Genomic DNA, 225,176 nt, shown 5'->3' on the forward strand with positions numbered 1-225,176 from the left:
CTGCCGTCGGGTGGTGACCGGGGCCGGCGCGGCCGTCGTGCGGCGTGGCGCGCGGGCCGGCGCGGGAACGGGCTGGGCGCTCATCGGGTGCTCCTCGGGCGCGCTGCGGGGGCGCTGGTGGGTCGTGCGGCGGTCGGGCGGTCGGTGCTGGCCGTGCGGTTCGTGCGTACGTCGCGGTCCGTGCGGGCGGCGCGGGCCGTGCGAGCCGCGCGGTCCGTGCGTGCGTCGCGGTCGGTGCGGGCCAGGTGGTCGGGCGTCGGGCGCAGGCGCTCGGCGGCCCTCAGGCGGACGGCGCGGGAGCGGCTGTTGCCGGCGAGCTCGACCTCGTCCGCCTCCTCCGCCCCGCGGGTGAGCAGGCGGAGGTAGGGCTGGTGGGTCTCGGGGACCACCGGCAAGTCGGGCGGAGCGGAGGTGACGGCACCCCGGGCGAGCTCGGCCTTGACGAGGCGGTCCTCGAGCGACTGGTAGGACTCGACGACGATCCGGCCCCCGACGGCGAGCGCCTCGACGGCGCGCGGCAGGGCGTCGGCGAGGATGTCGAGCTCGCCGTTGACGGCGATGCGCAGCGCCTGGAAGGTCCGCTTGGCGGGGTTGCCGCCGGTGCGGCGACCGGCGGCGGGCATCGCGGTGTCGACGACGTCGACGAGGTCTGCGGTCGTGCGCAGCGGCGCGGTCTCCCGGCGGCGGACGATCTCGGCGGCGAGGCGGGGGGCGAACTTCTCCTCGCCGTAGGTGCGGAGGATCCGGCGCAGCTCGCGCTCGTCGAGCGTGGCGAGGAGGTCGGCCGCGGTCGGGCCGGTCGTGGCGTCCATCCGCATGTCGAGCGGGGCGTCGTGCGCGTAGGAGAAGCCGCGGTCCGTCTCGTCGAGCTGGAGCGAGGAGACGCCGAGGTCCATGAGGACGCCCGCGACCTCGCCGCCCGCGTGCTCGGCCACGACCTCGTCGATCTCGTCGTAGGTCGCGTGCACGCCCGTGAAGCGGTCCGCGTACGGGGCGAGCCGGGCGGTCGCCAGCGCGAGCGCCTCGGTGTCGCGGTCGATCCCGATCACCCGCAGGCCCGGGAAGCGCGCGAGCGCCCCCTCGCTGTGGCCACCGAGGCCGAGGGTGGCGTCGACGAGCACAGCGCCGGGGGCCTCGAGGGCCGGTGCGAGCAGGTCGAGGCAGCGCTCGAGCAGGACCGGGAGGTGGCGGTCCTGCGTGGGGCGGTCCTGGCTGTGCTCGGGAGTGGTGCTCATCGGTCCTCCTCTCGGGCGGTCGTGGGGTGTGCGGGGCGGGGATGACGGGCGGGTCGGCGGTGGTGCGTCGTGGTCGTTCGTCGTCGTGGATCCGGTCGGTCGTGCTCGTCGCGGGCGACGATCGGGCTCTGAGGCTGGCGGCACGACCTCGGGGTGCGATCCGGCTCGTACCGCCAGGACTCCCACCTCCGCTCCGGCGCCGGGGAAGTGCGCCGGGGGCGGGGGCACCGGCGCCGGGGAAGTGCGTCGGTGCGGTGGGAGACCTCGCGTGGCGAGCTCCGGTGTGCCGTGCAGCTGTGGAGTTGTCAGGGACGTGCGGTGATCGGGCGGGGACGTGCGGAGGTCGGCGGGTCAGAAGAGGCCCGGGACCACCTCCTCCGCCGTGTCCGCGAACGACTCCTCCTGGGCGGCGAGGTACTCGGCCCACGCGGTGGCGTCCCAGATCTCGATCCGGCTGCCCGCGCCGATGACGGCGGTCTCGCGCTCGAGGCCCGCGTAGCGGCGCAGGTTCGCCGGGATCGTCAGGCGGCCCTGCTTGTCCGGCACCTCGTCCGAGGCGCCGGAGAGGAACACGCGCAGGTAGTCGCGGGCCTGCTTGGAGGTCACCGGCGCCTGCCGGAGCCGCTCGTGCATGGACTCGAACTCCGCGGCGGGGAAGGCGAAGAGGCAGCGGTCCTGACCCCGGGTGAGGACGAGGCCGTCGGCGAGGTCGGCGCGGAACTTGGCCGGCAGGATCAGCCGGCCCTTGTCGTCCAGGCGCGGCTCGTAGGTACCGAGGAACATCGCGGCACCTCCCTCGCTCGTCGCCCTGCCGCTCCCGTGACCCCCACGTTACTCCACTTCACTCCACCGCGATAGCAGATCGGGCCGACATCGAGCGTGTGTCGCGCGATATCCCAGGTAATCACTGGTGGTGCGCGGTGGAGGGGATCGGGGCGGCCGGCGGGCACGGCGGGCCGACGCTGATCGGCTCGTCGAGGTCGGTGCGGTGAGCTCGTGGGCGCGGGGCTGTCTCGGGCGCGGCGTCGGTGCGGCGTCGGTGCGGCGCGAGTGTGGAACCGATGCCGCTCCGGCGCAGCTCCAACGACAGCAGATCGGCATGATTCCGCGGGTCCCGCCGGCTCACGCACGATCAGGTCGTGCACACGGCTCCGCGGCGTCGTCGGCGGGGAGCGGTGTGGGGGAACTCCCGGGGCGGGACGTGGAGGAGCTCCGGGGCGGGACGTGGAGGAGCTCCGGGGAGGGAAGTGGGGGAACCTCGGGGAGGGAAGTGGGGGAACCTCGGGGAGGGAAGAGGGGGCCTCGTCGGACGAGGCGGAGAGATCCCGGAGATCGAGGTGGAGCACCTTGGTGGAGCGACGTGGAGGGACCGGCGGACGGAGGCGGAGCACGCCTCGTGGAGCGACGTGGAGAGCCCCTCGTGGAGCAACCTGGAAAACCCGCCAGACACCCGGCCGGGCAAGACGACGGCCCCCGGTCCGCATCGCTGCGGGCCGGGGGCCGTTCTCTCAAGCGCTCAGATTGGGAGACGCCCGGTCGTCAGGACCGGGCGCCGGGGTGGGTCAGACGCCGCGTCCCTCGCCGCGCTGCTCCCACTTCTCCTGCTGACGCTCCATGAAGCTCTTGCTGGTCGCGGTCCGGCCGCCGGACGGGCCGGAACCGCCGGAGGACGGGCCTCCGCGTCCGCCCCTGCCGCCTCGCCCGCCGGGGCCGGCGCCGGGCGAACCCTGGCCGGTGCGGGCGGGGCGCGTCGACGGGGTCATCGCGAGGAGCACGCCGCCGACCATCGCGAGGAAACCGAGGACGCCGAGCCAGATCCAGCCGGTCGCGACGCCGCCGACGAGGCCGCCGATGCCCACGACCGCGACGAGCGCGCCGAGGGCGACCTTGCGCAGGTCGGGACCGGAGGTGTCGCCGAGCGTCTCCGCCAGGCGCGGATCGTCGGCGTGCAGCTGCGCTTCCATCTGGGCGAGCATGCGCTGCTCGTAGTCGGAGAGTGGCATCCTGCCCCCTTCCTCAGCACCGGTCGGACCTCGGCTCGCGTCCGGACGGAGCGCGACTCCCCCTCAGGATAGGTCCTGGCGGGCTCCCTCGTCACGCCGGGGGACGCCGTCATGACCGGGGTCATCTCCCCCACCCTCCCGGGCACGCCCCGACCGGCGACCGAGCAGCGCCGCCGGGGCGAGCGCGGACCGGCCGAACCGCTCCCGCACGGCGTCGAGCGCCTCCTCGGCGAGCGCCGCGCCGGGATCGTCGTCGAGGGCGAGCTGAAGGCCGTGACCTGCGGGTTCGAGGGCCTCCAGGCGCACGCCGAGCAGCCGCAACCCGTCCCGGGGGAGGTCGACCGCGCCGAGCAGGGCGCGCGCGGCCGCCACGACGTCCCGGGCGAGCGAGGTCGCGGCGGGCAGGCTGCGCGACCGGGTGATGGTCGTGAAGTCGGGGAACCGGACCTTGATGCTCACCGTGCGCGCGAGCAGCCCGGCAGCCCTCAGCCTCGCCGCGGCCGCGTGGGACTGCTCGAGCAGCACCCGGTCGAGCGCCCCCCGGTCCGCCACCGGGTCGAAGAACGTGTGCTCGGACCCGATCGACTTCTCCGCCGCCCGCTCCGAGCGGACCTCCCGTGCGTCCACGCCCATCGCGAGGGCGTGCAGGCGCGTCCCGGCCGCGCGCCCGAGCGCCCGCTCGAGGTCGACGGTCCGCGCGGCGGCGACGTCACCGACCGTCTCCCAGCCGTGCCGGCGCAGCACCTCGGCCGACTTCTCCCCCACGCCCCACAGCGCCCCCACGGGAAGCGGATGGAGGAAGTCGAGCGTGGCGGCGGCGGGGACGAGCAGCAGCCCGTCCGGCTTGGCCGCGCCCGAGGCGATCTTGGCCACGTGCTTGGTGCTCGCGATGCCCACGGACGCCGCGAGCCCCGTCTCCTCCCGCACCCGCGCGCGGACGTGCGCGCCGATCGTCAGCGGCGGACCGAGCCGGCGCACGGCCCCGCGCACGTCGAGGAAGGCCTCGTCCACGCTCAGCTGCTCGACCCGGTCGGTGACCGTGCCGAGCACCTCCATGACGACGCGGGAGATCTCCCGGTAGCGCCCGTGCCTCCCCGGCACGACCACGGCCTGCGGGCACAGCGCCCGCGCCTGCGCGACCGGCATGGCCGAGCGCACGCCGTACGCGCGGGCCTCGTAGGTCGCCGCCGACACCACGCCGCGCTCCGGCCCGCCCACGATCACCGGGCGCCCGGCGAGCTCGGGGTTGTCGAGGACCTCGACGGCGGCGAAGAACGCGTCCATGTCGACGTGCAGGAGGAACGTCCCCGAGTCGTCGGTCCCGAACGGCGTGGGTCCGCGCCTCGGGGTCCCGCTCGCGCGGACGGGCTTGCGGCTCACAGCCCGACGCTAGCGCGCACGTCCGACACCGCGGGCTAGCGTGACCCCGTGACTCCGCGACGCCGGTCCGACCTGGACCGCTGGCCCGAGCACCCGGTGCCCACCTCGTTCTCCGTGGCCGAGGTCGTGCCCGAGCCGGGCGCCCCGCACCGGGTCATGCTCCTCCTGGGCGGCTCGGAGTCCTCGTTCCTCGACCTCGAGGACCCCGCCTATCTCGAGTTCGAGTACATGCAGCACGTGCGGGCCGTCGTCGACGCCGCCCTCGGCCCCCCGGGTACCACCCCGCCCGACGACGCCACCCGCGATCCCCGCACGGCCCGGTTCGTCCACCTCGGCGGGGCGGCCTGCGCGCTGCCGCGGGCGCTGCTCGCCGACCGTCCGCACTCGCGGCACCTCGTCGTCGAGCTCGACACGGAGCTCGCGCGCCTCGTGCGGGCCTGGTTCGACCTGCCGCGCGCCCCCGCCCTGCGGATCCGCAACGCGGAGGCGCGCGAGTCGGTCGAGCACCTCCACCCGGGCTCGGTCGACGTCCTCGTCCGGGACGTCTTCGTCGACGCCGAGGTGCCCGAGCACGTGCGGACCGTGCAGTTCGTCCGGGCCGCGGCGGAGGCGCTCGCGCCCGGCGGCATCTACGTCCTCAACCTCACCGACTCCCCCGGCCTGCGCCGCGTGCGCGAGGAGGCGGCCGCCCTGACGTCGGTCTTCGGCGAGGTGCTCGGCGTCGTCGACCCCGCGGTGTGGAAGGGGCGGCGGTACGGCAACGTCGTGCTCGTCGCGTCGCACCACCGTCTCGACGCCGCGGCGGTCGACCGGGGCCTGCGCCGCCTGCCGTTCCCGGCGATCGTCGTCGGCGGGGCCGAGCTCGCCCACATGGGGGCGGGCACCGCGGCGCCGCTCGACCCGCCGGCCATCGCCTGAACGGACACGTGGCTGCGGCTGCGGCTGCGGGAGGGCGGTACGCCGCCGGGCGGGTCCGTCGTCGTCGGGCGGGTCCGTCGTCGTCGGGCGTGGGTCGTGCCGCCGGCCGGGCACCCGTGCCCGGACATGGCGACGGGGCCCGCACCATGAAGGTGCGGGCCCCGCGAAGACTTAGGGTCGAACGCTCAGATCAGAGCGGGACGACGTTCTCCGCCTGCGGGCCCTTCGGGCCCTGGGTGATCTCGAACTCGACGCGCTGGGCGTCCTCGAGCGACTTGTAGCCGTCCGACTGGATGGCCGAGAAGTGAACGAAGACGTCAGGCGCGTTGCCACCGTCCTGCTCGATGAAGCCGTAGCCCTTCTCGGAGTTGAACCACTTGACGGTTCCCTGTGCCATGTAACTGATGTCCTTCCGGGACGTCGGGGCCCGACCCTGTGCCGGTCCCCACTTGCCGCACTGAATTCGTCCCACGTCCTTGCCGGAACCATGCCTCCCGCCGAACGGGCCGGCGGGCGACACAACAGGGAAACGCAGATGCAACACGGTAAGCATGCCACGTCCGGGCGCCCCGTGCGCGCTTCTCGTGGGGAGAACCACCCGGGCCGTCTCCTGGACGTGCCGGATCTCAGCTCCGGGGAGGACGCGCCTCGGATCCCGGGCCGAGCCGGCGCACCGCGAGAGCAAGCCCCACGAGCCCGACGACGACGACCACGACCTGCGACGCCATCGCGATCCGGAAGGCGTCGGGTCCCGGTGACGACCCGCCGACGGCGTCGAGCACGAGCCCGATGACGAGCACCGCGAGCAACGAGGCGATGAAGCCGCCCGTGTTCGCCAGGCCGGTGGCGGTGCCCAGCCGGGACCGCGGGACATGCGACCGCACGACGTCGAAGGACACGTTGCTCACCGCGCCGCCGCAGCTGAGGATCATCATCAGCACGACGAGCAGCCACGCGGGCACCGGCGGCGGGAGCAGGAGCACGACGGTCCAGCTCGTCACCGCGAGCGCGCAGCCCGTGAGGATGATCCGGAAGCGGCGGTGCGGGAAGCGACCGGACAGGGCGCCGACGACCGGGGCGGCGAACACCATCATCACGACCCCGAGCACGAGCACGGTCGACGCCGTGGCGGCGCTGTGCCCGTTGCCCGCACGCATGTAGGGCACGCCCCACATGAGCGCGAACGTCGTGACGAAGAACATCGTCGACCAGTGCGCGAACAGACCCGCCCACACGCCGGGCTCGCGCACGAGCGCCGCGAGGGTGGCACCCGTGCTCTCCCGCTGCGCGCCCCGTGGCGCGGTGGCAGGGGGTGGTCCGGTCGCGGGTGCAGCCGCGGCGCCCGGGGCCGGCTCGGCGTCCGGGGCCGGCTCGGCGTCCGGCGCGGACCCGGTGTCCGGTACGGATCCAGGGTCCGGCGCCGGACGGTCGCGCACGACGACGAGCACGGCGATCGCCACGAGCACGCCCGTCGCCGCGAGCGAGAGGTAGGCGGCCGTCCAGCCGCGCACCGACAGCACGGCGTAGAAGGGGACGGCCGAGAGGACCTGGCCGAGCTGCCCGAGCGCGCCGGTCGACTGGTTGACGATCGGGACGTGCCGCAGCGGGAACCACTCCGGCACGAGGCGCAGCACCGAGATGAAGGCGGTCGCGTCGCCGAGCCCGACCGCCACGCGGGCGGCCAGCGTGAGCGGCAGCGAGGTCGACAGCGCCATCACCGTCTGGGCGGCGGCCAGCAGCAGCGCGCCGGCGACGAGCACCCGGCGCGAGCCCCAGCGGTCGATCGCGAGGCCCACGGGGATCTGCGCGGCGGCGTACGTGCCGAGCTGGATGACGACGAAGGTCGAGAGGATCGCCGGGCCGACCTCGAACCGCTCGAGTGCGGCGAGCGAGGCGACGCCGAACGAGCTGCGGCCCGCGATGGCCAGGACGTAGCACAGCACGGCGACGCCCCACACCGCGAAGGCGGTGCGGGGCGATGCGGGAGGGGTCAGGCGGGCCATGGCCCGCCTCTCCTCCGCGGCGCTGCGGGTCCTCCGGGGCGGCTCACGCCTCCTCGGACGGGTCGGCGTCGGGCGCGTCGTCGTCGGACCGCTGGTGGTCGGACCGGTCGTCGGCGAGGTCCCCGCCGTCGGGCGCGTCGTCGCCGGGGCGCTCGTCGGCGGGTCGGTCGTCGGCGAGGTCCCCGCCGTCGTGCCCGGCGTCGTCGGACCGGCCGTCGTCGGACGTGCCGTCCGGACCGCGGTCGACGCCGCCGATCTCCGGGAGGCCCTCGTCGCGCCAGCCCTCGATCGGGGGCGCGCTCGCGAGGAACGCCTCCAGCTCGGCGCCGATCTCGTCGGCCGTGGGCAGCTCCGCGGCGGGCGCGTCGTCGCTCGTGCGTGCGACCGGGCTGCGGTCGTACCGCTCCTCGAGCGCGCGCACGACCTGCGCGATCTCGGGGTTCGCCTCGACCTGGGAGTCGATCTGGGCGAGCACCTGGGCGGTGAGCGACTCGAGGTCGCCGACCGGCAGGGAGACTCCGCTGGCCGTGGACAGCGTCCGGATGAGGGACGCCGACGCCACGGGGTACTCCGAGCCCGAGAGGTAGTGCGGGACGTGCACGGCCAGGCCGAGGACGTTCATCCCCTGCTCGGACAGGCGCAGGTCGAGGAGGGCCTCGGCGCTGCCGGGCGCCTGGAACTCGCCGACGAAGAGGTTCGGTCCCGGCTCGAGACGCCCCCCGGCGTCGCGATCCGTGCCGTGCGTCGTGATGGCCGCCGGGCGCGTGTGCGGGACGCCGGCCGGGACGCCCTGCAGCCCGACGACGAGCTCGACCCCGTGCTCGCGGACGATCGTCGACACCGCGCGGGCGAAGCCCTCCCACGCGTGGTCCGGCTCGTGGCCGTGGAGGACGAGGAGCGCCCGCCCCTCGTGGTCGCGCACGGCGTCGACGGCGAGGACCGGCTCGTCGTAGTCCACCCACCGGCCGTCGGCGAAGGTCATCGCCGGGCGGCGCGAGCGCAGGTCGAGGAGCTGCTCCGTGTCGAAGGTCGCCACCCGCTGGACGGGCATGCTCGACAGGAGCTGGCGCACGGCGAGCTCGCCCGCGCTGCCCGCGTCCATCGCGCCCTGCAGGGCGTGCACGAGCACGGGCACGTCGCCGATCTGGTCGGCGGCCGGGCCGCTGGTGTAGAGGGTCTCGTCGTTCATGGCGCCACCATCCTTCCGCTGGTCTCTGACCGGCTCAACGCGGTCCCATCCTGCGGCATTCCCGCCGTGCGGCGCGGGACGCGCCACACCGCACGCCGGTCCGCCGTGGACGAACAGATGGTGCGCGCACCCGCGTGGATGCACCAGAATGGACGGCCGCGCGCGCCGACCCCGGGGCCGCGACCTGGAGGTGGTCCGATGGCGTTGCACGACGCGCGCGAGCGCGAGCCCGCGACCGGCGGCGACGAGCTCCCCCGCGAGCAGGCCCGGGTGGACACCGTCTACGCGCGACTCGACGAGCTGCGCGCCCAGTACCGCGCCCGGCTGGCCGACGTGCGCCGCGGCGGGTCGGTGGGCACGCACCAGATGCGCTCGGAGCGCGACGCGTTCGCCGCTCACTACTCCGAGGCCGTCGCCCGGCTCGATCAGGTCGAGGAACGGCTCGTGTTCGGGCGGCTCGACCTGCGGGAGGGGCCGCCGCGCTACGTGGGCCGGATCGGCATCCAGGACGCGTCGCGCACCCAGCTGCTCCTCGACTGGCGCGCCCCGTCGGCCCGCCCCTTCTACCAGGCCACCGCCGTGCGCCCCGACGGCGCCGTGCGACGCCGGCACCTGCTCACCCGGCGCCGGCGCGTCATCGGGGTCGAGGACGAGCTGCTCGACGCGGACAACCTGCCCGAGGACCTGCGCCTCGAGCTGCGCGGCGAGGGCGCCCTGTTCGCGGCGATGAACGCGGCCCGCACGGGGCGGATGAGCGACATCGTCGCCACGATCCAGGCCGAGCAGGACGCCGTCATCCGCTCCGACCTCGACGGCGTGCACGTGGTCCAGGGCGGGCCCGGCACGGGCAAGACCGCCGTCGCGCTCCACCGGATCGCCTACCTGCTCTACGCCCACCGGGAGCGGCTCGCCCGGTCCGGCGTCCTCCTCGTCGGCCCCTCCGACGTCTTCCTCTCCTACGTCGAGAAGGTCCTGCCCTCGCTCGGCGAGACCGACGTGGTCGCGACGACGATCGCCGACCTGCTGCCCGGCGTCCGTGCGCGCGGGACGGAGAGCCCGACTGCCGCACGGATCAAGGGCCGCACCATGATGGTGGAGGCGATGGGACGCCTCGTCCGACTCTTCCAACGGGTGCCGGAAGGCACGAAGATGCTCGACGTCGAGGGATCGACGATCCGCCTCGAGCCCGCCGACGTCCGCTCGGCGATCGGCCGGGCCCGGCGCGCCCACCGCACCCACAACGCCGGCCGCGAGACGTTCGTCCGCTCGCTGCTCCCCGTGCTCACCGACCGCTACGCCGCCGCGCGCGGCATCGACGACCCGGAGGAGCGCTCCGCCCTCATGGAGGACGTGCGCTCGGCGCGTGACGTCCGGGTCGCCCTCAACCTCGCGTGGATGCCGCGCACCCCCACCGAGCTGCTCGACAAGCTGCTCTCCTCCCCCGCACTTCTCGGGGCGTGCCTTCCCGACCTCGACGACGACGAGCGCGCCGCCCTGCTGCGCCCCCGCGGCTCCGCGCCGACCGAGGCGGACGTGCCGCTGCTCGACGAGCTCGCCGAGCTGCTCGGCCCCCACGAGGAGGCGGAGGACCGGGCCGCCCGGGCCCGCGCGACGGCCGAGCGCGCGCAGGCGGTCGAGCTCGCGCGGGAGGCGATCGAGTCGCAGGACCTCGGCGACGGGATCGTCAGCGCCGAGATGCTCGCCGACCGGTTCACCGCCGGCGGCCCGTCGCTGACGACCGCCGAGCGGGCGGCCGCGGACCGGACGTGGACCTACGGGCACGTCGTGGTCGACGAGGCCCAGGAGCTGAGCCCGATGGCCTGGCGGATGCTCGCCCGGCGCGTGCCGGTGCGGTCGATGACCGTGGTCGGCGACCTCGACCAGCGCCGCGGCGTCGAGCGCCCGAGCAGCTGGGCGGACCTCCTCGGCCCTGCGGCCGGTCACGCCCTGCGCGAGTCCGTCCTCACCGTCTCCTACCGCACGCCGGCCACCGTGCTCGAGGCGGCCACGGAGATGCTCGCGCGCGCCGGCACCCCGCCCGTGCATCCGGTGACCGCGGCGCGGGACCTCCCGGACGCACTGGTCGTCCGCCCCGTGGCGGCGGGCGGGCTCGTCACCGGGGCACTCGACGCCGCGGAGCGTGAGCTCGGCGCGCTCGCGGGCGAGGAGGACGGCGCCGGACGGGTGGCCGTCGTCGCGCCGTCAGGTCTGCTGGGCGAGTTCCGCTCAGCCGCGCTCGACCGGCCGGCGACAGCCGAGGCGCTCGAGGGGCCGGACCTCCTCGGGGCGCGGCTCGTCCTCACCGACGCGGCGGGGGCCAAGGGGCTGGAGTTCGACGTCGTCGTGCTCGTCGAGCCGGCCGCCCTGACGGGCGACGGCACCGGTGACCTCTACGTGGCGATGACCCGGCCGACCCGGCGGCTCGTCGTCGTCCACCACGAGGCGCTGCCGGCGGGCGTCTCGCCCGCGGGCTGACCGCACGGCCGGCGGGACGTGCGTCGGGCACCCGGGCGCCGCCGTTCTCATGCCCAGGCTCGCGGGGCCCCGCCCCGGGGCTAGCTCCCCGGTCGTCCTGCCCTGTCGACGAGGTCCTTGGCGGCCTTGAGGCCGAGCCCCGTGCGCCCCCGCACCTCCTTGATCGCCTCGATCTTCTTCCCCTGCTGCACGAGCATCTGCTCGGACGCCGTCAGCTCGAGCGCCGTCGAGGGGCTGATGTCGGCGGGCCGGATACCGGCCCTCTCGCAGAGCCGGCGGATGATCTCGTCCTGGGCGGCGACGCGCGCCTCGAGCTGGTCGATGGGGGCGGTCAGGGCGGCGCTCGATCCGAACATGCCCGCATGCTCCCACGGCGGCACCTCACCCTCGGACCCGACCGAGCGGTGGAACGGGTTTGCCGAGCGCGGACGCCGGGGCGACCATGTCCCGGTGACTCGAGCCCTCCTCCTGGAAAACCCGCACTCCAACGCCGACCCCGTGCTCAGAGGTGCCGGCCTCGACATCGTCCGGCACCCGCACGCGATGTCGGAGGACGAGCTGGACGAGGCCCTCGACGGCATCGAGATCCTCGGCATCCGGTCGCAGACGCAGGTCACCGGCCGCGTGCTCGCCAACCACCCGCAGCTCCTCGCCGTCGGCGCGTTCAGCATCGGGACCAACCAGATCGACACCCGCGCCGCGACCCGGCACGGCATCGCCGTGTTCAACGCGCCGTTCTCCAACACGCGCTCCGTGGTCGAGCTCGCCGTCGCGGAGATCATCGCCCTCACGCGGCGCCTGACCGAGCGGGACAAGTCGCTGCACGACGGCGTCTGGGCGAAGTCCGCCGCCGGCTCCCACGAGGTGCGGGGCCGCACGCTCGGCATCGTCGGCTACGGGAACATCGGGTCGCAGCTCTCCGTCATCGCCGAGGCGCTCGGCATGCACGTGATCTTCTACGACACGTCCGAGAAGCTCGCGCTCGGCAACGCCCGCGGCACCGCCTCGCTCGAGGAGCTCCTCGCCGAGGCCGACGTCGTCACGCTGCACGTGGACGGCCGCGAGGGCAACGCCGGGATGTTCGGCGCCGCGCAGTTCGCGGCGATGAAGCAGGGTGCCGCGTTCCTCAACCTCTCGCGCGGTTTCCTCGTGGACTACGCCGCCCTGCGCGAGCACATCCTCGACGGCTCCATCACCGGTGCGGCGGTCGACGTCTTCCCGGACGAGCCGAAGAGCAACGGCGCGGACTTCAGCTCCGAGCTGCGCGGGCTGCCCAACGTCATCCTCACCCCGCACGTCGGCGGGTCCACCGAGGAGGCGCAGGAGAACATCGGCCACTTCGTCTCCGGCAAGCTCGCCTCGTACTACCGGCTCGGGACCACGGACCTCTCGGTCAACCTGCCCCGCCTCACGCTCGAGACGACCGGCGCCACCCGGCACCGGCTCGCCTACGTGCACCGGAACACGCCCGGCGTCCTCGCGCTCGTCAACCAGACCTTCGCGGAGGCCGGGGCGAACATCGAGGGGCAGATCCTCGGGACCTCCGGCGAGACCGGATACGTCATCACCGACATCTCCTCCGAGATCCCGGTGGCGGCCCTGTCCGCGATGCAGTCGATGGAGGACACGATCCGCCTCCGGGTGCTCTCGCGGCCGGGCGTCTGACCGCGCTGCTCCCAGGCAGGCCAAGCGTCGTGAGTGCGCCGCTCCCGGGGTGGCTCGACCGCTGACGGCCCGGTAGCTCACGGGCCGAGGAGGCACCGCTGTCTGCGCCGAGCCGCCGGTGACGTCGGCTTCCCCTCCGACGTCACCGACGGCGGTCGGCGCCGACGTCGGCGGGCCGCGCTCGACCACCGTGGTGCGGGTGCTCGGGGGCCCGGCTCGTCGCCGGTGCACCAGAGCCTAGCGGCTCCGCGAGGGTCGCGTGAACGTCGTTGTGGACGGAACGCGGAGCAGCCCCGGCAGCCTTTGCGAGCGGCCCGTTCAGTCCTCAGGACCGGGCACGGCGATGTCAGTTCTCGCGACCCGGCACAGCCGCCTCGCCCGAGCTGTCAGCCGCGCCGTCGATTGAGTCCGACGCCGCGGGGTCACCCCCGTCCCCGTCCCCGGCGCCGACCGCCGCGGCACCCACTCCCGCCGCACGGTCCGCGCGCAGGGCCGCGATCGCTGCCTCGAAGTCCTCGAGCGAGTCGTATGCGGAGTAGACCGAGGCGAAGCGCAGGTAGGCCACCTCGTCGAGGGAGCGCAGCGGCGCGAGGATCGCCGTGCCGACGTCGTGGGCGTCGACCTGGGCGGCGCCGGACGCACGGACCGTCTCCTCGACCTGCTGAGCGAGACGCGCGAGGTCGTCGTCGGAGACCGGCCGGCCCTGGCTCGCCTTCCGCAGCCCGCCGACCACCTTGTCGCGGCTGAACGGCTCGACGACGCCGGACCGCTTGACCACCTGCAGCGACGACGTCTCCAGGGTGCTGAACCGCCGGTTGCAGTCCGGGCACAGTCGACGGCGCCGGATCGACGTGCCGTCGTCGGAGGTGCGCGAGTCGATCACCCGGGAGTCCGGGAAGCGGCAGAAGGGGCAGTGCATCGGGCCATCATTCCAGCCCGCCACGCCCCGGCGCGCGGAGGGCACCACGCGGCAGACCCGCGGCCGCTCCGCACCGGCGGGCGCGGGCCGGCGCACGTGCCGCTGCCGGCGCCGCATCGCCGCGGTCAGCGCGGCAGCTGCAGCGTCTGCCCGGCGGCGACCGACTCGCCCCGGAGCCCGTTCAGCTCGGCGATCTGCGCGACGACGTCCCGGACGTCCTCGCCCGGGGCGGCGGCCGCGGAGGCGACTGCCCACAGCGACTCGCCGGGGGCCACGACGACCGTGGCGCCGGACGCCTCGACGCTCGGCGCGGCGATCGCGCCGATGCCGGCGCCCAGGCCGACGACGACGAGCAGCGCGATACCGAGGACGAGCGCCCGCAGGGCGAGCACGCCGCGAGCGGTGAGCCGCAGCGGCGCCGCGGCTGTCGCCCGGAGGGAGTCCCCCCGCACGGCCGGGGCGGCGACCGACGGACGTGCGGAGGGACGGCTGGGGGCGGCGACGGGCGCCGCGGGGCGGGCATGCGGCACGGCGGCCGGGCCCGGGACGAGCGCGGTCCTCGCGGACCGGTCCTCCGGCGCGCCGAGCGGAGGCTGCGGCACGAACTCCGGGCCGACGACCTGGAGCCGCGGCCGGGTACGGCGCGGGACGACGGGGACCGCCTCCAGGGGAAGTGCGCTCATCTCAACTCTCCTCGAACGTGCGTTCGTCGAACAACTGTTCGCCAGAGTAGAGCATCCGGGACGGGAAGTCGACACTCCGATCGAACACATGTTTGAGATGCGCCCGACACCGGCCTACCCTTGGCGTCGTCCGCAGTTCATCGCAGACCACCGACATCGACGCTCCGGCACCGACCGGACGAGGACCTGGAGGCCCGTCATGGGCGAGAACGCCGCACCCGCACCACCCGCGCTGACCGTGCGCCAGCGGGAGGTCCTCGACTGCCTGCGCACGGCGGTCGCCGAGCGCGGCTACCCGCCGTCGCTGCGGGAGATCGGCATCGCCGTGGGGCTCGGCTCGCCGTCGTCGGTCAAGCACCAGCTCGACACGCTCGAGCGCAAGGGCTACATCCGTCGCGACCCCAAGCGCCCGCGCGCGATCGAGATCGTCGAGCTCGAGCCGGCCGTCGCGGACCCGGGTGCACCGGACCGCGACGCGGAGCCCGGCCCGGCGGAGGACGACCACCCCGTGCTCACGCTGCACGACGGCGAGGGGCTCGGTGGCGAGGCCCCCGCCTACGTGCCGCTCGTCGGCCGGATCGCGGCCGGCGGACCGATCCTCGCCGAGCAGGAGATCACGGCCTCGCTCCCGCTCCCCCGCGAGCTCGTGGGCTCGGGCGAGCTGTTCATGCTCGACGTCGTCGGCGACTCGATGATCGAGGCGGCGATCTGCGACGGCGACCGGGTGGTGGTGCGGCGGCAGAACGTGGCGGAGAACGGGGAGATCGTGGCGGCGATGCTCGACGGCGAGGCGACGGTCAAGGCGCTCTCCCGCCGGGACGGCCACGTGTGGCTGCTGCCGCGGAACTCGAGCTACGCCCCGATCCCGGCGGACGAGTCGACGATCCTCGGCAAGGTCGTCGCGGTCCTGCGCGCCCTCTGAGGCGGCGCCCCCGGCGGCGGTCGACGCCCGGACGGCGTGGTCCGGGCGTCGTCCGCCTCAGCGTGCGTGAGTTGCGTCTGCGCCCGTGATCCGCCTCAGCGTCCGTGATCCGCGCCGGCGCCCGTGATCCGCGTCAGAACCCGAACTGCGCGGCCACCGAGCGGATCGACGCCGCCGAGGCCAGCAGCGCCTCCTGCTCCGCCTCCGAGGCGGGCAGCATGAGGGTCCGGGCGGCGCCGTCGCGACCGATGACCGTCGGCATCGACATCGTCACCGGCCCGCTCCCGTAGACGTCGGGCAGCATGCGCGAGACCGACAGCACGCGGTCCTCGTCGCGCAGGAGAGCCTCGACGATGCGCGCGGTCGACAGGCCGATCGCGTAGTTCGTCGCCCCCTTGCCCCGGATGATCGTGTCGGCGGCGTGGACGACCTCGTGGCGGATCCGCTCGCGGTCGGCCGCGTCGAGGTTGCTCGTCCCGGTGGCGGCGGGCCAGTCCTCGACCGGGATCCCGCCGATGGTTGCCGAGCTCCACATCGGCACCTCGGAGTCGCCGTGCTCGCCCGCGATGTAGCCGTGCACCGACTGGACGGCGACGCCGGCGCGTCGGGCCACGAGGTAGCGCATCCGCGAGGTGTCGAGCACCGTGCCGGAGCCGAAGAACTGGGTGGGCGGGAGGCCCGAGATCGCGAGGCCGGCCTGGGTGACGACGTCGACCGGGTTGGCCACCATGAGGTGGATCGCGTGCGGTGCCACCTCGACGAGCTGCGGCACGAGGGTGCGCATGATGTCGATCGTCGCGCCGGCGAGGTCGAGGCGGGACTGGCCGGGCTTCTGCTTGGCGCCGGCGGTGATGACGACGACGTCGGCGTCCGCGCACACGGAGATGTCGTTCCCGCCGCCGACGCTGTTCATCGGGGTGAACGAGATGCCGTGGGCGAGGTCGAGGACCTCGGCGTTGACCTTGTCCGCGTTGATGTCGTAGAGCACGACCTCGCGGGCGGAGCCCCGCAGGAGCATGGCGTAGGCGATCGCGGAACCCACGGCACCCGCACCGACGACGGCGACGCGCGTGGCCCGTCGCGGCTGGTCCGCGGCGCGGCGCGGCGGCGGCGCCGTGACCTGGGGATCCGCGGCGTGTGCGCCGTCGGTGTGCCCGTGCCCCGCGTGGGGGTCGACGGTGTCGGCGGGCCGTGCGGCCTCGGGGACGTCGCGGTGCTCGGTCACGGATCCTCCTGGGCGGGGCTGCTTGCGCGGGTGCGGTCACCAGGCTACGTGGCGCGCCCGCCGAGGACCACGGACGTCCGGCCCGGGCTGCTCCCCCGCGGCCGGCCGGCACCGCGGCGGCGACCGTTCCCGGCTACTCCCCCCGCGATCGGCCGTCGCCGCACCGGCGACCATGGCCGGCGACTCCCCCACCGCCGGCGGGAGCTGCGCCGACGACCGTTCCCGGCTACTCCGCCGCGGCGAGCCGGCGCAGCGCCGCGCGCGCGACCTCGCCGTCCCGGGTCGGCCACATCGGCGGCAGGGACGCCCGCAGGTACCCGCCGTAGCGGGCGGTGACGAGGCGCGGGTCGAGGACGGCGACGACGCCCCGGTCGGTCGTCGACCGGATGAGCCGCCCGACCCCCTGGGCCAGCAGCAGGGCGGCGTGGGTGGCGGAGACCGCCATGAAGCCGCTCGCGCCCCGGGACTGGGCCACCTCGGACCTCGCCTGCGCGACCGGGTCGTCGGGCCGCGGGAACGGGATGCGGTCGATGACGACGAGCCGGTTGGCGCGCCCGGGCACGTCGACGCCCTGCCACAACGAGATGGTCCCGAACAGGCAGGCGTCGTCGTCGGCGGCGAAGGCCTCCACGAGCGCGGGCAGGGAGTCGTCGCCCTGGCAGAGCACGCGCAGCCCCGTGCGGTCGCGGACGACCTCGGCCGCCTCCTCGGCGGCCCGCCGGGAGGAGAACAGGCCGAGCGCTCCCCCGCCGGAGGCCTCGACGAGGTCGACGAGCTCGGTCCGCGCGGCCTCGGCCGTGCCGTCGCGGCCGGGGGCGGGCAGGTGGGCCGGCGTGTAGAGGATCGCCTGGCTCCCGTAGGAGAACGGGGACCCGACGTCGGCGCCCTGCCACTGGGCCCCCCGCGAGAGACCGAGCTGGACGGCGAGGGGCGCCAGCTCGCCGCCGAGGGTGAGGGTGGCCGAGGTCGCGACGACGGCCCGGTCGGCCCACAGGTGGGTGGCCGCGCGGTCCGCGACCTCGACCGGGGCGAGCTGGAGGCGCGGCGGGTCGAGGTCCTCACGCCCCCGGTCGCACCACATGACGTCGGCGCGCGCCGCCACTCCCCCGGACACGAGCCGCTCACAGACCTCCGCGAGGACGACGGCGGCCGAGCGGGCAGCGACGCGCCCGCCCGCCTTGTCGGGCGAGCCGGCCTCCCCCGCGAGCGAGCGGGCGGCCTCGGTGGCGGCGGAGCCGACGAGCGAGATCACCCCGCCGAGCAGCTCGCCCGGACCGTCGGCCATCCGGCCGGCGGGAAGCACCTCGAGGGCGCCCCTGAGGTCCCCGGCCGCGCGCGTGAGGTCCTCGGCGGCGCCGTTCTCGGCGCGCACCACCCGGGCGACCCGCTCGACGACGCCGACGCTCAGCTCGACCGTGCCCTGGCTGCGCAGGCGGCCGGCCAGCTCGTGGGCCTCGTCGACCACGAGCACGTCGTGCTCGGGCAGCACGCCGGGCGAGCCGGTGGCGGCGATCCCGAGCATCGCGTGGTTGGTGACGACGACGTCCGCCTGTGCCGCGCGCTCGCGGGCCTGGACGGCGAAGCAGTCGGTCCACTGCGGGCACGACCGGCCGATGCACTCGAGCCGCGTGACGGAGACCTGGCGCCAGGCCCGGTCGGACACGCCGGGGACGAGCTCGTCACGGTCCCCGGTCTCGCTGCTCGCCGCGAACTCGCGGGCGCGCACGACCTGCTCGCCGAGCGGTCCACGCGCGCCCTGGCCGGTCGACGCGGTCGTGGCCGGTGCGGCCAGCAGCGTGGGCTCCTCCTCGGCCGGGTAGCCGCCGTCGACCTTGTGGCGGCACACGTAGTTGTGCCAGCCCTTGAGGAGGGCGACGTCGGGCCGGGTCCCGGTGCTCCCCTGGATCGCGTCGGCCACCGCGGGGGCATCCTTGACGAGGACCTGCCGCTGGAGGGCGAGGGTGGCGGTCGAGACGACCGCGCGCTCGCCGGACGCCACGGCGTGACTCATCACCGGGGCGAGGTAGCCGAACGACTTGCCCGTGCCCGTGCCCGCCTGGACGAGGAGCCGCTCCCCGCCGGCGACCGCCCCGGCCACCCGCCGGGTCATCTCCCGCTGCCCGTCCCGCGGCGTCCCGCCGGCACGCTCGACGACGGCGTCGAGCACGGACAGGGCGCGCTCCTCGTCGTCGGACCCGCTCGCGTCGCCGGTACGCCCGGGCCTGGCCTCGTCGGCCCCGCCGTCGTCGGACCCGCCGTCGTCGGTCGTGGTCGTCGCGGACCGGGCGCGCCCGGTCCCCTCGCGGTCCGTCCCGGCCTCCTCCTCGGTGACGCTCACGCGCCGGTGGCCGCGCGCAGGTCGGCCGCGAGCGCCGGGTCGACGAGCGCCCGCAGCTCGGTGCCCTCGGCGGTCCACCGCTCGTCGAGCACCTCGCCGTCGGCGTGGGCGCGGGCCACGAGGTCGCCCCGCGCGAACGGCACGGTCAGCTCGATCTCCTCGCCGATCGGCGCCGCCTCGGCGAGCTCGCGGGCGATCGTCGCGGTGAGCTCCTCGATGCCCTCGCCCGTGTAGGCGGAGACCGTCACGGAACCCGGGAACCGGGTGCGCAGGGCCATGAGCTCGGCCTCGCCCGCGCGGTCGGCCTTGTTGAGCACGATGATCTCCCGCACGTCGCCCGCTCCCTCGATGTCGGCGAGCACGGCGTGGACCGCCTCGACCTGACCGACGGGATCCGGGTGGGAGGCGTCGACCACGTGCAGCAGGAGGTCCGCCTCCGCGATCTCCTCCAGGGTGGAGCGGAACGCCTCGACGAGCTGGGTGGGGAGACGACGGACGAACCCGACCGTGTCGGTGAGCGTGTACTCGCGCCCCTCGGGGGTGGCCGCGCGGCGCACGGTCGTGTCGAGCGTGGCGAAGAGCTGGTTCTGGACGAGCGCGCCCGCGCCCGTGAGCCGGTTGAGCAGGGACGACTTGCCGGCGTTCGTGTAGCCGGCGATGGCCACCCCCGGGGTGCGGTTGCGGCGGCGGCTCGAGCGCCGCGTGCCGCGGGAGGGCGCCATGTCGCGCAGCTGGCGGCGCAGGCGGGACATGCGGGTGCGGATGCGCCGCCGGTCGAGCTCGATCTTCGTCTCACCGGGGCCGCGGGACCCGATGCCCTCACCGCCGGCGACCCGGCCACCGGCCTGCCGGGACATCGACTCACCCCAGCCGCGCAGACGCGGGAGCAGGTACTCGAGCTGGGCGAGCTCGACCTGGGCCTTGCCCTCCCGGGACTTCGCGTGCTGGGCGAAGATGTCGAGGATGAGGGCGGTCCGGTCGACGACCTTGACCTTGACGACGTCCTCGAGCGCACGCCGCTGCGAGGGGGCGAGCTCGGAGTCGACGACGACCGTGTCCGCGCCGGTCGAGGCCACGATCTCCCGCAGCTCCGCCGCCTTGCCCGAGCCGAGGAACGTGGCCGGGTCCGGGTGGGCGCGGCGCTGGAGGATCCCGTCGAGGACCACGGAGCCGGCGGTCTCGGCGAGCGCCGCGAGCTCGCGCAGCGAGACCTCGGCCTCGGCCGGGGAGCCGGAGGTGACGAGCCCGACGAGCACGACCCGCTCGAGGCGCAGCTGCCGGTACTCGACCTCGGTGACGTCCTCGAGCTCGGTGGACAGCCCGGCGACGCGGGACAGCGCCTGCCGCTCGGTGCGGTCGAGCTGGTCGCCGTCGTGGTCGGTGCCCTCGTCCGCGCCGTCCTGCAGCGCGGTCCCGGCCCGGGCGAGGATGCGGGCGACGACGTCGTCGGCCTGCGCGTCGGGCGTGGCACCGGGGGTTCTCAGATCGGTCATGGGGTCCTTCGTCTCGGGGGTCCCCATGGTCCCACGGCCCGCCTCGCGGCCCAAGGACTTTCGCCCTCGGCTGTGGACGCGGTGGGTACCGTGACGCCTGTGGACACCGCGCACTACTTCGCCCCGGACCCCGCGGCGCCCGCCGACCTGCGCGAGCGCGAGGTCGTCCTGCGGGGGCGCGCGCGCACGGTGACGACGGGCGGCTCGGTGTTCTCCGCCGGCGGCCTCGACAAGGCCACGGCGATCCTCCTCGACGAGGTGCCCGACCCGCCGACGACGGGCACGCTCCTCGACCTCGGGTGCGGCTGGGGCCCGATCACCCTCGCCCTCGCGGACGCGTCCCCGGGAGCCGACGTGCTCGCCGTCGACGTCAGCGAGCGCGCCCTCGACCTCACGGCCCGTAACGCCGCCGCGGCCGGCGCCCCCCGGGTCGCCGCGCTCACCCCGGAGGCTGCGCTCGAGCGGCTCGGCGCGGACGGCCGGGTGGACGCGATCTGGTCCAACCCGCCGGTCAGGGTGGGCAAGCAGGCCCTGCACGACCTGCTCGACCTGTGGCTGCCCCGCCTCGCGCCGGGTGCCCTCGCCCACCTCGTGGTCGGGAAGAACCTCGGGGCGGACTCGCTGCACCGGTGGCTTCAGGACGAGCGCGGGTGGGCGGTCGAGCGGGTCGGCAGCTCGAAGGGCTTCCGGGTCCTCGCGGTCACCGGCTCCTGAGAAGCCCGCTCGGCGCAGCGTGTCGTCGGCGGCCGGCGCGGCGACGCGCATCCACGCGTCGAGGCAGCGCGACGCCGTCGCTCGGCGCGGCCCGCCGCCGCGCTCAGCGCAGCCTGACGTCCGCGACCAGGGCGGCCGGCCCGGTGAGGGTGACCTCGCCGTCCGCGTCGACGTCGACGAGCACGGTGCCGCCCGGCACCTGCACGCGCCACCGGTCGGGGGCTCCCGCGCCGGCCCACGCGCGCACCGCGACGGCGGCGGCGCAGCAGCCCGTCCCGCACGAACGGGTCTCCCCCACGCCGCGCTCGAGGACGCGCATCGTCAGCGTGCCGACGCGGCCGTCCGGCCCGACCTCCTCCACGCCCGGGACGACGAGCTCGAGGTTGGTCCCCTCGGGCGGCTCGGGGGCGTAGTCGACCGTCCCGAGCTCGAGGCGCGCGGCGGCGAGGTCCTCCAGGCTCGGCACCGCGACCACGGTGTGCGGGTTGGGCATCGTCACCCGCAGGCCGCCGCGGGTCCCGGACAGGCCGGGCACGACGACGGCGACGTCGGTCCCGTCGGCCAGCGCCGCCGGGCCGCCGGGGAGGCCGAAGCGGCCCATCGACACGGCGTACTCGTCCCCGACGATCCGCACCTGCCGCACCCCGCCGCGCGTCCCGACGCGGACCGTCTCCCCGTCCCCGAGCGAGACATGGCCGCGGTCGCGCAGGTGGGCGACGAACACGCGCACCCCGTTGCCGCACATCTCGGCGAGGGAGCCGTCGGCGTTGCGGTAGTCCATGAACCACACGGCCCCGGCGTCCTCGGCGGCCACGCGGGCGGCGTCCGGGTCGGTGCGCGCGAGCGCCTCGGTGCGCACGGCGCGGATGATGCCGTCCCCGCCGAGCCCGCCGCGGCGGTCGGCGAGCGCCGCCACGTCCTGCGGGGTGAGGTCGAGCGCGGCGTCCGGGTCGTCGACGAGCACGAAGTCGTTCTCGGTGCCGTGGCCGAGGGCGAGCGTCGTCCCGGCGAGTCGGGCCAGGGCGGTGCGACGGTCCTCGGGGGTCATGCACCCAGCGTAGGTCGGGGCCGACGACGCACGCAGCGACGCCTGCCACCCACCCCTCAGGGCTGCCCGAGCTCCCGCCAGCCCTGCCCGACCGCGGTGGCGGCCGCGAGCACGAGATTCTCGTCGGCCGGCACCCACGTGATGCGCTCGTCGCGGCGGAACCAGGTCTCCTGGCGTCGGGCGAGCCGACGCGTGGCGCGGGCGATCGCCTCGGGGAGCTCGCCCAGGGGGATCTCCCCGCGCAGGTGCGCGAGCGCCTCGACGTAGCCGACGGCCCGCTCGGCCGTCCGGCCCAGCCCGGCCTCGGCCAGGGCGGTGACCTCGTCGACGAGCCCGCCGGCGACCATCGCGTCCGCCCGCGCCTCGATCCGCGCGTCGAGCAGCGGGCGCGGGACGTCGATCGCCACCTGCACGGCGGGCCGGCGGTACCGGGGCGGGCGCGCCCGGGCGGAGAAGGCCTCCCCCGTCAGCTCGATGACCTCGAGGGCCCGCACGGTGCGGCGCACGTTGGCCGGGTCCATCGCGGCGGCGGCCTCGGGGTCGGCGGCGGCGAGCTCGTCGAACAGGGCGGTGGCGCCGATCCGCTCGGCGCGCTCCTCGATCGCCGCGCGCACCTCCGGGTCGGTGGGCGGCAGGTCGACGTCGTCGAGCAGGGCGCGCACGTACAGGCCGGACCCGCCGACGACGATCGGCCGGTGCCCGCGCGCGAGGATCGCCTGCACGTCCGCCTCGGCGGACCGCTGGTAGGCGGCGACGGAGGCGACGTCGGCGGGGTCGAGGACGTCGATCTGGTGGTGGGCGATGCCCCGCCGCTCGGCGACGGAGAGCTTCGCGGTACCGATGTCCATCCCACGGTAGAGCTGGGCGGCGTCGGCGGAGACGACCTCGTAGAGCTCGGGCGCCGTGAGCGCGAGCTCGGTGGCGAACTGCTCGGCGAGGTCGAGGGCGAGCTCGGACTTGCCCGTCGCCGTCGGGCCCACGACGGCGACGACGAACCCCTCGTCGGCCGGACGCTCCCCCGACGCGCCCCTGCCTTCCCCCGCGCCACCCCGGGGTCGGGCCGCGTCCTGCTCGCCGGTCGAGGCACCGGTCATGGTCAGGCCCGCCGCAGGGTCGGCATGCCGAGCGAGACGGGCTCGCCGAGCGCGGTCGCGCCGCCGTGGTCGTGACCGCCGGACTCCCGCGCCGCCCACGCGTCGCCGGCCCGGGTCCGCCGCACGGCGAACGTGCCGCCGCTCAGCGCGGAGTCGGCCACGAGGTGGTGGGGCGCCCCGTGCGTGACGGTGGCGGTGACCATGTCCCCCGGCCGCGGCCGGTCGGCCTCGGCGAGGCCCTCCGGAAGCGCGACGTGCACGAGGCGGTTGTCGGCGGCGCGCCCGGTCACGCGCCCGGTGGCGGCGTCCTTCGCGCCCTCGCCCTCGGCCACGAGCACCTCGACGGTCCGGCCCTCCTGCTCCTCGTTGAGCTCGGTGGAGATCCGGCGCTGGAGCTCGACGAGCCGGTTGTACCGCTCGGTGACGACCTCGGCGGGCACCTGGTCCTCGTAGTCCGCGGCGGGGGTGCCGGGGCGGCGCGAGTACTGGAAGGTGAAGGCGGAGGAGAAGCGGGAGGCCTCGACCACGTCGAGCGTCGCCTGGAAGTCCTCCTCCGTCTCGCCGGGGAAGCCGACGATAAGATCGGTGGTGATGGCCGCGTCGGGCATCGCGGCCCGCACGCGGTCGATGATGCCGAGGAACTTCGCCGACCGGTACGAGCGGCGCATCCGCCGCAGCACGGCGTCCGAGCCGGACTGGAGGGGCATGTGCAGGCTCGGCATGACGTTCGGGGTCTGCGCCATCGCCTCGATGACGTCGTCGGTGAAGGACGCCGGGTGCGGCGAGGTGAACCGCACGCGCTCGAGACCGTCGACCCGCCCCGTCGCGCGCAGGAGGTCGGCGAACGCACGGCGCTCGCCGAAGGAGACGCCGTAGGAGTTGACGTTCTGGCCGAGGAGGGTGACCTCGACGGCCCCGCTCGCCACGACGGCCTCGACCTCGGCGAGGATCTCGCCCGGGCGGCGGTCCCGCTCCTTGCCGCGTAGCGAGGGGACGATGCAGAACGTGCACGTGTTGTTGCAGCCCACCGAGATCGACACCCAGGCGGCGTAGGCCGACTCGCGCCGCGTCGGCAGCGTGGAGGGGAAGACCTTGAGGGACTCCTCGATCTCGACGGCGGCGCGGCCGTTGTGCGCGGCGCGCTCGAGCAGGGCGGGGAGCACGTCGAGGTTGTGGGTGCCGAGGACGACGTCGACCCACGGCGCCTTCTCGACGATCTCCTCGCGCATCTGCTGGGCGAGGCACCCGCCGACGGCGATCTGCATGCCGGGCCGGTCGCGCTTGACCTCGGCGAGCTGGCCGAGGTTGCCGAACAGCTTGGTCGCCGCGTTCTCGCGCACCGAGCAGGTGTTGAGCACGACGACGTCGGCGCCCTCGTCGCCGGCCCGCGTCGCACGCGCGGCGGCCTCGGGCACGCCGTGCACCGGGAGGTAGCCGGCGTCGTCGAGCATGCCGGAGAGCCGCTCGGAGTCGTGGACGTTCATCTGGCAGCCGAGCGTGCGCACGTGGTACGTGCGCTGCGGGGCCGGGGCGGTGGTGCTCATCGCCCTCATCCTAAGAGCGCGCTCCCCCGGCGGGCCCTGGGTAGCGTGCCGATGTGGTCGACATCCCGCCCGGTCTGACGGAGCGCGTGGCCGGCCGGGCTCCCGACCCGGCGCTCGGCGCCGAGGGCATCGACGGCGACGCCTGGCTCGCCGCGCTGGGCCGGGCGGTCGACGGCGCCCTCGAGCGGTGGGGGCTGACGGCCGACGGCGCGGCGATGCACGGCGAGAACGCCCTGGTGGTCCCCGTCGTCGGGCCGTCCGGACCGGCCGCCCTCAAGGTGACCTGGCCGCACGAGGAGGCCCGGCACGAGCACCTCGCGCTGCGACTGTGGGCCGGCGAGGGGGCGGTCCGCCTCCTCGCAGCCGACCCGGCCGCCCACGTCCTCCTGCTCGAGCGGCTCGACGCGGCCCGCCCGCTGACTGCCGAGCCGGTGCTCGACGCCTGCGAGGTGGTCGGGGACCTGCTGCGAAGGCTCGACCGCCCCGCGCACCCCCGGCTCGCCACGGTCGCGGACCGCGCCGAGAGGTGGCGCGCGGACCTCGAGGCGGGCTCCCCGCTCGTCCCCCACCGGCTCGCCGTGCAGGGCCGCGCCGAGCTGGACGGCCTGCTCGCCGGCGCCCCCGAGCCCCGCACCGTCCACGAGGACCTGCACGACGCGAACGTCCTCGCCCCGCTCGACCCGGCCCGCGGGGACTGGCTCGCCATCGACCCCAAGCCCGTCGCCGCCGAACTCGCGTACGGGGTCGCGCCGATCGTGTGGAACCGCCCCGAGGTCACGGCGCGCGCCACGTCGGCGCGCCTGCACGTCCGGCTGCGGGCCGACGTGGTGGCGGACGCGGCGGGACTCGACCCCGAGCGGGTCCGGGCCTGGACGCACGTGCGCCTCGTGCTCAACGCGCTCGAGGCCGCCCGGCACGCCCCGGCCTCCGACGGCTTCCGCGACCGGATGATCACCCTCGCCAAGGCGTTCGCGGACTGACGCGGGGCGCGTCGTCGTCGGCGGGTCGCGGGGTCCTCGGCGCTCGCGGCGACGCGGTACGCGCGTGGCGACGGCACGCCCGGCTCGCCCCGCACCCGGCCGCGCCCGACTACCCCGAACGCGCACCGCGCCGCGCCGTGCCGATGGGGGTGACCTGCATCGTTGCCGTCTCGTGACCTTCGTGTCACATGCCGGACCCACCGGTGCACGTAGTGTGCACCGCATGACCGAGACCACACCTCGGGGCCGCAGCGAGGCGGTACCCGGCTCCGGCGTCCCCCTCGTCTCGATGAGCGGCGTCAACAAGTACTTCGGCGACCTCCACGTGCTCAAGGACATCGACCTCGGGGTCGCGCGCGGAGAGGTCGTCGTCGTCATCGGCCCCTCGGGCTCGGGCAAGTCCACGCTGTGCCGCACGATCAACCGGCTCGAGCCCATCGACTCCGGCGAGATCCGCGTGGACGGCGACCTCCTCCCCGAGGAGGGCAAGGCGCTGGCCCGGCACCGCGCCCAGGTGGGCATGGTGTTCCAGTCCTTCAACCTCTTCGCCCACAAGTCGATCCTCGACAACGTCACGCTCGGCCCGATCAAGGTCAAGGGCATGAAGGCGAAGGACGCCAAGGCGCGGGCGATGGAGCTCCTCGAGCGCGTGGGCGTGGCCAACCAGGCGCAGAAGCGGCCCGTCCAGCTCTCGGGCGGGCAGCAGCAGCGCGTGGCGATCGCACGGGCGCTCGCCATGGAGCCGAAGGTCATGCTCTTCGACGAGCCGACCTCGGCGCTGGACCCCGAGATGATCAACGAGGTCCTCGACGTCATGACCGGTCTCGCGAAGTCCGGCATGACGATGATCGTCGTCACCCACGAGATGGGCTTCGCCCGCAAGGCTGCGGACCGGGTCGTCTTCATGGACGACGGGCGGATCGTCGAGCAGGCCGAGCCGAACGAGTTCTTCACGAACCCGAGCTCGAACCGGGCGAAGGACTTCCTGTCCAAGCTCATCACCCACTGATCCACCGGCCGTGGCCGGTCGACCGACCGGCCACGCGGACCTACACCCCCTGGAGAAGTTCATGCGACGCACCAGATACGCCACGGCTGCCGTCCTCCTGGCCGCCGCGACCGTGCTCGCCGCCTGCGGCGGCGACGAGGAGGACACCGGCTCCGACGACGGAGACACCGGCAGCAGCGAGGACGGCGGCGACTCCGGAGACTCCGGCAGCGAGGCCGGGTCCGAGGGCGGCGGAGGTGCCGAGGGCGGCGCCGAGGGCACCCTCACCGTCGGCATCAAGTTCGACCAGCCCGGCATCGGCCTGCAGGAGGGCTCGGAGTACACGGGGCTCGACGTCGACGTCGCGCACTACGTGGCCGAGGCCCTGGGCTATTCCGAGGACCAGGTCGAGTTCGTCCAGTCCGTGTCCGCGCAGCGCGAGGACATGATCGAGAACGGCCAGGTCGACATGATCGTGGCCAGCTACTCCATCACCGAGGAGCGCATGGAGCGCGTGGCCTTCGCGGGCCCGTACTTCGTGGCCGGCCAGGACCTGCTCGTCCGGTCCGGCGAGTCGGACATCGGTGGGCCCGAGGACCTCGACGGCTCCGTCCTGTGCTCGGTCGAGGGTTCGACCTCGGCCCAGCGCATCCAGGACGAGTACTCCGAGGGTGTCGAGCTGTTCCCGGCGCAGACGTACTCCGAGTGCGTCGAGTTCCTCTCCGCCGGCACGGTCGACGCCGTCACCACCGACGACGTCATCCTCGCCGGGTTCGCCAACCAGGAGCAGTACCAGGGCCAGTTCGAGGTCGTCGGCGCCCCGTTCTCCGAGGAGAACTACGGCATCGGCGTGGCCCAGGGCTCGGAGATGTGCGAGGAGATCAACGCCGCCATCGAGACGATGCTCGAGGACGGCTCGTGGGAGACCTTCCTCAGCGACAACGCCGGTGAGTTCACCTACAACGAGGAGCTCAACCCCCCGACGCCGGGCGGTTCCTGCGTCTGACCATCTGCCGGGCCGACCCGGCAGGCGCGCGGGGCCGGGCCTCCCCGGCCCCGCGCGCGACCGACACGACACCGAGGGGAGCTCCGGGTGGGGGCCATCATCGACGGGTTTCGCGACCTGATCGACACCTACGGCGCGGACATCCTGCAGGGCTACTGGATGAACGTGCAGCTGACGTTCTGGGCGGCCGTGCTGTCCTTCGTCCTCGGCACGATCCTCGTGGTCATGCGCGTGAGCCCCGCGCCGTCCCTGCGCTGGGCGGGCACCGCGTACGTCAACGTCGTGCGGAACATCCCGCTCACCCTCATCATCCTCGCCTGCTCGCAGGTGCTGTTCGGGCAGCTGCAGATCATCCTCGTCGACCGCGAGGTCGACGGCTGGCTCGCCCGGAACAACATGTACCTGGCGGTCCTCGGCCTCTCGCTGTACACCGCGTGCTTCGTCTGCGAGTCCCTGCGCTCCGGCATCAACACCGTGCCCACGGGTCAGGCCGAGGCCTCCCGGGCCGTCGGCCTCGGGTTCGCGCAGACGATGACCATCGTCATCCTGCCCCAGGCCCTGCGCGGCGCGATCGCCCCGCTCGGCTCCACCCTCGTGGCCCTGACGAAGAACTCGACCGTCGCCCAGGCCGCCGGCGTGACGACGGCCGCCGGGATGATGTCGACGGCCATCGAGTTCCGGCCGGACATCATGGTCGCGATCTTCCTGCTGTTCGCCATCGGCTGGGTCGCCCTCGTCCTGCCGATCGGCCTGCTGGCCACGTTCCTCTCGCGCAAGCTGGCGGTGAAGCGATGAGCAAGCAGCCCGGCCTCCTCTTCGACGCCCCCGGCCCCAAGGCACGCCGGAACATCTGGATCGTCAACATCGTCGGCCTCGTCGTCATCCTCGGCATCGCCTGGTTCATCATCGACGCCCTCAACGAGAAGGGGCAGTTCACCAGCGAGAAGTGGGCGCCGCTCGCCGAGTGGTCGACCTGGGAGAACAACTACCTGCCCGGCATCATGGCGACCATCCGGGCCGCCGCGGTCGCCATCGTGCTCGCGAACATCGTCGGCCTCGTGCTCGGCCTGGGCCGCCTCGCGCAGAACCCGATCGTCCGCGGCATCGCGGGCACGATCGTCGAGTTCTTCCGCGCGGTCCCCGTGCTCGTCCTCATGCTGTTCTTCAACATCCTCTTCTCCCGCACGCTCGCGCCGGACGGCGCCCTGTTCGACCAGCGCGACGCGCCGTTCCTCGCCGTCGTCGTGGGGCTCACGCTCTACAACTCGGCGGTCATCGCTGAGCTCGTGCGCTCCGGCGTGCACACCCTGCCGGGCGGTCAGCGGGAGGCCGCGCTGGCGATCGGCATGCCGCGCGGGAAGTCGCTGCGGATCGTCGAGCTGCCGCAGGCGCTGGTGGCGATGATGCCGGCGATGGTCTCCCAGCTCGTCGTCATCCTCAAGGACTCCTCGCTCGGCTACCTCGTCAGCTACTCCGAGCTGCTTCTCAACGGCCGGCTCGTGGGAACGACGAACGCCAACCTGCTGCCGTCGCTGTTCGTCGTCGCGTGCATCTTCATCATCCTCAACCTCACGCTGACGACGATCGCCGGGGCGCTCGCGAAGTTCCTCGACCCGCACACCGCGGCCCGCGCCAAGAAGCACGACCCGGCGCTCACGGTCGAGGCCGACTAGCTCGCTGGTCGGCCGGCTGGCCAGTCGGCTGGCCCGCTGGTCGGCTGGCCCGCTGGTCGGCTGGCCCGCTGGTCGGCTAGCTCGCCGACTCGCTCCCCGGCTCACCCTCGCCCGAGGCGCCGCCCACCATCGTCAGCGGGACCTCGGCGACGGCGATGTCGTGCATCTCGCCGCCGAGCCCGATGACGATCGAGACCTCGACGACGGCCTCCGCGGCGTCGACCGGCAGCTGGAACCAGACCCGCCGCGTGAACGGGCCGTCCGAACCGTTGGTGTTCGTCTCGGGCTCGACCGTGGAGCCGTCCGCGAGCCGGAGCCGGATCGTCGACTCGTCGTAGTGCGGGCTCGGGGGCTCCTGGGTCGTCACGTCGACGCCGAGGAACACGTGGCCCGGGTTCGCCCAGCCGACCTCGGGGACGAACGGGGTGAGGACGCCACCGGTCAGCTGGCCCGTCTGGGTCATGCCGCCGTACCGGGTCTCGTAGTCGTGGCTCCACTCCGCGCCCTCACCGACCTCGACGTCGGTCGGCCGCGCATAGATCTCCTCGACGCCGGAGGCGGTCCGGGTCCCGTCGAGCAGGCTGATCTCCTGGCTGACGTCGAACGCGACGCTCTCGAGGACGACGTCCTCGGGTGCCGCGTCGTCGGGCACCGACAGCACGACGGTGACCTGCTCACCGGGCGTGAGCTCGAGGTCGAGGTCGACCTCGCTCCCCTCGACCCGCACGACGTTCTCCGTGGCCTCGTACGACTCGATCTCGTCGTCGACCGGTTCCCAGCGCGGGTCGTCGACCTGGACGATCGCCACGACGAAAGTCTCCCCCTCCGCGGCCGCGACCTCCTCGGCGTCGCCGAACTCGGTCTCGTCGCTCGGGTCCTCCGCGAGGATCTGCTCGGCGACGTCGACCGGCAGGGTGTCGACGGTGCCCGCCTGCGGTACGGAGATCTCCTGGTCGAACGCAGAGATGACGGTCGAGCGATCCTGCTCGACCTCGGTGAGCTCGACGTCCGGCGTCTGCGTGAGCACCGCCGCGGCGCCCGACGGCATGCTGGTGGCGCCATCCGCACCGTCCGTTGCGCCGCCGTCGCCGTCGTCGCTGCTCGAGTCGTCCGCTCCGTCAGTCGCGCTGCCCTCGCCGGGCACGTCCTCCGGTGCCGCGGGAGCGGCGGGCGGGGGCTGGGGCGCGCCGGTGGGCTCGTCGGACCCGCCGCAGGCGGCGAGCACGGTGGCGAGGAGCACGGCTCCGGTCGTCGTCGGGAGCAGGCGGGCGCGGACGGGCATGGGGACCTTTCACGAGGAGCGACGGGGCGACGTGCAGCGGCACGACGTGCGCGGGGCGGCCGGCGTCCCGCGCAGGCGCGAGTCCCGAACGGGTGCATGTCCCGAACGGGCGCGTGTCCCGAGCGGAAGTGCCTCCCGGACAGGCCGCGCGCCGGCGGACGACCGTACCCAACCGGACGCACACGGGCCAATTCAGCCGGTGTGACCGAGATCAGTCGGCGTCAAGGTCCCCCGCGCCGGCCCCGTCCTCGATGTCGATCTCCTCCTCGTCGAGCGCGGTGCGCATCGCCCGCCGCGCGACGTCGCCGGAGAATCCCTTACGCCCGAGCGCGGCGGCGGTGCGGCGGTACCGGACCGCCGGGTCGAGCCGCCGGGTCGCGCGCAACCGGGCGCGGGCCACCTCGAGGGCGGCGCTCTCCTCGTCCTCGTCGCCGAGCTGGTCGAGCGCACGCGCCGCCACCTCGTCCTCGATGCCCTTGCGGCGCAGCTCGAGCGCGATCGCCCGCCGCCCTTGGTGTCGCTCGGCGTGCCGGGTGCGGACGAACCGGTCGGCCAGCTCCGCGTCGTCGATCAGCCCGACGGCGGCGAGCCGGTCGAGCAGCGTCTCCGCGACGTCGCCGGCCACGCCCTTGTCCGCCAGCTTCTCGGCGAGCTGCGCGCGCGTGCGCGGGGCCGCAGCGAGCGAGCGCAGGGCGATCGCGCGGGCCGCCTCGAGCGGGTCCTCGTCGTCGTACCCCGCCGCATCCTCGCGCGCGTTCCTCCCCGCCGTCTCGCGCGCCTTCTGTCCCCTCTGCTCGCGCGCCTTCTGTCCCCTCTGCTCGCTCGTCACGTGAGCTCCCTCCACACTCGCCGACGCCGGCCCCCGAGCGGTCGCCGATGCCCGAGCCGGCCCGCCACCGCGCCGCCTGCCACCGCGGGGGGCGTCACCACGCGGCCTGCCACCGCGCGGGCCGTCACCGCGCCGCCTGCCACCGCGGGATCCGTCCCCACGCAGCCCCGCCCCCGGACCGTCGGTCGCGGGGGCGGGGCGTCGTCCTGCCTGACGATCAGAAGGAGACCGGGACCTCGGCGCGGTCGGCGGCCGCGCCCTTGCGCCCGGCGGCCGGGGCCTTGACGGGCGCCATCGGCTCGTCGGTGCCGAGCGGCTCGACGGGGGCCGCCGGCTCCTCGGGCGCCTCGCCGATGCCGAGCTTGACGAGGATCTTCTTCTCGATCTCCTCGGCGAGCTCGGGGTTGTCCTTGAGGAACTGGCGCGAGTTCTCCTTGCCCTGGCCGAGCTGGTCCCCCTCGTAGGTGAACCAGGAGCCGGACTTGCGCACGATGCCGTTCTCGACGCCGAGGTCGATGAGCCCGCCCTCGCGGGAGATGCCCTGGCCGTAGAGGATGTCGAACTCGGCCTGCTTGAACGGCGGCGCCATCTTGTTCTTGACGACCTTGACGCGCGTGCGGTTGCCGACCGCGTCGGTGCCGTCCTTGAGGGTCTCGATCCGGCGGACGTCGAGCCGCACGGACGAGTAGAACTTCAGCGCCTTGCCACCCGTGGTGGTCTCGGGCGAGCCGAAGAACACGCCGATCTTCTCGCGCAGCTGGTTGATGAAGATCGCGGTGGTGCCGGACGCGGACAGGGCGCCGGTGATCTTGCGCAGCGCCTGGGACATGAGGCGGGCCTGGAGGCCGACGTGGCTGTCGCCCATCTCGCCCTCGATCTCGGCCTTCGGCACGAGCGCGGCGACCGAGTCGACCACGACGATGTCGAGCGCGCCGGAGCGGATGAGCATGTCGGTGATCTCGAGCGCCTGCTCACCGGTGTCCGGCTGCGAGACGAGGAGCGCGTCCGTGTCGACGCCGAGCTTCTTCGCGTACTCCGGGTCGAGTGCGTGCTCCGCGTCGATGAACCCGGCAATGCCACCGTTGCGCTGGGCGTTGGCCACGGCGTGCAGGGCGACGGTCGTCTTTCCCGAGGACTCCGGGCCGTAGATCTCGACGATCCGGCCGCGCGGGAGCCCGCCGATCCCGAGCGCGACGTCCAGCGCCACGGACCCGGTGGGGATCGTCTGGACCTTGGGCCGCGTCTCGTCGCCGAGGCGCATGACGGACCCCTTGCCGAACTGGCGGTCGATCTGGCTGAGCGCGGCCTCGAGGGCCTTGCTGCGGTCTGCTGCGGGAGCGGGCATGTCTCTCACCTCTGTGCTGGGGACGCTGGGCGCCCCGTCTGGACGGTCACGGGCTGGCCTTGTCAGGGCGGGTCCCTCTCCGGGTCGCTGCCTGGGATGACGCTATGTCCGACCACCGACATCCGTTCCCGCCCGCCACCGGTCTGTGGACGAGCAGGAGTCGTCGTCACCTGTGAGCACGCTACGCCGAACAGATGTTCGAGCGCGACAGGCGGACCCGGCGTGTCGCGGATGCCGACGAGGCGCCCGTGCGCGTCGGGTGCCCGGGGCGGAGGCGTGCCCCCGCTACTCGTCGATCTCGCGGCGGTGGTGCCAGCGCGCGGAGTCGGGCAGGCCGAGCTCGTCGACCATCGCGTCCCACACGTCCTGGGGGCGGACGCCCTGCTCGAGCGCCTCGTTCGCCGTGCGGTAGCCGACGCCCGCGAGGGTGAGGTCGGCGAGGTAGGACGACGCCGTCGCCTCGCCGAGGACCTCGCGCGCGACGGCGGTGAACTGGGAGCGCTTCACGGGGCCAGCGTCCCACCGCCCGGCGCCCCGGGCCCCGCGGGGCGCGCCGGTGAGACGGACGCCGCACGGTCAACGGCCCCACCCGTCCCCGTCCACCGCTGTCGGCCCCTGCTGCGACGATGTCCCGGTGACCTTCGGACCCGCGACCCGCGCGTGGTTCGACGCCGCCTTCGACTCACCCACCCCGGCGCAGACCGGCGCGTGGGAGGCGATCGCCTCCGGGGAGCACGCGCTCGTCGTCGCGCCCACGGGCTCGGGCAAGACCCTCGCCGCGTTCCTCTGGGCGATCGACGAGATGCTCGCCGAGCCCGTCCCCGACCAGGCCGCACGCACGCGGATCCTCTACGTCTCGCCGCTCAAGGCCCTGGCGGTCGACGTCGAGCGGAACCTCGAGCGCCCGCTGAGCGGGATCCGGGCCGAGGCACAGCGCCTCGGGATCGAGCTTCCCGAGCTGCGCACCGGGGTCCGCAGCGGGGACACCTCGCCCGCCGACCGGCGCCGCCTCGTCTCCCGCCCGCCGGACATCCTCATCACCACCCCCGAGTCGCTGTTCCTCATGCTGACGTCCGCCGCGCGGGAGGCGCTCGCGCACGTGCGGACCGTCGTCGTCGACGAGGTGCACGCGATCGCCGGCACCAAGCGCGGCGCGCACCTCTTCCTCAGCCTCGAACGCCTCGACGCCCTCACCCCGGTCCCGGTCCAGCGGGTCGGCCTCTCGGCCACGGTCCGCCCGGCGCAGGAGGTCGCCCGCGCGCTCGCCGGCGTGCGCAGCGAGGACGACGGAGGCCGCCCCGTCCGGGTCGTCGCCCCGCCGTCCCCGCGGCGGCTCCGGCTCGACATCCAGCTCCCGGTCGCCGACCTCGCGGCACCCGGCCCCGCACCCGGAAACATCCCGCCCGACGGCGAACCCCCCGTCCCCGACCGCCCGGACGACGCGGCCGGCCTCGCCGGCCGCCCCGAACCGCCATTGATCTGGCCGCACGTCGCCGCCCGCGTCGTCGACCTCGTCGAGGCCCACCGGTCGACGATCGTGTTCGTCGGCTCGCGCCGCCTCGCCGAGCGCCTGGCCGCCCAGGTCAACGAGGAGCACGACCGCCGCCGGGGCGGACCCGGCGTGTCGGGCGAGGGCGAGGCGTGGCCGGCCGCCGTCCCCGGCCAGTCCGGCACGTCGCTCGGCCTCGACCCGGTCCTCGCCCGAGCCCACCACGGCTCGATGAGCCGGTCCGAGCGCGCGATCGCCGAGGAGGCGCTGAAGTCGGGCGCGCTCCGCTGCGTCGTCGCCACGTCCACCCTCGAGCTCGGCATCGACATGGGCGAGGTCGACCTCGTCGTCCAGATCGGCGCCCCGCCGACGGTCGCCTCCACCGTCCAGCGCGTGGGCCGGGCGGGTCACCAGGTCGGCGGCACGTCGCGCGGCGTGCTCCTCCCGGTCCACCGCGCCGAGCTGCTCCCCACCCTCGTCGCGGCCCGCAGCGCGCTCGCCGGCGAGGTCGAGGCGACGACGCTGCCGCGCACGCCGCTCGACGTGCTGGCCCAGCAGCTGCTCGCGATGGTCGCCGTCGAGGACCTCTCGCCCGCCGAGGCGCTTACCCGCGTGCGGCGCGCGGCAAGCTATGCGGACCTCACGCAGGCGACGTTCGACGGCGTCGTCGACATGCTCTCGGGGCGCTACCCCGCCGAGGAGTTCGCCGAGCTGCGGCCCCGGATCGTCCACGACCGCGCGGCCGGTCTCCTGCGCGCCCGCCCGGGGGCCGCCCGCCTCGCCGTCACGTCCGGCGGCACGATCCCCGACCGCGGCCTGTTCGGCGTCTACCTCTCCGGCGGCGAGTCCGCGGGCGCCCGCCGGGTGGGCGAGCTCGACGAGGAGATGGTCTTCGAGTCCCGGCTCGGCGACACGTTCACCCTCGGCAACTCGACCTGGCGCATCGATCAGATCACCGCCGACCGCGTCCTCGTCTCCCCCGCCCCCGGCCGCCCGGGCCGGCTGCCGTTCTGGCTCGGCGACACGCTCGGCCGCCCGGCCACGCTCGGGGCCGCGATCGGAGCCGCCGCCCGCACCTGGGGCACGCAGTCGGGCACGCGCGGCCCTGACGACACGCTGCTCCCCGACGACGAGCGACGCACCGACGACCCCCGCGGCGGCGCCGACGGCCTCGTCCTCGCCCCCGAGACGGCCGCGGGCATCAGCGCGTGGATCGCCGACCAGCGCGCGGCGACGGGCGCGGTGCCGGACGACGAGACGATCATCGTCGAGCGGTTTCGCGACGAGCTGGGCGACTGGCGCGTCGTCGTCCACTCCCTCGCCGGCCGGCGCGTCAACGCCCCGTGGGCCCTCCTGCTCGCCGCAGCGCTGCGCGAGCGCACCGGCGTGGACGCACAGGCGCAGGCCGCAGACGACGGCATCGTCCTGCGCCTCCCGCCCGGCGCCCAGGAGGAGCTCGGCCCCGACGACCTCCTGGTCGACCCGGACGACGTGCGGCCCCGCGTCGTCGCCGCACTCGCCGGGTCCCCGCTCATCGCCGCCCGGTTCCGGGAGGCCGCCTCCCGCGCGCTCCTCCTGCCCCGCCGGTTCCCGGGCAAGCGGCAGCCGCTGTGGCAGCAGCGGCACCGGGCGGCCGCGCTGTTCGCCGTCGCCTCGAAGTTCCCCGAGTTCCCTATCACCCTCGAGGCCGTCCGCGAGGCGCTCCAGGACGACTACGACGTCCCCGCGCTCACCGCCCTCATGGCGGCCGTCGCCGCGCGCCGCGTCCGGGTCGTCGAGGTGACGACGCCGCGCCCGTCGCCCTGGGCGCGCTCGCTGCTCATGGGCTACACCGCGCGGTTCCTCTACGGCGAGGACGTCCCGCCCGGGGAGCGCCGGGCGGCGGCCCTCGCGCTCGACACGTCCCTGCTCGCCGAGCTGATCGGCGGCGACACCGCCGACCTCGTCGACGTGCTCGACCCGCGCGCCGTCACCGAGGTCGCCGCGGAGGTCGGCCTCCTCACGGAGGCGAGCCGGGCGCACGACGCCGAGGCGGCCATCGATCTCGTCCGCCGCCTCGGCCCCCTGCCGCGCAGCGAGCTCGCGGAACGGCTCGCGGACCCGGACGACGTCGACGCCCTCGTCGCCGAGCTGGCGCGGGCCGGACGCGTGCTCGAGGTCGAGGTCGGCGGCGAGCCGCACCTCGTGGTGGTCGAGGACGCCGGCCGGGTGCGCGGGGCGCTCGGCGTCGTGCTTCCCGCCGGCGTCCCGGCCGAGCTCGCCGACGACGTGCCGGACCCGCTGGGCGACCTCCTGCGCCGCTACGCCCGCACGCACGGACCGTTCACCCCCGCGGACGTCGCGGCCCGGTACGACCTGCCGGTCGGTGTGCTGCGGGCGCCGCTCGACCGGCTCGTGGGCGCCGAGGTGCTCGTCGCCGGGCGCGTGACCGGGCACGCCGACGGGCTCGAGCTCGTCGACGCCGAGGTGCTGCGCCGGATCCGCCGCCGCTCGCTCGCGCTGCTGCGCGGCGAGGTGGACGCGATCGAACCCGAGGTGCTCGCCCGCGCGACGCTGCGGTGGCACGGGATTGCGCCGGAGCCGGTTAGCACGGCCCCCGTCCCCGCGGCATCCGTCCCCGCGGCATCCGTCCCCGCGGCATCCGGCGACACGGCATCCGACGACACCACCGCGGCCGCGCTGCTCGACGTCGTCGACCGACTCGCCGGGCAGCCCCTCCCGCTCGCGGGCCTCGAGACGCACGTGCTGCCCTCCCGCGTGCCGGGGTACCGACCCGGTCTGCTCGACGAGCTCGTCGCCGACGGCGAGGTCGTGTGGGTCGGCCGCGGCCCGCGCACGTCGCCGGCCGCGCCGGACCAGGTCATCCTCCTGCCGTCGGACGCCGTGGCCGACCTCGCCCCGCCGACCGACTCGTGGTCGGCGCCGGCGGGCGGGGACGGGTCGGGCTCCGGGGTCGCGGCCGACGAGCGGGTCCCCTCCGAGGCGCTGCTCGGCGCCGTCGTCCGGGCCCTGTCGGACGGCGCATCCCGCACGCTCGCGGACCTCGTCGCCGCGGTCCGGGCGCCGGACCCGGACGACCCGTGGGACCTCGGGGAGCCCGACGACGAGCACGCCCGGACGACCGGCCCCTCCGCCGCCTCGTCACATGGCACGCTGCCCGCCGACCGGCCCGGCGACGCGGTCCCGGACGGCAGCGACTGTCGGTCTCCAGCCGTCGACGCCCCGGCCGCCGTCGACGCCCCGGCCGTCGGCGAGGCACTGTGGTGGCTGGCCACCGCCGGCATCGTCACCTCGGACACGTTTGCCGCCGCGCGCAGCCGTGCGACGCAGGCGTCCGGCCCGGTCCGCTCCCGCACCGCGCCGCGGCCGCCGCGCCCTGTCCGCGGGGGCCTCAGGCGCCGCGCGACGGCCGCCGTCCGCCCCCGCTCCGCGCTCGCCGCCACGCCCGCCGACCTCGCGGGCCGCTGGTCGCTCGTCCGCCGGTCCGCACCGGCCGCCCCCGACCCGACCGTCGCGCTCGCGGCCCGAGTCGCCCAGCTCGTCGAGACGCACGGAGTGCTCACCCGGGACTCGTCGGGAGTGAGTGAGCTCGCGGGCGGGTTCTCGGCGGCCTACGAGGTGCTGCGCCGGCTCGAGGACGCGGCGCAGGTCCGGCGCGGCTACGTGGTGGACGGCCTCGGCGGCGCGCAGTTCGCGCTGCCCGCGATGCTCGAGGTGCTTCGCGAGGCGGGGCGTGAGACACGGCCCGACGCGGGGCGCCACGAGGACCTGCGCGCCGCAGGCCACGGCGCCGCCGGTCACGACGCCGATGGCACTGGCACCGCCGCCGGCACCCCGGTGGTCCACGTGCTCGCCGCCGCGGACCCCGCGAACCCGTACGGGGCGGCGCTGCCGTGGCCGGGCCCGGCCGAGGGGCCGCGGCCGTCGCGGCGGGCGGGTGCGTTCGTCGTGCTGGTCGACGCGGCGCCGGCGCTGTTCGTCGAGCGCGGCGGTCGGTCGGTGCTCGGGCTCACGGACGACGAGGCGTTCCTCACGGCCGCGGCGTCGGCGGCCGCGGTCCAGGTGCGGGACGGCCGCCTCCCGCGCGCCACAGTCCGGCAGGTCGACGGCGGCTCACCGGCCGGCAGCCACCGGGCCGGGCCCACGGAGCGCGCCCTCACGGCGGCCGGCTGGGTCCGCGGCCCCGGGGGCCTCCACCCGCCGGCGTAGCCCCACGAACAGCACGACGCCCCCGCCGCGAGGGCGAGGGCGTCGTCGAGGAGTGCAGCCGGCCGACCGGCCTCAGCGGATCACGGCGCGGCGGGCGCGAGCTCGTCGAGGAACTCGTCCGGCACGGTGTCCGGGACGCGCACGGGCTCGTGGGCCGCGAGGCGGCCGGAGACCACGCGCATGATGTGGCTCAGCGGGGTGTTGAGAGCCTCGGAGATCGAGGCGAGCAGCTCGGAGGAGGCCTCCTTCTGCCCGCGCTCCACCTCGGAGAGGTAGCCGAGCGAGACCTTGGCGTCCGAGGACACCTCGCGCAGGGTGCGGCCCTGACGCTGACGGACCTCGCGGAGCACGTCGCCGATCACGTTGCGCAGCAGCACGGGGGTCCCCCTCTCGTCGGGCTCGGTCGTCGTCTCGTCGACGACGGGTGTGGAGATACGGTACCTGGCGCGGGGCGCCTGGCGGGAACCGGGGCGGGGGTCGTCCCGCCTGTCGGGCGGACCGATGGGTCGGGCGATGTTCGTCGAGGGCATCATCACCGGGCACAACACCGTCCGGGTCGGATCTGTTCCCGCCCACCGGACACGTATGCGGCCCGCCCCCGGACGCGCATGTGGACGGCCGTCGAGCGCGGACGCGGCCCGCAGTCGAGCACGGACCGACCGGGCCCGGCCGACGTCCGGATCTCCGCCTAGGGCTCGACCTCGGCGACGACGTCCGCCAGCAGCGCGAGCGCCGCGTCGACCGCAGCCGCGCGAACAGCTGGGCGCGTCCCGGCGACCAGCCACGAGCGCGTCCGCACGCCCGCCGGCCCGGCGCAGGCCACGTGGAAGGTGCCGGCCGGGTTCCCGTCGGCGGGTCCGGGTCCCGCCACGCCGGTGGTGGCGAGCCCGATCTCGGCCCCCAGCACCCGTGCCGCACCGCGGGCCATCTGCGCCGCGACCTCGGCCTGGACGGGTCCGCCGGCGGCGAGGAGGTCGCCGTCGACGTCGAGCAGGGCGATCTTGAGGTCGCTCGCGTAGGCGACCACTCCCCCGCGGAGCACCGCGGACACGCCGGGCACGGCGGCGAGCCGGGCGGCAAGTGCGCCCGCCGTCAGGGACTCGGCCACGCCGATCCGCAGCCCGCGCCCGGCGAGCGCCGCGACGAGCGGGCCGAGCGGGTCGGGTGCCGCGGGCAGCACGAGAGGTCCGCTCGGGTCGGGAGCAACGCCCGGCACGAGAGGTCCGGTCGGGTCGGCCACGGAGCCGGCCCGGGGCGAACCGGGCGCCGAGTCCGGCACCGGTCTGTCACGCGCCGGCACGAGGTCCGGCTCCCGCGCCCGTGTCCCGCGCCTCGCGGATCGCCCGCGCGGCGGCCACGAAGTACTGGACGCCGGTCACGAGCGCCACGCCCATGGCGGCCCAGGCGATGACGAGGGCGACGGTGACGATCGAGTCGGCCGCGGACTCCGGGAGGAACGACACCCAGGGCACGAGCATCATCGACAGGAACACGAGCTGGAGGACGGTCTTCAGCTTCCCGCCCTGGGAGGCCGGCATGACGACCTCGCGGCGCCGCATGACGTCCCGCAGCACGGTGACGGCCAGCTCGCGCACGAGGATGACGATCGTGATGACCCACGGCAGGTCGCCCGCCCACGACAGCAGGATGAGCGCCGCCCCCACCAGGGTCTTGTCGGCGATCGGGTCGGCGAGCTTGCCGAAGTCGGTGACGAGGTTGCGCGAGCGCGCGAGGTAGCCGTCGAGCTTGTCCGTGATCGCGGCGAGGATGAACACCGCGGCGGCGGCCCAGCGCATCGCGTCGCCGTCCTTCAGGAACAGCACGACGAACACCGGCACGAGGACGATCCGGAGCATCGTGAGGATGTTCGCGATGTTCCACAGGGGCGCCTGCGCGGCACCGGGGGCAGGCGTCGTCATGCGCCCAGGGTAGGTCCCCACCGCCCGTCTCTCCCGCCCGGGCGGCTCGGCGTGGCACCCTTCGGACATGCCTCGTCTGTCCCGGACCGCCGAGCTCGTGCTCGTCGTCGTGCTCGTGATCGCCCTCGCCGTGGGCCTGGTCGTCCTCGCGATGCGCCTCGCGTCCGGCTCCGAGTCCGAGGAGCCTGCCGCCGACGACCCGCCCGGCGCGCCGGCGGAGGACGGCGACGGCTCGGGCGACGACGCCCCGGGCGGTTCCGGCGGCGAGAGCGCGTCGGGCGGCGAGACCCCGTCCGACGACGCCGCGCAGGCGGGCGACGACGTCACCTTCACGCTCGCCGCAGCCGGCGACGTCATCACCTACCCCCTGATGAACGCCGAGGCGATCCAGGACGACGGCTCCTACGACTACTGGCCGATGATCGAGCCGGTCGCCCCCTACATCGAGGGTGCCGACCTCGCGCTGTGCAACCTCGAGGTGCCGATCGCCCAGGAGGGTGCCGAGCCGGCGGGCTACCCCGTCTTCGCCGCGCCGGAGGACATCGTCCCGCTGCTCGGACGCGCCGGGTACGACGGCTGCTCGACGGCGACGAACCACTCCGTGGACCAGCAGACCGACGGCGTCATCCGCACCATCGAGGTGATGGAGGAGCACGGCCTCGGCTACGCCGGCACGGCCCGCACCCCCGAGGAGCAGGCCACGCCCCAGATGTACGTGCTCGAGCGCGACGGCCGCGAGGTCACGGTCGCCCACCTCGCGGCGACGTACTCGACGAACGGCATCCCCGTGGCCGAGCCGCACCTCGTCGACCTCATCGACGACGAGCCGATCGTCGACCAGGCGATCGCCGCGCGGGAGGCGGGAGCCGACGTCGTCGTCGCCTCGATGCACTGGGGCGACGAGTACACGTTCGCCCCGAGCGCCTACCAGCAGGACGCCGCCCAGCGCCTCGCGGACTCCGGCGAGATCGACCTCGTCCTCGGCTCGCACCCCCACACGCCGCAGCCGATCGAGCAGCTCGAGGGCGGCGTCGACGGGCAGGGCATGTGGGTCGTCTGGTCGATGGGCAACTCGCTGGCCAGCCAGCAGCCGGGCAGCTCGACGATCATGGAGACCGCCGTGGGCCTCATGACGCAGGCGACGATCACGGTGCCCGCCGAGGGGCCGGCCCGCGTGGACTCCGTCGAGTGGATGGGCACGGTGATGGACTCCAACGGCGACTACGGCCTCGTGCCGCTGCACGCCGCGCTGGAGGACCCGACGACGACCGCCTGGGACCCCGCCCAGATCGAGTCGTACAACTCGTGGCTCGACGAGCTCATGGGCGACGAGCCGGCCTCGTTCGACACCCCGGCCGAGCCGACCGGCGAGCCCCCGCGGGTCGAGCCCCGCAGCTGACCTTGACCACGCGCCTCGTGCTCGTCGCCGATACCCACGTGCCCGCCCGGGCGCGCCGGATCCCCGGTGACGTGTGGCGCGAGGTCGAGCGGGCCGACGTCGTCGTCCACGCCGGCGACTGGGTCGACGCCGCCACGCTGGACGCGTTCGAGGAGCGCTCCGCCCGGCTGCTGGCCGTCCACGGCAACAACGACGGCGACGAGCTCCGCGCCCGGCTCCCCGAGGTCGCGCGCGCCGACGTCGAGGGGCTGCGCCTCGCCGTCGTCCACGAGACGGGCGCCGCCCAGGGCCGCGAGCGCCGCGCGGACGCCGCGTTCGCGGACGACCCCCCGGACGTCCTCGTGTTTGGGCACAGCCACATCCCCTGGGACACGACGACGCCGGGCGGCATCCGCCTCCTCAACCCCGGCTCGCCCACCGACCGCCGGCGTCAGCCGGACTGCACGCTGATGACGGCCGTCGTCGAGGGCGGCATCCTGCACGACGTGCGGATCGTCGTCGTCGACCGCGAGTCCTGAGCAGGTCAGGCACCGAGCAGGGCGAGCGGCACGACGGCGACACCGTCCCGGCGGCGGTACGCCTGCCGTCCCGTCGTCAGCACGACGAGGTCCACGACGTCCTCCGGCAGCTGGTCCCGCAGCCAGAGGAGGTGCCGGACGTCGGTGTCCGCCACCGAGGAGGACAGCTTGACCTCGATCCCGACGACCTGCCCGTCCGTCCCTTCGACGACAAGGTCGACCTCCCGGTCCCCGTTCCGGGTGCGCAGGTGCCCGACACGAGCCTCGGCAGCCTGCGCCGCGACCCGCACGCCGAGCGTGGCGAGCGACTCGAACAGCGGCCCGGCCATGCTCGCGCCGGCACCACTCCCGAGCGAGCTGGCGGTCAGCCCGAGCAGTCGGGCAGCGAGAGCCGGGTCGGCGAGCTGATGCTTCGGCGCCTGCTGGACACGACTCAGCGGCCGACGGCTGTGCGTCCAGCCCGAAACCGGGTCGAGCAGCCACAGCCGCGTCAGCATCTCGCGGTACGCGATGGTTGTGGTCTTCGCGGGTTGACTCCCGTCGCCCGCCGTCACCGCGTCGAGGATCGCGGAGTAGCTGCTGGTCGTCGACGACGCAGCGGCATACGCGGAGAGCCAGCGTCGCAGGGTCGCCGGCCGCCGCACCGTATGGCCGAGCTCCGGCAGGTCACGTTCGACGACGAGGTCGAGATACTCCTCGAGCCGGGCCCGCCGCAGTCGCTCCGCGCCTCGACGAATTCCAGGGAATCCACTCTCGACGATGGCACCGAGGTAGTCGGGCAGTACGCGATCGGTCGCGCCGGAGAGGACGCCCGCCGTACCCGAGAGGAGTGCGCGCAGGCTCACCGTCGGAGCATCCGACCAACGCTCGTGCAGAGCCATCGGTCGCATGCGCAAGGAGATGAACCGGCCCGCGCCACTGTGCACGGACGAGGCAGGATCGAGTGACGCGCTGCCCGTGAGAAGGAAACGCCCGGGCGGAGCACCACCGTCGACCTTTCGCCGCACCGAGTCCCAGACCGCAGGGAGTCGCTGCCACTCGTCGAGCAGCAACGTGCCCGACGGAGCTCCGTCCAACCCGAGATCAGCCGCCACGAGCTCGCGCTGGTCGGGGTCGTCGAGGAACCAGCTGTGATCGGCCCGCCTGGTCGCGGTTGCCGACTTGCCGACCGCTTTCGGCCCGTCGATGGCGATCGCCGGAGCGAGCGTCATCAACTCGTCCAGCTCGGCATCGACCGTCCGTCGCGTGTACTCCACGCACCTACGCTACCTTGAGCAGGACTTCTACGCTACCTTGAGCAGGACTCCTACGCTACCTTGAGCAGCCGCTCCGGGCACCGCCCGGCAGCCGCTCAGCGCCGGTCGGTCAGCTCCCAGGCGTCCTCGCCGGACCCCTCGTCGTCGCCGTAGTCGTCCCACCGCGGAGGCGCCACGACCTCGGTCTGCCCCTCGCCCGCCGCAGCGGCCGCGTCGAACGGGACGTCACCGCCGCCGGCCACGCCGACCTCGCCGGCACCCCCACCCTGCGGGGCGGGCGCGTCCTCCCCGCGGAGCATGGCAAGAGTCCCGGGCAGGTCGTCGGGCTGGACGAGGACGTCGCGGGCCTTGGACCCCTCGGAGGGGCCGACGATCTCGCGCGACTCGAGCAGGTCCATGAGGCGCCCGGCCTTGGCGAACCCGACGCGCAGCTTGCGCTGGAGCATCGAGGTCGACCCGAACTGGCTGGTCACCACGAGCTCGGCGGCCTGGAGGAGCAGGTCGAGGTCGTCGCCGATGTCCTCGTCGACCTGCTTCTTGGCCACCGGCGCGGTGACGTCCTCGCGGAAGACGGGGTCCGCCTGGGACTTCACGTGCTCGACGACCTGGTGGATCTCGCTCTCGCCCACCCACGACCCCTGGACGCGCATCGTCTTGCTCGCGCCCATGGGCAGGAACAGGGCGTCGCCCTGGCCGATGAGCTTCTCGGCGCCCGGCTGGTCGAGGACCACGCGGGAGTCGGCGAGCGAGGACGTGGCGAACGCGAGGCGGCTGGGCACGTTGGCCTTGATGAGTCCGGTGACGACGTCGACGCTCGGCCGCTGCGTGGCGAGCACGAGGTGGATGCCGGCGGCGCGCGCGAGCTGGGTGATCCGCTGGATCGAGGCCTCGACGTCGCGCGGGGCGACCATCATGAGGTCCGCCAGCTCGTCGACGACGACCAGCAGGTACGGGTAGGGCGAGACGACCCGCTCGCTCCCGGGCGGCGGGTTCACCTTGCCGGCGCGCACGGCCGCGTTGAAGTCGTCGATGTGCTTGTACCCGTATGTCGAGAGGTCGTCGTAGCGCATGTCCATCTCGCGCACGACCCACTCGAGGGCCTCGGCGGCCTTCTTCGGGTTGGTGATGATCGGGGTGACGAGGTGCGGGATGCCCTCGTAGATCGTCAGCTCGACCCGCTTGGGGTCCACCAGGACGAGGCGGACCTGCTCCGGCGTCGCGCGCATCATCACCGAGGTGATCATCGAGTTGATGAAGCTCGACTTGCCGGACCCGGTGGCACCGGCCACGAGCATGTGCGGCATCTTCGCGAGGTTCGCGACCACGTAGCCGCCCTCGACGTCCTTGCCGACGCCGACGATCAGCGGGTGGTCGCTCGCCCGCGCGACCGCGGAACGGAGCACGTCGCCCAGGGCGACGGACTCACGGTCGGTGTTGGGGATCTCGACGCCGATCGCGGACTTGCCGGGGATCGGCGAGAGGATCCGGACGTCGGCGCTGGCCACGGCGTAGGCGATGTTGCGGGACAGCGCGGTGATGCGCTCGACCTTGACGCCGGGGCCGAGCTCGAGCACGTACCGCGTGACCGTCGGCCCCCGGGAGAACCCGGTGACGGAGGCGTCGACGCCGAACTCGTCGAGCACCTGCGTGAGCGCGTCGACGACCTGATCGTTGGCCGCGGAGCGGACCTTGTGGGGCGGGCCCTGCTCGAGGAGGGACTCCTCGGGGAGCTCGTAGTCGCCGTCGGGCAGGGTGAGCTGCTCGCCGCTCGCGGGCAGGGTGCGGGTCGGCGGTGCCTCGGGGCCGTCGGCGTCCGCACCGTCGCCGCCCGCTCCGGCGGCACCGGCCGCACCCGCGCCGCCGCGCGCCGCGAGCCCGGCGGCGGTCGTCACGCCCTCGGCGTCGGCGGCGGGGTCCGCGGCGCCGGTCGGCTCGGAGGCGGCCACGGCCACGTCGTGCGGGCTGGGCCGGCGCACGCGGCGGGCGTTCGCGCGGCGGGGTGCGGTGTCTGCCTCGTCGTCGTACCCGGCGTCGCTCCCTGCCGCAGCCCCGGAACCTCGCCCGGCAGCCGTCCCCCGGCCGCGACCGGCGGCGGGACCGGGCCCGACCTCGGCCGCCTGGTCGAAGGCGTCGTCACCGGCGTACCGGTCGAGCATCTCGGTGCGGTCGGCGCCGCGCCCCTTGCGACGTCCGCGCGGTCCGGAGCCGGGTTCCTCGTCGTCGTCCCCGTCCTCGGCGCCGCGGCGGACCGCCGGGGTGTGGCCCGAGATCCAGGCGCCGGCGCGCCGGGCCTTCTCGGGCAGCGCGCGGATCGGCGTCCCGGTGAGCACGAGCGCCCCGAACAGGCCGAACAGCACGAGGACAGGGATCGCGCCCCACGGGGAGAGCAGCGCGTTGAGCGGCGTGCCGAGCACCCAGCCCACGAGCCCCCCGGCGTCCTCGACGTCGGAGAACGCGTCCATCGGGGACGGCGAGCCGGCGAAGATGTGGATGCAGGCAGCCACGGCGAGCCCGAGGATCGTCACGCCGATGATGACGTGGGGTCGCACGTCGTCGTCGGGATCCTCGGGGTCCTCCCGCCACAGCTGCACGGCGAGGACGACGAGGACGATCGGCACGAGCCGGCCGAGCACCCCGACCAGGCCGGCCACCGCGTGGTGGATGAGGACGCCCGCGAGGCCGGAGAGGCCGAACCACTCGCGCAGGGCGATGACGATCGCGAGCGCCAGCAGGCCGAGGGCGATGGCGTCGTTGCGGAACCCCGACGGGATGCTGCCGCGCGAGCCGCGTCCGCCCGACGAGCCGTCGTCGGTGCCTCGCACGCCGCCTCCCTTGCCGGTCGGTCTCTTGTCGTTGCCGCCGCCGCGCGACGAGCTCGCCGACCCCTTCGAGCCGGATGCACCGCCGCGCGGGCGCGTGGGACGCGCCGGCGAGGAGGACGCACCGCGTGCCGCCGGGGCCGGCCGTGAGGGGGAAGTCGCACGGGTAGCCATCGGGGGCCACGATAGCCGCCGGAACGCGCGGGGCCCGAGAGATGCGCGCCGGGCCGCCCCGGATCACACCGTTCCTGCTCCCGGCGCCCGCGTGCACGGATCGACCTCCCCGCCCGGTCGGCCCGCGCGCCGGCGCCCACCGACCTACCCTGCGTCCATGCCTCGGCCACGCCCCTACGACGACGCGCTCCGGAACGACCTGCTCGAGGCCGCCGGGCGAGCGTTGTCGGAGGGCGGCGAGCTCGCGGTCTCGATCCGCGCGGTGGCGGCCCAGGCGGGCACGACGACGGCGGGCGTGTACGCCCTGTTCGGCTCGCGCGACAGCCTCATCGAGGAGGTGGCGGCGCGGGGGCTCGAGGAGTTCCGGGCGCACATCGAGGCCCGGCCCGTCCACGACGACCCCCGCGAGGACATCCGGGAGCTCTTTCTCGCCTACCGGCGCGCGGCCCTCGACATGCCGCACATGTACCGGGCGTTCGGCGTGGTGGCGGCCCGGCGCGGCGACCTCGACCTGTCCGGCGTCAACGGTCTGCGCTCGACCCTGCGTGCCGTGCGCCGGCTCAGCCCGCCGGACGCGCCGAAGGACGAGGTCTTCGAGACCGCGGTCACCGTCTGCGCGTTCGTCCACGGTCTGGTCATGTTCGAGATCGACCGGGTGATCATCGGCAGCGAGGAGGACAATGTGGCGAGGTTCGAGCGTGCGCTCGACACCATCGCACCGTTGGCCGACCGATGAGGAGTGACGCGTGACTGTGGGACGGACGACCGCCGGGACGAGCCCGACGACGACGAACGACGCGGCCACCGCCGGGCACGCCGCCGAGGTCGCCGCGCTGCGGGCGCTGCGCGGACGCGTCTCGTGGCAGCCGGACGCCGAGGCGTACGGCTCGTTCATCGCCGAGTCCGACCTCGGCACGGCCCCGGCGGTCGTCGAGGCCCTGCACCGGGCGGTGGACGCCCAGCTGTTCGGCTACCTCTCGCCCGGGCTCATCGCCGACTGCGTCGAGGCGACCGCGGCCTTCCGCACGCGCCAGCACGGCGTCGAGATCGACCCCGACCAGGTCCGCCTGCTGCCCGACGTCCTGTCCGCGATGCACGAGCTCATCCGGCGCCTGCCCGCCGGCGCCCGCGTCGTGCTGCCCACGCCCGCCTACCCGATGTTCTTCGCCGTCGCCGAGCGGCGGGACGTCGAGCTGGTCGAGGTCCCGATGACCCGCGACGGGGCGAGCCACGTCCTCGACCTCGACGCGATCTGGGCCACGCTCAGGCCCGGCGACCTGTTCGTCCTGTGCAACCCCCAGAACCCGACCGGCCGCGTGCACACGCGCGCCGAGCTCGAGGCGCTGGCCGAGGTCGTCGACAGGAGCGGCGCGACGGTGTTCGCGGACGAGATCCACGCCTCGCTCGTGCGCCCCGGTCACGTGCACGTCCCGTACGCGAGCCTCTCCCCCGTGGCGGCGGCGCACTCGGTGACGGCCACCTCGGCGTCGAAGTCGTTCAACCTGCCGGGGCTGAGGTGCGCCCAGCTGATCGCCTCGACCCCCGAGGCGGCGCGCGGATGGGACACCCACGCGGCGCACCTGCCCAAGGAGTGCTCGACGCCGGGCGTCCTCGCGGTGACCGCGGCCTACACCGACGCCGACGACTGGCTCGCCGGCCTCAACGCGACGATCGACTCGCGGCACGACCTGCTCGCCCGGCTCGTCGCCGAGCGGCTGCCCGAGGCCGTCGTCGCCCCGGCCGAGGGCACCTACCTCGGGTGGGTCGACCTGCGCGCCTACGGCCTCGGCGACTCCCCCGCCCTCCGGCTGCGCGAGCACGGAGTGCTGCCGGGCGACGGTCCGAGCTTCGGCGTCGCCGCGGCCGGCCACGTCCGGCTCACCCTGGCCACCAGCGAGGCGATCCTCACCGAGATCGTCGACCGCATCGCGACGGCCTGCCTGCCGCGCTGACAGCCCCGCTCGTCGTCGAGATTGCGGTTGGTGCTCGTCGAGATTGCGGTTGGTGCTCGTCGAGATTGCGGTTGGGGCCCCAACCGCAATCTCGATGAACCCGGCCCTTCGTCGTCGGGGCCCGAGACGGGCCCCGACGCGGCGGCTCAGACCTCGACGACCGTCGGCAGGATCATCGGCGAGCGGCGCAGGCGGCGCGACGCCCAGCGGCCCACCACGCGGCGCATGGCCTGCTGCATCTGGTGCGTGTCGGCGTTCCCGCGGCCGGCGACCTCCTCGAGGGCGGCCGTGACGTCGGGGAGGATGTCGTCGAACACGCCGGCGTCCTCGGCCATGCCGCGCGCCTCGATGTCCGGCCCGGCGACCACGGTGCCGTGCTGGCGGTCGACGACGGCGAAGATCGAGATGAAGCCCTCCTCGCCGAGGATGCGCCGGTCCTTGAGCTCGGTCTCGGTGACCTCACCGACCGAGCTGCCGTCGACGTAGACGTACCCACACTCGACGGCGCCGGCGATCCGCGCGCGCCCGTCGGCGAGGTCGACCACGACGCCGTCCTCGGCGAGCACGACCCGCTCGGCGGGCAGCCCGGTGCGGACGGCGAGCGCCCCGTTGGCCACGAGGTGGCGGATCTCGCCGTGCACGGGCATGACGTTCTTCGGCCGCACGATGTTGTAGCAGTACAGGAGCTCGCCGGCGGAGGCGTGCCCGGAGACGTGCACCTTGGCGTTGGACTGGTGGACGACCTTCGCTCCGAGGCGCATGAGCCCGTTGATCACCCGGAACACGGAGTTCTCGTTGCCCGGGATGAGGGAGGACGCGAAGATCACGGTGTCGCCGGGACCGACGTCGACCTTGTGGTTGCGGTTGGCGATCCGGGACAGGGCCGCCATCGGCTCGCCCTGCGACCCCGTGGCCATGAGCACGCGGTCCTGCGGCGGGATCGAGTCGATGTTCTTCTGGTCGATGAGCACCCCGGGCGGGACCGTGAGGTAGCCGAGGTCGGCGGCGATGCCCATGTTGCGCACCATCGAGCGGCCGATGAGGGCGACCTTGCGGCGGTGGAGGGCGGCGGCGTCGAGGACCTGCTGGACGCGGTGGACGTGGCTGGCGAACGAGGCCACGACGATCTGGCCCTCGGCCTGCCCGAACACCTGGTCGAGCACGCCGCCGATGTCCCGCTCGTTGGCGGTGAACCCAGGGACCTCGGCGTTCGTCGAGTCCGTCATGAACAGGTCGACGCCCTCGGTCCCGAGCCGCGCGAAGGCGCGCAGGTCGGTGATCCGACCGTCGAGCGGGAGCTGGTCCATCTTGAAGTCGCCGGTGTGCAGGACGGAGCCGGCGCCGGTGCGGATCATCACGGCCAGCGCGTCGGGGATCGAGTGGTTGACGGCGACGAACTCGAGGTCGAACGGGCCCTTGGTCACCCGCTCGTCCTCGGCGACGACCTCGAGGACCGGCGTGAGGCGGTGCTCGCGCAGCTTGGCCTCGATGAAGGCCAGCGTGAGGCGCGAGCCGAGCAGCGGGATGTCCTTGCGCAGGCGCAGGAGGTAGGGCACGGCGCCGATGTGGTCCTCGTGGCCGTGCGTGAGGACCACGCCCACGACGTCGTCCATCCGGTCCTCGATGTAGCCGAAGTCCGGGAGGATGACGTCGACGCCGGGCTGGTGCTCCTCGGGGAACAGGACGCCGCAGTCGACGATCAGCAGCTTGCCGTCGTACTCGAAGACGGTCATGTTGCGGCCGACCTCGCCGAGCCCGCCCAGGGGCACGATGCGCATGGTGCCCTTCGCGAGGGCGGGGGGCGTGGACAGCTCAGGATGGGGATTGCTCACGGGGTCATCCTCCCACTCTCCGCGCCCGACCTCAGTCCGTTCGCCTGCGGAGCGTCAGCGTGCCGAGCAGGAGGACGACGACGGCGAAGCCCCCGACCACCGCGAGGTCGGCCCACGTGCCCTCGGCGACCGCGCCCGACGTGCCCGAACGCACCCCGTTCATCGCGTCCACCGCGTAGGACATCGGCAGGACGTCGGAGACCAGCTCCGCGGCCCGCGGCATCGCGTCGCGCGGCACGAACAGCCCGCACAGCAGCATCTGCGGGAAGATGAGCGCCGGCATGAACTGGACGGCCTGGAACTCGGTGCGCGCGAACGCGGAGACGGACAGCCCGAGCGCGGTGCCGAGAAAGGCGTCGACGAGCGCGACGACGACGAGCGCCCAGAGCGGTCCGCCGACGTCGAGCCCGAGGAGCCCCACCGACAGCGCGATGACGAGCCCGGCCTGGACGACGCAGACGGTGAGGAACGCGACCGCGTAACCGAGGAGGAGGTCGCCGCGGCCCGTGGGCATGGCGAGAAGGCGTTCGAGGGTGCCGGCGGTGCGCTCGCGCAGCATCGTCACCGACGTGACGACGAACATGACGACGAACGGCATGATCGCGATGAGGGCCGGACCGAGGCGCTGGAAGGTGGTCCCGTCCCCGACCTCGCCGAACACCCACCACAGGAGGGTGAGCAGGAGGCACGGGACGAGCAGCATGAGGGCGACCGTGCGCGGGTCGCGCCGCAGCTGGGCGAGCACCCGGCGGGCGACGGCGAACGTGGTCCTCGGTGTCATGCCGCCGCCTCCTCGACGAGCGCGAGGAAGGCGTCCTCGACCGACCGGGTGCCCGTGCGCTCGAGGAGGTCGGCGGGGGTCCCGGTCGCGAGCAGGCGACCCTCGCGGACGAGGGCGATACGGTCGCACCGCTCCGCCTCGTCCATCACGTGGCTCGAGACGAGGACGCCGGCGCCCACGGCCGCGAGCTCCCGGAAGGTTCCCCACAGCGAGCGGCGCAGCACGGGGTCCAGCCCGACGGTCGGTTCGTCGAGGACGAGGACCGGTGGGTCGGCGAGCAGCGCCGTGGCGAGTGAGACCCGGCCGCGCTGGCCGCCGGACATCGAACCGACGACCTGCTCGGCCGCGCCGGTGAGGTCGACGGCCGCGAGCGCCCGCTCGACGGCGCCCTGGCCCACGCCCAGCACCGACGCGAAGAACGCGAGGTTCTCCCCCGCCGTGATGTCGTCGTAGACGGACGGCGCCTGGGTGACGTAGCCGACCCGCCCCCGCACGGCGGCGCTCCCGGCGGGCCGGCCGAGCACGGTCAGGTGCCCCGCGACTCGCCGCTGGACCCCGACGACCGCCCGCATGAGGGTGGACTTCCCGCCGCCCGAGGGGCCGAGCAGGCCGAGAATCTCGCCGGCGCGCAGCTCGAGGTCGATCCCGCGCAGCACCTCGCGGCCGCCCCTGGTCACCGAGACGCCTCGGGCCTCGACGACGACGTCGCCCGGCGCCGGCCGCCCGTGTCTTGATCCTGCGGGAGCTCCCGGACCGCGCGCCGCTCCCGCGTCCGCCGCTCTCTCGTCCGCAGGCCCGTCGTCCGCCGCACCTCCGCGCGGCGGCCCCGCGTCCCCGCGTTCCACGTGCCTGCCCATCGCGCACCTCCCATTGATCAACACTTGTTGATCCGAACGTACTCGCGGGGCCGCGTTCGGTCAACACGCGTTGACGTACGATCGGGGCATGGCCCGCCGCACCGCCGAGGAGAACCGCGAGAGGATCCGCGCCGCCGCGCGGGAGCTCTTCGCCGAGCAGGGGTACGACCGCGCGACGATCCGGGCGATCGCCACGCGCGCCGGGGTCGACCCCGCCGTCGTCATCCGCAGCTTCGGGTCGAAGGAGGACCTGTTCGCGGCGACCGTCGACGTCGAGCTGGGCATCGGCGCCGACGACCTGCCGGCGGACCTCGACGGGGTCGGGGAGTTCATCACCCGCAACGTCCTGCGGCGGTGGGAGGCCGACGACGTCCTCGTCGTCCTCGTGCGCTCCGCCGTGGCCCACGAGCCGGCCCGCGCGCGGCTCGTCGACGTGATGTCCGCCCAGGTCGTGCCGCTGCTCGTCCGGCTCGGAGCACCGGAGGAGGAGGCTCGGCTGCGGGCGAGCCTCGTGGCCACCCAGGTGATCGGTCTCGCCATGGTCCGGCTCGTGGCCCGGGTGGAGCCGCTCGCGTCGGCCGACCGCGACGACGTCGTGCGCTGGCTCGCCCCCACCTTCCAGCGCTACGTCACCGCCGAGCTCTGAGCCGAGGACGAAACGGCACCCCGTGCCTCAATACCCGGGCTAGCGTGTGAGACACCTTCCGGGTGGCTCGCACCCGGTCGACGACGACATCGGAGGAACGCCATGGGCATGCTGGACGGCAAGGTCGCGGTCATCACGGGCGGAGGACGGGGTCAGGGCCGCTCCCACGCGATCGAGCTCGCGAAGGAGGGGGCGGACATCGTCATCGCCGACATCGGCGCGCCGATCGAGGGGCTGACCTACGGCCTCGCGACCGAGGAGGACATCGCGGAGACCGTCCGGCAGGTCGAGGCGCTCGACCGCCGCATCGTCGGCGTGACCGCGGACGTCCGCAGCACCGAGGACATGCAGCGCGTCGCCGACGCGGCGATCGAGACCTTCGGCCGGATCGACATCGTGCTCGCCAACGCCGCCGTCCACCAGGTCCTGCCCGACACCTACACGATCGCCGACGACGACTGGCACCGGATGATCGACGTCAACCTCACCGGCGTCTTCAAGACCGTGCGGGCGATGATCCCGCACCTCGTCGACGGCGGCGGGGGCTCGATCGTCATCACGTCGTCGACGGACGGCCTGCGGGCCTCGCCGTCGTGGGGCCACTACGGCGCGGCCAAGGCCGGCATCATCTCGCTGGCGAAGACGCTCGCGGTCGAGCTCGCGCCGGAGCACGTGCGCGTCAACGTCGTCGTCCCGACCGGGGTCAACTCGCCGATGGCGGAGGCGCTGATGGACAGCGTGCCCAAGACGCTCGAGCGGTGGGGCTTCGCCACCGACCGCGCGAACCTCATGCGGGAGGTCGGCGTCATCGAGCCGGTCGACGTCTCGAACGCCATCGTCTACCTCGTGTCCGACAAGGCGCGGTACGTCACCGGGATCACGCTCCCAGTCGACGCCGGGTACACGGTCAAGCACTGACCACGGCTCCCCGGGCGAGCGGCCGGGGCACAGTCAGCGGGGCCGGGGCGCGCCTTCTCGCGCGCCCCGGCCCCGTCGCCTCGATCAGGAGCCGAGGTACCCCTCGGCCTCGAGCACGGCGCGGAGCTCGGCGACCTCGTCCTCGGTGGCGGCCACGAGCGGGAGGCGCACCGTGGGGTCGGGGATGCGGCCGAGCAGGTGGCTCGCGTGCTTCGACATCACGGCGCCCTGTCCCGTACCCATGAGCGCGGCGACGACCGGCTTGAGCCTGGCGGCGACGGCGCGGGCACCGGGCAGGTCCCCGGCGTCGACCTCCCGGACCATCTCGACGTAGCTGGCGGCGGCGACGTGGCCGACCACCGAGACGACCCCGGACGCGCCGTGGGCGAGCCAGGCGAAGTTGAGCGCGTCGTCGCCGGAGTAGTACTCGAGCCCGGTGCGGGACATCGTCTCGAAGCCCGCCGGGACGTCGCCCGTGGCGTCCTTGACGGCGAGGATCTGCGGGTGCTCCGCGAGGCGGTCGAGCGTGGCCTCCTCGAGGCGGACCCCCGTGCGGCCGGGGATGTCGTAGACCATGACCGGCAGGTCGGTCGCCTCGGTGACGGCCACGATGTGCTGGTAGACGCCCTCCTGCGAGGGGCGGTTGTAGTACGGCGCCACGACGAGCAGGCCCTGCGCACCGGAGCGGGCCGCCCCCTCCGCGATCCGCACCGCGTGGGCGGTGTCGTTCGACCCGGCGCCGCCGATGATCATCACGCGGTCCCCCACGGCGTCGACCACCGCGGACACGAGGGCGTCCTTCTCGGGCTGGTGCGTCGTCGGGGACTCGCCCGTCGTGCCGTTGAGGACGAGGGCGTCGCAGCCGTCGTCGACGAGGGCGGTGGCGAGGGCGACGGCTGAGTCGACGTCGATCTCTCCGTCCGCGGTGAACGGCGTCGCCATCGCGACGGACACGGAGCCGAAGCTGCGCGAGGGGTGGTACGGCATCGTCATGCTGGCACGGTACCCGCGCCGTCCGGCGCGCGGCGGGAGCGCTCGACGGCGGGGCGCTACCGTGCCGGGGTGGACGAGGAGGTTCCGCTCACGGGCGGCGACGTGTCGGTAGGCGTCGTGCGCGTCGGGAGGACGGTAAGACGCCCGGTCGGCCCCCACTCACCGCTCGTCCACGCCGCACTCACCCACCTCGAGGCCGTCGGGTTCGACGGTGCCCCGCGGCTGCACGGCGTCGACGACCGTGGGCGCGAGATCCTCGACTTCGTCGACGGCGAGGTGGCGGGACGACCGTGGCCGGCGTGGGTGGCGGACGAGGAGCGGGGCGTGAGCGTGGCCCGCCTCGTGCGGCGGCTCGACGACGCGATGCTCCCCCTCGGCCTCCCGGACCTGGCTCCGGCGCCGGTCCTCCCGGGGCCGGACCTCCGCCCCGCGACGTTCCTCGGGCACCGGGACGTCACCCCGGAGAACGTCGTCTTCACGGACGGGCGGGCGTCCGCGCTCATCGACTTCGACCTCGTCGCGCCGGTACGGCCGGTCGACGAGGTGGTCAACCTGCTCCTGTGGTGGGCGGCATGGATGCCGGTCGACGACCGCGCGGAGGCCGTGCGGGAGGTCGACGCCGCGCAGCGGGGACGGGTGCTCGTCGACGCGTACGGCCTCGGCGAGGAACGAGCGGGGCTCGTCGAGGTGGCGATCGCAACGGCGGAGCGATCGCACGTGGTGATGCACGACCGCGCCGTGCGGCTCGGGGGCGGCTGGGCGCGGATGTGGTTCGAGGAGGACGTCGGATCGAAGATCCTGCGGCGCGCCGACTGGCTCCGGGCGCACGCGGACGAGCTGTCGGCGGCACTCACGCGCTGATCCGGCGCGGAGGCCCGGGGGTGCGGGACGGAGGCCCGGGGGTGCGGGACGGAGGCCCGGGGGTGCGGGACGGAGGCGCGGTGGTGCGGCGCTCGGGTGCCGGCACCGCCCCCTCGTCTGCCTAGGCTGGTCGGGTGAGCGACCACCACGACGACGTCCTGTCCTCCCTCGCGGCCGGCCGCACGCCCGAGGGCCTGCCGACGACGTCCCGCGGGGGTCCCGACGTCTCCGTGCGCCCCACGCTGGCGGGCGACGCCGACGCGCTCGGCGCGATCCACGCCACCACCATGCGCGCCGCCCTGGCCGTGGGCGCCGGGATCGACGCCGACGACGACGCGCTCGCCGTCATCGCCGCGGGCGACCTCGGCCTGGCCTGGGCCGACGCCGCCGCCGTGACCGAGCCGGGGCACCACGTGCTCACGGCGCTCGACGGCACGGACATCGTGGGGCTCGCGGCGATCGCCCCGGTCGCGCCCGCCACCGACGAGGAGGCCGAGCAGCTGGCGCCCCCCGCATCCGCCGAGAGTGCGGCTCAGGCGCGTGCCGCGGACGACTCTCCCGCCGAGAGTGCGGCTCAGGTCGGCGACGCGGCGCCGGCTGCACCCTCCGGCCACGCCACGCCCGCCGACCACGCCGCTCCTACCGACGACGCCGCGCCCTCCGAGGCTCTCGAGGCGGCCCGGCGCGGGACGCTGCTGGAGATCCTCGCCCTCGAGATCCGCCCGGGCGACGAGCGCGTGGGGCACGGCTCCCGGCTGCTCGCCGCCTGCGCCGACCTCGCGCGCGACTCGGGCGCGACGGCGCTCGCGACCTGGGTGGTGCGCGGCGACGAGCCGCGTCAGCGCTTCCTCGACACGGCGGGCTTCGCGCCGACCGGTCGTCGTCGGGAGATCCCCGTCGGCAGCGCCGAGGCCGTCCAGGACGAGTGGTGGGCCTCGCTCGGCGAGCAGCCGACCACCCCGCGAACCATGCCGCCGGCCGACCCTCGAGGCCTGACGCCCCGCGCGGGCCGACCGCCGCCGGCAGACCGGTAGCCCCGACGAGCCCGACCTCTCAGAGGTCGAGCAGCGCGTCCAGGCCGCGGGTGAGCCCGGGCCGTCCACCGATCTGGCGCACGGCCAGCAGCACGCCGGGCATGAAGCTCGCACGGTCGAACGAGTCGGTCCGGATGGTCAGCTGCTCGCCGGGGTTGCCGAGGAGGACCTCCTCGTGCGCGACGAGACCGCGCAGCCGCACCGCGTGGACGTGCACGCCGTCGACGTCGGCACCCCGCGCGCCGTCCGGGTCGGTCTCGGTGGCGTCCGGGGAGTCGGCGACCCCCGCCTCGCGACGGGCGGCGGCGATGCCGCGTGCCGTCGTCAGCGCGGTGCCCGAGGGTGCGTCGACCTTGTCCGGGTGGTGCAGCTCGACCACCTCGACGGACTCGAAGAACGGCGCCGCCTGACGGGCGAACGACATCGCGAGCACCGCCGAGAGCGCGAAGTTCGGCGCCACGAGCACGCCGAGGGGCTCCTCGCCCGCCGCGGCCCGGGAGTCGTTGACCTCGTCCACGTGCGTCGCGAGCTCGGCCAGCGCCTCGTCCGTCCAGCCGGTGGTCCCGACGACAGCGTGGGCGCCGCCCGCGAGGATCGAGCGGACGTTGTCGCGGCTCACGCTCGGCACCGCGAACTCCACCGCGACGTCGGCGTCGGCCTCGCGAACCCCGGCCGTCACGTCGTCCCCGGCGTCGAGCTCGGCCACGACCTCGAGGTCGGCCGCGGCGCCGACGGCGCCCACGACGTTCTGTCCCATGCGTCCCGCGGCCCCGACGACCGCCACCCTGATCGACTCAGTCATGCCAGGCACGATACGAGGCCGGCGGACGTCGGGGGTCGCTCGCTCACGCAGCGGTGACGAACCAGTCCTCGTTGATCGTGAGGTTCGCGGCGCGGAACAGCCCGAGCGCCGGGCAGCGCCGGCTCGCAGCGGCCTTGAGCTCGGCCACCTGCTCCTCGGTCGCGGACGTCGTCAGGCGGACCGTGACGTCGACGACCTGGATGTTCGGCGCCACGTCCGCGGTGCCGAGGAAGCCGCGGGTGTCGAGGTGGCCGTCGACGTCGATCTCGAGCGCGTCGAAGCTGATGCCGAGCTCGCCCGCGACGACCTCGACGACGACGGACAGGCAGCCGGCCGTGCCGCCGACGAACAGGTCCATCGGCGACGGCGCGAGGTCCGTACCGCCGATCGCCTCCGGCTCACCGGTGGCGTACTCGAAGTGGCGCGACGTGAGGTCGGTGTGCAGCTTGCCGCGCCAGATGCCGCGCGCGGCCGGCACGGACTCGTGCTTCGCCGGGATGCCGGTGGTGGTGGCTGCGTCGATCGTCGTCGTCATGTCGTCTCCCTCGTGGATGCCTCCGGGCCGTCCGGCCCGGCTGCTGCCCACTCTCGCCAGAGCCGACGATCGCCCGCCCGCCCGACGCCGGACATCCCACCATCCGGACATCGGGCGGTACGGACGGGCCGGGGCGCCGCATCGTCGAGCCCCGCAGTCGACCCGTGCGGTCGACCCGCGCGGCCCCCGGGTCCGCCCTACCCGAGCAGGCCGTCCGCGGCGTCCGGGGCCACCGGTCCGACCACGGTGGCGGCGCGGTCGCCGGCGGCGATGAACGCGCACATGTCCGCCACCTCCTGCGCGGTCACGGCGTCGATGAGCTCGATCGTCGCGTCGACGCTCGTCAGCTCGCCACGGACGATCTCGGCGGAACCGAGGCGCGACATCCGCGCCCCGTTGTCCTCGAGCCCGAGCACGAGGCCGCCCCGCAGCTGCCCCTTGGCGCGGGCCAGCTCGGCCGCGGTCGGCCCGTCGCCCGCGAGGTCCGCGAGGGTGCCGGCGAGCAGGGTCGCGACCTCCGGCACCGCGTCGGGCGCGCAGCCCGCGTACAGCCCCGCATACCCGGCCTCGGCGTAGGAGGTGGACCAGGCGTAGGTGCTGTAGGCGAGTCCCCGGCGCTCCCGGACCTCCTGGAACAGCCGCGAGCTCATGCCGCCGCCGAGGATGGTCGTGGCCAGGGCAAGGGCCCAGCGTCGCGGGTCGCCGGCCCGCAGCGCGGGGGCCCCGATGACGACGTGCGCCTGCTCGGTGGCGCGCACGACGGTGACGGCGCGGCTCACGGCGGCGCTCCCGGGCTCGGCCTCGGTCCCGGCCGCCGATCCCGCCCCGGCCGCCGATCCCGCCCCGGTCACGGCACCGGCACCCGTCCCGGCGTCGGCCACCCCGGGCCGCCCGCGCATCGGGTCGTGCGCGCTCCGGCGGGGGGCCGGAGCGGCCGCGGGGTCGAGCTCCCAGCCGCCGCGCTCGAGCAGGTCGGTCAGCCGCTCGCACAGCTCGTCGTGGTCGAGCGAACCGGCGGCGGTCAGGACGAGCTCGTCGGGGCGGTAGTACGAGCGGTAGTGCTCGGCGACGACGTCGCGCGGCAGCGCGCGCACCGACTCGGGCGTGCCGCCGACGGGCCGACCGAGCGGGTGCGTCCCGAGGACCGCGGTGGCGAAGCGCTCGTGCGCGACGTCCTGGGCGTCGTCCTCCGCCGCGGCGAGCTCGTCGAGGATGACGCCCCGCTCGTTCTCCAACTCGGCCGGGTCGAGGGTGGCGGAGGTGATCATGTCGGTGATGACGTCGAGCGCGAGCGGGGCGTCCGTGTCGAGCACCCGCGCGTGGTAGCAGGTCGACTCCTGGCCGGTCGCCGCGTTGGACTCCCCACCGACGGCATCGAACGCCTCGGCGATGTCGAACGCGCTGCGTCGCTCCGTTCCCTTGAACAGCAGGTGCTCGAGGACGTGGGTGGAGCCGAAGTGCCCGCCGGTCTCGTCGCGGGCGCCGACGGCGATCCACGCCCCGAGCGCCACCGACCGCTGGCCCGGGACCTGCTCGGTGAGCACCCGCACGCCGCCGGGCAGGACCGAGCGGCGGGCGAGCGTGCCACCGGCCTCCCAGGTCAGCTCGGTGCCGGGCGAGCCGGCGGGGGCGACGACGAGGGGCCGCGCCCCGGACTCCGCCGTGGACGGTCCGGCACCCCGTCGTCCGCCTCGGGCGTCACCGGCTCGGCCGTCGCTCCCCCGCGAGCCCGACGAACGAGGGCCCCGGCCGTGGTCGGACCGGGTGTCGGTGGGACGAGAGTTGGCGGGACCAGAGTCGGTCGGGCGGGAGCCGCGACCGGAGCGGTCGGCCGTCGGTCCGCCGTCGTTCGGTCGGGCGTCGGAAGTTCGGGCGTCGGAGCCGGCACGCGGGGCGTGGCCGGCGGAGATGCGAGGGTCGCTGGGCATCGATCAATCCTAGGTCGGCGGCCGCGGAACGGGGCCCCGGCCCACCCGCGAGCCGGGTCGGTCCGTGCACCGGGTGTCGCCGTCGTGCCGGGTTCCGACTTTCCCGCCGCCGCTCCCTGACATCTGGTCCCCGGCACGACGACGGGGGCCGGGCCCCGTAGGGCCCGACCCCCGGTCGGTACTCACGTCGTGCTCACTCGTCGAGCGGATATCCGCTCACTCGCCAGGCATCGCCCGGCTCGTGGCGAACACTCCACTCCCCGCACTCGTGAGGAACGCTCCCCTCCTTCGTGCGGGGCAGTCCCCTCACTCGTCGGAGGAGTCGTTCTCCGAGCTGCGGGTCCGCGTGCGCGGGCGACGCTCGCGCGGCGCGCGCTCACGACGGGCCGGCTTCTCGGCGTCGTCCTGGGCACCGCCGTCGGAGTCGGACGAGGCGGAGGCGCCGTCGCCGGCCTGACCACCCTCGTCACCCTCGACCACGGCGTGCAGCGAGAGCTTGCCGCGCGGGTCGATCTCGGCGAGCTCGACCTGCACCTTGGCCCCGACCTGCAGGACCTCCTCGACGGAGTCGATGCGGCGGCCGCCGACGAGGCGCTTGACCTGCGAGATGTGCAGCAGGCCGTCCTTGCCGGGGGTCAGCGAGACGAACGCGCCGAACGACGTGGTCTTGACGACCGTGCCGACGAACCGCTCGCCGATCTCCGGCATCTGCGGGTTGGCGATCGAGTTGATGGCCTGGCGCGCCGCCTCGGCGGACGGGCCGTCGACCGCACCGATGAATACGGTGCCGTCGTCCTCGATCGAGATGTCCGCGCCGGTGTCCTCCTGGATCTGGTTGATCATCTTGCCCTTGGGGCCGATGACCTCGCCGATCTTGTCGACCGGGACCTGGACGGTGATGATGCGCGGCGCCGTCGGGGCCATCTCGTCCGGGGCGTCGATGGCCTCGTTCATCACGTCGAGGATGTAGAGGCGGGCGTCGCGGGCCTGGGTCAGCGCGCCGGTGAGCACGGAGGCCGGGAGGCCGTCGAGCTTCGTGTCGAGCTGGATGGCGGTGACGAGCTCGCGCGTGCCGGCGACCTTGAAGTCCATGTCGCCGTAGGCGTCCTCGGCGCCGAGGATGTCGGTCAGGGCCGCGAAGCGGGTCTCGCCGTCGACCTCGTCGGACATCAGGCCCATGGCGATGCCGGCGACCGGGGCGCGCAGCGGCACACCGGCGTTGAGCATGGCGAGGGTCGAGGCGCAGACCGAGCCCATCGACGTCGAGCCGTTGGACCCGAGGGCCTCGGAGACCTGACGGATCGCGTAGGGGAACTCGGTGCGGTTCGGCAGCACCGGCACGAGCGCGCGCTCGGCGAGGGCGCCGTGCCCGATCTCGCGACGCTTCGGCGACCCCACGCGTCCGGTCTCACCGGTCGAGTAGGGCGGGAAGTTGTAGTGGTGCAAGTAGCGCTTCTTGGTGACGGGCGACAGCGAGTCGATCTGCTGCTCCATCTTGAGCATGTTGAGCGTGGTGACCCCGAGGATCTGGGTCTCGCCGCGCTCGAACAGCGCCGAGCCGTGGACGCGGGGCAGGACCTCGACCTCGGCGGACAGGGTGCGGATGTCCTTGAGCCCGCGGCCGTCCATGCGGACGCCCTCGGTGAGCACGCGCGCACGCACGGCCTGCTTCGTGACGGACCGGTACGCGGCGGAGAGCTCCTTCTCGCGGCCCTCGAACTGCTCGCCGAGCGCCTCGAGCATCGTGTGGCGGATCTCTTCCTGGCGCGACTCGCGGTCGGCCTTGCCGGGGATCTGGATCGCCTGCGCGACGTCCTCGCGGACGTGGGCCTCGACGGCGGTGAAGGCGTCGTCGGCGTAGTCCGGGAAGAGCGGGAAGTCGCCGGTCGGCTTCGACGTGGTGGCGGCGAGCTCGGACTGGGCGTCGCACAGCGCGCCGATGAAGGTCTTCGCGGCCTCGAGGCCCTGCGAGACGACCTCCTCGGTCGGCTTCGTGGCGCCGGCGGCGACGAGGTCGAACACGTTGTCCGATGCCTCGGCCTCGACCATCATGACGGCGATGTCGGCGCCGTCCTTGGTCTCCACGCGACGGCCGGCGACGACCATCGAGAAGACGGCGCGCTCGAGCTCGGAGTAGCGCGGGAACGCGACCCACGTGTCCTCCACCAGCGCGATGCGCACGGAGCCGATCGGGCCGGAGAAGGGCAGGCCGGCGATCTGGGTCGACATCGACGCGGCGTTCATCGCCACGACGTCGTAGGCGTCGTCCGGGTGGACGGCGAAGACGGTGCCGACGACCTGGATCTCGTTGCGCAGGCCCTTGACGAACGAGGGGCGCAGCGGGCGGTCGATGAGGCGGCAGGCGAGGATCGCGTCGGTCGACGGGCGGCCCTCGCGGCGGAAGAACGCGCCGGGGATCTTGCCGGCGGCGTACTGGCGCTCCTCGATGTCGACGGTGAGCGGGAAGAAGTCGAAGTGGTCCTTGGGGTGCTTGCTCGCCGTCGTGGCGGACAGCACCATCGTCTCCTCGTCGAGGTAGGCGACGGCGGAGCCGGCGGCCTGGCGCGCGAGACGGCCGGTCTCGAAGCGGACGGTGCGCGTACCGAAGCGGCCGTTGTCGATGACGGCCTCGGCCGCGGTGATCTCGGGTCCCTCCATGGGGGCCTCCTTTGTCGGTCGTGCCGCGCCGACCTCCGACGGTCATCGATCGAGGCCCACGGACGGCGCTCGTGCGCTTCCGGAGGCCACTACCGAGGACCGGACGAACGGCCTGGTGCGGCGGTGTGCTGCGGTGGATTCAGTTGTCTCGCAGATCGGGTGGGTCGCAGATCGGCCCCGGTCCCCGTGAGGGGCCCGGGGCCGGTGACGTCAGCGGCGCAGGCCGATACGCGCGATGAGCGCGCGGTAGCGCTCGATGTCCTCCTCGGCGAGGTACGCGAGCAGACGCTTGCGCTGGCCGATGAGGAGCATGAGCCCACGACGCGAGTGGTGGTCGTGCTTGTGGCCCTTGAAGTGCTCGGTGAGGTCCTTGATCCGGCGCGAGAGCATCGCGACCTGGACCTCGGGGGAACCGGTGTCGCCCTCATGGGTCGCGTACTCGGCGATGATCTGCTGCTTGACGTCCTTCGAGAGGGCCATGTGTCTCCAGTTCGGTTCGTTGCACGGAGCTCCGGGGCATGTTCTCCCGGGCATGACGCGTCCGTGGCCGGCTTGACGGCAACGACCATCCTAGCAAGGAGGCCGCGCACAGCCGGGCCGGTCGGCGTGAGCCCGGCCACCAGCAGTCACTCCCGCAGCAGCCCCGGACCACCGGCGGCCGGGCCCGTCGGGCCCGCCGCACCATGTCTCACCCCCGCAGCAGCCCGCGCTCCCGGGCCCGCGCGACGGCCGCCGTCCGGCTCTCCACCCCGAGCTTGGCGTACACGTGCGCGAGGTGGGACTTCACGGTGGCGCGCGAGAGGAACAGCGCGGCGGCGATCTGGTCGTTCGACTCCCCCCGCGCGAGCCGGTCGACCACCTCGAGCTCGCGGGGCGTGAGCGCGGTGCCCGGCGAACGCATCCGGCCGACCAGCCGGTCCTGCACGGACGGGTCGAGGGCGGTGCGGCCCTGCGCGGCGGCGCGCACACCGGCCACGAGCTGCTCGGTCGGCGCGTCCTTGAGCAGATAGCCGACGGCACCCGCGTCGAGCGCGGCGAGGATGTCGGCCTCCGTGTCGTAGGTCGTCACCACGAGCACGGGCGGGCCGCCGGACGCGACCACCCGGCGCGTGACGGCGGCGCCGTCGGGCCGTCCCGCCCCGAGCTGAAGATCCATGAGCACGACGTCGACGCTCCGCCCGGCGGCCAGCACCTCGTCGAGCGCGTCCCCGTCCGGCACGTCGGCGAGGACGTCGAGGTCCGGTTCGGCCTCGAGGACCGCGCGCAGGCCGGCGCGCACGACCGGATGGTCGTCGACGAGGACGATCCGGACCACCTGGTCGGTCACAGCGGCACCGCCGCCCCGATCGCGGTGCCGGAACCGGGCGCCGACTCCACGGTGAGCGACCCGCCGACGGCGCGCAACCGGTCCGCCATCCCGGCGAGGCCCGTCCCCCGGCCGTCGGCGTCCTCGTGGTCGTGGTCGTGGTCGTGATTGTGGTCGACGGAGTCTGCCTTGGTGTCGGCGTCGGGCACCCGGCCGAGTTCCCCGGCGTCGAACGCGCGAGGCGGATCTGCGGCCCTGAGCACGCGCGTGGGGTCGAACCCGGAGCCGTCGTCGACCACGTCGAGCGCGACGGAGTCGCCGAGGTAGGTGAGCGTGACGTGCGCCCGAGTCGCCTCCGCGTGCTCGACGGCGTTGGCGAGCGCCTGCTGGGCCACGCGCCACAGGGCCTGCTCGACCACCCCCGGCAGGGGCCGCTCGTCGCCGGTGACGGTGACGTCGACCCGGACCCCGCTGCCGCGCGAGGTCTGCTCACCGAGGCGCGTGACGGCGTCGTGCAGGCCGGTGTCCACGAGCGGGGACGGGAGGTCACGGACGAAGGCGCGGGCCTCGGCGAGGTTGTCGCGGGCGGCGGTCCGGGCGGTGTCGACGAGATCGGTGGCCCGGTTGGTGTCTCCGGCGGCGAGCGCGCCGTCGGCGGCGCGCAGGACGAGCTCGATCGAGGCCAGGCCCTGGGCGAGGCTGTCATGGATCTCGCGCGCCAGGCGCTGCCGCTCGGCGGTCACCGCGGCGGCACGCTCGCGCTCGGCGAGCACCTGCCGGGCGGCCACGAGGTCCTCGAGGAGCTCGCGACGCTGCTCGGCCTCCGCGAGGACCGCCCGGACGCCGAGGACCACGCCGACGCACACCGCGGCGCCGAGCACCGGCCCGAGCACGCCGCCGACCCCGGACCCATGGCGTAGAACGCCGATGGTCACGGTGACCACCGTGGTGAGCGCGACCGCGACGATGCCGGCCGCGGCGGGCAGGACGTGCAGCTGGAGGAGGAAGACGGGGAACGCGAGCCAGATGCCCTCGACGCTCAGCACGCCCGCGGCGATCGCGAGCGCGGTGAGGACGCCCACCCAGGCGAGCTGGGCCCACGGCCGGGGCGTCCGCGGTGGCCGATCGGTCCCGGCGGCGCGGTGGTTCTCTGTGGCTTGGGCGTGCCCACCGACGGTGACGACCGGGCCCAGCGCGAGCCGACCCACGACGTGGACGAGGGCGAACGCGATGCCGAGGGGCGCGGCGCCCTCGCCCCGCCACACGACGAGCGCGGCGAGCATGAGCGCGAGCAGGTCGAGCCCAACCTGCATGGTGCGCGCGGCTCGCCGTCCGGGTGCGGGCGTGGCGGTCACCGGCCCACAGTACGGAGCGGGCGTGCCGTCCGGATCGGCCAAAGGGTGGAGGTCGGCGTGCACCTCGCGGCACCCGGAAGCGTCCACCACGGCCGATGTGGGACCGGGGCGGTCGGCGCGAGCCTGGGGTCCTCACCGACCCGGTGCCCCGCGCACCGCCCCACCATCCAAGGAGTCCCCGTGTTCGTCGCCTGGCGCGACCTTCGATTCGCCTCGGGACGCTTCGCCCTCATGACGGGCGTCGTCGTCCTCATCACCTTCCTCGTCACCTTCCTGTCCGCGCTCACCTCCGGGCTCGCCCGCGAGTCGACGTCCGCGATCGCCGACCTGCCGGCCGACCACCTCGCGTTCGGCTCCGGCGAGGAGCCGAGCTTCACGTCCTCGCAGGTCGACGCCGCGCAGCGGGAGGCGTTCGCCGGCGCGGACGGCGTCGAGGCGGTCGACCCCCTCGGGGTCGCCACCACGCGGTCGGCGGTCGGCGGCACCACCGCGAGCGTCACGGTCCTCGGTGCCGAGCCCGGTGCGTCGGTCCTGCCCGAGGGTGTCGACCTCGCCGACGGCTCGACCTGGCTCTCGGGCGGCGCGGCCGAGGAGCTCGACGCCGCAGCCGGCGACACCCTCGCCGTCGCGGGCCAGGAGCTCGTCGTGGCCGGGGTGGCGGACGTGGACGCAAGCTTCTCCCACACGCCGGTCGTGTGGACGACGCTCGCGGACTGGCAGGCCGTCGGCTCGCCGTCGCGCGGAGGCGACGGCGGTGCGGACGGCGGCGACGGCGGTGCGGGCGGCGGGACCGGCGGTCCCGCCGCCGGCCGAGACGTCGCCACCGTCCTCGCCCTGACGACCTCGGGCGCCGACCTCGCGGCCCTCGACGCCGAGGCCGGGACCATGACGGTCTCGCGCGGCGACTCGCTCCAGGCCATCGGCTCGTACTCCTCGGAGAACGGCTCGCTGATGATGATGCAGGGCTTCCTCTACGCGATCTCGGCCCTCGTCGTCGGTTCGTTCTTCACCGTGTGGACGATCAGCCGGTCCGACGACGTCGCGGTCCTCAAGGCCCTCGGCGCCTCGACGGGCTACCTCATGCGCGACGCCCTCGGTCAGGCCACCGTCGTCCTGCTCGCCGGGACCGTCCTCGGCTCCGGCCTCGCCACGGCGACGGCGTGGGCGATCTCCGGGGTCATGCCGGTCGCCGTCGGATGGACGACCACCGTGCTGCCCGTCGCGATCCTCGTCGGCCTCGGCCTGCTCGGCGCCGGGCTCGCGCTGCGCCGCCTCGCGTCCGTCGATCCCCACGCGGCACTCAGCGCCTCCTGACGACCGAGTCTCCGCCACACGCGATCTCGCCCGCCGCCTCACTCCCCACCCGCCGCCCGACTCCCCGTCCGCCGCGCTGACGGCGTCGACGACCGACCTTCCGCCACCCACCAGAAGGGTTCCCGCCGTGACCACCATGCCCACTCGGCCCACCACGCCAGCCGTCGACTCCGCCTCCAACTCCAGCGCCGCCCGCAGCGCCGCCCCCGACCCAAGCCGAGCCTCGGCCTCCGCCGCCGGCCTCACGCTCGAGCACGTCACGCTCACCTACCCCGACGGGGGCGGCCGGCTCACCGCAGTCGACGACGTCTCGCTCTCGGTCCCCGCCGGCACGACGACGGCGCTGCTCGGCCCGTCTGGCTCCGGCAAGTCCAGCCTCCTCGCCGTCGCCGCGACCCTCACGCTCCCCGACGCCGGTCTCGTCCGGATCGGCGACCGCGTCGTCACGGGTGGTGGCCGGTCGCTTGGCGAGCGCGAGCGCGCCGAGCTGCGCCGGACGAGCATCGGCATCGTCTTCCAGCAGCCGCGACTCCTGCCGAGCCTCACCGCGATCGAGCAGCTCACCGTCCGGACGCACATGCGCGGCGGCGACATGACGGCGGCGCGGGAGCGGGCCGCCCGGATGCTCACGCGCGTCGGCCTCGGCAGCGAGCTGGGTCGACGGCCGCACCAGCTCTCCGGCGGCCAGCGTCAGCGGGTCAACATCGCCCGGGCGCTCGTCGGGGATCCCGCCGTCCTCCTCGTCGACGAGCCGACCTCGGCCCTCGACCACGAGCGGGGCACGCAGATCGTCGACCTCGTCACCGAGCTCACGCGCGCGGCCGGCGCCGCGACGCTGCTCGTCAGCCACGACGAGTCCACCCTCGGGGGCGTCGACGCCGTCGCACGCATCGCCGACGGTCGCCTCCTCGAGCCGGCTCTCGCGGCAGCCTGACGACCCGACGGCGAACCGCCGCGAGCAGCGGTCCGGCGTCGGCGTGGGGACCGGGCGACGAGGCAGCGGAGGATCGTCGCCGGCCGTTCGTCGTCGTCGGCCCGTCGTCCCACCTCTCCCCCACGTCGCGAGCCGTGCGCCGTCGGACCCGCGACTCAGGTCGCGGTGACCGAGCCCGGCGCGAGGTCCGGCGGGACCGGGACTCCGAGGATGCCGGCCGCGTCCTCGACGTCGGCGCGCATCTGCACGAGCAGCGGCTCGATGCCGTCGAACGCGACCATCGGCCGCAGGTGCGCGACGAACTCGACGACGACCTCCTCGTCGTACAGGTCGAGGTCGGTGCGGCCGAGGACGTGGGCCTCGACGGTGCGCTCGGTGCCGTCGAACGTGGGGTTGGTGCCCACCGAGATGGCGGCGGGCAGGCGGGTCGCCCCGGCGTCGGCCGCGCCCGGGGACTCGAACGGCCCCGGGAGCAGCCAGCCTGCGTACACGCCGTCGGCGGGCACCACACCGAGGTCGTCGGGGGCGAGGTTCGCCGTCGGGTAGCCGAGCTCCCGACCACGGCGGAATCCCCGCACGACGACGCCGCGGAGGCGATGGGGCCGACCGAGGATGCGGGCGGCCTGGTGGACGTCGCCCTCGGCGAGCGACTGGCGGATCCAGGTCGAGGACCAGCGGCGGCCCGTGAGGTCGCACGCGACCTCGGCCACGAGCACGAGGCCCATGCCCAGGCGGTCGCTCAGCTCGCGCAGCACCTCGGCGTCGCCGGCGTTGTCCTTGCCGAACCGGACGTCCTCGCCCACCACGAGGCACGCGACGTCGAGGTCGCGCCTGAGGTACTCGGTGACGAACTCCTCGGGGCCGGCCGACGCGAAGTCGAGGTCGTAGTGCTGGACGAGGACGCCGTCGAGGCCGAGCGCCGAGAGGCGTGCGATCCGGTCGGCGGCGTTGGCCACGAGGACGAGGTCGTCCTCCGGCCGGTGCACCTGGGCCGGGTGCGGGTCGAACGTCAGCGCGACGGCGGGCAGCCCGCGCCGCTCGGCCTCGGCGACCGTCGCAGCGAGCAACGCGCGGTGCCCCCGGTGGACGCCGTCGAAGACTCCGACGGTGAGGACGATCGGCCCCAGGTTCTCGGGGATCTCGTCCGTGCCGTGCCAGACCTGCACCGTCGGCCTCTCCGTGTGCGTGCCCCTGCCGGGGGCGACGCGTCGCGCCGCAGGGTCACTGTAGTTCTCCTGCGGGGGCGGCCCGTCGGGTGGTCGGTGCCGGGGCGGCGTCGGCGTGGGCGACGGAGTCGTCGCCGGGAGGCGCGTCGGCGGCGGGCACGCCGGCAGACCCGCCGGCCGAATCCTCGCGGCCTCCCCCCTCGGCATTCCCTGCCTCGGACCTCACCTCGACCGGCACGCGGATCCGACGCGGGTGGCCCGAGCTCCCGCCCGCGATCACCCAACGCCATGCGGGCTCGGCCGGCTCGGCGTGAACCGCGGGCTCAGCGGCCCCGGCGGGCTCGGCAGGCTCGGCGTGAACCGCGGGCTCAGCGGCCCCGGCGGGCTCGGCAGGCTCGGCAGGCCTAGCGGCCCCGGCGTGATGGGCGTGCTGGACAGGCTGGGCGGGTTCAGCCGGCTCCACGAGCGCGTCGCGCACCACGCGGCGCGGGTCGTAGCGCCGTGCGGCGTCGCGCCACTGGTCGACCGCGAGCGGCACGCCGAGCTCGTCCTCAGTCCGGGTGCGCGTCGCCTCGACGTAGGCGCGCACGCCCCGCACGATCTCGGCCAGCCGTGCGACATATCCCGGCAGTCGCGCCGGCCCGATGACGAAACTCGTCAGCGCCAGCACGACGACCAGCTTCTCCAGGCTGAGCCCGATGGTCATGATCCACCTCCCGAGATCGAGTGCTGTGCACGATCAGCGTCGTCCGCCGCGTCCGCACCGAGCACCCGGTCCGCAACGAGCACCCGGTCCGCACCGAGCACCCGGTCCGCAACGAGCACCCGGTCCGCAACGAGCACCCGGTCCGCACCGAGCACCCGGTCCGCAGCATCCACCCCGCCCGCAGCGGGCACCCCACTCGCGGCATGCACCTCGTTGGCGCCGGTGCCCCCGCCCTTGGCGAGCGCCCGCCGCGCGGCGATCCGGTCGTGCACGAGCGCGATCACGTACGCGGCCCCGAACAGCGCGGACATCGTCACTGCCACGAGCGCCATCGACAGCAGGTCGGCGGCGGGGGCGACGAGGGCGCTGAACACGACGATCACCACGACGACCACCCGCCACGTCCGCGCGAGGAGACGCGCCGGGAGGACGCCGAGCGCGTTGAGCACGACGACCGCCACGGGCAGGGTGAACGCGACACCGGTCGTCAGGACCACCTTGAGCACGAAGCTCACGTACCCGGAGGCATCGAGCAGGGTGAGGTCCTCCGTCGACGAGATCTCGACCAGCAGCTGCACCATGTGCGGGAAGAGCAGCAGGCCGGCGAGGCAGCCGGCGAGAAACAGCGGCAGGGCGCCCGCGAGCGAGGCGAGGACGAACCGACGCTCGCGCCTCGTGAGGCCCGGGAGCAGGAAGGCGAGCGCCTCGTAGATCCACACCGGCGCCGCCAGGACGAGGCCGGAGACGATGGCGAGCCGGACCGTCAGGTCGAACGCCCCGGTGAGGCTGGAGTGGTTGAGCGCGGTCACGTGCGACTCGGTGAGCTCGGCGAGCGGCGCCCGCATGAGGTCGAGCAGCGGGTCCGCCAGGACGAAGCCGCCGCACGTGCCGACCGCGAGCGCCACCACCGAGCGGAGCATCCGGTCGCGCGCCTCGCGGGCGTGCCCCGCGAGCGGCATCCGGTTCCCCGTCGCGGCGGGGGCTGCGGTCACGACGCGATCCGCCCAGTCCCGCCCGCGACCTCGGGGGACGGAGTCACGTTCTCGCGTGGCATACCCGCCGACGACGCCGGACCTGCGTCGTTCGCCGCGACCAGCACGGTCGGCGCGCGGGACATACCTGGGTCTCCGACGTCAGGCACTGCCGTGCCGTCGAACGCCGTGCCCGCCGCGGAGCCTGCGCGGGACGCACCGGGGTGTCCGACGTCGGGCAGGGCCGTCACGTTGCCCGTATCACCGGACGACTCGTCGGTCCCGGCCTCCTTCTTGAGGATGCGCACGGACTGGCCGACGCTGCGGGCGAGCGCCGGCAGCTTCGAGGCGCCGAACAGCAGGAGGATCGTGGCGAGGATGATGAGGGCGTGCCAGCCCGTGAGGTTGCGGAGCATGTCGGTCTCTCTTTCGGTGGGTCGAGCGGGAGGAAGAAGGTCGGGGGGCGTGCCGGTTCAGGACCCGTCGGTCGAGGTGTCACCGGGCGTGCCGCCGGGGCCGCCCTCGGGCGGGGTACCGCCACCGGGCGGAGTGCCGCCACCGGGCATGCCACCGCCAGGCATGTCACCGCCGCCCATGCCGCCGGTCGGCTCGGTGGTCGTGTCCACGCGGGCGACGATCGTCGCGATGAACCCGGTGTCGAGGTCGCCGGTGACCACGGGCATCTGGAGGTCCTCGGTGTCGTCGCCGAAGATGCCGTCCGTCGAGAGCGTGACCCCGGCGAGGTTCTGGCCCGAGCCCGAGTAGGCGTCGAGCGCGTAGATGTCGCCGAGGATCGCCTCCGGGATCGCGAGCTGCGACGTGGCGATCGCGTTCTCGGCGTCCGTGATCGAGTCGACGTCCGGGTAGACCTCGAAGTGGATGTGCGGCCAGCGACCGGCGTAGCAGCCCGGCACGATCGACGTGAAGGTCACGTCCCCCTTGGCGTCGGCCACCTGCACGCCGCGGAGCCAGGTGTCCTCCTCGACGCCGGAGGAGTACATCGAGTACTCGCCGAGGCCGTTGCAGTGCCAGGCGTACACGGCGGCGCCCTCGAACGGCGCGTCGTTGTTCGCCATGTCGGTGACGCGGATCGTGAAGGTGAGCGCGACGCCATCGACCGTGGTGGTCTCGCCGATGTTGGGTCGGATGTCCGAGCGGACGATGCCGGACTCCTCGAGGACGTCGGGGCCGTTGGAGCCGTCGCCGGGGTAGGGGCCGGCGGTCTCGTCGGGGATCTCGGCGGCGGGCAGGACCGTGCTCGTGGAGGAGGTGCCCGTGCCGGCGGAGGCGGTGCCCGTGCCGGCGGAGGCGGTGCGCGTGCCGGCGGAGGCGCTGTCGGTCGCGCTCTCGCCACCCACCGTGACGGAGTCGCCGGCGGTCGAGGAGTCCGAGCCCGATGGCGAGCACGCCGCCAGCAAGGTCGCCCCCGCGCCTGCCCCCACGAGGGCGAGGACGTTGCGGCGGCTGAGCAGGGTGCCGACGTCGAAGCCGACGCCCTGGTCGACGACCTCGTCGTCGGGGCGGACGAGGAGACGGCCCTCGTAGGCGGGGCCGTCGGGGGTGGTGGTCGGTTCGGGGGCTCCGGTGGCCATGGCGTTCTCCTTCTCGCAGCGGGCCCGTTGTGGGTCCCGGTGTGAGGCAGAGAGTGCATGGCCACTCTGGGAGGGATCCCGTGGTGCGCTGCCAGATCTCTGGGAGGTGGCCGATAGCTGCGTGGGAGTCGTCTGGGCGTTTCCTGGAAGCGATGTCGAGCGGCGAGTGGCGAGCGGCGAGCGGCGAGTGGCGAGCGGCGAGCGGCGAGTGCGAGTAGCGAGTGGCGAGTGGCGAGTGGCCAATGACGACGTGTGAGTGCGAGCGGCGATCGTGAACGTGGGTGTGAGCGTGAGCGTGACGGCAGTCGGCGTGCCCAGGAGCGCAGCGCGCCCCGCCGGGCCGGCCGCTAGCGTGAGGCCATGCGCGCCACCTCGCCCGGTCACGCCGACGCCCCAAAGTCCCTCGAGTCCCAGGAATCCCCCGTCGACGCCGCGGGGTCCGCCCCGTCACCCGCGGATCTGCTCGCCGCCGTCCGTGACGCGGCGGACCGGATCTGCGACTACCTCGTCGGCGTCACGGGCGCGGCGGCGGAGCGCGAGCTCAAGCGCGACGCCCACGACATCGTCACCGTCCACGACCGGCGCAGCGAGGAGATCGCCATCGAGGTGCTGCGCCGGCACGTGCCGGACGCTCGCGTGCTGGGCGAGGAGGGGGGCCTCAACGTTCCGGCAGGCATCTCGACGACGCACGACGGCGGCTCCGCGACCGACAGCTCCCCCACCCCTTCCCTCTACCCGACGCCGCCGGGCGTCGTGACGTTCGTCGTCGACCCGATCGACGGCACGTCGAACTTCGCGGCCGGGGTGCCCGTCTACTGCACGTCGATCGCGGCACAGGTGGGCGACGAGACGGTGGCCGCCGTCGTGCGCATGCCCGAGCTGGGGCTCGAGGTCTTCGCCGGCGACGACGGCTGCCACGTCCTCACCCATCCCCTCGACGGGAGCCCGACGACGGACGAGCACACCCGCGTGCCCGGCCCCGTCCAGCGGACCGACATCGAGTCCGTGCTGTCCACCGGGTACCCGGGCGTGCGGGACCTCGACCACCCGGCCACGCTCACGCACCTCGCCCAGCTCCTCACCACGGTCGGCGCGGTGCGCTCGCTCGGGGCCGGCGCCGCGGAGCTCGCCCTCGTCGCCGCCGGGCGCCTCGACGCGACGTTCGGCCTGCGCACGACGCCGTGGGACGTCTCCGCCGGCGCCCACCTCGTGCGGTCGGCCGGGGGCACGGTCGACCACCTCGTCATCGACGGCGATCCCGACGCGCCGGAGATCCACCGGCCCGGCTATCTCGCCACCGGCCCCGGGCGCGCACTGCCCGGCGTGAAGGCGATCCTCGACCTCGTCAGCGCCGAGCGGGTCGCCGTGGCGAGCACGACCGGGACGCACGGGTAGGCGCTCCCCCGCCACCCGGGTCGGGCGATGAGTCGTCGCACTCCGTCACGCACGCGGCCAACCTAGGGATCCAGTTCGCCCTGTGGTTCGCCGTCGGAGGGCGGTTCAACTCCCGCACGCTCGGCTTCGAGCGCCGCCTCCGAGAGCTCGTCGAAGCGGCGGACGCGCGCGGCCACCCGGTCCTTCAGCTGCTCGTGGCGTTCCTTGGTCATCAGCGGTGGTAGCGGTCTGAGCCGGTAGGGGAACGGCGATCTCGGGACCCGGTACCGGTGGCCGGTGGGAGTCCAGACGTCGAGCTGCTCACCGTCCATGGCCTGTCGCCACCCGGGGTTCTGCTTGGCGTAGTTGTGCGTGGCGCACAGGCCGGAGGCGTTGTCGGCGCGCGTCCTGCCGCCCTGGGCGTGCGGGTCGGCGTGGTCGACGTGCTCCGCGGGGGCGTCGCAGAACGGCTCGGTGCACGAGTCGTCCCGCAGGAGCACGAACTTGCGCAGCTGGCCGTCGAAGGTGCGCCTGCGCGACTCCATGCGGACGGCGCCGCCCGTCTCCGGGTCGGTCCACAGGCGCCGGAACCAGACGTTCCTCGCCTCCCGCACCTGGTCCCGCGCCACCGACGCGGACAGCGGACCCTGACCGGGCAGCCACGCGGGCTCGTCCGCGCCCGCCAGGGTCTTGTCCGTCAAGACGACCGTGAGATCGATGTCCCGCGGCTCGCTCGCGGACGCACCGGTGACGTGCTCGACGAGGAGGTCCGCCGCCACCTGGTTCGCGGTCCGCTCGCCGGACTCACCGGCGGTGACGATCGACGCCGCCTGCTCGGTGAGCGAGGCGTAGACCCGCACGGCCTCGGTCATGGGGAGGTAGGCCGACAGGTAGGCCATCGAGCCGTTGGCGGGCCGCACGCTGACGCGGCGGCTGGTCCGCTCACGGCGGTGCCGGAGCAGGGCGGCCTCGTCGTCGAGCTCCTGCGTCTTCTTCCGCGCATGGTCCCGGATCTGCTTGTCGCCCCAGTTCGGAAGGTCGTCCGCGAGTGCCAGGTCGACCCGCTGCCGATCCTCGACGGACAGGCCCACCGTCTCGCGGGCGAGGATCGTCGCGCGCCACTCGGAGACGAGACCCTGACGCATGAGCTCGAGGGTGCACGGCAGCTCGTCGACAAGCGTCTTCGCGAGCCCGAGGTGCTGGGAACCACGCCGCGCCGGCTCCTTACGGGCCAGCGCCACCTCGGCCGCCAGGCCCCTGCCGCGATCCTCGAAGGGCACCCCCCTCTCCTCCTCGGCCTCGGCCCGCATCCGCGCAAGGTCCGATGCCGCCATCGCCTGCCCCGCCGACGCCACCGCCTTGAGCCGCTCGAAGAGCTGGATGTGGTCGATCGCCTCCTGCTCGGAGGCACGCGTCATGCGCGTGAGTGCAGGCAGGAGCGCCCGCACGTCAGCGGCATCGATCGTGGGAGTGAGGACGGTTGCCACGTCCTGGGGCTCGTTCTCAGCCTCGACCAGGTGATCAACCAGAGGGTCGACCGAGGGCGTATCCAGGTGATCAACCAGGGGGTCGACCGGGGGCGCGTCGAGGTGCTCCACCCGGGACTTGCTCAGCTGCTCGACCAGAGGCTCGTCCTGGATCGCGACGTGGAGGTCCTCCAGCGGGTCGCTCGGGAAGGCGCCCACACCGCGCACGTCCGCCTCATCCAACGTCATCGTCGACACCTCCCCCACATGATCGTGGACCCACCGCGATGATCGCGGCCAGTCACCCATCGCTCGAACTTGTGTTCGATCAACGGCCACGTTACGGGGTACCACCGACAACGGCAAGGGCTCGAGGCACATCTGTGGATGGCCGTGACCTGGGCAAACATGTGGACTCGCGTGCATCAGCCGGTCGCTCGGTCCCGGTCGAGAATCGGCCGGCATCCCTCGTGCGTGCCGTATGAGCAGCTCGCGCGGAGTCACGCTCAGGCCCCGTCGGGCAAGCGACGAATCCCCGCGCACTCACCGCACGGCGAGGCCGCTCGATACCTCTATCAGGCCGGATCCAGCACGAGGACCGGACGGGCCTTCCGTCGCTCGTCGGAGAGGAGGGCCACGAGGTGCCCGGCGGGCGCGAAGGCGGCGACGACGCCGGAACCACCCGACCCACCCGCGTCCGTGTCCGCAGCGGCAACGCGGGACAACGCACCGGACGACGCCCCGCTCGACTCGCCATCCGACGCACCAGCCGCGCCGTCGTCCGTGAGACCGCTCGCCTCGATGCGCTGCCCGTACCGCACGGCCGTGGTCTCGGCGTCGGTGAGATCACGGACAGGGAAGAGACGGCGGGCGAGGAGCCCGGCCGGCAGCGTCTCGAGGACGCCGTCACCCGTCGTTGCGGACCGTGCCGTCCCTCCGGCGCCGACACCATCAGCCCCGACCCCGACAGTCCCGGCTTCGGCACCACCACCACCGCCGTCACCAGTCACCTCACCGGCGACGACCCCGGACTCGGCCGCCCGCGCCTCGCCGAGCGACTCTGCCATCTCCTCGAGCGTGCGCCCCTCGCCGACGTCGAAGGGCCCGACCGCCGTGCGCCGCAGCGCCGTCAGGTGCCCGCCGGTGCCGAGCGCCGCCCCGAGGTCGCGCGCGACCGCCCGCACGTAGGTGCCCGAGGAGCACCGGACACGCACGTCGACGTCGACGACCGCGGTCCCCTCGCCAGGTTCACCCGGGGGCACGACGCCGGAGCGCACCTTGCGCACGACGTCCAGCTCGTGGACGGTCACCTCGCGCGCCTCGAGCTCGACGTCCTCCCCGTCGCGGACCCGCGCGTAGGCGCGCTTCCCGTCGACCTTGATCGCCGAGACCGCCGACGGGACCTGGGCGATCACCCCGGTCAGCTTCGCAAGAGCGGCGGGCAGCCCTTCCCCCACGACGTCGGCACTGGCCCCCGGAGAGGCCGTCGCCTCTCCCTCGGCGTCGTCGGTGGTCGTCGCGACGCCGAGGCGGATCGTCGCCTCGTACGTCTTGTCCGCCCCGACCACATAGGTGAGCAGCCGCGTGGCGCGGCCGACGCCGAGGACGAGCAGGCCCGTCGCCATCGGGTCGAGGGTCCCGGCGTGCCCCACCTTGCGGGTGGCGGCCATGCGCCTCACCCGGGCGACGACGTCGTGGCTCGTCAGCCCCTGGGGCTTGTCGACGAGCAGGACGCCGTCCGCGGCCGTCGCGCTCCCGCGCGGGAACTGCACGCGGCCCTCAGTCGCGGCCGGTGCCGGGCGCGTCAGGGCTGCCGGGCGCGTCCGTGGCGTCGGGAGAGCCGGCACCGTCGGTCGAGCCGGCACCGTCGCCGGGCGCGGACTCCGCCGCGGCGTCGAAGGGGTGCGCGGCAGGGCCGTCGACGTCCGGGCTCCGGTAGACGTCCTCGTCGCCGTCGATCTCACCGACGACCTCGAGGTCCTCGCCCGAGCGCGCAGGAGCGGCGGGGGTGTCGTCGTCGTGCGCGTTGTCGTCCTCGCCAACACCGGCCGAGACGTCGTCCCGCCCGTCACCGATCGCCTCGTCGTCGAGCTCGTCGTCGTCGGACTCCTCGCGGGACGCCTTGTACGGGTCGGCTTCCCCGGCGTACGTGGCGCCGGCGGCTGCAGCGGCGATCTGCTCGTCGCGCAGCTTGACCTCGGCCAGGCGGTCGGCGAGATCCTGGGCGGTGGCCGGCAGGGCGTCGAGGACGAACTCGAGCGTGGGCGTGAGGCGCACGCCCGTCTGCTTGCCGACCTCGGAGCGGATGATGCCCGTCGCGGACCGCAGCGCCGCCGCGGTGCCGGCCCGGTCCTCGTCGGAGCCGTAGACGGTGTAGAAGACGGTGGCGTGCTGGAGGTCACCCGTCACCCGGACGTCGGTGACCGTGACGAACCCGAGGCGCGGGTCCTTGATCCGCGTGTCGAGCATGCGGGCGACGATCTGCTGGATGCGCTCGGCGAGCCGGCGCGCGCGGCCGGAGTCGGCCATGGGGACCTCCACGGGTCGATGGTTGTGCTGCTACCGCGGGGTGCGGCCCACCGACATTGTCGGCGGGCCGCACCCCGCGGCGGAAGGATCGTCGGACACGATCAGGCGCGGGGCTTCTCCCGCATCTCGAACGTCTCGATGACGTCGCCCTCCTCGATGTCGCGGTAGCCGAGGTTGATACCGCACTCGAAGCCCTCGCGGACCTCGGTGACGTCGTCCTTCTCCCGGCGCAGCGAGTCGATCTTGAGGTCGCCCGCCACCACGACGCCGTCGCGGACGAGCCGCGCGGAGGCGTTGCGACGGATGAGGCCCGACCGGACGATCGAACCGGCGATGTTGCCGAACTTCGAGGAGCGGAACACCTGGCGGATCTCGGCGGTACCGAGCTCCACCTCCTCGTACTCCGGCTTGAGCATGCCCTTGAGCGCGCTCTCGACGTCCTCGATCGCGTCGTAGATGACCGAGTAGAACTTCATCTCGACGCCCTCGCGGTCGGCCAGCTCCGTGACCCGCTCGGCGGGACGCACGTTGAAGCCGACGATGACCGCGTTGTCGACGGTCGCGAGGTTGACGTCGTTCTGCGTGATCGCACCGACGCCGCGGTGGATGATGCGCAGCGCGACCTCGTCGCCGACGTCGATCTTGAGCAGCGAGTCCTCGAGCGCCTCGACGGCACCGGACACGTCGCCCTTGAGGATGAGGTTGAGGTGGTCGACCTTCCCCTCCTCGAGCGCCTTGGTGAAGTCCTCCAGCGAGATGCGCTTGCGGCGCTTCGCCAGGGTCGCGGCGCGCTCGGCGGCCTCACGCTTGTCGGCGATCTGCCGGGCGGTGCGGTCGTCGGGCGCGACGATGAACGTGTCACCGGCCCGCGGCACGGAGGCCAGGCCGAGGACCTGGACCGGCCGCGAGGGGCCGGCCTCCTTGACGTTCGCGCCGTGCTCGTCCTGCATCGCGCGGACGCGGCCGTGGGCCGTACCCGCGACGATCGAGTCGCCGACCTTGAGCGTGCCCGACTGGACGAGCACGGTCGCGACCGAGCCGCGCCCCTTGTCGAGGTTGGCCTCGATGGCCACGCCGCGCGCGTCCTTGTCCGGGTTCGCCGTCAGCTCGAGGGCGGCGTCCGCGGTGAGCAGGACCGCCTCGAGCAGGTCGTCGATGCCGGTGCGGTTCTTGGCCGAGACGTCGACGAACATCGTGTCGCCGCCGTACTCCTCCGCCACCAGGTTGTACTCGGTGAGCTGCTGCCGGATCTTCGCGGGGTTCGCCCCCTCGACGTCGATCTTGTTGACCGCCACCACGATCGGCACGCTGGCCGCCTGCGCGTGGTTGAGCGCCTCGATCGTCTGCGGCATGACGCCGTCGTCCGCGGCCACCACGAGGATCGCGATGTCCGTGACGTCGGCACCACGGGCACGCATGGCCGTGAAGGCCTCGTGACCCGGGGTGTCGATGAACGTCAGCGCGCGCTCCACGTCCTCGTGCTCGACGGAGACCTGGTACGCACCGATGTGCTGCGTGATGCCGCCGTGCTCGCCGGCGACCACGTCCGTGGACCGCACCGCGTCGAGCAGCTTGGTCTTTCCGTGGTCGACGTGACCCATGACGGTGACGACCGGCGGACGGGGGAACAGCTCCTCGTCGGTCTCGGCCTCGAGCTCGGCATCGAGGTCGATATCGAACTGCTCGAGCAGCTCGCGGTCCTCGTCCTCCGGCGACACGATCTCGATGACGTACCCGAGCTCCTCGCCGAGGACCTTGAACGTGTCCTCGTCGAGCGACTGGGTCGCCGTGGCCATCTCGCCCAGGTGGAACAGGACGGTGACGAGCGACGCCGGGTTGACGTCGATCTTGTCGGCGAAGTCGGACAGCGAGGCGCCGGCCCGGATGCGGACGACGGTCGAGCCGTCGCCGCGCGGGACCTGGACGCCGCCGAGCGACGGCGCGCTCTGCTGCTCGAACTCCTGGCGCTTCGCGCGCTTCGACTTCCGTCCGCGCACGGGACGGCCGCCGGAGCGACCGAACGCACCCTGGGTCGCCCCACGACCGCCACGACCGCGGAACGCACCGCCGCCGGGACCGCCGCCGGAGCCACCGGGACCACCCGGGCCGCCGCCCGGTCGACCGCCGCCGCCGGGACGACCGCGACCGCCGGGACGCTGGTTCGCCCCCGGACGGCCGACGCTCGACTGGCCGGGCATCATGTTCGGGTTCGGGCGCGGGCCGCCGCCGGGCCGCGGGCCGGGCGTGGCACCCGGGCGAGGACCGCCGGAGCCGCCCGGGCGGGGCATTCCCTGCGACGACGCGAACGGGTTGTTGCCCGGACGCGGCGCACCGGGGCGCGGACCGCCCGAGCCGCCGGAGCCGCCCGACCGGGGCATGCCCTGCGACGACGCGAACGGGTTGTTGCCCGGACGCGGGGTCGACTCACGACCGCCGGAGCGGCCCTGGTCACGACCGCCACGGCCGGAGTCGCCGCGACCCGAGTCGCCGCGCGAGCCCTGGCCGGGACGTGCGCTCGCCGGGGTCGGCGCGGCCGACCTCGGGGTGGGCGCTGCCGCCTTCGGGGTCGGGGCCGCGGGCGTGGGTGCCGCCGGGGTCGGTGCCGCTGATGCCGGGGTCGGCGTGGCGGCGGGAGCCTCGGAGGCGGCGGAGCCCTGGTCGGACGACGCCGGGGCGTCACCCGCGGGGGCGGTCGGCGCCGGCGGCGCAGGGGCGGGCGTCGGGGCCGGGGTCGCCGCGGCGGCGGGAGCCGCCGGGGTCGCCTCGGTCGCCGGCGCGGCCGGGGTCGCCCCGGGGGTCGGAGCCTGCTCCGACCACGACGCCGGGGCGTCGCTCGTGGCCGGCTGCTCGGCGGGCGCGGCCGGGCGCGGGCCCGGCGTCGGGGCCTTGCCCGACGACGAGCCGCCCGAGCGGGCCGGGGACTTCGAGGCTGCCGGCGCCTTCTTCTTGGTCGCCGGCGGGTTGGCGTCGTAGTGCTCCTTCAGACGCCTGATGACTGGGGCCTCCACAGTGGAGGAGGCGGACTTGACGAACTCTCCCTGCTCTCGCAGCGTCGCCATGACCGTCTTGCTGTCGACGCCGAGCTCCTTCGCGAGCTCGTGAACGCGGACCTTGGCCACATCTCTCCTGTCTCGGACCGTCCCGGGACAGGGCGGACCGTGGTTATTGCTGGCAGCTCATCGCTGGGTACTCATCGGGTGCCCATCGGCTTCCAACCCGCTTTCATCTCGATCTGACCTCGACGACGGTGTGTCGTCGATCGTCGCGGCCGCGAACCAGCGCGTCACGTCACCGGTGTCCACCGGCCCCGCTGCACGCAGGGCCCGCGCGAACGCACGGCGGCGAACCGCCTGGTCCAGGCAGGCAGGCTCCGGATGGAGCCACGCCCCCCTGCCGGGTGCGGATGCCGACTCGTCCACCACCGCACGGGCGGGAGGGGCGAGCACGATCCGCACGAGGTGCGACCGGCCGGCGACGGCCCGGCAGCCGATGCAGGTGCGCATCGGGCCGTTCGGTCCGGCCCCGTCGGGGGCAGGGGTGCCGACGCCGTCGACCATCGTACCCTTTCCGCCGCTCGGCTCCGGGGCGAACCTCGTGGCGCCCCTCACCCGGCCTGCGTGCCGTCGTCCGGCACGGCGGACGTGCCGCCGGCGTCCGGGCTGGTAGGAGCGGCGGCAGAGGACGCGCCGGCGGGGCCGGTGGCGGGGTCCGTTGCGCTCGGCTCGCCGGCGCTGGTCGTGGGCTCGGCGGGGGCGGCGTCGGAGCGGATGTCGATGCGCCAGCCCGTCAGGCGCGCGGCGAGGCGGGCGTTCTGGCCCTCCTTGCCGATCGCGAGGGAGAGCTGGTAGTCCGGCACCACGACGCGGGCGGCGCGCGCGTCCGGATCGACCACCGTCACGCTCGCGACCTTGGCCGGCGAGAGCGCGAACCCGACGAACGTGGCCGGGTCCTCGGAGTAGTCGACGATGTCGATCTTCTCGCCGTGCAGCTCGCTCATCACGGCCCGCACGCGCGCGCCCATCGGGCCGATGCAGGCTCCCTTGGCGTTGAGCCCGGGCACGGTGGAGCGGACGGCGAGCTTCGTGCGGTGCCCGGCCTCGCGCGCGATCGACTCGATGACGACCGACCCGTCCGCGACCTCGGGGACCTCGAGCGCGAAGAGCTGACGCACGAGCTCGGGGTGCGTGCGCGAGAGCGTGATCTGCGGGCCACGCGCCCCGCGCGAGACGTCGACGACGTAGGCGCGCAGGCGGTCGTTGTGCTTGTAGGACTCCGTCGGCACCTGCTCGTGCTGCGGCAGCTCGGCCTCGACCTTGTCGGGCAGCTGGACGAGCACCTTCCGCGGGTCGCGGCCCTGCTGGACGATGCCCGAGAGCAGGCCGCCCGCCTTGTCCCGGTAGGACCCCATCACCTGGTCGTCCTCCGCGTCCCGCAGGCGCTGGACGATGACCGAGCGAGCGGTGGCGGTGGCGATGCGGCCGAAGCCCGACGGCGTGTCGTCGAACTCGCCCATCGCGTTGCCCTCCTCGTCCGTCTCGGTCGCGAGCACCGTGACGGTGCCCGTGCGGCGGTCGAGGTCGATCCGGGCCGGGCTCACCGCGCCGGGCGTGCGCTCGTAGGCACCGAGCAGCGCCTCCTCGATCGCGGCGACGAGGGTGTCGAGCGGGATGCCCCGGTCGGCCTCGACCATGCGCAGGGCCTGCATGTCGATGTCCATGGTGTCCTCTTCCTTCGGGCAGGTCGGCTCGCGGGCGGGGTCGGCTCGCGGTCAGGGCCGCGTGAGCTCGACCTCGACGCGGGCGCGGGTGACGTCGGCGAGCGGGACCTCGTGAGTCCCCTGCTCGTCGGTGAGCTGCAGGGTGTCGCCCTCGACGCCGGTGAGGCGCGCGGTGCGGCGCCCGTCGGCGGTCGTGAGGTCGAGCAGCCGCCCGACGGCGCGGCGGAAGTGCCGCGGCTCGGTCAGGGGGCGGTCGGTCCCGGGCGTGGAGACCTCGAGGGTGTAGGTGCCGTCGACGGCGTCGTGCTCGTCCATGGCGGCCGACACGGCGCGGGAGACGTCACCGATCTGGTCGGAGGTCACTCCCCCGGGCCCGTCGGGGAGGTCGACGGTGAGTCGGACGACCTTCCGGGTGCCGGTGCCGGCGACCTCGACGTCCTCGACGACGAGACCCGCCTGCTCGACGGCGCCCGAGGCCGCGGCGCGGACCCGGTCGGACGGTGTGCTGCTCGATGGGGTGGTCACGCGATCCTCCTCGTCGTCCCGGTTGGCTCCCCGGGGCAGTCCCCCAGACTACCGCCCGGGCCGCGCGGCCACGAGCCGGGTGGAGGCGTCGTGGAGCACACGCGCGGGTCGTGGCGGGTGCGGACGGCGCGTCGCTCGCGGCTGGTGGTTGGTGCGGGCAGCGCGTCGCTCGCGGCTGGTGGTTGGTGCGGGCGGTACGTCGCTCGCGGCTGGTGGTGGGTGCGGGCGGTGAGGCGCGAGTGGGTGGCGCGGGCCGTGCGTCGTTCGCGGGTGGCGCGGGCCGCTCGACGGAGACCGGCACGCCCCCTGAAAGCCGCCCGGCGCGCCGGCCACCTGACATGATGCGTCGCGATGACCACCTCGACCGTCGGCCACCGCCGCCTCCCCCGCCGCCGCTCCGTACGAGCGCTCGCGGCGATCGCCGTGGCCGGGGTCGCGCTCGCCGGCTGCAGCATCCGCATCGACTCCGACCCGGAGCCGCCGCCCGCCGCCACGGCGACGCAGCAGTGGCGCCAGGACGTGGCCGTCGAGACCGCCGGCCTCGCCGAGGCCGCGCGGACGCTCGCGGCCGACCCCTCGACGGACCCGGCCGTGGCCGAGGCCGTCGAGGGCGTGGCGGCCGACCTCGACGCCCAGGTCGAGGCGCTCGGCGGCGTGTGGGTGGCGTGGCCGGACGGGCCGCCCGAGGGGCAGACGAACGCGCCGCTGCCGGAGGCACCGGTGGTGGCCGACGTCACCGAGCTCCGCGGGCTCCTCAGCGCATCGGCGGACTCGACGATCGCCATCTTGGCCGACGTGCCCGCCGCCGAGCGCGACCTCGCGTCCGTGCTCGCCGCGACCGCCACCGGCCGCATCCTCGCCGCGCTCGAGCTCGAGCAGCACTCCGACGGCGGGACCCCCGTCGAGGTGACGCCGATGACGCCCGAGGTGGTCGCCGCCGTCGCCGACGGACCCACCGTTCTTGTCCTCGACCAGGCCCGCTACCTCGAGGAGATCCTCGCGGCGCGCGGGATGGCCGAGTCGGCGCCCGAGCGAGCCGACCAGCTGCAGGTGCTCGTCGACACCGCGATCGAGGCCGGTGCGCAGGACACCCGCGAGCCCGCCTACCCCTGGCCCGACGGCGACGCCGACGCCTTCCGTGCCGTCACCGAGGCGGACCTGCTCGACCAGTGGATCTTCCTCGCCGGCACCGCGCCGGCCGAGCAGCGCGGGGCACTCGTCGACGCCGCCGCCGACGCTGCGGTGCGACTGCAGGCCGCCGGGGTCGACCCGGGCGCGCTCCCCGGCCTGCCGGGCTCGGCGGGCGCGGAGTCGGCGAGCGAGTCCGCCACCTGATCGACGGGTGAGCCGCGCCTCGGTCAGGCGCGGCAGCGCGCCTCAGGCGACGACGCCGGCCGCACGGAGGCGGGCGAGCAGCTCGTCGGCGGCGGCCTCGGGCGCCAGCTCGACCCGCTCGCCGGTCGCGCGGTCCCGAACCTCGACCACGCCGTTCGCAAGCCCCCGGCCGACGACGAGCGCGTACGGCACCCCGATGAGCTCGGCATCGGCGAACTTCACCCCCGCCGAGACCTTCGGCCGGTCGTCGTAGAGCACCTCGGCGCCGGCCGCGTCGAGCCGGTCCGCCAGGTCGCGGGCGGCCTCGAAGATCTCCTCGCCCTTGCCCGTGGCGAGGACGTGGACGTGGAACGGTGCGACGTGCACGGGCCAGGCGAGTCCCTGCTCGTCGCTCGTCGACTCGGCGATGGCCGCGAGCGCGCGCGTGACACCGATGCCGTAGCTGCCCATCGTCGGCGTGACGGCCTTGCCGTTCTGGTCGAGCACGGTCAGCCCGAGCGCGTCCGCGTACTTCCGGCCGAGCGCGAAGATGTGCCCCATCTCCATCCCGCGGGCGAGCTCGAGCGGCCCGGTCCCGTCGGGTGCGGGGTCACCGGCGCGGACCTCGGCGATCTCGACGGTCCCGTCGGAGACGAAGTCCCGGCCGGCCACGAGCCCGACGACGTGGCGCCCGTCGACGTCGGCGCCCGTCGCCCACACCGAGCCGTCGACGACCCGCGGGTCGAGCAGGTAGCGCACGGCCGTCTCGTCGCCGCGCGCGTGCTCCGAGCGCGGCCCGATGTAGCCGCGGACGAGCTCGGGGTGTGCCTTGAGGTCGGCCTCGGTCGCCGTCTCCACCTCGGCCGGCGCGAACGCCACCTCCGCGCGGGCCGGGTCCATGGCCCGGTCCCCGGGCAGGCCGACGACGACGATCTCCCGCTCGCCGTCGGGGTGCGTGAGGGCCAGGACGAGGTTCTTCAGGGTGTCCGACGCCGCCCAGCCGCGGCCCTCCGCGTGCGGCACCTCGGCGTCGAGCGCGGCGACGAGGGTCTCGATCGTGTCGGCGCCCGGGGTGTCGACCGTGACCGGCGCGGGCGGCTCCTCGGCATGCTGAGGCAGCTCGGGGACCGGCGTCGTCACCGCCTCGACGTTGGCCGCGTACCCGCCGGGCGAGCGGACGAACGTGTCCTCGCCGACCGGCGTCGGGTGGAGGAACTCCTCCGAGCGCGAGCCGCCCATGGCCCCGGCGTCCGCGGCGACGACGACGACCTCGAGGCCGAGCCGCTCGAAGATCCTCAGGTAGGCCGCCCGGTAGAGGTCGTAGCTGGCGACCTGCGCGTCGTCGTCGAGGTCGAAGGAGTAGGCGTCCTTCATGACGAACTCGCGCCCGCGGACGATGCCGGCACGCGGGCGGGCCTCGTCGCGGTACTTCGTCTGGACCTGGAAGAGCTGCAGCGGCAGGTCCTTGTAGGACGAGACGAGGTCCTTGACCAGGAGGGTGAACATCTCCTCGTGGGTCGGCGCGAGCAGGTAGTCGTTCTCGCGGCGGTCCTTGAGGCGGAAGAGATTGTCCCCGTACTCGGTCCAGCGGCCCGAGGCCTCGTAGGGCTCCTTGGGAAGCAGAGCCGGGAAGTGCACCTCCTGGGCGCCGATCGCCAGCATCTCCTCGCGCACGACCGCCTCGACCTTCGCGAGGACGCGCAGGCCGACCGGCAGCCACGTGTAGATGCCCGGGGCGGCACGGCGGATGTAGCCGGCGCGGACGAGCAGCCTGTGGGACGCGATCTCGGCGTCGGCGGGGTCCTCGCGCAGCGTGCGCAGGAAGAGGGAGGACATCGTGGAGAGCATGGTGGACAGGTTAGGCGGTCGCGGTCGGGCACGATGTCCCCCATGCGTACAGCGATCACCGACCTCCTCGGCATCGAGCACCCGGTCGTCCAGGGCGGGATGCAGTGGGTCTCGGTCGCCGAGCTCACCGCCGCCGTGTCGAACGCCGGCGGCCTCGGCGTCCTCGGGGCCCTCACGCAGCCGACCCCGGAGGACCTGCGCGCCGAGATCGCCCGCACGCGCGAGCTGACGGACAAGCCGTTCGGCGTCAACCTCACGTTCCTGCCGGCGATGACGCCGCCGCCGTACGCGGAGTACGTCAAGGTGATCATCGAGTCGGGCGTGCGCATCGTCGAGACCGCGGGCGCGAACCCGGGCGAGGCCGCGGCCGCCTTCAAGGCCGCGGGGATCACGCTCATCCACAAGTGCACGTCCGTCCGGCACGCGCTGTCCGCGCAGCGGTTCGGCGCCGACGTCATCACGATCGACGGCTTCGAGTGCGCCGGCCACCCCGGGGAGGACGACGTCGGCGGGCTCGTGCTCGTGCCCTCCGCCGTCGCCGCCCTCGACGTGCCGGTCCTCGCCTGCGGGGGCATCGCCGACGGGCGGGGGCTCGCCGCCGCCCGCGCGCTCGGTGCGGTCGGGGTGTCGATGGGGACGCGGTTCGTCGCGACCGCCGAGTCCCGCGTGCACGACGGGATCAAGCAGGCGATCGTCGACGGGACCGAGACCGGCACGCGCCTCGTGCTGCGCGAGCTGCGCAACACCTCGCGGATCGCGGACAACTCCGTGGCCCGCGAGGCGGCGGAGATCCTCGCCGGCGGCGGATCGTTCGAGGACGTCGCCCACCTCGTGTCCGGGGCCCGCGGGCGCGGGGCGCTCGAGTCCGGCGACCCCGAGGCCGGGGTGTGGACCGCCGGGCAGTCGATGGGGCTCATCCACGACGTGCCGACCTGCGGGGAGCTCGTGCCGAGGATCGTCGCCGAGGCCGAGGAGATCCTCGCGGGGCTCGCGCGGGGGTAGGCACGGCACGCGCGCGGTCGGGCATCGGGGGCTCGGCCCGGCAGTGACGCGCGGGTAGCCGCGGGTCGGGTGACACGGGCTGGGAGAGTCAGGGCGCGGTTCACCGGGACGTCGGCGATCCGTCACGTCCCGTTCGCCTCCGCCTGACAGCGTTCCGGTGATCGTTCCGGGCCCCCGGGTGATCGTCCTGCGCCCCCGGAGGAACCTCATGACCCCGCGCCGTCGTCACCTCGCCGCCGCTGCCGGCCTCGCCGCCGCACTGTCCCTCGGCCCGGCCCTCGCGGCGGGCGCCGCCGAGCCGACGCCCGACGCCGTCGAGAACGTGACGATGCTGGTCGGTGAGAGCGAGACCCAGCGCAACTTCTCGTGGCACTCCCGCGGCCTCGACCTCTCCCCCCAGTCGATCGTCATCGCACCGACGGCCGAGATGGACGAGACCGAGTTCCCGGCGGGAGCGCGGACGATCGAGCAGTCCACCGGCGGGCTCGCGGTCAACAAGCCCGGCTACACCTACCACCACGCCACCGTCGACGGGCTCGCCCCCTCGACCGGCTACACGTACCAGGTCGGCACCGAGGACGGCTGGTCCGAGCTGTACACGTTCACCACGGGGCCCGCGTCCGGGGACAGCGTCGACCTCGTCTACGTCGCCGACCCCCAGATCGGCACGACCGACCTCGAGGCCGAGCGCCTCCAGTGGATCGACACGCTCGACCAGGCGTGGGCCACGTACCCGGAGGCCGAGTTCCTGCTCTCCGGCGGCGACCAGGTGGACCGCGTCATCGCCGACGACGCCGAGTACGACGCCTTCCACGAGCCCGTCCAGCTCACGCAGTTCCCGCTGGCCACCACGCTCGGCAACCACGACGTCGCGCACTTCCTCACCTACGGGAACCACTTCAACCTCCCGCGGAACGGCGGACGGCCTGGCAGCGGCTTCAACTACCACTACACGTACAACGGGACGCTGTTCATCCACCTCAACAGCAACAACCTCATCCACGGCTCGCTCGTCGACTACGCGCGGGCGGCGATCGAGCAGAACCCGTCGCAGTGGGTCGTCGTCACGTTCCACCACTCGATCTACTCCGTCGCCACGCACGCCACGGACATCGACGCCGAGGACTTCGGCATCATCGACGGCCGCCGCACGGCGCTCTCCCAGGGAATGTCCGAGCTCGGGGTCGACCTCGTCCTGTCCGGCCACGACCACTACTACACGCGCACGCCGCTGATGAACCGGGGCGTGCCGGTCGGCGAGCCGGACGGTGACCCGACCGTCGGTCCCGACTTCCTCGCCCCGGGCGAGGGGGACGTCCTCTACGTCACCGGCACGACGGCGTCGGGCTCGAAGTTCTACGGGCGCAACGACGAGCTGCCCGAGCCCGCCGAGTGGGGCGAGGTCGAGAACTCGGAGAACGTGGCGAACTACAGCCACCTGAGCATCGACGAGTGCGCGATCACGGTGACGACGCACCGCGCGGAGGCCGCGACCAACGTGTCGACGGGCGCCTCCTTCCCGGACAACAGCGTGGTCGACGAGGTCACCCTCAGCGGCGACGAGACCGCCCCCGCGATCGGCGCGCCCGCGCTCACCGTGACCGCCGGCGACCCGTGGGACGCGCTGACCGGCGTCCAGGTGACCGACAACTGCGACACGGTCGCGATCGAGCCCGAGGTCAGCGGCGTCATCGACACGACGACGCCCGGCGAGTACACGCTCACCTACACGGCGACCGACCGCTCCGGGAACAGCTCGAGCGTCGAGCGGACGGTGACGGTCGAGCCGGCGCCCGAGCCGACCGAGGAGCCAACGGAGGACCCGACCGGGTCGCCCACCGAGACCCCGACCGACGGCCCCGGCGAGACGCCGACGGACGGTCCGTCGGAGAGCCCGTCCGAGGCCCCGACGGACGGTGCGTCCGAGACCCCCTCCGACGACGACGAGCCCGGCCCCACCCAGGTCGCGGGTCCGATTGCCGGGAACGACGGCCGCGGCGGCGGGCGCCACGGCGGGGGCGGCGGGTCGCTGCCGGACACCGGGGCCACTGTCGGCGGCACGATCGCCGTGGCGGCCGTGCTCGCGCTCGCGGGCGGGGCGCTCTACGGGATCCGTCGCCGGATGGCCTGACGCGCGAGGCGGCGCGCTCACCCACCCGATCGTCGAGAGTGCGGGTGAGGGCAGTCGTCGGACGTCGCTCGCTCGTCGAGATTGCGGTTGGGAGCCGTCGTCGGAGGCCGCTCACTCGTCGAGAGTGCGGTTGGGAGCGTTCGTCGGAGGCCGCACACTCGTCGAGAGTGCGGTTGGGAGCCGTCGTCGGCAAGCCCGTTCGACGGCGGGCGTGAGGCTCGGGCGCACCGGTAGCGTCACGGTCATGACCGCGACGCCGAGCAGCTCCGGCCCCACGTCCGACGCCACCGACTCCGACGCCACCGACTCCGACGACACCGTGACCGACGCGTCCGCCTCCGACGCACCCCCGCCGCACCGCTACGCCTCCACCGCCGCGTGGCGCGAGGTGGACGAGTACTTCGAGCAGGCCCTCGCGATCGAGGACGACGCGCTCGTCCAGGCGCGCGAGTCGGGTGCGACGACGACGATGCCGAACGCCGAGGTCGCCCCCAACCAGGGCGCCTTCCTCGGGCTGCTCGCCTCGATGACGGGCGCGCTGCGCGTCCTCGAGATCGGCACGCTCGCCGGCTACTCGACGATCTGGTTCGCCCGCGCGGTGGGCCTGGCCGGCCGGGTCGTCACGCTCGAGCTCGAGCCGGCCAACGCGGCCGTCGCGCGGGAGAACCTCGAACGGGCCGGCGTCGCCGATCGCGTCGACGTGCTCGAGGGGCCGGCGGCCGACTCGCTCGAGCAGCTCGTCGCGGACCAGGTCGAGCCGTTCGACCTCGTGTTCATCGACGCGGACAAGCCGAGCAACCCGCTCTACCTCGCCGAGGCGATGCGGCTGACGCGACGCGGGTCCGTCGTCGTCGTCGACAACGTGGTGCGGGACGGCGCCGTCGCCGACCCCGACAGCACGGATCCGCGCGTCCGCGGGGTGCGCGACCTGGTGGCGGCGATCTCCCGGCACCCCGAGCTCGAGGCGACCGCGCTGCAGACCGTGGGCGTCAAGGGATGGGACGGACTGATCGTCGCGCGTCGCAGGGGCTGACCGGGCGCGCGTCTGCTCACTCGTCGGGCGGAAAAGCCGCTCACTCGTCGAGAGTGCGGGTGAGGGCCGCCGTCAGAGGACGACGGTGGCGTAGGTGCCCTCCTGGCGCATGCCGAGGCGGCGGTAGGTGGCCAGGCCGGCCGTGTTGTAGTCGTTGACGTAGAGGGAGACGGTGGGCGCGACGTCGGCGAGCACGTCGCGCACGACGGCGGCCATGCCCCGCGACCCGAGCCCCTGGCCGCGCCGGTCGGGCGCCACCCACACGCCCTGCACCTGGGCCACGCCGAGGGCGAGCGCCCCGACGTCGGCCTTGAAGACGACGCGCTCCTGCCCGGTCTCGGGGTGCGGCTCGGTGCGGATCCACGTCCGCCCCAGCGAGAGGAGCGAGCGCACGCGCCGGACGTAGCCGTTGCCGTAGCGGGTGGGGTCGTAGCCGACCTCCTCGATGAACATCGCCACCGACGCCGGTGCCACGATCGGCGCCTCGGCCACGGTCCCGCGCCGCACCTGCGGGTCCGGCTCGACCGTCGCGGGCGAGTCCATGACGAGCAGCGGCTGGTTCCCGCGGATCTCGCGCGGCCGCCCCCAGCGCTGCTCGAGGAAGGACCACAGCGAGAGGACCTGCTCCGCGTCGCCGAGCACGGAGCTCGAGGCACGGCCGTGGTCGGCGATCGTCTGCGCGATCGCGGGCCGCTGCTCGGCGGTGGTCCCGACCGGCACGATGTTCGCGCCGACCCAGGTGAGGGCCTCGAGCCCCTGCTCGCCGTCGATGCCGAGCATGCGGGAGCCGGGCGTCGAGGTGTCGAACCGGCCCCCCACCACCTGGACGGCGGCGAGCGTCGAGGTCAGCGGGTAGTGCGCGCACAGCTGCCCGGCATCGGCCGCACGCTCGTGGCCGAGGACGGAGACCGCGGCCGCCGCGTCACGCCGCGCGGAGGCCCGGAACAGCCGCATCCGCGGTCAGTGGACGGTGACGGCCGGTGCCGCACCGGCCTCGTCCTCGAGCCCCATCTCGGCCGCGATGCGGTTCGCCTCCTGGATGAGGGTGTCGACGATCTGGTCCTCCGGCACGGTCCGGATGACCTCGCCCTTGACGAAGATCTGGCCCTTGCCGTTGCCGGACGCCACCCCGAGGTCGGCCTCGCGTGCCTCGCCCGGGCCGTTGACGACGCAGCCCATGACGGCCACCCGGAGCGGGACGGTGAGGTCCTTGAGCCCCTCGGTGACCTCCTCGGCCAGGGTGTAGACGTCGACCTGCGCGCGCCCGCACGACGGGCACGAGACGATCTCCAGCGTCCGCGGCCGCAGGTTGAGCGACTCGAGGATCTGGTTGCCGACCTTGACCTCCTCGGCCGGCGGGGCGGACAGCGAGACGCGGATCGTGTCGCCGATGCCCTGCGAGAGCAGCGCGCCGAACGCCACGGACGACTTGATCGTGCCCTGGAAGGCGGGGCCGGCCTCGGTGACGCCGAGGTGCAGCGGCCAGTCGCCGGCCTCGGAGAGCAGCTCGTAGGCGCGGACCATGACGACCGGGTCGTTGTGCTTGACCGAGATCTTGAAGTCGTGGAAGTCGTGCTCCTCGAACAGCGACGCCTCCCAGATCGCCGACTCGGCGAGGGCCTCCGGCGTGGCCGAGCCGTACTTCTTCAGCAGGCGCGGGTCGAGTGAGCCGGCGTTGACGCCGATCCGGATCGACGTGCCGTGGTCCTTGGCCGCCTGGGCGATCTCCTTGACCTGGTCGTCGAACTTGCGGATGTTGCCGGGGTTGACGCGCACGGCGCCGCAGCCGGCCTCGATCGCCGCGTAGACGTACTTCGGCTGGAAGTGGATGTCCGCGATGACCGGGATCGTCGACTTCGCCGCGATGACCTTGAGGGCCTCGGCGTCCTTGTCCGTGGGGCACGCGACCCGCACGATGTCGCAGCCGGTGGCCACGAGCTCGGCGATCTGCTGGAGCGTGGCGCCGATGTCGTGGGTCTTCGTCGTCGTCATCGACTGGACCGAGACCGGGGCCCCGTCGCCGACAGGGACGTCGCCCACCATGATGCGGCGGGTCTTGCGCCGCGGCGCCAGCACGGGCGGCGGCTGCTTGACGGTCGGGATGCCGAGATTGATGGGGACGCTCACCCGCCCAGTATCGCACCGCCGTCCAGACACGTCCCGCGTGCGAGACCGGCGACACGATCCACGGCGCACGACGACGAACGGCACATGCAAACGACCGCCTGCACCTGGCGGCCGCGGGCTCTATGCTCGACCTGCAACCAGCTACTTGCACAACGTGTCCGTCGACTCGAGGAGCCCGCCATGGACCGCACGCCGCTCGACACCACGCCCGTCGCCGACCTCGACGCCGGCACCATCACCCGCACCGTGCTCGTGCGCGCCCCGAAGCAGGAGACCTGGGAGGCCCTCACGGACCCCGAGGCGATCGGGCAGTGGTGGGGCATGCCCGCCGACGTGCCCGGCGGGATGCGCGAGGGCGCCACCGGGACGCTCGAGTGGCGCGACCACGGCCTCATGCCGATCCGGGTCGCCCGGTTCGACGTGCCGACCCGATTCGACCTCGTCTGGGGCCAGCTCGGCGAGGAGGAGCCCGGCGAGACCGCCTCCCTCGTGCAGTTCACCCTCGACGACGACGGACAGGGCCGCACCCTCGTCACCGTGCTCGAGTCCGGGTTCCGGCACCTGCCGACCGCCGAGCGCCGAGCGGCGATGGACGACAACGTCGGCGGATGGATCCAGGTGCTGGACTCGTTCGTCGCCCACGTCGAGGCGCGGGCGTGACGGCCGGCGCAACGCGCCAGACACCGGGCGGAGCCTCGGGGCAATCGGCGAGCGCCGCGTCCGGCGGGCCGGCGGTGACCGCGGACTCCCCCGGCGGCCCCCGATCCCCCGGCGACCCCGACTCGCCCGCTCCCCTGTTCGCTGCGCTGGCGGACGAGACGCGGTGGGAGGTCCTCCGCGCGGTCGGACGTGCGCCGTCGTCGGCCTCGGAGCTGGCCCGCACGCTGCCGGTGAGCAGGCAGGCGATCGCCCACCACCTCGAGACGCTCGCGCAGTTCGGGCTCGTCGAGGCCGCGCGCGAGGGGCGGCACCTGCGCTACCGGGCGCTCGGCGCTCGGCTCACGCAGCTCGCGACCGCGCTCGAGAGCATCGGCCGCGGCTGGGACGAGCGGCTCGACCGGCTCGCGGCGCTGGCCGAGGCTCGGGCGGCGGACGGCGCCGAGGCACTGCCCGGTGGCGGGACCGAACCCGACGGCGGGGTGGCGCGGGGTGCCGACACGCTGCCCGACGGCGGGGCGGCGCAGGGTGCCGACACGCTGCCGGACGACGGGGCGACGCCGGGTGCCGACACGCTGCCGGACGGCGAGGCGGCGCCGGTCCTCGGGGAGGCCGCTAACCCGTGAGCGAGACCGGCACGACGATGTCCGCGACGACGAGCAGCACCGTCATGCCGATCATGAGGGCGACGACCACGTAGGTGAGCGGGAGCAGCCTGGCGGTGTCCGCCGGGCCCGGGTCGGGGCGGCCGCGCAGCCGCGCGACGAACCGCCGCAGCCCCTCCCACAGGGCGCCGGCCACGTGCCCGCCGTCGAGCGGCAGCAGCGGGACGAGGTTGAAGACGAAGAGGGTCATGTTGAGCGCGCCGAGCAGCGAGAGCAGGTCGGCGAACCGCTGGACGCCCGTGTACTCCGGCGCCTCGACCGAGGCGATCTCGCCGGCGAACCGACCCACGCCCACGAGCCCGACGACGCCGGGGTCCCGCTCCTGGAGGCCGAAGGTGGCCTTGGCGACGTCGACGAGGGCGACCGGGAGCCGCACGATGATCTCCGCGGTGCCCGTCAGCTGCTCCCACGCCATCCCGGGAACCTCGGTGACGGAGAGCCGGTCCTGCGCGAACGCCGGCCCGATGCCGACGTACGGCGTGGGCGCGGTCCCGCCGCCCTCGACGGGGCGCTCGACGACCTCGGGCGTCACCGTGAGCGCGACCTCGGCGCCGTCGCGCTCGACGACGACGTCGGTGGGGACGGCCCCGCCGCTCGCGATCGTCTCCTGCACCTCGGTCCACTCCTCGACTTCCACGCCGCCCCAGCTGACGATCTCGTCGCCGGGCTGCAGGCCGGCCGCGGCGCCCGGTCCCGCGAGGCAGTCGGCATCGCCCGGGGCGGGCGTCGTCGGGCTCTCGTCCGTGCCGCCATCCCCCGTGCCCGCCGACGTGGCGACGCACTCCTGGACCGAGTCGAGGGTGGTGGTGGGCGCGGAGATCCCGATCCCGCACACGACGATCGCGAGGAGGATGACCGACAGGACGAGGTTGACGAGCGGGCCGCCCATCATGACGACGATCTTCTTCCCGACCGGCAGTCGGTGGAACGCGCGGTGCTCCTGGCCCTCGGGGACCTCCTCGGCGGAGATCTCGCGGGCCTCCTGCGCGAGCGTGGGCCGGCCGTCCTTGCGGTGCGTGCGGCGCCCGGGGCGGGCGGGGGCGAACATGCCGGCGAGCGTGACGAACCCGCCGAGCGGGATCGCCTTGAGGCCGTACTCGGTCTCGCCGCGGCGCGTCGACCACAGGGTGGGGCCGAAGCCGACGAAGTAGCGCGGGACGAGGACGCCGAACCGCTTGGCCGGGACGAGGTGCCCGAGCTCGTGCAGGCCGATCGAGGCGACGAGCCCGACCGCGAGGACGAGGACGCCGAGGAGGAAGCTCACGCGGCCGCGACGAGCTCGCGCGCGCGGGCGCGGGCCGAGCTCTCGGCGGCCTCGACGTCGGCGAGCACCGGCTGCGCGACGCCGTCGTGCTCGGCGAGGACGCGCTCGACGACGTCGAGGATCCCCAGGTAGGGCAGCCGCCCGGCGATGAACCCGGCCACGGCCTCCTCGTTGGCGGCGTTGACGACCGCGGGGTGCGTGGCCGAGGCGGTGAGGGCGGACCGGACGAGGGAGACGGCGGGGAACGTCGCGTCGTCGAGGGGCTCGAACGTCCACGAGGTCGCGGCGTCCCACGCGCACGGCGTCGCGACGCCCGGCAGGCGGCGCGGCCAGGACAGGCCGAGCGCGATCGGCAGGCGCATGTCGGGCGGGGAGGCCTGGGCGAGCGTGGAGCCGTCGACGCTCTCGATCATCGAGTGGACGATCGACTGCGGGTGGACGACGACCGTGATGTCGTCGGGCGCCACGTCGAACAGGAGCGACGCCTCGGCGAGCTCGAGCGCCTTGTTCATCAGGGTCGAGGAGTTGATGGTGACGACCGGGCCCATCGCCCAGGTCGGGTGCGCGAGTGCCTGCTCGACCGTGACGTCGGCGAGCTGGTCGCGCGTGCGCCCGCGGAACGGGCCGCCGGACGCGGTGAGGACGAGCCGGCGCACGTCGCTCACTCCGGTGACGACCGGCGAGGTCAGGCCCTTCTCGTGGCGCACTCCCCCGAGCGCCTGCGCCATCGCCGAGTGCTCGGAGTCGACGGGGATGATCTGGCCGGGCCGCGTGAGCGCCTGCGCGACCAGCGCGCCGCCGGCGACGAGGGACTCCTTGTTGGCGAGCGCCAGGGTCGCGCCCGAGGCGAGGGCGGCGAGCGTGGGGCGCAGACCGACCGAGCCGGTGATGCCGTTGAGCACGACGGCGGAGGGAGGCTCCCAGTACGCGTCACCAGGGCCGGACTGCTCCGGCGATTCGTCGAGATTGCGGTTCGTCGCCGTCGAGACTGCGGTTCGTCGCCGTCGAGACTGCGGTTCGTCGTCGTCGGCCGTGCGACCGGGACCGCCGAGCATGCCCGCGAGCTCGGTCGAGGCGTCCGTGCCGGCGACGATCTCGGGCAGCGCTGCGCCCGCGCCGAGCGCGGAGGCGAGGGCCTCACGCACGTCCGCGAGGTTGGTCTCGTCCGCGACGCCGACGACGCCTGGGCGGTGCGCGGCGACCTGCTCGGCGAGGAGCTCGGGCCTCGAGCCCGACGCGGCGAGCGCGCGGACGACGAAGCGGCCGGGCTCGTCGGCGTTCGCCCGCCCGACGACGTCGAGGGCCTGCGTGCCGATCGAGCCGGTCGAGCCCAGGAGGACGACCTCGGTGGTCATGCGCGGGCGAGGACGACCTCGACCACGCGGTCGAGGTACACGTCGACGACGGACTCGTCGTAGGCCTTGCGCCCCTGCGCGGGCGGGAAGGTCACGGCGCGGACGTCCTCGGCCGTCAGGCCGTCGCCCACCCGGAGGTACTCCTCGACGCGGGCGAGGAAGGCGTCGACCGCGCTCGCGGAGTAGCCGGTGGAGCCGGGGCGGACGAACCGCTCCCGCTCGGGGCGCTCGAGGCGCGGCCGGAGCGTCCCGGCGAGGCCCTCGACGTGGGTGCGCCACCCGTCGTCGCCGCCCTCGGCGACCGTGCGCTGCCGGCGGCGGCGCGTGTGGCTCTCCTCGAGGCGGTCGAGCGCGAGGTCGACCTGCTCGGGGTCGTAGCCGCCGGGCACGAGGTCGAACGCGGCCTGCCGCACCGCGGTCTCGTCGATGCCGCCGTCGACGTCCCGGGCGCGGGTGAAGAACTCGTCCACCTGGTCGGTGTCATAGCCGTCCTCGCGGCGCCCGACCCTCGCGAAACCCCTCATCACTGCCGTCCCTTCGTGGGCTGGTCGATGACCTCGGCCGCGAGCTGGCCGCAGGCGCCGTCGATGTCCGATCCGCGCGTGTCGCGCACCGTCGTGGGGATCCCGGCGTCGCGCAGCTCGGCGACGAACGCGGCCTCGACGTCCCGCTCGGACGCCGTCCAGATCGATCCCGGGGTGGGGTTGAGCGGGATGGGGTTGACGTGCACCCAGCCCTTGCCCCGCTTGTTGAGCTCCTCGGCGAGGAGCCGGCCGCGCCAGGCGTGGTCGTTCATGTCCTTGATGAGCGCGTACTCGATGGACACGCGGCGGCCCGTGGCCTCGAAGTAGCGGCGGGCGGCGTCGAGGAGCTCGCCGACCTTCCAGCGCGAGTTGATGGGGATGAGCTCGTCGCGCAGCTCGTCGTCCGGCGCGTGCAGGGAGACCGCGAGCGTGACCGGGATGCCGGTCGCCGCGAGCTTGTCGATCGCGGGGACGAGGCCAACGGTCGAGACCGTGATGTTGCGGGCCGACATCCCCAGGCCGGCGGGGGCCGGGTCGACCATGCGGCGCACGGCGCCGATGACCGCCTTGTAGTTGGCCATCGGCTCGCCCATGCCCATGAAGACGACGTTGCTCAGGCGGGTCGGCCCGCCGGAGAGCTCGCCGTCCCTGCAGGCGGCCGCGGCCAGGCGGACCTGCTCGACGATCTCGGCGGTCGACAGGTTGCGGGTCAGCCCCTGCTGGCCGGTGGCGCAGAACGGGCAGGCCATCCCGCAGCCTGCCTGCGAGGACACGCACAGCGTGGTGCGCGACGTGTAGCGCATGAGGACGGACTCGACCATCGCGCCGTCGTAGAGCTTCCACAGCGACTTCACGGTGGCGCCGCCGTCGGCCTGCATGTCCCGCACGCGGCTCACCAGTGGCGGGAGGAGGGTCTCCGCGAGAGAGTCACGGGTCGCGACCGGCAGGTCCGTCATGTCGGCCGGGTCGTTGGTCAGGTGCCCGAAGTAGTGCCGCGAGAGCTGGTCGACCCGGAACCCCGGCAGACCGAGCTCCTTGGCGACGCCGGCCCGCTCGTCGACCGCGAGGTCCGCGAGGTGCCGCGGCGGCTTCCCGCGACGCTTCGCCGTGAAGGTCAGCTGGAGGCGCTCACCGGGGGCCGCGCCCTCGAGGGCCGGCCGGACCTGGCGGCCGGCGGCGGGTGCGGCTGTGGCGCGCGCAGGATCGGCGGTGGCCGTCGCGGTGGCGGTGGACGTCGTCCGCGTGGGCGCGGTCGAGCGCGCGCCGTCGGACGCGGCGCCGGTCGATGCGGCGCGCGGGGCGGGCGTGCGGGGCGAGTTCTCGGAGGTCATGGCGGGCTCAGTGTCTCACCGACCGGCCCGCAGGTCAGCCCGCGGCCCGGGCGAGCGGGCCGAGTGTGAGGTAGACGAGGGGGAGCGTGAGGATGATCGAGTCGATGCGGTCGAGCAGGCCCCCGTGCCCGGGCAGGAGGTTCGACATGTCCTTGACGCCGAGGTCGCGCTTGAGGAGGGACTCCGCCAGGTCTCCGATCGTGGCGGTGCCGACCGCGACGAGCCCGAGGCCGAGGGCCAGCCACAGCTCTTCCCCGAGGAGCACGGTGACGAGCAGGTAGGAGACGAGCGCGCACGCGAGGACCGAGCCGACGACGCCCTCCCACGACTTCTTCGGCGAGATCGTGGGCGCGACCGGGTGCTTGCCGAACAGGATCCCGGCCACGTAGCCGCCCGTGTCGTTGGCCGCCGCGAGCAGCGCCACGGTGAGGACGAGCAGGACGCCGTCGTCCATCCGCACGAGGAGGACGGCGAACGAGACGAGGAAAGGGACGTAGGTGAGGACGAAGACGTCGGCCGCGGCGTCCCGGACGCCGTTCGTGCCGCGGCGCGCGAGGACGGCGACGGTGACGACGAGTGCGACCGCGCCGGCGTAGGCGGCGAGCAACCCGCGCTCGCCCGCGAACCACGTGGCGGCCACCATGACGACACCGCTCGCCGCGACGGGGCCCCGGGCGATGTCGATGTGCCGCTGGGCAGCCGCGGCCGCGAGCTCGAACGTGCCGACGACGGCGACGAGCGCCACCAGCGCGACGAACGGCTCCGGCCGGAAGACGAGCGAAAGCGCGAGCAGCGTGATGAGGCCGATCCCGACGGGGATCGCCCTGCTCAGCTCGCGGCCCGCGCGGGGGCCCGTCCGCACCGGCGCGGCATCCTCGGCGGAGGGGGCGGTGGTGGTGGGGCCGTTCGTCGTCGTGCCCGTGCGGTCGGGGGTGGCACCGGACGACGGACCGGCGCCGGACGAGGGGTCCGCCCCGGACGCACGCCCGGCGGCGGGCCCCCCGGTGACGGGCACCGGGGCGCGCGGACCGGGCGGCGTCGTCGGAACGTCCATGGTGGCGGCCCCTCGTGGGTCAGACCTCGAGGAGGTCCTTCTCCTTGGCCTCGACGACCTGATCGATCGTCTCGACGTGGCTCTTCGTCAGCGCGTCGAGCTCCTTCTCCGCGCGCGTGCCCTCGTCCTCGCCGACCTCGCCGTCCTTGACGAGGCGGTCGAGCTCCTCCTTGGCCTTGCGGCGCACGGCGCGCACCGAGATGCGGGCGTCCTCGGCCTCGTTGCGGGCGAGCTTGACGTAGTCGCGGCGACGCTCCTCGGTCAGCGCCGGGAGGACGACGCGCAGGACGTTGCCGTCGTCGGTCGGGTTGACGCCGAGGTCGGAGGCCCGCAGCGCCTTGTCGATCGCGGAGGACGCTCCCCGGTCGTACGGGGAGATGAGGACCGTGCGGGCCTCGGGGATCTGCAGCGAGGCGAGCTGCTGCAGGGGCGTCGGGGCGCCGTAGTAGTCCACGAGGATCGCGTTGAACATCGCGGCGTTCGCACGGCCGGTGCGGATGTTGCTCATCCGGTCACGGGCCACCTCGACGGCCTTGTCCATCTTGTCCTCTGCCTCGAGCAGGGTGTCGTCGATCACGTGGTCACTCCTCGTCTGTCTCGCCGGCGGTCACCAGCGTGCCGATCTTCTCACCCAGCAGGGCGCGGGTGACGTTACCCCGGTCGGTCATGCCGAACACCCGCATGGCCAGCCCGTTGTCCATGCACAGCGAGAACGCGGCGGCGTCGACGACCCGCAGACCGCGGGCGAGCGCGTCCGCGTAGGTGAGGTGGTCGAGGCGGACCGCGCTCGGGTCGGTGCGCGGGTCGGCGGTGTAGACGCCGTCGACCCCGTTCTTGCCCACGAGGACCTCGTCGCAGTGCGTCTCGAGGGCGCGCTGGGCGGTGACGGTGTCCGTGGAGAAGTACGGCATGCCCGCGCCGGCGCCGAACACGACGACGCGCCCCTTCTCCATGTGCCGGATCGCGCGCAGCGGGATGTAGGGCTCCGCGACCTGGCCCATCGTGATGGCGGTCTGCACGCGCGTGCGCACGCCCGACTGCTCGAGGAAGTCCTGCAGCGCGAGCGCGTTCATCACCGTGCCGAGCATGCCCATGTAGTCGGCGCGGGAGCGGTCGAGCCCGCGGGCGCTGAGCTCCGCGCCGCGGAAGAAGTTGCCGCCGCCCACGACGATGGCGATCTCGACGCCCTGGCGGTGCGCGTCCGCGATCTCGCGGGCGACCCGGAGCACGACGTCGGGGTCGAGCCCGACCTCGCCGCCGCCGAAGACCTCGCCGGAGAGCTTGAGCATGACGCGGCGCCGGGCGGGGGCGTTGCGCCCCGGGCCGCCGGGGGCGATCTCACCCGGACCGGTCCCTCCCGGGCTGGTCCCGCCGTGCGTCAGGTCGGTGTCGGTTCGGTCGGTCATCGGCGCTGGTCTCCTTCGGGCGGCGCGGCGTGTGCCGGGGAGCGGGTCGATCTCGTGCGGATAGGCGGGTGGCCCCGGACCGTGCGGTCCGGGGCCACCAGTGGTGCCTGGGTCAGGCTCCGACGCGGAAGCGGGCGAAGCCCGTCACCGTGCCGCCCGAGGCGCCGACGACCTGCGCGACCGTCTGCTTCGGGTCCTTGGCGAACGCCTGGTCGACCAGGACGTTCTCCTTGTAGAAGCCGTTCATCCGGCCCTCGATGATCTTCGGCAGCGCCTGCTCCGGCTTGCCCTCGGCGCGCGAGGTCTCCTCGGCGACGCGGCGCTCGTTCTCCACCGTCTCCGCGGGGACGTCCTCGCGGGTGAGGTAGGCCGGCGAGTACGCGGCGACGTGCAGGGCGACGTCGTGCGCCGCCTCGGCGCCCGCCGCGTCCGTGGCGACCAGGACACCGACCTGCGGCGGGAGGTCCTTGGCCGTGCGGTGCAGGTAGGACGCGACCTTCTCGCCCTCGAGTCGCTCGACGCGACGGACCTCGATCTTCTCGCCGATGGTGGCGGCGAGGTTCTCGACGGCGTCCTTGACGGTGCCGTCGCCCGACGGGGCGGCGAGCAGCGTCTCGACGTCGGTCGCGCCCGAGGCCACCGCGGCCTGGAGCACGGCGTCGGCCAGCGCGACGAACTTCTCGTTCTTCGAGACGAAGTCCGTCTCCGAGTTGACCTCGACCATCGTGCCGATCTCGCCGGCGCCGCCGGGGCTGACGTCGATGGCGATGAGGCCGTCGGACGCCGCACGCCCCTCGCGCTTGGCGATGCCCTTGAGACCCTTCACGCGGATGATCTCGGTGGCCTTCTCGGTGTCGCCGTCGGCCTCGACGAGGGCGTTCTTGACGTCGAGCATGCCGGCACCCGTCGACTCGCGCAGGGCCTTGATGTCGGCCGCGGTGTAGTTGGCCATGGGTTCCTCTCTGTGCAGGTGGGAATCAGTTGGCGGTGGTGTCGGTCGAGTCCGTCGCCTCGGCCGCGGGGGCCTCGGTGGCGGTCTCGGCAGCCGGAGCGGCCTCAGCGGCCGGAGCCTCGGTGGCGGGCGCCTCGGCCGGAGCGGCCTCAGCAGCCGGGGCCTCCGTGGCCGGAGCGGCCTCAGCAGCCTGGGCCTCCGTGGCCGGAGCAGCCTCAGCCTCGGCGGCGGGCGCCTCGGTCGCGGCCGGGGTGGCGGCGTCGGACTCGTGCGCGGCGAGGAGCTCGCGCTCCCACTCGGCGAGCGGCTCGGCGTCGTCGGCCTGGGCGCCCTTGGCGCCGCCGTGCCGGACGACGAGACCCTCGGCCGCAGCGTCCGCGATCACGCGGGTGAGCAGGGCGACGGAGCGGATCGCGTCGTCGTTGCCCGGGATGCGGTAGTCGACCTCGTCCGGGTCGCAGTTGGTGTCGAGGATCGCGACGACCGGGATGTTGAGCTTGCGCGCCTCGGAGACCGCGAGGTGCTCCTTCTTGGTGTCGACGACCCACACGGCGGACGGGATCTTGCCCATGTCGCGGATACCGCCGAGGGTGCGCTCGAGCTTGACCTTCTCGCGGTGCATCATCAGCAGCTCCTTCTTCGTGTGGTGGGAACCCGCCACATCGTCGAAGTCGAGCTGCTCGAGCTCCTTGAGGCGCTGCAGCCGCTGGTGCACGGTCGAGAAGTTGGTCAGCATGCCGCCGAGCCAACGGTGGTTGACGAAGGGCATCCCGACGCGGCGGGCCTGCTCCTCGATCGCCTGCTGCGCCTGCTTCTTGGTGCCGATGAACAGGATGGTCCCGCCGTGCGAGACGGTCTCCTTGACGAACTCGTAGGTCCGGTCGATCTCGGCGAGCGACTGCTGCAGGTCGATGATGTAGATGCCGTTGCGCTCCGTGAGGATGAAGCGCTTCATCTTGGGGTTCCAGCGGCGGGTCTGGTGACCGAAGTGGACACCGGACTCGAGCAGCTGACGCATGGACACGACGGCCATGGCTCTTCCTTTCGGTGCGGGATCGCCCGCACGCGTTCGGCCCCGACGCTCGGCGGCGGGGCCCTCTCCGTGGTTGTCGGTCGTGACCGGGTGGCCACGACCCCTGGTGCCTGCGACGTCGGCGCCCGCGAGGCGGGACCGCTGCCGATCGCCCCGCCGACCGAGGCCGTCCGCGCGGGGCGGGGGCTGGTGCGGCGGTGAGCAGGCACGCGAAGTCGACCGGCCAGAGACCGGTCGCCCTGTCATGGTAGCGGAGCGGGACCGGGGCTCGCGCGCCGATCGGTGCGTCGTGGGACTCACGTGACCACGGGGGCGCAGGTGTTTCCATGTGTCGCACTCCTGAGCACGACGTCCCCACAGGCGGTCCCGCGACGCCGCCGTCCACCGGTCGCGGCGATCGCCGGACGCGGTGGTGCGGCGATGCGGTGGCCTGGTGCCATGACCCCACGACGCGCACCCGGTCGCCCCGACGACGACGTCGTCCGCCGCGCCCTCCTCGTCCTCGCCCTCACCGTCTGCCTCACCCTGGTGGGCGCACGCGCGCCGGCCGCGCACGCCCTGCCCGGTGCGCCGTCCCCGCCGGGGCCGGTGGTCGGCCCCGTGGTCGGTCCGGTCGGGGGCTCGCTCTCGCTCGCCGTCGGAGGGACCCCGCACGACGCCGGAGCGTCGCCCGGGGTGGCGACCGGCACCCTTCTCTCGCCCGACGTCGATCCGTCGGACGGGTCCGTCGAGTACGACTGGCCCACCGGTGGCGCGGTCCCGGTGCTCGCCCCGTTCGAGGGGTCGGAGTCGCGGTACGGGCCGGGGCACCGCGGGGTCGACCTCGACGTCCGGCCCGGCACGACGATCGTCGCGGCGGCCGACGGCGTCGTCGCGTTTACCGGCCAGGTCGCCGGGCGGCCCGTCGTGTCGATCGACCACGCCGACGGGCTGCGGACGACCTACGAGCCCGTGTCGGCAAGCGTGTCCGCGGGCGACCGGGTCACTGGTGGCGAGGTGGTCGGGACCCTCGCGGCCGGCCACTGCCCGCCGCCAGGGTGCCTGCACTGGGGCGCGCGGCGCGGGAGCCACGACTACGTCGACCCGCTCTCGCTGCTCGGCGACGCACCGCAGCCCGTCCGGCTGCTCCCGCTCGGCCGGTGAGGGGCGGGCGTCGGGAGCAGTACCGCCGATCGTCCGGGTGAGCCGGGTAGGCGCCCGGGCGTGTTGGGCGCGCGGGCGTGTTGGGCGCGCGGGCGTGTCGGGCTCGCGGGTAGGCCTGGACGGGTGTCAGGCGCGCGGGTGGGCCTGCGTGAAGACGGACCGCAGGCGCTCGGGGCTGACGTGGGTGTACCGCTGCGTCGTGGCGAGCGAGGAGTGGCCGAGGATCTCCTGGACCGAGCGGAGGTCCGAGCCGCCGGCGAGCAGGTGCGTCGCGGCGGAGTGCCGCAACCCGTGCGGGGCGAGGTCGGCGACGCCGGCGAGCGCCGTCGCCCGGTGGAGCATGCCGCGCACGGTCCGGGCATCGATGCGAGAGCCCCGGACACCGACGAACAGCGCCCGCTCCCCCGCGCGCACCGGGAGCGACGGGCGCCCCTCGTCCGTCCAGCGGCGCACGGCCTCGGCCGCCGGGACGCCGAGCGGGACGACCCGTTCCTTGTTCCCCTTGCCGACCACGCGGACCGTGCGCTCGGCGAGGTCGACGGCGCCGAGGTCGAGCGAGACGAGTTCCCCGACCCGCAGGCCGGTCGCGTAGAGGAGCTCGAGGGCGGCGTGGTCGCGCAGGTGGGTGGGGTCGCCGTCCTCGGCGCGCTCGGCGGCGGAGCCGAGCAGCTGCTCGACGGCATCGACCCCGAGGACGGTCGGCAGGTGGCGGTCGGGGCGCGGCGACCGCAGGCGTTGCGCGGGATCGACGTCGACCCGGCCGGAGCGCGCGAGCCAGGCGCCGAGGGACCGCACGGCGGCCGCACGACGCGCGAGGGTCGAGCGCGCGAGCCCCTCGGACCGTTGGCCGGCGAGCCACGATCGCAGGTCCGTGAGATCGATGGCCGTGAGGTCGACCTCGGAGTCGTCGTCGGCGTGCCCGAGGTGGACGAGGAGCGTGGTGACGTCGCCGAGGTACGCGCGCACGGTGTGCGCGGAGAGCCCCCGCTCACCCGCGAGGTGACGCTCGAACCCGGCGAGCAGCTCCCCGCGCGGGACGACCGAGGTGGTTGCGGCGGCCGCGGCGGACCCGTCCGACCCGGCGATCGTCCCCGTCATGGCACGCAGGGTACGCCGTCAGCCGCCGGGACGCTGCCCGCTCCGTCGCCACCGTTCTCCCACCGGCTCGACCCGGCCGGAGAGTTCGAGGAGGCCGAGCGCCGAGCGGACGGTCCTCGTGTCGAGCCCGGCGTTGCGCGCGATGGAGGACTCGTCGGCGGCGCGGACGGCCGGCAGGGCGTCGAGCACCCGCCGGCACGCAGGGTCCAGACCGTCGAGAAGGCCCGGGAGCATCCCGTCCTCCTCCGTCGACGGGCCGTCCCCACCAGGCAGCGGGTCCGTTCCTGCGTCGTCGGTGGTCCCCCGACCGTTCGTGCCGGTCGCCGCCAGGCTCGTGCCGATGGGCAGGGCCAGCTCTGCGAGCTCCTCGGGCCTCGTCACGCACGTGGCCCCCTGCTCGCGCATGAGTCGGTGGCAGCCGGCGGACGCCATCGAGGTGATCGGTCCCGGGACCGCACCGAGCGGGCGCCCCATCGACGCGGCGTGCCGCGCGGTCGACAGGGCACCCGAGCGCAGGGCCGCCTCGACCACGAGCGTCGCGCCCGAGATGGCGGCGATGAGGCGGTTGCGCGAGAGGAACCGGTGCCGCGCCGGGTTCGACCCGGGCGGGGACTCGGCGACGACGGCTCCGTCGTCGAGGAGCTGCGCGAGCATCTCCGCGCTGCCCTGCGGGTAGAACCGGTCCGCGCCGCCGGCCATCACGGCGACGGACGTACCCCCGACGACGAGCGCCCCGCGGTGCGCGGCCGTGTCGATCCCGTACGCACCACCCGAGACGACGACGAGGCCCGCCCCCGCGACGCCGGCCGAGATCTCGGCGGCCGCCGTCATCCCGTACGGGGTCGAGGCCCGCGAGCCGACCACGGCGACGGCGCGCCGCTCGAGCGCGGCCCGGCGCCCGCGGCCCCAGAGGCCGGCCGGCGCGTCCTCCCCCAGGTCGTCGAGGCCGACCGGCCACCCGGGGGCGCCAGGGATCGTGAACCAGCCGCCCAGGTTCTCGATCGTGTCGAGGTCGCGCTCGGGCGCGAGCCGGTCGAGGCGCGGGGCCCACCGCGCGACGGAGGTGGCGAGCGTGCCCCGCCCGACCTCGGCGTCGTGGGGCGCCGCGGGCAGGGCCGTCGCGGAGGCGGCGTGGCGGACCCAGTCGAGCGCCTCGACAGCGCCGAGGACGGCGATCAGCCGGTGCGCCTGCGGGTCGGCCCCCTCGACGAGCCGCGTCCACGCGGCGGCCGCGACGACCTCCGCCGAGCGTTCAGGTCGATTCCCTACCGCGAGTGCGGTTGGGGTTTCTGGCGAGAGTGCGGGTGAGCTGTCCATCGAGCGTGCCAGGCCTTCTTCGGTCGAGAGTGCGGGTGAGGTGTCCGTGACCCGGTGGGCGGCGGTCGGACCGCCGGGCTCAGCCACGGCGGGGCCCCTGCGACCGGAGGGTCATCGCCTCGCCGACGTGCATGTCGCTCGGCGAGTCCGCCCCGGCGAGGTCGGCGATCGACCAGGCCACCCGAAGGACGCGGTCCATCCCGCGCATCGTCAGCCGCCCGGTGTCGACGGCGTCCGCCACCGTCGCCACCGCGCTGCGACCGGTGCGTTCCCGCAGCCACGCACCGGGCACCTCGGCGTTCGTGCTCCACCCGGTGCCGGCGAGCCGGTCGGCGGCGGCCGTGCGAGCCGCGGCGACCCGACGGGCGACGACCGCCGTCGGTTCCGACGGTTCCTCGACCGAAGCGGCCGCGCGCGAGACCCGCGCGACCTGGACCTGGAGGTCGACCCGGTCGAGCAGAGGTCCGGAGAGCCGGGAGAGGTAGCGGGACCGCACGGCGCTCGAGCACGTGCACAGCGCGCCGTCCCGGTCGGCGTTCCCGCACGGGCACGGGTTGGCCGTGAGCACGAGCTGGAAGCGTGCCGGGAACCGCGCCGAGCCGGCGGCGCGGTGGAGGACGATCTCCCCTGTCTCGAGCGGCTGGCGCAGCGTGTCGAGCACCCGGGTGGGGAACTCGGGGCTCTCGTCGAGCAGGAGGACGCCGCGGTGTGCGCGGGAGGCGGCGCCGGGCCGCGGCAGCCCGGACCCGCCGCCGACGATCGCGACGGCGGTCGCCGTGTGGTGCGGCTCCTCGAACGGCGGCCGCCGGACGAGCGAGTCGCCGGAGTACGTCCCGGCCACGGAGTGCACGGCGGTCACCTCGAGCGCGGCGTCGTCGTCGAGGTCCGGCAGGAGGCCCGGCATGCGGGCGGCCAGCATCGACTTCCCCGCGCCGGGCGGCCCGAGCAGGAGGAGATGGTGCCCGCCGGCGGCCGCGACCTCCACGGCCCGGCGCGCCGGGGCCTGCCCGATGACGTCGATCATGTCGGGCTCCGGCCGGGGCGCCGCCTGGGCGCCGTTCGCCCCACCTGCACCTCCGGACCGTCCGGCGGTCTCCGAACCGGCCGGGAGCGCGGGTCGGTGCGCCTCTCCCCCGAGCGCGACGACGACGTCCGCGAGGTGCTCGACCGCCCGCACGGTCATCTCCCCCACGAGCCGCGCCTCGGCGGCGTTCGCGGCCGGCACCACCACCTCTCGCAGCCCGTGGTCGCGCGCGGCGAGCACGGCGGGCAGGACCCCGCGGACCGGTTGCACCCGGCCGTCGAGCCCGAGCTCACCGAGGAACAGACCGGGGCGGCGGTCGGCGATGTCCCCGGCCGCGCCGAGGACGCTGACGGCGAGCGCCAGGTCGAGCCCGGTGCCGTGCTTGTGCAGGGAGGCGGGGGCGAGGTTGACCGTGGTGCGCGAGGGGCGCCACGCCCGGCCGCACGAGGACAGGGCGGCGCGCACGCGCTCGCGGGCCTCTGAGACAGCCGTGTCCGGGAGCCCGACGATGGTGAACGCCGGCAGGCCGTCGGCGATGTGCGCCTCGACGTCGACGACGTGCCCGGTGGTCCCGACCACGGCCACCGCCCGCGCGTGCCCCAACGACGCGCCCATCAGGCCACCGACCGCAGGTGCGTGATCCGAGGGGCGCCGTCGGTGAGGAGCACGCCGATGACGTCGATCCCGATCCGTGCGCCGCGGTAGGCCTCCTGCCCGGCCTCCGGGTCCCACGGCCGGGCGCGGGTGGCGCGTGCGACGACCCAGGCGCGGGAGAGCCGCCGCAGGCGCGCCGCCTTGTCGGCCGTCACGGCCTCGACGGGGTCGCCGAATGTGGTGCTGCGCCGGGTCTTGACCTCGACCACGGTCCAGCGTCTGCCCTCCGGGTCCCAGGCGACGATGTCGAGCTCGCCGTCCCGCACCCGCCAGTTGCGCTCGACGACGACCATGCCCAGCCCCTCGAGGTACCGCTCGGCGACCCGCTCGCCCCACGCACCGAGCGCGAGGCGCCCGGCCGACGGCGGCGGTGCCTGGTCGTCCTGCGCCTGGTCGTCCTGCGCCGGCGCGATCCCGGTCGCCGATGCCCCCGGTACCGCCCCGCGCGCCGTGCCCGCCGCGCCCACCGCGTCCGCCGTCGTCGTTCTCTCGTCCCGCTCCGTGCCCGTGCCGTCCGGCATCGCGACCACCTCCGGGACCCACCCAAGGCGAGCGGGAAGACGGCTGCCCGGCGTACACGGCAGGTCTGTGGACGAGGGTGCGTCGGCCGTGCCTGTGGGGACTTCGTCGCCGACGCGCGACGCCCGGCCACGCCGGGCCGCACGGCCACACGGCCACACGGCCACACGGCCACACGGCCACACGAACGCAGGGAATCGCCCGCGCGAGCGCACGCCGGCACGCCCGCTACTTCGCGGCGATCCGCCGTTCGATTACGCGCGCGACCGCCCGCGTCGCCTCGAGCGGGGCGAGGTGGCCGACGCCCGGCAGCAGGGTGACCTCCGGGTCGCCGGGCAGCAGTCGTGCGAGCTCGGCGCCCTGCTCCGCCGGTATCCACGGGTCCGCCTCGCCCCAGGCGATCGCCGTCGGCGCGCGGACGGAGCCGAGCCGTTCGACCACGGGCCGCGTGTGCTCCGGGGTGAGCGCACCGATCTGCCGGTAGAAGGCAGCCTGCCCGTCGACGCTCGTCCAGGGCCGGGCGAGGTCGTCGGGCAGCGCGGGGTCCAGGCCGGGACCGCCGGCCCCGGTGACGTACTCGCGCACCAGCGCGCGGTGCAGCGCCGACGGCAGGGCGGCGAACACGTCCTCGTGCTCGGCGACGAGCCGGAAGAACGGGGAGCCCCACGGGTCGAGCGTGACGATGTCGAGCAGCGTGATCGTCGCCGCCTCGCCCCCCTCGAGGAGGTGGGCCCCGAGGACGACGGCGCCGCCGATGTCGTGCCCCACGAGGTGCGGCCGCTCGAGCCCCCAGTGGTCGAGGAGCGCGGCCAGACGGCGGCGCTGCGCGACGAGGTCGACGGCGGGGAGGTCGGGCGGTGGGCCGTCGGATCCGTCGGGCGCATCGATTCCGTCGGTCGGCGCGGCCGCCGGGATCGACGCCCCGTACCCGGGCATGTCCCACAGGTACACGCGACGGTCGCGGGCGAGCAGCCGGGCCACCGGCTCCCACACCCGCGACGACCACGGCGTGCCGTGGCAGAGGACGACGTCGGCGGCGTTCGTGGCGGCTCCGTCGCGCTCCGGGCCGAGCGAAGAGGTGGCGACGGCGTCGTCGTCCCGCTCCGGGCCGAGCACGTAGGAGGCGACGGGGGCGTCGAGCTCGACGACGGTCGGCTCCGGCAGGTCGTCCGTCACGAGCGCCCGCCCGCGCGGCCGCTCACGAACGAGCCCCCGACCAGCCGCTCATGAGCCCCCGCGCGCTCCCTCACGAACCGACCACCCCTACGGCAGCTTGATGTCCGACTGGTTGAGCTCCTCGACGTTGACGTCCTTGAACGTCACGACGCGCACGTTCTTGACGAACCGGGCGGAGCGGTAGACGTCCCACACCCAGGCGTCGGAGAGCTCGAGCTCGAAGAAGACGTCGCCGCCGGCGTTGCGCACCTGGACGTCGACGCTGTTGCACAGGTAGAAGCGGCGCTCCGTCTCGACCACGTAGGTGAAGAGATTGACGACGTCTCGGTACTCGCGGAAGAGCCCCAGCTCGAGCTCGGTCTCGTAGTTCTCCAGGTCCTCGGCACTCACAGGGCCATCATGCACCCCGACGAGCGGGCAGCCGCCACGAGCGCCGGTGCCAGTCGCTCGCGCCGAGCTCGGCGAGCGCCGCGAGGTGACCGGCGGAGCCGTACCCCTTGTTGCCCGCGAGGCCGAACGCCTCGAGCTCGGGGCGCGCGGCGGCCTCGACCATGAGCGCGTCCCGCTCGACCTTGGCGAGCACGCTCGCCCCGGACACGGAGGCGCAGCGCAGGTCGCCCTTCACCTCGGTCATCACGGGCACGTCCCACGCCGGGACGCCGGCAGCGGCCGCCACGACGGCGTCGCTCGCCAGGGTGAGCAGGTCCGCCTCGGGCTCGGCGAGCCAGTCGTGGGCGCCGTCGAGGATCGTCGCCCCGGCCACGAGGCCGCCCCGGGCGAGGTCGGCGTGCACGGCGACGAGCGCCCGCCTCGCCGCGAGCCGCTGGGCCGGCAGGATCCCGAGGGCGTCGATCTCGGCCGGCGACGCGTGCCCGACCGCCCAGGCCGCGGCCCAGGCGCGCACCGGCTCGACCAGGGCCTCGCGCGCGGCGGGGCGCAGCGCCTTGGAGTCGGTGAGGCCCGCCGGGATCTCCCCGGTGGCCCTGCCCACCGCGCACACGCCGATGGTCACCGGTCCGGCGAGCGCGCCCCGGCCGACCTCGTCGACCCCGAGCACCACGGTGTGCTCCGGGAGATCGGCGAGGAGCTCGCGCTCGCGGGCGAGGTCGGGTGGCGCGGCCCTCACGGTGCGGGGACGTCCTCGAACGTCTCCTCCGGGTCGGAGTGCCAGTCGACGTTGCCCATCGGCCACACGGTCGCGAACGCGGTGCCGACCACGTTCTCGAGCGGCACGAACCCGCCACCCGGACCACCCATGTGCGCGCGGGAGTCCGCGGAGTTGTCCCGGTTGTCGCCCATCACCCACAGGTGCCCCTCGGGGACGACGACCTCGAACTCGAGCCCCGAGGGCTGCGCGCCGGGCGCAAGGTAGGGCTCGTCGATCGGCTCGCCGTTGACCATGAGCCGCCCGTCGGCGTCGCAGCAGGTCACGGTGTCGCCGGGGAGGCCGATCACGCGCTTGATGAGGTGCTGCCCGGCGTCCTGCGGGAGGATCCCCACGAAGGTGAGGCCGTCGGTGACGGCCCGCTGCACCGGGTTGCTGGACTCCACGGGCTGGTCCTCGAGCCAGCCGCCCGGGTCGACGAACACGACGATGTCGCCACGCTCGAGGTCGAACGGACCCGGCGTCAGCTTGCTCACCATCACCCGGTCCCCGACCTCGAGGGTCTCCTCCATCGAGCCCGAGGGGATGTAGAACGCCTGGACGAGGAACGTCTTGATGAGGACGGACAGGACGAGCGCGCACACCACGACGATCGCGGTCTCGCGCAGCCACGCCCCGATGCCGCCGCGCCGCGCCGAGCGGCCGGTGCCGCGGCGACGAGGGTCGTCCTCGGCAGCCGGGTCCGAGCCCGGGTCCGCGCCGGGGTCCGCGCCGGGGTCGGAGCCGATGCCCTCACCCGGACGACTGCCTCTCCCCGCGCCGGCTCCCCGGCCCCGCGGCGCCCGGCCGTCAGGGTCATGGGTGATCGCCGTGCCGTGGACGTCGACCTCGGAGGGGGTCGGAGCGCTCGGGGGCGTGAGCGGCTCGGTCATGCGTCCTCCTCGGTACGGCCGGCCGGGATGCCCGCACGCCAGGCGGTCCCACCGCCGTCGGTCCACACGGTATCCCGCGCACGACGACGCCCGGCGGACATCTCGTCCGCCGGGCGTCGTCCGGGAGCGGTCGGCTCGGTCGTGCCGGTGCTCAGGCGTTGTCGCGCTTCTCGCGGATCTTCGCGGCCTTCCCGCGCAGGTTGCGCAGGTAGTAGAGCTTGGCGCGGCGGACGTCGCCGCGGGTGACGCGCTCGATCGAGTCGATCGTCGGGGCGTGCACGGGGAACGTGCGCTCGACGCCGACGCCGAAGCTCACCTTGCGGACCGTGAAGGTCTCGCGGACGCCCTGGCCCTGGCGGGCGATGACGACGCCCTGGAAGACCTGGACGCGGGAGCGCGTGCCCTCGACGACCTTGACGTTGACCTTGACGGTGTCGCCCGCGCGGAAGGCGGGGACGTCGGTGCGGATCGACGCACCGTCGATGAAGTCCAGGGTCTGCATGAGAATCTCTCCTTCGCCCGTGCGCGCAGGTCACGGCCGGCTGGTCGGCGCTCGGCGCCGTCTGGTTCGGGTGCCTGCTCGGGCCGGGACCCCCTGCGGCAGGTCACCGGCCGCGGCTGTGCCGCGCAAGCCGCTCCATCCTGCCACATCGGCCCGTCCGCCCCCAGGGCCGATGCACCGCTCTCACGTGAGGTCGCGCACCATCACCACGTCGTCGTGCACCTGGTCGCCGACGCGGAACCGGCGCGGGCCGACGACGACGAACCCCGCGCGCTCGTAGGCCTTCCGTGCGCGTCGGTTGCGGGCGTTCGTGCCGAGCCAGAGGGCGCGCACGGGCTCCCCGTCGACCTCGCTGGTGGCCGTGGCCGCGACCGCGGAGTCGAGCAGGAGGCGGCCGAGGCCGGAGCCGAGGTACGCGCGGGCGATGTAGATCTTCGACAGCTCGGCGGCCGGCCGGGCGATGACGACGGCCGCGACGTCGTCGGCGTACGGCACGGCGTCGGCGCTCCCGGGCAGGTGGGTGAGCGTGTAGCCGGCGAGCTCTGGCCGGGCCGTCGCGCCGTCGGCTGCGCCCCGTACCGATCCCGCACCGGTACCGGTTCCGTCCTCGGCACGCCCGGTCCCGACCTCCGCGACCTGGAGGATCGCCGTCGGCGAGGCGATGTGGGCGGCCATCCGCTCCGCGGTCAGGTGCTCGGCGACGAACGCGGCGATGTCCTCCTCCGCGGTGCCGGGCGGGCAGGCGAGGGCGAACGTGGCGGCGGCGAGCGCGGCGAGGGCCTCGGCGTCGTCGGGGCCGGCGTCGCGGACGGTGACGGGCACGGGAGACGGTGCGCCGTCGGGGACGACCCGGCCGAGCCGCGCGAGGGTGCGCCGGTCCGCCTTCGTGAGGGCTCCGGCGTCGAGGGCGTCGAGAAGGTCGGGGCGCCGGGCGGCGGTCCGCTCGAGCGAGCGCTCGCGCCGCCAGGCCGCGGCGGCGCCGTGGTCGCCGGAGGTGAGGACGGGCGGGATCTCGAGCCCGCGCCACTCCGTCGGCCGGGTGTAGACCGGGTACTCGAGGGTGCCGTCGCCGGCGTGGGACTCCTCGGCGAGCGAGTCGGGGTTCCCGACGACGCCGGGCAGCAGCCGGACGACCCCCTCGACGAGCGCGAGCGCCGCGACCTCCCCGCCGTTGAGCACGTAGTCGCCGAGGGAGTACTCGAGGACCCGGACATCGTCACGGCCGCGGTAGTGCTCGGCGACCCGGGCGTCGATGCCCTCGTACCGTCCGCACGCGACGACGAGCGGGCCGTCGCCGGTGGCGAGCGAGTCGAGCGTGGCCTGCGTGAGCGGCTCGCCGGCCGGGGCGGGGATCGCGAGGACGCCGCCGACCGCGAGCAGCGGGTCGAGGGCCTCGCCCCACACGTCGGCGCGCATGACCATGCCCGCTCCCCCGCCGGCCGGGGTGTCGTCGACGGTGCGGTGACGGTCGGTCGTCACGTCCCGAAGGTCGTGGACGGCGAGGTCGACGAGGCCGTCGCGCCGGGCCTTCCCGATGAGGCTGAGGTCCAACGGCGCGAGGTAGTCGGGGAAGATCGTCACGACGTCGATGCGCACGTCAGTGCCCCGCGTCGGTCGGGCCCGCGTCGGTGGCACCTGCGTCAGTCACGTCCGGGCCGTCGTCGACCGGGTTCTCGTCGTCGGTCCCGGTCTCGTCCGCATCCTCGGGCAGCGGGTCGCCGGCGAGCAGGCCGCGCGGCGGGTCGAGGACGACCTTCCCGGCGGCGACGTCGACCACCGGCACGAGCGCGCGGACGAACGGCACGGGGGTCGTGGGGCCGTCGGTCTCGCGGACGAGCAGGAGGTCGTGCCCCGGGGCGGCCCGGAGGTCGACGACCTCGCCGAGCGTGCGGCCGTCGACGTGCTCGGCGCGCAGGCCCCGTAGCTCGTGCGGGTACCAGGCGTCCTCCTCGTCGTCCTCCTCGTCGGTCTCGACGACGAGCCGGACGCCACGCAGCGACTCGACCGCGGTGCGGTCCTCCGCCCCCGCGAACCGGACGTAGTAGGAGCCGCGGTCGACCCGGGTGCTCGTGACCTCGAGCGGCCCGGCGTCCGCGGGGTCCGTCTCGAGGGTGGCACCCACGGCGAGACGACGCTCGGGGTCGTCGGTGCGGACGTCGAGCCGGACCTCGCCCCGCAGCCCGTGCGGGGCCCCGACGACGGCGACGGTGAGCTGCACGGCGACTCCTTGACCGGTGGGGCCGCGCGGCGCGCGCCGGCAGGCCCGGTGGACTGTGGTGGGACGAACGATGGTGGGACGAACGGTGGTGGGACGAACGGTGGTGCGAACGACGCGGACCCGGCCCGCGAGGCGGGCCGGGTCCGGCGTCGGTGTGCTCAGCGGCGGTCGGTGTCGACGACGTCGATCCGCACGGGGCCCGAGGTCGACAGCGCGCCGATCACGGTGCGCAGCGCCTTCGCGGTGCGCCCCTGACGCCCGATCACGCGCCCGAGGTCCGCGGGGTTGACCCGCACCTCGAGCAGGTCGCCGCGGCGCAGCGAGCGCTCGGCCACGTGGACGTCGTCCGGGTTGTCGACGATCCCGCGCACGAGGTGCTCGAGGGCGTCGGCCAGCACGTCAGGCCTCCTCGGCCGGAGCCTCGGCGCCGCCCTCGGCGGTCTCGGTCGACCCCTCGGCGGCCGCGTCGTCGGAGTCGGTGGACTCGTCGGCGCTCGCCTCGGCGGCGGCCGCGGCCTCCTCCTCGGCCTTCTTGGCCGACGCGTCGGACTTGCGCTTCTCGGCGGCGTCCTCGGCGGCCTTGACGGCCTCGGCGCGGGCGGCGGCGACGGTCTCCTCGGAGGCGTCCTTCGTCCGCAGCGTGCCCTCGGCGCCGTCGATGCCCTTGAACTGCTGCCAGTCGCCGGTCACCTTGAGGAGCGCGGCGACCTGCTCGGTCGGCTGCGCGCCGACGCCGAGCCAGTACTGCACGCGCTCGGAGTCGATCTGGATGAGCGACGGCTCCTGCATCGGGTTGTAGAGGCCGATCTCCTCGATGGCCCTGCCGTCGCGACGGGTGCGGGAGTCCATGACGACCACGCGGTAGTGCGGGGCGTGGATCTTGCCGAGACGCTTGAGTCGGATCTTGACTGCCACTTGAGTGGGTGCTCCTGGTTCTGGGGTTCAGGTGGGCGTGCGCGCGCCGACGGTGGGAACACGACGACGGTTGCTGCCCGGGACACGGTCCGCGCGGGAGAGAGGGGCCCACGCACACCGGGTACAGCCCGCCATTGTGCCAGACATCTCCCCCGCCGGCACCGGTCGTCGGCGGGCGGGCGCGTGCCGTCGGCCACGTCGACGGGCGGCCGGGAGCCACGTCGACAGGCGGTCCGTGGCCCCACCCCCGGACGGCCGGTGGCCACGTCGACGCGAGGTCGGGCGGGGTGTCGTCGTCGGGGACGGTCCGGCTCGGTCAGGCGGGGCGGTTGCGTACCGGGGCGTCGCGCAGCACGAGCCAGAGACCGACCGCCGTCAGCACCACGGCGCCGAGCAGCACGAGCGGGACCGTCACGGGCGTCGGCCCGACGTCGGAGATCCGCTGGAACATCTCGCCCTGCATGTCGTTGCCGGTGACGAGGGCAGCGACTCCCACGACCGGCAGGAGCGCGGGGATCGTCAGCAGGATCGCCCCGACGACCGCGCCGCCGTGCAGGCGGTAGAACAGGGCGCCCACCAGCTGGCCGGACAGGACGGCCCCGAACGAGTTGGCGGCCATGACGAGCGCGAAGAACCACCACCCGCGCTCCCAGGCGGTCGGCACGTCCGACTCCGGGAAGGCGTGCTCCCACCCGGCGACCCGGAAGGCGAGCGCCTCGGCGGCCATGAGGAGCGTCGCCCCCGTCGACCACACGAGGCCGGCCACCGGGGCGGACGCGAGGTTGCCGAGGACGACCGAGGGCCGGGTGGCCCCCTGCGGCACGAACGCGACCATGTGCTGGCGCACGAGCACAAGGCCGACGACGAACGGCACGCCGAAGGCCAGCGACGAGAGCGACGCGACCCACGACCGGTCGACGCTCCACCCCACCGCGAGGACCGTGAGCGTGACGGCTGCGGCGGCGATCCCGATGACGAGGGCGATGAGCGTGACGTAGCCGTGCGCGACCGTGTTCCAGCCGGCGATCGAGAGCCACTGGGGCCGCCGCGGCCCGGCGTGCTGCGGGGCCCGGACGAGGTCGGACGCGAGGGTGGTCATGAGGAGCTCCCGGTGAGGTGGATGACGACGTCCTGGAGCCCGAGGTGACCGACCCCGATGCCTCGACGGGCGAGGTCGGCCCGGGTGGCGGCGTCGATGTCGGCGAGCACGGTGAGCTCGCTGGTGGGGCCCAGGCTGCGCTCGGCGAGGACGGTGAGGTCGGCGGCGGCGGCCCGCACGTCGTCCGTGCGTCCGGTGAGGGTGGCCCCGCGGGAGCGGAGGTCCTCGGCGCCGCCGTCGTGGACCACCCGCCCGTCGTCGAGGAGCACGACGTCCTCGAGCACGTTCTCGATCTCGGAGATGAGGTGGCTCGACAGGACGATCGTGCGGGGGTTGCGCGCGTAGTCGGCCACGAGCAGGTCGTAGAACTCCACGCGCGTGGGCGCGTCCATCCCGAGGTGGACCTCGTCGAACATCGTCAGCGGGGCGCGCGAGGCCAGCCCGAGGATCGCGCCGACCACGGCCCGTCGGCCGCGCGACATCTTGACCGGGTGCTGCTTCGGGTCGATGCCGAAGTGGTCGAGGAGCTGCTCGGCCCACGCCTGGTCCCACGTGGGCCGCAGCATGGCCGCGATCTGGAACGTGTCCTCGACGGGCTGGTCGGGGACGACGTCTCCGGACTCGCGCACGAGGCAGATCGCCGGCGCGAGCTGCGCGTCGTCGAACGGGTCGCGCCCGCCCACCCGCACGCTCCCCCGGGTCGGCCTGCGGAAGCCGGCGAGCGCGGACAGCGCCGTGGTCTTGCCCGAGCCGTTGCGGCCGAGCAGGCCGGTGATCCGGCCCTCGCGGAAGCCGCACATCGCGGCGTCCAGGGCAGTCGTGCGGCCGAGCCGGACGATGACGTCCTCGAGCCGCGCGTCGAGCGGGGTGTGCGTGGAGCTCACGTCGTCAGCCTCTCGCGGGTGGGTGGTCAGGCTCGCGCGGGTGGGTGGTCAGGACCAGCGGAACAGGCGGGCCGCGAGCGGGTAGAGCACGGCCACGTAGGCGATCATGACGACGAGCTGGAGCAACGGCACGCCCGAGCCGAACCAGGCCTCGGTCATCGCCTGGCTGGCGGCGCCGAGCGGCGTGAACCGGGCGATCGACTCGACGATGTCCGGCATGATCGGCCCGGGCGTCCACAGGCCCGCGAAGAAGAGCATCGGGAAGTACACGAGCATCCCCAGTCCGTTCGCCGTCGAGGCCTTCGCCGCGAACGCGGCGATGAGGAGCCCGATGCCGAAGGTGGACGCCAGCCCGAGCAGGGCGGCCTGGACGAGCAGTACCGGCTGGGTGGGGACCACGAGGTCGTGGACGAGCGCCGAGACACCGAGCGCGAGCACCGCCGCCACGAGGAACGCCGCGACGTTGACGATCACCTGGGCGACGAGGATGCCGGACGGGCGCATCGGCGTCGCGGCGAGGCGGCGCAGCACGCCGCGCTCGCGGTAGCCCGCGATGTACGACGGGAGCGTCGTCAGCGCGGGTGCGGCGATCGCGGTCGCGAGGATGACGGGCATGAACGAGGCGATGACGGTCACCCCGTCGTAGGAGGTGCCGGGCGACTCGATCGTGTCGCGCATGCCGGGGATGGCGAAGCCGAGCCCGACGGCGAGGATGAGCGGGAAGAACAGGGCGAAGAACACCGACCCGGGGTCCCGCAGGAACAGGACGGCCTCGGAGCGGACGAGGGCGCCGAGGCCTCGCTGGCGCGCGGCTCGGGGCACGGGGGTCGTGGTGGCGTGGGCGGTGGCGGTCATGCGGCAACCTCCTCGGGCTGGGCACTCGTGAGGTCGACGAAGACGTCCTCGAGCGTGCGGGTACGGGTGTTGAGCGACGCGGGCACGATGCCCGCGCGGTCGAGGGCGGCGACGACGTCGGGCAGGACGCGCGTGCCACCCGTGATGCTGAGCGCGGAGCCGCGGCGGGTGACGTCGCTGACGGCGTCGAGGTCCCGGATCAGGTCCTCCGGGTCGGCGGCGCCGGCGGGCAGCCCGACCGTGAGGACGGTCTGGCCCGAGTCGGCGGAGGTGAGCTCGGCCGGGGTGCCCTCGGCGACGACGTGGCCGGCGTCGATGACGACGATCCGGTCGGCGAGGTGCTCGGCCTCGTCCATGAAGTGCGTGACGAGGAGGATCGTCACGCCGGAGTCGCGGACCCGCTCGACGAGCTTCCAGGTCTCGCGCCGGCCGACGGGGTCGAGCCCGGTGGTCAGCTCGTCGAGGATGACGACCTGCGGGCTGCCCACGAGGGCGAGCGCGATGGACAGGCGCTGCTGCTGACCGCCCGAGAGGTCGTCGAACCGGGTGCGCCTCGAGTCCTCGAGGCCGAGCATGGCGATGAGCTCGTCGACGTCCGCCGGCTCGGGGTAGAAGGCCGCGTAGAGGCGCAGGGCCTCCTCGACGGTGATCTTCGCCGGGAGCTTGGACTCCTGGAGCTGGACGCCGAGGACCTGCCGCACGGCGGCGGGGTCGGCCTGCGGGTCGATGCCGAGGACGCGGGCGGTGCCGGAGTCCTGCTTCTGCAGGCCGGCGAGGATCTCGACGCTGGTGGTCTTGCCGGCGCCGTTCGGGCCGAGGATGCCGACGATCTCGCCGGGCTGGACGCTCAGGCTGACGTCGGCGACGGCCACCTTCTGGCCGAAGGTCTTGCGGAGGTGGGTGATCTCGATGGCGGATGACACAGGTGTCCCCTCCTTCGGGGGTGCGGTACGTGTGGAGCTGGTGGGCGGTCCGTGCCCGTGGGTGGGACGGACCGGTGGGCGGGCGCGGGCGATCAGGCCACGACGCCGCCGATCGGGGTACGCCGGACGACGGCCGCGAAGTAGCCGGCGATCACGAGCGTCGCTCCGCCGACGATGAGGTAGACCCAGCCGCCGAGGCCCGCGAGGTTGCCGACGGAGTCGGGCCGGCCGAGGTCGACGAGAACCTGTGCGCCGAGGACCGGCAGCAGGGCGAACGGGAGCAGGAGCGTGCCGCGCAGGCCGCCGAACCGGTGGTAGCCGGCGCCGACCGCGAGGCCCGAGACGAGCCCGGCGAGCACCATGAGCGCGATGACGGCCCACGGCGCGAGCAGCCCGGACTCCCAGATGCCGTCGACGATCCCGTCGTCGTCGGTGCCCATGGCGCCGTGCGCCCAGCCGAGCGCGCCGTAGATCCAGCCCTCGACAATCAGGAGCAGGGCCATGACGAGCCCGTGGCCGAGCGCGGCGACGAAGGACGAGGCGAGCGCCCCGCGGATGAACGAGCGTCGCGTCATCCCGTTGGCCACGCACGTGGTGAGGACGACCGCGATGGCCACGGCGATCGAGAACGGGAACCACAGGGTCGCGTAGATGGCGAACTGCATGACGGAGACGCGCACGGTGGTGAAGTGGTCGACGAGCAGGGTGGCGACGACGACGGCGACGACGGCCAGCGCCCAGAACCACGCCCCGACGACGCCGTGCACGCCCAGCATCGAGGCCGTGGCGCGGCCCCACTGGGGGCGCGTGCCCCGCCCGGTGCCGGGCACGGCGGTCGGAGTGGTGAGGGTGGGGTCGGTGGAGGTCATGACGTGCGCTCCGTGAGGTGGATGACGAGCTCCTGCAGGCCGAGGCGGCCGACGGCGAGCCCCTGGTCCTCCAGGCCGCGCAGGGTGGCCCGGTCGGGCCGGCCGTAGACCGCGGCCTCCTTCGTGCCGCCGAGCGTGCGCACGGCGAGGACCTCGAGGTCGGCGACGGCGCGGTCGACCGCGTCGGCGGGTCCCGTGACGGTGAGTCCGCCGGCGGTGATCTCGTCCGCGTCGCCGGCCACGCGCAGCCCGCCGCGGTCGAGGATGATCACGTGCTCGAGCAGCTGCTCGATCTCGCTGATGAGGTGGCTGGACAGGACGATCGTGCGTGGGTGCTCGGCGTAGTCCGCGAGCAGCCGCTCGTAGAACAGGGCGCGCGAGGGTGCGTCCATCCCGAGGTAGACCTCGTCGAACATCGTCAGCGGCGCCCGCGAGGCGAGCCCGATCGTGGCGGCGACGGCCGACCGGTTGCCGCGCGAGAGCGCGTCGACCGACTTCTTGGGGTCGACCTCGAACGCGTCGAGCAGCTCGTCCGCGAACGCCTGGTCCCACCGGGGGCGGGTCTGGCGCACGGCCCGCAGGTTGGCGCGCACGTTCTCCGTGGTGAAGAGGTCGCCGGCCTCGCGGACGAGGCACGTGCCCTCCATGAGGGTCTCGTGCTCGAAGGGGTCGGCGCCCTCGACGCGCACGCGCCCCGAGGTGGGGCGGCGCAGGGCGGCGACGACGCCGAGGAGCGTCGACTTGCCGGCGCCGTTGCGGCCGAGCAGGCCTGTGATGGAGCCCGGCTCGATCGTCGTGGTGACGCCGTCGAGCGCCTGCGTGCGGCCGAGCCGGACGCCGAGGTCGTCGATCTCCACGCGGTAGCCGGTCATGACGTCGCTCCCTTGATGTGGGCGATGATCTCGCCCTCGGTGATGCCGAGGGCGGCGGCCTCCGCGAGCACCGGGTCGAGGTGCTCGGCGAAGAATGCCTCGCGCCCGCTGGCGAGGAGGGCGGCGGGGGCGCCCGGGGCGACGAACATGCCGACGCCGCGCTGCTTGTACAGGATGCCCTCGTCCACCAGCAGCGCAAATGCTTTTGCCGCGGTGGCCGGGTTGATCCGGTACGTGGTCGAGAACTGGGTGGTCGACATGACCTGCTCCTCCTCCCGGAGGTTGCCGGTGACGATCTGCCGACGCAGGTGCTCCGCGATCTGCTGGTAGATCGGCTCGGGCCCGTCGAACATCTCGTCACCTCCTTCGTTGGTTCATTACTCGACTAATGAACCACGGAACCGACGAACCGTCAACCCGTGCGACCCTCGTCCCCATGAGCGCCCCGTCACGCCCGCTGCACCTGAGCGGCACCGTCGTCGTCGACGAGAGCACCGTGCTGCCCGAGATCTGGGTCGAGGCGGGGCGGATCCACACCTCTCCCCCGCCGGGGGCGGAGGCGTCCGACGAGGTGCGCGGCGTCGTCGTGCCGGGTCTGGTCGACGTGCACGCCCACATCGGGCTCGGCGCGGGAGGCGCGGTGGACGAGGCGACGGCCGAGGCGCAGGCGCTCGCCGACCGCGACTCGGGCGTGCTGCTCGTCCGCGACGCCGGCTCCCCCGCCGACACGCGCTGGGTCGACGACCGCGGCGACCTGCCCCGGCTGCTCCGCGCCGGCCGGCACATCGCCCGCCCGAAGCGCTACATCAGGAACTTCGCGCGCGAGCTCGACGACGTCGCGCTGCTGCCCGAGGCCGTGGCCGAGGAGGCGCGGCGCGGGGACGGGTGGGTCAAGCTCGTCGGCGACTGGATCGACCGGTCCCTCGGCGCCGACGCCGACCTCACGCCGCTGTGGCCGCGGGACGTGCTGACCGACGCCGTCGCGGCCGCGCACGAGAACGACGCGCGCGTCACCGTCCACACCTTCGCCACCGAGACGGTCGAGGACTGCCTCGCCGCGGGGGTCGACTGCCTCGAGCACGGGACAGGCATGACGACCGACCACATGACCGAGCTGGCCGCCCGCGGCGTCCCGGTGACGGTGACGGCCCGGCAGACCGCCCAGTTCGGCGACTTCGCCGACCAGGCCGGCGCGAAGTACCCCGTCTACGCGGCCCGGATGCGGGCGATGCACGCGCGGCGGCGCGAGTTCTGGGGCGAGGTCGTGGCGGCCGGCCTGCCGCTGCTCATGGGCTCCGACGCCGGGGGCACGCTTGACCACGGCACGCTGCCGGACGAGCTCGTGGCGTGCGCCGAGCTGGGCATCCCGCACGAGCGCGTCCTCGCGGCGGCGACGTGGGAGGCGCGGCGCTACCTCGGTGTACCGGGCATCGAGGACGGGGCGAGCGCCGACCTCGTCGTCTACGCGGACGACCCGCGGACTGACGTGGGCGTCACGCGGCGGCCGACGGCGATCGTCCTGCGCGGCACGCGCATCCGCTGACCCTCACCCGGCGAGTGAGCGGATGTCCGCCCGACGCGTGCGGGAACCTGGCGAGCGAGCACACCCGGCGGGCGAGCGGACGTCCACCCGGGGACTGAACCGGCGTCCGCGTCGACGTCCGCATCCGCGTCGACAGCGTCAGCGCAGGTACTTCTGCAGCTCGGAGATGTCGAGGTCCTCGGGCTTGGGCTGGACCGGACCCGTGCCCCCGCCGCCGAACGAGGCGCCCGACGGGGCGGACGCGCGCGAGGCGAGCTCGCGCTCCTGCTGCGCGCGCTTGGCGGGGTTGCCGCTCTTGCCCTTCTTCTTCTTCTTCACCTGCGGCGCCTGACGGCCCTTGGACTTCTTTCCGCCGCCCATGCCGGGGCCGCCTGGGAACCCGCCCGCGCCGGGCATGCCGCCGCCGCTGTTCATCTTGCGCATCATCACCCGGGCCTGCTCGAACCGCTCGAGCAGGGAGTTGACCTGCTGGACGGTGGTGCCGGCGCCCTTGGCGATGCGCGAGCGCCGCGAGCCGTTGAGGATCTTGACGTTGTCGCGCTCGGCGGGCGTCATCGAGCGGACGATCGCCTCGACGCGGTCGACCTCGCGCTCGTCGAAGTTGTCCAGCTGCTCGCGCATCTGGCCCATGCCCGGGAGCATCCCGAGCATCTTCTTCATCGAGCCCATCTTCTTGATCTGCTGGAGCTGCCCGAGGAAGTCCCCCAGCGTGAAGTCGTCGCCGGCGAGCTTCTCGGCGAGCTTCTCCGCCTCGGCGGCGTCGTAGGTCCGCTCGGCCTGCTCGATGAGGGTGAGGACGTCACCCATGTCGAGGATGCGGGACGCCATGCGGTCGGCGTGGAAGCGCTCGAAGTCCTCGAGCTTCTCACCGGTCGAGGCGAACAGGACCGGCACGCCCGTGACACCGCGGACGGACAGGGCGGCGCCACCGCGCGCGTCGCCGTCGAGCTTGGACAGGACGACGCCGGTGAAGCCGACCCCCTCGGCGAACGCGTTCGCGGTGGTGACGGCGTCCTGGCCGATCATCGCGTCGAGGACGAACAGGGTCTCGTGCGGCTGGACCGCGTCGCGGATGTTCGCGGCCTGCCGCATCATCTCCTCGTCCACACCGAGGCGGCCCGCGGTGTCGACGATGACGACCGAGTGCATGGCCTGCCGGGCGCGCTCGAGGCCCGAGCGGGCGACCTCGACCGGGTCACCGACACCGTTGCCCGGCTCCGGCGCCCACACGGACACGCCGGCGCGCTCGCCGACGATCTGGAGCTGGGTGACGGCGTTGGGCCGCTGGAGGTCGGAGGCGACGAGCAGCGGGGTGTGGCCCTGCTCGCGCAGCCACTTGCCGAGCTTGCCGGCCAGGGTCGTCTTTCCGGCGCCCTGGAGGCCGGCGAGCATGATGACCGTCGGCGGGTGCTTGGCGATGAAGAGGTCGCGGGACTCGCCGCCGAGGACCTCGACGAGCTCCTCGTGGACGATCTTGATGACCTGCTGGCCCGGGTTGAGAGCCTTGGACAGGTCGGCCCCCGTGGCGCGCTCGCGGATCCGACCGGTGAACTCCCGGACGACCGGGAGCGCGACGTCGGCCTCGAGCAGGGCCCGCCGGATCTCCCGGACGGTGGTGGCGACGTCCTCCTCGGAGAGTCGCCCCTTCCCGCGCAGGCCCTTGAAGGCGCCGGTGATCCGGTCGGAGAGGGAGGCGAACACGTAGGTCCTTCGTCGGTCGGGGCGCTGCGGCGGAGCCGGATTCTCGGCTCGGGACGGCGCGCGCGGTCAGGTCGTTGCCCGCAAGGGTAACAACGGGGACGACGACGCGGCCGTGGTGTGCCTCGCCCTCGCCCGTCGGCCGGGTGGCCGGTCGGTGGCCGAGGCGCCGGGCGCAACTCAGGTTCCGACCCTGGCCCTGCAGACGGCACGAGCCCCCGCCCGCCGGCTGTGACGCAGACGGACGGGGGCCCGGGAGACGTCGCGGCTAGATGGCCTCGGAGCCGCGCTCGCCGGTGCGGACGCGGACGACCTCGCCGACGTCGGACACCCAGACCTTGCCGTCGCCGATGCGGCCGGTGTGCGCGGCGCTGACGACGGCGTCGAGGACCTTGCTCGCCTCCGCGTCGTCGACGAGGACCTCGATGCGGACCTTGGGCACGAGCCGGACCTCGTACTCGGCGCCGCGGTAGACCTCGGTGTGGCCGTGCTGGCGGCCGAACCCGTTGGCGTCCGAGACGGTCATGCCGGTGACCCCGGCGGACTCGAGGGCGGCCTTGATGTCCTCGAGCCGGAAGGGCTGGACGATGGCGGTGATGAGCTTCATGGCGGTCCTCACTTCTCCGATCCGGTGAGCAGGCGGCCGGTGCCGATGCCCTCGTACGCGCTCTCCGCGTGCTGGGCGGTGTCGATGCCGGCAGTCTCCTCGTCCTCGCTGATGCGCCACCCCATGGTCGCCCTGAGGACCAGGGCGATGATCAGCGTGACGAGCCCCGAGTAGATCACGGCGAGCGCCGCGACGAGCGTCTGAACCGCCAGGAGAGCGAGTCCTCCGCCCGTGAGCAGTCCGCCGTCGTCGGCGAGGAACCCGATGAGGACGGTGCCGACGAGCCCTCCGACGAGGTGGACGCCGACGACGTCGAGGGAGTCGTCGAACCGCCAGCGGTACTTCAGGCTCACCGCGAGCGCGCACAGGGCGCCGGCGATCACGCCGAGGACGATCGACGTGACCGGGGTGAGCGCTCCCGCGGCCGGCGTGATCGCCACGAGCCCGGCGACCGTTCCCGAGGCCGCTCCCAGCGACGTCATCCGGCCGTCGCGGATCTTCTCCGTGACGAGCCAGCCGAGGATCGCGGCGGCGGTCGCGGAGGTCGTGTTGACCCACGCGAGACCCGCGACGCCGTCGGCGGTGAACGCCGACCCGGCGTTGAACCCGAACCAGCCCACCCACAGCAGGGCGGCGCCGACCATGACGAGCGGCAGGTTGTGCGGCGGCATGGGGCGCCGGCCGAAGCCTGCCCGGCTGCCGACGACGAGCGCGAGCACGAGCCCGGCGATCCCGGCGTTGATGTGGACGACCGTGCCTCCGGCGAAGTCGATCGGCTCGGCGATCCCGGCGAGCGGGCCGTCGCCGGACAGCAGCCCGCCGCCCCACACCATGTGGGCCATCGGGAAGTAGGACAGCGTCACCCAGGCGGCGGCGAACACGAGCCAGGTCGCGTAGCGCACGCGCTCGGCGATCGCGCCGGAGACCAGTGCGGTCGTGATGATCGCGAACGTGGACTGGAACGCGACGCCCACGTACACGGGAACCCCGACGTCGTCGAGGAGGAACGTGCCGTCCGCGGCGGTGACGAGACCCTCGAGGGCGAACCCGTCGAGCGGGTTGCCGAACAGGCCGGCGAACGAGGAGCCGTAGCTCGTCGAGTACCCCCACAGCGGGTAGATCACGCCGACCACGGCGATGACGCCGAAGCTCATCATCATCATGTTGAGCACGCCGCGCGAGCGGGTCATGCCGCCGTAGAACAGGGCGAGAGCCGGCACGGTCATCATGAGCACGAGCGTGGCGGACATCAGCATCCAGGCCGTGGCGCCGGTGTCGAGCGTCGGGGGCGCCGACGACGCGATCAATGGGGTCATGTCTCCTCCTCGCCGGCACCGTCGGCCGGTCTGGGAGGGACTGTGCCGAGCGCGTGTGTCGCGCGGCCGCGCAGGAGGTTTCGGCCGTGTAACCGGCGGCGCCGCCACGTGACGATCACGTGACGGCGCCGGGAGGCTGAGCGGAAGGTGCGAGAGGGAGCGTCAGCCGTAGTGGTAGCGGCAGGAGGCGATGCGGACGTCGTCGCCGACGACCTTGTAGACCAGCCGGTGCTCGTCGGTGATGCGGCGCGACCAGTACCCGGCGAAGTCGTGCTTGAGGGGCTCTGGCTTGCCGATGCCGTCGTTGCCGTTGCGCCGCACGTCGGCCAGCAGCAGGTTGATCCGCTTGAGGACCTTGCGGTCCTGCGCCTGCCACCACAGGTAGTCCTGCCAGGCGTTCTCGTCCCAGACGAACGGCACGTCAGGCGTCCTCGGTCAGCTCGTGCACCTCTCCGCCCCCGGACTCGAGGCGCTCCATGGCGTCGAGCAGGCGCCGCGCGTTCGCCGGCGAGCGCATGAGGTAGGCCGTCTCCCGCAGCGACTCGTAGTCGGCGAGGGACACGATGACGACCGACTCGTGCCCGGCGCGCGTGACGACGACCTCCTCGCGGTCGTTCGTCACGCCGTCGAGCACCTCGGCGTAGCGCGCCCGTGACTCGGTGTAGCTCATCGTCTTCATCGCGACCTCCTGTACAGAAAACTGTACGGCGAGGAACGGGGGTCGGCAAGGGGTCGGCGCCGCCACGTGACGATCACGTGACGGCGCCGGGAGGCTGAGCGGAAGGTGCGGGCGGGAGCGTCAGCCCAGGAGCGAGTCGACGAAGTCCTCCGGGACGAACGGCGCGAGGTCGTCGGGGCCCTCGCCGAGGCCGACGTACTTCACGGGGACGCCGAGCTCGCGCTGCACGGTGACGACGATGCCGCCCTTCGCGGTCCCGTCGAGCTTGGTGAGCACGATGCCGGTCACCGACACGGCCTCGGAGAAGATCTTCGCCTGCTGCATGCCGTTCTGGCCGGTCGTGGCGTCGAGGACGAGGAGGACCTCGCGCACCGGCGCCTGACGCGACATCACGCGCTTGATCTTCCCCAGCTCCTCCATCAGACCCGCCTTGTTCTGCAGGCGTCCGGCGGTGTCGACGACGACGACGTCCGCGCCCTGCTCGCGACCGCTCCTGACGGCCTCGAACGCGACGGACGCCGGGTCGGCCCCCTCGGTCTCGGAGCGGACGACCGGGACACCGACGTGCTCGCCCCACGTGGACAGCTGCTCGGCGGCGGCGGCGCGGAAGGTGTCCGCGGCACCGAGGACCACCGAGTGCCCCTCGGCGACGAGCACGCGCGCGAGCTTGCCGATCGTCGTCGTCTTGCCCGTGCCGTTGACGCCGACCACGAGGACGGTCGCGGGGTGGGGCGCGCCGTCGTCGCCGACGACGGGGCTGAGGTCGAGCGTGCGGTCCGCGTCGGGGCCGACGAACTCGAGGAGCTCGCGGCGCAGGATGTCGCGCACCGCGCCGGCGTCGCTCGCGCCGGTGACCTTGGCCTCGGTGCGCAGGGTGTCGATGAGCTCGGTGGTGGGGCCGATCCCGACGTCGGCGACGAGCAGCGTCTCCTCGAGCTCCTCCCAGTCGTCCTCGGTGAGCGTGTCCCGCGAGAGGATCGCGAGGATCGCCTGGCCGAACGAGCCGGACCGCGCGAGGCGGGCGCGCAGGCGCTGGAGGCGCGACGGGACGGTCTCGGGCTGCTCGAGGGTGGGGGCGGCCGGCTCGGCGACCTCGGGCTCCGCGACGCCCGGCTCGGCGACGTCGGTCCCGCCGGGGCGGTCCTCGTCGATGACGGCGGTCGGCGCCGCCGACGCGCCCGACGCCGGTTCCTCACCCCCGGGGTACGGGCTCGACTCCCCCGGCGGCAGGGTGTCGTCGCGCCTGCGGCGCGAGGGGGCGAGGAAGAGCCCGGCGACGACCCCGACGACGAGAAGGACTCCGACGACGAGAAGAACGATCTGCAGCGTGTCCACGGGCCCAGTGTCGCAGGGTCTGGAGGTCGGTGTCGGCGAGTCCGACCGGTCGTTCAGGCGGAGGCGTCGGCGCGCTCGATGCGCTGGGAGATGACGGTCGAGAGGCCGCCGCGCATGGTGACGCCGTACAGGGCATCGGCCACCTCCATCGTGCGCTTCTGGTGCGTGATGACGATGAGCTGGGAGGACGCGCGCAGCTCGGCGAAGATCTCGATGAGGCGCCCGAGGTTGACGTCGTCGAGCGCGGCCTCGACCTCGTCCATCACGTAGAACGGGCTCGGGCGGGCGGTGAAGATCGCCACGAGCAGGGCGACCGCCGTGAGCGAGCGCTCGCCGCCGGAGAGCAGCGACAGCCGCTTGACCTTCTTGCCGGCGGGCCGCGCCTCGATCTCGATGCCGGTGGTGAGCATGTCGTCCGGGTCGGTGAGGACGAGCCGTCCCTCGCCGCCGGGGAACAGGCGGGGGAAGACGACCTCGAACTGCGCCGCCGTGTCGTGGAACGCGGCGGTGAAGACCTCCTCGACCCGGGTGTCGATGTCCCGCACGATCTGCAGGAGGTCCTCGCGTGACTTCGTCAGGTCGGTCAGCTGCTCGGTGAGGAACTGGTGGCGCTCCTCGAGGGCGGCGTGCTCCTCGAGCGCGAGGGGGTTGACCTTGCCGAGGCGGGCGAGGTCCTTCTCGGCCCGGGCGAGCCGCTTCTCCTGCTCGGCCCGCAGGTACGGCCGCGGCTCGGGGGGCTCCTCGCCGTCGGCGACCGGGTCGGTGGACGGCACCGGCACGTGCGGGCCGAACTCGTCGAGGAGCACCTCCGGGTCGAGGCCGAGCTCCTCGACGGAGCGCTCCTCGACCTGGCGCACCCGCATCGTGTGCTCGGTGCGGGCGAGCTCCTCGCGGTGGGCGGCGTCGCGCAGCCCGACCAGCGTCCTGTCGAGCTCCGCGAGCTGGGTGCGCACCGCGGTGGTCGCCTTCTCGCGGTCCTCCCGCTCGGCCTCCGCCTCGGCGCGGCGCGCGGCGGCCTCGCCGACGGCCCGGTCCGCGGCGGCGACGCCCTCCTGCGCCCGCTCGACCACCTCGGCGGCGACGGCGGCCTGCCGGCGGCGGCGCGCGGCCCGGTCGGCGGCCGCGGCGCGGGCGGCCCGCTCGGTGCGGGCGGCGGCCTCGAGGGAGGCGGCCCGGCCGGCGAGCGCGCCGACCCGCTCCTCGACGGTGCGCAGGGACAGGCGCGTGTCGGTCTCGGCGGACCGGGCCTCGCGGGCGGCCGTGGTGGCGGCGTCCCGCTCGGTCGTGGCCCGCTCGAGGTCCGCCTCCGCCTCCTCGGGCTCGCGGCCGGCCAGCTCGAGGCGCTCGCCGAGCTCGGTGAGGACCTCGCGGTGCTCGACGAGCGCGGTCTCCGCCTGCTCGCGCGCGGGCCCGGCCCGCTCGATCTCGACCCCGGAGTCCCGGATCGTCTGGCGCAGCCGGCCGAGGCGCTCGGTGACGGCGGACAGCTCGGCGTCCGAGGCGTGCAGGGCGTCGAGGGCGGCGTTCGCCTGCTCCCGGGCGGCCTCGACCTCCTCGCCAGCGGGGCCGAGCGCGAACCGGGTGACCTCGGCGCGGCGGGCGGCGGCGTCGGCGTCGGCGAGCGCCTGCTCGTGGGCGGCGTGCAGGCTGAGGACGGAGGACTCGTCGCCGCTGCCGCCGGACACGGCCGCGGCCCCGACCACGTCGCCGTCCCTGGTCACCGCGGTCAGCTCGGGGCGGGCGGCGACGGCGGCGCGGGCCGACGTGAGGTCCTCGGCGAGGACTGTGCGCCCGAGGAGCCGGGCGAGCGTGACGGCCACCTCGGTGCGGGCGGTGACGACGGAGGCCGCGGCGACGACGCCGTCGGGCAGCTCGCCCACCGTCTCGGGGGCCGTGGCGTCCGGGTCGGCCGCGACGACGAGGCGCAGCTTGCCGGCCTCCTGCTCGCGCGCGTCGCGCAGCGCGGTGACGGCGGCGTCGAGGGAGGCGACCACGTGGGCGGCGGCCAACGGACCGAGGGCGGCCGCGACGGCGTCGGCCCACTCGCCCTCGACCTCGAGGTGCTCGGGCAGCGGGCCGAGCAGGCCCTCGACCTCCCCGCCGGGGGCGGCATCGGAGGCGGCGAGCCCGAGCGCGAGGGCCTCGGCGCGGGCCTGGGCGGACGAGCGGTCGGCCTCGGCGGCGCGCAGCTCCTCGGCGAGCCGCTCGGTCTCGCCCTCCGCCTCCGCGAGTCGGTCCGCGGCCTGTTCGTAGGCGGCGTCGAGGTCCTCCTCGCCGGTCTCCGCCCCGGCGACGTCCCGCTCGAGCCGGTCGAACTCGCGCTGCGCCTCCTCGGCGCGCGTTCGCGCGGCGGCCTCGGCGTCGTGCAGGCGGTCGAGCTCGGCCTGCGCGGCCTCGAGGCGGGAGCGGCGCTCGGCGACCTGACCGGTGAGGCGGGCCAGCCCCTCGCGACGGTCGGCGACGGCGCGGTGGACGGCGGCGAGCGCGTGCTCGGCCGCACGCTCGGCGGTCTCGGCCTCGGTGCGCGCGGCCTCGGCGCCGGCGAGGGTCTGCCGGGCAGCCTCCAGCTCGACGGCCAGCTCCGCCTCCGCCGCGCGCGCCTGCTCGGCCCGTGCCTGGAGCACGTCCGGGTCCCGCGCGTCCTCACGGCGCTCACCCGCCGCGGCCGGCTGTTCGTCGTCGTCGGACCCGTCCCCGGTCCCGCCGAGGAGGCGGACCCGCTCGCTCGCGACGTCGGTGAGCGCGCGCAGGCGTTCGCGGACGCCGGAGAGGCGGTACCAGGTGTCGGTGGCGGCGCCGAGGCGGGGCGCGGCCTCGGCGGCGGCCTGCTCGAGGGCGGCGAGCGAGCGTCGTGCGACGTCCTGCTCCCCCTCGACCTCGGCGAGGCGGGCGGCGATCGCGGCGGTGTCGGTGCTCGCCGAGTCGGCGGCGGCGCGGAGCTGGGCGAGGTCGTCGGCGAGCAGCCGGGCGCGGGCGTCGCGCAGGTCGATCTGGACCACCTGGGCGCGGCGGGCGACGTCGGCCTGGCGGGCGAGCGGGCCGAGCTGGCGGCGGATCTCGGCGGTGAGGTCCTGGAGGCGGGCGAGGTTCGCGGCCGTGGCCTCGAGCTTGCGCAGCGCCTTCTCCTTGCGGCGGCGGTGCTTGAGGACCCCGGCGGCCTCCTCGATGAATCCGCGGCGGTCCTCGGCGGTGGCCTGGAGGACGGAGTCGAGCCGCCCCTGCCCGACGATGACGTGCATCTCCTTGCCCATGCCCGTGTCGGACAGGAGCTCCTGGATGTCGAGGAGGCGGCAGGACTCGCCGTTGATCTGGTACTCCGAGCCGCCCGAGCGGAACAGGGTGCGGCTGATCGTCACCTCGGTGTACTCGATGGGCAGCACGCCGTCGGTGTTGTCGATCGTCAGGGAGACCTCGGCGCGGCCGAGCGGGGCGCGGCCCGTGGTGCCGGCGAAGATCACGTCCTGCATCGAGCCGCCGCGCAGGGACTTCGCGCCCTGCTCGCCCATCACCCAGCTGAGGGCGTCGACGACGTTGGACTTGCCCGACCCGTTCGGCCCGACCACGCACGTGATGCCGGGCTCGAGGTGGAGGGTCGTCGCCGACGCGAAGGACTTGAAGCCCCGCATGGTCAGCGTCTTGAGATACACGCCCGCGAGCCTAGGTCAGGAGGGCGGCGATCCCGCGGAACCCGGCCCGTCCCCGCCCCCATCGGCGAGTGAGCGGACTTCCTCCCGGCGAGTGAGCGGACTTCCGCCCGGCAGCCGGGTTCCCGCTCACTCGTCAGCTGGTCGGGGCGAACCAGAGGCCGATCTCGCGCTCGGCGCTCTCGACCGAGTCAGAGGCGTGGACGAGGTTCTCGATGACCTTGCCCTCACCCTCGTGGCCGAGGTCGCCGCGGATCGAGCCGGGTGCGGCGACGGTCGGGTCGGTGGCGCCGACGATGCTGCGCACGCCCTCGATGACCCTGCGGCCCTCGACGACGGCGGCCGCCACCGGCCCCGAGCCCATGAACTCCACCAGGCCGGCGAAGAACGGCCGCTCGGCGTGCTCGGCGTAGTGCTGCTCGAGGAGGGAGCGCTCGGGGGTGAGCATCCGCAGGTCGGTGATCGTGTAGCCCTTGGCCTCGATGCGGCGCAGGATCTCGCCGGTGAGGTGGCGGGCGACGCCGTCGGGCTTGACGAGGACGAGGGTGCGCTCGAGCGGGGAGGTCATGGCGGCAGCCTAGTGGCGCGTCGGGGCTGGTCCGCGCGGCCCGTCCGGCCGGTGGGCCAGGACGGGCGGGTGGGTCGGGCGGGTCAGGTCGGGCGGGTCGGCCCGGGCCGGTCAGGCGGACGGGGTGGCCGACGACGACGCCAGGCGGTGGTGCTCCAGCTCGGCGGCGTAGCGGTCCCGCCGGTCGGAGTCGATGTCCGCGCCCGTGCGCAGCGCGATGAGCCAGATGAGGGCGAACACGACCGCGAGCACGAGCATGAGCGGCACGACGATCGCGACGGCGGCCAGGCCCAGCTGGATGAGCCAGCCGAGGACGCCCACCTCGCGCGGGTACTTCCGCACGAGCCCGGCGCCGACCAGGCAGAGCACCATCGCGGTCATCCCCACGCCCCACACCCACGGCAGCGGGGCGGCCCGCAGTCCGTGCGCGACCAGGGTGGCGAAGAGCATGACGAACGCCTCGAGGGCAAGGATCGCCGTGAGGAACATGACGCGGGCCGACTTCGGCGGGCGCGGGGCGGCCGGTGCGTCCGCGGCGGTGGGGCTCCGGGTCTCCGCGACCTCGCCCGTCGGGGTCGCCGCGGTTCCGCCCGGCTGCTCGCTGCTCACGCCCCCAGGGTAGTTCGGCCGAGGACCACCCGGGCACGGTGCGCGACGGCCGCGCGCTGGACCTGCGCGCCGTAGCGGACGTCGACGGGAATCACCGGCATGCGCAGGACGGCGTCGAGCGACGCGGACCCCGGCAGGAGTCCGGCCACGGCGGCGCGCGCCGCGGCGATGAGGCCCTTCGGCGCCCGCGAGGCCGCCGCCCGGGCACCGCGGTGGCTCCGGGGGTCGGTCTGCAGCACGGCGACCACGTCCTGCGCGCCGCGCGGTCCGACGCCGACGACGCACGCCGCCACCACGCCGGGGATCGACCTCAGCGCGACCTCGAGGGCGACGGGCGTGACGACGCCGTCGGGCGTGGTGATCTCGTTCCCCACCCGCCCCTCGAGCCAGAGCCGGCCCTCGACGTCGAGGTGTCCGAGGTCCCCGGTCCGGTGCCACCCCGTGAGCATCTGGGCGCGCGCCTGCTCGGCGGCGGGCAGGAGGTAGCGGTCGCGCAGGTGCGGGGCGGTGCCGACCACCTCGCCGGTGACGCCCGGGGTGGTGACCGGTCCCCCCGCGGGAGCACCGAGGTGGTCGAGCGGGACGACCGCGACCTCGGCCCCCGGGACCGGCCGCCCCACGCAGGTGCCGCCGCCGGCGCCGCGTGCGGTCGAGGCCGCCGCCGCTCGCAGGTCGGGCAGCGTGAGGTCGGTGAACGGCAGCAGCCCCGCCATCCCGTACGGCGCGTGCATCTCGGGGCCGCCGAGGAGCTGGGAGGCGCGGGAGAGCTCCTCCGCCGTCACGGGCGCACCGCCGACGACGACCCTGCGCAGCCGGGTGAGCGCGTCGCGCTCGTCCGGGCTCAGGCGCCCGGCCGTCCCGACCACGGAGGCGAGACCGGCGGGGCTGACGGCGAGCGTCGGCGAGGGGACGCGGCGTGCGGCGCGGGCGAGCTGCGGCGCGGTGAGGGCGCCGGGGCGGCCGTCGCCCGGGATGACGGTGGGGGCGCCGACGGCGAGGGCGAGCAGCGCGGCCGGGGCGAAGCCGGCCACGAGGCCGTGCGTGTGGTCGATCGGCGCGACATGGGTGGCCGCCCGGCACATCGCGGACAGGGTGCGGTGCGTGTACACGACACCGTTGGGCCGCAGCGACCCGGCGGCCTGGAAGACGACGAGCGCGTCGTCGTCCGGGTCGGGCTCGGCCGGCAGGGCGACCCCGCCGGCGACGAGCTCGCGCCCGTGGTCGAGGATCTCGAGGAACACGCCGCGCAGGCCGAGGAGGCGGCGCTCGTTGGCGGTGATCACCCGCTCGAACGGGGTGCGCACGAGGTACCGGTTGGCGGTCCACCCACGCACCCGCGCCGCGCGCGCCGCCACCGGCGTGCCGAGCAGGTGGTCGAGCTCGGCCCCGCGCAGCGCCCGGTCGAGGCCGCGGGCTCCGAGCCTCGGGTCGGCGAGGACGGCGACGGCGCCGACCCGCAGGACCGCGAACAGGCTGAGGGTGAGCTCGATCCCGGGCGGGACGGAGACGCCGACCCGCTGGCCCGGCCGCACGCCGACGTCGCTCAGGCCCAGGGCCAGCATCTCGACGTCGTCCGCCAGCTCCCGCCACGTCACTCGCCGGCGCAGGCCCGGATCGTCGAGGACGAGCGCGGCGGCGTCCGAGTTGCGCCGCTCGCGCAGCGCGTGCCACAGCGGGCGGTACTCGCCCACCGCCACGGAGGTCCCTGGCTGCTCGTCGCTCACGCGGTCAGCGTAGTGACGGGCGGGCGCGGGCACGTCCTGGTCGCACACCCGGCCGCTCGTGTCCCGCGATGTGGACCGCGCCGGGGCGGCGCGCGAGGGCCGCGGGCGCGGTGCCACAGTGGTCGCCGGGAGCGGTCCGCGCGTCGTCGTCGTGCGCTCGTCTCCCTGTCCACGCCGTCCCCGAACCGAGAGGCCACCATGTCGAAGGTCCGCACCACCCACGCCGGCTCCCTGCCCCGCACCCCGGCGCTCATCGAGGCCAACGCCGCGCGGGCCGAGGAGCGGATCGGCCAGGACGAGCTCACGCAGCTGCTGGAGACCGAGGTGGCCGGGGTCGTCGCGCGCCAGGCCGAGGCGGGGCTCGACCTCGTGAACGACGGCGAGTACGGCAAGCTCATGACCGAGTCGGTCGACTACGGGGCGTGGTGGTCCTACTCGTTCGGGCGCACCGGCGGCCTGAGCATCGACCCGGACGATCAGTCGTGGGCCGTCGACAGCCACCTCTCCTCCCCCGGCGACGTCCGCCTCACCGGGTTCCTCCACCGCCGCGACCGCGCGCTGTTCGCCGGCGCGTACTCCGACCCCACCTCGGGGATCTGGACGGGCGGGGACAAGCCGCGGCCCTTCCCGGTCGTCACCGGGGACCTCACGTACGAGGGCGCCGACGCGGTGCGCGCCGACGCCGACCATCTCGTGGCCGCGCTCGCCGCCGCCGGCCGCGGACCGGAGACCGGGTTCGTCACGGCCCTCTCCCCCGGCTCGGCCAGCCGCATCACCGACCGGCACTACGGCGACGAGGACGCCTACCTCGACGCCTGGGCGCGCGTCCTGCACGAGGAGTACAAGGCGATCCTCGACGCCGGGCTGTGGCTCCAGATCGACGACCCGTCGGTGGCGGAGAACTTCGACCAGATCACCCCCGAGCCCGCGGTGGGCGACTACGTGGCCTTCACCGAGAAGCGCGTCGCGGCGCTCAACCGCGCCCTCGAGGGCCTGCCGACCGAGCGCGTGCGCTTCCACCTGTGCTGGGGCTCCTGGCACGGCCCGCACGCGACCGACCTGCCGCTCGCGGACATCGCGCCGACGATGCTGACGGTGAACGCCGCCGCCTACTCGTTCGAGGCCGCCAACGTGCGCCACGAGCACGAGTGGCGCGTGTGGGAGGACCTCACGCTGCCCGAGGACAAGGTCCTCGTGCCCGGGATCGTCTCCCACGCGACCAACGTGCTCGAGCACCCCGAGCTCGTGGCGGACCGGGTCGAGCGGTTCGCGCGACTCGTCGGGCCCGAGCGCGTGTGGGCGTCGACGGACTGCGGGCTCGGCGGGCGCGTCCACGAGGAGATCGCGTGGGCCAAGCTCGACTCGCTGGTGGCGGGCACGCGGATCGCGAACGAGCGGCTCGCGCGGGGCTCGGCCGCCTGAGCTGCCGTCGCCCCCGAGGGGGCGAGCCCGAACGATCAAAGGACCAGGCACGACGACGACGGCGGGTGCGCCGGACCGAGGTCCGGCGCACCCGCCGTCGTGGCGTCCCCGGCCCGGTCAGCCCGGGAAGACGCCGATGCCGTTGGGCACCTCGCGCAGGACCTCGATGCCGGCCTCGCGGCTGCGGCTGAGCAGGGAGAACTCGGAGTCGAGGTCGGGGCGGCCGATCATGGTCGTCGACCCGCCGCCGTCGAGCAGGACCGCGTCGTCGGAGCCGAGCTCGTCCATCAGCACGGCGGCGTCGCGGGTGGAGATGCCGACGCTGTCGGGGTTCCGACCGTCGACGGAGACGAGGTGGAGCGTCCCGCCGTCCCGCGAGACACCCGCGAGGGTGCGCGGGTTGAGGGGACGCTCGGGGATCTCGCCGACGACGCCGTCGCGGACAACGACGGCGCCCCCGATCGCCCAGTCGAGGCGGCCCGGGGCGTCCGAGCGCGAGCGCACGTGCGTGTTGACGCGGTCCCCGACCTCGAGGGCGCGCAGCTCGTCGGCGCCGTCCTCGCGGCCGAGCAGGACCTGCTGGCCGTCGCCGAGGGCCCCGGTGCCGCCGGCCTCGTCGGAGAGCTCAACCACGCGACCGTCCTCGACGAGGACCTCGAGGACGTCGTCCGTGCACAGCGAGCCACGGTCGACCTCGTCGCCGCACGCGGCGCGTGCGCGGGTGTCGTCGCCCCACGTGTCGCCCCAGCGCGCGTCGAAGATCGTGATCTCGTCCGTGGCCATCCCGTACTGGTTGAGCCCGTCGACGTCGATCCGGCCCTGCCCGCGGGCGGTGACGAAGGCGTCGAGCGAGACGTCGGTGACGACCCCGTGGCCCGAGCGCGTGACCCCGACGACCTCGTCGCCGTCGTTCCACTCCCGGTCGAGCCCCTCGCCGTGGCGCTGCGCGTACGGGACCGCGGACTGGCGGATCTCGCCGTCTCGGATCTCGACGCCGACCGCCGCGAACGTGGCGGAGATGTCGCCGTGGGTGGCGTCGACCGTGTTCTGGAAGAAGTCGCCGTTGACGGCGGCGATCGCTCCCGCGGCCCCGGCCATGTCGTCGAGCCGCTGGGGCGTGGTGATCGTCGGGCCGGTGAGCAGGTCCGTCTCCGCCTCGTCGAGGTCGACGGCCAGGAGGGTGGCGGTCGACGCGCCCTCCGGGGTCGTCACGCGGAAGGTCTCCTGCCGGACACCGTCGGCGAGCTCGCTCGCCGCCGTCCGCTCGATCTCGACCTGCTCGGAGTCCGCGGTCGGGCCGTCGGTGGCAGCTCCCGGGGTGTTCGAGGAGCCGGCGGCCGTCGGCTCGTCCGCGGGTACCGTCGGCTCGTCCGCGGCGGACGGGAGCGCGACGACGGCTCCGGCCGCCGTGGTGGCGACGGCGAGGGCGGCGAGCGCCCGTGCGCGCCGTCCGGCGAGCGAAAGATCGGTGCGGTGGGTGGTGGTAGCCATGGAGACGTCCCCTTCGTCTGGCTGGTTTCGGACGCGCCGGACGCTAGGAAGCCCATGTGTCCGGCACGCGTCCCTCGCGCGTCCCTCGACCGAACACCTCGCGACCCGTGCACTCCGCTCACATGTGGGACCTGCCCATTCACTGCCCCGACGGCTGCTGTTCGCCCGCTCATCGCCCCGCGGACGGTTCCCCTCCGTACCGTCGCCGCGCCGTCCGGCCCCCTCGTTCCCCAACCCAGTGGACGGCGTCACACACCTGTCCCCTCGAAGGAGATCACGCATGCACACGCTTCGGAGCCGACGACGGCTCTCCGGCCTCGGGCTCGCGGCCGCCGGCGCCGTCGTCCTCTCGGCCCTCGCCACCCCCGCGGTCGCTGACGAGCCGGCCGACGGGACGCCGTCGACCGACGAGACCGCCGGCGGGGCCCCGGCGGCCCCCGACGTCACCACGATCGGCGGCGGGGCGGACGGCGCTCCCGAGAACGTCATCGTCGTCGTCGGGGACGGCATGGGCTACAACCACATCGACATGGCCTCGATGTTCGAGGCCGACCAGAGCCGCTACCAGGTGGCGGTCGACCCGGCCACGGGCACCGTCGAGGACGTCGACGGCGACACCCCCACCCAGGTCTACGAGAGCTGGCCCGTCCAGCACGGCATGAGCACCTACTCCGACGGTGGTTCCTACGACCCCGACATCATGTGGGGCAGCCTCGAGGAGTCCGTCGCCGCCGCGTCCACCGACTCGGCCGCCGCCGCCACCGCGATGGCGACCGGCGTCAAGACGACCAACCAGGCCGTCGGCATCGACCCCGAGGGGCAGCCGATCGAGAACGTGGTCGAGCGGGCCCAGGCCCAGGGGCGCGCCACGGGCGTCGTCACCAACGTGGTCGTCCCCCACCCGACGACGGCGTCGTTCGCGGTCCACAACGAGAGCCGCCTCGACTACCTCGCCGTCTCCGACCTGCTGGTCGACGAGAGCGGCCTCAACGTGGTCATGGGCTCGGGCCACCCTTGGTACGACGACAACGGTGACCGTTACGACGCCCCCGACTACAACTACATCAGCGAGGAGACCTGGACGCGCCTCGCGAACGGCGAGACCCCGTTCCAGCTCATCGAGGAGCGCGCCGACTTCCAGGAGCTCGCCGAGACCGACGCCCCGCCGACCCACGTGGTCGGCTTCGCCCAGGCCTGGACCACCACCCAGGAGGCCCGCGGCGACGGCGACAGCGACGCGCCCTTCACCGACCCCTTCCTCGAGTCGGTCCCGACGCTGTCCGAGATGACGCTCGGCGCGCTCAACGTGCTCGACAGCTCCTCCGACGAGGGCTTCTTCCTCGCCGTCGAGAGCGGCGCGATCGACTGGTCCTCCGAGCTCAACGCGCCCGCCCGGGCCATCGAGGAGACCATCACCCTCAACGAGACCGTCGAGGCCATCTCCACCTGGGTCGACGAGAACAGCTCCTGGGACGACACGATGGTGATCGTCACCGCCGATCACGAGGCCGGCTACATCACCGGTCCCGGCGCCGGCGAGACCTGGACGCCGCTGCTCTCCAACGGCGCCGGCGAGATGCCGGACCACGAGTGGCACCGCGAGGGTCACTCGAACCAGCTCGTCCCCTTCTACGCGCGCGGCGCCGGCTCCGAGGCGTTCGACGCCCGCGCCACCGGCGAGGACCCGGTCCGCGGCAGCTACCTCGACAACACGGACATCGGCCAGGTCCTGCTCGACGAGCTGTGGGCCGAGTCCGAGGAGCCGGAGGAGCCCGAGGAGCCGGGTGAGCCGACGCCCCCGACCCCGGGCCGCGGCTTCTACCTCAACAACGGGTGGGACGGCCGCGCCGAGCACGAGTTCTCCTTCGGCCGCCCGGGCGACACGGTCCTCGCGGGCGACTGGGACGGCGACGGCGTCGACACCCTGGCCGTGCGGCGGGGCAACGCCTACTACCTGTCGAACTCCCTGTACGGCGGCAACGCCGAGGTCGAGCTGAGCTACGGCCGCGCGAACGACACCGTGCTCGTGGGCGACTGGGACGGCGACGGGGCGGACTCCTTCGCCGTGCGCCGCGGGAACTCCTACTTCCTGACGAACTCCCACGAGACCGGCTGGGCGGACGCCGAGCTCGACTACGGGCGCGCGGACGACCAGGTGCTGGTCGGCGACTACGACGCCGACGGCGTGGACACCTTCGCCGTGCGCCGCGGGAACAGCTACTTCGTCTCCGACAGCCTGACGACCGGCTGGGCGGATGCCGAGCTCGACTACGGCCGGGACTCCGACGAGGTCCTCGTCGGCGACTGGGACGGGGACGGGGCGGACACGTTCGCCACGCGCCGCGGCAACCTCTACCTGGTCTCCAACTCGCTCGAGTCCGGCTGGGCCGACATCGAGCAGAACTACGGCCGCTCCGGCGACGAGGTCGTCGTCGGCGACTGGGACGGCGACGGCTCCGACACCCTCGGCGTCCGCCGCTGACCGACCCGCCTCACGCGTCAGAGACGCACGACGAACGCTCCCCCACCCGCGGGTGGGGGAGCGTTCGTGCGTCCGACCGACCCACGCACGGGACGATCCGTGGGATCATTCACACGACGTCGTCACCTGCGGCGTCGACGTCGACGTCAGGATTCCCCCCATGGCTACGCCCCACATCGCCGCCGAGCCCGGCGACATCGCCCCCGCCGTCCTTCTGCCCGGAGACCCGCGCCGCGCCGCGCGCATCGCCGAGCTCCTCATGCCGGAGGCCCGCGTGGTCTCCGACGTGCGGGCGAACAAGGTCTTCACCGGCGAGGTCGACGGCAAGCCGCTCTCGGTCATGGCCTCGGGCATGGGCATGGCCTCGACCGTCCTGTACGCCAACGAGCTGTTCGAGCACTTCGGCGTCCAGCGGATCATCCGCGTCGGCACCGCCGGCGGCCTCGCCCGGCACGTGAAGGTCGGGGACGTCGTCGTCGCCCTCGGCGCGCACACCGACTCCGCCATCAACGTGCCTCGCCTGCCCGGCCTGCACTTCTCCGCGATCGCGAGCTTCAACCTCGTCGCCGCCGCCGTCGAGGCCTCGAAGGAGCACGCCGGCGACACCCCGGTGCACGTCGCTCCGATCGTCTCCCGCGACCACTTCTACGGCAACGCCCCCGAGCTCAACGAGGCGCTCGCGTCCTACGGCACGCTGGCGGTCGAGATGGAGGCCGCCGGCCTGTACGGCGTGGCCGCCGAGCACGGCCGCGAGGCCCTCGCCGTCCTCACGGTCTCCGACCACCTGCTCGACCACTCGGGGGACATGTCGCCCGAGGACCGTGAGACCCGCTTCACCCTCGCCCTCACGCTCGCGTTGGCGGCGGCCCACTCCTGACCGAGGCGCGCCCCCGACGGACCGAGGGACCGCGCAGAACGAGGATCCCGATGGACGACCAGAGCACTCCCCCCGGACGCCGGCCCCTGCCGTGGACGCGCACGACCGCGCCCGCCACGCAGCCTCCCCCGGCGCCACCCGCCGCCTCTGCTCCTCCGCGTCCGACCACGCGCGAGCCGCTCTCCCCGACCGAGCTCGACCCGCACCCGGAGGACAACCGCCCCTCGCGACGCCGGGCGACGATCTCCGGCCGCCCGTTCGAGCCGTGGCTCGCCGCGGGCGACCGCCTGCCGCCACCCGGCGGGTACCACTTCGACCCGAGCGAGGCCCGCGCGGGTCGTGCGCGGATGGCGCGGCGGACCCCCGTCGTGGCCCCGCGCCGCGGACCCGGGCGGCCGCGCAACGCCGACGCCGAGCGCAAGGCGTTCGCCGCGGTGCTCGAGCTGTTCGGCCAGCGCGGCTGGGCCGGACTCTCGCTCGATGCCGTGGCCGCGGAGGCGGGCCTGGGCAAGTCCTCGATCTACCTGCGGTGGACGGACAAGCAGGCGCTCCTCATCGACGCCCTCAAGCACGTCGACGTGACGGTCGTCGCGCCGGACGCGGACGGTGCCGACGCCCCGACCGTGCGCGACCTGCTGATCTTCGCCGCCAACCGGCGGATCTCCCAGTACGGCGGCACGTTCGGACCCGCGCTCTACCGGCTCAACATCGAGGCGCGGATCTACCCCGACGTCTTCGACACGATCTGGCAGGAGACGATCGGGGCGAGCATCCGCGACCTGACGGTCACGCTGCTCGAGCGGGCCGAGGGCGAGCACCAGCCGACGGAGGAGGACGCGACCGACCTCATCGCCTCGGTCGAGGGCACCGCCATGTACCTGGCCTTCGTCGCGCACCCCGCCGCGCTGCCGGGGGCCTCCGACCTCCACGAGCGCATCGAACGCATGGTCGACCGGCACCTGCGCGGCATCCGCGAGCACATGGCGCGGCGGGCGAACGGGCTCGAGTAGCCGCCACCCCCGCACCAGCCCGGCACGGTAGAACGGCCTCATGGACCTCGAGCACGTACGCGACTCCCTGCGGACCTTCGCCGACGAGCGGGACTGGGCGCAGTTCCACTCCCCCCGCAACCTCGTCCTCGCCCTCGTCGGCGAGGTCGGCGAGCTGGCCGAGCTCACGCAGTGGCGCACGGACGACGAGCTGCACGCGCTCGCCGCGACCCCCGACGGCGCACGCGCCCTCGGGGACGAGCTCGCCGACGTCCTGTCCTACCTCGTGCAGGCCGCCGACAGCCTCGGGCTCGACCTCGGTGCGGCGTGGGAGGCCAAGATCGAGGCGAACGCCGCGAAGTACCCGGCCGAGCTCGCCCGTGGGTCGAACGCGAAGTACACCGCCTACCTGCCGGGGCCGGACGGCCCGACCGCAGAAACGGGCACGACGACGAGCACGACGCCGGACGAGCAGGGCTGAACTTCCCGCGACCGTCGTTTGACCACGACCCGCGGGCCGACGAACCTGGACCGAGCACGGCCGCGGGCGTCATCCGTCCCGACAACCGCATTCGCATTCGCCACGAGTCGCCGACCACCGTCCGGCGCGAGAGCACGAGGAGACCAGGTGCCCGGCGCCCCCACCCGACCGATCCCCAGGGCCGCCCTGCTCGGCGCCGCCCTGTGGACGATCCTCCCGCTGTACTGGCTGGTGGAGATCGTCGTCGCCTCGCGGGTGACCGCCCCGTTCTCCTTCCTCACCCACACGATCTCCGACCTGGGCGCGTCGGCCTGCGCGTGGATCCCCTACCGGTGGGGCTGGGTCGAGGTCTGCTCGCCGTGGCACCCGCTGATGAACGGCGCGTTCGCCGCGTTCGGCATCCTGCTCGCGACCGGCGCGTGGCTCGTCAGCACCGCGCTCCCGCCGTCCCGGCTGCGCGCCGTCACCCGGGCGCTGTTCGTCTGCGCGGGGCTCAGCGCGATCGGCACGGCGCTCGTCCCGATCAACACGATCATCGACCTGCACTCGCTCGTCTCCGTGCCGATCTTCTTCTTCGCCCCGGCCGCCGCGACCCTGCTGGCGTTCCAGCTCGCCCGTGAGAGCGGGGTGCTGCGCACGGTCGGCGGGCTCGGGGTCGGGATCGGGGTGTTCTGCCTCGGCTCCGCGATCGTCACGGTCACCCTCGTCTCGATGGACCGGAACTGGTCGATCCCCGAGCGCCTCACCCTGTGGCCGCTGCCGCTGTGGGCGTCGATCCTCGGGATCACGCTTCTCCTCGAGGCCCGACGCCGGAGGCGCGCGTCGCGCCCGGACGCACCTCTCGCGCACGGGGCCGGGTCGCACGAGTACGCCTGACTGGACGAGCACGGCCGACCGTCGAGGGCCTGCGCGTCGGCACCAGGTCGTCAGCCTCGACCGTCCTTCCGGACGTTCCTCCGTGTGCCGGTCTGCACGTGGACGCCACGACGACGAGGGCCCGTCAGGATCGACCTGATGGTCGGTCCGGACGGGCCCTCGCGGTTCGCCCGGGGGGAGCGAACCGGTACGTCGCCGCCGATCCGTGGGGATCACCGAGGGTCGTCGGTCCGAGCGCTCGCTCAGCCCCGGCGGCCCGTCGGTGCCGCGGTCAGTCGCCGGAGTCCGCCGACCACCCCGACTCCGCGGACCACCCGGAGGCCGCCGAGACGCCCGAGTCGGCCGAGTAGTTCGGCGCGGGGACGGGCGCCGGGGCCGGCGCGGGAGCCGGGACGGGCGCGGGGGCCGGCGCGGGGGCGGGGGCCTGCTGGCGCGGCGCCGGAGCGGGGCTCGGCGCGGACGGGGCGGAGACCGGGCTGACCGGCGAGACCGGGGAGGGCGCCGAGACGGGGCTCGGGGCCGAGACCGGGGACTGCGCGGAGACCGGCGACTGGGCCGAGACCGGGGAGGCGGTCGACGGCGCGCTCGGGGTGCGGTCGGCCGAGTGGGCGGTGACGGCGGAGGTGTTGCTCCGCGGGTCCGCGGGGTCCACGGCCGAGGGGGCCGAGAGCAGCGGCGTCGAGAGCTGCGGGAGCACGCGCAGCTCGCGGCCGTCCGCGCTCGTGGTCGCGCCGCCGGAGGCCGACTCCGACGCGGACTCGCCGTCGGCGATGGCCACCGAGCTGCCGGCGACGATCGCGGCCGCGGCCAGCGTGCCGGTGGTGATCCACATCTTCTTGCTCATGGTCTGTCCTCTCGTGGCCCTGCGGCCGGTCCCGGGACGGGCCCTGTGGCCGTCCTCCTTGATGACCTCTACTGTGCCGACCCGATCTGTGGCACCGAGGACACCGTCGTGAGCGACCTGTCATCTCCGTGAGAGGCGCCTCCCGGCAGGGAGACCGCCGGCCGCGGGGTGCCGAGAGCTGCGGGGTCGCGGCAGCGAGGACCGGGGGTCGGGATGCGTGGGGCCGAGAGCCGAGGATCCGGACGGGACCACGGGGACAACGAGCCCAGAACTCCTGATCGGGCTCCTATCCTGGCCACGGGCCCACCGGAGCGGACGGCACCGGGACGGACACGAAGGGCAGGAGCCATGACCGAGCGGCGACACACCCCGCTCACCGAGCCGGTCATCGACCCGCACGCCTGCACCCCGCAGCTCCGCCTCGCGGTGCTCGGGCGCGACCCGCTGTTCACCGGCCTCCCTCCCGCCGAGCTCGCCGCCGTCGACACCCACTTCCGCGCACGGCACTACGCGGCGGGCGAGCCGATCTATCACTCGGGCGATCCCGCCGACCGTCTCTTCATCCCCGCCGCCGGCCTCAGCCGCGTCTCGCGTACCGCGATCGACGGCCGCGAGACCCTGCTCGGGCTGCACGGACCCGGCGAGTCGTTCGGGGCACTGCCGTCGCTCGGCGTCGGCACCTACCCGGACGACGCCCGCGCGCTGACCTTCACCTGCCTCCTGCACGTGAGCAGCGAGCAGTTCGCCGCGCTCGTCGACGAGCTCCCCCGAGTCGCCGTCGCCGCGCTCCACCGGATCGGGCAGCGGCTCGCCGAGGCGCACGAGTCTGTCCACCTGCTCTCCGGGGCGCCGCTGGAGCAGCGGCTCGCCGCGGCCCTGCTCGTCCTCGCCGAGAAGATCGGCGAACCCTGGGAGGGGATGACGCTCCTGCAGGCCCCGCTCGGCCGCGAGGACCTCGCGGCGCTCACCGGCTCGGCGACCGAGTCCGTCAGCAGGCTGCTCAGCCGCTGGCGACGGGACGGCCTCGTCGAGTCGGGCCGCCGCTGGGTCGCCCTGGCGGACATCGACCGGCTCGCCGCCGTCCGCGACGCCGCCTGACCCGCGCGCCCGGCGTCGATCCCGCGGCCGCGGCCAGGACCCGCACGGCAGCGGGTCGTGACCGGGTGGGCGACCGGTCTCCCCCGCCCGGAAGGGCCGTTCGCGGTTGATTGACGCGCGTCATGTTGCCCTCGGGCGCGCCTTCCTACGGTGAGGGACATCAGCACCCGCACCGACGAGAAGGGCACGAGTCATGACCACGACGACCACCCCCACCACCCGTTCCACCTTCCGCGCCGAGGGGTTCTCGTGCCCCTCGTGCGTGGCGAAGATCGAGAAGCAGGTCGGCCGCCTGCCCGGCGTTCACAACGTGACGGTGCACTTCACCTCCGCACGCGTCGTCGTCGACCACGACCCCGCGCTCACCTCCACCGACGACGTCGTCGCGGCGATCGCCAGGGCGGGCTACACGGCCACGCTCTCGGCGTTCTGACGGCGCCCGGCACCGCTGGGGAGGAGAACACTCACATGAGCACGATGCGCAGCCGGTGGCGGGGCCCCTGGGGCGTCCCTGTCGCCGCCGGCGTCCTCATCGCCACCGCCTTCGTCGCCGAGTACGCGCTCGGCTCGCTGCTCGCCGGCCGGATCCTCATGGCGGCCGCGGCGGTCGTAGCCGGCGCACCGATCGCCGTCAAGGCGCTCCGCGCCCTCATGGTGCGCACCATCGGCATCGACCTGCTCGTCACCGTCGCCGCCGCCGGCGCGCTGGTCATCGGTCAGGTCTGGGAGGCGGCCGCGGTGACGTTCCTGTTCGCGCTCGGCCACGCCCTCGAGGCGAGGACGATGAACAAGACGCGTTCGGCACTGGCCGAGCTCGTCGCCGTGGCCCCCGACGTCGCCGTCGTCCTGCGCGACGGCGAGCAGGTCGAGGTCCCGGCCGCCGCCGTCGCCACGGGCGAGACCGTGCTCGTGAAGAACGGCGCCAGGGTGCCCGTCGACGGCATCGTCGTCGGCGGGACCGGGGCGCTCGACGAGGCCTCCATCACCGGCGAGTCGATCCCCGCCGAGAAGACCGAGGGGGACCAGGTCTTCGCCGGCACGATCTCGCGCAGCGGGTTCCTCCAGGTCGAGGCCACCGGAGTGGGCGCGGGCACCACGCTCGCCCGGATCATCCACCGCGTCGAGGAGGCCCAGGACGCCCGGGCCCGGACCGCCGCGTTCATCGACCGGTTCTCCCGCTGGTACACCCCGGGCATCATGGTGCTCGCCCTGCTCGCCGGCCTCGTCACGGGCGACGTCGTGCTCGCGCTGACCCTGCTCGTCATCGGCTGCCCGGGCGCTCTCGTCATCTCGATCCCGGTGGCCATCGTCGCCGGCATCGGCCGCGCCGCCCGGGACGGCATCCTCATCAAGGGCGGCGAGTACCTCGAGACCTCCGCACGGATCGACGCCGTCGCCGTGGACAAGACCGGCACCCTCACCGAGGGCACCCCGCACCTGACCGACGTCGTCTCCCTGGACCCGGACTGGTCCGAGGACGACATCCTCGCCTGGGCCGCCCGCGGCGAGGCCGGCTCCGAGCACCCGCTCGCCCGGCCGATCCTCGACGCCGCCCGGGAGCAGGACCTCGGCACCCCGGGCCTGCCCGAGTCGACCGAACCCGTCCCGGGCAAGGGCATCGCCGCACGGACCGGCGGCCGCCGGGTGCTCATCGGCAACGCCGCCCTGCTCGAGCAGTTCCACGTCCCCGACGCCGTCGGGGCCGCGGCCGAGGCCGACCGCCTCGCGTCGGCCGGCCGCACGCCGATGATCGTCGCGGTCGACGACGCCGTCGTCGGGGTCGTCGCCGTCGCGGACCGCGTCCGCACCGACGCCGCCCGCATGGTGCGCGAGCTGCACGAGGCGGGCGTGAAGACGGTCGTCATGCTCACCGGCGACGCCCCGCTCGTGGCCGAGGCGATCGGGCGGGCCACCGGCGTCGACGAGGTCCGCGCCGGCCTGCTGCCGGAGGACAAGCTCGACGCCGTGCGCGACCTGCAGGAGCAGGGGCACACGGTCGCGATGGTCGGCGACGGCGTCAACGACGCCCCCGCCCTGGCCACCGCCGACATCGGGGTGGCCATGGGGGCGGCCGGTTCGGCCGTCGCCGTCGAGACCGCGGACATCGCCCTCATGGGCGACAACCTCCTGCGGCTTCCCGAGGCGATCGGGCTGGCCAGGCGCACGGTGTCCGTCATGCGGCAGAACATCGCGATCGCGCTGATCACCGTCGCCGCTCTGCTCGCCGGCGTCTTCGCCGGAGGCGTGACGATGGCGATCGGGATGCTCGTGCACGAGGCCTCGGTGCTCGTCGTCATCGTCAACGCCATGCGGCTGCTGCGCCTGCGGCGGGCGGCGGGCTCCGACACGGACGCCCCGGCGGCGTCGGGTCAGAGGGTCGCGCAGTACGCGGCGCCGGCGTCGACCGACTCGTCCAGCTCCTCGGTGTGAATCGTCATGAGCCCGCGCACCGCACCCTCGGCCGCCCGCGACAGCTCGTCGTGCCCCGGCACCATGTGGCCGTTCATCCCGCCCATGACTCCGGAGAAGCCCCCCACCTGTGCCATGACGACGGCGTCCTCGTCCGGCGCGTCCGGACCGATCGTCAACCACTCCTCGGCGGACCGACCGTCGTCGCTCACGGCCGTCACGAGGGCGCACGCGTAGGCGACGCGGGACTCCTCCGCGACGTCGACCTCGCCGTCGGGCAGGCCGCGCTCCTCACAGGCGGCCACCAGGCCGTCGAGGCCCTCGGTCATCATCTCGGTGTCGATCCGCGAGATCCCCTGGTGCACCGAGGTCGCATCCTCGAGCAGGTCCTCGTACCCCGGGAGCGGGGCCTGGGTGGTGGCGCCGAGCATGCCGGAGGCACCGGCGACCATGAGCACCTCCGCCTGCGTCTCGTCGCCGATGAATCCCTGCCACTGGTCGACCGGGGTCGCGCTCGCCTCGATCGCCAGGGCGCAGGCCTGGGTCGCGAGGCCGTCGGCGTCGGTCGCAGGCACCGCCTCCTCCGCGCCGGCCCCGCACCCGGCGGCGGCGAGCAGCCCGGCCGTCCCGAGTGCCAGGGCACCGGTCCTCGTCGTCGTCGACATGTCACCTCTCCGCATCGGCTCCCGTGCGCTCGCGCGGGTCTCCCACCAGGGTAGGTGGCACGACCGAGCGCGACGCCCGGCCCGAGGCGGGCATGTGCCGGCGCATCGCCCGCCTAGGCTCGCGCCATGACGGGATGGCAGTTCTGGATCGACCGCGGCGGGACGTTCACGGACGTGGTGGCCCGCCGCCCGGACGGATCGCTCGCCTCGCACAAGCTGCTCTCCCACGACCCGGACCGCTACGCGGACGCCGCCGTCGCCGGCATCCGGCACGTGCTCGGCCTCGCGCCCGGGACGCCCGTGCCCGCCGACGACGTCGAGGTCGTCCGCATGGGCACCACGGTCGCCACCAACGCCCTGCTCGAGCGGACGGGCGAGCCCACCGCCCTCGTCGTCACGCGCGGGTTCGCCGACGCGCTCCGGATCGGCTTCCAGGAGCGGCCGCACATCTTCGAGCGACGCATCGAGCTCGCCGAGATGCTCTACGACCGCGTCATCGAGGTCGACGAGCGGATCACCGCCCACGGCGAGGTGCTCACGCCGCCCGACCTGGCCGGCCTCGAGCCCGAGCTGGCCCGCGCCCGGGCCGACGGCATCGACGCCGTCGCCGTCCTGTGCCTGCACAGCCACCTCCACCCCGAGCACGAGCGGGCGATCGGCGACCTCGCGCGCCGCCTCGGGTTCGGGCAGGTCTCGATCTCCAGCGAGGTCAGCCCACTCATGCGGGTGGTCCCGCGCGGCGACACCACGGTCGTCGACGCCTACCTCTCCCCCGTCCTCGCCCGGTACGTCGACCAGGTCGCCGCCGAGCTGCCCGGCGTGCGGCTGCTGTTCATGCAGTCCTCCGGCGGCCTCACCGAGGCCCACACCTTCCGCGGCAAGGACGCGATCCTGTCCGGCCCCGCCGGCGGCATCGTCGGCATGGCCGAGCTCTCGGCGCGCTCCGGGCTCGACCGGGTCGTCGGCTTCGACATGGGTGGCACCTCCACCGACGTCTCCCACCACGCCGGGGAGCTCGAGCGCGACTTCCACACCGAGGTCGCGGGCGTCCGCCTGCGGGCGCCGATGCTCGCGATCCACACCGTCGCCGCCGGGGGCGGATCGATCCTCCACGTGACGGACGGCCGGCTGACGGTCGGCCCGGACTCGGCCGGCGCCGACCCCGGGCCCGCCTGCTACCGCCGCGGCGGCCCGCTCACGCTCACCGACGCCAACGTCCAGCTCGGCCGGATCGACCCGGACTCCTTCCCGCACGTCTTCGGCCCCGGCGGGGACGAGCCGCTCGACCGCGAGGTCGTCGACCGGCTGTTCACCGAGCTGGCCGAGCGGCTCGCCGAGGAGACCGGCCACCGTCGCACCCCCGAGGAGGTGGCGGAGGGGTTCCTCGACGTCGCCGTCACGACGATGGCCGGCGCCATCAAGCACGTCTCCGTCCGGCGCGGCCACGACGTCACCGACCACGCTCTGACGACCTTCGGCGGCGCCGGCGGCCAGCACGCCTGCCGGGTCGCGGACGCGCTGGGCATCTCCACGGTCCTCGTCCCGCCGATGGCCGGCGTCCTGTCCGCGCTCGGGATGGGACTCGCCGACGTCACGGCGATCCGCGAGACCTCGGTCGAGACCGTCCTCGACGACGACGCCGCCCCCTCGCTGAGCGCCGTCGCCGAGGAGCTGGCCGGTCAGGCGCGCGGCGCGGTGGCCGGTGAGGCGTCGGGCGAGGTCGCGGTCTCCGCGCGGGCGCACCTGCGCTACGAACGCACCGACACGGCCGTGCAGGTCCCGCTCGGCCCGCCCGCGCAGATGCGTGCCGCGTTCGAGGAGGAGCACCGGCGCACGTACTCCTTCCTCCTCGACCGCCCGCTCGTCGTCGAGGCCGTGTCCGTCGAGGCCGTCGTCCGCTCGCCCCGGCCGACGATCGCCGCCGACGACGCCGCAGGCGGCGGCACCGCCGAGGTGACCATGCACGTGGGCGGGACGACCCGCGAGGTGCCGCTGCGGCGTCGGGCGGGGATCGGCGCCGACCCGCTCGAGGGACCGGCGATCGTCGCCGACCCGGACTCCACGACCGTCGTCGAGCCCGGGTGGCGGGCCCGCGTGCTCGAGGACGGCGCGCTGCTGCTCGAGCGGTCGAGCCCGCGCGAGGCCCCGACCGCGGGCACGGTCGCGGACCCGGTCATGCTCGAGGTGTTCAACAGCCTGTTCATGTCGGTGGCCGAGCAGATGGGCGCGCGGCTCGAGGCGACCGCGCAGTCGGTCAACATCAAGGAGCGGCTCGACTTCTCGTGCGCCCTGTTCGACCCGACGGGGCACCTCGTGGCCAACGCCCCGCACATCCCGGTCCACCTCGGGTCGATGGGCGCCACCGTCCAGGAGGTCCTGCGGCGCCGGGGGGACCGGCTGCGTCCCGGGCAGGTCGTCGCCGTCAACGACCCGTACCACGGGGGCACGCACCTGCCCGACGTCACCGTGGTCACCCCGGTCTTCGACGACGACGGGACCGAGCTGCTGTTCCTCGTGGCCTCGCGCGGCCACCACGCGGAGATCGGTGGGCTCACGCCGGGCTCGATGCCCGCGACGTCGACGACGGTGGACGAGGAGGGGATCCTGTTCGACGACTGGCTGCTCGTCGACGACGAGCGCTTCCGCGAGGCCGCGACCGAGGAGCTGCTCACCTCGGGGCCCTACCCCTCGCGCGACCCGGCGACGAACCTCGCCGACCTGCGTGCCCAGGTCGCCGCGAACGCGACCGGCGTGAGCGAGGTGCGGGCGCTCGTCCAGCGCTACGGGCTCGAGGTCGTCCAGGCCTACATGGGGCACGTCCAGGACAACGCCGAGGAGTCGGTGCGCCGCGCCGTCGCCCGCCTGAGCGGCGGGACGTGGGACTACGAGACCGACGCGGGCGCGCACATCCGGGTCCGCATCGAGGTCGACCGCCAGGCGCGCGAGGCGACGATCGACCTCACCGGCACCTCCGCCCAGCTGGGCACCAACCTCAACGCCCCGACGGCGGTGACCTGGGCCGCGGTGCTGTACGTGTTCCGCACCCTCGTCGAGGCGGACATCCCGCTCAACGACGGGTGCCTGCGGCCGCTGCGGATCGTCGTGCCGGAGGGGTCGATGCTCGCGCCGGAGCACCCCGCAGCGGTGGTCGGCGGCAACGTCGAGACGTCGCAGGCGGTGACGAGCGCGCTGTACGGCGCCCTCGGGGTGCTCGCGGAGGGCGCGGGGACGATGAACAACGTGACGTTCGGCAACGAGCGGTTCCAGTACTACGAGACCCTCGCGTCCGGCTCCGGCGCGGGCGACGGGTTCGACGGCACCGACACGGTCCAGACCCACATGACGAACTCGCGGCTCACCGACCCCGAGGTCCTCGAGTGGCGCCTGCCGGTGCTGCTGGAGTCCTACGCGGTGCGGCACGGGAGCGGCGGCGCGGGGCGCTGGCGCGGCGGGGACGGCGGCGTCCGGCGGATCCGCTTCCTCGAGCCGACCACCGTCAGCCTGCTCACCGGCAACCGGCGCGTGGCCCCGTTCGGTGCGGCCGGCGGGTCCCCGGGTGCGCCGGGGCGGAACCGGGTCGAGCGCGCGGACGGCGAGCTGGTCGAGCTCGGCGGCGTCGCGACGGTCGAGGTGGGACCCGGCGACGTACTCGTCGTCGAGACCCCCGGGGGCGGCGGGTTCGGCCGCCCCTAGCCCGTTCACCGAGACTGCGGTTGGTGCTCGTCGAGATTGCGGTTGGGAGCCATGACTGGTCGAGAGTGCGGCTCAGGGCCGCGATGGTCGGGCGTGCAGTTCGGCGTCGTGCATGTCGCTCGTCGTCGTCGGCCGACACCGCCGGGCGACCCGCACCTACCGTGGTGCCATGCGCATCCTCGGCAACATCCTGTGGTTCGTCCTGGCCGGGTTCTGGCTCTTCCTGTTCTACGTGATCGCGGGGATCATCGCCTGCCTCCTCATCATCACGATCCCGTTCGGCATCGCGTCGTTCCGGCTCGCCGGCTACGTCGTCTGGCCGTTCGGTCGCCGCGCGGAGTTCCGACGGGACTTCGGCATCCTGCACGTCGTCGCCAACATCATCTGGATCGTCCTCCTCGGCTGGGAGCTGGCGATCGTCCACCTGTTCGCCGGGGCGCTGCTCTGCCTGACGATCGTCGGCATCCCGTTCGGGATCGCGTGCTGGAAGATGGTGCCGCTCGCCTTCCTCCCGTTCGGCACGCACATCGTGCCGGTGCGCAGCCGGGCCGAGGACCCGTTCGCCGCGGCGCCGGGGCGCTGACTGCGCCCCGACCGGCCCGGCACATCTGCGACACACCAAGAACCTCGCCCTGAGACCTTGACGTGCAAGCGCTTGCATGCAAAGTTCCCACCACCCGACAAGGAGGTAGGGACACCATGCGACGACTACGAGTTCTGACAGTGGCGACAGGCGGGGCACTGGCCCTGGGAGGCTGCGGCTTCCTCACCGGCGACGACGGCGGCGGGGACTCAGGGGCGGGCGGCGGCGAGTGCGAGCCGACCACGCTGCGAGTCGCCATGATTCGAACTGCCAACGACCCAGGGACGATCGCAGCCGAGGAGCTGTCTGAGCGCGTCTCCGAGCGCACGGACGGTGACGTCGACGTCCAGATCTATCCGGACAGTCAACTCGGAGACATGAACGACGCCTACGCCGGCGTCGCGAGCGGGGAGATCGACGCCTACTACGAGACGATCTCGACGTACTCGACCCTCGAGGGTGCCGAGGCGTTCACGGCGCTCACCGTGCCGTTCCTGTGGGACAGCTACGAGCAGTTCGAGGCGGTCCTGGAGACGGAGGAGTTCGCCGAGCTCTTCGACGAGGCGGCGGAGGCCACCGGCGTTCGAGTCGTCGATGCGTCAGGGGACAACGAGCCCCGAGCCCTGACCGCGAATCGCGCGATCGAGACCCCCGACCAGATGGAGGGGCTCAGAATCCGAATCGCGGACGCACCGATCCCTCAGGCATTCGCCGTGGCTCTCGGGGCCGAACCTCAGGTCATCGCCTTGTCCGACCTGTACTTCTCTCTTCGCCAAGGCGTGGTCGACGCCCAGGAGACCGGATCCATTGCCGTCGTCAACAACAGCATCTACGAGGTCCAGGACTACTACATGCCGACGGACTACATCCGGGACGTGCGCGCCTGGTACCTCAACGACGACCTGTGGCAGGGCATGTGCGAGGAGCACCGCACCATCCTCGAGGAGGAGATGGAGCAGGCGGGCGAGGACGTCACCGAGTCCACGCGTGCCGAGCTCGAGTCCGCCATGGAGGTCATCGAGGAGAACATGACCGTCGTCGACGTCGACGTCGACGCCTTCCGCGAGGAGCTGGACGGCGAGTTCGACCAGTTCGACGGCGACCTGTGGCCCGAGGGCACTCTCGACATGGTCGAGGAGCTGGCGGCCGAGCACGCCGACGCCGCCTGAGGCACCGGGAGGGGCGGGCGAAGAACGCCCGCCCCATGTGCAAGCGCTTGCACGAACACTGATTCGAAGGAGAGGCGATGGACTCCGACCCATCGGCATCACCGAGGCACCGTCCGACGAGGCGCGACGCACTCGTGCGACGGGTATCCCACGGCCTGGCTGCGATCTCGGGCGGCCTGCTGCTCTCCCTGTTCGTCATCAACGTGGTCCAGATCGGCGCACGGCCCGTCATGGGTGGCTGGATCTGGGTCAACGACCTCAGCAGGCTGCTCATCACCTGGGTGATCATGATCGGTGCGTCCGCCGCCATCGGGCTGCGTGAGCACCTCGTCGTCGACTTCGTCGTCGACCGCGTTCCTGCGGCGTTACGTACTGCCTGCGCCTACCTGACACGCGTGATCGAGCTCCTCATCGGTGTCGTCCTGCTGGTCTCAGGGGCGATCGTGGCGCTCGACCGCATGAGCATCCAGTACATCCAGCTGGGCATCCCGACCGGGTGGGCGTACCTCGCCGTCCCGGTGCTCGGTCTCTTCCTCGTGCTGTTCGGCCTCCTCCGGAGCCTCCATGCCGCGGAAGGGCCGGCGATCGCAGAACCCGAAGCCGGTGAGACGTCATGACCGAGATCGCCATCCTCTTCGTCACGATGTTCGCGCTCATGGCGCTGGGCGCCCCCATCTTCATCGCCATGCTCGCGGCGGTCCTCGTCACTCTCTTCGCCGGCGACCTCGGCTCGGCCACCGTGCTTCCGACGCAGGTGGCGGCCGGTGTCGACTCCTATGAGCTGCTCGCCATCCCGTTCTTCGTCCTCATGGGCTCACTCATGTCGCAGGCAGGGTTGACCGAGCGGATCGTCGCCTTCCTCATGTACTTCATCGGCGGCATCAAGGGAGGGCTCGCACACACGGTCATCGGTTCGAGCGCCTTCGCCTCGTCGGTCAGCGGGTCCGCCCCGGCTGCGGCGTCGATGATCGGCTCCGCCATGTTGCCGATGATGCGACGGTCCGGGTACCGACAGGAGTTCTCAGCGGCGGTCGTCGCGTCCTCCGCCATTCTCGGCCCCGTGATCCCGCCGAGCGTCCCGATGGTGTTCGTGGCACTCGTGACCTCTCTGTCCGTCGGGCAGCTGTTCATCGCCGGCATCGGCCCGGGCATCCTTCTCATCGTCGGCCTCATCGTCGTCGTGGCCGTGCGCAGCCGCGGCACCGAGCGGATCCCCGACACGGAGGCGGTCAACCCCTACCGGAAGGACGGCCTGCTCACCGTCACGTTGCGCGCGGTGCCCGCACTTCTCACCCCGGTGCTCATCATCGCCGGTGTCATCGGGGGGTTCGCGACCGTCACGGAGATCTCGATCCTCGCATCCGCCTACGTGCTGCTGCTCGGCCTCGCCTACCGGTCGCTCAATCTCCGGTCGTTGTTCGACGTCTTCACCCAGACGGCACAGTTCGCGTCGACCATCATGATGATCTTCGCCGCCGTCGCCGGGTTCACCTACATCGTCGCGCTCACCCGGCTGGGCAGCAGGATCGACCAGCTCGTGGTAGATGCGGGCCTCGGGTCGTTCTCGTTCCTCCTGCTGACGATGCTGTTCTTCCTCGTCCTGGGCATGGTCATGGACGCGATTCCGGCGATCCTCATCTTCGTGCCGGTCCTGCTGCCCAGCGCCATCGAACTCGGCATCGACCCGATCCACTACTCCGCGATGATCGTCGTCAACCTCATGGTCGGTCTCATCACTCCGCCGGTCGGCGCACTGCTCTTCGTCACGACGAAGCTCGCCCGCGTCTCGTTCCTTCCCCTGGTCAAGGAGACCGCGCCGTTCATCGCCGTCTACCTCGCGGTCGTGCTCCTCACGACGCTCGTACCGGCGCTGACGACCGCTCTGCCCGGTCTGCTGTTCTGACCCTCCACCTGCTCCACCCGCACAGACGCGGAGGCCGTCCCGCGGCTCCGCACCGACGAAAGGACATCCAGTGCTCGAGAGCTACCTCGACTACGTCACAGGCATGCTGGGACGGGTCGTCGAGTCGAACGCAGAAGTTCTCCCTCGCGTGATCGACGAGACGGCACGGCGGGTGACGGAGGACCGGCTCATCTACGTCTACGGGCCTGGCGGACACGCGAACCTCGCGACCCAGGAGGCCTTCTTCCGCGCCGGCGGTCTGATGAACATCGCGGCCATCCTCGACGAGGGCACGCTGCTGTCCAGCGGCGCAAGGCGTTCGATGGCGATGGAGCGCACTCCGGGTTACGGCCGTGTCGTGATTGACCACTCGGGGCTCGGCGACGGCGACCTCATCATCATCGTCAACTCGTACGGGATGAATTCTGCAGTCATCGACTCCACGCAGCGGGCGAAGGAGCTGGGGGCGACGGTCGTCGGCGTCAGCTCACGCACGCACGCCGAGACGATCGGGCCGGAGCATCCGGCGCGGCACCCTTCCAAGCAGAACCTGCATGACCTGGCCGACCTCTTTCTGGACTCGCAGGTGCCGGTCGGGGATGCCGTCGTCTCGTTCGACGCCGACGTCCCCAACGCCGGGGCGGTCTCGACCTACGCGAACGCCTTCCTCATGAACGCCATCCAGATCCTCACCATCGAGCGCGTCCTCGCGGAGGGGGGTCGGCCAGCCGTCTGGACGAGCGGGAACGCACCGGGCGGCGACGAGGCGAACGCTCGCCTCGTCGATCGGTTCACCGACCGCATCAAGCTGCTCTGAGCCACGGAGGTCACGACAGATGGAGCTCATCCAGAACCACACCCTCGCCGAGCTCGGCAACGACGGCGCGAGGCTCGCGGCACGCGCCATCACCCGGGCGCACGACGAGGGACGTGAGGCCACCGTGCTGCTGGCTGCCGCACCCAGCCAGATTCCTGTCCTCGAGTCGCTGGCGAAGGCAGATTGTCATTCCAGCCCCGTGCGCTACTTCCACATGGACGAGTACGTAGGCCTCCCCACGGACGCACCCCAGGCCTTCGGCCGGTGGCTGGAGGACAACTACTTCGCTCTCCTCCCGGACGGGAGTCCGTATGCGTTCGAGCGGATCGACACGGCGGGCGAACCGTCGGCTGCCGCGATGGACTACGCGGATCGGCTGCCTGCCGCAGACTTCGACCTCGTCCTGTGCGGGATCGGTGTCAACGGGCACCTCGCCTTCAACGACCCCGGCACGGACTTCTCCGACCCGGATCCGGTACGTCTCATCGAGCTTGCGGAGGCGTCCCGGACACAGCAGGTCGACGAGGGACTGTTCCCCGACCTCACCGCGGTTCCCCGGCACGCCATCACCATCACCGTGCCCCGCATGCTGGCCGCACGCACGATCGTGTGTTCCGTCCTCGGGACCGCGAAGGCCGAGGCGATGCGGTCGATGCTCGAGTCCGCGGTGACCAACGAGGTCCCCGCGACAGCGCTGAAGAACCACCCCGACGTCACGGTGCTGGCCGACCTGGAGGCGCTGAGCCGTGTCGCGTGAGCACCATGAGGGCCGCGACGTCCTCACCGGCCGGCCCGTGCGCGTGGTCGTTCGCGCGGGGGTCGTCGACGAGGTCGAGCTGCTCGACACGTCCACCGCGCTTCCCTGGCTCAGCCACGGTCTGGTGGACCTGCAGGTCAACGGATTCGGCGGGATCGACGTCAATGCGGCCGACCTGACGGTCGACGACGTCGGACGGCTCGCCCGAGGCCTCGTCGCACAGGGAACGAGCCATTGGGTGCCCACGATCGTCACCCAGAGTCACGACCGCATCGCACAGGCGCTGTCGACCTTGGCCGACGCGGTGGCGAGCGACCCGGTCGTGGCCGCATCCGTGCCGTGCGCGCACATCGAGGGGCCGTTCATCTCGCCCCTCGACGGGCCGCGTGGCGCGCACGACCGGAGCCTCGTCCGGGACATCGACGTGGACGAGGTCCGTCGGTGGCAAGAGCTGTTCCCGATCGGGTACGTCACCGTCTCGCCGCACGGCAAGGACGCGCCGGCGAAGATCTCTGCGCTCCGCAGGCTCGGCGTCGCGGTGGCGATCGGCCACACGCACGCCACCGAGGAACAGGTCGCCGCGGCGTCCGTCGCCGGTGCGACCCTGTCGACGCACCTGGGCAACGGGGTGCGCGCCGACCTCCCCCGCCACCCCAACCTGCTGTGGGAGCAGATCGCTGACACGACACTGTCGGCCGGTCTCATCGGCGACGGCCACCACCTACCTGCAGCAGTGCTGGAGAGCATCGTGCGCGCCAAGGGCCCCCAGGGCTGCTACCTGGTCTCGGACTCGGTCGCGCTCGCAGGTTCCCCCGCCGGTCGATACACGACGCCGGTCGGCGGCGACGTGGTGCTGTCCGATGACGGCCGGCTCGCCCTCGCCTCCGACGACCGGTTGCTCGCCGGCTCCGCGGTCCCCCTCGCGCACTGCGTCCGGTTCGCGGCCACGCGGACGCAGCTCACGCTGCCCGAGGTGTTCGACATGGCCACACGGGTCCCGGGACGCCTTCTCGCCGAGCTCGCTCGGGTCGGCGCTCCGGCGGCCCGGGGGACCGAGATCTCCCCGACAGGCGCCGTCCCCGTCGGGACCATCCTCCCGGGAACGCCGGCCCACCTCGTCCTGTGGGACTCCGACCTCACGATCATCGAGACGATCGGTCCCGGCGGGGGCAGGATCGACGGATGACCAGGATCGAGGCATGAACAGGCCGCAGGGACCACGCGCACCCCGGCCTACCCCCGTGACGATCACCGACGTCGCGCGGGCGGCCGAGGTGTCGACCTCGACGGCCTCCCGGGCGTTCAACCACCCCCACCTGCTGCGGGAGGACACGGTAGCCCGCGTGAAGGCTGCTGCGGACCGCCTCGGCTTCCGCCACAACAGGTACGCGAAGGCACTGAGCACTGGTCGTTCCTCCGCGCTGGGCCTCATCGTCCCCGACCTGTCCAACCCGTTCTTTCCCCCGCTTGTACATGCGGCTCAGCTGGCTGCGGAGGAGCAGGGATACTCGCTCTACATCCTCAGCAGCGAGCACAGCGTGGCTCGCGAGAAGCAGCTCGCAACACTCGTCAGCCGCGACGTCGCAGGGCTCGTCCTCGCCTCCCCGCGAATGTCCCGCTCCCATGTGCTCGGCATCGCGCAGCAAGTTCCGACCGTGCTGATCAACGCACGGGTCAACGGTCTCTCCTCGGTGCTCGTCTCCGCCGCCCAAGCCATCGCCGATGCCGTGGAGGACGGCGCAACCACCGGCGCTTCGAGCGTGGCGTACATCGGCAGCGCGGAACGGTGGTGGCCGAACATGGAGCGAGAGGAGAGCGCCAGGTCGGAGGCAGCCAGGCACTCCCTGCCCTACCGGCACCTCGAGCTCGACGAACCGACATACGACGCCGCGCGACACCTCGTCGACAAGGTCGACATCCGTGAGGGCGAGCTCGTGGTGGCGTTCGACGACATCGTCGCTCATGCCGTTCTCGACGGGCTCGGTGCCCGCGGACTCCGCAGCCCGGACGACGTCCGGGTCGTCGGGTGCGACGACGCGCTCCCGATCAGCACCCAGCCGGCGCTCTCCACGGTGCACCTGGACACCCGCACCGCCGCACGCACCGCAGTGGACCTGCTGCTCTCGGATGACTCGGGCACAGGTGCGCGGCAGGTCATCGTCAGCGGCTCGTTCCGCAAGGGCGAGACAACCTAGCCGTCGCACACCCCGCCCCGCATTGCGCTGCGGCGGGAGCCGCACAGATCGGCGTCGCCACTCGCCGAAAAACCTGTACCGCGAGGACCGCGCCGGACAGACTGCGACCATGGCGCGCCCCATCGACCTCACCCCCGCGACGCGGCGCCTGGCCGACGTCGCCGCCCGGATCTCCGACGACGACCTCGACAGCCCGACGCCCGACTCGCCGTGGACGGTCGGCCAGCTCCTCGCCCACGTCATCTACCTCAGCGACGCGTTCCGCGCGGCTGCCAGCAAGGAGCTCGGGGACGCGACGGACGCCGGGCCCACGAGGACACCCGAGCTGGTGCCCGAGTGGCAACCGACGCTCGACCACGCCCTCGTCCGCCTCGCCGACGCCTGGCGGGACCCCGCGGCATGGGAGGGCGACACCCGCGCGGGCGGGCTCGACATGCCCGGGGAGTCCGCGGGGATCGTCGCCCTCGACGAGATCGTCCTGCACGGGTGGGACCTCGCGGTCGCGACCGGGCAGGAGTACACCGCCGCGGACGACGAGATCGAGGCGCTGGCCGTGTTCGTCGAGGAGTTCGACCCTGCCGGGTCCCCCGGGATGTTCGGTCCGGCTCTCGACGCCGACGACGACACGTCGCCGTTCGAGCGGCTGCTCGCGCGCGCCGGGCGCGACCCGGGGTGGAGCCCGCCCGGCGCCTGAACACTCGGGACACGTCCACGCTCGGCGGGTCAGCTCCAGTCGACGCTGAGGTACTGGACCTCCTGGTACTCCCGGATGCCCTCGTGGCCGCCCTCGCGGCCGAGGCCGGACTCCTTGACGCCGCCGAAGGGTGCGGCCGGGTCGGAGACGAGGCCGCGGTTGAGACCGACCATGCCGGCCTCGAACCGCTCGGCGATACGCATCGCCCAGCCCAGATCGTCCGAGAACAAGTAGGCCGAGAGTCCCAGCTCGGTGCCGTTGACCTGCGCCAGCATCTCCTCGTCGTCGGACCACGTGACGATGGGAGCCACGGGTCCGAAGATCTCGTTCTGGACGAGCGGAGAGTCGGCATGCACGTCCCTCAGCACGGTGGGTGCGTAGAAGTGCCCCTCAAGGTCGCTGGGGAGCTCGGCGCGATGCGTGACACGGGCACCGGCCTCGACTGCCGCGTCAACCAGCTCGGTGACCCCGGTGAGCGCCTTGGCGCTGATGAGCGGTCCGATCTCGGTGGACTCCTGCTGCGCCGGACCCACGCGAAGTGCCGCGACCCGCTCCCCGAACTTCTCGGTGAACTCCTCCACGACGTCGGCGTGGACGTAGAGCCGGTTGGCGGCAGTGCACGCCTGACCTCCGTTGCGGAACTTGGCCAGCATCGCGCCCGCGACCGCCCGGTCGACGTCCGCATCCGCGGCGACGACGAGCGGAGCGTTCCCGCCCAGCTCCATCGACGAGCTGATGACCCGCTTCGCCGCCTGCGCGAGCAGGATCTTTCCCACCCCGGTCGAGCCGGTGAAGGAGAGCTTGGCGACGCGCTCGTCCTCGAGCCACGTCGTGACGACCGATGACGCCGACGACGTCGGGACGACTCCCACGACGCCGTCGGGCGCGCCCGCCTCGGTGAGGATCTGGGCGATCGCCAGCGCCGTCAGCGGCGTCTCGGAGGCAGGCTTGAGCAGCACCGTGCAGCCGGCGCCGAGCGCCGGCGCGATCTTGCGGGTCGCCATCGCCGCCGGGAAGTTCCACGGCGTCACAAGAGCAGCCACACCGATCGGTCGGTGGGTGACGACCGTGCGCACACCACCCGCCGGGGCCACCGAGTACTCCCCCGCCCCACGCACACACTCCTCGGCGTACCAGCGGAAGAACTCCGCCGCGTAGGACACTTCGGCCCGCGCATCGGCCATCGCCTTGCCGTTCTCCGCCGCGATCAACCCCGCCAGCACCTCACGCCGCTCGATCATCAGCCCGAACGCACGGTGCAGGACGTCAGCCCGGGCACGCGGAGAGGTCGCCCCCCATGCCGACAACGCACCCGCCGCCGAATCCACCGCACGCCGCGCGTCGTCCGCAGTTCCGTCCGCGACCGTGGCGATCGTCGTCGTCGTGGCCGGGTCCGCGACCTCGAAGGTCGCACCGGCCGATCCCGCAGTCCCCCGACCGTCGATCCAGACGCCGTGCTCGGGGTCGATCGACCGCACCAGATCGGTCACCGACAGAGGATGGGTCAGCTGCTCAGTCATCGTCGTCTCCTTGGTCTGGTCCGGCGCCGTACCGAAGCCTCACGGCACGGCGCGCTCGCAGCGCGAGGCCGGCAGGGTCCGCGTCGGGGTGTCAGGGGATTCCTGGGGGTCAGGCGCTCGCGGTCTTGGCGAGGAACTGCGTGAGGGTGTGGAGCTTGTGGTCGCGGGCGACACGCTCGAGCTGATCGACGTCGATCGTGGCTGCCGAGACGAGCGCGAGGATCTCGTCGTGCTCCTCGACGGAGGTACGCGCCCGTCCCGGGACGTAGCTGAAGCTCGACCGTCGAATGGCGCCCATCCGTTCCTGCTCGCGGGCGAGCATCTCGGTGAGGTGGGCGTTGGGGCACGGCCCGCACAGCACCGTGTGGAACTCCTGGTTGAGGCGGGTGAAGCTGACCGGGTCGAAGTCCTCACCGCGCATGCGGCGCAGCTGCTCGTTGATGTCGCGGGCGGTGGCGATGTCCTGTTCCGTCAGGTGCTCCGCGGCGAGCGCCGTGGCGTACCCCTCCAGGAGTGCCATCGACTGCATGACGTCCGCGTAACCGACCGGATCGATGCCGGCGACCTCGGCGCCGATGTTGCGCCGGTACGTCACCAGCCCCTCCGCCTCGAGCCGGCGGACCGCCTCCCTCACGGGAAGGGCGCTGGTGCCAAAGCTCTCGGCGACCTGACTGAGCACGAGCCGGTAGCCGGGCGTGTAGGTGCCGTCGACGATCCGACGATAGAGCTCGCTGTAGACACGCTCGGACTTCGACGGGGTCGTCTTCCGTCGTGTCGCGCTCGAGTCGCTCGTCATTCTGCCCTCCAGCCGGTACTTGATCGTAGGTTGCCGGGCGCCTCCCCGAGCGAGTTCACGCCCGTCGGGGAGGCGCCCACCGCACTCACCGTGCGCCGAAGCGCGACGTGTGAACCGGGGCGAGGGAGATGTGGACGGCCTGCTGCTCGGTGTAGAAGTCGAGCGAGCGGTACCCACCCTCCTGCCCGAGCCCGGAGGCCTTGACCCCGCCGAACGGGGTGCGCAGGTCCCGGACGTTGTGCGAGTTGACCCACACCATGCCGGACTCGACCCCCTGGGCGAACGTGTGGGCCCGCTCAAGGTCGGTGGTCCAGACGTACGCGGCCAGTCCGTACCGCACGTCGTTGGCCAGGCGCAGCGCCTCCTCCTCCGTGTCGAACGGGGTGATGGCGACGACGGGACCGAAGATCTCCTCCTGGAAGATCGACGCGGTCGCGGGGACGTCGGCAAACACGGTGGGCCGCAGGTAGTTGCCCTCCTCGAGGCCCTCGGGACGGGTGCCGCCGGCGACGAGCCGCCCCTCGGACTTGCCGGCCTCGACGTAGCTCCAGACCTTGGCGAAGTGCTCGGGGTGGACGAGCGCCCCCACCTCGGTGCCCGGGTCGGACGGGTGCCCGACGACCACGTTGTCGGCACGCTCGGCGTACCGGCGGACGAATTCGTCGTAGATCGGTCGCTCGACGAGGATCCGGGACCCCGCGGTGCAGCGCTCGCCGTTGAGGGAGAAGACGCCGAACAGCGTGGAGTCGAGGGCGGCCTCGAGGTCGGCGTCGGCGAACACGATCGCCGGAGACTTCCCGCCGAGCTCCATCGACATGCCCTTGAGCCCGTCGGCGCAGTTCCGGAAGATCGTCTGTCCGGTGCTCGACTCGCCGGTGAACGAGATGAGGCTGACGTCGGGGTGCTTGACGAGCGCGTCACCCGCCGTCTCGCCGTAGCCACCGACGAGGTTGAACACCCCGTCCGGGACGCCCGCGTCCTTCATGATCCCCGCCCACAACGACGCGGACAGTGGCGTGAACTCCGCGGGCTTGAGCACCACGGTGCAGCCCGATGCGAGCGCCGGACCGAGCTTCCACGACTCGAGCATGAACGGCGTGTTCCACGGCGTGATCAAGCCCGCCACCCCGACGGGTCGACGATGGACGTAGTTGACCTGCGCTCCGGGCACCTCGTAGGCGTCGGAACGCTGAGCCACGACGAGGTCAGCGAAGAACCGGAAGTTCTCTGCCGCCCGACGCGCCTGCCCTCGGGCCTGGGCGATCGGCAGGCCGGTGTCGAAGGACTCCATCGCGGCGAGCTCGTGTTCCCGGGACTCCACCGCGTCGGCGATGCGGTGGAGGATCCGATGACGCTCCCGAGCCTTCATTCGGGGCCAAGGTCCGTTCTCGAAGGCGTCCTTGGCGGCAGCGACGGCCCTGTCGATGTCGGCCTTGTCCCCGGCCGCGGCGGTGAGGTACGGCCGGTTCGTCGTCGGGTCGATGACCTCGAGGGTCTCCCCGGACACGGAGTCGACGTCGACGCCACCGATGTGGTGCCGGATCCGGTCGGGGAGGTTCGCGGGCCGTGCGTGCGGGAGGTCGGTGCTGGGATCGGCGTGCGTGGTCATCTCGTGCTCCCTCAACCGGCGGTGCGGTCGGTCGTGGCGGTCGGGACGGGGGTGAGGTACTGGCCGGCCTGGTCGACGAGCGATCGCACCGTCGTCTGCCCGGAGTCGGAGAGCCCGACGAGCGGCGGCCGGACCATCGAGGAGGTGATGAGGCCGCGCTCGGCCATGAGCCACTTCGCGGGTGCTGGATTGGTCTCTACGAAGAGCAGGTCGACGAGCGGGTGGACGCCGTAGTGGATCTCGCGTGCGCGGTCCCAGTCGCCGGCGTCGGCCGCCCGGTACATCTCGGCGACCGCGGCGGGGGCGATGTTGGCGAGCGCAGATATGAATCCCTGACCGCCGAGCGCCAGCAGCGGAAGGCAGAGCAGCTCGATGCCGGACCACATGAGGATCTCGGGCCCGGCGGCGTGACGAACGCGCGAGAAGTGCTCGAAGTCCTTCGTCGTCTCCTTCACACCGACGAAGCTGTCGAAGTCGCGGAACAGACGTGCGATGGTCTCGGGCGCCAGTTCCACGGCGGTGCGGACCGGCACGTTGTAGGCCGCCACCGGGAGGTCGGGGAACTCGCGGCACACCGTCGCGTACCACTGGTAGAGCGCCTCCTGGGTCGGGCGCGCGTAGTAGGGGGTGATGACGAGCGCGAGGTCTGCCCCGGCGTCCCGGGCGATCGACGTCAGCTCGAGGGTCTCGTCGAGTCGCGCGCTGCCGGTGCCCGGCAGGAACGGGACGCGGCCGTCGATGGCCGTGGAGACCGTGCGGATCGCCTCGGCACGCTCATCGAGAGTCTGCGCGGACGGTTCGCCGGTTGAACCGCCGATGGAGATGCCGGTCGAGCCGGACTCGATCTGCCAGTCGACGAGGCGACGGAGGCTGTCGTGATCGACGGCGCCGTCCTCGGTGAACGGGGTGACGACGGGGGCGATCGATCCCGTGATCGACGCCGGGTTCGAGCGGAAGCTCATCGGTCTGCTCTCCTTGCCGCGGACTGCTCCGCGCTCGTTATGTCGGTCCGGTGGGCGTCGTAGCGCGCCCGCCAGGTCTCGTTCATGGGGTAGAGGCCGTCGACGGGGTGCCCGCCGCGGATCTGCTCCGCGATGTACGTCTCCTGCTCCTCCTGAGCCTCGGAGGCGGTGAGGACCTCGTCGAGGAGGTGGGGCGGCACGACGACGGCTCCGTCGTCGTCGGCGACGATGACGTCGCCGACCTGCACGGTCGTGCCACCGCAGGCGACGGTCACGTCCGTCTCCCAGGGCACGTGGTTCCGACCGAGGACGGAGGGATGACGTCCGCCGGCGAGGACCGGGAGCCCGGTCTCGGCGACGGCGACGGCGTCGCGGACCGATCCGTCGGTGATGATCCCGGCGGCCCCTCGGGTCAGGGCGCGCAGCGCGAGGATGTCGCCGAGGGTGCCCGCGGTTGTGTCCCGGCGGGCGTCCATGACGAGGACCTCTCCCTCACCGACGGTGTCGATCGCGCGCTTCTGCGCGTTGTAGCCACCGCCGTGGGTGGCGAACAGGTCCGGCCGGAACGGTACGTAGCGCAGCGTGCGGGCCGTGCCGACGATCCGCGTGCCCGGCACTAGCGGATGGACGCCGTCGATGCTGGCGTCCGGGTGGCCGAGGCGGCGCAGTTGGGAGGAGATCGTCGCCACCGCCACTTGGCCGAGCCGCTCGCGCCGGTCAGCGTCGAGCCAGGAGCCGTCGCTCGCGGCACCGGTCCCTGCCGACGCCGCGGCCGAGGCAGCATGCTCGCCCGAACCAGCCGTCACCGCCGGACGCCGGGATCCCCAGGCGTCGGCGACGGTGGCATCGTCGAGGCGCGGTGGGGCCCCTCCCCCCGCCACGGCGGGCGCCCCGACGACCGAGGTCGCCAGCCGTCCGGTCGTCCGGCCCGGGTCGTCGCTGCTCAGCACCTCGACCTCGACCAGCTGGCCGGGGACGGCCACCGAGGCACCGGCAGGTGTGCCGGTGAGGATGACGTCCCCGACATCGAGGGTCATCGTGCGGCTGAGGTCGGCGACGAGCTCGGCGAAGGAGAACAGCAGAGTGTCCGTCGTGCCCTCTTGGACGAGCTCGCCGTCGAGCCAGGTACGGACGGCGAGCCGCCCCGGGTCCAGGTCGGCGGCCGCGAGAAGGACAGGACCCACCGGGGTGAATCCGTCCGAGCTCTTGGACCGGAGGTTGGAGCCGCGGTCGGCCCACTTGAGGTCCTGCAGGCCGAGGTCGTTGCTCGCCGTGACCCAGCCGACGTGGGCCCAGGCGTCCTCGACGCTCACCTGGAACGCAGGGGTGCCGATGACCAGGGCGATCTCGCCCTCGAAGCTGAGCAGCTCGGTGCCGGCCGGTCGGCCGATCGCGCCTGGACCGGTGAGTGACGAGGCCGCCTTGAGGAAGTACGACGGGTGCTCGGGGCTGCGGCCCCGCTCGGCCGCCCGCGAGGCGTAGGCGACGTGGACCGCGACGATCTTGCCTGGACGGTGTCCCAGGGTGTCGGTGATCGGGTCCGTGGGCAGGTTCTCGGTGCTCAGGCGTACCACGACGTCAACCTCTTCTCCGCCCAGCTGACGATCTCGTTGAGGGCGACGGCGATGATCATGATGAAGACCGCCATGGCCCACACCGACGGGAAGTCGCTCTCGTCGCCGAACCGGGCGGCGAGTCCGCCGAGGCCGATGAGCGCGATGAACATCTCGCCGTTGATCATTCCCTTGACGGCACGGCCGGTCCCGAGCCGGATGCCGGCGAGGATCAGCGGAACGGCCGACGGGATGATGACCTTGACGACCGTCTGCCACCGGGAGGCGCCGAAGGAGGCCGCCATGTCGATGAGCGGGTCGTCGACGTCACGGATGCCGGCCGCGGTATTGATGATGATGATGAAGACCGCGTAAAGGATGACGACGGCGACGCGGGTGGTGTCCGAGAGACCGAAGGCCGCGAAGAGGATCGGGGCGAAGGTGAGTGCCGGTACGAACAGCATCGCGTTGACGTAGATGTCCAGCGCCGTGAAGACGCGCGAGGAGAGCCCCATGAGGACGCCGACGCCGAGCCCGACCACCAATGAGATGGCGAACCCGATCGCGAGCGATCGGAAGCTGGCGACCAGGTGCGGCTGGATGACGCCGTCGGCGAAGAGCTCCCCGAGCTGGACGGCAACCTCCGTGAACGGCGGGAGCCACTGGAGGGTAAAGATCCGGCCGATCAGCTCCCAGAGGGCGACGATGACGAGGATGCCGGACCAGGTGGAGAACCCGTTGCGGACGGCGCGCGGGATCCGGGGCGAACGGGCGGTCCCGGTGGTCGTCCCGGTTGCGTCGGCGACGGCGGTCATGCGGCAGCCTGCTCGTGCATGTCGCGCAGCCGCTTCCAGAGGTATTCCTTGAGTCGTACCAGCTCCGGGCTGTTCTCCGCGGTCTCGGCGGAACGCGGGCGCGGAAGATCGACGTCGATGACCTCCTCGATCTTCCCCGGTCGCGCGGACATGAGGACGATCCGATCGCCGAGGAGGACCGCTTCCTCCATGTCGTGCGTGACGAAGATGACCGTGCGGCGGTCCTGCTGCCAGATGTCGAGGAGCTCCTCCTGCATGTACCTGCGGGTCTGCTGGTCGAGCGCGCCGAACGGCTCGTCCATCAGGAGGATGGGGCTCTCGACGGCGAGCGCCCGGGCAAGCCCGACGCGCTGCTGCATTCCGCCCGAGAGCTCTCGGGGGTACTTCTGCTCGAAGCCGTCAAGGCCTACCTTGGAGATGTAGGCGCGGGCCTTGTCGAGACGCTCGTTCTTGGACAGGCCGGACAGCTCAAGACCGAAGGCGACGTTCTTCTCGACCGTCTCCCACGGCAGGAGTGCGAAGTTCTGGAAGACGATGGCCGCCTTCTGATGGGGCCCGGTGACCCGCGCGCCGTCGATGGCGACGTCACCCTCGGTGGGGATGACGAGCCCGCCGACCGCGCGCATGAGCGTGGTCTTCCCGCAGCCGGACGGACCGATGACGGTGATGAACTCGTTGTCGTTGATCGTGAGGTCGACGTCCTTGAGGGCGACCGTCTCTCCACGGCCCTCGCTGACATAGCGGTGGTTGACGTTCTCGATGGTGATCATGGGTTCCTCGATCCTTCGAAGCGTTCGGGCGCCGTTACTTCCAGCGCTGGGCGCGGCGTTCGAACGCCTGCATGACGAGTGCGAGCACGATGCCTTCGACGGCAACGGCGATGGTGAGGGCGTAGAGCTTGTCTGCCTGGAAGAAGCCCCGATAGTCGAGCATCAGGGAGCCGATGCCGATGGGGAGCATGATGAGTTCGACGATGATCATCCCGGCGAATGCGCGACCGAGCCCGGTTCGCAGTCCGGTCATGATCGCCGGGAACGCGCCCGGGATGAGCACACGGCGCCAGAGCTGCGACTCCGATGCGCCGTAGGAGCCGGCCATCTCAACGAGCGTGTGGTCGACCGCCCGGACGCCCGCCCGGACGTTGGTCGTGATGAAGACCCAGCTGAAGAGCACGATGATGAAGACTCGCGGCGTGAGCCCGAGCCCCATGGCCACGAGGACGACGGGGATGAGCGGCGCGATCGGCAGCGAGAGGCTGACGGCGGTGATCGGCCCGAAGGCGCGGTCGACGGACTTCCAACGCGCCATAGCCAGTCCGAGGGGAACCGCGATGAGGACCGCGACGGGATACCCGATGAGTAGGGCGACGTTCGAGCGCGCGAGAGCCGGCCACATCTCACCGGTGACGAAGGCGATCTCCCACAGGGCCGCCATCGCCTCGAGGAAGGTCGGCATCAGGAGCGAGTCGGTCCACCGTGCGCCGACCTCCCAGACCACGGCGAAGACGACGATCGTCGCGATCCGCACGCCCCAGGACTCGGCGCGGCTCAACTTCTGGCGGAGCGTGACGCGCGGCGTCGAGGGAAGGTCGACGAGCTCTCGCCGCGTGCGGTGCCCGGCGTGCGGCGCAGCCGCCGTCACTGCGAACCTCCTCCGGCCACCTCGAAGTCGGCCACGGCGTCGGCGTTCAGCTCGTCACCGATCACCTCGGCTTCGCGGTAGAAGCCGATGGTCGCGTCCACGCTTGCCGGATCCAGCTCAGGGGTCTCGGGGAACGTCCCGTTCTCCACCAGTGCCTCGAGGACGGTCTGCACCTCGGCGGGCTCCGACTCGAGGATCTCGGCCGCGGTCTCCGCGAAGGCCGCGGGGTCCTCGTTCACGGCCGCGAACTGCTCCTCGAGGGCGGCGAGCAGGGCGGAAGCCGCCTCGGCCGCTCCCCCGTCCTGGGCCCCGTCGACGACGATGGTCTGGGTGAGCAGGTCCGCCTGCGTCTCAACGAGGTTGTCGATGACGTGCGCGACGCTCTCGTCCGGCTCGACGCTCATCCAGTCCTCGACTCGGACGATCGTCCCGTCGATCTGACCGTCGAGAAGGGCGGTCACACGGTTGCTCGACCCGGAGATGACGACGAACTCGGGCTCGGCCTCGGGGCACGACTCCTCGAGGTAGCGGCGCAGGTGAGCCGTGCTGGTGGATCCCTCGGAGTGGTAGGCCACCGTCCGTCCGTCGAGGTCCGCGCAGGTCTCGACGTCCGCGGATCCGACGATGAGGTAGTCGAGGATGTTGTTGTTGCCGACCATCGTCAGCTCGGCGCCACCCTCATCGGCGGCCATGACGGTCGCCGGACCCATGGAGGCAACGTTGATGTCGCCGCCCATCAGCGCCTGGGTCTGCACGTCCGGCGAGTCGAACTCGATGTACTCGACGTCCCAGCCCTCCTCCCCAAGGGAGTTGAGGGCCGCAATGATCGGGGTGTCGGTGGGGCCGATCGTGCCCGGGAAACCCAGGGTGATCGTCTGGGAGTCGGTCTCCGAGTCGTCCCCGCCGCACGCAGTGAGGACGAGAGAGGCTCCTGCCAGAAGGCCGAGACCCTGGACTACGCGTGAGGAGGCCATGCGATTCAACTCCTTCGTTGTATTCCCGCGGTCATCGGTGACGAGGCGGGCGGTGTCGCTGGACTGACTGTAGACGAGATCATATACGATTCATGATCAGCGTCAACCTTCGATGGCAAGATCGCGTGGATCCGCTGCGTTCTGCCGGTACCAGCAAGACGGGCGCGCGCATCGGACCGCGCACGGCCCTCGCTCGTTCAGCCGACCAGATCAGCCGGTGGGCGCGATGCTCGTCCCCCACACCTCGCGTGCGAGAAGGTCGTTCCGTGCCATGTCCGACGACGTCGGGAACGTGTCCCCAGGGGCGCCTCACTCACAGTCCGGGATCGCGTACCACGGCACACGACGGCAGGCCCCCGGCCTACCGTGAGGCGGTGACGCCCGACGACCGCGCCGGTACAGACGCCCGAGCCGGTGCCGACGACCGCGCAACGCGCGCCCGGCACCGCGCGGGTCGTCGCGAGCTCGCCGAGCGACGTCGGACGGAGCAGGCGAGTCGGACGGGAGCGGACGCGCGGCCGACCGGCCCGGACCGCGACCCGCCCCGCAGCGCGGCGGACTGGATCGCCGGTCTCACGCTCCTGGTCGGCGGGGTCCTCGCCGGCCTCACGGTGCTCCGTGTGTCAGCGCCCGGTTCGCTCCACGACGAGCCCGCGGCGCTCCTCGGCATCCTCACGCTGATCGCGTGCCTCATGGTGGCCCTGGGCGCCGGTTTCCTGCTGCCCACGAGGTGGTCGCACGTCCCCGTAGGCACCTTCTTCGGCCTGCTCGCGGTGCTCGGGGTGGCCATGGTGGTCCTGCCCGACCTGTTCGTCGGTTCCGGGCCGCAGACCGCGGGTGTGGGTCGAAGCAGCGTCGACCTCCCGATGTCGCCGGGCGAGGCACGCGCGCTCGGCATCGGTCTCGCGCTCGGCGGCGGGCTCGCCCTCGCCTCGACCGTCGCGTTCGTCAGTCGCCGCCGCTGACACCACTCGTGCCGCGTTCGCGACCGACCACCTCGACACCCGGCACGACGACGAACGACCACCGCCCGGACCGGGACGCCCGGTCGACGGTCAGGACTCGCTCTGAACCACCTCGAAGCCGAGCACCTGGACGTCCATCCCGCGCTTCTGGTCGTTCTCGTGCCCGCCCGCGGGGCGCGCGGACGACCACGCCTCGTAGTCGTCGCGGCTCTCCCAGCGCGTGACGACGAAGTACCGGCCCTCCCCCACCACGGGGCGGAGCAGCTCGAAGCCGAGGAACCCGGGCGAGGCGTCGACCGCCTTCTTCCGGGCCGCGAAGCGCTGCTCGATCTCGGCCTCCGCCCCGGCGGGGAAGGTCAGGGCGGTGATGTTGACGAACGGCATGCGATCTCCCTCGGCGACGGGTGGCCCCGCCGGCTCGACACGACTGACCCGCCCAGGCTAGATCCGACCTGGCGAGGGAGTCCGAGGCGAAGGTCCCACCGCCCCGGGCTCGTTCGCAGCGCCGGACCCGCCGGCCGGCGGACGCGCCGTCCGCCCGAAGCACTCCCGACGCCGGAGTCGTTCCCCCCGCCCGCGGCGCGCCCGCCACATCAGAGCGGCCCGAGCACGGCGCGCGGATCGGCGTCGAGGGCCAGGGTCTCGAGCACGGTGAGCAGCTCGCGCTCCTCGTACCGGAAGTGACTCTCCATGATCGCGGCGATCCCCTCGAGGTGCCGTTCGAGCGCCTCGGGCGGCGCGGCCCGGTCGACGGAGGCGAGCAGCCCCGAGATCAGGTGCGCCATCATCGAGTGGTCCTGCTCGAGGTAGCGCAGGGTGTCCCGCAGCTCGGGGTGCTCGGCCACGATCGCCGGGAACAGCTCCCGGTCCTCGCCCTCGTGGTGCCCGGTCAGCGCCGAGCAGAACCCGTGGCAGAACAGCAGCAGCTCGCGAGCAGCCGGTTCGGCGGGGGTCCCGTCGGCGAGCGCCTCCCGGGTGACACGCAGCGCCTCGCGCAGCCGGTCATGGACGGCTCGTAGCTCGCGGCTCCAGGCGACGAGCCTGGTGGTCTCGCCCTCAGTCACGTGAGGGCGAAGGTGACGACGTGTGCATCGTCGGTCTCCTTCGGTGTTCGGCGCCTCCATGCCTGACACTGCCTGCCACCGGCACGCGACGCTCCGGGCAGGCTACGTGCCGACCGGCGCCGATGGAAGGGGACCGCCCCTCGGCCACGACCCGGGCGGCGCCCCTGGGAGATCCTCCTTCTCGGCACGCACCTCGCGCTGCCGGCGGACCTGCGAACGGGCGGGGCGGGCCTACCCTGACGGCGTGATCGGACAACTGGCGTGGGTGACCGCCCGTGCCGCACGGGGCACCGACGACGACGAACCCCTCGCCCTGGCCGCGCTCCGTTCCGTCGGCGTCGAGGTCGAGGTGGTCGACTGGGACGACCCCGCGGTCGACTGGTCCCGCTTCGACCGCGCGGTGCTCCGCTCGACCTGGGACTACACCCGCCGCCTCCCCGAGTTCATGGCATGGCTCGAGTCGGTCGACGCCGTCACCGAGGTGGTCAACCCGCTCGCCCTGGTGCGGTGGAGCAGCGACAAGAGCTACCTGCTCGAGCTGGCCGAGGCCGGCATCCCGACGATCCCGACGACCGTCGTGCCGCCCGGGGCGGCCGCCGAGATCTCACCGGGCGGGGTCGTCGTCAAACCGTCCGTGGGCGCCGGCAGCCGCGATGTAGCCGCCTTCGTCCCGGGTCGCGAGCGGGAGGCCGCCACGCAGGTCGACCGGTTGCACGCCGCCGGCCGGACGGCCCTCGTCCAGCCGCTGCTCACCTCCGTGGCCGTCGACGGCGAACGGGCGCTCGTCCTCCTCGACGGCGAGCTCAGCCACGCGGCACGCAAGCGGGTGGTGATCCCGGGGTCGGTCCCCGTCGCGCCGGCCGATGCCCGCACAGGAACGGGCGGCCCACTGTTCTCCGCCGAGACCATCGTTGCGCACGAGGCCACCCACGAGCAGGCCGCCCTGGCGCGGGCGGTCGTCGACCACGTGTCCGGCCGCTGGGGCGTGCCCACCTACGCACGCGTGGACCTCGTCCGGGACGACGACGGCCAGGACGTGGTCCTCGAGGTCGAGCTGGTCGAGCCGTCGCTGTTCCTGCCGCAGGCCGACCGCGAGGCGACGCACCGGCTCGCCCGCGCGCTCACGCGCTGAGCCCCTGGCGCCCCCTGGGCGCGGGCGCACTCCTCCCGGGCCCGCCCTCCTCCCGGACGCGCGCCGTGCCCGGGCGCGGAGACGACTCGGGGGCGGGTGCCAGATCGGCACACCGCCCCCGTCGTCAGCCGAGAGTCACTTCTTCTTGTTCTTCTTCGACTTCTTGTTCTTCTTGTCGTTCTTGTCCTTCTTCGACGCCTTCTTGGCCATGGTGCACCTCCCTCAGTTGTCAACTCCTTGTTGACCTGAGTCAACCACCGGTTGACGCGTCGTGTCAATCAAGGGTTGACGACCGCGTGTCGCGCCCACCCGAGCCGCGGTCGGCGCACAGGCCGGATCGGGCGCTGCACGCCCACCGTGCCTGGGACGACATGCGCCGGAATTCCCCGCATCCGCTGGATACGATGCGCCCATGGGCAAGCGAGCTGAGGCGACGACGGATGCGCCCGCCGACGCGACGAGCGCGGCCGCGGAGCCGACGACCGGCACCGACACGCCCGACCCGGTACAGACCGAACAGGCCCGCACCGCCCTCAGGACTCTGACCTCCGGCGACGACCCGCTGACTGTGCTCGACGGCGCCCGACGCCTGCGCGAGAACGCCGAGACCATCGAGGCCGACGCCGTCCGCGCGGCCCGCGCGGCCGGCGTGTCCTGGTCCAAGATCGGCGCCGTCTACGGCCTGACGAAGCAGGGCGCCCAGCAGCGCTTCTCCCCGAAGAACGCGGACAAGCGTGCACGTTCCGACGGCACGCACGGGTCCTGACAGTCACCCGCGGGGCGTGACGGAGACACACCACGCCGGATTCGCGCTCACGATGCCAGACGCCCGCGCGGCGCAGACGGGGCAGGTCACGCGCGCCAGGCGCGCAGCGCCTCCGCAAGCCCGACGTCGGACCCCTCGCCCACCCACGCGACGTGTCCGTCGGGCCGCACGAGCACCGCGCTGGGCGCCGCGACCTCGCCCAGCACCGGCAGCTCCCAGTGCCCGTCGCACTTCGCCGCGACGTGTCGGAGACCGTCGGCCTCCGCCGGCGGCACGGCGCCCCCGAGTGCGGGACCACCGAGCTCGAGGAGCAGCGGCCGGGCCTCGCGCAGCAGCTCGGCCACGCGCACCGGTCCGTCCACGGCATCGAGGTCGATGTCCGGCATCCGCCGCCCCAGCAGCGGATGTCCGTCACCGAGGTCGTACACCACGTCGAGGCCCGCGACGAGCGCCGCCGCCCGCGCGTGGGCCTCCCTGACGCCGAGCAGGTCGTCGAGGATGTCGCGCATCGCCTCCTGCCGCGGGTCGGCGCGCTGGAACAGCGACTGCGCCATCGTGTAGCCGAGCGCCCGGGCCCCGGCGGGGTGCCGCTCGGCGTGGTAGCTGTCGAGCAGTCCGTCACCGGCGACGCCGCGCACCACGCGGGCCAGCTTCCAGCCGAGGTTGACGGCGTCCTGGATCCCGAGCCCGATGCCTTGGCCGCCCGTCGGCGAGTGCACGTGCGCAGCGTCGCCGGCGAGCAGAACCCGGCGGTCGCGGTAGGCGGTCGCCTGACGGGTGGCATCGGTGAACCTCGAGAGCCACGTCGGGTCGTGGATCCCGAGATCGGTGCCGAACGCTTCGGTCAGCGCACGCCGCAGCTCGTCCGTCGTGGGCGGCGTGGAGGGCCCGATCTCGGCCTCGGTGACGACCACCCGCACACTGCCGTCGTCCATGCGGTGCAGCCCGTGGACGCCGCGATCGTCGACCTTCCCCGCCGTCGGCAGCTCCTCGGTCGCCTGCACCTCGGCGATGAGACTGCTGCGGGTGGCGTCCGGACCGGCCAGCTCGATGCCCACCGAGCGTCGGACCACGCTACGACCGCCGTCGGCCCCCACGACGTACCCCGCCCGCAGGGTCTCCCCCGAGGCGAGCCGGACGTCAGCGCCGTCGTCGTCCTGGGAGACGCCCTCGACGTCGACCCCACGCCGGATCGCGACGCCCAGCTCCTCGAGCCACCCGGCCAGGATCCGTTCGACGTGGTTCTGGAACAGGGCGAGCGTGTACGGGTGCCGGCTGGGCAGCACGCCGAGGTCGAGCGACGTCGCCCCGAGCATCGCCCGTTCGATGCGCGTGCCCTCGGCGAGGAACCGATCGGCGACGCCCCGCTGGTCGAGCACCTCGATCGTGCGCGCATGGAAGCCGCCGCCGCGCGAGCCCGCCAGATCCTGCGTCTCACGCCGCTCGACGACCAACGGATCGATCCCGGCGAGCCGAAGCTCCGCCGCCAGCATCATGCCCGTCGGCCCGCATCCGACGATCACCACATCGCGCCTGTTCATGCTCGTCCCCCTCTGTCGGAAAGCGCGGAGCATGGCACACAGGGGGGCTCTTGCGGCAAGCCCCCTGGGCCTCGCTACCGTGGGCACAACGGCGCGGACCGCGCGGCACTGTCCTGGACGCGGAGGATTCGCCGGCGGACGAGGCTGCGTGCCGGGCCCTGCGACCGGCTCAGCTGTCCGAGACCCCCGTGACCGAAGCAAGGGTGCCGCCGACGGCCCACAGCACGCCCCCGAGGACCGCGACCGCGAGAGCACCGCCGGCACCGACGACGCCGGTCAGACTGACGAGCCACCAGACGAGTGCGACGACGAGCAGCAGATACCCAAGGACCGTGAGGACCTCACCGAAGACACCGATACGGACGACGACGGGGTGACGGCGGATGCGAGCCGCCCACCCGGGGCGCTTCCCGCCGTTCGTGCTACCCACGCGTCGACCGTACCGGCCGGGGAGTCGGAGCCGACCTCCGACTGAGCAGCACGCAGCGCGCGGCGCGGCGACGCCCCCGGGACGCGTCAGAGGTACCTGCGGGCCACCTCGACCGTCGCCGGGCCGTAGTGCCCGCCGAAGATCACCGCGTGCATGACGAGCATCGTCACCTGGTGGAGCCCGACCCGCTCGCGCCACCCGTCGGCGAGCGGCGAGACCTCCTGGTACCCGGCGAGGATGTCGTCGAGCCGGTCGACACCGAAGACGTCCAGCGCCGCGAGATCGGTCTCCGCGTGGCCGCCGTGCGAGGTCGGGTCGATGAGGACACCCTGCACGCCGCTCGCGGGGTCAGCCTCCGCACGCGCCCCCTCGCCGTCCGCCGGGCTCGCCGCCCACACGACGTTGCCGCCCCACAGGTCACCGTGCAGCCGCGCGACTCCCCCGCCGACGAGCGCGGGCTGGTCGGCGTCGAACCGCCCGTCCGCGAGCCGGTCGGAGAGGCGCTCGAGCACGCGCGCCCCGTCGTCGTCGATCGATCCCTGCGCGACCGCCCGCCGCGCGTACGGCCTGACCTGGTACTCCGCGTAGAACTCGCCCCACGTGGCGAACACGGGGTCGGCGTCGTGGTCGTGCAGCGGCATCGGTCCGGAGCTGCGGGGCGGCTGACCGGTCCAGCCGGGCGGGGCGCAGCCGAGCGACGGCGCGCCGGCGGCGTGGGTCCGGGCGAGCCCGCGTCCGAAGGCCGCCGCAGCCTCCGCGGTGGCGGGGGCATGCTCGAGCAGGACGAGGTCGACCCACCCCTTCCCCTCGGCGACGATCTCGACGACGGGCGCCCCACCCTCGGGCTGCGCCTCCGCGAGCCAGCGCAGGCCGGCGGTCTCGAACGCGAGGGTGCCGGGTTCGTCGGTCTTGGGGAAGATCGCCATGCTCCATCGTCACCCGACACTGCCTGCGCGGTCATCCCGTGACCGGTCAGGCCGTCGAGGCGTCCGCACGAACGGCGGAGTAGCGTGGACGGCTCGCCCCCAGGAGGAGCAGACATGTCATCCCCAGCGCACCCGAACCACCCCCACGAGCACCTGTCCGCGACGGGTGAGCCGAGCGTGCCGGTCGTCGAGTCCGACCAGGACCTCGCGCCACGCCCCGAGGAGGAGATCGCGGACCAGCTGCGTGCCGAGCCCGACGACGAGGGCCGCGGCGGCACGTCGACCTGACTGGCCGAGGCGACCATGACCGACGACGGGTCGATCCACGGCGAGGGTTCGATCTCCGACGACGCCGAGCACCCCTGGCCCGAGACGGCGGAGGCCCTCATGCGCTCGCGCTTCGCCGCGTTCCGCGACGCGGACGCCGCCTGGCTGCTCGCCTCGTGGCACCACTCGACCCGGCCGGCGTCCCTCCCCCTCGACGACAACCCGGCGTGGCGCGGGCTCCAGATCGTCGACAGGGTGGCGGGCGGTCGCGACGACACCGAGGGCGTCGTCGAGTTCCGGGCCACCTACCGCGAGCCCGGCGGCGGGGTGGGCGTCCAGCACGAGCGGTCGCGGTTCGTCCGCGAGGAGGGCCGCTGGACCTACCTCGGGCCGGAGCGGCCGACGACGACGTGACCGGGCCGGGCCGGGCCGGGCCGGGGGCATGACGGCCGCTGACAGAGGCACCCACCAGCCGGTGACACCTGTCAGCGATCGGAGAGGTCGGTCACTGCCATGCTGCTGTCATGAGCAGAAAGACACTGGCCTACATCGCCCTCGTCGTCAGCATCCTCTTCGGTGCCGGGTTCATCGTGTTCGAGGAGTCACGCGGCACCTACGCCATCATCGGTGGGGCGGTCGTCGCCATCGCCTGGATCTCGGTCGGCTACCTGGGAAAGCCGGACGAGCCGGACGACGCACCGCGCGACCGGATCTGAGCGACCATCGCCCCGATCCGGCCGGCACGACGACACCGTCATCGACGACGGACACCTTGCCACACGACCGGCCGGGTCCGATCGCGCGGACGACAGGTCACCGAGAACGCGTGACCATGTCCGTCGACTCAGGCCGGCGTCGAGATGTCGACCACGAGCTCCAGGAACCGATCGAGCAATGCCGGCCCGCGCCGCTGCGCCTCGTCGGGCTGCATCTCGGTCAGGTGGAGCGACAGCCCGTCCAGCAGCGCCTGCAGGAGCATCGCGTCCTCGTCGACGTCATCGACCTGACCGTCCATCGTCGTCACAACCGGCTCCTCGACAGCGGAGGTGGGTGGGAGAGAGCGCCGCGCCCGGACGATCCGGGCGTACATCTCGAGCAGCTTCTCGTTCGTGCGGTTTCTCAGGTCCGCCAGCGAGGGGTCGGTCGCGGCGTGTGCGACAAAGGCCAGCCACACCGCGTGCTCGCGCTGTCTCTGCTCGTCGAGCGGTAGCAGCTCCAGGAGGATCTCCCGGGTCCACTCCTCCACGTCGCCCCACCGGGCGACCCGTGACAGTCGGTGCTCCACCCCGTCGGAGATCCACTCCATCGCGAACCGGATCATCTCGGCCCGAGTACGGAAGTGGTGCTGCACGGCGCCACCGCTGACGCCGGCCTCCGCCGCCACCGCTCGCACGCTGACCCCCGTGATCCCCTCTCGAGCGACCACCCGGGTGAGCGCCTCGGCCAGCCTGTGCCTGCCGTCCCTTGCATCTGCCATGGGTAGACAATACAGTCGCACGACCTTCCAATACGAACGTAAGGTCGCCCTATGGAACTGATGGTCACAACACCCGCACGAACGGACAAGCCGCCGGGGGCCGGGCACCGCCGCCAGTCACAGCTGTGGGGCGCAACGGCTCTAGCCGTCGTCCTGCACAACACCGAGGAGTGCCTGCTGGACATGACGGGCTGGATCGCCGAGCACCCCTGGCTGCCGGGACGCTCCCTGCACGGTGATCCGGCCGAGTTTGCGCTCGTGCTCGCCCTCGTCACGCTCGCCGTGCTCGGCCTCGCCGCCGTCGCCGTCGGCACCCGGCCGCGCTGGAGCGCCACCGTGCTGGCGTGCGTCGCCTGTGCGCTGATGGTCAACGGCGCCGGCCACGTCGTGCTGAGCCTGCTCTCCTGGAGCCCGATGCCCGGCCTCGTCAGCGGCGTCGCCCTGCTGCTCCCGCTCGGGACGCTCGTGTCCCGCGAGCTTCCTCCGGTGCGCTGGACGTCGTCGACCGTGACGCTCGCGACTCTGGCCGCCGTCGGCCTCACCGCCGGCGCCTTCGCCCTGGCGGCCGTGCTCACCGCGCTCGTCGGGCGGGTGGCGTGACCATGGTGACGAACCAGTACCCTGCGGCGCAGCCCGGCAGGTCGGCGAGTGGGAGCAGTCGTCACCGCCCCGGGACCGACCGGCGCCCGACGGGCCTCGTGACTTCGATCGTCTTCGGCATGGCCCTGCTCGCGGTGCTCGTGTGGCAGTTCGCCGGCGTCGCCGACGACGGCCAGCAGCTCCAGGTCCTCGACCCGGGGCTTCACCCGGCGGGGAAGGCCGTCCTCGTGGGCACCCTCGCCGTCAGCCTGGTCTGCAGCGCGGTGGCCTGGGCGCGACGGCGGTGGACGATGCCGGTGGCCCTCGTCAACACCGTCGCCAACGGCGCCGGGGCCGTGTCGGTCGTCGTGCTGGCGGTGGAGGGCACGCTCCTCTCCCCCGTGCCGGCCGGAGCCACGGCCGGGACCCGCACCGACGTAGCGGACCTGACCGAGCTGCTCCTGCTCCTCGTCACGGTGGTCGCGATCTGGGACAGCCTCGACGGGATCCTCCGTGCGCTCCGGACGGGGCCGCGCGCAACGCGCCGCCACACATCCACCAACGACGAGGACCACTCATGACACACCTGCACAGTCCCTGGACCGGCATGGTCCCGGTCGACGACACCGCCCTGTTCACCAATGACACCGGCGGGCCCGGCACACCCGTCGTCTACCTCAACGGCGCATACGCCGACCTGCGGCACTGGGACAGCGTGGTCGCCGATCTCGGAACCGCCGACTGGCGGCACGTCCGCTTCGACGAACGGGCGCGAGGACGCTCCCGGCGATCCGTCGACTACTCCTTCGAGGCGTGCCTGCGCGACATCGAGGTCGTGCTCGACGCGGCGGACGTGGAACGCCCCGTGCTAGCCGGCTGGTCCTACGGCGCGACACTGGCCGTGCACTGGGCCCGTCGGCACCCGGACCGCACCCTCGGGGTGGTCGCCGTCGACGGCGCCATGCCCTACGACTGGATCGACGACGAGGCGCGCGCCCGACTCCGTCGGCTGTTCCACCGCATGCGATGGATCCTCCCGGTCGCGAGCCGGATGGGTCTGGCCGCGCGCATGAGTGCGGCACAGCACGCCGAGGTCAACATCGAGGTCAACGAGCTGCTGGGCACGCTCGAGTCCGTGCTCGACAGCATCGAGGCGCCCGTCCGGTACGTCGTCGCGACCGGCGGACACCTCGGCACGGACGACGCGGAGATGGCGAAGGTGCGAGCCACGCTCGAGCCGGTCCTCGACCGCAGGCCGAACATTCGCGTCAGCGCGACGGTTCCCACCAACCACGCCAGGATCCTGCGGCGGGAGTTCGATGCCGTCGCGGACGCCGTCCGCGAGGTCGGGCGACCGGCCGGCCCCGGGGATGGGTGATGATCGACGCCCAGCGGCACGGGCGTGTGGCGGGTCGGTGGGCGCTCAACGGCCGGCCGCGACCGCCTCGACCTGGACCAGCAGCGCAGGACTCGCCAGGTGCTCGACGACGAGGAGCGTCGACGCCGGCCGGTGCCCACCGAGACACCCTCTCGCCGTCTCCGTGAAGGTCGGGATCGCGTCGTGCGAGGTGAGGTAGATCCTCAGCGACGCCACGTCGGTCATGCCGAGATCCGCCTCGGCCAGTACCCGGGCGACGTTCTCGAACGCGATGAACGTCTGCTCCGCCAGGTCCGCTCCGATCGTGGCATCGGGCCGGACGCCGACCTGCCCGGACACGAACGCCAGGCGACCGGCACCGAGCACCAGTGCGCCCTGACTGTGGAGCGGCGAGTCGAAATCCCTCGGCGGCTCAAGAGGTCGGATCAAGGAGTCTTGCTGTTCGTCGTCGTCCCGTGGCATACGCCCCACCCCCTACACATTGTCGAGCCTCGTTCTCCGTCTGCACCGGTCGTGGCCACACGATAGGCCCCGACGCCCGATGCTCGACGACCACGGCGCCGTCGTTGACCATCTCTGGCCGATAGATCCGCGGCCCGTACACATACCATCGAAAAAACGGCTGAACCCCCGTCACCGGGGGTTCAGCCGTTCACGATGTCCTGGGACATCACAGGGGTGGAGCTACGGGGATTCGAACCCCGGACCTCTTCCATGCCATGGAAGCGCGCTACCAACTGCGCCATAGCCCCGCTGCCCCGAAGGGCGAGGACGACTCTACGTCACCTCCGCTTCACCATGCCAATCTCAGCGGCCCCTCGCCCGCGTGATTCCCAGCACGCTCAGCCACCGCCCGGCCGCCGGAACTCCGCCCGCCGACCGGGACCGACGGCCCAGGAGACGGCCTCGTCCGCGTCATACGGTTCCCGTAGGGGGTCGACGAGAGGAGAGAGGGCATGAACGGCAGGCTCGAGGGCAGGACGGCACTCGTCACGGGCGCGGGTTCCGGCATCGGCGAGGCGATCGCCACGAAGTTCGTCGCGGAGGGCGCCTCGGTCGTCGTGGCGGACGTCAGCGGGCGCCAGGACGAGGTCGCGGAGCGCCTCGGCGACCTCGCGGTCCCCTACCAGCTCGACGTCGACGACGACGCCGCGATCGACGCGCTGGAGAGCTACCTGCGCGAGACGCACGGCGGCATCGACGTCCTGGCCAACAACGTCGGCGTCAACGGGCCCGCGCTGCTCTCGCACGAGTACCCGATGGAGGACTTCGACCGCGTCCTGCGCATCAACGTCCGGCAGTTCTTCCGGGTCCAGCAGGTCGGTCTGCGCCTCATGCTCGAGCGCGGCGGCGGCTCCATCGTCAACACGGCCTCGATCGGCGGCGTCCTCGCGACCCCGTCGGCCGCCGCCTACATCACGTCCAAGGGCGCGATCGTCATGATGACGAAGACCGCCGCGCTGGAGTACGCGGACAAGAACATCCGGGTCAACGCGATCGGCCCGGGCGTCACGCGCACCCCGTGGCTGGACGGGCTGGGTGACGAGCTCAACGCGACGCTCGCGGCCCAGGTCCCGCAGGGGCGGGTCGGCGAGGCGTCCGAGATGGCGAACGTCGCGGCGTTCCTCGCGAGCGAGGAGGCCTCGCACGTGTCGGGCCAGCTCTGGGTCATCGACGGGGCACGCACCGCCGGCTGACGCCCGGCCCTGATGTCGGGCCCCGGTCGACTCCCGTCGGCCGGGGCCCGTCGTCGTTCAGCGCTCGGGGACCCCGGTCTGGTCGGCCTGCGTGGGCCGCCCCGATGCGCCGGTGACCTGCTGGTCGCCGTGGTCCGTCGACTCGGCGGCCCGGTCGAGGATCGTGCGGTGGGGCCGGGGCACGAGGTCGACCCCGATGTTGTGCACGCTGAGCCGCCACGCGGGCTCGCGCCCGGGGTTCTGCCCGAGCACCGACCAGTGGCAGTTCCCCATCCCGCCGAGCCAGTGCGAGTGCGCACCCATCCCGAGGACGTAGGCGATGCCGAGGGTGATCGCGGCACCGTGCGCGACGACGGCGACGATCTCCTCGTCGTCGGCCGCCTCGGCGACGTCGAGCAGCGCGCGGCCGACCCGCTCCCCCGCCGCTGCCCGCGACTCGACCCCGATGCCGTCCGGGTCCTTGCCCGCACGCCACACGGCGAACTCCTCGGGCCAGCCCTCCTTGAGCTCGGCGTGCGTGTGCCCCTCCCACAGGCCGAAGCCGCGCTCGCGGAACCGCTCGTCGGTGGTGACCTCGAGCTCGGCCACGCTCCCGAGGATCCGCGCCGTCTCGTGCGCGCGGGAGAGGTCGGAGCTGATGATCCGCGAGAGGTCGGTGCCGCCGAGGACCTCCGACGCCCGCTCGGCCTGCTCGCGGCCGGTGTCGTTGAGCGGGATGTCGATCTGGCCCTGCATCCGCATCGCGTGGTTGTAGTCGGTCTGCCCGTGCCGCAGGAGGACGAGGGCGCGTGCCGTCACAGGTCGGCCTGCAGCCCGGTCGCCCGGTACGGGGCCTCGTCCTCGGTGCCGGGCACCGACTCGTCCACGACGACGTCCTCGACGTCGACGGCGACGACCGGGCAGTCGCCCCACAGCCGCTCGAGCGCGTAGAACTGCCGGTCCTCCGCGTGCTGGACGTGCACGATGACGTCGTTGTAGTCGACGAGCACCCAGCGCGACTCGGTCAGGCCCTCGGTCCGCACCGGCTTCGCCCCCTCGGCGGCCAGGGCCTCCTCGATCGCGTCGACGATCGCGCGCACCTGGCGCTCGTTCGAGCCGGACGCGACGAGGAAGACATCGGTGAGGACGAGGCGCTCGGAGACGTCGAGCGCGATGATCTCCTCCGCCTTCTTCGCTGCGGCGGCACGCGCCGCCACGTTCGCCAGGTGGCGGGATCGCTCGTCGGCGGCCACGGAACTCCTCGGTTCGGGAACAGGTGGCCCCGATCCTACGGGCTGGCGATCAGCGGCCGAAGAGGTAGAGCCCGACCGCGGCGCCGACTCCGAAGAAGATCGCCGCGAGCAGCACGACGATGGCCAGGCCGCGCCACCACCGGACCGGCCGGGTGGGGCGCTTGCCGGGCTTCCGGCCCGCCGGGCCCGAGGGTGCCTTCGCGTTGCGGTGGCCGGTGCCGGCCGCACGTCCGCGCTGGGTCGTCGTGGCCACCGGGGTCCCTTCGTCGTCGTGCTGGTCGTCGTTCGCCGCGTCCCGCGCGGGATCGTCCGACTCCGCGTCACGCGTGCCGCCCCCGGCTGCCGCGGGACGGACCGCCGTCGCGGCCTCCTCGTCCTCGGGTGCGGGCGGCGGGGGTGCGGCGCCGTCGCTCGTCGGCCCGGACGGCGCGCGGTCGTCGTCGGTCGGGCCCGGGGGTGCGGCGGGCACGGCGGCGAAGGGGCGCACGGAGGTGCCCTCGGGTCCCGACGTCGCGGGCAGGTCGGTCGCGCTCGAGCTGTCGGCCGGCCGGACCTCGCTCACCTGCGACCCTGCGGCCGGACCGGCCACGGCCGCCGAGCCCTGCCCGGGCTCCCAGGTGGCCTCGTGCGCGCGCGTGTCCTCGAGGCCCGCGTCCTCCACTGACGGGTCGCCTACGCCGGTCGGCTCCCCTGCGACGGTCGGCTCCCCTGCGCCATACGGCTTGCGTGCGTCGGTTGGCTCGCCCGCGCCGATCGGCTCCCCTGCCGCGGGCGGGCCGTCGGCCCGCCGCACGTCGCCCGCCGAGGGGGCGGGCGGCGGAGTGCCCTCCAGCGCGGCCCGCGCGCGGTCCTCCGGACTGCCGCCGCGCTCGGCGGCGACGTCGCGGCGCGCGTCGTCGGCCATCCGGGCGGCGTCACGGGCCGCCTGCTCGCGAAGCGACCGTCGGGTGACCGGCTGCTCGCCCATCACGCCACCGTCGCCGGGTCGATGTACAGGCGGTGCTTGGCGATGTACTGCACCACGCCGTCCGGCACGAGGTACCAGACGGGCTTGCCCTCCTGCACGCGCAGCCGGCAGTCGGTGGAGCTGATGGCCATGGCGGGAACCTCCTGAAGCTTGACCCGGTCCTCGGGCAGGCCCTCGGCCACGAGGTCGTGGCCGGGCCGGGTGACACCGACGAACGTGGCGAGGTCCCACAGCTCGTCGGCGTCCTTCCAGGCGAGGATCTGGGACAGGGCGTCGGCGCCGGTGATGAAGAACAGCTCGGCGTCGGGCATCTGCGCCTGGATGTCGCGCAGCGTGTCGATCGTGTACGTGTCGCCGCCGCGGTCGATGTCCACGCGCGAGACCGTGAAGCGCGGGTTCGACGCCGTCGCGATGTTGGTCATGAGGTAGCGGTGCTCGGCCTCGGTGACCTTGCGGTCCCTCTTGAACGGCTGGACGCCGGTGGGCACGAAGAGCACCTCGTCGAGGCCGAGGAGGTGCTGGACCTCCGATGCGGCGACGAGGTGGCCGTGGTGGATCGGGTCGAACGTTCCGCCCATGAGGCCGACGCGGCGTCGGCGTCCCCGGTGGGAGCGGGCGTTCACGTCAGTGGCGCGTCCTGACGGATCGGAACGCCCAGGTGAGCAGCAGGAGCATGAGCAGGATCGCGAGCATGATCGCGCCGCCGACGTAGGCGTTGAGCTCCGTCGCCATCGGCTCCGCCGCGGTGTGGGCGGACATGTTCACCAGCGAGCTGGCCATCGGTGGTCTCCTTCGGTCGAGTTCGGGGGCCAGTGTCGCACGAGCGGGGCACCGCGCGACTCAGCGCCGGCCGTCACCGATCTGGCCCGGCTCTCCCCCGCGCAGCCGCCGCAGCTCGGACTCGATCTCGGCCTCGCGGCTCAGGCGGGCGAACTCGTCGCGGACCTGGTGCGAGCCGGAGTCGGTCCACGCCAGCTCCTCGTAGGCGGCCTGACGTGTCTCGAGCTCGGCGACCTCGCGCTCGGCCGAGCGGACGGCCTCCGCCGTCGACCCGGGCACGTCGGCACGCATCGCCTGCGCGATGGTGGCCGACGCGCGGGCCGCCTCCCGGTCGGCCACGAGCGCGCGGCGACGCGACTCGACCTCCTGGACGCGGGCCTCGAGCCGGGCCACGCCGGCGCGCAGGTCCTCCTCCTTGTGCCGCAGCTCGGCGACCTGGTCGGCCAGCCGGTCCCGCGCGGGGCTCGCTTCGAGGGCGCGGCCGAGCGCGGCCCGCGCAGCGGCGTCGTCGCCCTGGTCCACGGCGATCGCCGCCGCACGCTCGTGCCCCTCGACCTCGAGGGCGGCGCGCTCGTGGAGGAGCTCGGTGCGGCGCCGCTGGACGGTCAGCTCGCCGACGCTCCGGCGGGCGTCGTCGACGGCGGCCCGCTGGCGGCGGACGGCCTCCGCGATCTCGGTCGCCGGGTCCGACGGCGGGTTCTTCGCCTCACGACGCCGACGACGACGGTCGTTCCCCTCGGCACGGCCGATGCCGAAGATCCGGCGGCCGACGCCCATCAGTCGTCCTCGGCCCGGCGGCGCGACCGGCGCACGCGGTCGGACTCGCGCACGCGGTCGGACCGGCGCTCGATCCCCCGGTCCTCGCCCTCGCCGAGCGCGCCGAGCGCCTGTGCCTCGAGCATGAGGTCGTCCGCCGCGCGCTGCAGCGCGGGGGTCGACGACGAGCGCGAGTGCAGGAGCGAGCGTCGCAGGTCGCCGGAGAGCCGCTCGTGCGTGCGGATGTCCGGCAGCAGGTCGGTGAGCAGGCGGTGCCGCATGGCGGCGTCGGGCTCGTTCTCGACGACGCGCAGGTCGTCGTCGATCTCCCGGTAGGCCCGGTCGAGGTCGGCCGCCACCTGCGGGAGGTCACCGACGGGCCGGCCGGCCTCCTTCGCGGCGGCCAGCGCGCGCTCGGTCGCGTCGGTCGAGCGGCGCATGGCGAGCCGATGCTTGGCCACCTCGCGCACGGTCGGGTCCGAGGAGAGTGCGCGGACGTTGAGCTCGCCCTGCTCGATACGGCGGCGCACGCCCTTGCTGCGCGTGAGGCGGCGGACGCCGTACCAGACGCTGCCCACGCCGACCACGGTCGTGGCCACGCCGATGCCGGTGATCCACAGGAGGACCTCGACGACCTCGGGCATGGCGGCTCCTGCACGTTGCGGGCGGGTGGGGCGTGTCCCCAGGGTACGGGGAACTCGGCGCCTCCGGCCGTCGGATTCGCCCAGGGCCGACGACGAGCTACTCCCGGATCTGACCCTGGCCCTCGACGATCCACGTGGTCGTCGTCAGCTCGCCCAGGCCCATCGGCCCGCGAGCGTGCAGCTTCTGCGTGGAGATGCCGATCTCCGCGCCGAGCCCGAACTCGCCACCGTCCGTGAAACGGGAGGAGGCGTTGACGATGAGCGCGGCCGCGTCGAGCTCGGTGGTGAACCGGTGGGCCGAGGTGGTGTCGCGCGTGAGGATGACCTCGGTGTGGCCGGTGGACCAGCGGCGGATGTGGTCGAGCGCCTCGTCGAGGGAGTCGACGACGCGCACGGCGAGGTCCGCCGAGAGGTACTCGGTCCCCCAGTCCTCCTCGGTGGCGGGCACGTGCGCTATCCCGCAGGCGGCGGCCGCGCGGGAGGCGTCGTCGTCGGCGTGGATCGTCACGTCCTTCTCGGCGAGGGCCGCGTAGAGGGCGGGCAGCAGCTCGTCGGCGACGTCGCGGTGGACGAGGAGGGACTCCGCCGCATTGCACACTCCCACGCGCTGGGTCTTGGAGTTGAGGATGATCGGGACGGCCTGGGCGAGGTCGGCGCTCGAGTCGACGTACACGTGGACGTTGCCGACGCCGGTCTCGATGACGGGGACCGACGCCTCGGCGACGACCGTCTGGATGAGGCCCGCTCCCCCGCGTGGGACGAGGACGTCGACGAGGCCGCGGGCGCGCATGAGCTCGACGGCGCCGGCGCGGCCGTGGGCGTCGACCGAGCGGACGGCCGCGGCGGGCAGGCCGACGGAGGCCAGTGCCTCGCCGAGGATCTCGACGATTACCTCGTTCGAGCTCGCTGCGGCCGAGCCGCCGCGCAGGACGACGGCGTTGCCGGACTTCACGGCGAGGCCCGCGGCGTCGACGGTCACGTTGGGGCGCGCCTCGTAGATCATGCCGACGACGCCCATCGGCACCCGCACCTGGCGCAGCCGCAGCCCGTTGGGCAGCGTGGAGCCGCGGACGACCTCGCCGACCGGGTCGGGCAGGGCGGCGAGCTCGCGCAGGGCGTCGGCGATCGCGGCGATGCGCGCGTCGTCGAGGGCGAGGCGGTCGAGGAGGCCCGGGCTCATGCCGGTGGTGCGGCCGCGCTCGAGGTCCTCGGCGTTGGCGGCGACGATGCGGGTGGAGCCGGCCACGAGGGCGTCGGCCATCGCGGCCAGGGCGGCGTCCTTGGTGGCGCGGGTCGCGGTCGCGAGCGCGCGCCCGGCCTCCTTGGCCTCGGCGCAGATGGCGTGGACGGCCTCGCGGACGTCGGCGTCGGCGCGGATGTCGGCGTCGGGGGTAGCGGTCATGAGGGCAAACTACCCGCGACCGCCGGGGAATGACCCGGGGGTCTCCTCGGTTGGACGAGGTGGAAGACGTGCTCCGCCCCGCGCGGAGCACGCCCACGGACGAAGGGAGCGCCATATGGCGACCACGCAGATCACGCAGGACGACTTCCAGAGCACGGTCACCGGCGACGGCATCACGCTCGTCGACTTCTGGGCCGACTGGTGCGGGCCCTGCAAGCAGTTCGGCCCGGTCTACGAGAAGGTCTCCGAGGCGAACCCGGACGTCACCTTCGCCAAGGTCGACACCGACGCGAACCAGGAGCTCGCCGCCCAGCTCCAGATCACCTCGATCCCCACCCTCATGGCCTTCCGCGACGGCGTGCTCGTCTACAACAAGCCGGGCGCCGTCCCCGCCAAGAACCTCGAGGAGATCCTCACCGCCGTCCGCGAGCTCGACATGGACGAGATCAAGAAGCAGATCGCCGAGCACGACGCGGGCCACGAGAACGCCTGATCCACACTCTCGACAGCTCAGCGCCAGACGTACGAGCGGGGCGGCGCCACCATCCGGTGGCGCCGCCCCGCTCGTGCGTTCGTCGGCAGTGCGCCCGGCCTACCTCAGACGAGCTCGGTGAGGATGGCCGTGAGGTCGGCCGGCACGGAGATCGGGACGAGGACGAGGCCGTCGGCGAGCGCGGCGAACGAGCGCGCCTCGGCGAGGACGTCCTCGGCGGAGCCGATGACGGCCGCCGAGCCCGACCACGGCAGCTCGCGCTGCTCGACCGCCGCGATGTCCGCCACGAGCTCCGTGCGCGCCAGGGCCCGCTCGCGCGTCTCGGCGATCGCCACGTGCAGCTCGACGAGCACGCGCACGTCGGCCCCGGCCTCGGCGGCGCCGCGGCGGACGGCCGCGACGAACTCGGCCACCCGCTCGTGGTGGACGGCGCGCACGATCACCGTGCCGCCGAGCCGTCCCGCGGCCTCGCACTCGGCGACCGAGTCGACGTAGGGAGCGGTCCGCACGCGCGCACCGACCGTCGTCGCCGCACCGGCGGTCCGCGCGCGGCTGGCCGAGGCGCGGCGCGCGGAGTCGGCGGTGAGGCCGGCCCCGGCGGTCGGCCCGCCCGCGGTCGGCGCGGCGGCGCCCGGGAGGAGGACGTCGACGCCGGCGTCGGTCAGGCGCTCACCGGTGCGGCGCGCGTCGGAGCCGGCGTCGGTGCGCCACGGCGCGTCCGAGCGCAGGTGGAAGGCGGGCGAGAGCGCGACCTCGGCGATCCCCGCCTGGCGGGCGGCGTGGGCGTGCCGGGCGAGCCGCGGCAGGTCGGCGGTGTCGACGGGGAGGTCGGCCTCGGGGTCCGAGACCGCGGCACCGAGCCCGGACAGGTCGACGACGACGGCGCCGCCGATCCGCGACGAGCCCTCGGCGGCGCGCCGCGGGTCCGGAGTGGTGGGCGCGCCGGCGCCGGTGGTGGTCGTGGTCCGCGCGGCGGGTGTTCCGGTGGACGGAGCGGTCGCGGGCGAGCGGCGGATCGTCGTCGTCGGCCCGGTCGTGGAGGTCGTGGCGGGTCGGGCAGAGGTCAGGCTGATGCTCATGGCAGGGGTCCTCACGGGGTCCCGCCGTCGGCGGCGCGGCCGACGGCTGTGCGATGACCGGGAGCGCTGCGGGCGGAGCGTGTCACTCGCTCCTGCGGGTCGCAGCCTCGACCGGCGGTGACGCGGCGCGGGAGCGCAGGCGTCGCTGGTGTCTCCGGGCTGTCAGGCCGACATTCGCCGACAGCCCGGGCGCATGCACATCATCATCGCCGGGAGGAGGGTGGAGCTGGATCGGTGGGTGCTCACCTGCTGCATCATGTCCGGATCCTTCGTGCAAGGGCGCGGGCTGCGCCGGGCGTTGCTCCACGGACGTGGAGCCAGGTCATCACCCGGAGCACCCCCGCCACACGAGGGGGGTTGCCGACCAGCGAGCCGGGGCTTCGCACTGGTTCTCAAGACCTGGAGGGACACTAGGCAGGCTTGCCGCCCGGGGTCAACGACCACCCGGTGCTGTCTCACGTTCCGGACGCGCGGGGGCGGGGTGCGCCCCGGGTCAGGTGCTCTGCGCGCGTCCGCCCACGTCCCGCATGACCGCGAGGTCGTCGCGGTGGACCGCGGGTCGCAGGTTCGCCCGCTCCGCCATCGGCGCCGCGACGAGATCTGTGAGCTCGCGGGTGTCATAACCGCTGACTCCCCGGGCCACGAGGCCCTCCGGCCCGAGCACCTCGACCACGTCCCCGGCCTCGAAGTCCCCGACCACCTCGGTGATCCCGGGGATCAGCAGCGAGCGCTGCCGCTCCCCCACGGCCGCAGCCGCACCGGCGTCGACCAGCACGCTCCCGCGCGGCCTGGCCGCGTGCGCGAGCCAGAGCCTGCGCGCGGACATCCGGCGGCCGCGGGCGGCGAACCAGGTGCCGACCGGCCGGCCGGCAAGCGCATCGGCGGCGTGGTCGGCGTCGGTGAGGACCACCGGGATGCCGGAGCCGGTGGCGATCGACGCGGCCTCGAGCTTGGTCACCATGCCTCCGGTCCCCACCGCGGAGCCACGGCCGGTGACCTCGATGCCCGCCAGGTCCTCGGGCCCGATGACCGTGGGGATCAGCGACGACGTCGGGTGTGCGGGGTGGCCGTCGTAGAGGCCGTCGACGTCGGTGAGCAGGACGAGCGCGTCGGCCCGGACGAGGTTGGCCACCAGCGCGGCGAGCCGGTCGTTGTCCCCGAAGCGGATCTCGTCGGTGGCGACGGCGTCGTTCTCGTTGACGATCGGTGTCACGCCGAGGCTGAGGAGCTTGTCGAGCGCGCGGGCGGCGTTGACGTGGCTCTGGCGGCGCACGAGGTCGTCCGCCGTGAGCAGCACCTGGCCCACGCGCCGGCCGTGCCGCGCGAATGCCTCGGTGTAGCGGGCGAGGATCATTCCCTGGCCGACCGACGCCGCAGCCTGCTGCGTGGCGAGGTCCTTCGGCCGGGCGCTGAGACCGAGCGGTGCGAGACCGGCCGCGATGGCGCCCGAGGACACGAGGACGACCTGCCGGTCCTGCGCGACCCGCGTGGCGAGCAGCGTGGAGAGCTGCGCGATCCGCTCGAGGTCGAGCGAGCCGTCCGTGCGCGTGAGCGAGGAGGAACCGATCTTCACGACGACGCACCCCGCCCGGGCGAGGAGCGCACGGTTGGCGAGGGGCCGGTGGACGGTCGGGAAGCTCACCCGGACATTGTGCCGCGCGGCTCCTCGGTGGCTCGGCCCGTGCCACGAAGCGGCCACGGTCAGGCCGTGACGCGCGCGCTCACTCGTCGGAGGGGTCGGCCCAGTGGCCCGCCTTGCGCTCGGTCCACAGCTCCTCGCGGGCGGCGGTCTTGGCGTCCATCGACTCGTGGAACTCGCGGCGCTTCTCGGCGCGCGTGGGCCGGCGGCGCTCGTCCTCGACCCGCAGGTCGGTCCCGCGGGGGCCCAGGTGCTCGGCGCCGGTGGACATCGTGGGCTCCCAGTCGAACAGGACTCCGCCGTCGGCGGGTCCGATGACGACCGTGTCGCCGGGGACGGCGCCGGCCTTCATCAGCTCGGTCTCGACCCCGAGGCGCGCGAGCCGGTCGGCGAGGTAGCCGACCGCCTCGTCGTTGGAGAAGTCGGTCTGCTTGACCCAGCGCTCGGGGCGCTTGCCGCGGACCTGGAAGAACGGCTCGTCGGCGCTGCCCTTGCGGGTGACGGTGAACCCGGCGTCGTCGACCGCGGTGGGGCGCAGCACGACGCGCGGCGCCGCGACCTCGGCGGCCTCGGCACGCGCCCGGGACACGATCTCGGACAGGGCGAACGTGAGAGGCCGCAGTCCCTCGTGGGTGGCCGTGGAGACCGCGAAGACCTTGAGGCCGCGCGCCTCGAGGTCGGGGCGGACGAACTCGGCGAGCTCGCGGGCCTCGGGCACGTCGATCTTGTTGAGCACGACCACGCGGGGCCGCTGCATGAGGGGCACCGCCCCGGCCGCGGCGTCGAGGTCCGCGGAGTAGGCGGCGAGCTCGGCCTCGATCGTGTCGAGGTCGGAGATCGGGTCGCGCCCCGGCTCGAGTGTGGCGCAGTCGAGGACGTGGACGAGCACGGCGCACCGCTCGACGTGGCGGAGGAACTCCAGTCCCAGGCCCTTGCCGGTGGAGGCGCCGGGGATGAGCCCGGGGACGTCGGCAACGGTGAAGCGCTCCTCGCCCGCCATGACCACGCCGAGGTTGGGCACGAGCGTGGTGAACGGGTAGTCGGCGATCTTGGGCCGCGCCGCGCTGACCGTGGCGATGAGGGAGGACTTGCCCGCCGAGGGGAAGCCGACGAGGGCGACGTCGGCGACCGACTTGACCTCGAGGACGACGTCCCGCTCCTCCCCCTCCTCGCCGAGCAGGGCGAAGCCGGGGGCCTTGCGGCGCACGGAGGCCAGGGCCGCGTTGCCGAGCCCGCCGCGGCCGCCCTCGGCGATGACGACCGAGGTGCCGGCGCCCACGAGGTCCGCAATGACCTCGCCGTCGGAGGTCTTCACCACGGTGCCGTCGGGCACGCCGAGCACGAGGTCGGCCCCGTTCGCACCCTGCCGCATGTCGCCCGCGCCCTGCCCGCCGTTGGGGGCGCGCCGGTGGGGCGAGTGGTGGTAGTCGAGCAGCGTGTGGATCTGCGGGTCGACGACGAGGACGACGTCCCCGCCGTTGCCGCCGTTCGCGCCGTCGGGCCCGGCCAGGGGCTTGAACTTCTCACGGCGGATCGAGGCGACCCCGTGGCCGCCGTTCCCGCCGGCGGCATGGAGGACGACCCGGTCGACGAAGCTGGCCATGCGGTCCTCCAGGTGGGTGGATACAGACGAGGGGCGGACGGCATCGTGCCGTCCGCCCCCGTCAAGGATGAAGCGGTGGTGCTCAGACCTCCAGCGGGAGGATGTTCACCACGCGGCGGTCGCGGCGACGACCGAACTCGACGGTGCCCGCCTCGAGGGCGAACAGGGTGTCGTCCTTGCCGCGGCCGACGCCGAGGCCCGGGTGCAGACGCGTGCCGCGCTGGCGGACGAGGATCTCGCCGGCCTTGACGACCTGGCCGCCGAAGCGCTTGACGCCCAGGCGCTGCGCGGTGGAGTCGCGGCCGTTCTTGGAGGAACTGGCGCCCTTCTTCGTTGCCATCTCGTTCTGCTCTCTCTTCGTGAGGTGGTGCGCTCGCGCGCGTGCGTCGGGTGCGGTCCGGCCTGCCGGACCGGCGGGATCAGGAGATGCCGGTGACCTTGAGCCGCGTGAGCGACTGGCGGTGGCCCTGGCGGCGCATGTAGCCGGTCTTGTTCTTGTAGCGCAGGATCGTGACCTTCTTGCCCTTCTCGGCACGGACGATCTCTGCGGTGACCTTGGCGGAGATGCCGTCGGCCGCGGTGGTGACCTTCTCGCCGTCGACGAGCAGGATCGGGGTCAGCTCGACGGTGTCGCCGGGCGCACCGGCCATTTTGTTGACGACGACGATGTCGCCGACGGACACCTTCTCCTGCCGGCCGCCGGCCTTGACGATCGCGTAGACCACGTTGCTGCTCATCTCTGTATCGCTGCTGGGGGAACCCTCCGCCCGCTCGGCGCGGACGTGCCGCGGCCGCGGGGCCACGGGGATTCTTCACTGTCGGCGCAGCGCGCGCCGACGACCTAGGTTACGCACCGCGACGCCCAGCGGCAAGGCTCAGACGTGCGGGGACGCCCCGGATCGCCTGTGTGATCCCGCACAGGGACCTCCCCGCGCCGCGCGCCGCCAGCACTAGCGTGGCCGGCATGGTGCAACCCCACGCGCCCGGCGCGGCGCCGCTGACCAGGATGACGGACGGGACGATCAAGCAGGTCTCCCCGTTCACCGGGACGGAGGTCTGGACGGTCCCCGGCCGTGCCCATCGCCCGATCGGGCAGTCGGCGGCCGAGCCCACCGCGCTGGACCCGGCGCAACACGGCCGGCACTGCGCGTTCTGCCACCTGCGCTACGACGAGACGCCGCCCGAGAAGGCCCGTCTCGTCCGGCACGACGCTCCCACCCCCTCCGACGACGACGAACGGCCCGACGACGATGCCGTCCGCCCAGTCCCCGCCGCCCCCGCACCGGGCCCGGACGATTCCTGGCAGCTCCTGCGCGGTCTCCCGGCGGCGCGGATGTTCGACACGGTCGCCGAGTTCCGGCGCATCCCCAACCTGTTCGAGATCCTCTCCTTCGACTACTGGCACCAGAACTACGGCTACGAGGTGCCCGCCGCGGTGGCGGAGCGCCGCGACGCCTACCTCGCCACCCCCGACGGCGAGGCGCACGTCGCCCGGGTCGTCGACCAGCGCCTGCGGGCCTCCGGCGACGCGACCTCCACGTGGGAGTCGATGGGCGAGGCCGACCGCCTCGCGCACGCCACCGGGTTCTTCGGGGGCGGCCACGACGTGATCGTCGCGCGCCGGCACTTCACCGACGACGCCACGACCGACGTCGACCTCGCCTCGTCGGGGACGCTGACCCCGCAGGAGCACCACCGGTACACGTCCTTCACGGTCGACGCGATGCGGTCCCTCTACGAGGCCAACCGCTACGCGCGCTACGTGGCGGTGTTCCAGAACTGGCTGAAGCCGGCCGGGGCGAGCTTCGACCACCTGCACAAGCAGCTCGTGGCGATCGACGAGCGCGGCGTCCAGGCCGAGCTCGAGCTGCAGCGGCTGCGCGCGAACCCCAACCTCTTCAACGAGTCGGCTGTCAACTACGCGCAGTACCAGAACCTCGTGGTGGCGGAGAACGACCACGCGGTCGCGTTCGCCGGGTTCGGCCACCGCTACCCCACGCTCGAGATCTACTCCCGCTCGGAGCGCACGGCGCCGTGGGAGCACTCGGCCGACGAGCTGCGCGCGGTCTCGGACCTCGTGCACGCCTGCCACGCGGCGACCGGCACGCTCGTGCCGTGCAACGAGGAGTGGCACCACCAGCCGGCCGACGTCGACCAGCCGATGCCCTGGCGGATCATGCTCAAGTGGCGCGTCTCCACGCTCGCGGGCTTCGAGGGCGGCACGAAGATCTACCTCAACACGATCGACCCGTGGACGTTGCGGGACCGGGTCGTCGACCGGCTCTACGCCCTGCGCGACTCGGGCGCCGTCGCGGCGGACATGCGTATCGCCACGGAGGCCGAGTGCTGGCCCAACCCGCTGCGCTACCACCCGCTCGTGCGCTGAGCGGCGGTCGGCCGCACGCCGGAACGCCGCACGGGGAAGGCCGAACGGGCGCGCACCCCTCGGGGTGCGCGCCCGTTCGTCGTCATCGGGTCGGTCGGCGGCCCTGAGCCGGCCCGCCCTCGACCGGTCGGTCAGGCCTCCGCGGACGGAGCCGCGGTCGGCGCGCTCGTCGCGCGGCGCGACCGACGCTTCCGCGGGGCCGGGGCCTTCACGGCCTCGGTCCCCTCGTCGGCCGCACCCTGCCCGACGGCGGAGCTCACCTCGGCGGGCTCGCCCGCCTCGGCAGGGGCTGCCTCGGCGGGGGCTGCCTCGGCGGGGGCTGCCTCGGCGGCAGGCCTGTCTCCGGCCGCTGCCTCAGTAGACGTCGCGTCCTCTGCCCCGCCGCCCGTGGGCGTCGCGTCGTCGGGCGCGACCTCGGTCGTCGAACCGGCGCCGGGGGCGTCGATCGTGGTGGCCCAGCCCGCGGCCGGCGCATCGGCGGAGGCGTCGTCGGAGCCGGACGCACCGGACGACGCGTCGTCGGCCGTGGCGTCCGCCGCAGGAACCGCGCCCGACTCGTCGGAGGCAGCCGGCGCGTCGGTCGTCGTCGTGCCCGTGTCCCCGGTCTCGCCCGCGGCCGGGGCGTCGGACGACTGTCCGACCTGAGCCCCCTCCTCGGCGGTCGCCGCGGAGTCCGCGCCCGTACGGTCGTGGGCGCTGGCCGCCGCGGCGGCGATCTGCGCGAGCGTCTGACGCACGGCCTCGCGGTCCGGCTCGGGCTTGGCCTCGCCGGACGAGTCCTGGTCCTTGCCGCCGCCGGAGCCGGACGAGCCGTTGCCGCCGGAGCCGGAGCCGCCGCCGGACCCGTTGCCGCCCCGGCCGGAGCCGCCGCGCCCGCGGCGACGGCGACCACCCTGCTCGGAGGAGTCGGCGATCTGCGCCTCGGCGGCGTCGCTGCGCTCGATCGGGTGGTCGTGGACGACGAACCCGCGGCCGTGGCAGTGCTCGCACGGCGTGGAGAACGCCTCGACCAGGCCCTGGCCGACCCGCTTGCGGGTCATCTGGACGAGCCCGAGGCTCGTCACCTCGGCCACCTGGTGACGCGTGCGGTCGCGGCCGAGGCACTCGAGCAGGCGCCGGACCACGAGGTCGCGGTTGGCGGGCAGCACCATGTCGATGAAGTCGATGACGATGATGCCGCCGATGTCCCGCAGCCGGAGCTGGCGGACGATCTCCTCGGCGGCCTCGAGGTTGTTCTTCGTCACCGTCTCCTCGAGCGTCCCGCCCGAGCCGGTGAACTTGCCGGTGTTGACGTCGACGACCGTCATGGCCTCGGTGCGGTCGATGACGAGCGAGCCGCCCGAGGGCAGCCAGACCTTGCGGTCCATGCCCTTGGCGAGCTGCTCGTCCACGCGGTGCTCGGCGAACAGGTCCTTGTCGTCCGTCCAGTGGTGCAGGCGCTCGGCGAGGTCCGGGGACATGTCGCCCACGTAGTCGCTGATCGTGCGCCACGCGGTGTCGCCGGCCACGACCAGCTTGGCGAAGTCCTCGTTGAAGACGTCGCGGACCACGCGGACGGCGAGCTCGGGCTCGCCCTTGAGCAGGACGGGCGCCTTGGCGTTGCCGGACGACTTCTTCGTGATGTCGTCCCAGATCTTCGTCAGCCGCTCGACGTCGCTGCGCAGCTGCTCCTCGGTCGCGCCCTCGGCGGCGGTGCGCACGATGACGCCGGATCCGGCGGGCACGATCTCCTTGAGCAGCTTCTTCAGGCGGTTCCGCTCGCCCTCGGGGAGCTTGCGGGAGATACCGGTCATCGCGCCCGAGGGGACGAGCACGAGGTGCCGGCCGGCGAGCGTGATCTGCGAGGTGAGGCGGGCGCCCTTGTGCCCGATCGGGTCCTTGGTGACCTGGACGAGCACCTGGTCGCCGGACTTGAGCGCCTGCTCGATGCGCCGGGGCTGGCCGTCCATACCGGCGGCCTCCCAGTTGACCTCGCCGGCGTAGAGGACCGCGTTGCGGCCCTTGCCGACGTCGATGAACGCGGCCTCCATCGAGGGCAGCACGTTCTGCACGCGCCCGAGGTAGACGTTGCCGACCATCGAGGTCTGGGTGTGCCGGGCGACGTAGTGCTCGACCAGGACGCCGTCCTCGAGCACGGCGATCTGGTTGAGGCCGTCCTGCTCGCGCACGAGCATCGTGCGCTCGACCGACTCGCGGCGCGCGAGGAACTCCGACTCGGAGATCGTCGTGCGGCGGCGGCCGGCGTCGCGACCCTCACGGCGGCGCTGGCGCTTGGCCTCGAGGCGGGTCGACCCCTTGAGGGCCGTCACCTCGTTGCGGGCACGCGCGGCGCCCCCGTCGTCGTCGCCCTGCCCGCCGGAGCGACGACGGCGCCGACGACGACGCGAGCTCGAGCCGTCCTCGCCGTCATCGTTGCCGGAGTCGTCACCGCCGTCCCCGTCGGAGTCGTTCTCGCCGGAGCGCGAGCGGTCCTGGCCGCGGCCGCCCGAGCCCGACCCGTTCTGCTCGTCGCCGTCGTCGGAGTCGTCACCGGAGTCGTCCGAGTCGCTGGAGCCCTCGCCGTTGCCGCGCGAGCCGGACCGGTTGCGTCGGCCGCGGCCGCCCCGACGACGACGCCGACGGTTGCCGCCGCCCTCGCCGTTCTGGGACTCGCCGTTCTGGGACTCGTCGTTCTGGGACTCGTCGTTCTGGGACTCGTCGGAGTCGTCGTCGGACCCGTCGTCGTCGGAGGAGGCGGAGGAGCCGGTGCTCGTGTCGCCGGCGGTGCCGGCCGCGTCGTCGGCCGGGCCGTCGCCGGAGCGGTCGCCGCCCTGGCGCGAGCCGGACCGGCCGCCCGAGCCACGGCGCGATCCGCCGCGGCCGCGGGAGCGCGGGCGCTCGTCGGCGGACTGCTCGTCACTGTCGTCGGTGTCCTCGGTGTCCGACGCCTGCGCCCGCTCCGACGCGTCATCGGTCGCCGGCGCGCCGAAGCGCACCTCGGGGGCCCCTGCCGGGGCCACGGCACGACGCCGGGGGCGCGCCTTGGCCGGGTCGGGCGCCTGGAAGAGGAGGGCCGAGGCCGGCAGGCGAGGCTCGTCGGACTGCTCGTCCGTCGCGTCCTCGTCGTCGATCTCGTCGGTCTCGTCGGGGTCGACGTCGGTGGTGGCCTGCGTCGCGGTGTCGTCTGCGGGGTCGGTCGTCGCGGCGACGTCCGGGCCCGCGTCCGGCTGCCCGGCGGCCTGGGTGTCGTCGTCGGCGTCGGCCGATCCGTCGGCGGTCTCGACACCGAGCTCGGCGAGGACGTCGATGCTCTGGTCGGGCTCGCGCGCGGGGGCGGTCGCGCGGCGGCTGCGGCGCGGCTTGCGCGCGGCCGGGGCGGTGTCCTTGGCGGCGTCGGCGAGGTCGGCGGACCCGGTGGCGGCGGTCGCGGCCTCGGCGACGACGGCGTCCAGACCGGACGCCGCGGCGGCCGTGCCGGCCGTCGTGCGGGGCACCTCGGTCTCGGCGGGCTCGGCGGCCGCGGGTGTGGTCACGCGCGAGCTCGCCCGCCGTGAACCGCCGCTCGTCGCGCGGCGCGAGCGGGTGCCGGTGGAGGTGGAGGATCCCGACGTGCGGCTCGACCTGGTCCCGGTCCCGGTCGACCGTGCGGCGCGGGAGGCGCCGAGGGCCTCGACGTCGGCGGTGAGGTCGGTGGTGGTGCTCGGCGCGGCGTCGCCGGTGGTCGTCGCGGTGGCGTCCGAGGACGTGGTCGTGCCATCGGCGGAGCTCTCGACATCGCCGCCGGTCGTCGTCGGGGCCGCGCCGGTCTCGACGGTGGACGTCGCGTCGACGTCGGCCGAGGTAGCGGTGCTTGCGCCGACGTCGGTCGAGGCGGCGTCGGTGGCGGTCTCGTCGGCGCCGGCCCTGTCGGCGGGGGCGGCGGCCTGGCGCGAGCGGGTGGCGCGGCTCGTGGTCGAGCGGGTGCCGGACGCGCGGGCCGAGCCGGACGTGCGCGTCGCGCGGGTCCGGGTGACCTTCGGGGCGGCCTCGTCGGTCGCGGCCGGGGCGTCCGCGCCGGCGGCGGACGATGCGGCCTCGCCGGACGAGTCGGCGGCGCCGGGCGCTGCGGCGTCGTCGTCGGACGGGGCTGAACCGGCGGTCCCGGTGGTCTCCTCGGGGACCGTGGGCGCGGCGGCCGGCTTGGTGGCGCGGCGCGAGGCGCGCCTGCGCGGTGCCGGTGCGGCGGTCTCCCCCGCCTGCTCGCCTGCCTGTGCCGTGGGCTCGGAGCTCTCAGACATGCAAATCCTTCCACCCACCGTGCCGGCCGTCCCTCGGCCCGGTGAGCCTCTCGTCGTCCGCGGCGTGCGCGGACGGAAGTCCTGTGGGTGCGCCCCCCGCCGCGACGGGGCAGGAACGCCGACGGCGAACCCCGCAGCCGCGCGGGCTCTGTCGCCCGGCGGTTCGTCGGCTACGCAGGGCGGTCGCGGCGGCGCTCTCTGGCGGCGCGAACCGGTCCTGCTCACCGACGTGGAACTCGTCGTCGGACCCCGCGCGGGGGGAACGGCCCCGCGACAGGGTCCCGGCGAGTATCCCACACGGAGGCCGTCCGGACCCTGCAACCTCGCCCACGTCCCGCATCCCAGCGCACCGCCCGCCCCCGCCCACAGATCGCGACGTCGCGTCACCTCGCAGGACCTTGGTCCCGGCACTGACGCGGTGTCGCTTCCTACCGTGGCGGCAGCCGCGCTCACCCGTGCGACAGCCCTGCCCGGAAGGACAGCCAAGTGGAAGCCCTCGAGCTCGCCCGGTGGCAGTTCGGCATCACGACCGTCTACCACTTCATCCTCGTCCCGCTGACGATCGGCCTGGCCCCGCTCGTCGCGCTCATGCAGACGTTCTGGTGGCGCACCGGCAAGGATCACTGGCTCAAGCTGACGAACTTCTTCGGCAAAATCCTGCTCATCAACTTCGCGCTCGGCGTGGCCACCGGCATCGTCCAGGAGTTCCAGTTCGGCATGAACTGGTCGGAGTACTCGCGGTTCGTCGGCGACATCTTCGGCGCCCCGCTCGCCATCGAGGCGCTGGCCGCCTTCTTCCTTGAGTCGACGTTCCTCGGCCTGTGGCTCTTCGGCAAGGAACGCCTGTCCAAGGGCCTGCACCTGGCGTGCATCTGGATGGTGGCGATCGGCGTCAACCTGTCGGCGTACTGGATCATCGCGGCGAACTCGTGGATGCAGCACCCCGTCGGGGCCGTCTACAACGCCGAGACGGGCCGCGCCGAGCTCGACGGCATCGGCGGCTTCCTCGAGGTCATCACGAACAACACGGCGATCGCCGCGTTCGGCCACGCCGTCGCGGCCGCCTTCCTCGTGGCGGGCACGCTCGTGGCCGGCGTGTGCGGCTGGTGGATCGTGCGCACCGTCCGCGGCGCGGGCTCCCCCGCCTCCGGCCTCGCCCACGAGGGCGACCAGGCCGAGGCCGAGGCGCGGCACGTGTGGCGACCGGGCGCGATGGTCGGCCTGATCACGGTGGTGATCTCCGGCGTCGCCGTGATCCTCACGGGCCACCACCAGGGCCAGCTCATGTACGAGCAACAGCCCATGAAGATGGCTTCCGCCGAGGCCGTCTGCGACGGCGGCGAGTCCGTCCCCCTGTCCATCCTCGCGATCGGCGACCTGTCGAACGACTGCGAGAACGCCATCCACCTCTTCGAGCTGCCCGGCGTCACCTCGTTCATGGGAACCAACAGCTTCGCCGGCGAGGAGAGCTACCTGCCGGGCGTCAACGACGTCCAGGCCGAGTACGAGGAGCTCTACGGGGAGGGGGTCGACTACCGCCCCAACCTCGTCGTCACGTACTGGAGCTTCCGCCTGATGATCGGGCTCGGCGTGTTCTCCGCCGCCCTGGCGGTGTGGGGTCTGTGGGCGCTGCGCGGAGGACGGGTGACCGGCTCGCGCTGGTTCTCCCGCCTGTGCCTGGTCTCGCTGCCCATGCCGTTCCTCGCCTCCTCGTTCGGCTGGATCTTCACCGAGATGGGCCGACAGCCGTGGGTCGTCCACCCGAACCCGGACAACCCGGTCGACCAGGTCTGGCTGCGCACGGCGGACGGCGTGTCCACGGTCGTCACCTCGACGACGGTCCTCACCTCGCTGGTGACGTTCACCCTGCTGTACGCGGCGCTCGGCGTCGTCTGGTTCTGGCTCGTGCGCCGGTACGTCCGCGAGGGGATCGACCCCGCCCCCGCGCCCGAGCCGGACCCCGCCGACGACGACCAGCCGCTGTCCTTCGCCTACTGAACCGCCCGACCCGACAAGGAGACCGATCGACATGACCGAGGCGCTGCCGCTTCTCTGGTTCGTCCTCATCGCGGTCCTCTGGACCGGCTACCTGATGCTCGAGGGCTTCGACTTCGGCGTCGGCATGCTGCTGACGATCCTGCCCCGGGGCGACGCTGAGCGCCGCGACAAGGAGCGGCGCACGATGCTGTCCTCGATCGGTCCGCACTGGGACGGCAACGAGGTGTGGCTCATCACCGCGGGCGGGGCCATGTTCGCGGCGTTCCCCGAGTGGTACGCCACGATGTTCTCGGGCATGTACCTGCCGCTGCTGGTCATCCTCGTCGCGCTCATCGTGCGGATCTGCGCCATCGAGTGGCGCGGCAAGGTCACCGACCCCGCCTGGCGCCGGCGCTGGGACCTCCTGCACACGATCTCCGCCTGGGTGCCCGCCGTCCTGTGGGGGGTCGCGTTCGCCAACCTCGTCCAGGGCATGGAGATCGTCCGGGACGACGCCGGCAACGCCCAGCTCACCGGTGGCCTGCTCTCGCTCCTCACCCCGTTCACCCTCCTCGGCGGCCTGCTCACAGCGGTGCTGTTCCTCGCCCACGGCATGGTGTTCCTCGCCTGGAAGACGGCCGGAACCGTGCACGACCAGGCCGTCGCCGCCGCCAAGCCGCTCTCGCTGATCGCCCTCGTGGTCGGCGCCGCCTGGGGGCTGTGGGCCCAGCTCGCCCACTCCGCCCACGTGTGGACGTGGGCACCGCTGGTCGTCGCCGCGGTCGGCCTGGTCGGCGCCGCGTTCTTCGCGCACCGCGAGCAGGAGGGGCGGTCGTTCGTCTGCTCCGCCGTGACGATCGTCGCCGCCGTCGTGCTGATCTTCGGTGCCATGGCGCCCGACGTCATGCGCTCCTCGGTCGACCCCGCGTACTCGCTGACCTTCCGCGAGGCCGCGGCCACCGGGCCGACGCTCGTCGTCATGAGCATCGTCGCGCTCGTCCTCGTCCCCGTGGTGCTCGCCTACCAGGCGTGGTCGTACTGGGTCTTCCGCCGCCGGATCAACGCCGACGTCCTGCCCGACACGCCCGCCGGCCTCGACCGGCGGGTCACCGTCCCGGTCCGGGTCGCCGCCAGGTCGGACAGGGGCGACGCCGGGTCCGACGACGGGTCCGACGCCGGGTCCGACGACGACGGTGCGCCGACAGCGTGAAGCCGCTCGACCCCCGACTCCTCGCGCACGCCCGTGCGGCGCGGCGCTACGTCGTCGTCGTCGCCCTGGCCGGGGCCACGACGGCGGCGCTGGTGATCGCGCAGGTCCTCCTCCTCGCGCGCATCCTCGCCGCGGCGATCGAGGGCGGCGCCACCCTCACCGACGTCCGCACGCCGTTGATCTGGCTCGGCGTCGTCCTGGTCGCCCGCGCGCTCGTGCACGGCGCCCAGGAGTCAGTCGCGCACCGGGCGGCCACCGACGTCGTCGCGGAGCTCCGCGCAGGCGTGCTCGCCCACGCGCTCGCGCTCGGCCCCCGGTGGCGGGCGGAGCACGGCGCCGACAGCGTCACCCTCGCCGTGCGCGGCCTGGACGACCTCGAGCCCTACCTCGTGCGCTACCTGCCCCAGCTGGTCCTGGCCGCGACGGTCACGCCCGCCACGCTCGCGGTGGTGCTCGGGGCCGACCTCACCTCCGCGGCCATCCTCGCGGTGACGATCCCCCTGATCCCGGTGTTCATGATCCTCATCGGGCGACTCACCCAGCAGTTCGCCGACGCCCGCCTCGCGTCGATGTCCCGCCTCGGCGCCCAGCTCGTCGACCTCATGGCCGGCCTGGCCACCCTCACCGCGCTCGGCCGCGAGCACGGGCCCGCGAGGCGGGTGCGGGAGCTCGGACGAGCATGGTCGGCCGCCACCATGCGCACGCTACGCCTCGCGTTCCTCTCCGGGGCCGTGCTCGAGTTCCTCACCTCGATCTGCGTCGCGCTCGTCGCCGTCAGCGTCGGCATGCGGCTCGTCTACGGGCACGTCGGCCTCGAGGGCGCCCTGGTGTGCATCATGCTCGCGCCCGAGGTCTTCCGGCCGCTGCGCGAGGTCGGCACCCAGTTCCACGCGTCGTCCGACGGCGTCGCGGCCGCGGAGAAGGCGTTCGCCGTGCTCGACGCCCCGGCCGCCGGGTCCGGCACCGCCCCCGCACCCGGGCTGCGCGGCTCGACGGTGCTCCTCCAGGGCCTCGGGGTCCGGGCGGGCGACAGCGACCGCCTCGCCCCCGCGGGGCTCGACGCCGAGATCGCACCCGGGGAGGTCACGGCGCTCGTCGGCCCGTCGGGGTCGGGCAAGACGACGACGGCCCTCACCACCCTCGGCGTCCTCGCCCCCGACACCGGGCGGGTGGTTGTGCGCGCCCCCGACGGAACGGAGACCGACCTCGCCGACGTCGACCGGGAGTCCTGGTGGGCCCAGGTCGCGTACGTCCCGCAGCGCCCGACGATCCTGCCCGGCACGGTCGCCGAGAACGTCGCCCCGGGCGCGAAGGCCGACGCGCTCGCGGCCGCCGCCCGCGCCACCGGCCTGGACGAGGTTCTCGCCGGACTCCCGCACGGCTGGGACACGGTCGTGGGCCACGGCGGCGTCGGCCTGTCGGTCGGGCAGCGCCAGCGGCTGGCCCTCACGCGCGCGCTCGTCGCCGACGCCCCGCTCGTCGTGCTCGACGAACCCTCGGCGCACCTCGACGCCGCCGCCGAGAGCCACGTCCTGACAGCGGTCCGGGCTCTGCGGGACGCGGGCCGCACCGTGCTCGTCGTCGCGCACCGTCCCGCGCTCGTCGCGGTCTCCGACCACGTCGTCGAGGTGGTCGCCGCCGACTCCTGCACCGTGGCGGACGAGGAGGCCGCGCGGTGACCGTGGGCGAGGGAGTGACCGTGGGCGAGGGGGCGGGCGAGCGGGTCGTGCTGCGGCGTGCGGTCGCGATGCTCGGTGTCTCGCGGTGGCGGGTGGCCTGGGCGGTGCTGCTCGGTGTCCTCGCCGTCGGCGCGGGCGTCGGGCTCACGGCCGTCTCGGCGTGGCTCATCGCGCGTGCCTCCCAGCACCCGCCCGTGCTCACGCTGTCGGTCGCGGCGGTGGGCGTGCGCACGTTCGGCATCTCCAAGGCCCTGTTCCGCTACCTCGAGCGCCTCGCCTCCCACAAGGTGGCCCTCGACGGCGTCGCCACGCTCCGCGAGCGCACCTACCTGGCGCTCGCGGGCGGCCGTACCGAGGTCGTGGCCACGCTGCGCCGCGGCGACCTGCTGGCCCGCGCCGGCGAGGACGTCGACGCGATCGGTGACCTCGTCGTCCGCTCGACCGTCCCCCGGGCGGTGGCCCTCGGCGTCGCTCTGGTGTCCGTGACGATCGTCGGTGCCCTGCTGCCCGCCGCCGGGCTGGTCCTCGCGGCAGGCCTGCTGCTGGCGGGGGTGGTCTCACCCGCCGTCACCGCAGCCGCGGCCCGGCGGGCGGCCACCGCGCAGGTCGCAGCTCGTGCCGACCTCACGGCACACTCCGGTGCGCTGATCGACGGGGCTGCCGAGCTGCAGACCTCGGGGCGGGTCGGCACCGCCCTGGCGGCGCTGGGTGCGACCGAGCGCCGCCTCGCGCGGGAGCGCGACGCGATCGGCCGGGCCCGGGGGTTCGCCGCCGCGCTCGACCTCACGGGAATGGCCGTGGGAGTCGTCGGCGCACTGGTGCTCGGGATCGCGGCCGTCGGCGCCGGGCAGCTGTCCGAGGTCGGGCTGTGCGTCGTCGTGCTCACGCCGCTCGCGAGCTTCGAGGGCACCGCGGTCCTCGGTCAGGCCGCGGTCCAGAGGGTGACGAGCGCGGCCGCCGCCCGCCGGGTCCTCGGCCTCGTGGACGCCGCGGGGGCGCCCGCCGACCAGGCCGGGGCGTCCTCCGCGTCCGCACCGGCGGACCGGTCGCCGACCGTCGCGGCGCCGGGGTCGGTACCGACCGCCGCTCCCCATGCCACCACCACCGGTCGGGACGCAACCGGGCCTCGGCTGCTCGCACAGGACCTCGCGGTCGCCTGGCCCGGCGGCCCCACCGTGGCGCGCGTCGACGTCGACCTGTCCCCGGGCCGGTCGATCGCCGTCGTCGGCCCGTCCGGGATCGGCAAGTCCACCGTGCTCGCCACGCTCGCCGGCCTGCTGGAACCGGCGGCCGGCACGGCGACGATCGACGGGCACGCCGCGACCGCCCTCACCTCGGCCGACCGCGCCTCCACCGTGACGCTCACCGCCGAGGACGCCCACGTCTTCGCCACGAGCGTGCTGGAGAACCTCCGCGTCGGTCGCGGCGACCTCACCGAGGGCGAGGCGTCCGCGCTGCTCGATCAGGTCGGTCTCGGACCCTGGCTCGCGGGCCTCCCGGACGGGCTCGCCACCCGGCTCGGTGCCGACGCCACGACGATCTCCGGCGGCGAACGACGTCGCCTCCTGCTGGCCCGCGCCCTCGCGTCCCGCGCTCCGCTGCTCCTCCTGGACGAGCCGGCGGAGCACCTCGACCCCGGGACGGCCGACGAGCTCGTCACCGACCTGCTCACCGCGCCGCGCGCGGGAGGGGCGCCCGAGAGGGAGGCACGCGGCATCCTGCTCGTCACTCACCGTCTGGCCCCCCTCGCCGCGGCCGACGAGGTGCTCGTGCTCGGTCGGGACCACCCGTCGGACCATCCGTCGAACCGGGCGGGCGGACCCGACGACGGCTCCGTCGCGCCCGCCCGGGTGCTCGCCCGCGGCACGCACGCCGAGCTCCTCGCCGGCCACCCGCCGTACGCTGACGCGTGGCGGGCCGAGCGCGGCGCCCGCCCCGCCCGCGCCACGACCTGAGGGGGAGACATCCGGTGCACGAGCTCGACGACGACGTGCTGGGCTCCGCGCTCACCCTCACCAGCCACCTCGACGTCCGCGGCGCGCTCGACGGGCTCGTCGCCTCCGCCGCCGCCCTGACGGGGGCCCGCTACGCGGCGCTCGGCGTCCTCGACTCCAACGGCGAGACGCAGACGTTCATCCAGGTGGGCATGTCTGAGGAGGACATGCGCGTGCTCGGGCACCCGCCGTCGGGGACGGGCGTCCTCGGCGCGATCCCCCCGGACGGCGCGCTCCTCCTCGACGACCTCACGGAGCACCCGGACTTCGGCGGCTTCCCGCCCGGGCACCCGCCGATGCACTCGTTCCTCGGCGTCCCGGTCCGCGCGGGTGGCCGCGTCTACGGACGGCTCTACCTCGCGGAGAAGGAGGACGGGCCCTTCACGCAGGCGGACGTGACGACGGCGATCACGCTCGCCCGGGCCACCGGGGTCGCGGTGGCGAACGCGACCACCTACGGCGCCTCGCAGACCCGGGCCCGGTGGACGGCCGTGGCGAACGAGATCACCACCGCCCTGCTCGAGGGCACGGACGAGGAGGAGACGCTCGAGCTCGTCGCTTCACGCCTGCTCGACGTGGCCGAGGCCGACACGGTCATCCTCGTGCTGCCCTCGGTCGGCGACACGTGGGTGGCCGAGATCGTGCGGGGCGACCGCTCCGGGGAGCTGCTCGGCCTCGTCTTCCCGCCGGACGGCCGCGCACGGACCGTCATCCGGGAGCGCTCGGGGCTCATCGTCGACTCGCTCACGCGGTCGCGCACGGTGCGTGTGCCCGAGCTCGCGTCGTACGGGCCCGCGCTGTACGCGCCGATGCTGCTCGGCGGCGAGGCCGAGGGGGTGCTCCTGCTCCTGCGGCACCGCGGCCGCCCCGAGTTCACCGAGCTCGAGCTGGAGATCGCCCAGCAGGTCGCCTCCCAGGCCGTGTTCGCGCTGCAGATCGCCGGGGCCCGGCACGTCGAGGACGTCGCGACCATGGTCGAGGAGCGCGCCCGGATCGCGCGGGACCTGCACGACCTCGCGATCCAGCAGCTCTTCGCCACGGGTATGCAGCTCACGCAGGCGCGCGCCCGCGCCGAGGACCTCGAGCAAGGGCGGGCCGGGGCCGCCGGGACGGGTGGCACCGAGGACGAGCCGGCCGGCACGCTCGGGCTCACGGCGCTCATCGACGCCGCCGTCGACGCCGTCGACTCCTCTGTGCGGCAGATCCGGTCCATCGTCCACAACCTGCGCGAGCCCGAGCAGGGCGTGCTGCTCGTCGAGCGGCTGCGCCGCGAGGCGTCGATCGCCCGCACCACCCTGGGCTTCGCGCCGTCCTTGCTCGTCGAGGTCGACGGCACCCTCGTCTCGGACGCCGACCTCGGCGGTCCGATGTCCGACGTCATCCGGCAGCGGGTCGACCCCGACGTCGCGGACGACATCGTGGCGGTCGTCCGCGAGGGCGTGTCCAACGCCGCGCGGCACGCGGGCGCCTCGTCCGTCTCGGTGCGCCTGCGCATCCGCGGCTCCGGGCCCACTGGGTCGGTGCTGCTCGAGGTCGTCGACGACGGACGCGGCATCGACCCCGCCCGCACCCGCTCCTCCGGCCTCGGCAACCTCGCCCAGCGGGCGCGCCGGCACCGGGGGACGTTCTCGGTGGGCCGGACGGAGACCGGCCGCGGCACCCTGCTGCAATGGCAGGTGCCCACGGGCGGACGCGGCTAGGCCGCCACCCGGTCCGCGTCCGCCCGGTCGCTCAGCCGCGCCAGCCGGCGGCCCGCTGGCCCGCGACCCAGGCGGCGACCTGCGTGCGGCGCTGGAGGCCCATCTTGCTCAGCAGGCTCGTGATGTGGTTCTTCACGGTCTTCTCCGCCACCCCGAGCCTCTCCCCGATCTCACGGTTGGACAGGCCGTCCCCGATGAGGTCGAGCACCTTGCGCTCGGAGGGGGTGAGGTCGGCGGTCGGGTCGTCGTGCGAGGCACGGCGCCGGGTGACGGTGCGGGCGTCGAGCAGGGTGCGCCCTTGGGCGACCGCGTGCACGACGTCGGCGATCTCCGCGCCGCGGACGGTCTTGAGCAGGTAGGCCTTCGCCCCGACGTCGAGGGCGGCGGCGAGAGCGTCGTCGTCGTCGAAGCTCGTGAGGACCACGGGGTGGGCGCCGGGCACCTTCTCGGCGAGGGCCTTGATGAGGTCGATGCCCGAGCCGTCGCCGAGCTGGAGGTCGACGAGCAGGACGTCGGGCCGGACGAGCTCGGCGCGCCGCAGAGCATCGGCGACCGACCCGGCCTCGGCCACGACGGTGAGCCCCTCGGCCCGGTCGACGACCTCGGCGATGCCCCTCCGGACGATCTCGTGATCGTCGATGATCATCACCCGGACGTCGCCGTTGGCCTCGCTCGTCATGGTGCCGATGCTATCCGTCGCCGCGGCGCCCACCGGGCGCGAGTGCCCCCTGCATCAGCGCGGCCAGCGACCGAGCGCCGTCGCTCGTCCGGCACTCCCCTCGCACGCAGGCCGCGGCGAGCGCCTCGCCTGCGCCGACCAGGCCCGTGCACCGTCGACGCAGCTCTGCCGACGGCACCTCGGCGCGGGGGCCGAGAACGTCGACGAACAGGTCCACGCAGCTGTCCAGCAGCTCCTGGAAGACGGCGTCCTTCTGCGCGCTGCCGGAGAGCGCCCGCCAGTCGGCGTCGACGTCGGCCGCGCAGCGGATGTAGGCCTCGGCCAGGGCATCGATCGTCGACCCGGGGCGGGCCTCCCCCTGCGTGAGGGCTGCGCGCACGGCGTCCAGCTGCTGCTCGTGCAGGGTGCGGTACAGCGCGATCTGCAGGTCCTCCAGTGCGTGAAAGTGGTCGTAGACCACCGGCTTGGAGACCCCGGCGCGCTCGGCGAGGCGGCCCAGCGTCAGCCTGTCCGCACCCTCCTCCTGCCGGATGCGCGTCGCTGTCGTCAGCAGCTGGTCACGACGCCCGGCGCGCGTGAGTCGAGCTCTGCCGCCCCGAGCCACGCGAGCGTCTCCGGCCGGGGCCGCCGTCCCGTCCACGCCCCGCGCGGCCTCCGGCTGCGCCCGCTCGGTTCGTCGCACAGCCCCCCGTGCGGCCCCTGGCTGCGCCCGCGCGGTCCGTCGCACAGCCCCCCGCGCGATCTCCCGCGGGTCGCTCGTCTCGAACTCCGCCACGTTCTCCCCGCCGTCCTCGCGCGCCGCCGTTGCTCAACCTACGAATAGTAGGTTAACGTGCATTGAACCTACTGTTCGTAGGTTACTAGCTGCAGGCAGGAGAACGACATGGACCCGATCCTGCTGGCCGGGGGATCCGGCCTCATCGGACGCTGGACCGCCCGGCACCTGCGCGACGCGCACCCGACGGTGCCGCTGCTCATCGGCGGGCGCGACCTCTCAAGGGCACGCAGGGTCGCCGAGGAGGTCGGCGCGGCGGAGGCCGTGCGTCTGGACCTCGGCGCCCCGGACCTCGGCCTCGGCGACCGCCCCGTCGCAGCCGTCGCCACCCTGTTCAGGGACGGGGCCCTGTCCGTGCTGCGCCTCGCGCAGGAGCGCGGAGCGGGGCACATCGGGATCTCGGCGCTGGGCGTCCACGAGATGGCCCCCGAGGTGGCAGCTTCCGCCGCCCGACCGCACGCCGCGCCGATCGTGCTGGGCGCCGAGTGGCTGGTCGCGGCGACAACGATCCCTGCCCTCCACCTCGCCGAGCGGTTCGCGCGTGTCGACCGGATCCGCCTGGCCGCCGTGCTCGACGAGCAGGACGCGGGCGGACCCGCCCAGGTCGCGGACCTGGAGCGGGCCGTGGGAGCGACGACACCGGCCATGGTCCGCAGCGACGGCGCGTACTCCTGGCTCCCCGAGGAAGACCTGGGGTCCATCGTCCGAGCGGCCGACGGCACGGAGATGCAGGCCGCGGCGCTCTCCCCGTTCGACGTCGTCGTGCTCGGGACCGCGACCGGCGCCCCGGACATCCGGTTCGACCTCGCCGAGGGGGTCACCTCTGCCCGCCGTGCGGGCGGGGCGTTGTCCACCGAGATCCTCGTCGAGCTCGTCGGTGAGGATCCGCAGGGCCGACCGCTGCGCCTGCGGCAGGCGGTCGTGCATCCCCAGGGGCAGATGTCTCCGACCGGCCTCGGGGTCGCGATGGTGCTCGAACGCCTGGCCGGCCTCGGGGGCGGCGACCCGGTGCCCTCCGGGCTGCACTTCCCCTCGCAGCTGCTTGACCCGGCCGCGTACCTCGACCGCCTCCGGCGCAGCGGCGCCCAGATCCTCGCCCTGGACGGGACGGAGACGTCGTGACGACGCCGCGACCTGCGTCGACGCGACGGGACCTGGCCGCGCACCCCCGACGAGCACATCAGCGCGAGCTGCCTCCCCTCACCGCCTGACCCGAGGCTCTCGCTGACAGACCGGGCAGAAGTGGCTCGAGCGGTTCATGAACCGCGCCCGTGCGATGCCCGCTCCGCACCGCGTGCACAGCTCCCCTGCGCGCCCGTAGACCTGCAGACTTCGGGCGAAGTAGCCTGGCGTGCCGGCGACGTTCACGTAGAGGGCGTCGAAGCTCGTGCCGCCCTGCGCGAGGGCCTCGGCCATCACCGCGGCGGCGGCCTCGTAGAGCTCGCGCAGCCGCGAGGCGGGCAGCGCGTCGGTGGCTCGCGTGCCGTGCAGGCGGGCGCGCCACAGCGCCTCGTCGGCGTAGATGTTGCCGACCCCGGAGACGAGGGTCTGGTCGAGCAGCGCCCGCTTGACCTCGGTGCGGCGGCGCCGGGTCCGGGCGACGAGTCCCGTCAGGTCGAGGTCCGGGTCGAGGAGGTCGCGGGCGACGTGCGCGACCGGCGCCGGGAGCACTGGCTCGGGCGAGCCGAGGCCGCCCGGCCCGCCGTCCGGGGTGGGCACGGTGCGCGTGAGGTCGACGTACCCGAAGGTGCGCTGGTCGACGAACCACACCTCGCTGCCGTCGTCGGTGCGCAGGCGGGCCCGCAGGTGCGGGCCGGGGGCGAGGTCGGTGCCGGGCCGCTGGACGAGCATCTGCCCGGACATGCCGAGGTGGGCGAGGAGGGCGTCGGACGCATCGTCGAGCAGCAGCCACAGGTACTTGCCGCGCCTGACCGCGCCGACGACCTCCCGGCCGGTGAGGGCGCGGAACGCGTGGGCCCCGCCAGCGGTGTTCCGCGCGGCGCGGGGGTGGCGGATCTCGACGTCGGCGACCGTGCGTCCCACGAGTGCGGGGACCAGGCCGGCGCGGACGACCTCGACCTCGGGCAGCTCGGGCACTACGCGGTGGTCCCCGCCGGGCCGGCGTCACCCGCGGGCGCGGCGGACGGGGACGCATCGGGGGTCTCGTCGTCGGGCACCTCGTCGTTCGGGGTCTCGTCGTTCGAGGAACCCTCCTGCCCGACGCCGTCACTCGCCTCCGACGGCCCGGTCACCCAGGCGTACGCGGCCTCGGCGGCCTCGGCCTCCGCGACCTTCTTCGACGAGCCCGCGCCCGTGCCGGCCACCTCGCCCGAGAACGTGACGACGGCGGTGAACACCTTGGCGTGGTCGGGGCCCTCGTGGCTGATCTCGTAGGTGGGCGCCGGGAGCCCCTTCGCCGCGGCGGCCTCCTGGAGGGAGGACTTCCAGTCGAGCGCGGCGCCGAGCGAGCTGGCGTGCTCGAGCATCGGACCCACGAGACGGGTGACGACCTCGCGGGTGGGCTCGAGGCCGTGGCCGAGGTAGACGGCGCCGATGATGGCCTCGACGGCGTCGGAGAGGATCGAGTCCTTCTCCCGGCCGCCGGAGGTGCGCTCGCCGCGGCCGAGGAGGACGTAGTCGCCGAGGTCGAGCTCGCGGGCGACGACGGCGAGCGCCTTCTGGGACACCGTGGCCGCGCGCATCCGGGCGAGGTCGCCCTCGGGCACGTCGGAGTGCGTGCGGTAGAGGTGCTCGGTGACGATGACGCCGAGGACGGAGTCGCCGAGGAACTCGAGCCGCTCGTTGGTCGGCAGACCACCGGCCTCGTGGGCGAAGGAGCGGTGGGTGAGGGCGAGGACGAGCAGCTCGGGGTCGATCGCCACGCCGAGGGCGTCGGTGAGCCGCTCGACGTCGGAGCGACGGGCCGGGCCCTCGCCGGTCTGCTGCCGGTTCCTGTTCCGGGTCACTCCCGGCCTCGCGGGTCGGGGGCGTCGGCGGAGGAGGTCGGTGCCTCGTCGTCCGCTCCCCCGGCCCCCGGGTCGCCGGCCTGGGTGTATCCGGCGTCCGGGTCGCTGACGACGGCGCCGTGCACCGGCGCGTCCTCGCTCGCGAGCGCGGACAGGGCGGCCCACCGGGGGTCGACGTCCTCGTGCGCGTGGCCCGGCTCGGCGTCCGCGAGACGGATCCCGCACACGGAGCACAGGCCCGGGCAGTCAGGCCGGCACAGCGGGGTGAACGGGAGGTCGAGGACGATCGCGTCGCGCACGGCGACCTCGAGGTCGAGGTCGTCGCCGTCGACGACCGGGTACTCCTCCGCGTCCTCGTCGCCGTCCTCGACGAGCCGGGCGCGCACGTCCGGGTGGTAGAAGAGCTCGGTCAGCTCCGCCGTGACCTCGGTGTCGATCGGGTCGAGGCAGCGCGTGCACTCGCCGGCGAGGCGGGCGCGGACGGGGCCGGTGACGAGGATGCCGTCGGAGACCGCGGTGAGGGTGAGGTCCAGGTCGATGTCGGAGCCCTGCGGGACGCGCAGGACCTCGTTGCCCATCTCCTCGGGCGCCGGCGCGGCGAGCTCGACCTGGCGCACCGAGCCGGCGCGGCGCGCGAGGTCCCGGATCGAGACGGTCAGCGGGGAGCTCATCGGGACTCCGGGCGGCCGTGCTCGGGGCGGTGCTCGGAGCGCTGCTCTCGGCGGTCGCCGCCGTCGCGGCGCTCGGCGCCCTCCCGGTCGTCGGCCCCCTGCCCGGGCCGGGACAGACCCGCTCCCCCGGCGAGGTACTCGCGGCCGGCGCGGACCTGCTGGAGCAGGGCGTCGAGCTCCTTCTCGAACCGGCCGAGGTGCTGGCCGGCGTAGGAGTCGGCGTCGGCGGCGCGGCGCGCGGCGGCGTCCTCCGCCTCGGCCACGATGCGCCGGGCCTGCTCGGTGGCCTGGGCGAGGACGGGCTCGTCCTGGACGAGGCGGGCGGCCTGCTGCTCGCCGTCGTGGACGATCTCCTCGGCCTGCGTGCGGGCGCGCTCGAGGACGGCGTCGGCGTCCGCGACGATCGTGTCGGCCGCCGCGATCGACTCGGGGACCACCGCGCGCGCCGACGCGATGAGGTCGAGGACCTCGGCGCGGTTGACGATCGCCGAGGAGGACATCGGCATCGAGCGGGCCTGCGTCACCATCCGGCTCAGCTCGTCGAGGATCGCGAGCAGCGACTCCCCGGCGTCGTGGGTGGCGTCGATGGGCTCGGAGGTCATACCTGGACTCCTGGGTGTCGGGGCGGGGTGGCGTCCGGGCCGGGCCCGCCGGTGGCGGGGACGACGCGGGCGCCCGGGCCGCCGGAGGTGCGGCGCAGGGCGAGGGGCAGGGCGGCGGCGACGTCGGCCGGCACGAGGTCGTCGACCGCGCCGCCGTGGCGGGCGACGTCCTTGACCATCGAGGAGGCGACGTGGCCGAGCCGCGGGTCGCCCATGACGAACACGGTCTCCACCCCGGTGAGGTGGCGGTTCATCAGGGCCATCGCCTGCTCGGCGTCGACGTCGGCGGCGCCGCGCAGGCCCTTGACGATCGCGCTCGCCCCGACTTCCGCGCAGTACTGCGCGAGCAGGCCGGGCACGAGCTCGACGCGCACCCCGTCGAGGTCGGCGACCGCGCGGCGGACGAGGTCGACCCGCTCGTCGTCGGTGAAGAGGTAGCGCTTGGCGACGTTCGTGGCGACGGCGACGACGACCTCGTCGAACATCGCGCGGGCGCGGCGGACGACGTCGACGTGACCGAGGGTGACCGGGTCGAACGAACCGGGGCAGACGGCAAGACTCATGGTGCGTCCACGGTAGCCGCCGGGGCCTCGTGGGCGGCGACGTGGACGGTGGTGTCGCCGTACCGGCGGGTCCGCAGGGGGAACAGCCCGGCGGGCCAGCTCGGCTCCGGGGCACGGCGGTCCCGCTCGACGACGACGATCGCGCCGTCCGCGAGGTGGCCGTTGCTCGCGAGGGAGGCCAGGACGGCGTCGAGGTCGGCCGCCGCGAGGTCGTAGGGCGGGTCGAGGAGGACGAGGTCGGCGGGCTCCGCGGCCGGGGACGCGGCGTGGGCGGCGGCGTCGGCGGTGACGACCCGGGCGACCGCCAGGCCGAGGGTCCGGACGTTGTCCCGGATGACGGCGGCCGCCGGGGCCGCCCGCTCGACGAGGGTGACCGCGCGGGCACCCCGGGAGGCGGCCTCGAGGCCCAACGCGCCGGAGCCGGCGTAGAGGTCGAGGACGACCGCGTCCTCGACGGCCCCCATCGACGCGAGCGAGGAGAAGAGGGCCTCGCGGACCCGCTCGGAGGTGGGCCGGGTGCCCGAGCGCGGCACCTTGAGCGAGCGCCCGCCGGCGGTGCCCGCCACGATCCGTGTCACCCGCGCAGCCTACGACGGGAGGACGGACCCGCTCGTGGCACCGCACCCGATCGCCGGGCCGGACCCGCTCGCTGGGTACCGCGTCGCCGCGCGTAACCTGCGGGGATGCGGCTCGAGGCGACGGACCTGGTGGTGGGGTACGCGTTCCCCGTGTGCCCGCCGGTCACGTTCTCGGTGGGCCCGGGCGAGGCGCTCGCGGTGGTCGGCGTCAACGGCACGGGCAAGTCGACGGTCCTGCGCACGGTCCTCGGCATGCTGCCCGCCCTTGGCGGCGAGGCGCGCATCGACGGCCGGGCGCCCGACCCGCGCTCGGCGCGCCAGCGGGCCGCGATCTCGCACGACCTCGGCGACGAGGTCTTCTTCCCCGGCCTGTCCGCCGCCGAGCACCTCGAGCTCACCGCGCTCGGGCACGGTGGCGACTCCCCCGGCGAGCTCGCGGGCGAGCTGCTCACCGAGTTCGGGCTGGCCGAACGCTCGCGCGCGGTGCCGTCCGCGCTCTCGTCGGGCCAGCGCCGCCGCCTCCTGCTCGCCGCCGCGTTCGCCCGGCCCCGCGAGCTCCTCGTCCTCGACGAGCCCGAGTCCCGACTCGACACCGGGGCGCGCCACCGGGTGGCGGACCGGCTCGCCGACGAGCGCGAGGCCGGGCGGGCGGTCCTGTTCGCCTCGCACGACCCGGCCACGGTGCAGCTCGCCGCCACCTCGGTGCTCGTCCTGTCCGACGACGGCGTGCGGATCACCGACGCCGAGGACGGCGCCGACCTCGTGGCCGGCCTGTGACGGCGGGCGGGCCGGGGGGCGGGGCGAGCTCGGCTCCCGGACCGGCCGGCGGACCGGCCGGCGGACCCTCACCCACGGCGCCGGCGGCGACCTGGTGGCCGTCCGGTCGGTCGGTGCGCCGCTGGACCGAGGTGCGACGGTCCCTCGGCGCGTCGACGACGCTCGCCGACACCCTCGCCGACGTCTACATGGGCGTCCTCGCCGCCGCGATGGCCCTGGCCGCCGCGCTCTACGCGGCCCGGGACGCGGGCCTGCTCGCCCAGGGCGCCGAGGGCGCCGCCGGCCGGGTCGACGCCGGCTGGCTCTGGTTGCTCGCCCTCGCGGCCGCCCTCTTCTCCGTGGTCCGGTTCTCGCGCCGCCTGGGTCCGGTGGGGCTCGACCGCGAGCGCGTGCGCTGGTGGCTGCCGCTGCCGGTCGACCGGCTCTCGCTCATCGGTCCGGCGGCGTGGCGGTGGCCCGCCCTCGGCGCGGTCGTCGGCGGCGGTCTGGGGGCGATCGCGGCCACCGCCCTCGGCGGGCAGGAGGTCGCCGCCGGACCCGTCGCCTCCGCCGCCGCGCTCGCCGCGACGCTCACCGGCGCGGCCTGCCTCGCCCTCGTCCCGGCCCAGACCGCCGGGCCGGTCGACGACTCGGCCGAGCACGCCGGCGAGGATCATCCGGCCCGCGCCGACGTCCACGAGGCGCCCCGGACGCTCGACGACCTCGCCTCCGCGCCCGCATCACCGGCCCGACGCCGGACCACCCGCCGGGCGGTCGACGTCGCCACGGGAGCGGCACTTCTCGTCGTCGTCGCAGGTGCGCTCGTCGTTCTCGTCACGGCGCCCCCCGTCCCGGCCCTGCCGCCGGTGCCCGTCCTGCTCGCCGTCTCGGGGCTGGGGCTGGCGGCTGCTGTGGTGGCCGGCGTGCTCGCCCGGCGCAGCGTCGAGCGGATCCCGGACGCCGAACTCGCGCGCGGCGGCGGGGTCGCGGGGTCCGCCACGTTCGCTCTCGCCACCCTCGACACCCGCACCCTCGGGGCGCTCACGGCCGCCGACGGCGCGCCGGTCGTGCGGCGTCGGGCCCGGTGGGGGCTCCTCGCCCGCCTGCCCCGCAGCCTGCGGGCCCCGGCGGCGCTGCTCGCGGCCGACGCCGCGGCCACGCTGCGCCGCCCCGCCCTCGCGCTGCGGCCCCTGCTCGCGGTGCTCGCCCTCGCGCTCGTGGCCGACGTCCGCGGGGCGCCCGCGTGGCTGCTCCCGGTAGCCGTCGGCACGCTCGGCTACGTCTCGGCGTGCGCGAGCGCGACCGGCGCCCGCATCGCCCGCACGCGCGAGGGGCTCGACGCGCACCTGCCGATGAGTGCCCGCGCGCACCGCGTGACCCGCCTCGTGTGGTCGTGGGTGGCGCTCGCGCCGTTCGTCGTCGGGGCTGCGATCGTCCTCGGTCTCCACGCGTCCGGCGGCCGGGGCCCGGCCCTCGACGTCCTCGCGTGGGTGCCGGTCCTCGCCTCCGCCGCGCTCGGCTGGGCCGGGGCGGCGCTTCGCTGGGCCTACCGCAAGGACGACGAGGGCACCGGTCCGGTCGCCCCTTCCCCCATGGGCCCCGTGCCGGTCGGGTCGATCATGCTGCTGCTCACAGGGCCCGACGTCGGGGTCGTCGCCTCCGTCGCGGTCGGGCTCGCGGTCTGGGCCGGCGCTCCGCTCGGCGTCCTCACCGCGATCGCGCTCGCCGTTTCGCTGCTCGTCGCGTCCGTCGTCACGTCCCCGCCACCCCCGTACGAGGAGTAGCCCGGCGACGCAGTCTCACGACTTGTCGAGGAACTCGTCCTCGCCGTCGGCCAGCTCGATCGCGATCGCGTCCGCGAGGCCCGGATGGCGCTCGAGGTCCGGGTCGCCCGAGACGAGCTCGCGGGCGGCGGTCCGGGCGGCGGCGATGACGTCGGCGTCCCGCGCGAGCCGGAGGAGCCGCAGCCCGCTCGTACGCCCGGACTGGGCGGTGCCGAGCACATCGCCCTCCCGGCGCATCGACAGGTCCGCCTCGGCCAGGGCGAAGCCGTCCGAGGTCGAGGCGAAGACCTCGAGCCGCTCCCAGGCGGGCGTGCCGGGCTCGACGCCGCTGACGACGAGGCAGATGCTGGGCCGCGACCCACGACCCACGCGGCCGCGCAGCTGGTGGAGCTGGGACAGGCCGAAGCGGTCGGCGTCGAGGACGACGATGATGCTCGCCTCGCTCACGTCCACGCCGACCTCGACCACGGTGGTGGCCACGAGCACCGGCGTCTCGCCGGAGGCGAAGGCCGCCATGGCCGCGTCCTTCTCGTCGGCCGCCATCCGCCCGTGCAGGACCCCGACCCGTACGCCGGCGAGCGCCTGCTCCGCCGCCAGCAGCGCCGAGGTCTCCTCCACGGACGCGGACGGGAGCGGGCGAGGTGCGTCGTCGGGCGCCCCGCCGGTCGCTCCCTGGGCGGGGGCGTCGTCGGAGTCCCCGGCATCGATCCGGGGGACGACGACGTAGGCGCGCCCTCCGGCGTCGACCTCCTCGCGCACGCGCTCCCACACGCGCGCCATCCACCGGGCGTTGGCGGCAGGGACGAGGGTGGTGGCGATCGGTGAGCGCCCCGCGGGCAGCTCCCCGAGGACCGAGGTCTCGAGGTCGCCGAAGACCGTCATCGCGACGGTGCGCGGGATGGGGGTCGCGGTCATGATGAGCTGGTGCGGCACGGCTTCGCCGCGCATGCGCAGGGCGTCGCGCTGCTCGACCCCGAACTTGTGCTGCTCGTCGACGACGACGAGGCGGAGGAACGGGATCTGCACGGTATCGGTGAGCAGGGCGTGCGTGCCGACGACGATGCCGGTCTCCCCCGACGCGAGCCGCGCGAGCTCGTCCCGGCGGGTGGCGGCCGGCTGGGAGCCGGTGAGCAGGCCGACCCGGGTGGCGGGACCGTCCGGGGCGTCGAGACGGCCGGCGCGGGCGAGCGGGCCGAGCAGGGCGCTCAGCGCGCGGTGGTGCTGCTGGGCGAGGACCTCGGTGGGGGCGAGCAGCGCGGCCTGGCCGCCGGCGTCGACCACCTGGAGCATGGCGCGGGCGGCGACGACGGTCTTGCCCGAGCCGACCTCGCCGTGCAGGAGCCGCTGCATGGGGACCGTGCCGGACAGTTCCTCGGCGATCGCGGCGCCGACCTCGGACTGGCCGCGCGTGAGGGTGAACGGCAGGGCGGCGTCGAAGGCGGCGAGCAGGCCGGCGTCGATCGCGGCGTTGGGCTCGGCGCCGTCCCCGGCGGCCTCGGCCCGGCGGCGGGCGAGCGCCGTCTGGACGAGGAAGGCCTCCTCGTGGCGAAGGGTGAGCGCTCCGGCGGCGACCTCCCGCTCGTCGGCCGGATGGTGGATCGCCCGCAGCGCCTCGAGCGAGCCGAGGAGGCCGTGCTCGGCGCGGTAGCCGGCCGGGAGCGGCTCGGGCAGGTCGCCGGGCCGCAGGGGGTCGAGGACCGAGCGCACGGTCGCGGCGATCACCCACGAGGGCAGGCCGCGGGTGGCCGGGTAGATCGGCGTGGGGCGGAGCGCCTCCTCGGCGGCGAGGGCCTCCGCCTCGGCACCGTCCTCGCCCGCCTCGAAGGTCTGGTAGTCGGGGTGGGTGAGCTGGAGCTCGTCGCGGAAGACGGAGACCTCGCCGGTGAACTGGCCGCGCACGCCGGCGCGCAGGCGGCGCGTGTGCATCCCGAACGAGCGCGGGGACGAGCCGAAGAAGACGAGCGTGAGGAAGGCGGAGCCGTCGGTGATCGTCACGACGAGCCGGGAGCCGCCGCGCCCGCCGGCCCGGGAGACGCGGGTCTCGGCGCCGACGACCTCCGCGACGACGGTCACCTGCTCGCCGGGGCGCAGGTCCGCGAGGGAGGAGAGGCGGCCGGGGGCGACCCACCGGAACGGGTAGTGCCGCAGGAGGTCGCGCTGCGTGCGCACGCCGAGCCGGGCGAACTTGTCCGCGGCGGCCTTGCGCACGAGCCGGCTCACGGGAGAGTCGAGCCCGGCCGGGTCCTCGCCCGCACGGTGAGCCGCCACGCCTGTCACGGGGCCAGGTTACGGTGAGCCACCGACGTCGGGACCTGCGCATCCCCAGGCCCGCGCGACTCTCCCCTGTGTCTCAACGCACGCGACGGGGGGCCGCCGCCCCTTGGGGCGGGGGTGCCGACTCGGGTACGCTGTCCCGGTTGCCCGTCCGGCCCCGGCCGTCGAATGGGCGTGTCGACCATCGGCCCGCGGCTCCCGTCGCGGCCGCCCCGTACGAGCTCAGGAGATCCACCGTGGCTGCGACCTGCGACATCTGTGGCAAGCACCCCAGCTTCGGCAAGACCGTGTCGCACTCCCACGTGCGCACGTCGCGCCGCTGGAACCCGAACATCCAGCGCATCCGCGCCAACATCGACGGCGCGCCGAAGCGCATGAACGTGTGCACCTCGTGCCTCAAGGCCGACAAGGTCACGCGTTACGTCAAGAGCTGACACCTCCGCGAACCGGCTCTCGGCCGGCCGCGTGAACGAAGGACCTCGCCCGTCGGGCGGGGTCCTTCGTCGTTCCCAGGTCCGTTGTCAGACGAAGTGGTCGTAGCCGCCGATCCCGCCGACCGGGCGGGAGTCGAGCAGGACCGCGCCGCCGACCCCGTCGACCACGGGCGGGGGTGTCTCCGCCGCCGCCTCGCCCGCGCCGAGGACGCGGCCGATCGCCCGGAAGCCCGCCGGAAGCGCGGCATCGGACGGAAAGGTGGCGAGCAGCCCGTGGTCCTCGCCACCGCGCAGGACCCACTCGGCCGGGTCGGCGCCGAGCTCTGCGGCAGCACCGGCGAGGGCGTCGCGATCGGCAGCGAGCGTCGCCCGGGAGTCGAGGTCGACGACGACACCGGACGCCCGCGCGATCCGGCCCGCGTCGCGCACGAGGCCGTCGGAGACGTCGATCATCGCGGTCGCGCCGGCCTCCTGCGCCAGGGGCCCGAGCGCGACCGGCGGGTCCGGTCGGAGGAAGGCGGCCACGAGCGGGTCGCGCCCCGGCCCCTCCCCGGCGTCCCGTGCGCCCGCGTCGAGCAGCGCGTACCCGGCGGCGGCACGGCCCAGCACGCCGGCGTGCGCGAGGACGTCCCCGGGTCGGGCGCCGCGGCGCAGCACGGGGTCGCGGCCCTGGAGGTCGCCGTGGACGGCGACGGAGACGACGAGGCGCTCGGACGCGGTGAGGTCGCCGCCGACCACGCCCACCCCGATCGGCCGGCAGGCGAGCGCGAGGCCCCGGGCGAGGTCGCGCACCCACGTCAGCGGGGTCGCCCCGGGCAGGCCGAGCGAGACGACGAGGGCGAGCGGGGCCGCGCCCATCGCGGCGACGTCGGCGAGGTTCTGGGCCGCGGCCCGCCACCCGACGTCGACGCCGGTGCCCCAGTCGGTACGGAAGTGGTGGCCCTCGACGAGCATGTCCGCGCTGACGACGAGCCGGGAGTCGGTCGACGCGACGACCGCGCAGTCGTCGCCGGGACCGACGATCGTGCCGTCGCCGGCCGGGAGCTCGGGCAGGAGCACGGCGAGCACCCCGTCCTCGCCGACGTCGCGGACCGTGGGCGTGGTGCCGTCCCGGTCGTCGACTCGCGGCTGCTGGTCGGAACTGCTCGGCGGGACGGTCACCCGGACACGCTACCCAGCGCGCGACGTACCCTGCGGACATGCCTCGCCGTCGCCCCCTCGCCCCGGCGGCGGTCCTGACCGCGCTGCTCCTCGGCGCCTGCGGCACGCCCGTCTCGCTCGAGGCCGCGCCGTCGGCGGCCGCCCCGGACTGCGGCGCCGTCCTCCAGGCCACCCCGGACGTCCTGGCCGAGGGCGAGCGGCGGTCGACCACGTCGCAGGCCTCGACCGCCTGGGGCGACCCGGCGATCACGCTGCGCTGCGGCGTCGAGCCGCCCCCGCCGACCACGGCCGAGTGCCTGTCGATCGAGCTGCCCGACGGGCGGATCCACGACTGGATCCACACCGACGCCGGCGCGGTCCTCGAGGAGGGCGCGAGCGACGGCGTCGAGTCGACCTGGGTCTCCTACGGCCGTCGGCCGGCGATCGAGGTGGTCGTCCCGCCGGAGCTGGCCGACCAGGCGTCCGCGGTGCTCGTCGACCTCGACGGTGCGGTCGAGGCCACCGAGCACGTGGCGAGCTGCGTGGGCGCGGCCGAGGTCGAGTCCGCCGAGGCGGAGTCGTCGTCGGACGGGAGCGCCACGGACGAGACCGCCACGGACGAGACGGCGACGGACGGCGCCGGCTGAGTCAGCGCAGGCCGACGGGCCGCGCGAGCGCGAGCGTGATGAGCTCGTCGAGGAGCTCGCCGTAGGGAACGCCGCTCGCCTCCCACACCACCGGGAACATCGAGAAGGGCGTGAAGCCGGGCATCGTGTTGATCTCGTTGACGACGATCGTCTCGCCGTCGACGAAGAAGTCCACGCGCGCGAGCCCCTCGCAGCCCATGGCGTCGAAGGCCCGGACGGCGAGCTCGCGGACGCGGGCGGCCACGTGCTCGGGGATGTCGGCGGGGACCGCCATCTCCAGGCCGTCGGTGTCGACGTACTTGGCCTCGTAGTCGTAGAAGCCGGCGGGCGCGCCGTCGAGGACGATCTCGCCGGGCAGCGAGGCGCGCGGCGCGGACGTGCCGCGACCGCCGAGCACGCCGCACTCGATCTCGCGCCCGTCGATGCCCGCCTCGACGACCACCTTCGGGTCGTGCGCGTGGGCCTGATCGATCGCTGCGTCGAGCTCGGCGAGGTCGGCGACCTTGCTGATGCCGATCGACGAGCCTGCCCGGGCCGGCTTGACGAACAGCGGGAGGCCGAGGGCGGCGACCTCGGCGCGCACGGCGTCGGGCTCCGTGGCCCAGCGGCGCGCGGGGACGGACACGTACGGGCCGACGGGCAGCCCGCGGGCGGCGAGCAGCACCTTCATCACGTCCTTGTCCATGCCCGCGGCCGAGGCGAGGACGCCCGAGCCCACGTAGGGCACGTCCGCCATCTCGAGCAGCCCCTGCAGCGTGCCGTCCTCGCCGAACGGTCCGTGCAGGAGGGGCAGGACGACGTCGACGCGCCCGAGCGCGCGCAGCCCCTGAGCCGCACTCTCGACACCGGTGGCGGCAGAGCCGGTCGGGCCGGACGCGGCTACCGCATCCGCCGCGGGGCTGTCCTCGACGACGAGCTCCCGGCCGCCGTCGAGCCGGAGCAGGACGTCGGCGCCCTCGGTGACGGCGCCGTGGGCGGCGAGCTCGAGCGTGGCCGGGTCGGTCGGTCCCTGCACCCAGCGGCCCTCCCGGGTGATGCCGACGGGCACGATCTCGTAACGATCCGGGTCGAGCGCCCGCATCACACCGGCGGCCGTCGCGCAGCTGATCTCGTGCTCACCGCTGCGCCCGCCGAACACCAGGGCGACGCGGATCCTGCGGTCTGTGGCCGGGGTCTCGATAGTCATCGACCGAAGCCTAACGGCCACCTGATCGCGTCTGTCCTGTGACCACGCCGTGACGGATCCGCGCCACTCGTGAGGCAGGATCGATGCCGACCAGGCGGGCCCCCGACCGCCCTTTCCCCAGATCATGAAGGAGATCACGTGCGCGCTCGTCGCGCGGCAGCCACTGCCGCCACCGCCGCCCTCCTCGTCACGCTCGTCGCCTGCTCGGCCGAGGACGACTCCGGCCCCGACGACGGCGCGAACGTCGACACCCCGACCCAGCAGTCGGGCTCGCCCAGCGAGGACTCCCCCACGGAGGCCCCCTCGAGCGAGGAGGGCACCGGTTCTGCCGAGTCCGGGTCCGCCGCCGAGTCCGGCTCCGAGAGCGGCTCCGACCTCAACGAGCTCGAGGACGAGGACGCCGACGGGAGCGACGGCGCGGCCGGTGCCACCGAGGAGGGCTCGAGCGACGAGCAGGAGCCCGGCGGCACGGACGCGCAGTGGATCTCCCCCGGCAGCTCGGACGAGGGCGCAGGCGACCCGGCCGGCGGCCCGCTGCTCGCCGTCGACGTCCGCTCGGGCATCCACCCGTACTACGACCGCGTCGTGGTCGACCTCGAGGGCGAGGGCGGCAACCCCGGCTGGTACGCCGACTACACGGGCGACCCGGTCGAGGACGGCTCGGGCACCCCGATCGACATCGACGGCAACGCGTTCCTCCACGTCTCGGTCTCGGGCTTCCGGTACCCCGAGGAGGGCGAGGAGTTCGCCGACGGCGTGTACGCGGTCGACGGCACCGGCGTCACCGAGGCCTACGTGTCCTCCCCGTTCGAGGGCCAGATCCAGGTGGTCCTCGGCGTCGACTCGGCCCGCCCCTACCGCGTGTTCGTCCTGCCCGACCCGCTGCGCCTCGTCATCGACATCGAGATCGCCGGCTAGGCACCCCGGACCCCACCGGCCGGACCCGATGACGGGTCCGGCCGGTCGGCACGTCCGGGCTCGTCGACGTCGGACGGGCCTTCCTCACACCCGCGGAGTGGTGCCTGCCGGCGAGGTGGCGGCGACCGGACCGGGGTCAGCGCGCGGTGCGGCGCCGGGGGTGCGGGTCGCCGTCGACCCGGGTGTCCCAGCGGTGCTCCGGCGCTGGCTCGCCGCGCACCACCGACAGCATCGCGGCCAGCCGGTCCATCACCCGGTCCGTCGCGCGGGTCAGCGCCTCCGGCGTCAGGGCCGCCACGTCGTCGGAGCCGTTCCCGGCGTCCGAGGAGTCCGCGACGACGCCGTGGCTCTCCCGCCCCGCTCCCCCGCCGTCCCCCAGGAGCTCGGCGCGACCCATCGGCCGGCCCGCCACGACCTCGGCGGTGGTCCGCGGCAGCGGCCGGAACCGCGAGGTGAACGGGGGCAGCACCCGCTGGCCGCCCCAGGAGACCACCGGGACGATCGGCACTCCCGCCTCGAGCGCGAGCCGGACCGCGCCGTTCCGCCCGGTCATCGGCCACAGGTCGGGGTCGCGGGTGAAGGTCCCCTCGGGGTAGACGACGACGCAGCGTCCGTCCGCGAGCGCCTCGCGCGCGTGATCGAGCGCCCGGTCCGCGTCCTCGGCGTCCCGGCGGACCTCGACCTGGCCGGCGGCGCGCAGGATCCGCCCGACCGGCCCCGACGTGAAGAGCTCGGACTTGGCGAGGAACGCCGGCGGCGCGCCGTGGGCCTGGAGGAAGTCGCCCACGAGCAACGGGTCGAGGTTGGAGACGTGGTTCGAGGCGACGACGAACCCACCCGTGGGCGGCACGTGCTCCCCGCCGGACCACCGGCGGCCCACGAGCAGGCGCAGCGGCGGCACGACCAGCCCGGCGACGGCGGCGAGCGCGGGCGGGACGGGTCGAGGCACCGGGCGATGGTACGCGCGGCCCGGCCCCTCAGATCCAGCCGTGCTCGCGCGCCTTGTGCACCGCCTCGTGGCGGTTGGCGGCGTCGAGCTTGTGGGTGGCCGACGAGAGGTAGTTGCGCACGGTCCCGGTGGACAGGTGCGCGCGCTCGGCGATCTCCTCGACCGGGGCGCCCTGCGCGGCGAGCTCGAGGACATCGGCCTCGCGCGCGGTGAGCGGGGAGTCGCCCGCCCCGATGGCCTCGGCGGCGAGCTGCGGGTCGACGTACCGGCCGCCGTCGTGGACCTGCCGGACCACCTGGCCGAGCACGGTCGAGGACACCGTCTTCGGGAGGAACCCCGAGACGCCCGCGGACAGTGCGCGCTTGAGGTAGCCGGGCCGGCCGTGGCTCGTGACGATGATCGACCGGCAACCGGGGACCGCCCGCGCGATCTCCTCGGAGGCCTCGATGCCGTCGAGCCCGGGCATCTGGAGGTCGAGGACCGCCACGTCGGGCTCGTGCTTGCGCGCGGCGTCGAGCGCCTCCGTGCCCGAGGCGGCGACCGCCACCACGTCGATGTCGTCCTCGAGGCGCAGCAGCGAGGCGAGGGCGTCGCGGATGAGGGTCTCGTCGTCGGCGAGCAGGAGCCGGATCATCGGGCCACCTCCGTGGTGGTCGAGGGTGGGGCGGCGGGCGGAGCGGCACCGGCGGCCGCGCCGGTGGCGGGGTCGGCGCCGTCGGTCGCTCCCGGCTCGGGCGAGGGCGCGCTCGCGGCCGACGACGCCGCCTCCGCGGGCGAGCCCTGCCGTCCTGCGGCGTCGGCGGGGACGCGGGCGACGAGCACGAACCGCTCGCCGTCGCGCTCGGTCGTCAGCCGGCCGCCGACCCGGGCGAGGCGCTCCTCGAGGCCCGCGAGGCCGCTCCCCCGACGC

The 225,176-nt window shown here is 74.0% G+C and carries 208 protein-coding genes, 1 tRNA gene, 2 pseudogenes and 1 riboswitch (2 of these 212 cut by a window edge); of the genes and pseudogenes, 72 read left to right on the plus strand and 139 right to left on the minus strand.

Annotated features, from left to right (window positions below; genetic code table 11):
• From ftsL to dinB, 5 genes are all read right to left on the minus strand, one after another.
• A protein-coding gene (gene ftsL, locus AC24FB_RS02050) for a cell division protein FtsL (protein ID WP_425713042.1) crosses the window boundary here: on the minus strand, positions 1 to 84 show its 5' end (the start). Its footprint begins 342 nt before the window's first position; 84 of the gene's 426 nt are visible here — the first part of the coding sequence; the start codon lies at positions 82 to 84; its stop codon lies off the left edge, out of view.
• Complete coding sequence (gene rsmH / locus AC24FB_RS02055) at positions 81 to 1,235, minus strand: 16S rRNA (cytosine(1402)-N(4))-methyltransferase RsmH (protein ID WP_425713041.1); 1,155 nt, start codon at positions 1,233 to 1,235, stop codon at positions 81 to 83. Before rsmH ends, ftsL begins: the two co-directional genes overlap by 4 nt.
• 351 nt (positions 1,236 to 1,586) lie before the next feature.
• On the minus strand, positions 1,587 to 2,018 hold the full coding sequence (gene mraZ, locus AC24FB_RS02060) for a division/cell wall cluster transcriptional repressor MraZ (protein WP_425713040.1): 432 nt from the start codon (positions 2,016 to 2,018) through the stop codon (positions 1,587 to 1,589).
• A 779-nt stretch (positions 2,019 to 2,797) separates the two neighbouring features.
• Positions 2,798 to 3,238, minus strand: coding sequence for a DUF3040 domain-containing protein (locus tag AC24FB_RS02065; protein ID WP_425713039.1), 441 nt, complete (start codon positions 3,236 to 3,238; stop codon positions 2,798 to 2,800).
• A gap of 63 nt (positions 3,239 to 3,301) precedes the next feature.
• A complete protein-coding gene (gene dinB / locus AC24FB_RS02070) occupies positions 3,302 to 4,618 on the minus strand; it encodes a DNA polymerase IV (RefSeq protein WP_425713038.1) in 1,317 nt (438 codons plus the stop codon).
• A gap of 48 nt (positions 4,619 to 4,666) precedes the next feature.
• Between dinB and AC24FB_RS02075 the strand changes: the two genes are divergently transcribed.
• Positions 4,667 to 5,536, plus strand: coding sequence for a spermidine synthase (locus AC24FB_RS02075; protein ID WP_425713037.1), 870 nt, complete (start codon positions 4,667 to 4,669; stop codon positions 5,534 to 5,536).
• Positions 5,537 to 5,726: 190 nt separating this feature from the next.
• On the opposite strand, the gene AC24FB_RS02080 is transcribed toward AC24FB_RS02075, so the two are convergent.
• From AC24FB_RS02080 to AC24FB_RS02090, 3 genes are all read right to left on the minus strand, one after another.
• Positions 5,727 to 5,933 (minus strand): cold-shock protein, encoded by a 207-nt coding sequence (locus AC24FB_RS02080; RefSeq protein ID WP_425713036.1) that lies wholly within the window; start codon positions 5,931 to 5,933, stop codon positions 5,727 to 5,729.
• A 229-nt stretch (positions 5,934 to 6,162) separates the two neighbouring features.
• On the minus strand, positions 6,163 to 7,539 hold the full coding sequence (locus tag AC24FB_RS02085; RefSeq protein WP_425713035.1) for an MFS transporter: 1,377 nt from the start codon (positions 7,537 to 7,539) through the stop codon (positions 6,163 to 6,165).
• 43 nt (positions 7,540 to 7,582) lie between these two features.
• Positions 7,583 to 8,728 (minus strand): proteasome assembly chaperone family protein, encoded by a 1,146-nt coding sequence (locus tag AC24FB_RS02090; protein WP_425713034.1) that lies wholly within the window; start codon positions 8,726 to 8,728, stop codon positions 7,583 to 7,585.
• A gap of 198 nt (positions 8,729 to 8,926) precedes the next feature.
• Here AC24FB_RS02090 and AC24FB_RS02095 point away from each other — a divergent pair, with 198 nt between their 5' ends.
• Positions 8,927 to 11,203: a HelD family protein gene (locus AC24FB_RS02095; RefSeq protein WP_425713033.1), complete on the plus strand. Its 2,277-nt coding sequence runs from the start codon at positions 8,927 to 8,929 to the stop codon at positions 11,201 to 11,203.
• An 80-nt stretch (positions 11,204 to 11,283) separates the two neighbouring features.
• On the opposite strand, the gene AC24FB_RS02100 is transcribed toward AC24FB_RS02095, so the two are convergent.
• Positions 11,284 to 11,559, minus strand: coding sequence for a ribosomal protein L7/L12 (locus AC24FB_RS02100; RefSeq protein ID WP_425713032.1), 276 nt, complete (start codon positions 11,557 to 11,559; stop codon positions 11,284 to 11,286).
• Between the two features lie 94 nt (positions 11,560 to 11,653).
• On the opposite strand from AC24FB_RS02100, the gene serA reads away from it, so the two are divergent.
• Positions 11,654 to 12,868, plus strand: coding sequence for a phosphoglycerate dehydrogenase (serA, locus tag AC24FB_RS02105; protein ID WP_425713031.1), 1,215 nt, complete (start codon positions 11,654 to 11,656; stop codon positions 12,866 to 12,868).
• A 346-nt stretch (positions 12,869 to 13,214) separates the two neighbouring features.
• Here serA and nrdR read toward each other — a convergent pair whose 3' ends face one another.
• Positions 13,215 to 13,787 (minus strand): transcriptional regulator NrdR, encoded by a 573-nt coding sequence (gene nrdR / locus AC24FB_RS02110; protein ID WP_425713030.1) that lies wholly within the window; start codon positions 13,785 to 13,787, stop codon positions 13,215 to 13,217.
• A gap of 125 nt (positions 13,788 to 13,912) precedes the next feature.
• Entirely contained in the window at positions 13,913 to 14,470 is a 558-nt protein-coding gene (locus AC24FB_RS02115) for a LysM peptidoglycan-binding domain-containing protein (protein ID WP_425713029.1), read from the minus strand.
• A gap of 199 nt (positions 14,471 to 14,669) precedes the next feature.
• Between AC24FB_RS02115 and lexA the strand changes: the two genes are divergently transcribed.
• Positions 14,670 to 15,392 (plus strand): transcriptional repressor LexA, encoded by a 723-nt coding sequence (gene lexA / locus AC24FB_RS02120; RefSeq protein WP_425713028.1) that lies wholly within the window; start codon positions 14,670 to 14,672, stop codon positions 15,390 to 15,392.
• A 133-nt stretch (positions 15,393 to 15,525) separates the two neighbouring features.
• On the opposite strand, the gene AC24FB_RS02125 is transcribed toward lexA, so the two are convergent.
• The 3 genes from AC24FB_RS02125 to hflX all read right to left on the minus strand — a co-directional run bounded on the left by AC24FB_RS02125 (position 15,526) and on the right by hflX (position 20,448).
• Positions 15,526 to 16,434, minus strand: coding sequence for an L-lactate dehydrogenase (locus tag AC24FB_RS02125; protein ID WP_487561378.1), 909 nt, complete (start codon positions 16,432 to 16,434; stop codon positions 15,526 to 15,528).
• A gap of 409 nt (positions 16,435 to 16,843) precedes the next feature.
• Positions 16,844 to 18,955, minus strand: a complete 2,112-nt coding sequence (locus AC24FB_RS02130) for an ATP-dependent DNA helicase (RefSeq protein ID WP_425713026.1) — start codon at positions 18,953 to 18,955, stop codon at positions 16,844 to 16,846.
• The gene (gene hflX, locus AC24FB_RS02135) at positions 18,952 to 20,448 is read right to left on the minus strand and encodes a GTPase HflX (protein ID WP_425713025.1); all 1,497 of its coding nucleotides are present in this window, start codon (positions 20,446 to 20,448) and stop codon (positions 18,952 to 18,954) included. The genes AC24FB_RS02130 and hflX overlap by 4 nt, the downstream gene beginning before the upstream one ends.
• 90 nt (positions 20,449 to 20,538) lie before the next feature.
• Here hflX and AC24FB_RS02140 point away from each other — a divergent pair, with 90 nt between their 5' ends.
• Positions 20,539 to 21,162 carry a class I SAM-dependent methyltransferase gene (locus AC24FB_RS02140; RefSeq protein ID WP_463654096.1) on the plus strand — a complete coding sequence of 208 codons (624 nt, stop codon included), beginning with the start codon at positions 20,539 to 20,541 and terminating at the stop codon, positions 21,160 to 21,162.
• Between the two features lie 103 nt (positions 21,163 to 21,265).
• On the opposite strand, the gene dapF is transcribed toward AC24FB_RS02140, so the two are convergent.
• From dapF to miaB, 3 genes are read right to left on the minus strand one after another with little or no spacing between them, the layout of a single operon-like run.
• The gene (dapF, locus tag AC24FB_RS02145; RefSeq protein WP_425713023.1) at positions 21,266 to 22,210 is read right to left on the minus strand and encodes a diaminopimelate epimerase; all 945 of its coding nucleotides are present in this window, start codon (positions 22,208 to 22,210) and stop codon (positions 21,266 to 21,268) included.
• Between the two features lie 56 nt (positions 22,211 to 22,266).
• Positions 22,267 to 23,304: a tRNA (adenosine(37)-N6)-dimethylallyltransferase MiaA gene (gene miaA, locus AC24FB_RS02150; RefSeq protein WP_425713022.1), complete on the minus strand. Its 1,038-nt coding sequence runs from the start codon at positions 23,302 to 23,304 to the stop codon at positions 22,267 to 22,269.
• A gap of 2 nt (positions 23,305 to 23,306) precedes the next feature.
• Positions 23,307 to 24,848, minus strand: a complete 1,542-nt coding sequence (miaB, locus tag AC24FB_RS02155; RefSeq protein WP_425713021.1) for a tRNA (N6-isopentenyl adenosine(37)-C2)-methylthiotransferase MiaB — start codon at positions 24,846 to 24,848, stop codon at positions 23,307 to 23,309.
• A 53-nt stretch (positions 24,849 to 24,901) separates the two neighbouring features.
• On the opposite strand from miaB, the gene AC24FB_RS02160 reads away from it, so the two are divergent.
• The 5 genes from AC24FB_RS02160 to AC24FB_RS02180 all read left to right on the plus strand — a co-directional run bounded on the left by AC24FB_RS02160 (position 24,902) and on the right by AC24FB_RS02180 (position 29,495).
• Positions 24,902 to 25,828, plus strand: a complete 927-nt coding sequence (locus AC24FB_RS02160; protein ID WP_425713020.1) for an aminoglycoside phosphotransferase family protein — start codon at positions 24,902 to 24,904, stop codon at positions 25,826 to 25,828.
• A 223-nt stretch (positions 25,829 to 26,051) separates the two neighbouring features.
• On the plus strand, positions 26,052 to 26,837 hold the full coding sequence (locus AC24FB_RS02165) for an amino acid ABC transporter ATP-binding protein (protein WP_425713019.1): 786 nt from the start codon (positions 26,052 to 26,054) through the stop codon (positions 26,835 to 26,837).
• 61 nt (positions 26,838 to 26,898) lie between these two features.
• Positions 26,899 to 27,822: a glutamate ABC transporter substrate-binding protein gene (locus AC24FB_RS02170; protein WP_425713018.1), complete on the plus strand. Its 924-nt coding sequence runs from the start codon at positions 26,899 to 26,901 to the stop codon at positions 27,820 to 27,822.
• Positions 27,823 to 27,921: 99 nt separating this feature from the next.
• Entirely contained in the window at positions 27,922 to 28,617 is a 696-nt protein-coding gene (locus AC24FB_RS02175) for an amino acid ABC transporter permease (protein WP_425713190.1), read from the plus strand.
• A complete protein-coding gene (locus AC24FB_RS02180) occupies positions 28,614 to 29,495 on the plus strand; it encodes an amino acid ABC transporter permease (RefSeq protein WP_425713017.1) in 882 nt (293 codons plus the stop codon). The genes AC24FB_RS02175 and AC24FB_RS02180 overlap by 4 nt, the downstream gene beginning before the upstream one ends.
• 76 nt (positions 29,496 to 29,571) lie before the next feature.
• Here AC24FB_RS02180 and AC24FB_RS02185 read toward each other — a convergent pair whose 3' ends face one another.
• The 4 genes from AC24FB_RS02185 to AC24FB_RS02200 all read right to left on the minus strand — a co-directional run bounded on the left by AC24FB_RS02185 (position 29,572) and on the right by AC24FB_RS02200 (position 33,458).
• A complete protein-coding gene (locus AC24FB_RS02185) occupies positions 29,572 to 30,777 on the minus strand; it encodes a hypothetical protein (protein WP_425713016.1) in 1,206 nt (401 codons plus the stop codon).
• Between the two features lie 211 nt (positions 30,778 to 30,988).
• Positions 30,989 to 31,606, minus strand: a complete 618-nt coding sequence (locus AC24FB_RS02190; protein ID WP_425713015.1) for a regulatory protein RecX — start codon at positions 31,604 to 31,606, stop codon at positions 30,989 to 30,991.
• 217 nt (positions 31,607 to 31,823) lie between these two features.
• A complete protein-coding gene (gene recA / locus AC24FB_RS02195) occupies positions 31,824 to 32,951 on the minus strand; it encodes a recombinase RecA (RefSeq protein WP_425713014.1) in 1,128 nt (375 codons plus the stop codon).
• Between the two features lie 285 nt (positions 32,952 to 33,236).
• Positions 33,237 to 33,458, minus strand: coding sequence for a DUF3046 domain-containing protein (locus tag AC24FB_RS02200; protein WP_425713013.1), 222 nt, complete (start codon positions 33,456 to 33,458; stop codon positions 33,237 to 33,239).
• 127 nt (positions 33,459 to 33,585) lie between these two features.
• On the opposite strand from AC24FB_RS02200, the gene AC24FB_RS02205 reads away from it, so the two are divergent.
• On the plus strand, positions 33,586 to 38,649 hold the full coding sequence (locus AC24FB_RS02205) for a DEAD/DEAH box helicase (RefSeq protein WP_425713012.1): 5,064 nt from the start codon (positions 33,586 to 33,588) through the stop codon (positions 38,647 to 38,649).
• 80 nt (positions 38,650 to 38,729) lie between these two features.
• Here the strand turns inward: AC24FB_RS02205 and AC24FB_RS02210 are convergent, their stop codons facing one another.
• The 3 genes from AC24FB_RS02210 to pgsA form a co-directional block, all read right to left on the minus strand.
• A complete protein-coding gene (locus tag AC24FB_RS02210) occupies positions 38,730 to 39,182 on the minus strand; it encodes a helix-turn-helix domain-containing protein (protein ID WP_425713011.1) in 453 nt (150 codons plus the stop codon).
• Positions 39,183 to 39,337: 155 nt separating this feature from the next.
• A complete protein-coding gene (locus AC24FB_RS02215; RefSeq protein ID WP_425713010.1) occupies positions 39,338 to 39,829 on the minus strand; it encodes a CinA family protein in 492 nt (163 codons plus the stop codon).
• Positions 39,830 to 39,935: 106 nt separating this feature from the next.
• Entirely contained in the window at positions 39,936 to 40,568 is a 633-nt protein-coding gene (pgsA, locus tag AC24FB_RS02220) for a CDP-diacylglycerol--glycerol-3-phosphate 3-phosphatidyltransferase (RefSeq protein ID WP_425713009.1), read from the minus strand.
• 67 nt (positions 40,569 to 40,635) lie between these two features.
• On the opposite strand from pgsA, the gene AC24FB_RS02225 reads away from it, so the two are divergent.
• The gene (locus AC24FB_RS02225) at positions 40,636 to 41,967 is read left to right on the plus strand and encodes a CapA family protein (protein WP_425713008.1); all 1,332 of its coding nucleotides are present in this window, start codon (positions 40,636 to 40,638) and stop codon (positions 41,965 to 41,967) included.
• 2 nt (positions 41,968 to 41,969) lie between these two features.
• Positions 41,970 to 42,485: a metallophosphoesterase family protein gene (locus AC24FB_RS02230; protein WP_425713007.1), complete on the plus strand. Its 516-nt coding sequence runs from the start codon at positions 41,970 to 41,972 to the stop codon at positions 42,483 to 42,485.
• A 5-nt stretch (positions 42,486 to 42,490) separates the two neighbouring features.
• On the opposite strand, the gene AC24FB_RS02235 is transcribed toward AC24FB_RS02230, so the two are convergent.
• Together AC24FB_RS02235 and AC24FB_RS02240 are read right to left on the minus strand one after the other, a co-directional pair.
• Positions 42,491 to 43,741 carry an ATP-binding protein gene (locus tag AC24FB_RS02235; protein ID WP_425713006.1) on the minus strand — a complete coding sequence of 417 codons (1,251 nt, stop codon included), beginning with the start codon at positions 43,739 to 43,741 and terminating at the stop codon, positions 42,491 to 42,493.
• A gap of 95 nt (positions 43,742 to 43,836) precedes the next feature.
• Positions 43,837 to 46,563, minus strand: a complete 2,727-nt coding sequence (locus AC24FB_RS02240; protein WP_425713005.1) for an FtsK/SpoIIIE family DNA translocase — start codon at positions 46,561 to 46,563, stop codon at positions 43,837 to 43,839.
• A gap of 328 nt (positions 46,564 to 46,891) precedes the next feature.
• On the opposite strand from AC24FB_RS02240, the gene AC24FB_RS02245 reads away from it, so the two are divergent.
• Both AC24FB_RS02245 and AC24FB_RS02250 read left to right on the plus strand, forming a co-directional pair.
• Entirely contained in the window at positions 46,892 to 47,470 is a 579-nt protein-coding gene (locus AC24FB_RS02245; RefSeq protein WP_425713004.1) for a TetR/AcrR family transcriptional regulator, read from the plus strand.
• 10 nt (positions 47,471 to 47,480) lie between these two features.
• A complete protein-coding gene (locus AC24FB_RS02250; RefSeq protein ID WP_425713003.1) occupies positions 47,481 to 48,686 on the plus strand; it encodes a MalY/PatB family protein in 1,206 nt (401 codons plus the stop codon).
• A 146-nt stretch (positions 48,687 to 48,832) separates the two neighbouring features.
• Here AC24FB_RS02250 and AC24FB_RS02255 read toward each other — a convergent pair whose 3' ends face one another.
• The 3 genes from AC24FB_RS02255 to AC24FB_RS02265 all read right to left on the minus strand — a co-directional run bounded on the left by AC24FB_RS02255 (position 48,833) and on the right by AC24FB_RS02265 (position 51,976).
• Positions 48,833 to 50,464: a ribonuclease J gene (locus AC24FB_RS02255; protein WP_463653751.1), complete on the minus strand. Its 1,632-nt coding sequence runs from the start codon at positions 50,462 to 50,464 to the stop codon at positions 48,833 to 48,835.
• A gap of 85 nt (positions 50,465 to 50,549) precedes the next feature.
• The gene (locus AC24FB_RS02260) at positions 50,550 to 51,299 is read right to left on the minus strand and encodes an ABC transporter permease (protein ID WP_425713001.1); all 750 of its coding nucleotides are present in this window, start codon (positions 51,297 to 51,299) and stop codon (positions 50,550 to 50,552) included.
• Entirely contained in the window at positions 51,296 to 51,976 is a 681-nt protein-coding gene (locus tag AC24FB_RS02265) for an ABC transporter ATP-binding protein (protein ID WP_425713000.1), read from the minus strand. Before AC24FB_RS02265 ends, AC24FB_RS02260 begins: the two co-directional genes overlap by 4 nt.
• A gap of 268 nt (positions 51,977 to 52,244) precedes the next feature.
• On the opposite strand from AC24FB_RS02265, the gene AC24FB_RS02270 reads away from it, so the two are divergent.
• Positions 52,245 to 52,802 (plus strand): TetR/AcrR family transcriptional regulator, encoded by a 558-nt coding sequence (locus AC24FB_RS02270; protein WP_425712999.1) that lies wholly within the window; start codon positions 52,245 to 52,247, stop codon positions 52,800 to 52,802.
• Positions 52,803 to 52,904: 102 nt separating this feature from the next.
• Positions 52,905 to 53,720 carry a mycofactocin-coupled SDR family oxidoreductase gene (locus AC24FB_RS02275; RefSeq protein WP_425712998.1) on the plus strand — a complete coding sequence of 272 codons (816 nt, stop codon included), beginning with the start codon at positions 52,905 to 52,907 and terminating at the stop codon, positions 53,718 to 53,720.
• 84 nt (positions 53,721 to 53,804) lie between these two features.
• On the opposite strand, the gene dapA (AC24FB_RS02280) is transcribed toward AC24FB_RS02275, so the two are convergent.
• Complete coding sequence (gene dapA, locus AC24FB_RS02280; protein ID WP_463653752.1) at positions 53,805 to 54,707, minus strand: 4-hydroxy-tetrahydrodipicolinate synthase; 903 nt, start codon at positions 54,705 to 54,707, stop codon at positions 53,805 to 53,807.
• A gap of 75 nt (positions 54,708 to 54,782) precedes the next feature.
• Between dapA (AC24FB_RS02280) and AC24FB_RS02285 the strand changes: the two genes are divergently transcribed.
• Together AC24FB_RS02285 and AC24FB_RS02290 are read left to right on the plus strand one after the other, a co-directional pair.
• Positions 54,783 to 55,574: a protein kinase family protein gene (locus tag AC24FB_RS02285; protein ID WP_425712996.1), complete on the plus strand. Its 792-nt coding sequence runs from the start codon at positions 54,783 to 54,785 to the stop codon at positions 55,572 to 55,574.
• Positions 55,575 to 55,708: 134 nt separating this feature from the next.
• Positions 55,709 to 56,608, plus strand: a complete 900-nt coding sequence (locus tag AC24FB_RS02290) for a GNAT family N-acetyltransferase (RefSeq protein WP_425712995.1) — start codon at positions 55,709 to 55,711, stop codon at positions 56,606 to 56,608.
• 19 nt (positions 56,609 to 56,627) lie between these two features.
• On the opposite strand, the gene dapB is transcribed toward AC24FB_RS02290, so the two are convergent.
• From dapB to AC24FB_RS02325, 7 genes are all read right to left on the minus strand, one after another.
• The gene (gene dapB, locus AC24FB_RS02295) at positions 56,628 to 57,410 is read right to left on the minus strand and encodes a 4-hydroxy-tetrahydrodipicolinate reductase (protein WP_425712994.1); all 783 of its coding nucleotides are present in this window, start codon (positions 57,408 to 57,410) and stop codon (positions 56,628 to 56,630) included.
• A gap of 43 nt (positions 57,411 to 57,453) precedes the next feature.
• Positions 57,454 to 57,945 carry an OsmC family protein gene (locus AC24FB_RS02300; protein WP_425712993.1) on the minus strand — a complete coding sequence of 164 codons (492 nt, stop codon included), beginning with the start codon at positions 57,943 to 57,945 and terminating at the stop codon, positions 57,454 to 57,456.
• Between the two features lie 197 nt (positions 57,946 to 58,142).
• Positions 58,143 to 59,549 carry a M16 family metallopeptidase gene (locus tag AC24FB_RS02305; protein WP_487561381.1) on the minus strand — a complete coding sequence of 469 codons (1,407 nt, stop codon included), beginning with the start codon at positions 59,547 to 59,549 and terminating at the stop codon, positions 58,143 to 58,145.
• Positions 59,550 to 60,179: 630 nt separating this feature from the next.
• Complete coding sequence (locus tag AC24FB_RS02310; RefSeq protein ID WP_425712991.1) at positions 60,180 to 62,531, minus strand: polyribonucleotide nucleotidyltransferase; 2,352 nt, start codon at positions 62,529 to 62,531, stop codon at positions 60,180 to 60,182.
• Positions 62,532 to 62,741: 210 nt separating this feature from the next.
• On the minus strand, positions 62,742 to 63,011 hold the full coding sequence (gene rpsO, locus AC24FB_RS02315; RefSeq protein ID WP_425712990.1) for a 30S ribosomal protein S15: 270 nt from the start codon (positions 63,009 to 63,011) through the stop codon (positions 62,742 to 62,744).
• 208 nt (positions 63,012 to 63,219) lie between these two features.
• Positions 63,220 to 63,858 (minus strand): response regulator, encoded by a 639-nt coding sequence (locus AC24FB_RS02320; protein ID WP_425712989.1) that lies wholly within the window; start codon positions 63,856 to 63,858, stop codon positions 63,220 to 63,222.
• Positions 63,855 to 65,192: a sensor histidine kinase gene (locus AC24FB_RS02325; RefSeq protein WP_425712988.1), complete on the minus strand. Its 1,338-nt coding sequence runs from the start codon at positions 65,190 to 65,192 to the stop codon at positions 63,855 to 63,857. Before AC24FB_RS02325 ends, AC24FB_RS02320 begins: the two co-directional genes overlap by 4 nt.
• Before the next feature lie 180 nt (positions 65,193 to 65,372).
• Between AC24FB_RS02325 and AC24FB_RS02330 the strand changes: the two genes are divergently transcribed.
• Together AC24FB_RS02330 and AC24FB_RS02335 are read left to right on the plus strand one after the other, a co-directional pair.
• Positions 65,373 to 66,506 carry an ABC transporter permease gene (locus AC24FB_RS02330; RefSeq protein ID WP_425712987.1) on the plus strand — a complete coding sequence of 378 codons (1,134 nt, stop codon included), beginning with the start codon at positions 65,373 to 65,375 and terminating at the stop codon, positions 66,504 to 66,506.
• A 127-nt stretch (positions 66,507 to 66,633) separates the two neighbouring features.
• Complete coding sequence (locus tag AC24FB_RS02335; RefSeq protein ID WP_463653680.1) at positions 66,634 to 67,440, plus strand: ABC transporter ATP-binding protein; 807 nt, start codon at positions 66,634 to 66,636, stop codon at positions 67,438 to 67,440.
• Between the two features lie 155 nt (positions 67,441 to 67,595).
• On the opposite strand, the gene AC24FB_RS02340 is transcribed toward AC24FB_RS02335, so the two are convergent.
• The 5 genes and pseudogenes from AC24FB_RS02340 to AC24FB_RS02360 all read right to left on the minus strand — a co-directional run bounded on the left by AC24FB_RS02340 (position 67,596) and on the right by AC24FB_RS02360 (position 71,875).
• The gene (locus tag AC24FB_RS02340; protein WP_425712986.1) at positions 67,596 to 68,606 is read right to left on the minus strand and encodes a bifunctional riboflavin kinase/FAD synthetase; all 1,011 of its coding nucleotides are present in this window, start codon (positions 68,604 to 68,606) and stop codon (positions 67,596 to 67,598) included.
• Between the two features lie 55 nt (positions 68,607 to 68,661).
• Positions 68,662 to 69,312 carry a Sec-independent protein translocase subunit TatA/TatB gene (locus AC24FB_RS02345; protein WP_425712985.1) on the minus strand — a complete coding sequence of 217 codons (651 nt, stop codon included), beginning with the start codon at positions 69,310 to 69,312 and terminating at the stop codon, positions 68,662 to 68,664.
• A complete protein-coding gene (tatC, locus tag AC24FB_RS02350; protein WP_425712984.1) occupies positions 69,309 to 70,304 on the minus strand; it encodes a twin-arginine translocase subunit TatC in 996 nt (331 codons plus the stop codon). Before tatC ends, AC24FB_RS02345 begins: the two co-directional genes overlap by 4 nt.
• 265 nt (positions 70,305 to 70,569) lie before the next feature.
• Positions 70,570 to 70,699: pseudogene (locus AC24FB_RS02355) on the minus strand (twin-arginine translocase TatA/TatE family subunit); the annotation flags it as partial.
• 57 nt (positions 70,700 to 70,756) lie between these two features.
• Positions 70,757 to 71,875 carry a dioxygenase family protein gene (locus AC24FB_RS02360; protein ID WP_425712982.1) on the minus strand — a complete coding sequence of 373 codons (1,119 nt, stop codon included), beginning with the start codon at positions 71,873 to 71,875 and terminating at the stop codon, positions 70,757 to 70,759.
• Positions 71,876 to 72,235: 360 nt separating this feature from the next.
• Here AC24FB_RS02360 and AC24FB_RS02365 point away from each other — a divergent pair, with 360 nt between their 5' ends.
• Positions 72,236 to 73,270 carry an inositol monophosphatase family protein gene (locus AC24FB_RS02365; RefSeq protein ID WP_425712981.1) on the plus strand — a complete coding sequence of 345 codons (1,035 nt, stop codon included), beginning with the start codon at positions 72,236 to 72,238 and terminating at the stop codon, positions 73,268 to 73,270.
• Between the two features lie 62 nt (positions 73,271 to 73,332).
• On the opposite strand, the gene AC24FB_RS02370 is transcribed toward AC24FB_RS02365, so the two are convergent.
• The 7 genes and pseudogenes from AC24FB_RS02370 to AC24FB_RS02400 form a co-directional block, all read right to left on the minus strand.
• A complete protein-coding gene (locus AC24FB_RS02370) occupies positions 73,333 to 74,964 on the minus strand; it encodes an HNH endonuclease (RefSeq protein ID WP_425712980.1) in 1,632 nt (543 codons plus the stop codon).
• Positions 74,965 to 75,290: 326 nt separating this feature from the next.
• Positions 75,291 to 76,487: a tRNA pseudouridine(55) synthase TruB gene (truB, locus tag AC24FB_RS02375; protein ID WP_487560853.1), complete on the minus strand. Its 1,197-nt coding sequence runs from the start codon at positions 76,485 to 76,487 to the stop codon at positions 75,291 to 75,293.
• 226 nt (positions 76,488 to 76,713) lie between these two features.
• Positions 76,714 to 77,244, minus strand: a pseudogene (gene rbfA, locus AC24FB_RS02380) (30S ribosome-binding factor RbfA); the annotation flags it as partial.
• 101 nt (positions 77,245 to 77,345) lie between these two features.
• The gene (gene infB, locus AC24FB_RS02385; RefSeq protein ID WP_425712978.1) at positions 77,346 to 80,363 is read right to left on the minus strand and encodes a translation initiation factor IF-2; all 3,018 of its coding nucleotides are present in this window, start codon (positions 80,361 to 80,363) and stop codon (positions 77,346 to 77,348) included.
• A gap of 57 nt (positions 80,364 to 80,420) precedes the next feature.
• Positions 80,421 to 80,801, minus strand: coding sequence for a YlxR family protein (locus AC24FB_RS02390; protein WP_425712977.1), 381 nt, complete (start codon positions 80,799 to 80,801; stop codon positions 80,421 to 80,423).
• A 47-nt stretch (positions 80,802 to 80,848) separates the two neighbouring features.
• Entirely contained in the window at positions 80,849 to 81,961 is a 1,113-nt protein-coding gene (gene nusA, locus AC24FB_RS02395; RefSeq protein ID WP_425712976.1) for a transcription termination factor NusA, read from the minus strand.
• A gap of 51 nt (positions 81,962 to 82,012) precedes the next feature.
• Positions 82,013 to 82,486 carry a ribosome maturation factor RimP gene (locus AC24FB_RS02400; RefSeq protein WP_425712975.1) on the minus strand — a complete coding sequence of 158 codons (474 nt, stop codon included), beginning with the start codon at positions 82,484 to 82,486 and terminating at the stop codon, positions 82,013 to 82,015.
• A gap of 351 nt (positions 82,487 to 82,837) precedes the next feature.
• On the opposite strand from AC24FB_RS02400, the gene AC24FB_RS02405 reads away from it, so the two are divergent.
• Entirely contained in the window at positions 82,838 to 83,821 is a 984-nt protein-coding gene (locus AC24FB_RS02405) for a hypothetical protein (protein WP_425712974.1), read from the plus strand.
• Between the two features lie 42 nt (positions 83,822 to 83,863).
• Here the strand turns inward: AC24FB_RS02405 and AC24FB_RS02410 are convergent, their stop codons facing one another.
• Positions 83,864 to 85,648: a proline--tRNA ligase gene (locus AC24FB_RS02410; RefSeq protein ID WP_425712973.1), complete on the minus strand. Its 1,785-nt coding sequence runs from the start codon at positions 85,646 to 85,648 to the stop codon at positions 83,864 to 83,866.
• Positions 85,649 to 85,690: 42 nt separating this feature from the next.
• On the opposite strand from AC24FB_RS02410, the gene AC24FB_RS02415 reads away from it, so the two are divergent.
• The 3 genes from AC24FB_RS02415 (at position 85,691) to AC24FB_RS02425 (ending at position 89,814) form a co-directional block, all read left to right on the plus strand.
• Complete coding sequence (locus tag AC24FB_RS02415; protein WP_425712972.1) at positions 85,691 to 86,650, plus strand: NAD(P)H-dependent flavin oxidoreductase; 960 nt, start codon at positions 85,691 to 85,693, stop codon at positions 86,648 to 86,650.
• 208 nt (positions 86,651 to 86,858) lie between these two features.
• A complete protein-coding gene (locus tag AC24FB_RS02420; RefSeq protein ID WP_425712971.1) occupies positions 86,859 to 88,781 on the plus strand; it encodes an immunoglobulin-like domain-containing protein in 1,923 nt (640 codons plus the stop codon).
• Between the two features lie 244 nt (positions 88,782 to 89,025).
• The gene (locus tag AC24FB_RS02425) at positions 89,026 to 89,814 is read left to right on the plus strand and encodes an O-methyltransferase (RefSeq protein WP_425712970.1); all 789 of its coding nucleotides are present in this window, start codon (positions 89,026 to 89,028) and stop codon (positions 89,812 to 89,814) included.
• A gap of 72 nt (positions 89,815 to 89,886) precedes the next feature.
• Here the strand turns inward: AC24FB_RS02425 and AC24FB_RS02430 are convergent, their stop codons facing one another.
• Positions 89,887 to 90,768, minus strand: a complete 882-nt coding sequence (locus AC24FB_RS02430) for a GNAT family N-acetyltransferase (protein WP_425712969.1) — start codon at positions 90,766 to 90,768, stop codon at positions 89,887 to 89,889.
• A gap of 6 nt (positions 90,769 to 90,774) precedes the next feature.
• Complete coding sequence (gene ispG / locus AC24FB_RS02435) at positions 90,775 to 91,857, minus strand: flavodoxin-dependent (E)-4-hydroxy-3-methylbut-2-enyl-diphosphate synthase (RefSeq protein ID WP_487561384.1); 1,083 nt, start codon at positions 91,855 to 91,857, stop codon at positions 90,775 to 90,777.
• 264 nt (positions 91,858 to 92,121) lie between these two features.
• Here ispG and AC24FB_RS02440 point away from each other — a divergent pair, with 264 nt between their 5' ends.
• Positions 92,122 to 92,601 (plus strand): SRPBCC domain-containing protein, encoded by a 480-nt coding sequence (locus AC24FB_RS02440; protein ID WP_425712967.1) that lies wholly within the window; start codon positions 92,122 to 92,124, stop codon positions 92,599 to 92,601.
• Positions 92,598 to 93,224, plus strand: coding sequence for an ArsR/SmtB family transcription factor (locus tag AC24FB_RS02445; protein WP_425712966.1), 627 nt, complete (start codon positions 92,598 to 92,600; stop codon positions 93,222 to 93,224). Before AC24FB_RS02440 ends, AC24FB_RS02445 begins: the two co-directional genes overlap by 4 nt.
• Here the strand turns inward: AC24FB_RS02445 and AC24FB_RS02450 are convergent.
• From AC24FB_RS02450 to rpsB, 9 genes are all read right to left on the minus strand, one after another.
• Complete coding sequence (locus tag AC24FB_RS02450; protein ID WP_425712965.1) at positions 93,214 to 94,527, minus strand: M50 family metallopeptidase; 1,314 nt, start codon at positions 94,525 to 94,527, stop codon at positions 93,214 to 93,216. The genes AC24FB_RS02445 and AC24FB_RS02450 overlap by 11 nt on opposite strands.
• Positions 94,524 to 95,882 (minus strand): 1-deoxy-D-xylulose-5-phosphate reductoisomerase, encoded by a 1,359-nt coding sequence (locus AC24FB_RS02455; protein ID WP_425712964.1) that lies wholly within the window; start codon positions 95,880 to 95,882, stop codon positions 94,524 to 94,526. The genes AC24FB_RS02450 and AC24FB_RS02455 overlap by 4 nt, the downstream gene beginning before the upstream one ends.
• Complete coding sequence (locus AC24FB_RS02460; RefSeq protein ID WP_425712963.1) at positions 95,879 to 96,406, minus strand: DivIVA domain-containing protein; 528 nt, start codon at positions 96,404 to 96,406, stop codon at positions 95,879 to 95,881. Before AC24FB_RS02460 ends, AC24FB_RS02455 begins: the two co-directional genes overlap by 4 nt.
• Entirely contained in the window at positions 96,406 to 97,737 is a 1,332-nt protein-coding gene (rlmN, locus tag AC24FB_RS02465; protein ID WP_425712962.1) for a dual-specificity RNA methyltransferase RlmN, read from the minus strand. The genes AC24FB_RS02460 and rlmN overlap by 1 nt, the downstream gene beginning before the upstream one ends.
• 34 nt (positions 97,738 to 97,771) lie before the next feature.
• Positions 97,772 to 98,791, minus strand: coding sequence for a phosphatidate cytidylyltransferase (locus AC24FB_RS02470; protein WP_425712961.1), 1,020 nt, complete (start codon positions 98,789 to 98,791; stop codon positions 97,772 to 97,774).
• 19 nt (positions 98,792 to 98,810) lie between these two features.
• Positions 98,811 to 99,368 carry a ribosome recycling factor gene (gene frr / locus AC24FB_RS02475; RefSeq protein WP_425712960.1) on the minus strand — a complete coding sequence of 186 codons (558 nt, stop codon included), beginning with the start codon at positions 99,366 to 99,368 and terminating at the stop codon, positions 98,811 to 98,813.
• 4 nt (positions 99,369 to 99,372) lie between these two features.
• Positions 99,373 to 100,080 (minus strand): UMP kinase, encoded by a 708-nt coding sequence (gene pyrH / locus AC24FB_RS02480; protein ID WP_425713187.1) that lies wholly within the window; start codon positions 100,078 to 100,080, stop codon positions 99,373 to 99,375.
• Between the two features lie 229 nt (positions 100,081 to 100,309).
• Positions 100,310 to 101,149, minus strand: a complete 840-nt coding sequence (tsf, locus tag AC24FB_RS02485; protein WP_425712959.1) for a translation elongation factor Ts — start codon at positions 101,147 to 101,149, stop codon at positions 100,310 to 100,312.
• Between the two features lie 25 nt (positions 101,150 to 101,174).
• A complete protein-coding gene (rpsB, locus tag AC24FB_RS02490; protein WP_425712958.1) occupies positions 101,175 to 102,182 on the minus strand; it encodes a 30S ribosomal protein S2 in 1,008 nt (335 codons plus the stop codon).
• A gap of 438 nt (positions 102,183 to 102,620) precedes the next feature.
• On the opposite strand from rpsB, the gene AC24FB_RS02495 reads away from it, so the two are divergent.
• Positions 102,621 to 103,325: a murein hydrolase activator EnvC family protein gene (locus tag AC24FB_RS02495; RefSeq protein WP_425712957.1), complete on the plus strand. Its 705-nt coding sequence runs from the start codon at positions 102,621 to 102,623 to the stop codon at positions 103,323 to 103,325.
• Between the two features lie 126 nt (positions 103,326 to 103,451).
• Here AC24FB_RS02495 and AC24FB_RS02500 read toward each other — a convergent pair whose 3' ends face one another.
• The 20 genes from AC24FB_RS02500 to AC24FB_RS02595 all read right to left on the minus strand — a co-directional run bounded on the left by AC24FB_RS02500 (position 103,452) and on the right by AC24FB_RS02595 (position 120,640).
• Positions 103,452 to 104,423: a tyrosine recombinase XerC gene (locus tag AC24FB_RS02500; RefSeq protein ID WP_425712956.1), complete on the minus strand. Its 972-nt coding sequence runs from the start codon at positions 104,421 to 104,423 to the stop codon at positions 103,452 to 103,454.
• Positions 104,424 to 104,441: 18 nt separating this feature from the next.
• Positions 104,442 to 105,740 (minus strand): DNA-processing protein DprA, encoded by a 1,299-nt coding sequence (dprA, locus tag AC24FB_RS02505; RefSeq protein ID WP_425712955.1) that lies wholly within the window; start codon positions 105,738 to 105,740, stop codon positions 104,442 to 104,444.
• Between the two features lie 79 nt (positions 105,741 to 105,819).
• Positions 105,820 to 107,379: a YifB family Mg chelatase-like AAA ATPase gene (locus tag AC24FB_RS02510; RefSeq protein ID WP_425712954.1), complete on the minus strand. Its 1,560-nt coding sequence runs from the start codon at positions 107,377 to 107,379 to the stop codon at positions 105,820 to 105,822.
• The gene (locus AC24FB_RS02515; RefSeq protein WP_425712953.1) at positions 107,379 to 107,939 is read right to left on the minus strand and encodes a YraN family protein; all 561 of its coding nucleotides are present in this window, start codon (positions 107,937 to 107,939) and stop codon (positions 107,379 to 107,381) included. Before AC24FB_RS02515 ends, AC24FB_RS02510 begins: the two co-directional genes overlap by 1 nt.
• 226 nt (positions 107,940 to 108,165) lie before the next feature.
• Entirely contained in the window at positions 108,166 to 109,113 is a 948-nt protein-coding gene (locus AC24FB_RS02520) for an alpha/beta fold hydrolase (RefSeq protein ID WP_425712952.1), read from the minus strand.
• A gap of 87 nt (positions 109,114 to 109,200) precedes the next feature.
• Positions 109,201 to 109,503, minus strand: coding sequence for a DUF2469 domain-containing protein (locus AC24FB_RS02525; RefSeq protein ID WP_425712951.1), 303 nt, complete (start codon positions 109,501 to 109,503; stop codon positions 109,201 to 109,203).
• Between the two features lie 7 nt (positions 109,504 to 109,510).
• Positions 109,511 to 110,239: a ribonuclease HII gene (gene rnhB / locus AC24FB_RS02530; protein WP_425712950.1), complete on the minus strand. Its 729-nt coding sequence runs from the start codon at positions 110,237 to 110,239 to the stop codon at positions 109,511 to 109,513.
• The gene (gene lepB, locus AC24FB_RS02535; RefSeq protein WP_425712949.1) at positions 110,236 to 111,150 is read right to left on the minus strand and encodes a signal peptidase I; all 915 of its coding nucleotides are present in this window, start codon (positions 111,148 to 111,150) and stop codon (positions 110,236 to 110,238) included. Before lepB ends, rnhB begins: the two co-directional genes overlap by 4 nt.
• Before the next feature lie 151 nt (positions 111,151 to 111,301).
• Positions 111,302 to 111,652 (minus strand): 50S ribosomal protein L19, encoded by a 351-nt coding sequence (rplS, locus tag AC24FB_RS02540; protein ID WP_425712948.1) that lies wholly within the window; start codon positions 111,650 to 111,652, stop codon positions 111,302 to 111,304.
• 183 nt (positions 111,653 to 111,835) lie between these two features.
• A complete protein-coding gene (gene trmD, locus AC24FB_RS02545) occupies positions 111,836 to 113,248 on the minus strand; it encodes a tRNA (guanosine(37)-N1)-methyltransferase TrmD (RefSeq protein WP_425712947.1) in 1,413 nt (470 codons plus the stop codon).
• A gap of 1 nt (position 113,249) precedes the next feature.
• Complete coding sequence (gene rimM, locus AC24FB_RS02550) at positions 113,250 to 113,870, minus strand: ribosome maturation factor RimM (RefSeq protein WP_425712946.1); 621 nt, start codon at positions 113,868 to 113,870, stop codon at positions 113,250 to 113,252.
• A gap of 158 nt (positions 113,871 to 114,028) precedes the next feature.
• On the minus strand, positions 114,029 to 114,268 hold the full coding sequence (locus AC24FB_RS02555; protein WP_425712945.1) for an RNA-binding protein: 240 nt from the start codon (positions 114,266 to 114,268) through the stop codon (positions 114,029 to 114,031).
• A gap of 1 nt (position 114,269) precedes the next feature.
• Positions 114,270 to 114,785 (minus strand): 30S ribosomal protein S16, encoded by a 516-nt coding sequence (gene rpsP, locus AC24FB_RS02560; RefSeq protein WP_425712944.1) that lies wholly within the window; start codon positions 114,783 to 114,785, stop codon positions 114,270 to 114,272.
• Between the two features lie 316 nt (positions 114,786 to 115,101).
• Complete coding sequence (locus tag AC24FB_RS02565) at positions 115,102 to 115,884, minus strand: hypothetical protein (protein ID WP_425712943.1); 783 nt, start codon at positions 115,882 to 115,884, stop codon at positions 115,102 to 115,104.
• Complete coding sequence (locus AC24FB_RS02570) at positions 115,881 to 116,768, minus strand: ATP-binding cassette domain-containing protein (RefSeq protein ID WP_425712942.1); 888 nt, start codon at positions 116,766 to 116,768, stop codon at positions 115,881 to 115,883. Before AC24FB_RS02570 ends, AC24FB_RS02565 begins: the two co-directional genes overlap by 4 nt.
• Positions 116,769 to 116,816: 48 nt before the next feature.
• Positions 116,817 to 117,623: an ABC transporter permease gene (locus AC24FB_RS02575; RefSeq protein ID WP_425712941.1), complete on the minus strand. Its 807-nt coding sequence runs from the start codon at positions 117,621 to 117,623 to the stop codon at positions 116,817 to 116,819.
• On the minus strand, positions 117,620 to 118,546 hold the full coding sequence (locus AC24FB_RS02580; RefSeq protein WP_425712940.1) for an ABC transporter ATP-binding protein: 927 nt from the start codon (positions 118,544 to 118,546) through the stop codon (positions 117,620 to 117,622). The genes AC24FB_RS02575 and AC24FB_RS02580 overlap by 4 nt, the downstream gene beginning before the upstream one ends.
• 92 nt (positions 118,547 to 118,638) lie before the next feature.
• Complete coding sequence (locus AC24FB_RS02585) at positions 118,639 to 119,415, minus strand: hypothetical protein (RefSeq protein ID WP_425712939.1); 777 nt, start codon at positions 119,413 to 119,415, stop codon at positions 118,639 to 118,641.
• Positions 119,412 to 120,287, minus strand: a complete 876-nt coding sequence (locus tag AC24FB_RS02590) for an ATP-binding cassette domain-containing protein (RefSeq protein ID WP_425712938.1) — start codon at positions 120,285 to 120,287, stop codon at positions 119,412 to 119,414. The genes AC24FB_RS02585 and AC24FB_RS02590 overlap by 4 nt, the downstream gene beginning before the upstream one ends.
• On the minus strand, positions 120,284 to 120,640 hold the full coding sequence (locus tag AC24FB_RS02595) for a GntR family transcriptional regulator (RefSeq protein WP_425712937.1): 357 nt from the start codon (positions 120,638 to 120,640) through the stop codon (positions 120,284 to 120,286). The genes AC24FB_RS02590 and AC24FB_RS02595 overlap by 4 nt, the downstream gene beginning before the upstream one ends.
• An 83-nt stretch (positions 120,641 to 120,723) precedes the next feature.
• On the opposite strand from AC24FB_RS02595, the gene AC24FB_RS02600 reads away from it, so the two are divergent.
• Complete coding sequence (locus AC24FB_RS02600; protein ID WP_425712936.1) at positions 120,724 to 121,830, plus strand: amidohydrolase family protein; 1,107 nt, start codon at positions 120,724 to 120,726, stop codon at positions 121,828 to 121,830.
• A gap of 138 nt (positions 121,831 to 121,968) precedes the next feature.
• Here AC24FB_RS02600 and ffh read toward each other — a convergent pair whose 3' ends face one another.
• The 10 genes from ffh to AC24FB_RS02650 all read right to left on the minus strand — a co-directional run bounded on the left by ffh (position 121,969) and on the right by AC24FB_RS02650 (position 134,010).
• Complete coding sequence (ffh, locus tag AC24FB_RS02605; RefSeq protein WP_425712935.1) at positions 121,969 to 123,531, minus strand: signal recognition particle protein; 1,563 nt, start codon at positions 123,529 to 123,531, stop codon at positions 121,969 to 121,971.
• A 265-nt stretch (positions 123,532 to 123,796) separates the two neighbouring features.
• Entirely contained in the window at positions 123,797 to 124,135 is a 339-nt protein-coding gene (locus AC24FB_RS02610; protein WP_425712934.1) for a P-II family nitrogen regulator, read from the minus strand.
• A gap of 8 nt (positions 124,136 to 124,143) precedes the next feature.
• Positions 124,144 to 125,451: an ammonium transporter gene (locus AC24FB_RS02615; RefSeq protein ID WP_425712933.1), complete on the minus strand. Its 1,308-nt coding sequence runs from the start codon at positions 125,449 to 125,451 to the stop codon at positions 124,144 to 124,146.
• Between the two features lie 162 nt (positions 125,452 to 125,613).
• The gene (locus AC24FB_RS02620; protein WP_425712932.1) at positions 125,614 to 125,871 is read right to left on the minus strand and encodes a Txe/YoeB family addiction module toxin; all 258 of its coding nucleotides are present in this window, start codon (positions 125,869 to 125,871) and stop codon (positions 125,614 to 125,616) included.
• A gap of 1 nt (position 125,872) precedes the next feature.
• Complete coding sequence (locus AC24FB_RS02625; protein ID WP_425712931.1) at positions 125,873 to 126,130, minus strand: type II toxin-antitoxin system Phd/YefM family antitoxin; 258 nt, start codon at positions 126,128 to 126,130, stop codon at positions 125,873 to 125,875.
• A gap of 120 nt (positions 126,131 to 126,250) precedes the next feature.
• Positions 126,251 to 127,456 (minus strand): signal recognition particle-docking protein FtsY, encoded by a 1,206-nt coding sequence (gene ftsY / locus AC24FB_RS02630; RefSeq protein WP_463653753.1) that lies wholly within the window; start codon positions 127,454 to 127,456, stop codon positions 126,251 to 126,253.
• Positions 127,457 to 127,518: 62 nt separating this feature from the next.
• Positions 127,519 to 131,112, minus strand: coding sequence for a chromosome segregation protein SMC (gene smc / locus AC24FB_RS02635; protein ID WP_425712929.1), 3,594 nt, complete (start codon positions 131,110 to 131,112; stop codon positions 127,519 to 127,521).
• A 133-nt stretch (positions 131,113 to 131,245) separates the two neighbouring features.
• Entirely contained in the window at positions 131,246 to 131,677 is a 432-nt protein-coding gene (gene ndk / locus AC24FB_RS02640; RefSeq protein ID WP_425712928.1) for a nucleoside-diphosphate kinase, read from the minus strand.
• Between the two features lie 111 nt (positions 131,678 to 131,788).
• The gene (locus tag AC24FB_RS02645; RefSeq protein ID WP_425712927.1) at positions 131,789 to 132,286 is read right to left on the minus strand and encodes a DUF4233 domain-containing protein; all 498 of its coding nucleotides are present in this window, start codon (positions 132,284 to 132,286) and stop codon (positions 131,789 to 131,791) included.
• The gene (locus tag AC24FB_RS02650; protein ID WP_425712926.1) at positions 132,283 to 134,010 is read right to left on the minus strand and encodes an AMP-binding protein; all 1,728 of its coding nucleotides are present in this window, start codon (positions 134,008 to 134,010) and stop codon (positions 132,283 to 132,285) included. Before AC24FB_RS02650 ends, AC24FB_RS02645 begins: the two co-directional genes overlap by 4 nt.
• Positions 134,011 to 134,208: 198 nt before the next feature.
• Between AC24FB_RS02650 and AC24FB_RS02655 the strand changes: the two genes are divergently transcribed.
• Positions 134,209 to 135,432, plus strand: coding sequence for a cobalamin-independent methionine synthase II family protein (locus tag AC24FB_RS02655; protein ID WP_425712925.1), 1,224 nt, complete (start codon positions 134,209 to 134,211; stop codon positions 135,430 to 135,432).
• Positions 135,433 to 135,549: 117 nt separating this feature from the next.
• Here AC24FB_RS02655 and AC24FB_RS02660 read toward each other — a convergent pair whose 3' ends face one another.
• Positions 135,550 to 136,923 (minus strand): phosphodiester glycosidase family protein, encoded by a 1,374-nt coding sequence (locus tag AC24FB_RS02660; protein WP_425712924.1) that lies wholly within the window; start codon positions 136,921 to 136,923, stop codon positions 135,550 to 135,552.
• 280 nt (positions 136,924 to 137,203) lie between these two features.
• Between AC24FB_RS02660 and AC24FB_RS02665 the strand changes: the two genes are divergently transcribed.
• The 5 genes from AC24FB_RS02665 (at position 137,204) to AC24FB_RS02685 (ending at position 142,628) form a co-directional block, all read left to right on the plus strand.
• On the plus strand, positions 137,204 to 139,405 hold the full coding sequence (locus AC24FB_RS02665; RefSeq protein WP_425712923.1) for an alkaline phosphatase: 2,202 nt from the start codon (positions 137,204 to 137,206) through the stop codon (positions 139,403 to 139,405).
• Between the two features lie 160 nt (positions 139,406 to 139,565).
• The gene (locus tag AC24FB_RS02670; protein ID WP_425712922.1) at positions 139,566 to 140,282 is read left to right on the plus strand and encodes a purine-nucleoside phosphorylase; all 717 of its coding nucleotides are present in this window, start codon (positions 139,566 to 139,568) and stop codon (positions 140,280 to 140,282) included.
• Positions 140,283 to 140,332: 50 nt separating this feature from the next.
• Positions 140,333 to 141,292 (plus strand): TetR/AcrR family transcriptional regulator, encoded by a 960-nt coding sequence (locus tag AC24FB_RS02675; RefSeq protein WP_425712921.1) that lies wholly within the window; start codon positions 140,333 to 140,335, stop codon positions 141,290 to 141,292.
• A 40-nt stretch (positions 141,293 to 141,332) separates the two neighbouring features.
• A complete protein-coding gene (locus AC24FB_RS02680; RefSeq protein WP_425712920.1) occupies positions 141,333 to 141,752 on the plus strand; it encodes a nucleotide pyrophosphohydrolase in 420 nt (139 codons plus the stop codon).
• 147 nt (positions 141,753 to 141,899) lie between these two features.
• Positions 141,900 to 142,628: a DUF998 domain-containing protein gene (locus AC24FB_RS02685; RefSeq protein ID WP_425712919.1), complete on the plus strand. Its 729-nt coding sequence runs from the start codon at positions 141,900 to 141,902 to the stop codon at positions 142,626 to 142,628.
• A gap of 271 nt (positions 142,629 to 142,899) precedes the next feature.
• Here the strand turns inward: AC24FB_RS02685 and AC24FB_RS02690 are convergent, their stop codons facing one another.
• Positions 142,900 to 143,472, minus strand: coding sequence for a hypothetical protein (locus AC24FB_RS02690; RefSeq protein ID WP_425712918.1), 573 nt, complete (start codon positions 143,470 to 143,472; stop codon positions 142,900 to 142,902).
• A 348-nt stretch (positions 143,473 to 143,820) separates the two neighbouring features.
• On the opposite strand from AC24FB_RS02690, the gene AC24FB_RS02695 reads away from it, so the two are divergent.
• The 3 genes from AC24FB_RS02695 (at position 143,821) to AC24FB_RS02705 (ending at position 147,000) form a co-directional block, all read left to right on the plus strand.
• Complete coding sequence (locus AC24FB_RS02695) at positions 143,821 to 144,570, plus strand: Crp/Fnr family transcriptional regulator (RefSeq protein ID WP_425712917.1); 750 nt, start codon at positions 143,821 to 143,823, stop codon at positions 144,568 to 144,570.
• Between the two features lie 193 nt (positions 144,571 to 144,763).
• Positions 144,764 to 145,003: a heavy-metal-associated domain-containing protein gene (locus tag AC24FB_RS02700; protein ID WP_425712916.1), complete on the plus strand. Its 240-nt coding sequence runs from the start codon at positions 144,764 to 144,766 to the stop codon at positions 145,001 to 145,003.
• Between the two features lie 35 nt (positions 145,004 to 145,038).
• Positions 145,039 to 147,000 carry a heavy metal translocating P-type ATPase gene (locus tag AC24FB_RS02705; protein WP_425712915.1) on the plus strand — a complete coding sequence of 654 codons (1,962 nt, stop codon included), beginning with the start codon at positions 145,039 to 145,041 and terminating at the stop codon, positions 146,998 to 147,000.
• Here AC24FB_RS02705 and AC24FB_RS02710 read toward each other — a convergent pair.
• Positions 146,940 to 147,644, minus strand: coding sequence for a hypothetical protein (locus tag AC24FB_RS02710; RefSeq protein WP_425712914.1), 705 nt, complete (start codon positions 147,642 to 147,644; stop codon positions 146,940 to 146,942). The two genes, AC24FB_RS02705 and AC24FB_RS02710, sit on opposite strands and share 61 nt — an antisense overlap.
• Positions 147,645 to 147,770: 126 nt before the next feature.
• Between AC24FB_RS02710 and AC24FB_RS02715 the strand changes: the two genes are divergently transcribed.
• The 10 genes from AC24FB_RS02715 to AC24FB_RS02760 all read left to right on the plus strand — a co-directional run bounded on the left by AC24FB_RS02715 (position 147,771) and on the right by AC24FB_RS02760 (position 159,455).
• Complete coding sequence (locus AC24FB_RS02715) at positions 147,771 to 151,337, plus strand: hydantoinase B/oxoprolinase family protein (protein ID WP_425712913.1); 3,567 nt, start codon at positions 147,771 to 147,773, stop codon at positions 151,335 to 151,337.
• A gap of 169 nt (positions 151,338 to 151,506) precedes the next feature.
• The gene (locus tag AC24FB_RS02720; protein WP_425712912.1) at positions 151,507 to 151,920 is read left to right on the plus strand and encodes a YccF domain-containing protein; all 414 of its coding nucleotides are present in this window, start codon (positions 151,507 to 151,509) and stop codon (positions 151,918 to 151,920) included.
• A gap of 257 nt (positions 151,921 to 152,177) precedes the next feature.
• On the plus strand, positions 152,178 to 153,089 hold the full coding sequence (locus AC24FB_RS02725; protein WP_425712911.1) for a TRAP transporter substrate-binding protein: 912 nt from the start codon (positions 152,178 to 152,180) through the stop codon (positions 153,087 to 153,089).
• 134 nt (positions 153,090 to 153,223) lie between these two features.
• The gene (locus tag AC24FB_RS02730) at positions 153,224 to 153,706 is read left to right on the plus strand and encodes a TRAP transporter small permease (protein ID WP_425712910.1); all 483 of its coding nucleotides are present in this window, start codon (positions 153,224 to 153,226) and stop codon (positions 153,704 to 153,706) included.
• The gene (locus AC24FB_RS02735; RefSeq protein WP_425712909.1) at positions 153,703 to 154,992 is read left to right on the plus strand and encodes a TRAP transporter large permease; all 1,290 of its coding nucleotides are present in this window, start codon (positions 153,703 to 153,705) and stop codon (positions 154,990 to 154,992) included. The genes AC24FB_RS02730 and AC24FB_RS02735 overlap by 4 nt, the downstream gene beginning before the upstream one ends.
• 70 nt (positions 154,993 to 155,062) lie before the next feature.
• A complete protein-coding gene (locus AC24FB_RS02740; protein WP_425712908.1) occupies positions 155,063 to 155,809 on the plus strand; it encodes a sugar isomerase domain-containing protein in 747 nt (248 codons plus the stop codon).
• Positions 155,810 to 155,828: 19 nt separating this feature from the next.
• Positions 155,829 to 156,566 (plus strand): 6-phosphogluconolactonase, encoded by a 738-nt coding sequence (locus AC24FB_RS02745; protein WP_425712907.1) that lies wholly within the window; start codon positions 155,829 to 155,831, stop codon positions 156,564 to 156,566.
• Positions 156,556 to 157,752 (plus strand): N-acetylglucosamine-6-phosphate deacetylase, encoded by a 1,197-nt coding sequence (locus tag AC24FB_RS02750; protein ID WP_425712906.1) that lies wholly within the window; start codon positions 156,556 to 156,558, stop codon positions 157,750 to 157,752. Before AC24FB_RS02745 ends, AC24FB_RS02750 begins: the two co-directional genes overlap by 11 nt.
• Positions 157,753 to 157,807: 55 nt before the next feature.
• Positions 157,808 to 158,761 carry a LacI family DNA-binding transcriptional regulator gene (locus AC24FB_RS02755; protein ID WP_425712905.1) on the plus strand — a complete coding sequence of 318 codons (954 nt, stop codon included), beginning with the start codon at positions 157,808 to 157,810 and terminating at the stop codon, positions 158,759 to 158,761.
• Between the two features lie 109 nt (positions 158,762 to 158,870).
• A complete protein-coding gene (locus AC24FB_RS02760) occupies positions 158,871 to 159,455 on the plus strand; it encodes a TIGR03086 family metal-binding protein (protein WP_425712904.1) in 585 nt (194 codons plus the stop codon).
• A 29-nt stretch (positions 159,456 to 159,484) separates the two neighbouring features.
• Here AC24FB_RS02760 and AC24FB_RS02765 read toward each other — a convergent pair whose 3' ends face one another.
• The 9 genes from AC24FB_RS02765 to AC24FB_RS02805 form a co-directional block, all read right to left on the minus strand.
• Complete coding sequence (locus tag AC24FB_RS02765; protein ID WP_425712903.1) at positions 159,485 to 160,975, minus strand: NAD-dependent succinate-semialdehyde dehydrogenase; 1,491 nt, start codon at positions 160,973 to 160,975, stop codon at positions 159,485 to 159,487.
• Between the two features lie 109 nt (positions 160,976 to 161,084).
• Positions 161,085 to 161,771: a GntR family transcriptional regulator gene (locus tag AC24FB_RS02770; RefSeq protein ID WP_425712902.1), complete on the minus strand. Its 687-nt coding sequence runs from the start codon at positions 161,769 to 161,771 to the stop codon at positions 161,085 to 161,087.
• Between the two features lie 85 nt (positions 161,772 to 161,856).
• Positions 161,857 to 163,380, minus strand: a complete 1,524-nt coding sequence (hpaE, locus tag AC24FB_RS02775; RefSeq protein ID WP_425712901.1) for a 5-carboxymethyl-2-hydroxymuconate semialdehyde dehydrogenase — start codon at positions 163,378 to 163,380, stop codon at positions 161,857 to 161,859.
• A gap of 11 nt (positions 163,381 to 163,391) precedes the next feature.
• On the minus strand, positions 163,392 to 164,342 hold the full coding sequence (dapA, locus tag AC24FB_RS02780) for a 4-hydroxy-tetrahydrodipicolinate synthase (protein WP_425712900.1): 951 nt from the start codon (positions 164,340 to 164,342) through the stop codon (positions 163,392 to 163,394).
• A complete protein-coding gene (locus AC24FB_RS02785; protein ID WP_425712899.1) occupies positions 164,339 to 165,916 on the minus strand; it encodes a fumarylacetoacetate hydrolase family protein in 1,578 nt (525 codons plus the stop codon). Before AC24FB_RS02785 ends, dapA (AC24FB_RS02780) begins: the two co-directional genes overlap by 4 nt.
• Positions 165,904 to 166,710: an ABC transporter permease gene (locus AC24FB_RS02790; protein WP_425712898.1), complete on the minus strand. Its 807-nt coding sequence runs from the start codon at positions 166,708 to 166,710 to the stop codon at positions 165,904 to 165,906. Before AC24FB_RS02790 ends, AC24FB_RS02785 begins: the two co-directional genes overlap by 13 nt.
• Positions 166,707 to 167,480 (minus strand): ABC transporter ATP-binding protein, encoded by a 774-nt coding sequence (locus tag AC24FB_RS02795; protein WP_425712897.1) that lies wholly within the window; start codon positions 167,478 to 167,480, stop codon positions 166,707 to 166,709. Before AC24FB_RS02795 ends, AC24FB_RS02790 begins: the two co-directional genes overlap by 4 nt.
• Before the next feature lie 34 nt (positions 167,481 to 167,514).
• On the minus strand, positions 167,515 to 168,351 hold the full coding sequence (locus tag AC24FB_RS02800) for an ABC transporter permease (RefSeq protein WP_425712896.1): 837 nt from the start codon (positions 168,349 to 168,351) through the stop codon (positions 167,515 to 167,517).
• Positions 168,348 to 169,325 carry an ABC transporter substrate-binding protein gene (locus AC24FB_RS02805; RefSeq protein ID WP_425712895.1) on the minus strand — a complete coding sequence of 326 codons (978 nt, stop codon included), beginning with the start codon at positions 169,323 to 169,325 and terminating at the stop codon, positions 168,348 to 168,350. The genes AC24FB_RS02800 and AC24FB_RS02805 overlap by 4 nt, the downstream gene beginning before the upstream one ends.
• Positions 169,326 to 169,699: 374 nt before the next feature.
• Between AC24FB_RS02805 and AC24FB_RS02810 the strand changes: the two genes are divergently transcribed.
• Positions 169,700 to 170,290 carry a hypothetical protein gene (locus tag AC24FB_RS02810; protein ID WP_425712894.1) on the plus strand — a complete coding sequence of 197 codons (591 nt, stop codon included), beginning with the start codon at positions 169,700 to 169,702 and terminating at the stop codon, positions 170,288 to 170,290.
• A gap of 90 nt (positions 170,291 to 170,380) precedes the next feature.
• Here AC24FB_RS02810 and AC24FB_RS02815 read toward each other — a convergent pair whose 3' ends face one another.
• Positions 170,381 to 170,674: an antibiotic biosynthesis monooxygenase family protein gene (locus AC24FB_RS02815; protein WP_425712893.1), complete on the minus strand. Its 294-nt coding sequence runs from the start codon at positions 170,672 to 170,674 to the stop codon at positions 170,381 to 170,383.
• 209 nt (positions 170,675 to 170,883) lie between these two features.
• Positions 170,884 to 171,354, minus strand: a complete 471-nt coding sequence (locus tag AC24FB_RS02820; protein WP_425712892.1) for a hemerythrin domain-containing protein — start codon at positions 171,352 to 171,354, stop codon at positions 170,884 to 170,886.
• Between the two features lie 244 nt (positions 171,355 to 171,598).
• On the opposite strand from AC24FB_RS02820, the gene AC24FB_RS02825 reads away from it, so the two are divergent.
• Positions 171,599 to 172,486, plus strand: coding sequence for an ATP-grasp domain-containing protein (locus AC24FB_RS02825; protein WP_425712891.1), 888 nt, complete (start codon positions 171,599 to 171,601; stop codon positions 172,484 to 172,486).
• A 412-nt stretch (positions 172,487 to 172,898) separates the two neighbouring features.
• Positions 172,899 to 173,252, plus strand: coding sequence for a hypothetical protein (locus AC24FB_RS02830; protein WP_425712890.1), 354 nt, complete (start codon positions 172,899 to 172,901; stop codon positions 173,250 to 173,252).
• An 86-nt stretch (positions 173,253 to 173,338) separates the two neighbouring features.
• Here the strand turns inward: AC24FB_RS02830 and AC24FB_RS02835 are convergent, their stop codons facing one another.
• The 3 genes from AC24FB_RS02835 to AC24FB_RS02845 all read right to left on the minus strand — a co-directional run bounded on the left by AC24FB_RS02835 (position 173,339) and on the right by AC24FB_RS02845 (position 176,149).
• Positions 173,339 to 174,793, minus strand: a complete 1,455-nt coding sequence (locus AC24FB_RS02835) for an FAD-dependent monooxygenase (RefSeq protein WP_425712889.1) — start codon at positions 174,791 to 174,793, stop codon at positions 173,339 to 173,341.
• Between the two features lie 169 nt (positions 174,794 to 174,962).
• On the minus strand, positions 174,963 to 175,223 hold the full coding sequence (locus AC24FB_RS02840; RefSeq protein WP_425712888.1) for a hypothetical protein: 261 nt from the start codon (positions 175,221 to 175,223) through the stop codon (positions 174,963 to 174,965).
• Positions 175,224 to 175,309: 86 nt separating this feature from the next.
• On the minus strand, positions 175,310 to 176,149 hold the full coding sequence (locus AC24FB_RS02845) for a fructosamine kinase family protein (RefSeq protein ID WP_425712887.1): 840 nt from the start codon (positions 176,147 to 176,149) through the stop codon (positions 175,310 to 175,312).
• 114 nt (positions 176,150 to 176,263) lie between these two features.
• On the opposite strand from AC24FB_RS02845, the gene AC24FB_RS02850 reads away from it, so the two are divergent.
• From AC24FB_RS02850 to AC24FB_RS02860, 3 genes are all read left to right on the plus strand, one after another.
• Complete coding sequence (locus tag AC24FB_RS02850) at positions 176,264 to 176,437, plus strand: hypothetical protein (protein WP_425712886.1); 174 nt, start codon at positions 176,264 to 176,266, stop codon at positions 176,435 to 176,437.
• 99 nt (positions 176,438 to 176,536) lie between these two features.
• The gene (locus tag AC24FB_RS02855; protein WP_487561387.1) at positions 176,537 to 176,830 is read left to right on the plus strand and encodes a YchJ family protein; all 294 of its coding nucleotides are present in this window, start codon (positions 176,537 to 176,539) and stop codon (positions 176,828 to 176,830) included.
• A gap of 110 nt (positions 176,831 to 176,940) precedes the next feature.
• Complete coding sequence (locus tag AC24FB_RS02860) at positions 176,941 to 177,132, plus strand: hypothetical protein (RefSeq protein WP_425712884.1); 192 nt, start codon at positions 176,941 to 176,943, stop codon at positions 177,130 to 177,132.
• 128 nt (positions 177,133 to 177,260) lie between these two features.
• Here AC24FB_RS02860 and AC24FB_RS02865 read toward each other — a convergent pair whose 3' ends face one another.
• Positions 177,261 to 177,914: a TetR/AcrR family transcriptional regulator gene (locus AC24FB_RS02865; protein WP_487560907.1), complete on the minus strand. Its 654-nt coding sequence runs from the start codon at positions 177,912 to 177,914 to the stop codon at positions 177,261 to 177,263.
• Positions 177,915 to 177,944: 30 nt separating this feature from the next.
• On the opposite strand from AC24FB_RS02865, the gene AC24FB_RS02870 reads away from it, so the two are divergent.
• The 3 genes from AC24FB_RS02870 (at position 177,945) to AC24FB_RS02880 (ending at position 179,850) form a co-directional block, all read left to right on the plus strand.
• Positions 177,945 to 178,493, plus strand: a complete 549-nt coding sequence (locus AC24FB_RS02870; protein WP_425712882.1) for an HXXEE domain-containing protein — start codon at positions 177,945 to 177,947, stop codon at positions 178,491 to 178,493.
• A gap of 98 nt (positions 178,494 to 178,591) precedes the next feature.
• Positions 178,592 to 179,053 carry a hypothetical protein gene (locus tag AC24FB_RS02875; protein WP_425712881.1) on the plus strand — a complete coding sequence of 154 codons (462 nt, stop codon included), beginning with the start codon at positions 178,592 to 178,594 and terminating at the stop codon, positions 179,051 to 179,053.
• Entirely contained in the window at positions 179,050 to 179,850 is an 801-nt protein-coding gene (locus AC24FB_RS02880; RefSeq protein ID WP_425712880.1) for an alpha/beta fold hydrolase, read from the plus strand. Before AC24FB_RS02875 ends, AC24FB_RS02880 begins: the two co-directional genes overlap by 4 nt.
• Positions 179,851 to 179,895: 45 nt before the next feature.
• Here AC24FB_RS02880 and AC24FB_RS02885 read toward each other — a convergent pair whose 3' ends face one another.
• Together AC24FB_RS02885 and AC24FB_RS02890 are read right to left on the minus strand one after the other, a co-directional pair.
• Complete coding sequence (locus tag AC24FB_RS02885; protein WP_487560913.1) at positions 179,896 to 180,189, minus strand: RidA family protein; 294 nt, start codon at positions 180,187 to 180,189, stop codon at positions 179,896 to 179,898.
• A gap of 340 nt (positions 180,190 to 180,529) precedes the next feature.
• A tRNA-Ala gene (locus AC24FB_RS02890) sits at positions 180,530 to 180,602 on the minus strand.
• Positions 180,603 to 180,806: 204 nt separating this feature from the next.
• On the opposite strand from AC24FB_RS02890, the gene AC24FB_RS02895 reads away from it, so the two are divergent.
• Entirely contained in the window at positions 180,807 to 181,547 is a 741-nt protein-coding gene (locus AC24FB_RS02895) for an SDR family NAD(P)-dependent oxidoreductase (RefSeq protein ID WP_425712878.1), read from the plus strand.
• Positions 181,548 to 181,604: 57 nt separating this feature from the next.
• On the opposite strand, the gene AC24FB_RS02900 is transcribed toward AC24FB_RS02895, so the two are convergent.
• The 8 genes from AC24FB_RS02900 to AC24FB_RS02935 form a co-directional block, all read right to left on the minus strand.
• Positions 181,605 to 182,345 carry a histidine phosphatase family protein gene (locus tag AC24FB_RS02900; protein WP_425712877.1) on the minus strand — a complete coding sequence of 247 codons (741 nt, stop codon included), beginning with the start codon at positions 182,343 to 182,345 and terminating at the stop codon, positions 181,605 to 181,607.
• A complete protein-coding gene (gene rsfS, locus AC24FB_RS02905; protein ID WP_425712876.1) occupies positions 182,342 to 182,779 on the minus strand; it encodes a ribosome silencing factor in 438 nt (145 codons plus the stop codon). The genes AC24FB_RS02900 and rsfS overlap by 4 nt, the downstream gene beginning before the upstream one ends.
• A gap of 49 nt (positions 182,780 to 182,828) precedes the next feature.
• Positions 182,829 to 183,746 carry a hypothetical protein gene (locus AC24FB_RS02910; protein ID WP_425712875.1) on the minus strand — a complete coding sequence of 306 codons (918 nt, stop codon included), beginning with the start codon at positions 183,744 to 183,746 and terminating at the stop codon, positions 182,829 to 182,831.
• The gene (gene nadD, locus AC24FB_RS02915) at positions 183,746 to 184,324 is read right to left on the minus strand and encodes a nicotinate-nucleotide adenylyltransferase (RefSeq protein ID WP_487561389.1); all 579 of its coding nucleotides are present in this window, start codon (positions 184,322 to 184,324) and stop codon (positions 183,746 to 183,748) included. Before nadD ends, AC24FB_RS02910 begins: the two co-directional genes overlap by 1 nt.
• A gap of 46 nt (positions 184,325 to 184,370) precedes the next feature.
• Positions 184,371 to 184,526, minus strand: coding sequence for a hypothetical protein (locus AC24FB_RS02920; protein ID WP_425712873.1), 156 nt, complete (start codon positions 184,524 to 184,526; stop codon positions 184,371 to 184,373).
• Positions 184,527 to 184,586: 60 nt separating this feature from the next.
• Entirely contained in the window at positions 184,587 to 185,303 is a 717-nt protein-coding gene (locus tag AC24FB_RS02925) for a PspA/IM30 family protein (protein WP_425712872.1), read from the minus strand.
• Entirely contained in the window at positions 185,303 to 185,926 is a 624-nt protein-coding gene (locus tag AC24FB_RS02930) for a hypothetical protein (protein WP_425712871.1), read from the minus strand. The genes AC24FB_RS02925 and AC24FB_RS02930 overlap by 1 nt, the downstream gene beginning before the upstream one ends.
• A gap of 97 nt (positions 185,927 to 186,023) precedes the next feature.
• The gene (locus tag AC24FB_RS02935) at positions 186,024 to 187,328 is read right to left on the minus strand and encodes a glutamate-5-semialdehyde dehydrogenase (RefSeq protein WP_425712870.1); all 1,305 of its coding nucleotides are present in this window, start codon (positions 187,326 to 187,328) and stop codon (positions 186,024 to 186,026) included.
• Between the two features lie 115 nt (positions 187,329 to 187,443).
• On the opposite strand from AC24FB_RS02935, the gene trxA reads away from it, so the two are divergent.
• On the plus strand, positions 187,444 to 187,821 hold the full coding sequence (gene trxA, locus AC24FB_RS02940; protein ID WP_425712869.1) for a thioredoxin: 378 nt from the start codon (positions 187,444 to 187,446) through the stop codon (positions 187,819 to 187,821).
• A gap of 104 nt (positions 187,822 to 187,925) precedes the next feature.
• On the opposite strand, the gene AC24FB_RS02945 is transcribed toward trxA, so the two are convergent.
• From AC24FB_RS02945 to rplU, 5 genes are all read right to left on the minus strand, one after another.
• Complete coding sequence (locus AC24FB_RS02945) at positions 187,926 to 188,900, minus strand: hypothetical protein (RefSeq protein WP_425712868.1); 975 nt, start codon at positions 188,898 to 188,900, stop codon at positions 187,926 to 187,928.
• A 288-nt stretch (positions 188,901 to 189,188) separates the two neighbouring features.
• Positions 189,189 to 189,300, minus strand: a riboswitch (SAM riboswitch).
• 93 nt (positions 189,301 to 189,393) lie between these two features.
• A complete protein-coding gene (gene proB, locus AC24FB_RS02950; protein ID WP_425712867.1) occupies positions 189,394 to 190,542 on the minus strand; it encodes a glutamate 5-kinase in 1,149 nt (382 codons plus the stop codon).
• Between the two features lie 79 nt (positions 190,543 to 190,621).
• Positions 190,622 to 192,142 (minus strand): GTPase ObgE, encoded by a 1,521-nt coding sequence (obgE, locus tag AC24FB_RS02955; protein ID WP_425712866.1) that lies wholly within the window; start codon positions 192,140 to 192,142, stop codon positions 190,622 to 190,624.
• Positions 192,143 to 192,224: 82 nt separating this feature from the next.
• Positions 192,225 to 192,482 (minus strand): 50S ribosomal protein L27, encoded by a 258-nt coding sequence (rpmA, locus tag AC24FB_RS02960; RefSeq protein ID WP_425712865.1) that lies wholly within the window; start codon positions 192,480 to 192,482, stop codon positions 192,225 to 192,227.
• Between the two features lie 79 nt (positions 192,483 to 192,561).
• On the minus strand, positions 192,562 to 192,879 hold the full coding sequence (gene rplU / locus AC24FB_RS02965; RefSeq protein ID WP_425712864.1) for a 50S ribosomal protein L21: 318 nt from the start codon (positions 192,877 to 192,879) through the stop codon (positions 192,562 to 192,564).
• Positions 192,880 to 193,106: 227 nt separating this feature from the next.
• Between rplU and AC24FB_RS02970 the strand changes: the two genes are divergently transcribed.
• Positions 193,107 to 194,528, plus strand: a complete 1,422-nt coding sequence (locus AC24FB_RS02970) for a DUF4921 family protein (RefSeq protein ID WP_425712863.1) — start codon at positions 193,107 to 193,109, stop codon at positions 194,526 to 194,528.
• Positions 194,529 to 194,659: 131 nt separating this feature from the next.
• On the opposite strand, the gene AC24FB_RS02975 is transcribed toward AC24FB_RS02970, so the two are convergent.
• Entirely contained in the window at positions 194,660 to 198,784 is a 4,125-nt protein-coding gene (locus tag AC24FB_RS02975) for an Rne/Rng family ribonuclease (RefSeq protein ID WP_425712862.1), read from the minus strand.
• A 486-nt stretch (positions 198,785 to 199,270) separates the two neighbouring features.
• Here AC24FB_RS02975 and AC24FB_RS02980 point away from each other — a divergent pair, with 486 nt between their 5' ends.
• Genes AC24FB_RS02980 through AC24FB_RS03000 form a run of 5 tightly spaced genes read left to right on the plus strand, consistent with a single transcriptional unit; the run spans position 199,271 to position 207,344 of the window.
• Positions 199,271 to 200,782: a cytochrome ubiquinol oxidase subunit I gene (locus tag AC24FB_RS02980; protein ID WP_425712861.1), complete on the plus strand. Its 1,512-nt coding sequence runs from the start codon at positions 199,271 to 199,273 to the stop codon at positions 200,780 to 200,782.
• 31 nt (positions 200,783 to 200,813) lie between these two features.
• Positions 200,814 to 201,971: a cytochrome d ubiquinol oxidase subunit II gene (gene cydB / locus AC24FB_RS02985; protein ID WP_425712860.1), complete on the plus strand. Its 1,158-nt coding sequence runs from the start codon at positions 200,814 to 200,816 to the stop codon at positions 201,969 to 201,971.
• Positions 201,968 to 203,650: a thiol reductant ABC exporter subunit CydD gene (gene cydD / locus AC24FB_RS02990; protein WP_425712859.1), complete on the plus strand. Its 1,683-nt coding sequence runs from the start codon at positions 201,968 to 201,970 to the stop codon at positions 203,648 to 203,650. Before cydB ends, cydD begins: the two co-directional genes overlap by 4 nt.
• Positions 203,647 to 205,605, plus strand: a complete 1,959-nt coding sequence (gene cydC, locus AC24FB_RS02995; RefSeq protein ID WP_425712858.1) for a thiol reductant ABC exporter subunit CydC — start codon at positions 203,647 to 203,649, stop codon at positions 205,603 to 205,605. The genes cydD and cydC overlap by 4 nt, the downstream gene beginning before the upstream one ends.
• Positions 205,606 to 205,619: 14 nt before the next feature.
• Positions 205,620 to 207,344 (plus strand): GAF domain-containing sensor histidine kinase, encoded by a 1,725-nt coding sequence (locus tag AC24FB_RS03000; protein ID WP_425712857.1) that lies wholly within the window; start codon positions 205,620 to 205,622, stop codon positions 207,342 to 207,344.
• 31 nt (positions 207,345 to 207,375) lie between these two features.
• On the opposite strand, the gene AC24FB_RS03005 is transcribed toward AC24FB_RS03000, so the two are convergent.
• Positions 207,376 to 208,023, minus strand: a complete 648-nt coding sequence (locus tag AC24FB_RS03005) for a response regulator (protein ID WP_425712856.1) — start codon at positions 208,021 to 208,023, stop codon at positions 207,376 to 207,378.
• A 10-nt stretch (positions 208,024 to 208,033) separates the two neighbouring features.
• Complete coding sequence (locus tag AC24FB_RS03010) at positions 208,034 to 208,627, minus strand: TetR/AcrR family transcriptional regulator (protein WP_425712855.1); 594 nt, start codon at positions 208,625 to 208,627, stop codon at positions 208,034 to 208,036.
• Between the two features lie 279 nt (positions 208,628 to 208,906).
• On the opposite strand from AC24FB_RS03010, the gene AC24FB_RS03015 reads away from it, so the two are divergent.
• Complete coding sequence (locus AC24FB_RS03015) at positions 208,907 to 209,920, plus strand: SDR family oxidoreductase (RefSeq protein WP_425712854.1); 1,014 nt, start codon at positions 208,907 to 208,909, stop codon at positions 209,918 to 209,920.
• A 78-nt stretch (positions 209,921 to 209,998) separates the two neighbouring features.
• Here AC24FB_RS03015 and mutM read toward each other — a convergent pair whose 3' ends face one another.
• From mutM to rsmD, 6 genes are read right to left on the minus strand one after another with little or no spacing between them, the layout of a single operon-like run.
• Complete coding sequence (gene mutM / locus AC24FB_RS03020; RefSeq protein ID WP_425712853.1) at positions 209,999 to 210,895, minus strand: bifunctional DNA-formamidopyrimidine glycosylase/DNA-(apurinic or apyrimidinic site) lyase; 897 nt, start codon at positions 210,893 to 210,895, stop codon at positions 209,999 to 210,001.
• Positions 210,895 to 211,764: a ribonuclease III gene (rnc, locus tag AC24FB_RS03025; RefSeq protein ID WP_425712852.1), complete on the minus strand. Its 870-nt coding sequence runs from the start codon at positions 211,762 to 211,764 to the stop codon at positions 210,895 to 210,897. Before rnc ends, mutM begins: the two co-directional genes overlap by 1 nt.
• A complete protein-coding gene (locus tag AC24FB_RS03030) occupies positions 211,761 to 212,435 on the minus strand; it encodes a YceD family protein (protein WP_425712851.1) in 675 nt (224 codons plus the stop codon). The genes rnc and AC24FB_RS03030 overlap by 4 nt, the downstream gene beginning before the upstream one ends.
• Positions 212,432 to 213,037 carry a hypothetical protein gene (locus AC24FB_RS03035; RefSeq protein ID WP_425712850.1) on the minus strand — a complete coding sequence of 202 codons (606 nt, stop codon included), beginning with the start codon at positions 213,035 to 213,037 and terminating at the stop codon, positions 212,432 to 212,434. Before AC24FB_RS03035 ends, AC24FB_RS03030 begins: the two co-directional genes overlap by 4 nt.
• Complete coding sequence (coaD, locus tag AC24FB_RS03040) at positions 213,034 to 213,600, minus strand: pantetheine-phosphate adenylyltransferase (RefSeq protein WP_425712849.1); 567 nt, start codon at positions 213,598 to 213,600, stop codon at positions 213,034 to 213,036. The genes AC24FB_RS03035 and coaD overlap by 4 nt, the downstream gene beginning before the upstream one ends.
• Complete coding sequence (rsmD, locus tag AC24FB_RS03045; RefSeq protein WP_425712848.1) at positions 213,597 to 214,178, minus strand: 16S rRNA (guanine(966)-N(2))-methyltransferase RsmD; 582 nt, start codon at positions 214,176 to 214,178, stop codon at positions 213,597 to 213,599. Before rsmD ends, coaD begins: the two co-directional genes overlap by 4 nt.
• 105 nt (positions 214,179 to 214,283) lie before the next feature.
• Between rsmD and AC24FB_RS03050 the strand changes: the two genes are divergently transcribed.
• Both AC24FB_RS03050 and AC24FB_RS03055 read left to right on the plus strand, forming a co-directional pair.
• Positions 214,284 to 214,955 carry an ABC transporter ATP-binding protein gene (locus tag AC24FB_RS03050; protein WP_425712847.1) on the plus strand — a complete coding sequence of 224 codons (672 nt, stop codon included), beginning with the start codon at positions 214,284 to 214,286 and terminating at the stop codon, positions 214,953 to 214,955.
• A gap of 113 nt (positions 214,956 to 215,068) precedes the next feature.
• The gene (locus tag AC24FB_RS03055) at positions 215,069 to 216,718 is read left to right on the plus strand and encodes a DUF6297 family protein (RefSeq protein ID WP_425712846.1); all 1,650 of its coding nucleotides are present in this window, start codon (positions 215,069 to 215,071) and stop codon (positions 216,716 to 216,718) included.
• Positions 216,719 to 216,733: 15 nt separating this feature from the next.
• On the opposite strand, the gene AC24FB_RS03060 is transcribed toward AC24FB_RS03055, so the two are convergent.
• A complete protein-coding gene (locus AC24FB_RS03060; protein WP_425712845.1) occupies positions 216,734 to 218,995 on the minus strand; it encodes an ATP-dependent DNA helicase RecG in 2,262 nt (753 codons plus the stop codon).
• Between the two features lie 233 nt (positions 218,996 to 219,228).
• Here AC24FB_RS03060 and rpmB point away from each other — a divergent pair, with 233 nt between their 5' ends.
• The gene (gene rpmB, locus AC24FB_RS03065; protein WP_425708419.1) at positions 219,229 to 219,426 is read left to right on the plus strand and encodes a 50S ribosomal protein L28; all 198 of its coding nucleotides are present in this window, start codon (positions 219,229 to 219,231) and stop codon (positions 219,424 to 219,426) included.
• Between the two features lie 87 nt (positions 219,427 to 219,513).
• On the opposite strand, the gene AC24FB_RS03070 is transcribed toward rpmB, so the two are convergent.
• Positions 219,514 to 220,587, minus strand: coding sequence for a thiamine-phosphate kinase (locus tag AC24FB_RS03070; RefSeq protein ID WP_425712844.1), 1,074 nt, complete (start codon positions 220,585 to 220,587; stop codon positions 219,514 to 219,516).
• Between the two features lie 38 nt (positions 220,588 to 220,625).
• Between AC24FB_RS03070 and AC24FB_RS03075 the strand changes: the two genes are divergently transcribed.
• On the plus strand, positions 220,626 to 221,213 hold the full coding sequence (locus AC24FB_RS03075; protein WP_425712843.1) for a DUF3515 family protein: 588 nt from the start codon (positions 220,626 to 220,628) through the stop codon (positions 221,211 to 221,213).
• Between the two features lies 1 nt (position 221,214).
• On the opposite strand, the gene AC24FB_RS03080 is transcribed toward AC24FB_RS03075, so the two are convergent.
• On the minus strand, positions 221,215 to 222,399 hold the full coding sequence (locus AC24FB_RS03080) for a D-alanine--D-alanine ligase family protein (protein WP_425712842.1): 1,185 nt from the start codon (positions 222,397 to 222,399) through the stop codon (positions 221,215 to 221,217).
• A 138-nt stretch (positions 222,400 to 222,537) separates the two neighbouring features.
• Between AC24FB_RS03080 and AC24FB_RS03085 the strand changes: the two genes are divergently transcribed.
• The gene (locus AC24FB_RS03085) at positions 222,538 to 223,317 is read left to right on the plus strand and encodes an AMIN-like domain-containing (lipo)protein (protein WP_425712841.1); all 780 of its coding nucleotides are present in this window, start codon (positions 222,538 to 222,540) and stop codon (positions 223,315 to 223,317) included.
• A 136-nt stretch (positions 223,318 to 223,453) separates the two neighbouring features.
• On the opposite strand, the gene AC24FB_RS03090 is transcribed toward AC24FB_RS03085, so the two are convergent.
• The 3 genes in view from AC24FB_RS03090 to AC24FB_RS03100 are tightly spaced (at most 28 nt apart) and all read right to left on the minus strand, a layout consistent with a single transcriptional unit that may run on beyond the window.
• Entirely contained in the window at positions 223,454 to 224,266 is an 813-nt protein-coding gene (locus AC24FB_RS03090; RefSeq protein ID WP_425712840.1) for a lysophospholipid acyltransferase family protein, read from the minus strand.
• Between the two features lie 28 nt (positions 224,267 to 224,294).
• Positions 224,295 to 224,900: a response regulator transcription factor gene (locus AC24FB_RS03095; protein ID WP_425712839.1), complete on the minus strand. Its 606-nt coding sequence runs from the start codon at positions 224,898 to 224,900 to the stop codon at positions 224,295 to 224,297.
• Positions 224,897 to 225,176, minus strand: partial view of a sensor histidine kinase gene (locus AC24FB_RS03100; protein WP_425712838.1) — the end only. Its footprint extends 1,157 nt past the window's final position; 280 of the gene's 1,437 nt are visible here — the last part of the coding sequence; its start codon lies beyond the right edge, outside the window — the gene reads right to left on this strand; the stop codon is at positions 224,897 to 224,899. The genes AC24FB_RS03095 and AC24FB_RS03100 overlap by 4 nt, the downstream gene beginning before the upstream one ends.

This window comes from Georgenia sp. Z1344, assembly GCF_057652375.1.

What these genes read in the sequence shown, in the direction of transcription:
- AC24FB_RS02415 (WP_425712972.1), top strand. Translation starts at nt 85,691, where the DNA reads ATGCGTACAGCGATCACCGACCTCCTCGGCATCGAGCACCCGGTCGTC.
- AC24FB_RS02720 (WP_425712912.1), top strand. Translation starts at nt 151,507, where the DNA reads ATGCGCATCCTCGGCAACATCCTGTGGTTCGTCCTGGCCGGGTTCTGG.
- AC24FB_RS02830 (WP_425712890.1), top strand. Translation starts at nt 172,899, where the DNA reads ATGGGCAAGCGAGCTGAGGCGACGACGGATGCGCCCGCCGACGCGACG.
- AC24FB_RS02770 (WP_425712902.1), bottom strand. Translation starts at nt 161,771, where the DNA reads ATGACGAGCGACTCGAGCGCGACACGACGGAAGACGACCCCGTCGAAG.
- ndk (WP_425712928.1), bottom strand. Translation starts at nt 131,677, where the DNA reads ATGACCTCCCCGCTCGAGCGCACCCTCGTCCTCGTCAAGCCCGACGGC.
- AC24FB_RS02660 (WP_425712924.1), bottom strand. Translation starts at nt 136,923, where the DNA reads ATGGCTACCACCACCCACCGCACCGATCTTTCGCTCGCCGGACGGCGC.
- AC24FB_RS02925 (WP_425712872.1), bottom strand. Translation starts at nt 185,303, where the DNA reads ATGGGCGTCGGCCGCCGGATCTTCGGCATCGGCCGTGCCGAGGGGAAC.
- ispG (WP_487561384.1), bottom strand. Translation starts at nt 91,857, where the DNA reads ATGGTGGGCGACGTCCCTGTCGGCGACGGGGCCCCGGTCTCGGTCCAG.
- AC24FB_RS02260 (WP_425713001.1), bottom strand. Translation starts at nt 51,299, where the DNA reads ATGACACCGAGGACCACGTTCGCCGTCGCCCGCCGGGTGCTCGCCCAG.
- hpaE (WP_425712901.1), bottom strand. Translation starts at nt 163,380, where the DNA reads ATGACCACGCACGCCGATCCCAGCACCGACCTCCCGCACGCACGGCCC.
- AC24FB_RS02085 (WP_425713035.1), bottom strand. Translation starts at nt 7,539, where the DNA reads ATGGCCCGCCTGACCCCTCCCGCATCGCCCCGCACCGCCTTCGCGGTG.
- AC24FB_RS02245 (WP_425713004.1), top strand. Translation starts at nt 46,892, where the DNA reads ATGCCTCGGCCACGCCCCTACGACGACGCGCTCCGGAACGACCTGCTC.
- AC24FB_RS02590 (WP_425712938.1), bottom strand. Translation starts at nt 120,287, where the DNA reads ATGACCGGCTACCGCGTGGAGATCGACGACCTCGGCGTCCGGCTCGGC.
- AC24FB_RS02610 (WP_425712934.1), bottom strand. Translation starts at nt 124,135, where the DNA reads ATGAAGCTCATCACCGCCATCGTCCAGCCCTTCCGGCTCGAGGACATC.
- AC24FB_RS02455 (WP_425712964.1), bottom strand. Translation starts at nt 95,882, where the DNA reads ATGACCACCGAGGTCGTCCTCCTGGGCTCGACCGGCTCGATCGGCACG.
- AC24FB_RS02470 (WP_425712961.1), bottom strand. Translation starts at nt 98,791, where the DNA reads ATGGACGTTCCGACGACGCCGCCCGGTCCGCGCGCCCCGGTGCCCGTC.
- AC24FB_RS03050 (WP_425712847.1), top strand. Translation starts at nt 214,284, where the DNA reads ATGCGGCTCGAGGCGACGGACCTGGTGGTGGGGTACGCGTTCCCCGTG.
- AC24FB_RS02945 (WP_425712868.1), bottom strand. Translation starts at nt 188,900, where the DNA reads ATGAGCATCAGCCTGACCTCTGCCCGACCCGCCACGACCTCCACGACC.
- AC24FB_RS02850 (WP_425712886.1), top strand. Translation starts at nt 176,264, where the DNA reads ATGTCATCCCCAGCGCACCCGAACCACCCCCACGAGCACCTGTCCGCG.
- AC24FB_RS02365 (WP_425712981.1), top strand. Translation starts at nt 72,236, where the DNA reads ATGCGCGCCACCTCGCCCGGTCACGCCGACGCCCCAAAGTCCCTCGAG.
- dapA (WP_425712900.1), bottom strand. Translation starts at nt 164,342, where the DNA reads ATGAGCTTCCGCTCGAACCCGGCGTCGATCACGGGATCGATCGCCCCC.
- AC24FB_RS02500 (WP_425712956.1), bottom strand. Translation starts at nt 104,423, where the DNA reads ATGACGGGGACGATCGCCGGGTCGGACGGGTCCGCCGCGGCCGCCGCA.
- AC24FB_RS02880 (WP_425712880.1), top strand. Translation starts at nt 179,050, where the DNA reads ATGACACACCTGCACAGTCCCTGGACCGGCATGGTCCCGGTCGACGAC.
- AC24FB_RS02930 (WP_425712871.1), bottom strand. Translation starts at nt 185,926, where the DNA reads ATGCCCGAGGTCGTCGAGGTCCTCCTGTGGATCACCGGCATCGGCGTG.
- AC24FB_RS03095 (WP_425712839.1), bottom strand. Translation starts at nt 224,900, where the DNA reads ATGATCCGGCTCCTGCTCGCCGACGACGAGACCCTCATCCGCGACGCC.
- AC24FB_RS02115 (WP_425713029.1), bottom strand. Translation starts at nt 14,470, where the DNA reads ATGAGCGCACTTCCCCTGGAGGCGGTCCCCGTCGTCCCGCGCCGTACC.
- AC24FB_RS02615 (WP_425712933.1), bottom strand. Translation starts at nt 125,451, where the DNA reads ATGACCCCATTGATCGCGTCGTCGGCGCCCCCGACGCTCGACACCGGC.
- AC24FB_RS02360 (WP_425712982.1), bottom strand. Translation starts at nt 71,875, where the DNA reads ATGGCCACCGGAGCCCCCGAACCGACCACCACCCCCGACGGCCCCGCC.
- AC24FB_RS02510 (WP_425712954.1), bottom strand. Translation starts at nt 107,379, where the DNA reads ATGGGCGCGTCGTTGGGGCACGCGCGGGCGGTGGCCGTGGTCGGGACC.
- AC24FB_RS02765 (WP_425712903.1), bottom strand. Translation starts at nt 160,975, where the DNA reads ATGACTGAGCAGCTGACCCATCCTCTGTCGGTGACCGATCTGGTGCGG.
- pyrH (WP_425713187.1), bottom strand. Translation starts at nt 100,080, where the DNA reads ATGCTCAAGCTCTCCGGCGAGGTCTTCGGCGGCGGCGAGGTCGGGCTC.
- AC24FB_RS02860 (WP_425712884.1), top strand. Translation starts at nt 176,941, where the DNA reads ATGAGCAGAAAGACACTGGCCTACATCGCCCTCGTCGTCAGCATCCTC.
- AC24FB_RS02845 (WP_425712887.1), bottom strand. Translation starts at nt 176,149, where the DNA reads ATGGCGATCTTCCCCAAGACCGACGAACCCGGCACCCTCGCGTTCGAG.
- AC24FB_RS02935 (WP_425712870.1), bottom strand. Translation starts at nt 187,328, where the DNA reads ATGACCGCTACCCCCGACGCCGACATCCGCGCCGACGCCGACGTCCGC.
- recA (WP_425713014.1), bottom strand. Translation starts at nt 32,951, where the DNA reads ATGCCCGCTCCCGCAGCAGACCGCAGCAAGGCCCTCGAGGCCGCGCTC.
- AC24FB_RS02345 (WP_425712985.1), bottom strand. Translation starts at nt 69,312, where the DNA reads ATGACCATCGGGCTCAGCCTGGAGAAGCTGGTCGTCGTGCTGGCGCTG.
- AC24FB_RS03035 (WP_425712850.1), bottom strand. Translation starts at nt 213,037, where the DNA reads ATGACCTCCGAGCCCATCGACGCCACCCACGACGCCGGGGAGTCGCTG.
- AC24FB_RS02690 (WP_425712918.1), bottom strand. Translation starts at nt 143,472, where the DNA reads ATGAGCAAGAAGATGTGGATCACCACCGGCACGCTGGCCGCGGCCGCG.
- AC24FB_RS02910 (WP_425712875.1), bottom strand. Translation starts at nt 183,746, where the DNA reads ATGGGCGAGCAGCCGGTCACCCGACGGTCGCTTCGCGAGCAGGCGGCC.
- AC24FB_RS02225 (WP_425713008.1), top strand. Translation starts at nt 40,636, where the DNA reads ATGCCTCGTCTGTCCCGGACCGCCGAGCTCGTGCTCGTCGTCGTGCTC.
- nadD (WP_487561389.1), bottom strand. Translation starts at nt 184,324, where the DNA reads ATGGGCGGAACGTTCGACCCGATCCACCACGGCCACCTCGTCGCCGCA.
- AC24FB_RS02695 (WP_425712917.1), top strand. Translation starts at nt 143,821, where the DNA reads ATGACCGAGCGGCGACACACCCCGCTCACCGAGCCGGTCATCGACCCG.
- nusA (WP_425712976.1), bottom strand. Translation starts at nt 81,961, where the DNA reads ATGGACATCGACATGCAGGCCCTGCGCATGGTCGAGGCCGACCGGGGC.
- dapB (WP_425712994.1), bottom strand. Translation starts at nt 57,410, where the DNA reads ATGACTGAGTCGATCAGGGTGGCGGTCGTCGGGGCCGCGGGACGCATG.
- AC24FB_RS02515 (WP_425712953.1), bottom strand. Translation starts at nt 107,939, where the DNA reads ATGCCGGACGGCACGGGCACGGAGCGGGACGAGAGAACGACGACGGCG.
- lepB (WP_425712949.1), bottom strand. Translation starts at nt 111,150, where the DNA reads ATGACCGAGCCGCTCACGCCCCCGAGCGCTCCGACCCCCTCCGAGGTC.
- AC24FB_RS02430 (WP_425712969.1), bottom strand. Translation starts at nt 90,768, where the DNA reads ATGCGGCTGTTCCGGGCCTCCGCGCGGCGTGACGCGGCGGCCGCGGTC.
- dapF (WP_425713023.1), bottom strand. Translation starts at nt 22,210, where the DNA reads ATGACCCCCGAGGACCGTCGCACCGCCCTGGCCCGACTCGCCGGGACG.
- AC24FB_RS02095 (WP_425713033.1), top strand. Translation starts at nt 8,927, where the DNA reads ATGGCGTTGCACGACGCGCGCGAGCGCGAGCCCGCGACCGGCGGCGAC.
- rpsB (WP_425712958.1), bottom strand. Translation starts at nt 102,182, where the DNA reads ATGGCCGTCGTGTCCATGCGTCAGCTGCTCGAGTCCGGTGTCCACTTC.
- AC24FB_RS02600 (WP_425712936.1), top strand. Translation starts at nt 120,724, where the DNA reads ATGAGCGCCCCGTCACGCCCGCTGCACCTGAGCGGCACCGTCGTCGTC.
- AC24FB_RS02815 (WP_425712893.1), bottom strand. Translation starts at nt 170,674, where the DNA reads ATGCCGTTCGTCAACATCACCGCCCTGACCTTCCCCGCCGGGGCGGAG.
- AC24FB_RS03005 (WP_425712856.1), bottom strand. Translation starts at nt 208,023, where the DNA reads ATGACGAGCGAGGCCAACGGCGACGTCCGGGTGATGATCATCGACGAT.
- rpmA (WP_425712865.1), bottom strand. Translation starts at nt 192,482, where the DNA reads ATGGCAACGAAGAAGGGCGCCAGTTCCTCCAAGAACGGCCGCGACTCC.
- AC24FB_RS02165 (WP_425713019.1), top strand. Translation starts at nt 26,052, where the DNA reads ATGACCGAGACCACACCTCGGGGCCGCAGCGAGGCGGTACCCGGCTCC.
- AC24FB_RS02975 (WP_425712862.1), bottom strand. Translation starts at nt 198,784, where the DNA reads ATGTCTGAGAGCTCCGAGCCCACGGCACAGGCAGGCGAGCAGGCGGGG.
- AC24FB_RS02795 (WP_425712897.1), bottom strand. Translation starts at nt 167,480, where the DNA reads ATGATCACCATCGAGAACGTCAACCACCGCTATGTCAGCGAGGGCCGT.
- AC24FB_RS03075 (WP_425712843.1), top strand. Translation starts at nt 220,626, where the DNA reads ATGCCTCGCCGTCGCCCCCTCGCCCCGGCGGCGGTCCTGACCGCGCTG.
- dapA (WP_463653752.1), bottom strand. Translation starts at nt 54,707, where the DNA reads ATGCCGTACCACCCCTCGCGCAGCTTCGGCTCCGTGTCCGTCGCGATG.
- AC24FB_RS02655 (WP_425712925.1), top strand. Translation starts at nt 134,209, where the DNA reads ATGTCGAAGGTCCGCACCACCCACGCCGGCTCCCTGCCCCGCACCCCG.
- rsmH (WP_425713041.1), bottom strand. Translation starts at nt 1,235, where the DNA reads ATGAGCACCACTCCCGAGCACAGCCAGGACCGCCCCACGCAGGACCGC.
- AC24FB_RS02390 (WP_425712977.1), bottom strand. Translation starts at nt 80,801, where the DNA reads ATGGTCGACGGCGTCGGCACCCCTGCCCCCGACGGGGCCGGACCGAAC.
- AC24FB_RS02745 (WP_425712907.1), top strand. Translation starts at nt 155,829, where the DNA reads ATGGAGCTCATCCAGAACCACACCCTCGCCGAGCTCGGCAACGACGGC.
- AC24FB_RS02585 (WP_425712939.1), bottom strand. Translation starts at nt 119,415, where the DNA reads ATGACCTCCACCGACCCCACCCTCACCACTCCGACCGCCGTGCCCGGC.
- AC24FB_RS02805 (WP_425712895.1), bottom strand. Translation starts at nt 169,325, where the DNA reads ATGGCCTCCTCACGCGTAGTCCAGGGTCTCGGCCTTCTGGCAGGAGCC.
- rplS (WP_425712948.1), bottom strand. Translation starts at nt 111,652, where the DNA reads ATGCAGACCCTGGACTTCATCGACGGTGCGTCGATCCGCACCGACGTC.
- tsf (WP_425712959.1), bottom strand. Translation starts at nt 101,149, where the DNA reads ATGGCCAACTACACCGCGGCCGACATCAAGGCCCTGCGCGAGTCGACG.
- AC24FB_RS02700 (WP_425712916.1), top strand. Translation starts at nt 144,764, where the DNA reads ATGACCACGACGACCACCCCCACCACCCGTTCCACCTTCCGCGCCGAG.
- AC24FB_RS02425 (WP_425712970.1), top strand. Translation starts at nt 89,026, where the DNA reads ATGACCGCGACGCCGAGCAGCTCCGGCCCCACGTCCGACGCCACCGAC.
- pgsA (WP_425713009.1), bottom strand. Translation starts at nt 40,568, where the DNA reads ATGACGACGCCTGCCCCCGGTGCCGCGCAGGCGCCCCTGTGGAACATC.
- miaB (WP_425713021.1), bottom strand. Translation starts at nt 24,848, where the DNA reads ATGAGCACCACCGCCCCGGCCCCGCAGCGCACGTACCACGTGCGCACG.
- AC24FB_RS02710 (WP_425712914.1), bottom strand. Translation starts at nt 147,644, where the DNA reads ATGTCGACGACGACGAGGACCGGTGCCCTGGCACTCGGGACGGCCGGG.
- obgE (WP_425712866.1), bottom strand. Translation starts at nt 192,142, where the DNA reads ATGGCCAGCTTCGTCGACCGGGTCGTCCTCCATGCCGCCGGCGGGAAC.
- AC24FB_RS02460 (WP_425712963.1), bottom strand. Translation starts at nt 96,406, where the DNA reads ATGAGGGGTTTCGCGAGGGTCGGGCGCCGCGAGGACGGCTATGACACC.
- lexA (WP_425713028.1), top strand. Translation starts at nt 14,670, where the DNA reads ATGGGCGAGAACGCCGCACCCGCACCACCCGCGCTGACCGTGCGCCAG.
- AC24FB_RS02895 (WP_425712878.1), top strand. Translation starts at nt 180,807, where the DNA reads ATGAACGGCAGGCTCGAGGGCAGGACGGCACTCGTCACGGGCGCGGGT.
- miaA (WP_425713022.1), bottom strand. Translation starts at nt 23,304, where the DNA reads ATGACCGGTGCCTCGACCGGCGAGCAGGACGCGGCCCGACCCCGGGGT.
- AC24FB_RS02920 (WP_425712873.1), bottom strand. Translation starts at nt 184,526, where the DNA reads ATGGCCAGCTCGCTGGTGAACATGTCCGCCCACACCGCGGCGGAGCCG.
- AC24FB_RS02665 (WP_425712923.1), top strand. Translation starts at nt 137,204, where the DNA reads ATGCACACGCTTCGGAGCCGACGACGGCTCTCCGGCCTCGGGCTCGCG.
- AC24FB_RS02575 (WP_425712941.1), bottom strand. Translation starts at nt 117,623, where the DNA reads ATGACCGCCACCGCCCACGCCACCACGACCCCCGTGCCCCGAGCCGCG.
- rplU (WP_425712864.1), bottom strand. Translation starts at nt 192,879, where the DNA reads ATGAGCAGCAACGTGGTCTACGCGATCGTCAAGGCCGGCGGCCGGCAG.
- AC24FB_RS02565 (WP_425712943.1), bottom strand. Translation starts at nt 115,884, where the DNA reads ATGACCACCCTCGCGTCCGACCTCGTCCGGGCCCCGCAGCACGCCGGG.
- AC24FB_RS02675 (WP_425712921.1), top strand. Translation starts at nt 140,333, where the DNA reads ATGGACGACCAGAGCACTCCCCCCGGACGCCGGCCCCTGCCGTGGACG.
- AC24FB_RS02080 (WP_425713036.1), bottom strand. Translation starts at nt 5,933, where the DNA reads ATGGCACAGGGAACCGTCAAGTGGTTCAACTCCGAGAAGGGCTACGGC.
- AC24FB_RS02595 (WP_425712937.1), bottom strand. Translation starts at nt 120,640, where the DNA reads ATGTTCGACGGGCCCGAGCCGATCTACCAGCAGATCGCGGAGCACCTG.
- AC24FB_RS02625 (WP_425712931.1), bottom strand. Translation starts at nt 126,130, where the DNA reads ATGAAGACGATGAGCTACACCGAGTCACGGGCGCGCTACGCCGAGGTG.
- AC24FB_RS02790 (WP_425712898.1), bottom strand. Translation starts at nt 166,710, where the DNA reads ATGACCGCCGTCGCCGACGCAACCGGGACGACCACCGGGACCGCCCGT.
- AC24FB_RS02100 (WP_425713032.1), bottom strand. Translation starts at nt 11,559, where the DNA reads ATGTTCGGATCGAGCGCCGCCCTGACCGCCCCCATCGACCAGCTCGAG.
- AC24FB_RS02705 (WP_425712915.1), top strand. Translation starts at nt 145,039, where the DNA reads ATGAGCACGATGCGCAGCCGGTGGCGGGGCCCCTGGGGCGTCCCTGTC.
- AC24FB_RS02495 (WP_425712957.1), top strand. Translation starts at nt 102,621, where the DNA reads ATGACCCCACGACGCGCACCCGGTCGCCCCGACGACGACGTCGTCCGC.
- AC24FB_RS02760 (WP_425712904.1), top strand. Translation starts at nt 158,871, where the DNA reads ATGGCGCGCCCCATCGACCTCACCCCCGCGACGCGGCGCCTGGCCGAC.
- AC24FB_RS02715 (WP_425712913.1), top strand. Translation starts at nt 147,771, where the DNA reads ATGACGGGATGGCAGTTCTGGATCGACCGCGGCGGGACGTTCACGGAC.
- AC24FB_RS02680 (WP_425712920.1), top strand. Translation starts at nt 141,333, where the DNA reads ATGGACCTCGAGCACGTACGCGACTCCCTGCGGACCTTCGCCGACGAG.
- AC24FB_RS03080 (WP_425712842.1), bottom strand. Translation starts at nt 222,399, where the DNA reads ATGACTATCGAGACCCCGGCCACAGACCGCAGGATCCGCGTCGCCCTG.
- nrdR (WP_425713030.1), bottom strand. Translation starts at nt 13,787, where the DNA reads ATGCACTGCCCCTTCTGCCGCTTCCCGGACTCCCGGGTGATCGACTCG.
- AC24FB_RS02670 (WP_425712922.1), top strand. Translation starts at nt 139,566, where the DNA reads ATGGCTACGCCCCACATCGCCGCCGAGCCCGGCGACATCGCCCCCGCC.
- cydB (WP_425712860.1), top strand. Translation starts at nt 200,814, where the DNA reads ATGACCGAGGCGCTGCCGCTTCTCTGGTTCGTCCTCATCGCGGTCCTC.
- AC24FB_RS02855 (WP_487561387.1), top strand. Translation starts at nt 176,537, where the DNA reads ATGCGCTCGCGCTTCGCCGCGTTCCGCGACGCGGACGCCGCCTGGCTG.
- AC24FB_RS02870 (WP_425712882.1), top strand. Translation starts at nt 177,945, where the DNA reads ATGGAACTGATGGTCACAACACCCGCACGAACGGACAAGCCGCCGGGG.
- hflX (WP_425713025.1), bottom strand. Translation starts at nt 20,448, where the DNA reads ATGACCGATCTGAGAACCCCCGGTGCCACGCCCGACGCGCAGGCCGAC.
- rpsO (WP_425712990.1), bottom strand. Translation starts at nt 63,011, where the DNA reads ATGGCCCTCTCGAAGGACGTCAAGCAGCAGATCATCGCCGAGTACGCG.
- AC24FB_RS02410 (WP_425712973.1), bottom strand. Translation starts at nt 85,648, where the DNA reads ATGCTCTCCACGATGTCCTCCCTCTTCCTGCGCACGCTGCGCGAGGAC.
- dprA (WP_425712955.1), bottom strand. Translation starts at nt 105,740, where the DNA reads ATGGACAGCTCACCCGCACTCTCGCCAGAAACCCCAACCGCACTCGCG.
- AC24FB_RS02065 (WP_425713039.1), bottom strand. Translation starts at nt 3,238, where the DNA reads ATGCCACTCTCCGACTACGAGCAGCGCATGCTCGCCCAGATGGAAGCG.
- rlmN (WP_425712962.1), bottom strand. Translation starts at nt 97,737, where the DNA reads ATGACCTCCGAGAACTCGCCCCGCACGCCCGCCCCGCGCGCCGCATCG.
- mraZ (WP_425713040.1), bottom strand. Translation starts at nt 2,018, where the DNA reads ATGTTCCTCGGTACCTACGAGCCGCGCCTGGACGACAAGGGCCGGCTG.
- AC24FB_RS02170 (WP_425713018.1), top strand. Translation starts at nt 26,899, where the DNA reads ATGCGACGCACCAGATACGCCACGGCTGCCGTCCTCCTGGCCGCCGCG.
- coaD (WP_425712849.1), bottom strand. Translation starts at nt 213,600, where the DNA reads ATGAGTCTTGCCGTCTGCCCCGGTTCGTTCGACCCGGTCACCCTCGGT.
- AC24FB_RS02255 (WP_463653751.1), bottom strand. Translation starts at nt 50,464, where the DNA reads ATGCGCATCGTGCCCCTGGGCGGGCTCGGCGAGGTCGGCCGCAACATG.
- AC24FB_RS02210 (WP_425713011.1), bottom strand. Translation starts at nt 39,182, where the DNA reads ATGATGCCCTCGACGAACATCGCCCGACCCATCGGTCCGCCCGACAGG.
- AC24FB_RS02970 (WP_425712863.1), top strand. Translation starts at nt 193,107, where the DNA reads ATGGTGCAACCCCACGCGCCCGGCGCGGCGCCGCTGACCAGGATGACG.
- AC24FB_RS02440 (WP_425712967.1), top strand. Translation starts at nt 92,122, where the DNA reads ATGGACCGCACGCCGCTCGACACCACGCCCGTCGCCGACCTCGACGCC.
- AC24FB_RS02310 (WP_425712991.1), bottom strand. Translation starts at nt 62,531, where the DNA reads ATGGAGGGACCCGAGATCACCGCGGCCGAGGCCGTCATCGACAACGGC.
- AC24FB_RS02835 (WP_425712889.1), bottom strand. Translation starts at nt 174,793, where the DNA reads ATGAACAGGCGCGATGTGGTGATCGTCGGATGCGGGCCGACGGGCATG.
- trxA (WP_425712869.1), top strand. Translation starts at nt 187,444, where the DNA reads ATGGCGACCACGCAGATCACGCAGGACGACTTCCAGAGCACGGTCACC.
- AC24FB_RS02275 (WP_425712998.1), top strand. Translation starts at nt 52,905, where the DNA reads ATGGGCATGCTGGACGGCAAGGTCGCGGTCATCACGGGCGGAGGACGG.
- AC24FB_RS02300 (WP_425712993.1), bottom strand. Translation starts at nt 57,945, where the DNA reads ATGACGACGACGATCGACGCAGCCACCACCACCGGCATCCCGGCGAAG.
- AC24FB_RS02725 (WP_425712911.1), top strand. Translation starts at nt 152,178, where the DNA reads ATGATTCGAACTGCCAACGACCCAGGGACGATCGCAGCCGAGGAGCTG.
- AC24FB_RS02090 (WP_425713034.1), bottom strand. Translation starts at nt 8,728, where the DNA reads ATGAACGACGAGACCCTCTACACCAGCGGCCCGGCCGCCGACCAGATC.
- AC24FB_RS03015 (WP_425712854.1), top strand. Translation starts at nt 208,907, where the DNA reads ATGGACCCGATCCTGCTGGCCGGGGGATCCGGCCTCATCGGACGCTGG.
- AC24FB_RS02180 (WP_425713017.1), top strand. Translation starts at nt 28,614, where the DNA reads ATGAGCAAGCAGCCCGGCCTCCTCTTCGACGCCCCCGGCCCCAAGGCA.
- AC24FB_RS03030 (WP_425712851.1), bottom strand. Translation starts at nt 212,435, where the DNA reads ATGAGCTCCCCGCTGACCGTCTCGATCCGGGACCTCGCGCGCCGCGCC.
- AC24FB_RS02185 (WP_425713016.1), bottom strand. Translation starts at nt 30,777, where the DNA reads ATGCCCGTCCGCGCCCGCCTGCTCCCGACGACGACCGGAGCCGTGCTC.
- AC24FB_RS02420 (WP_425712971.1), top strand. Translation starts at nt 86,859, where the DNA reads ATGACCCCGCGCCGTCGTCACCTCGCCGCCGCTGCCGGCCTCGCCGCC.
- AC24FB_RS02405 (WP_425712974.1), top strand. Translation starts at nt 82,838, where the DNA reads ATGACCACCTCGACCGTCGGCCACCGCCGCCTCCCCCGCCGCCGCTCC.
- AC24FB_RS02270 (WP_425712999.1), top strand. Translation starts at nt 52,245, where the DNA reads ATGGCCCGCCGCACCGCCGAGGAGAACCGCGAGAGGATCCGCGCCGCC.
- AC24FB_RS02735 (WP_425712909.1), top strand. Translation starts at nt 153,703, where the DNA reads ATGACCGAGATCGCCATCCTCTTCGTCACGATGTTCGCGCTCATGGCG.
- AC24FB_RS02370 (WP_425712980.1), bottom strand. Translation starts at nt 74,964, where the DNA reads ATGACGTTGGATGAGGCGGACGTGCGCGGTGTGGGCGCCTTCCCGAGC.